Below are 230,686 nucleotides of genomic sequence, written 5' to 3' on the forward strand. Positions count from 1 at the left end.
TCATCGCGCGTGCCCCGCGCGTCGATCTTTTTCAGCGAAAAGTGCGGGCGAGTTTCTCACGTGAATCTCCGCGACAGCATGCAACGACGGAGATACTTGAGCATGCTCAACAGCGAAAAACACAGCCATTCGACATTGCTGATTGCGCCACGTTTTCGAAAGGACAGATAGTTATCCTGTTCGCCTTTCTGGATCTTCCAGATCTGCGCGCTCAGGCCGGACTGCGCACCGAACTGCGCCTTATAGATATGCGAAAGCGGGCACGGAAACAGGTACGCTCGTCCGCCGTCCACCAGAACGACTTCGAGCAACATGAAGTAGTCTTCCGCGTGCCGCTTCGTTTCATCGAAACGAGCGCTAACGTCCGAGCGCACCACGATGCTGGATGGCGTGAAGCGGTTGGAGAACAGGATGCGTCGGCGCGACACGTGCTCAGGCGCCGTGGCAGTGGGCCACGGTTGCGCGTCGGACTGACCGCCGGAGTCGAGCTGTACCACGGGATGGCCGGTGATCGCCGCGTCCGGATGCATCAGCATCCATCCGTACTGGATCGCTACCTTCGCCGGATGCCAACTGTCGTCCGAGTCGAGAAATGCAATGTAGGGTTGTGTCGCAGTCGCCCATGCGGCATTTCGCGCGGCCCCCGGTCCGGCATTGCGATGCTGCAGGAGTATGCGGATCCAGCCAGACGGATAGGCCCGCGCCAGTTCGTTGAGATACTTGCGGGTGCCGTCTGTGCTGCAATCGTCGACCAGAATCAACTCTCGCGGGCGGCACGTCTGCTGAAAAACTGACTGGACCGCGCGCCTGATCGTGTCGCTGCAGTTAAAGCATGGAACGATTACGCTTACCGGAACGTGTCCGGCTAGCGAGGGGTGCGCCTCTCGAGCGGCTCGCGGGTCTTCATCCACAGACACTGGATCGCGTCGTGCGTCGGACAGAAAATGACGTGCGCACAGTACCGACAGCATCGCCCACAGAATTTCACCGGCGACCGAAGCGGCTGCCGCTCCGACAATACCCGCGCGTGATACGCCAATGACTCCGGCTATCACGCCAAATACCAGCGCAACTGCGGCACAGCGGTTCCGCACCTGAATCAGGCCGCGAGTGGTCATCACGGAAGATGCGCTGACCGTCAGAAATCTGAATGGTGCGCTCAGCGTCATGAACACGACGGCGTTTACCGATTGCTCGTATTGCTTGCCGAATACCAGCGGAATCGCAGTCGGCGCGAGCAGCGCTGCGATACCCGCAATCACGACGCCCGACGCAAACATCCATTTGTTGCCGACGCGATATGCCCGCTCGAGACGCTCGTCGCCTGACGCTGCCCAGCGATGAAAACGCGGCATCAAGAGTTTCTGGAATAGAACCGTCGGCAACAGGTAAAGCGCCGTAAGGATCGTCACGGCCACGCCATAGGCGCCCACGTCCTGCGGCGTACCGAGATGCGATACGATCACGAGGCCGCTTTGACCATAGGCAAAAAACAGAAGCCCAGACACACCGAATGGTAGTGTGCTACGCCATAGCTCAGCGATCGACGGCGTCGGCAAATCCTCACGCACGCTCCGGACCGCGGGATTCGGTCCATGTCCCACCAGTTCTGCCGCCCCACTCCTCAGCATAGCAACCGACCGGAATGCACCCAGTGTCACCAACGCGCCGATCCCGCCGAAGCCGAGTGCAATCGCCTCGCTGCCTGCCCCCGATTGCCAGCACACCACAACCAGCATGAAACGCCCGGCATGCTGCAATGCCTGCCACATCGCGACGAGGCCGAATTTTTCTTCAAGTTGTAGTTTCACGGAGGCCGCTTCAACCGCGGCCTGCGTCAGCACCACAGGGAGCATCGACAGGAGGAGGTAACCGGTTCGCGTGTCAGCCGTGCCGATCCATGCCCAGATAACAGCCGTGATGAGACACACGAGAGCGCTGCGAGCGACGAAGCTCACCGACGGCGCCATCCATCGTTTGGCCGCCCATCCTTCAGTGCCGTAGGCCTTCAGCCAGAAAGACGGCACGCCGAAGCCGACTGCAGGGGCAATGATCGTCACGACAGCGAGTGCTGCTGCGAATCGTCCGTACTCCCCCGGCGGCAGGGATCTTGCAAGCACCGCCTGCACGGCGAACGCCAGCCCTGCCGATGCCAGAGCGCTGACCGACAACAGGGATGCAGCCCAGGCGTCCCGGAATCGCGAAGTCATTGCGCCGCTCCGTCCATCGCCGGTCGATCGTCCGAGCTTTGAGAGCGCGTGTAGCGATAGGTGCCGTAGGTGGTTCCATAGCGGAAGCGCCCTGCATGAGGGTCAATACCGTTGAGCACCACGCCCTTCACGTCGACGCCGACCTGTCGCAGACGGCGTGCGCTTTCATTGAGTTCCGCCGGTCTCGTGACAGCGGCGCGAGCAACCAGGAACACATTGCCGCTGGAATAGGGAGCAAGAATCGCCGCGTCGGGCACAGGGAGAAGCGGTGCCGTATCGACAATCACTACGTCATAGCTGGTTGAAAGCCTATTGAAGATGTCGCGCACTTCCGGCCTGCTTAAATGATCGGCGGCATTCGGCACCATCGACCCGCCCGGAAGAAAATCAAGCATGGAACGCTCTATTTGCCGAATTGATGCATCGAGCTCGATCGTGCCGGCAATCACATCTGATAGCCCCGCTGCCGAACCGCAGCTAAGGGAGCGACTGAGTTCGCAGCGCCTCAGATCGGCGTCGATCAGCAGGACACGTTTGCCGGTACGAGCCAAAACCAAAGCGACGTTCGATGCGATAAAGGATTTTCCGACGTTGGGAGACGGCCCGGTGAACATGACGACTTTGTTACCTGATTCAACCAGTGAAAACTGCAATGCCGTCCGCAAGCTGCGCAGACTCTCGATTGCAGGGTCCGCCGGGTCGACGAGGGCCAGCGGACGCCGCGAAAGCGCATTGCGACGCAGGAAACCCGGCCATCGGAACGCGCGCGCGCGCGCCATCGGTACAACTGAGAACACGTCGAGATCGGTCTGCTCTTCGATCTCGCGCGAGTCGGAAATCCCACGGAACAGGCGGTCACGGATGAACGCTGCCGCGGCCGCGGCAAACATTGCCATCGCCACAACGGCTGCGCACAACAGGGGGCGCCACATTCGAATCGGCTGATCGGGCAACATGGCGGTGTCGAGAACACGGACGTTCCCGATCCTTCCCGCCTGCAGAATCTGCAATTGTTCGATGTTGTTCAGCAAGCCGATATAAAGATCGTTGCTGATCTTGACGTCGCGCTGGGACGTCACAACCTGACGCTGCGTTTCCGGTAGACGGTCGATGCGTTGGTCAAGGCCGCCCGATTGCGAACGGAGCACCGATATCTGTTGATCAAGCGCAACCACAGTCGGATTGGTCGGCAAAAAACGGGTCAACGTCTCCGCACGTTTTTGTAGCAACGTACTAAGCTGCGCTTCATTGTCGGACGACTGTTGCAGGAGCTCGCGCGCGTCACCGTCCAGGTCGACGGAGCCCAACTTGCTGCGCACAGTGGCATACGCACTCTCGGCAAGATCGAGTTTCTGGCGCAGATCAGGTAACTGGCCGCGCAAGAAAGTTAGCGATCGTGCGGCCTGTTCCGCTTTGCGCGCCTCATTCTGGTCGACATAATGATGCGCGATATCGTTCAGGATCTGCGTGATCAGTTGTGGATCGGTACCCCGCAACTTGACTTGTAGTACGTTGGAATCCTTGCCTTGCTCACTGATGGAAAGCCTGCGCTGAAGTTCATCGATTGTCTGCAAGCGCGATTGGCGCGTAAGCTTGAAACGCGCACCGACTGTGGCGCGAATTGCGTCGACGTGCAAGGTTACAGGACCATCATCGCTCCAGTAAGTCTCGGTCTTGCCAATCATGCCGACCGCATCCCGTTCGAGCCCCGTTCCGGAAAGCCGATAAGTTCCGCCTTCCAGAACCGTCAGACTGTAATGCTTTCCTTCGAGTGCGGACGGAACGTCAAATAGCTCTATGCTTGCCCGCTCATCGCCCCATGTGTAGCCACCCATACCGAGAAATCCCGGATGGGAAAGGCCCTTGTTCGATCGTGCGATGGCGCGGCCGATAAGCGGAAGACGAGCGGGCTCGACCTCGACATACAGATGCAGATCGTCGACTGCCGATGCCACGACGAGCCGCGACTGGAGCACCTGCATCTCCGTGTCAGCCGACGACTTGACGTCGAACATCGACGACAGATCCTGACCCAACAGCGAAGATGCCGTGGTCGCGGCAGAGCCTTCGTCAACCTGAGTAACAATGTTGACCTGATACTGCGGATCCGATAGTAGAACCACGGCGATGCCGAGAACCGACACGGTACCGAAAATCCAACATATCATGCGCCGGTATAGCACGAAGACATCGAGCATCGCGGCGAGGTCAAAATCCTTGTCCGCTGCGACTATCTGGTGCTGAGCGTGTGGCTGACTCACTGCTTACCTCCGTCAATGGAGACTGCGTCTGAACCTGCGCTGTCCCTGGATTGCCCTGTCAGTTTTGCCAGTTGCAGCACCCAGTAGTCGACACCGCCTAACAGTGCTGCGCGACAAGTACGAAAGGCGGCAATGGATAAACCCATGGGGTCATCGATATCTGCATCGTCGAAGCTGCGTATCGAGAAGACGCGCCCACGCATGAGTGGATAAAGCGACTCGACGCTTCGTTTTTGCGCTTCAGTCATTGTGAGAATGAGTTGCGCCTCGTTCGCGAACTCGCGGGTCAATTGCGTGGCGCGGTGCGCACGAATGTCGATGTCGATCTCGGAAAGCGCGGCGATGGCCTTGGCCTCGGCCGGCCGCCCCACTTCGGCCGCCAAACCCGCTGAACGGACATGCACGCCGTCGAGTCGATGTCGCAGAAGCGCAGCAGCCATCGGACTACGGCACAGGTTTCCGTGACAAACCGTTAGAACATTGGAAATCATTTGATTGTGCAGTTATGTTGTGACTTTGCCTGGAACGGGTGTTTTCGCTCGCGACGTCATGACACGCGCCATACCGCCAGTTCGCTAATCTCCAGCGTCCCTGTCCAACCGATGAAGGTTGCCGTGAGAGACGCATGACTGGCGCCGGCCGGAATGGCGATGCGTACAGATTGAAGTTCGTTCGCTGCGCTTCGCCATTCACTGGCACGTAGCGGAACGCCCCCGGCGGCATAGAACTGGAACGTGAATCCGATGCGTCCAGTCACGCCCGAGCTTGTGGCGACGCAAGCAGCTACAACGCTTTCGCCCGCGATCACAGGAAAAAGTGTTCGCGTGCCAAGTAACAAACGGGCATCGCGCTGATCGGGCAAAGTGAGCCGCAACGCGTGCTTCGGCCCGACTATTGCGCTACTCCGCGCTGCCGCATTGGCAAAAACGATTTCGCCGTCAATTCGTACTGGTGCAGTGCACGATGCGCTCCAATGCGTAAGCGCATCCCACAACGTACCGGGTCTGTCCGAGGTAAAGAGGCTGTCAGCATTGATCACGCTTCCGCGCCACGGCAACGCAAGACCCCGCTGAAAGCTCATCGCGGTCAACGATTCGACGGGCACCTCGTCACCGATCAGCGGCGTCAGTGCGCCCAGTTCCGGCGACTCCAAACGCCACTCAACTCCGGACGCGCTGAACTTTGCCGTGCCCGCCACCAATTGACGGGGTGCGTTACTGAGCTCTTTGCGCTTCCAATGTCTCGGCAACACGATTGAGTCGCGGAACACGGTTCGAAGAGCCTGCCCGCCCTCCATCGCATTCACCAGGAATCCGTCGATACCTTCGAAGTGACAATGGTTGAATGCCACCGTACCGAAACGCGCCTGACGACCAAAATGCACCACGTCGCCATTGAAATCGAACGAACAGACATCGAACACAAAATCCATGCTGTCGGATTGGATGTCGATGGCGCGCGCAGACCCTGATATCGTGCAATCGACGAACGTCATCCGTTCGCCACTATTCAAGCTTCGTCCTTCTGTGTGAGCCACGTAAATGCCATGTTCGCGATTCTGTTCGAATCGCGAGGAAAACCACGTGCTTAGGTATGTATTGATTGGATCGATCCGGAGTGCACCGCGCCAGCCGCTGACCACGACATTGCGGCCGCCCGCATCCCGGACACAGCCAGAGAATCCCGCCTGACGGTTGCCCTTCACAATGCCCCACCCTTCGGACCGCGCAGTACCCGGCCCAAGGATCGAGATCGTGCCCCCTCCGCCGTCGAGGAACGGCGAGCGATCGCCCGGAAAACGCAATTCAGTCGCGGGTAGCGCGGTTTCGTTTCTGCAGGTCAGGCCGTCCGAGCCGACTGGCAACTGGGAGAAGTCCAGCAAAACACCGCCCACCGAGCAAAGCTTGATCCAGGGCGCAGTGTCGATCGTTTCCGTTAGAACGTATCGACCCGACGGAATCAGCAACGCCGGTAAACAAGACGTGTCGCTGGTACGTAATGCAATATTGCGCACGAAATCGATAGCCCGCTGAAAAGTGCCGGTGTCATCGCTAGCGCCCGTGCCCTTGGTGGCGAACTCATCCAGCCAGCGAAACCCGCGCGGCATTCGATTCTCGGCGGACTCCGCCCACCCTCGCGAAACAATGGACGCGCCCAGTACCGCCGCACCGGCGGACAGCCCCATTGCGGACCGGCGATTCATAGTTGCCTCGGGGTATCGCTCTGGATCTGTGAAGAGCCTGGTCGGGTGATCATTTCGCCACCAACCCTGCCGTGAGACCGGCGTTTATACCGGGAAGCAGAAGGCTCAAGACGCGACTGAAGCGAACAAGTCCATTGCCGTCCACATAGACGATGTCTTTCGGTTGCAGTTCGAACCGGTTGGCAAGGATCATCGACACAGGCGATACTGCGTCGAGATGGAAAACGCGCGCGTCTTTTCCGCGCCCTCTGATCACATAAAGCTGTGCGGCGTCCGCTGTCGTCGCGCTAATGCTGCCCGCTTGTGAAAGGGCGTCGCTCAACGTCAGTTGACCGTTGCGAAGCGGTAGCGCGGTGACGGGCTTCGTCACTTCACCCAGCACGAACACGCCGTTGTCTTCTCTCGCCGACACGCGAACTAAATCACCGGGACGCAGCGCAATGTTCGAAGGATTCAAGCCGTGCTGCAGCAAGTCTGTGAAATTGATACTGTACGATTGGCCGTCGCGGGTCAGTGAAATTCGGCTTTGATCTGCGCTCGAACTAAAGCCGCCTGCATGACTGATGGCGTCATACAGTGAAGTCGGGATATCGTTGATTGGCTGCGCGCCTGGAGTATGTACTTCGCCGTCGACATACACCTGCTTCGAACGAAACGACGCAATGCGCACCGTCACTTGAGGATCACGGAACGACTTGCCCAGTTCCATCGCAAGTTTGCTTTGGATTTCGTCTATCTTCATGCCCTCGACACGGATAGTCCCGGCAAACGGAAATCGCAGACGGCCGTTGTCATCGACGATGAATCCGGGCGGCGGGTCATAGGCGCGCGCATTCGCGGGTGACTGTGCGCCCAGTGCGGCAGCCAATTCCGGATGGTCCCAAACTGTGATCTGGAGTACATCGCCAACCCCGACCGTATAGGCAGAGGCATGACCCAGCAGAACACGAGTGTCTGCATCGGTACTCAGACCGGCGTCATTCTTCAGCTTGTCGAGTAACGACACGGTCACTTCGGTAACCGGCACGGGCAACTGTTCCACGGGCGCGCCATCGCCGACACTAGCTATCGGCAACACAGCCGCGTTTTGCATCCGCATCCCGGGCGCCATTGCGCACCCGCTGGCAAGCAACGTTACCGCCGCCACTAACGCTCCGAGCCGACATGCCGGCCTAGTCAAAAATACCGCTAACATCGTATTCAACCTATTCAAGCGAGCGCGCCGCAGCGCCGCCCTTGCTGCCCCGTCCGGGCAGACATGATTCATGTTCGATGGGGACGCGTGGCCTGCGACACGCAGCACTCCTTCATGGGATGGACGCCCTCAAGGACACCCCAAAGGCACGCATCAATACGCATTCCGATGCAACAACCCCTTCACCACCGTCGCCAGCACAATCCGCATATCCAACCCGAACGACCAGTTCCGCAAGTAGTACAAATCGTGTTCCACTCGCGCCTGCATCTTCTCAACCCGATCCGTCTCGCCGCGAAAACCATTCACCTGAGCCCATCCAGTAATACCCGGCTTAATCCGGTAGCGATGGATATACCCATCGACAATGCCGCGATACTGATCATCGTGTTCGATCGCATGCGGCCGCGGCCCAACCACCGACATTTCCCCGCGCAACACATTCAGAAATTGCGGCAACTCATCGAGGCTGGTGCGACGTAAAAAAGCACCGACACGAGTCACGCGTGGATCGCCACGCGTTGCCTGCCGAATCTCACCAGACCGCTCCACATGCACGCGCATCGAACGAAACTTGTAGATGCGAAAGACCCGCCCATCCGCGCCCTTGCGTCGCTGCTTAAACAACACCGGCCCCTTTGACGTCGCCTTAATGGCAACCGCGACCGACAACATCACCGGCAACAAAGCCAGCAGCGCCACACTCGCGAACAACCGGTCGAAAACCGCTTTCTGTACCAGGGCGTACGGTGTCATCGGCGAGGCCATCAGATTGATGGCCGGCGCGCCAATCAGATCGACCACGTTTCGATCGAACATCGCAAGACTGCGCACATCAGGAATGAAGCGCAAATTGACGAGGTCGCCGCTGAATTCGTCTAGGATCCGCAGCACAGTGTCCTCTTCGGACATTGGCAGCGCGAGCCACACCTCTTCGATCTGTTCACGGCGCACCCAGTCCGCGAATTCGCGCAGACGGTCGAACGACGGCAAGCCAGAAAACCCAGATCTGCTGTCCTGTCGCGTGTTGAACGTGGCAACCGCCCGGAAGCCTGCATCTGGTGAACCCATGATGTTGGCGATCACCGCGTCGCGATGCGCGCCGGCACCAACCACAGCAACCATTCGCAAATTCCGGCCGCCGCGTCTCATCCGACCGAGCACCGCATGCACCACCAACCGCGAAGCGACGAGCGCCGCAGCGGCGATCAAGGTCCAACTCACGCACCATAGCCGGGACACCGACGCAGCGCGATGAAGCAGAAACAACATTGCAAGCCCCAAGGCCTGCACCGCGATCCAGCCGAGCACCGGCTTGACGCTCAGCCGCCATTTCGAGCGACCGCGCCATGAGTCATACACGCCGAACCAGGGCAGCAGCAGAACCGCGAACGCTATATCGAGCGCGACGAAGGCGCCTTCGAGAATCGAGTGGCCTGGGTCGGGCGTGAACAGCAGCGCGGCCAGAGCCGCCGACAACGCGATCAACAGCGCGTCGAGCATGCGCGCCAGCACGCTTTCCACCTCCGCCAAATCCCGGCCGGTGGTTTTACGAATCACTGTGTGCATAAGATCCGGCCTAGCGGGACCGCAGATCCGAAGCCGTGTAACTCACACGCGGGTGTCACTCTCAGGAACACGACGGGATAGCTCACATCAACCTTTGATTTCATGGCACCACTCTCAATAGTCCGTCTGCGATGTCGCCTGCAATGCGTAACTTCTCGAAGAGGCCGCATTCTGCGCCCACGAAGATTGTGTAGGCTTGAGACCTTTCCCAATCGACTGCGGCATTTTTCAGGCTTCCCGCCTTGCTTTCCGATTCAGCACAGTCCTATTCTCATGTTCCCGGGTGGCATGCCATCCATAACCAATCCCTAATGCACCTCCCCACAAACTTTAACTATCTGCAATCGTCACGCCCCCGTATGCTCGAACAATGACCCGCAAACCGTGCACGACGAGACACGGCATCGGGCAAGCGACTATTTATCGTCAGAGGAGCGGCATCATGAAGATCTGTGTCTTCGGAGCGGGAGCGATCGGCGGCTTGATGGGTGTGCAACTCGCACGTGCCGGTGCGGATGTAAGTTTCGTCGCGCGCGGTCCGCATCTCGCGGCCATGCGCGAGCACGGCGCGCGTCTGATCATGGACGGCGAGACGTTCAGCGCGCCTGTGCGCTGCACGTCCGACCCGCGCGAGCTCGGCGTGCAGGACTTCGTGATCATTACGCTCAAGGCGCATTCGCTGCCCGGCGTAGTCGATGCCATGCAGCCGCTGCTCGGCAAGCACACGGCCATCGTCACGGGCGTCAATGGCATTCCGTATTGGTACTTCCATCAGCATGGCGGCCGATTCGCCGGCACGCGTCTCGCCAGCGTGGACCCGGACGGCAGTCAATGGACGAAGCTAGGCCCCGAACGGGCAATCGGCTGCGTGCTGTACCCGGCTGCCGAAATCGTCGAACCTGGCGTCATCAAGCATGTGTACGGCAAGAAATTCCCGATCGGCGAGCCGAGCGGAGAACGCACGCCGCGCATTCAGCAATTGCACGAAATCATGCAGGCGGCGGGTTTCGAGGCGCCGATCCGCGACAATATCCGCGACGAAATCTGGCTGAAACTATGGGGCAATCTGTGCTTCAACCCGATCAGCGCATTGACGCATGCCACGCTCGATGTGCTCACCAGCGACCCCGGCACGCGCGCGGTTTCGCGCACGATGATGCTTGAGGCCAAGCGCATTGCGGAGCAATTCGGCGTGCACTTTCGCGTCGACGTGGAAAAACGTATCGATGGCGCGGGCGCGGTCGGCGCGCACAAGACCTCGACGCTGGTCGATCTGGAGAATCGTCGTCCGATGGAGATCGATCCGCTGTTGACGGTCGTGCAGGAAATGGGCCGCCTCGTCGCCGAACCCACGCCGACTATCGATGTCGTGCTGGCGCTCATCAAACTGCGTGAGCGGATGGCGTTGCAGGGCGATTGAGGCTCAAGAGAGAGAGCGAGAGAGCGATCAGAAGATCGCTCTCTTTTGCATGCATGTCGGCACGCGCAGTCAGGAAAGGATCGAACGCCGCAAGCGTTCGATCCTTTTTACGCTACTGATCGATGGCGAGCCACACGGCCTTAGGCTCAGTGAAGTTCTCAATCGCGACGTCACCGTGTTCGCGGCCGAACCCCGAGTCGCCGGATCCGCCCCAAGGCAGGCGCACATCGGTATAGCCGTAGGTATTGATCCAAACGGTCCCCGCCTTCAGGTCCCGCGCAACCCGATGCACCCGGCCGATGTCCGCGCTCCACACGCCCGCCGCGAGGCTATACAACGTGCCGTTGGCGATCCGTATCGCGTCGGCTTCGTCGTTGAAGCGAATCACGCTCGCCACCGGTCCGAAGATCTCCTCCTGTGAAATGCGCATTTCATGCTCGACGTTGGCAAACACAGTCGGCTCGACAAAGAAGCCGCGCTCGCCCACCCGCGCGCCGCCGGTCACGAGCGACGCCCCTTCGGCGCGACCCGTTTCGACGTAGCCCAGCACCGTCTTCATCTGCGCCGCGGAGATGAGCGGCCCCATCGACGTTTCGCGCGACGACGGGTCGCCGACCTTGATCGCCTTCGCACGCGCGGCCAGCCGCTCGACCACTTCGTCGTACACATCGCGATGGGCGAGAATGCGCGAACCCGCCGAACACACCTGCCCGGTATTGAAGAAGATCCCCGACGCCGCGGCGCGCACGGCGTTGTCGAGATTGGCATCCGGGAAAATCAGGTTGGCCGACTTGCCGCCGAGCTCCAGCGTGACGCGCTTGAAATTGCTGGCCGCGCCCTGCAGAATGCCGCGCCCCACGGAGGGCGAGCCCGTAAACGTCACCTTGTCGATGCCCGGATGCGCGACCAGCGCATCGCCGACCACCCGTCCCTTGCCGGTGACGATATTCAGCACGCCCGGGGGCACGCCCGCTTCGAGTGCGAGTTCGCCGATGCGCAGGGCGGTCAGCGGCGTGATCTCCGCGGGCTTGACGATCAGCGTACAACCGCACGCGAGCGCCGGCGCGATCTTCCACATGCCGATCATCAGCGGGAAATTCCACGGCACGATCGCGGCGACCACGCCGACCGGTTCACGCAACGTGTAAGTCAATGCATCGGGGCGCACCGGCACGACCTGACCGTTGATCTTGTCGCACCAGCCTGCGTAGTATTCGAGCGTATCGATCGCGGCCGGAATGTCCTGGCGCATCACCGCCGCGATCGGCTTGCCGGCGTCGAGACTTTCGAGCGCGGCGAGTTCCTCGAGATTCGCGCGCATCAGGCCGGCCAGACGCATTAGTATGCGCGCCCGCTCAGCGGTCCGAATGCCGTTCCATACTTTCAACGCGGCGCGCGCCGCGCGCACGGCGGTATCCACGTCGGCGGCGCTGCCTTGCGCAACCAGCGCGATCGGCTCTTCGGTGGCGGGGTTGATGTCGACGGAATATTCGCCGGTGCCGGGCGGCAAGCGTTTGCCGTCGATCAGCAGATCATGGCGCCTGAGGTCGGTTTCAGTTTCCATCATGAAGCTCCTTGCTTGGATGTTGCGTGGGCTGAGTGCTTGCGAGCCGTTTCGGGTAAAAGACGCTAGGGCTCGTGGAGGACGGCGCCGTCGCGCGCAACGGTCGGCTTCGTGTGTATCGGCGAAGCGGACGGCGACACGTCGGTGGTCTGTGAAGTCGTGGAGAACTGTGCCCAGGCCGCCGCGGCGTTGGGTCGGAGGGAACGGTTGCGGCGATGCACGAGCAGTGTCGCCAGATTCATCGCGGGTGCGAGCGGCCGGCTGACCAATGATGCGCCTACTGCGGGCCAATGCGGGTCGATGGGCAATATACCTACGCCGAGCCCGAGTTCGACCATGCGCAGCACCGCCGCGACATGTCCGAGTTCCTGCACCGGCCGTCGTTTCACGCCGTTCGTATTGAAGGCGAGTTCGAGCGCCGCGCGCACGCCGGCGTCGGCGTTCAGCGTGACGAGCGCCCATTCGTGCAACGCGCTCCATGCAACGCTGGCATGGCGGGCCAGCGGATGCGCGGGCGGCATCACCACATGAAGCGGTGTCGTGAAAATCAGTTGCGCCTGCAATAGATCACCGGCCAGCGGTTCGGCCATCGAGACCACGCCGAAGTCCACCTCGCCTTGTTCGACGCTGGTTAGCACGCCGCTTTGCGGCTGATCCCTGACGGAGACGGCTAGCTCAGGAAAAGCCGCCGCGCAGCGCGCGAGTCCCTGTGCCACCCAACTCGACGACAACACCGGATTGCTGCCGAGCACCACCACGCCGGTGTGGCCGTCGTAAGCGGCCCGCTCTTCGCGCAGCGTGAGTTCGATTTCATCGAGCAGCCGGCCGATTCTTCGCTCGAGACTCGCGCCCGCATGAGTCAGTTCGACCTGGCGCGTCGTACGGTCGAACAGCTTCAATTCGACGGCTTCTTCGAGTTCGCGCACGCAACGGCTCACCGCCGATTGCGTCAAGTCGAACTCACGCGCCGCGCGCGTAAAACTCCGCTCACGCGCGACGGCGACAAACACCTTGAGTTGCTGCAACGAAACATTCATGACGTCACTGCCGGGTGTGGGCCATTCACCTATTCTCCTGTCTGCTCAGGCCAATGGCTCAAGCGCGAGGCCTTGCCGTTGCCGGCAACGGCCAGCACACCTTGCGGCTCATTGTGCGATTCGATCCAGCGCGAGCGCAGCGGCGCGAGTATGAACTTCGCGGAGATGCCCGCGGCGATCGTCACGACAGCGGAGACGATGAACACGAGACTCCATCCACCCGTCGCCGACAGTACCGAGGCAATCGGCACCAGCAGCGAAGCCGTGCCCTTGGCGGTGTACAAGGTGCCTGCGTTGGCCGCGGCATATTTGCTGCCGAAGGTATCGGCGCAGATCGCCGGAAAGATCGAGAAAATTTCGCCCCAGAACAGGAAGATCAATGCGGCGAACGTCATGAACGCGTACGGGTTAGTGCCGTATTGCATCAGACCGAGCAACGCCAGGCCCTCGCCGATGAAGATCACGAACATCGTGTTTTCACGGCCGAGCTTGTCGGAGATGAAGCCGCACAGCGGACGCGTAAAACCGTTGCAGACGTTGTCGATGGAAAGCGTGGCAGTCAGCAGCGGCAAGGTCATGCCGAAGATCGTCATCGGGATGCGTGCGAGGCCCCAGTCTTTCGCGATCGGACCGATCTGCGCGGTCGCCATCAAACCGCCCGCGGCCACTGCGACGAACGATACGTAGATCACCCAGAACACGGGCGTCCTGATCATCTGACCGGGCGTAAAGTCGACCTTTGAGACAGCGAACTTCCTCTTCGGTGCGGCTTGCTGGCGCAAGTTCGGCTTCTTCAACAGCAGCGCGAGCGCCAGAATGCACCCGCCTTGCAGGATGCCGAAGAAGAAGAATGTGTGCTCATAGCCCGAACGCGTGATCATGTTGGCGATCGGAATCACCGTCACCGCGGCGCCCGCGCCGAAGCCCGCAGCGGTGAGACCCGCGGCAAGTCCGCGCTTGTCGGGAAACCATTTCAACGCATTGCCCACGCACGTGCCGTACACGCCGCCCGCACCGATGCCGGCGATGACCGCGGAGACGTACAGCATCGGCAGGGTTGTGATGTACGAGTTCATCACCCACGCAATGCCCGCGCAAATCGCGCCGACCGCGACCACAGGCCGGGGTCCGAACCTGTCGACAAGCCAGCCTTCGAGCGGCACGAGCCACGTTTCAGTGAGGATGAAAATCGCGAACGCAAGTTGAATGGACGCTTCGCCCCAGTGATGCCGCGCGTTCATCGGCGTGACGAACAACGTCCACGCGTATTGAAGATTGGCCACGAGAGCCATGCACACCATGCCGATGACGAGTTGCCACCAACGGTTGCCCCAAAACGCGAGGGTCGTAGTCTGCTGACTGATATCGTCCATTAGCCTTGTCTCCACTATTTATCTGGTGCAGCCGGCCAGCGTCCCGAAGGAAGTCACCTCGGCGACGCGCCGCGCTGTGTGCATCCCACCTTATGGTTATGACCCGAAAAGCCGTGCTCTTCGGGAATATTTGATATTTGCGTCTTTAATTCGCTGCTTTAAAAATAGAGCGGCTTAATCATCGCTTTCTGGGAAGTGCTTTATTCCGATCAATTAATGCCTTTTACACCACGAGGCACCGGTTGCTTCGTCCATCAGGCCTCGAATCCAAGCGTTAACCCGAGTTTTTCGCCAAGTGCTCCGGCGGCAATTCCGCTTTCTTATACAGAGCCATGCTAGGGTCATTGCTGAATTACTAATAATTAAAGTTTGTTATTATGTTGATTCACATTTGCTTATACATCGGTCATGACGATGCGGAATGCGACTCTGCGGCAGCTGAAGGTTTTCGAAACGGTGGCGCGCCACCTGAGCTTCTCGCGCGCCGCCGAGGAATTGCACCTCACCCAGCCGGCCGTCTCGACCCAGGTCCGGCAACTCGAAGAACATGCCGGGCTGCCGCTGTTCGAACAGCTCGGTAAAAAAATCTATCTGACGCCGGCCGGCACCGAAATGCTCCACTACAGCCGCGCGATCATCCAGCAGTTCCACGAAGTCGACGAAGCGATGAGTCAGCTCAAAGGCGTCTCCGGCGGCAAGCTGAATGTCGCGGTGATCAGCGCCGGCGACTACTTCTTTCCGCGGCTGCTGGCTGAATTCACGCGTCGCTACTCGGGCGTCGTGCTCAATCTCGCCGTGCACAATCGCGAGGAACTGCTGCATCAGCTCGCCACCAACCAGACCGATCTCGCGGTGATGGTGCGTCCGCCCCACGAGACCGACGCGACCAACGAGCCGTTTGCACCGCACCCGTATGTGATCGTGGCGGCGCCCACGCATCCACTCGCCAACAAGCGCAACATCAAGTTCAGCCAGTTGGCGACCGAAGCGTTTATCGTGCGGGAGCGCGGTTCGGACACGTGGAATTCGATGGAAGAAGGCTTCGCCGGACGGCTTGCCAACCTCAAGATCGCCATGGAGATCAAGAGCACCGAGACGATCAAGCAGGCCGTGATCGCGGGCATGGGCATTGCCTTTCTGTCCGCGCATACCATCAGCCTCGAATTGCAACTCGGCCACCTGGTCGTGCTCGATGTCGAGAGCTTCCCGGTCATGCTCAACTGGTACGTGGTGCATCGGAAGAACAAGCGCCTGCCGCCGGTGGCGGTCGCCTTCAAACGCTTCCTGATGGAGGAAGGCGCGAATCTGATCGAGAAGATCACGCGCGTCAAGGAATTGAGCGTGTATAAGCAGTAGGCTATGGAGATCCAATGAAACTTTAACTATTGCAGATTCGTCAGGACTTCTATGCTGCAAGCGAGTTCCATCACTCGTCAGCCCAGGAGGCCGGTCATGAATTACGCTTCGGTTGAGTCTCATCCCTGCGCGCACACCGCCCGTGTTGCCGCGATCCATCCCGACGACGCCCACCTGAGCGCGTACAACGCCGCCTTCAGCGACCTCGGCCTGCGCTTCCGCTGGGACCGCGCCACCCTCGACGTGCTCAAGGAATTCAATAGCGAAGCGGCGCGGATCACCGCCTACATCGAGCGGTTTCACGCCCATCTGCATCGCGCCTATGATGCGGACTTTCTCGCTCAAATGATTCTGCACAAGAAGGCTAAGTACTTCAGCGAGTTCGCGTCGACCGGCGACTGAGGGCAGCGGCGGGATCACGGTCCCGCGACGCGTCATACTACGTGCACGCCTGAAGTTGCGTGCACTCATAGCGTGCGCCGTGTTGTAGCGCGAGCGGGCCGGTGCCGGTCGCACGCACGTTGCCGCACTTGAGCACTCCCGCCATTGCCGCCGTTTCGACGATACGGGTAGGCCGCCGTGCGCACGCAGTCTGTTGTTACGTCGCGCAGCATCCAGGCCTGCTCTTCCCCACCGCGCCATTCGATTCGCGCCAACAGCCCGTGCTTGCCTATCGTCAGGCTATGGCAACGTGCGGCAAAGGCGAGCGCGCTTGAATCGTGACCATGCTCGTGGCTGTCGGAATACTCGCGACTGAGCATGAGATGCACGCCCATCGCACAAGCCAGCGCGCTCATCGCGAGGAGCGCGGCGAGTCCGAATGGCTGCGCCGGTTCCGTCACGAATCCATAGCCGAGCCAACCACATAGCACTAACGCAAACAGGTTGACGATGCCGTGCCCCGGACGCGCCACCACGCCGAGTTGCAACGCACCGCGCAGTTTGCAGAACGCAATGGCCGAGGTGGCAAAGATCAACGCGCCGATGAACACGGCGGCATAGAGTTCGACGCGCTCGACAGTCGCCTGCGCCGCCGACGACAGATAACGCGCGAAGCCGCCCGACATGACAGCGAGCCCCATGCTGCTGCCCAACAGCGCAACGAGGCGCGGGCGCCGCGTCAAGTTGCGCCGGCGCACCAGCGACGCGCCGAGCACCGCGCCCGCCACCGCGGCGCCGACCACGCCGTCGCTCGCGCCCATGCCGGCTGCGAAAAGGCCCGCGAGCGCGGCGGCCAAGGCCCCGGCGTGCCAGTCAGGACGGCGCTTCGCTCGCCGTTCGAGCGACAGTTGCCCGACTGCGGCAAGCGCAACGGCCAACACCGAAGCAAACACCACTGCCAGCGAACACCAGACGGTACTGTCATACGCTAGCGGCATGCGTGCTCCTCCGTACCGGAATGCTTGGGCGCGATCCTAACGGATCGCGCAATCGGTCAACCGTTCAGACAGCGCCCGCCACGACCGGCTCCGCGCCCGCTGCGGCGCCCGCGCGCGCGGCGCTCAAGGTATTGCTCAGCGTGCCGATTCCGTCGACCGTGACCGTTACTGTCGCGCCATCCTTGATCGAACCGACGCCGACCGACGTGCCGCACGCGATCACATCGCCCGGCTCGAGCGTGAGATCCTGCGAGATCAGACTCACCTGCTCGGCGGGCGAGAAAACCATGTCGGCGAGCGGATAGTTCTGCCGCTCCACGCCATCGAGCATCGTGACAAGACGCGCTTGCTGCCAGTCGAAACCGGAGACGATCGCCGGTCCGATACAGCAGAACGTGTCGAAGCCCTTCGCGCGGCACCATTGCGGAAAGTGCGGATTCTCGTTCAACAGATCGGCAGCGGTGACGTCGTTGACGAGCGTGTAGCCGAAAATCGCTTCGGCCGCCTCTTCGACACTCGCATCGCGGCAGCGCCGTCCGATCACAATGCCGAGTTCGCCTTCGTAGACGATCTTGCCCGCATAGCTGAGCGGCCGCCTGATCGGCTCACCCGAGCCGATCACCGAACCCGCGGGCTTCAACAGAAAAAGCGGGTGTGCAGGCACCGGTTTGTCGAGCTTCGCCGCCAGCGCGTGATAATTGTTCCACAGCGCGACGACCTTGCCGGGCGCGCACGGCGCGAGCGGCGTCAGCGCGCGCGTCGACAGCACGGCGCCGGTCGGCACCGGGTGTTCCAGACCTTCATACTCGTGCAGATAGCCACCTTCCACACGGCCGAACACGACGCCGCCGTCGCTCGACATGAACCGCATCCATGTATCCATACGTCGCTCCCTGTTTACCTGGATTGGGCCTAGATCGCGCCGGCAGTGCGCAATGCACTGACCTGCTCAGGCGAATAGCCCAGTTCGGCCATGACTTCGTCGGTGTGCTCACCCAGCAACGGCGAGCGCGTGACCTCGGTCGGACTGTCGGACAGTTTGATAGGATTGCCAACCGTCAGATACTTGCCGCGAGTCGGATGATCCACTTCGACAATCGTGCCGGTTTTGCGCAGTGACGGTTCTTCGGCGATTTCCTTCATCGACAGAATCGGGCCGCACGGAATGTCGTACTTGTTCAGAATCTGCATGGCCTCGAACTTGGACTTCGTCATGGTCCAGCGCTCGATCTCGGCGAAGATGTCCTTCAGGTGCGGCAAACGCGCGGCGGGCGTCGCGTAATCGGGATCCGTGGCCCACTCTTCCTTGCCGATCACGTTGCAGATCTTCGCCCACACCGGCGCCTGCGTGATGAAGTAGATATAGGCGTTGGGGTCCGTTTCCCAGCCCTTGCACTTCAGGATCCAGCCCGGCTGACCGCCGCCCGACGCATTGCCCGCGCGCGGCACCGCTTCGCCGAACTCTCCGTTCGGATATTGCGGATACTCTTTCATCACGCCGGTGCGTTCGAGCCGCTGCTGGTCGCGCAACTTTACGCGGCACAGGTTGAGCACGCCGTCCTGCATCGCGGCGAGTACGCGCTGGCCGCGTCCGCTGTGTGTGCGCTGATAGAGCGCCGTGACGATGCCGAGCGCCAGATGCAAGCCGGTGCCGCTGTCGCCGATCTGCGCGCCTGTCACGACCGGCGGGCCGTCGTCGAAGCCGGTGGTCGAAGCCGCGCCGCCCGCACATTGCGCGACGTTCTCGTAGACCTTGCAGTCCTCGTACGGCCCAGGACCGAAGCCCTTCACCGACGCGACGATCATGCGCGGATTCAACTCCTGAATCCGCTCCCACGTGAAGCCCATACGGTCCAGCGCGCCCGGTGCGAAGTTCTCTACCAGCACGTCGCATTTCTGGATCAGCGCCTCAAGCACCTGCTTGCCTTCGGGGTTCTTCGTATCGATCGTGACGGAACGCTTGTTGTGGTTGAGCATCGTGAAGTAGAGGCTGTCCACATCGGGAATATCACGCAACTGCTCACGCGTGATGTCTCCCGCGCCCGCCCGCTCCACCTTGATGACATCCGCGCCGAACCATGCAAGCAGTTGCGTGCAGGTGGGCCCGGATTGCACATGCGTGAAGTCGAGAATGCGCACACCGTCGAGTGCTTTGCTCATGTCCTGTCTCCTGTGTCGACCAGGGCTTGCGCTTTAGCGCTTTACTCTGGTCACAAGCAACGTAGTTGTTGAAAGGGCGTCTACTTGTAATTTCCTGGCAAATTCCGGTGCGTTCTCCGCCGCACTGGCTGTGCGACCTGTCTTCGCGGCAAAAAACGTTGGCGCTGTCGCTCGGTGCGAGGGAAACACCGCCACCGGATTTCGGTTCGCGTCTTTTGATATATCACATACCATATTTCTTAGACCGTCAAGCGAGGTTTATCCCGCACTGCTCGTGAAGCCACGCGCCGTCTGCGTTCGACGCAAACAAAAAAGGCCCGCGGCGTCTCCACCGCGGGCCCTTCTTGTCCAACTCGCCCATCAAACGCCGCCTAAGCAGGCAGCCGTGTCAGTCCAGAAAATCGCAATTCGCCTCGACGAACGCGGCCAGATCCAGCGAATGCTGACGCGTGAGACGCTCGGCCAGTTCGGTATCGCGCTGCTCCAGCGCCTCGATAATGCGCAGATGGTCGACGATCGAGCGCGACGCGCGGTCACTCTGCGAAATGGTCATGCGGCGAATCGCGCGCACGTGGATGAAGATGTTCTTGATCGTGTCGAGAATGATCTGCGACTTGGACAACTCGACGATCGCCTGGTGAAACGCGATGTTGGCGTCCGAATACTCGGCGATGTGCTCAGCCGGCGTCGCGTCGCGGAAGTTGTCGAACATGTGGCGCAGACGGGCGATTTCCTCGTCCGTGGCGTGCAGCGTGGCAAGACGCGCCGCCATGCTTTCGAGCGCGGCCCACATCTGGATCATCTCGACGATTTCACGCTTGCTCTTGCGCACGATATAGATGCCGCGCCGCGGCACCATGCGCAGAAAACCTTCCTGTTCGAGCAACGTCATGGCCTCGCGCACCGGCGTGCGGCTGACGCCGAGCGACTCGCTCAGCACCCGCTCGTCGAGACGGATTTCTTCACGGTTCTGGTAGATGTCCGCGTCGGCAATGGCCTGGCGGAGCATCGCATACGCCTGATCGCGCAAGCTCGCGCTCGCGCCGATCGGCTGCAATGACAACGTCAACGGTGTGGCCACTGCTTCAGTTCGAAGTTCTGACGACATTCATCGCCTCTTGTTGAACATGCGCACGATACGGTCTTGCCACAGCCGCGCGTTGCTCGCCCAGACCGACGAAGCGGCCATGTTGCGCTGCAAGCTGCGCGACCGGCTGCGGAACCCAGCGAGTCAACAGCACAGTCGCGGCAGAGCCTAAACCGACAACACCAACCGCGAGCAGCGAGAGAGGAACAACTTCCATTTGTAACTCCGAATGATTGAGTGAACGAATGACTCAATCATATGCTGCAATGCCGCAAACATCAATATTCTGTATGTAGTATATCAGACGATGTTGTTTTTAGGACTACTCCCTCACGGTAGCACGGGCTGCTCCCGGGTGGTTTATCGCAATGCGCGAGCGCGCGACACCCGGTGTAAACGCCCAAAACGCGCGCTATGCGCGCAGTCGCGTATGATGATCGCGCAATTGAAGCGCATGCGGATTGTGGGATCGACTCCTTCGGTGAAGCAGCTACAGGTCGCCTTGCTGACGTTCATCCGTTGCCGGCCGTGCCACATTTGCCTTAAACGCCGCTGAGTGGCCCTGTCGGTTCCTTATCGCCGGCCAATGTAGCCGACTCACGCCCCAGCCCTTCCACGCAACGAACTGCCCGGATTCTCGAAGCTACCTCTGTACCATGACGAACAGAGACGTCACCGTTGGTCGTAGTGATAAACGCCCCGACCGGTTTTGCGCCCCAGATGACCAGCTGCTACCAGCTCCCGCAACAGCTGACAGGCGCGATACTTCGAGTCGCCGAAGTCCTTCAAGAAAACATCGAGGACCGACAGACAGACGTCCAACCCGATCAGGTCGGCGAGCGCCAGAGGGCCGATAGGGTGATTTGCGCCGAGGCGCATCCCGGCGTCGATCTCCTCAGCCGTAGCAACGCCTTCGGGCAGCACAAAGAACGCCTCGTTGATCATCGGCACGAGGATGCGGTTCACCACGAAGCCCGGGGAGTTCTTCACGCCGATCGGAGACTTGTCCAGCCGCACCGTCAACTTGCGCACTGCTTCAACAATGGCAGCGCTCGTCTGGACGCCGCGAATGATTTCGACCAGCGGCAATAGCGGCACCGGATTGAAAAAGTGCATGCCGATAAAGCGCGACGAATCGGCGAGTGCACTCCCGAGCGCCGTGATCGAGATCGACGAGGTGTTCGATGCGATGATTGCATCGGGCCGCACCACGGATTAGATCTGACGCAGGATGCGGATTTTAAGCTCCGAGTTTTCCGTCGCCGCTTCGATCACGAAATCGACGGCCGCGAGCCGTTGATAGTCGGTAGAAGTTTCAATACGCGACAGAGCGGCCTCGCGCACCGCTGCGTCCAGCTTGCCCTTCGCGACCAGCCGCTCGAGGCTGCCGGCCAATGTGGCGACACCCTTCGCGAGCGCTTCTTCTGTGACATCGATCAAAACCGTCTCCAGCCCGGCGACTGCCGCAACTTGAGCGATGCCGTTGCCCATCGTGCCAGCGCCGATGATCCCAATGGAGTTGATTGTCATGGCTATTCCTGTTTAGCGACGCAACGTAAGGCTTCCGCCAAACGTTCCAATTGCGGTGCGCACACCGCTGACAACGACGACTTCTCTTTGCACCTGACACTCCTTCATTCACGGAAGCGCACGCCCACTGCAGCTCGCTTGCCTCACGCGACACGTTACATATTCGGATAGTTCGGACCGCCGCCGCCTTCGGGCGTGACCCACACGATGTTCTGCGTCGGATCCTTGATGTCGCAGGTCTTGCAGTGCACGCAGTTCTGCGCGTTGATTTGCAGGCGATCTTCGTTTGCCTCGTGTTTCACGAATTCATAGACGCCTGCTGGACAAAAACGCGCTTCTGCGCCCGCATAGGTTTGCAGATTGATTGCGATCGGAACGCCTGCGTCCTTCAGCGTCAGATGCGCGGGCTGGTTCTCTTCGTGATTCGTGTTCGAGATGAACACTGAAGACAACCGGTCGAACGTCAGCTTGCCATCCGGCTTCGGATACGTGATCGGCTTGCATTGCGATGCGGGCTTGAGCATCTCGTGATCTGAATGCTGGTGATGCAGCGTCCATGGCACATTGCCGCCCAGCAGCTTCTGCTCGATGCCGACCATCAGGGTGCCGAGGTACAGGCCCTTGCTCATCCACTGCTTGAAGTTGCGTGCACGGTGCAGTTCCGTGTGCAGCCACGAGGTCTTGAAGCTCTCCGGATAAGCGGTCAGTTCATCGCTGGTGCGTCCTGCCTGTACGGCTTCAAAAGCCGCTTCTGCAGCCAGCATGCCGGTCTTGATCGCCGCATGCGAACCCTTGATCCGCGACGCGTTCAGGAAGCCTGCATCGTCGCCGACCAGCGCGCCGCCCGGAAACACCAGCTTCGGCAGCGACATCAGGCCACCGGCCGTGATCGCCCGCGCGCCATACGACACGCGTTTACCGCCTTCGAGAATCGCGCGGATCGCGGGATGCGTCTTGTAGCGCTGGAATTCCTCGAACGGCGACAGATACGGGTTCGTGTAACCGAGGCCTACCACGAAGCCGACCACCACCTGGTTGTTATCCATGTGATAGAGGAACGAACCGCCGTAGGTGTCTTTCTCCAGCGGCCAGCCGGCCGTGTGCATGACCAGACCCGGCTTGTGCTTCGACGGATCGATTTCCCACAGTTCCTTGATGCCGATGCCGTAGACCTGCGGATCGGCGCCTTCGCGCAGCTTGAATTTATCGTTCAGTTGACGGCCGAGATGCCCACGCGCGCCTTCGCAGAAAAGCGTGTATTTCGCGTGCAACTCCATGCCGAGCTGGAAGTTCTCGGTCGGCTCGCCGTCCTTGCCGATACCGAGGTTGCCGGTTGCGACGCCCTTCACCGAGCCGTCGTCGTTGTACAGCACTTCAGCGGCCGGAAAGCCCGGGAAAATCTCTACGCCCAGCGCCTCGGCCTGCTGACCCAGCCAGCGCGTGACATTCGCGAGGCTGATCACGTAGTTGCCGTGATTCTTGAAATTGTCCGGTAACGCCCAGGTCGGCACGCTCTTCGAACCGGTTTCGGTCAGGAACAGGAATTTGTCCTCGGTCACGTCCACCGCCAGCGGCGCGCCTTTTTCCTTCCAGTCCGGAATCAGTTCATTCAAGGCACGCGGGTCCATCACCGCGCCCGACAGGATATGCGCTCCCACTTCCGAGCCTTTTTCGAGCACGCACACGCCGATCTCGACGCCTTTCTCCGCCGCTCGTTGCTTCAGGCGGATCGCTGCGGCAAGTCCCGCCGGGCCGCCGCCGACGATCACGACGTCGTATTCCATCGACTCGCGTGGGCCGTACTGCTCGATGAGAAGTGACATGTTCATTATTTCTTGCCCTGCCATCAGAACTGCTCTTCCGACAACGCCAGCACGCCCGCGTCGCCCTTCGCGCTTACGATCGACGCTTCCAGCGCCACCGCCTGCGGCAACAGATGCTCGGCAAAGAACTGCGCCGTGGCGATCTTCGCGCCGTAGAACGACGGATCGTCGGCCTGCTTTTGGGACGCGGCCAGCAACGCACGCGCCATCTGGCAGCCGCCGAGCACAATGCCGGCCAGCTTCAGATACAGCACGCTGCCCGCGAATACCGCGTTCGGATCGCTCTTCGTGTTCGCGACGACAAATTCGACCACCGCCTTCAGCGCATCGTGTCCGCGCGACAAATGCTGCTGCATCGGCTGGAAGGCCGCGCGTTTTTCGCCCTGGTACTGGCCGAGCGCTTCGACCGTCCGCGCAATGCCCGCGAGCAGCGTCTTCGCGACCGCCCCGCCGTCGCGCACGGTCTTGCGGCCAATCAGGTCGTTAGCCTGAATCGCAGTCGTGCCTTCGTAGATGGGCAGAATGCGCGCGTCGCGGTAATACTGCGCGGCGCCCGTTTCCTCGACGAAGCCCATGCCGCCGTGCACCTGCACGCCGAGACTCGTGACGTCGAGCGACAGTTCCGTGCTCCAGCCTTTGACAATCGGTACGAGGAATTCGTAGATCGCCTGATGCTCGGCGCGTTTCGCCGCGTCAGGATGACGATGCGCGATATCGCAATGCGACGCCGCGACATACGCCAGCGCACGCGAGCCTTCCGTCAATGCGCGCATCGTGCCGAGCATGCGGCGCACGTCGGGGTGTTGAATGATCGACACCGGCTGCTTCGCCGAACCGTCGACGGGCCGGCTCTGCACGCGTTCCTTCGCATAGGCGACCGCCTTCTGATACGCGCGGTCCGACACAGCGACGCCCTGCATGCCGACCGCAAAGCGCGCCGCGTTCATCATGATGAACATGTATTCGAGACCGCGATTTTCTTCGCCGACCAGATGACCTATGGCGCCGCCGTGGTCGCCGAATTGCAGCACCGCCGTCGGACTCGCCTTGATGCCGACCTTGTGCTCGATCGACACGCAATGCACGTCGTTGCGTGCGCCGAGCGACCCGTCGTCATTGACGAGGAACTTCGGCACGACGAACAGCGAAATGCCTTTCACGCCTTCCGGCGCGTTCGGCGTACGAGCCAGCACGAGGTGCACGATATTCTCGGCCATGTCGTGCTCGCCCCACGTGATGAAGATCTTCGTGCCGAACAGCTTGAACGAACCGTCGCCCTGCGGCTCGGCGCGCGTGCGCACGAGCGCGAGATCAGAGCCGGCGTGCGGCTCGGTCAGGTTCATCGTGCCGGTCCAGTCGCCCGCGATCAACTTTGGGACATAGGCCTGCTTTTGCGCTTCGGTGCCGGCTGTGAGCAGCGCCTCGATTGCGCCGTCGGTTAGCATCGGGCACAGTGCGAACGACAGGTTCGAAGCATGCAGCATTTCAATGCACGGCGTCGCGATCAGCTTGGGCAATCCTTGCCCTTCATAGTGGAGCGGATGCTGTAGGCCTTGCCAACCGCCCGCTGCAAACTGGCGGAACGCTTCCCTGAAGCCCGGCGTCGCCGTGACATGGCCGTCCCGATACGCACTCGGATAGCGATCGCCTTCGACGTTCAGCGGCGCGAGCACTTCGCCGCACAGTTTTGCGGACTCTTCGAGAACAGCTTGAGCCGTGTCGAGGCTGGCGTCCTCGAAACCAGGCAACGCCGCGATGTCGTCAAAGCCCGCTAGTTCCTTCATCACGAACAGCATGTCCTTGATGGGTGCGTTATACATGTCAATATCCTCCTGCCTGCGGTGTAAAAAGGGCGCTGGACCTTTGATCCATGCGCCCTTTCATTTGCTGCCAGACGCCTGACGTGCGGCGTTGATGCGTCATCCCAGTTCGCTGACCAACTCCGGCACCATACCGAACAGATCGCCAATAAGTCCGTAATCGGCGACGCTGAAGATCGGCGCTTCTTCGTCTTTATTGATCGCGACGATCACTTTGCTGTCTTTCATCCCGGCCAGATGCTGGATCGCACCCGAGATGCCGACTGCGATGTACAGCTGCGGCGCGACGATCTTGCCGGTTTGTCCCACTTGATAGTCGTTCGGCACGAAGCCTGCGTCGACCGCCGCGCGCGATGCACCGAGCGCGGCTTGGAGTTTGTCCGCTAGCGGCTCCAGTACTTTCGTGTAGTTCTCGCCGTTGCCCAGACCGCGGCCACCCGAGACGATGACCTTCGCCGACGTCAGTTCCGGACGATCCAGCTTCGTCACTTCACGGCTCACGAATGACGAGATGCCGCTGTCGGCGGCCGCTTCGATTTTTTCCACCGATGCGCGGCCGCCTTCGGCTGCGACTGCATCAAAACCGGTCGTGCGGACTGTGATGACCTTGATTGGATCTTTGGACTGAACGGTAGCGATTGCGTTACCCGCATAGATCGGACGCTCGAACGTATCAGCCGAATTCACTGCCGTGATGTCGCTGATTTGCGCGACGTCGAGCTTCGCGGCGATACGCGGCGTGATGTTCTTGCCGTACGCGGTCGCCGGCGCGAGGATGTGCGTGTAGTCCTTCGCAATGTTCAGCACCGTGGCTTCGATGTTTTCCGCGAGGCCTGCTTCGAGTTGCGGCGCGTCGGCCAGCAACACTTTGCTCACGCCTGCAATCTTCGCCGCTGCATCTGCCGCGGCTTGCGCGTTGTGCCCTGCCACCAGCACGTGAATGTCGCCGCCAATCTTCTGCGCCGCTGCAATCGTGTTCAGCGTGGCGGCCTTGATCGACGCACTGTCGTGTTCTGCTATTACAAGATTAACCAGATTCGTCATTTGCTCTGTCTCCGCGTTCTACTTAAAGCACTTTGGCTTCGGTCTTCAGCTTCTCGACCAGCGTCTTCACATCCGGCACCTTCACACCAGCGGAGCGCTTGGGCGGCTCGACAACCTTCAGCGTCTTCAGGCGCGGCGTGACGTCCACACCGAGGTCTTCCGGCTTGACGACTTCCAGCGGCTTTTTCTTCGCCTTCATGATGTTCGGCAGCGTCACATAGCGCGGCTCGTTCAGGCGCAGGTCAGTCGTGATAACTGCGGGAAGCTTTAAAGACAGCGTTTCCGCGCCTCCGTCGATTTCACGCGAAACGGTAGCCTTGCCGTCTGCCACGACAACATTCGAAGCAAAGGTCGCTTGCGGCAAACCAGCCAAAGCAGCCAGCATCTGACCAGTCTGGTTCGAATCGTCGTCGATGGCCTGTTTGCCGAGAATGACCAAAGAAGGTTGCTCTTTATCCACCAGCGCCTTCAACACCTTCGCAACCGCCAACGGTTGCAGGTCCTCAGAAGACTCGATCAGAACCGCCCGATCCGCACCAATAGCCAGCGCCGTGCGCAGCGTTTCCTGACACTGCGCGGTGCCCGCCGACACGGCGATCACTTCCGTCGCCACGCCCGCTTCTCTCAGGCGCACCGCTTCTTCAACCGCGATTTCGTCGAACGGATTCATCGACATCTTCACGTTCGCAATGTCGACACCCGTGCCGTCCGATTTCGCCCGAATCTTCACGTTGTAATCGACCACTCGTTTTACCGCCACCAGCACTTTCATAACGCTCCCTTCAATCAGATAGAAAACTGGACCGCCAGACACTCGACGGGCGCGCGCTGCAACGGCGCTCAGATCCGCCTAGCGGATCGCCGCAGGCACGTATCGAAAATTGCCCTCACCGTATCCGATCAGGCTACCGCGCTCGTCGAACACTTCGGCGCTCGCAAACGCAATGGTTCTGCCGCCGGCCCGCTTGCGACCGATGGCCTTTACCGTCCCGGCGCTCGCCTGTCCTGTAAAACTCGTCGCCAGCGACAAGGTGACGACCGGGCGCGTCTCGCCCGTCCTCGCGTCGAAGCTGACTGCCCGCCCGCAGGCAATGTCGATCAACGTCAGCAAAACGCCGCCATGCAGCGTTCCGATGATGTTGAGATGCTCGGGTCGAATCGTCATTTCGAGCACGGCACAACCATCGATTGGATCGGCGTGACGTATGTTGAGCAGATCACGCAGACCGCCGGAGCCAGCCGGAACAGGAGATTCGATAGATCCCGGCGCGTTCATTTCGTGCTCCCGTTCAAGATGACAAGTCCGTTGCGCTGCCCCGCCGTATGACGCCCGGATGCCGCTAGCTGTTCATCGCGGGCGGCCAGGTATTCCTTGCGCATGCGAGCGACGAGAAGTGCAACGGGCGGCACGTCGTGAATGGCCCCCACGCCCTGGCCTGCGCCCCAAATGTCCTTCCATGCCTTCGGCTTGTCAGGTCCGGCCACGTAGCGCCCTTCATGGTCGCTTGCGGGCAGATTGTCGGGATCCAGTCCGGCGATCGATATGCTCGACTTCAAATAGTTCGCCTTGATGCCAGAGAAATACGACGTATAAACGATGTCGTCGGCGCGGCTGTCGACGATCATTTGCTTATAGGCCGGCACCGCGTCGGCCTCTTCGGTGGCGATGAATCGCGTACCGATGTACGCGAGATCGACACCCATCGCCTGTGCCGCGAAGACGCCGCGTCCATTCGAAATGCCGCCGGAGAGAATCAGCAGGCCGTGGTGAAAGCTTCGCACTTCCTGGATGAACGCGAACGGGTTGAGCGTGCCGCCGTGACCGCCGGCGCCGCCACATACGAGGATGAGACCATCGGCACCTGCATGCAGCGCCTTTTCCGCATGCCCGCTGTTGATCACATCGTGCAGAACGATGCCGCCGTAACCGTGGACCGTCTGGGCGATTTCGCGAGGGCTGGACATGTTGGTGATGACGATCGGCACCTGCTGTCGCGCGCATACGTCGAGATCGTGTTCGAGCCTTCTGTTCGACGACCGGTTGGCGCACAGATTGACAGCAAACGGTGCGGGCGCAACGGCCCGCGCCTCGCCAGCGGATACCGCCAACGCGGCTTTGATTCTGACGATCCACGGCTCGAACTCAGCTTCCTGACGCGCATTGAGCGCGGGAAACGAACCGATGATGCCGGCGCGGCATTGCGCGATAACGAGTTCAGGGCCCGATACGATAAACATCGGTGCGCCGATAACCGGCAGCGACAAACCTGCAGACAATGTGTGACGCATAGATAGCTCTGGCGATGAGGCCGATGAAAAATAGTGGCGAGCCCAGTGGCCGCTTATAGCGCGCGGGCGATGATTTCCTTCATGACTTCGTCGGTGCCGCCGTAAATCCGCATCACACGTGCATCGACCCACGCGCCGCCGATGACGTACTCAGACATATAGCCGTAACCGCCGTGAAGCTGTAGAAACTCATCGAGCAGCTGGTTTTGCAATTCCGTCGAGTTCAGTTTCACCATCGCCGCTGTCAGTGGCGTGAGATCACGCGTCATGTGACGAGCGATACAGTCATCGACGAATACGCGTAGCATCGTCGCCTTTGCCTTCGCGTGAGCAAGCTTGAAGCGGCTGTTCTGGAAGTCGAACACGGCCTGACCGAAGATCTTGCGATCGCGTGTGTAGGCGATCGTGCGCTCGAGCATGGCCTCGATGGAAGCGCAGGCGCGCACTGCAATGATCAGGCGTTCCTGTGCCAATTCATGCATCAGGTAGCCGAAGCCCGCGTTCTCGTCGCCCAGGCGGTTCTCGACCGGCACGCGCACGTCCGAGAAAAAGAGTTCGGCGGTGTCCTGTCCGCGCAAACCGATCTTGTCGAGCTTGCGGCCCTTGGTAAATCCCTCCATGCCTTCTTCGACCACGATCAGCGAAATGCCTTTCGCCCCACGAGACGGGTCCGTCTTGCACACCATAATGACGAGCTCGGCATTCTGGCCATTGGTAATGAATGTTTTCTGACCATTGACGACGTAGCTATCGTTCTCGCGCCGCGCCGTCGTGCGCACCGCTTTCAGATCGCTGCCCGTGCCCGGCTCGGTCATGCCGATCGCGATGATCTTCTCGCCACGCGCCATGCTGGGCAGCCAGCGCTGCTTCTGTTCTTCGGTGCCGTAAGTGAGGATGTACGGCGCGATAATGTCCGAATGGGTCGTGAAGCCGACCGCGCTCGCGTTCACGCGCGCGAGTTCCTCCACGATCACCGCCGAGTGGCCGAAATCCCCGCCACCGCCGCCATAGGCCTCGGGAATCATGCAGCACAGCAGCCCTTCCTTGCCCGCCTTGCGCCAGAGTTCCTTTGGCACGATGCCGTCTTTTTCCCACTGGCCGTGAAACGGGACGATCTCCCGCTCGACGAATCGCCTGACTTGCTCACGAAAGATCTCATGATCTTCACGAAAGATTGAGCGCATATAAAATTCTCCTGAGTTGGGTTATCGCGGACAGTTCGCGGCGCTTGTGTCAGCCAGATGGGTCACGCCTTGTGCTTCAAGCTGCGCGATGTCGTCATCGCTGTAGCCCAGTTGCGCGAGGATGGCGCGACTCTCGTGGCCGAGCGGTTCGCCGCCATGCCGGTAGACAGGCGAAGTCGCGGAGTAGCGCACCGGATGAGCGGCTTGCCGAACGGACCTCGCGCCAGTGGACGGCACGTCGACCACCATGCTCCGATCCACCATGTGCGGATGTCTGGTCGCCTCGTCCAGCGTCAGAACCGGTTCGACACAGCAGTCGACTGCAATGAACACCGCCTGCCACGCGGCGAACGTCTTGCTGCGAAAAACGGCCGCTATCCGCTGCTTGAGATCGGTCTGGTCTTTCATCGCGGCGAGCGGCACCCATTCCGGATGGCCCATCGCGTCGCAAAACGCCTGCATGAACTGCGGTTCCAGACTGCCGACCGAAAAGTGCCGCCCGTCCGACGTTTCGTAGTAGTCGTAGTACGAACCGCCGTTGAGGCGCTCGGTGCCATATCCGGGCTCGGCGCCACCGGCGAGGAACGCTGCGCCCGCACCCGCATGCCAGCTAAACGCTGCATCTGTCATGCTGACGTCGACATGCTGCCCTTCGCCCGTTCTGTTCCGGTGCGCAAGTGCCGCCAATATCGCGATCCCCGCGTACAGACTGCCGCCGCCGATGTCGGCGACCTGCACGCCGAGCGGCAGCGGCGCGTCGCGCCCCGTATGGCTGGCGAGGCCCGCGATCGACAGATAGTTCAGATCGTGTCCGGCGCGGTCGCGATAGGGTCCGGTTTGGCCATAACCCGTGACGGAACAATAGATCAGCGCCGGATTGACCTCGCGCAACGCTTCGTAACCGAGGCCAAGGCGCGTCATCACACCAGGCCTGAACTGTTCGACGACGATGTCGTATTCCTTGACCAGTTGTCGAACAATCTCGACCCCGGCTGCCTGCTTCAGATCCAGCGCGAGCGACCGCTTGTTGCGATTGAGATAGCCGTGCGCGGCCGAAATGCCGTCCGTCACGGGCGCCAGCTTTCGCACGGGATCGACGCGCGTGTGCGACTCGACGCGCACCACTTCCGCGCCGAGATCGGCGAGTGTCATCGTTGCGAAGGGCCCCGGCAGCAGTGTCGTGAAATCCAGCACCTTCAGGCCGGCCAGCGGCCCGTTCTTCGAAGTCGTATTTTTCACGATCACCACGGCACGGCCGGATAGTTCATGTTCGCGGTTGCGTACTCTTTGGGCCAAACGATCGCGATCTTGCCGTTCTGGTGCTGGCCCATGCGGTATGCGAACTGGTCGAAATCGCCGGTCGCGTCGAAGCGGACGTGGCCGACCAGCGTCTCCCGGTCAGTCTTGCGCAATTCATCGGCGATGCCGTTCTTCTGCTTGAGCGTGCCGGCCTTATACGAGCGCATGATCGCCTCGAACAGCAGTTCCGTCTGCACGAAGCCAAACTGCACCAGGTAGTCCGGCTCCTTCTTGTAGCGGTCCCGGTACAGGCTCGCGAACTCCTGACCTTCCGCCGTCCTGTACATCGGCGGATCGGGCGTAAAGGTCGTCCCGTAGACGTTGGCCACCAGATCGGGAAATTCCTTGCGCATGTCGGTCGTGGCAATACCCCAAGGCGCCATGATCGCCTTCAGCTCCGGCTTGAGCAGGCGTGCCGCGCGCAGTATCGCGATGTAGTCGTTCTCGTAGCCGAGCATCAGCATCGCGTCGGGACGATCCTGCAGCTTGACCTTGTTGACGAGCGGCTTGAAATCCTGCGTGGAAGGGTCGTACGGATGCAGTGTGACCTTGATCCCCGTGGCCGGGAGTGCCGTATTCAGATCGTTGGCGAGCGTGGACGGCGATTCCTTCGTCGAGTAGAGAATCGAAACAGACTTCACACCTGCCTGTGTCAGTGTGCCGACAAAAGCGCGCGCATAGCCCGGCGCATTCGTGATGCGGAAGAACGTCTTGAGGCCACGATGCGTCAACCCTTCGCCCACGCCACCCGACGTGATATAGACAAGGCCCGTTCTGCCCGCGGTTTCGGACGCGGGCGCAATGATGTTCGTGCCATAGCCTGCGCTGAACGCAAGGACGCCTTCAGAAGTGAGCTTCTCGATCGCGGCGACAGCCTTGGCGGGCTGCGCTTCGTCATCGATCGTGACCACCTTGAACTTGTGCTCCGGATATTTGCGGTTGAAATATTCCGCGGCGAGTTGAATGCCCTCGTTCATGCCGGAGCCGACCCGCGCGGTCGATCCCGTCAGCGAGTCGTGCGAGCCGATGACGAACTCAGCGGCTTGCGCGGACGGTGAAGCGATCAAGGTCGCCAGCACCGACGAAACGATTGATCTGTGAAATCTGTTCATGCCTGTCTCCATTCATATTGTGCGTACGGCGCGATGGCGAAGCGGTGGGCTGCGTGCTCAAAGACCGTGGTATTGCGGTTGACGCTTCTCGAGAAACGCGTTGACGGCTTCGTCGTGATCCTGCGTGTGATGCGCGAGCGCCTGAAATGCCGCCGACATTTCCAGCAGCGTGTCGAGCCGGACATGCTGGCCTTCGCGCAGCAACCGCTTGGTCATGCGCAGCGAATGCGACGGATTGGCGGCGATGCGCCTCGCGACTTCGAGCGCCGCATCGAGCAACGCCGCATCGTCGACGACTCGAGATACGAGCCCCGCTGCAAGCGCTTCGGAGGCGTCGATCGTGTCGCCGGTGAAAGACAGCTCAGCAGCTTTCGACATGCCGACCACGCGCGGCAGCAGCCATGCCCCGCCGTCGCCCGGAACGATACCGAGCTTTGCAAAGCTCTCGGCGAATACGGCCCGCCGCGCGGCGATCCGGATGTCGCACATGCAGGCCAGATCGAGACCCGCACCGATCGCGGGACCGTTGATGGCGGCGATGGTCGGCACTTCCAGGTTGTAGAGTGCGAGCGGCACCCGTTGAATACCGTTGCGGTAGTTGTTTCTGATCTGAAATGGCGACCCGGCGGCAATGCCCTCCTTGTCACGCATGTGCTTGACGTTGCCGCCCGCGCAGAACGCCGGCCCCGCCCCCGTCAGAATCACCGCCTTGACCCTAGCGTCGCGATTGATCCGCTCACAGGTGTCGACGAGCGCCTGCATCTGCTCGGGACCGGACAGCGCGTTGCGTGTTTCAGGCTGATTCATGGTCAGCGTGACGACGCCGCCATCCTCCTGATAGACAAGAAAGTCGTTCATGCGAGAGTCTCCAGATGATGACGTCCAACTGCGCCCACGCCGTTGCCGGTGATCAGCGGCCAGAACGCATTGGCGCCGCCCGTGCATGCCAGGCGTCCGAGGCGTTCGCTCCAGTGGCTCTGCGAGCCATATTCGCTGCGCCATGACCACAGTCGGCGGGTCAGGAAGTGCAGCGTGAATTCGTGGGAGAAGCCAATCGCGCCATGGACTGCGTGGGCGATCGAGTTGGCCAGACCCGCCACCTCGGAAGCGCGGATTTTTGCTGCCGCGATGGCGAAACCGGCGTCGCCCGCATCCGCCATCGCAAAGGCGAATTCGGTGGCGGCGGAAACCGACGCGGCCTGCGATGCAAACACAGCAAGCTGATGCTGGATCGCCTGGAATTTGCCGATGTGCCGGCCGAACTGAACCCGCTCGTTGGCATAGGCAACGCACATATCGAGCACACGTTCGAGTGCGCCCGCGGTTTGCGCCGAGCGCAGCATCGCGCCATACAGCGCGACGACATTGGACGGCAGCCCGCACGGCAAGGGCGCCGCGGCGAGTGGGGTAATGTGTTCGAAGACCAGTTCGTCGCGCGGCTCGCCCGCCGTGTTGCGTACCGCTGTCAACTTCGCCTGCGCGACTGGCAACAACACGACGTGATGCGTCTGCCCATCGGTCGCGACGCAGACGACCGCGTCAGCGTGGCGCCCCCACGGCACGCCGCGCAGGTGTCCGGTTGCGAGCCAGCGATGCGCATCGGCTGTCAGCACGATTTCCGACGCCGCACCCGCGATCGTCAGCACGCCCGTCGGCACGCCAAGCCCGGCGGCCGCCAGTAAGTGCGACGCAAGCATCGCTTCGCCCAGCGGCACCGGCGCGGCATGCCGCCCGAGCGCGCGAGCGATCGCGCAGGCGTCGCTCCAGCTTGCGCCCACGCCGCCACGGTCTTCCGCAACAAGCGCGGATGCAAAGCCGCCTTCTTCCAGTGCCTGCCACAGCGCAGTTGGCCATTCGCCGCGTTGCGCCGCATCCAGCAGATGTGGGTTCACAGCATCGTTTAACAATCTGTCGATGCTCGATTCAAGTATTTCGCGCATGTCGTTACCTCAAGCCAAGGCCGCGGGCGATGATGCCGCGGAGAATCTCACGGGTGCCGCCGCGCAGTGAGAACGACGGGGCCATTTGTGTCAGGTAGGCCAGCGTCTGTGCGTAGCCGGTGCCGTTATCGATGCACGGCTCGATATCGAAGAGTGCCTGGGCCGCTTCCGGCAAGTCCTGCTCGAAACCGACGCCGAGGTCCTTGACGCATGCCGCTTCGACGGCCGGGTTGTCGTGCTGGTCGAGCAGGCCCGCGACTGACAGCGACATGCGCCGCAGCGCCACCAGTTGCGCGGTCAGCCGGCCGATCTGGATGGCTTGACGCTCGCTCGGCGTATCCCCCGCACGGCGGATGAGTTCGGTGAACAACGCGAAGCTGCTGAGAAAACGCTCCGGCCCGCTCCGTTCATACGCGAGTTCCGCGGTGACCTGCTGCCAGCCCTGGCCTTCGTCGCCTACCAGACGATCTTCGGCGATGAAGACGTCTTCGAAGAAGACTTCGTTGAAATGCTCTTCTCCGGTGAGGTCGACAATGGGACGGACCGTCACGCCCGGCGCCTTCAGATCGACGATGAATTGCGACAGACCGCCATGCCGGTCTTCACTGCGGCCACTCGTGCGAACCAGCGTGATCATGTAATGCGAATGGTGCGCATTGGTGGTCCACAGCTTGCTGCCGTTCAGACGCCATCCACCGTCGACGCGCTGTGCGGTCGTGCGGATGGACGCGAGGTCGGAACCCGCATTCGGCTCGCTCATGCCGATGCAGAAGAAAAGCTCGCCACGGCAGATCGCCGGCAGAAAGAACTCTTTCTGCGCATCGGAACCAAAGCGCAGCAGAAGCGGGCCGCTCTGGCGATCGGCGATCCAGTGGGCCGACACGGGCGCACCGGCAGCAAGCAATTCCTCGATCACGACATAGCGGGCGAACGCACTCTTTTCGCCTCCTCCGTAGCGCTTCGGCCATGTCATGCCGATCCAGCCCCGCTCACCCAGCTTGCGGCTGAATTCCGCGTCGAAACCCATCCACGATTGGGCCCGCAGCACGGGAGCACGGTCACGCAGCGCTTCGGCAAGGAATGCTCTTACGTCGCCGCGTATCGCTTCGGCATCCTTATTAATGTCACAGGACTTAAACCTTTGGATCAACATCGTATGGCTCTCTCTGGAAAGTGTGTCTTGCGCAGGCCGACCGGCTGCCGTTAGCGATACCGCTCTTTCAGGACACGTCGCAGCAGCTTGCCGTTTTCCTGGCGCGGCAGCGCGTCTTCGAACACCACCGACCTGGGCACCTTGACGCCCGAAAGGCGTTCGCGGCAGAAAGCAATGAGTTCGTCGGCCAGTGCCGCGTCCGCTTCGCGTGGATCGCGCGGTTGAACGACAGCACGCACTTCCTCGCCGAATTCCGCATTCGGAATACCGATCACGGCGACGTCGCCGACGGCCGGATGCTCGCTCAGAACATTTTCGACTTCTTGCGGATACAGATTGACTCCGCCGGAGATGATCAGGTCGGAACGACGCTCGCTCAGATACAGGTATCCGTCGGCATCGACGTGACCGAGGTCGCCGTACGTGGCCCAGCCCTTGCCGTTATAGGCGCCGCGCGTTTTCTCTGGATCGTTGTGATATTCGAAACGCGGTCCGCCTTCGAAGAAAACACAGCCGATCTCGCCGACGGGCAACTCGTTGCCGTCTTCATCGACGATATGGATCGTGCCGAACTTCGCGCGCCCAACCGATCCTTTATGTGCGAGCCACTCGTGCGCATCGAGGCTCGTGAGGCCGACGCTTTCGGAGCCGCTGTAGTACTCGTGAATCACCGGTCCCCACCAGGCAATCATGCGCTCCTTGACATGAGGCGCGCACGGAGCCGCCGCGTGGATCGCCGCGCGCAAGCTGCCAAGATCGTAGCGCTCGCGCACTTCCTGGGGCAGATCGAGCAGCCGCACGAACATCGTCGGCACCCATTGGCTATGCGTGACGCGGTAGCGTTCGATCAACGCCAACGCGCGCTCGGCATCGAACTTTTCCATGACGATCGCGGTGCCGCCCGTATCGAGCGTGCGCATGAGATAGCGCAGCGGTCCAGCGTGATAGAGCGGCGCCGTCGACAAATAGACGGCCTCTTCACCGAAGCCGAAGGTTTCTTGCCAGCTGATCACTTCATAGTGGAGCTTGCCGGCGTCGGCGTGCGCAATGAGTTCCTTGCGAATGCCCTTAGGCAGCCCGGTCGTGCCCGACGAATACAGGAAGTCGCGGCCGACGGGTCGCTCCGGCAGCGGACCCGAAGCGTCCGTTGCGGCGACAGCCGCCTCAAAGGAAGCGTAGCCCGACGCCACGCCGTCGATCATGAAACAGTCGAGACCCTCGGTGACGCCATGCGCCTCGATCGTCTGCGCAAGATCGGCCATTGCAGCCGACGTGACGAGAATGCGTGCGCCGCAATCCTTGAGCACATGCGCGATTTCGCGGGTCTTCAGATGCGTGCTCAGGGGCGTGAAGTACAGGCCGGCGCGACGCGCGCCGAGCGCGATTTCCATAAATCGCTCGTGATTCTCCAGCAACATCGCGATGCCTTCGCCAGGCGCGAGACCGAGCGCGATCAGCCAGTGGGCGACGCGGTGCGCGCGTTCATCGAGTTCAGCATAGGTCAGCGTCCGGTCGCGTCCCGGCAGGCATATCGCCACCTTGCCGGGTCGCCGGACAGCCAGATCATGAATGCGGGTCATGCGTGTCTTCCTCCATATAGTGCGCGGCCCCAGTCATATTGCCGAGCGCAGCCTCCACGCGCCGGACGAGCGACATCAGACGAGGGCCGATGTCCTCGGTCAACTGGTTGCCGGTCAGATTAAAAACTGCGTTGGAACAGCCAAATACCCATATTTCGTCGTCGATTGGCGTGCGCATCGGCACCGCCACCGAGTTGATCTCGCGGTGCATGTCGCCGTGGCTAAGGCAGAAACCGCGTTCCGACAGATCGCGGCAAGTCTCCGTTAGCCGTTGCTTCAGCCACTCGCCTTTAGCGGCGTCGCGGACTTCGACGCCGCGCACAAAGTTGTCACGCTCTTCCTTCGACGTAGTCGCGAGATAGGCACGGCCGGTTGCCGTGCGCGACAGCGAGAGCCGCATCCCCACTTCGGGCCGGAACAGTGAACTGCCGGCGCCTTGTACGACCTCGACATACGGCATGTTGCAGCGATAGCCCGCGGCAAGCGACACCTGGCTCTGGCAGTAGTCGGCTAACTCCTGCATCAGCGGACGCGCGAGTTGCCGGATCGTCATCCGCCCCAACACCGGCGCCGCCATGCTGAGCATTTCTATACCGGGCACGTACTTCGAAACACGCTCCGAATAACGAAGCAAACCGAACTCACAAAGCGTGTTGATAAGGCGCAGCGCAGTCGGCTTCGGCAGCCCCGTCCGCTCGATGAGTTCCCTGCCGCTCAGCTCGGTACCGCCCATCGAAAAGCATTGAAGGATGCGAATGCCGCGAGCCAACGCGCTCACGAGTTGCGAGTCGTTGCCCTCTTCTACCGCGCGTTGATTCATCCGGTCGTTCATATCGAGTCCTTTTGGTCGCTACTGGATCGTCCGCCTGTCGGCGCATGCCCGATTTTAGCTCCCGCCCTTTGCCTTGGCAGCATATTTCAAGACGCAAGGTCCATTTTTCCTCCACCCGAATACCGATACGCAATGCTCGTGATCTACTCAAAAAACCAGCGATTCCGTCTGGTTTTTGATCTCCCAGGTCCATTTTGATTGAAGTATCGTCACTAACAAAGCTCGTGTCAACGATAAAATGATCCTGTCGAATCGAATTAGTAGTTACGACGGCTTGACTTGACGCGTCAATCGTAGTTTTATGGAACCTGTGGTTCGTTTTACATATCTCGCGAACCGAAATTCCACTTATCCCGGTTGGCTGGCGATTTCGATGTGACGCCGTCAGCCCAAACCAATCGACATGGAGCCATCAATGGGTCATCAAGCTGTAATCGTGGACATCGTCCGCACGCCGCTCGGCAGGTCGAAAGCGGGCGGCGCATTTGTCGACGTGCACCCCACCGAACTGCTTGCACAGGTACTCGCCGGCCTCATCCAGCGAAACGACCTCGACCCAGGCTCTGTCGACGACGTGATCGTCGGCTGCGTCAGTCAGGCGGGCGAACAATCCGCGACGCCCGGGCGCGTGGCGTGGCTGGCGGCTGGCTTCCCGGAACATGTGCCGTCCACGACCGTCGATCGCAAATGCGGTTCGAGCCAGCAAGCGATTCATTTCGCGGCCCAAGGCGTGATGGCCGGGGCGTACGACATCGTGGTGGCTGCCGGCGTCGAATCGATGAGCCGCGTTCCGATGGGTTCGGCGCGCATGGGCCAGGACCCTTACGGCCCATCGTTCTATGCGCGCTATGCGCCGGGCCCGGTTGGACAGGGTGTTGCCGCCGATCTCGCTGCGGCGAAATGGGGTCTCACGCGCGATCACCTCGATGGTTACGCAGCCGAATCGCACCGGCGAGCCGAAGCAACAAGGCTTTCCGGCCAGTTCGCCCGCGAAATCCTGCCGATCAGCGTCGCGAGCGCCGACGGCCGGCGGCTGATCGACGCGGACGAAACGATTCGCGCCGGCACCACGCGCGAGGGACTCGCTTCGCTAAAGCCGTCGTTCAGGGACGCCGCCCTCGAGGAGCGTTTTCCGCAGATCGGCTGGCACATCACGGCTGGCAACTCGTCGCAGATCTCTGACGGTGCAGCGGCGGTGTTGATCATGAGCGAGAAGAAAGCGGCTGAACTGAACCTCAAGCCGCGCGCGCGCATCGTCGCATTCGACGTCTGCGGCGACGACCCGATGCTGATGCTGACCGCTCCCATCCCCGCCACGAAGCGGGTGCTCAAAAAAAGCGGCCTCAGCGCGGACAGCATTTCCCATTTCGAAGTGAATGAGGCGTTCGCTTCCGTGCCGCTCGCATGGCAGCTAGAAATTGGCGCGGACCCTGCACGCCTGAATCCGTGCGGCGGTGCCATTGCGCTAGGGCATCCGCTGGGCGCATCGGGCGCTCGCCTGATGACCACGATGATCAACGCACTCGAATGCACGGGCGGCCGCTATGGCTTGCAGACCATGTGCGAAGCCGGCGGCATGGCGAACGCCACCATCATCGAACGTCTTTTTTAAGTCAATTTACGAGGAGTCTTTCATGCAGAAATTCGAAGGGATGTCCGCGGTGGTCACAGGGGGTGCGTCGGGCCTCGGCCTCGCCACTGTCAAGCGCCTGCTCGCGCGTGGCGCACAGGTCGTGATCGCCGACCTGCCCGGTTCCAGAGGGGCCGAAGCAGCCCGCGAACTAGGCGACGCGACGACCTTCGTGCCGGCCGATGTGACAAGCGAAGCCGACATGATCGCCGCCTACGACGCGGCCGAGTCGCGCGGCAACCTGCGTGCGCTGATTCATTGCGCGGGCCGCGGCGGGGCCGTGCGCGTCGTCGAAAAAGATGGCACGCCGGGTTCGCTGGAGGCCTATGAGCGCGTGGTTCGAACCAACTTGACGGGCTCGTTCAACGCGCTGCGTCTCGCGGCGGCACGGATGGCGCGCAACACACCCGACGAACAGGGCGAACGCGGCGTTTGCGTGATGACCGCCTCGGTCGCCGCGTACGAAGGGCAGATCGGTCAGGTGCCTTATGCGTCGTCGAAAGCCGGCGTGGTCGGCATGACGCTCGTCGCCGCGCGCGATCTTGCCAGTAAAGCAATCCGTGTGTGCACGATCGCGCCTGGGCTATTCGATACGCCCATTCTGTCGGGCCTGTCCGGAGAAGTGAGAGAGGCGCTGCGCAAGACGCTGCTTCATCCGCCGCGCATGGGCATGCCGGACGAGTTTGCGGCGCTCGCGATGCACATCGTCGAGAACCCGATGCTCAACGGCGAGACGATCCGGCTGGATGGCGCGCTCCGAATGGCACCGCGCTGAACATGAAAAACCATTTTCAGGAAGACACCAACGTGACTGAAGAGCTGATTGTTGATATCTCCGACGGCGTCCAGTGCATCACGATCAACCGGCCGCACGCGCGCAATGCCTGCAATTTTGCCGTGGCGCAGGCGATCGCTGCCGCACTCGACGAACTGGATCGCCGCGACGACCTGCGCGTCGCGATCATTACGGGCGCAGGCGGCACGTTCTGCGCAGGGATGGACCTGAAGGCCTTCTTGCGCGGAGAGCCCCTGCCGCGCATCGAAGGACGCGGCTTTGCCGGCGTGACGATGGCGCCACCCAAAAAGCCTCTGATCGCCGCGGTGGAAGGTTATGCCCTCGCGGGCGGCTTCGAACTCATGCTGGCGTGCGATCTGGCGGTCGCAGCGAACAACGCCCAGTTTGGCCTGCCCGAAGTCAAACGCGGCCTTGCGGCTCAGGCCGGCGGCCTGCTTCGCCTGCCGCGTCAGGTGCCGCGGCGCATCGCGATGGAACTCGTGCTGACGGGCGACATGATGAGCGCCACGCGAGCATACGAGTGCGGACTGATCAATCAGCTGGCGGAGCCCGGCGAGACACTTGCAGCTGCATTCAAGCTGGCGCGAACCATCGCCGACAACGGGCCGCTCGCCGTCATGGCAAGCAAGCGCGTGATGGTCGAATCGTGGGACTGGCCGAGCGACGAGATGTTCGCACGCCAGTTGCCGATCACCGAACCGGTGTTTCACTCAGCAGACGGTCGCGAAGGTGCGACCGCGTTTGCCGAAAAGCGCAAACCCGTGTGGCAGGGAAGATGATTTCAGCGGCGGCAAATTTCTCGAAGCGGTCATGTCCTCGCGGGCGCGAAAAACCGCCGCCGCTTCACGGTTGATTTGAACTGGAGGGTCCACATGATCGACCTGCTATTGCAATCCTTATGTTCCGGCTTGCTCGCCGCCGGCACTTACGCGCTGGTGGCACTCGGGCTTGCGCTCGTGTTTGGCGCGATGAGAATCATCAATCTGACGCACGGCGAACTCGTGCTGCTCGCGGCCTATATCGCCTACACATTCGAAGCGAAGCTCGGTATCAATCCCGTCTTCGCGATCCCTGCCGCGATTCCAGTCGTTTGCGCAGCCGCCGCGGTGTCATACGGCCTGATAAGCCGGATTCGCCAAGACCGCGAATTGAATTCGCTGATCCTCACTTACGGCCTGGGTCTCATGATCACCAACGCCGTCCTGCTGATCTGGCACGGCGATGTGCGCTCGAGCGGCAACGCGTGGCTTCAGGACAGCATCACCTTCGGGCCGCTCTTTAGCATGCGTAGCGAAGTGTTGTCGTTCGTCATCAGCATCACGCTGATGATCGCACTGTGGTGGTGGCTGTCGCGTTCCTGGTACGGGCGCGCAGTGCGTGCTGTCTCCAGCAATCGCGATGCGGCGAAGCTGATGGGCATCAATCCGCGCAAGATCGAACTGGCCTCGTTTCTCGTCGCAGGCCTGCTTGCTTCGGTCGCCGGTGTCGCGATCTATTCGAGCGGCTCGATCCAGCCGGCGGTGGGCGAGGCCCTCACGATCAAGGCGTTCGTCATTACCGTGCTGGCCGGCGTCGGGTCGATCCCGGGCGTGCTGGTGGGCGCGATGCTGCTCGGACTCACGGAGTCGCTGACCATGACGTTCGGCAGTTCGTCATTGCAACAGCTGGCCGGCATGGTGCTGTTTCTACTCGTGCTTTACGTGTTGCCCAATGGCCTGTTCGGGGCTGTACGGAGGAGAGGATGAATCGTCGAGTCGTCGCGCTAGTCGCGTTGCTATTGCTGTATGTCGTCGTGCCGCTGACGTTGGGCGGCAATCTGTATCTGATGAGTCTCGTGGTCGCCGCCATGACCATCGCGGGCATTGCGCTCGCCTGGGCGCTTTTGGGGAACATGGGCGGCATGATCAGCTTTGGTCACGCAGCGTTTGCGGGTGTCGGCGGATACGTGTCCGCCCTGCTGACACTCAAGACCGGCTGGTCAGTGTTTCCCGCCATGCTGGCGGGCGGCGTCGGGGCCGCGCTGGTTTCTCTGGCGATGTTGCCGGCACTGCGCCTGAAGGGGCCCTACTTCGCGCTCGCGATCCTCGCTTACGCACAGATCTTTCGCACCCTCGCCACGGAGTTTCAGAGCATCACGGGCGGATCGGCGGGGCTGTCGGGCATCCCGCCGATACCGTCGATAATGGGCTTCGGTTCCGGCAGCAAGGCGGGGGAATATCTCGTGATCCTCTCCGTGCTGATCGCATTCGCGCTGATCTACCGATGGGTGCGCGAGAGTCACTATGGTCTTGCGTTGCGGGCGATGCATGAGTCCGAGGACGCGACCCGCGTGGTCGGCGTCAACAGCGTCTTGCTCAAGACGCTCATGTTGATGCTATCGGCTTTCATGACGGGCGTGGTGGGTGCCTTCAACGCCCACAACATCCACTATCTCGAACCCGACTACGCATTCAACGCCGCCTGGTCAATCGTGCCCGTCATTGCCGCGATTTTCGGCGGGTATCGCACGATAGTCGGGCCGCTCATTGGTGCGCTGGTCGTGTACCTGGTGGACCAGTTGCTCCTGAAGAGTCTGCTCCCCACCGGACACGAAATCGTACTGGGCGCGCTGCTCGCGGCGATGATCATCTTCAGCCCCGGCGGGCTCACCCCGCTCGCGGCCAAACGCCGCAAACGGAGGACCTATGCTGCAACTTGAGAATGTGACGGTGCGTTTCGGCGGCTTAACGGCGGTCAACGATGTGTCGATGACAATCGGCAAAGACGATCTGGTGGGACTGGTCGGACCTAACGGAGCAGGCAAGACCACGCTCTTCAATGCCATTTCCGGCCTGGCCCAGCCGACGGCCGGACGGATCGGATTCGACGGCATCGACATGTTGCGCATGCCACTGCACCGGCGTGCGCGCCTCGGGATCGGCCGCACTTTTCAGATTCCTCAGCCGATGCACCAACTGACGGTGCGTGAGAATCTGGTGGTCGCGCAGCGTTTCGGCACCGGCAAGGTCGACCGCGCTCACATCGACGACATCCTCACGTTTCTTAACCTGTGGGACAAAGCCGATCGCGACGCGGCGACTGAATTGGCGCTCACCGAACTCAAGGCACTCGAACTCGGCAAAGCACTGGCGACCAGTCCGAAAGTTTTGCTGCTCGATGAAGTACTCGGCGGCCTCGAAACGGCTGGCAAGCGGCACTTCATGGACACCCTGCGGCGGATTCACGAGCGCTACAGAACCGGCATTCTGATTATCGAGCACGATATCGAAACCATCATGAATCTGTGCCGGCGTGTCTGTGTGCTGAATTTCGGCAGCCTGATGGCCGATGGCGCGCCAGCGGAGGTATTCCGCGACCCGGAGGTGGTGAAGAGCTATACGGGAGGCGCTCATGCTTGAGCTGGGCGGAGTGCGCGCGGGATACGGCGCAATCAACGTGTTGTGGGACGTGTCGATCGAGATCGGCGCGGGCAAGCTAACGACAATCGTCGGGCCCAACGGCGCGGGCAAGACCACGCTGCTGCGTACGATCCTGGGTCTGATTCCGGTGTCGCGTGGCCATATCACGCTGGGCGGCAGGGACACGTCACGCGAGCCAACCTGGAACATGGCCGCACAGGGCGTGGCACTGATTCCTGAAGGCCGCATGATTTTCCGCGACATGACCATCGAAGAGAATCTCATGATGGGAGCCTTCGCGAAGCCGTGCCGCAAAGCGGTCCGAACCAACCTCGAACGCGTTTATGAACTGTTTCCGCTGCTGCGCGAACGCAGCCGTCATCAGGCAGGCACCCTCTCGGGCGGTCAGGCGCAGATGCTGGCGATGGGGCGCGGTCTCATGTCGGACCCCAAGGTGCTGCTGATCGACGAGCCCTCGCTCGGACTTTCCCCCGTCATGGTGCGAGAAGTGTTCGATATTCTGAAACGGCTGAAGTCAGAAGGCCGCACGATCTTGCTGGTCGAGCAGAACACGCACATGGCGCTCGATGTCGCCGACCACGTGTATCTGATGCAAGGCGGAAAAGTGACGCTGTCGAAGCCCGCATCTGAAGTGAACTTGACGCAGTTGCACGATTTGTACTTTTCTCGCTGACGTCAAATAGAGGGTCGACCAACGACGCACATATCAATCGCTTTCGGCGATGAAGCATGAATCATAAATTACGTATTACTTAATAACACTGGAGACAAATTAATGAAGAGGTCGCTTCTGGCATTGGCTTTAATCAGCGTGACGAGCGGGGCCGCGTACGCTCAAAGTAGCGTCAAGTTGTACGGAATCATCGACGAGGGTATCAACTACCTCAGCAACGCAGACGGCAAGCGCTTGTATAACCTGTCGAGCGGCGTGCTGAGCGGCAGCCGTTGGGGACTGCGAGGCAACGAGGACCTGGGCGGCGGCCTTGGTGCGATATTCGTGCTGGAAAACGGCTTCGACCTGAATACCGGAAAGCTCGGCCAGGGTGGTCTCGAGTTTGGCCGGCAGGCGTATGTCGGACTGTCGGGCAACTTCGGGACAGTTACGCTGGGACGGCAATACGATTCAGTTGTCGACTATCTCGGACAGTTTGAAGTGGGCGACCAATGGGGCGGCTACATCTCGGCGCATCCGTCGGACAACGACAACTTCAATAACACCAACCGAACCAACAACGCGGTTAAGTATGCGAGCCCGAAGCTGGCGGGCTTTACGTTTGGTGGTGTTTATTCGCTTGGCGGCGTGGCGGGAAACTTCAGCCGCAACCAGATCTGGTCGCTCGGCGCCGGGTACGCAAATGGACCGTTCGCCGCCGGCGTTGGGTATCTGAATGTACGGAATCCGAACACGTCGTTCTACGGCGCGGGTGGCACCGTTGCGCCGACCGTTGCGGGTGTTCCCGGCTCGAATTTGGGGGCGTCGCCCGTGATCTCGGGCTTTGCATCCGCGCATACGTATCAGGTTGTCGGAACGGGTGCGTCGTACACTTTCGGCGCCGCGACGTTCGGCGCAACCTATTCGAACACGCAGTACAAAGGACTCGGCGACACAACCTCCGGGCCGGTCCCCCTGGGCGGCATACATGGGACGGCGACATTCAACAATGTCGAAGTCAACTTCAAATACCAGATTACGCCAGCGCTTCTTGCCGGTGCAGCTTACGTATATACGAAGGACAGCGGCGCCGATGGCCATGACGGGGCCCGGTACAACCAGGGCGCTTTGGGTGTCGACTACTTTCTGTCGAAGCGGACCGAGCTTTACGTCGTAGGTGTGTATCAGGCCGCTAGCGGCACTGACTCCACCGGGAAAAAAGCGGTCGCGTCCATCAACCTGCTTACGCCGTCTGACTCAGACCGGCAGGCGGTGGTGCGGATTGGCATCCGGCACAAGTTCTGACGCACCCAATTCGATCCGAATCTCGCGCGACCGGTTGACCTCGTACTTCCGTTGAGGGCGTGTCAGTCAGGTCGCACGTCGTGGGAAAGTCTGCTCAAGGAAAGTTGTTGACTATTATTTGCGGCTCGGACCTGTGAGCCTTCGGATCCAAACACGGAACAACGCGGGCCGACGTGGCGAAAGATGCCACTGCCGGCCCGCTTTGCTTTGAGCGCTCGGTAGTTTATTCCGGACAGCGGCACCACCAAGCCGCGATTCGACAGATTACGGTCGTGTTTCACCAGGCAAACACCTTATGTATTTGCATCTCATATTGCCAAGGGCTGGATCGCACCCTATCGTTCGACGAAGTTAATTTCGTCGCGAATTCGAGCACGCCATATGCAATTGAAATACATATATTAACGGCGCCGAAAACCGCAATTTTCACGCCGCGAGACCTAAAGCATTGCTGTGAAGCGCCGATAACAACTAATTCGTCACCCCGGAGACCGACCATGAGCAGCATCACCGAGCCGAGCGGGAATTCAGGCTCCGCCCCCTTCTTTTCCAAACAGGCCACCGTTGCGAAGCCAGGTTTTTCGCGCTGGATGGTTCCGCCCGCGGCCCTTGCCGTCCACCTCTGTATCGGCCAGGCGTACGCCTTTTCCGTGTTCAGCGGCCCGCTGACCAAGGTCATCGGCATTACCCAATCCAGCGCGGATGACTGGTCGCTGACGTCGCTCGGCTGGATCTTTTCGCTGGCGATCGTGTTCCTCGGCTTGTCGGCGGCCTTCGCCGGCAAGTGGCTCGAACGCGTCGGCCCGCGCCGCACGATGTTTACCGCCGCATGCTGCTTCGGCGGCGGCTTCCTGGTTTCCGCGCTCGGCGTGTATCTGCATCAGATCGTGCTGCTCTATCTCGGCTACGGCGTGATCGGCGGAATCGGGCTGGGCCTCGGTTATGTGTCGCCCGTGTCCACGCTGATCCGCTGGTTCCCGGACCGCCGCGGCATGGCGACCGGCATGGCGATCATGGGCTTCGGCGGTGGCGCGATGATCGCCGCGCCGTTGTCCGTGGCGTTGATGAACCACTTCCGCAGCGCGACCAGCATCGGCGTGGCCGAGACGTTCGTCGTGCTCGGCATCGCCTACTTCATCTCGATGACGATCGGCGCGCTCGCGATCCGCGTGCCGCCGGCGGACTGGAAGCCGGCCGGCTGGACGCCGGGCGCCACCGGCCAGAACAAGATGATCTCGCGCAATCACGTGCATATCGATCAGGCGTTGAAGACGCCGCAGTTCTATCTGATCTGGCTCGTGCTGTTCCTGAACGTGACGGCCGGCATCGGCATTCTCGGCCAGGCCTCGGTGATGATTCAGGAGAGCTTCAAGGACACGGTGACGGCAGCCGCGGCGGCCGGCTTCGTCGGCCTGCTGTCGCTCTTCAATATGGGCGGCCGTTTCGTGTGGGCGTCGGCGTCGGACTGGATCGGCCGTAAGAACACCTACTTCATCTTCTTCGCGCTCGGCGCGGTGCTGTATTACCTCGTGCCGGGTTTCGCGGCGTCGGGCCACATCGCCCTCTTCGTACTCGCCTACTGCGTAATCCTGACGATGTACGGCGGCGGTTTCTCCACCGTGCCGGCCTATCTCGCCGACATGTTCGGCACGGCATTCGTCGGCGGCATTCACGGGCGGCTGCTGACGGCGTGGGCCGCGGCGGGCGTCGCCGGTCCGGTGCTGGTGAACTACATTCGCGCCTATGAAGTCGCGCAAGGCGTCGCCAAGGCGGACGCCTACACGATGACCGTTCACATCATGGCCGTGCTGCTGGTAGTCGGCTTCGTCTGCAACCTGCTGATCAAGCGTGTGGACGACAAGCACCACATGACCGACGCACAACTCGCCAAAGGCGCTTAAGGAGACTCGCATGTCGACCATTCAAGCAGTGAATCAGACCAGCAAGGTCAAACTCGCCGTCTTCTGGCTGTATGTAACGCTGCCGCTGGCATGGGGCGTGGTCAATACGCTCTCGCAGGCGATGAAGCTCTTCAAGTAAATGTCGTTCGGCACCCCGCGCGTTCAAACGGCGGGGTGCTTGTAGCGAGCATGACGCGCTGACGGTCTACCGGCGCATCTCAAGCGCGCCGATCTCCCACTTCCCCACTACCATTGGTACGCCGCACCGGCCGTAACCGCAGTCGTGGCAGAACTGATGCCCGCACCGAGTTTCACCTTCAGACTCTGCGTGACTCGCGCCGACAGACCCACCGCCACCGCCTGATACCCCTTGTAACCGGCTGTCCCGACGCCGATTGCGAGGTTCTTGCCGGTGTCGACTTCGGGAATCGAAGTCAGCGCCAGCGCCGACGCCGTTCCGGAGTACGCACTGCGCGCGATGTCGTTCAAGCTGCCCTGGAACTGCTGCATGTTGACGGCATCGGTGGGCGCCTGGCCTGCCGCGACGTTGGTGATGCGGCGCTCGCTGCCGGACGAGCCGACAGAAACCGTGTTAGTCACATCGGCCACCGAGCCCTCGCCGATCGCCACCGAGTTCGGCGCGGACGCCTTGGCGCCGCCGCCGATCGCCACGGAACCGTTGCCGATTGCCTGTGCCGCGTTGCCGGAACTGTTGACGGCAACATAGGGCGTGCCGCTGGTCTGGTTGTTCCGCACCACGTTGATCTGCTGGCTAAGCGTGCTGACAGTCTGGTTGGTGTTCCAGAGTTGCGCTCCCGTCACCGCGTCGGTACTGGTGGCCGATAACGTGCCGTCCTGCAGATTGGTCAGTTGCACTTTCGGCGTGTTGGCCGCCGTGCCGCCGAGCGTGATCCTGTCATGCGCCGAGCTGTCGTACTGCACCGCATTTGCGACCGCGCCGCCAAGGTTGCCGACGGTGGTCTGCAGACCGGCAATATCGCTGCTGTTCTGCGTCACGCGGCCATCCAGGTTAGTGATCGCGCTGCCGACATTGTTCACGACCGTGCCGCCCACGCCATACGACGGCGCCGAAACCGAACCGTCCGCGCTGACGGTCGCCCCGCCGCCGAGCGCCACCGCCGTGCTCGCCGCCTGCGCATACAGTTGCGAGCCATTGACCGCGTCGCTGCTGGCCCGAGTGACCGCGCCCGCTGCCACGCCTGTGACGACGCGATTGCCCGCCGTGCCGGCCATGTTGATCAGATTGCCGTCCGTGATCGCACCGACGTTGATGACACGCGACACCGGATCCTGCGTGACCATGCCGATGCCGCCGTTCGACATGCTCTGCTGCAAGGTGCTGAGGCCATTGTCGAGCGAGCCGAGCGCGTCGCCGACGGTGGTTTGCGTGCCGCCCTGCATGTGATAGCTGGGGCCGGTCAGCGAACCATCGGCGTTGATCTGCGCGCCGCCGCCCAGCGCGGCCACCATCGGTCTGACCTGGCCGAGATTGACCGCGGATGCATCCGTGGTGCCCGCCGCAATGCCCGTCAACTCGCGTGCGCCGCCGGTGCCGGTGAAATCGACGCGGGTGCCGTCCGTGTCTTTCGCCACGGTGAGATTACGCGAGGTCTGATCCTGCTGAACGAGCCCGATCTCGCCATGGGTGATCTGGTTCGTGATGTTGCTCACGTCGCCTTCGATCGTCGTGGTGCGCTGATCCAGATTGCTGATGTTCGTCGTGTTATCCGTGACGCGGTGGTCGAGGTTGCTGATATTCGACGTGTTATCCGTGACGCGCTGGTCGAGGTTGCTGATGTTCGTCGTGTTGTCCGTGACGCGGTGGTCGAGGCTGCTGATGTTCGTCGTGTTATCCGTGACGCGCTGGTCGAGGTTGCTGATATTCGTCGTGTTATCCGTGACGCGCTGGTCGAGGTTCGTGATGCTGCCGGTGTTCTGCGCGACGGCCTGATTGGTGGCGAACAGTTGCGCGCCGTTGACGGCGTCAGAACTGTTAGCAGCAAGATTCGCGGCGCGCACGTTGGTGAGCCGAACCGGCGCGGCGGCGCCGCCCAATGTGACCGCGCTGTGTGAGCTCGAATCGTACTGGACAGAATCGGCGCTGGCCTGGGTGCTGGTCGTGACGGCGGCCGCAAGCGCGGAGCCGACGTCGTTGTACATTTTCCCGCTGACCTTGTAGACGGGCTTCGTGATCGTTCCGTCAGCGGCAACATCCGTGCCGCCTCCCAGCACGCCCGCCATACCCTTCAACTGTGTGACGTTAGCGGCATCATTGCCCTGGATACCGGCCGCAACGTTGATGATCTGCCGTTGCAGCGTCGCATTGCCGACTGAGATGGTGTTCGCCCGATCCGCGACGGAATCCGCACCGAGCGCAACGGAACCCGCTGCGGTGGCCTTCGCTCCAGAACCGAACGCGATGGCTTTCGTGGCCGCCGCCGTGATGTAAGCACCGCTGCCGGCTGCGATCGAATCCACCGCATCCGTCTGGACGTTCGCCCCGATAGCCAGTGCATTGACATTTTGCGCGACTGCCATATAGCCGATTGCAACGCCGTTCTCGGCGAAATTGTTGGTTGTCGCGCCGGCGCCCACCACTGTCGCATTGGGCGCCAACGCTGCTGCTGCCGCTCCGATTGCGGTCGTGTTGCTACGTCCAGCGCCGGAACTCGTACCGATCGCAAGCGCGTTATCCGCGATGGCCATCGCACCGACGCCAACCGCCATTGCGTTTTCGCCCCCCGACGCTGACGTCGTCAGAGCCGGCGTGGTGAGTGAACTCACGGCAATGTATTGGGTAACCGGTACTACATCCATCAACGCAACGGCCCCCACAGTCAGTGATTTCGGACGGCTCACGTTAGATTCGGGCAGTTGGGGGACTATCGTCAGAGCGTCGATATCCCATTGCGCAGGTACATTCATGATCGGGTTGAGCGACTGCTCAGCCGCACTCGCGGGCAAAGCCACGACCAGCGTCCCCAACAGACTCGTGCCGGCGGCAACCAGCGATCCACGTACCGAAGCCCCTTTCGCACCACGGCTTTTCGCCATCTCGGCCGTAGCTGTGTATGTGCGGGTCGTCTTGTTCCATACAGTCTTATAAAACTTGTTCAACATTCCTCCCAATTCTTTTTATAAAGCATTCATGCACTAGGATTTTTACTATGTCATCCTAATTATTAGACTCAATCCAATAGAAACTTAAGATGGCATTGCGACTTCGTCACGCAGCAGAATCGCCAATTACGAATATACCTTGAAAAGCTATTTTTTTAGCCTATATTGGAAAAACGACATAATCCGTTTAGGACGAAAAATGCCAAATTTCCTAAATAACGCGTACGGTTTTTAGGCCTCACTAAGCAGCAGTTTTAATTTATCCGAGTCATCGCATTGGACAATACGAATTCCGGCCGAAGGTGCTCTCAAGCGAGACGAACACCGATCGCAACGAGTCTACCCTCGACACTCAAACGGAAGTCATACAGGAGAACTACAACTGAAGAGGCGTGAACTGATACAGCGGACGACGCTATTCCCAAGCAGATCCATCAGCCACCCTCGGCCTCCAGACGCATCGGAAAACTGATCTCGAAGATCGTCCCTTCGCCTTCCTGCGAGTCGAAACGAATCTCGCCCTCCAGCACCCGGCACAATTCCTTGACAATCGCGAGGCCCAGACCCGCGCCCGGAATGTCCTCATCCGTGGCGCGCTCGAACTCCTTGAACACGCGTTCCCGGTCCGACGTGCCGATGCCCACGCCCGTGTCCGACACGCGCAGGCGCCAGCGATCGTTTTCCGTCGCCGTCATGCTCAATTCGATCTGGCCGGCTTTGGTGTATTTGGCCGCGTTGGTCAACAGGTTGAGCGCGACCTGTTTGAGTTTGAGACGGTTGGAGACGACCGCATCCAGCGCGCCGTCGAAGGCGGTCAGAAGGCGCAGCCCTTTCGCTTCGATCGCGCTTTCGCACGACATCACCAGTTCGTCGAACAACTCGCGCAGCGCGAAGCTTTCCCGAGCGAGCGGACTGTCGTCGCCGAGCACGACCGAGTATTCGACCAGTTCGTCGACCAGCGTTTTCATATCGGCCGCCTGACGGTTCGCCAGCGCGAGCGCAGTCTCGATTTTGGCCGGCGCGCGGCTGATCAGTTGCAGCGCCATCGAAAACACGTTGAGAAAGTTGCGCAAATCGTGCACGACGCTGCGCGTGATCTGCATGCGCGACTCGTACAGATCGCCGACCAGCCGTTGCTTGAGCGTCAGTTCGTGATTGGCGCGCTCGAGGCGCCCGGTGTAGTCGTCGATCTTCCGGTCGCGTTCGTTGACGACCTCGCGGATCGACGTCAGCGTGACAAAGCTCACGGCCTCGTCGATGAAATGCCGCGCCCGCTCCTCGTGACGTCGCGTGAAATACGGCCGCGCGTCGCTGAATTCGACGATCGCGCCAGTCAGCATCTGCCGGAACAGATCGAGCTCGCGCACCAGTTCATCGATCCGGTAGCCTTGCTTCCAGCGCAATTTGCCGTGCAGGCGCGCGTCGCGTTCGATCGCGCTCTCGATCTGGTCGAGATCCTGGTTCTCCAGCACGCTGCAGATTTCGTCGAGGATGTTCGGGATGTGATCGGCCAGTTGCTCGTAAGTTAGCCGGTCTGATTCGGTCAATTCTGCGTCGTGAAAGACGGCCTTCATCCAGCGTTCGGTCAGTTCGACCTGTTGCAGGCGCAACTGTTTGGCGAAAGTGGTGAGCGGCAGTACGTGCGAGTCTGTCATGTGGGAGACCTGGCGCCGCATGGCGGCGAAAATAGGTGTTCCGCGCCGTCCCAAGGAGCTTTCTTCGGGACGTACTCAACGCGACCGCATGGACTGCAAACCGCGCTCAGGAGGCAAATGGTGAGCGCTGCGCAAGCCGCCCGGGCGCCTCCAGTATGCGCGATTTACGGAACAAAAATTAACCAGGGTTAGGACGCGTCCGCACTGGCGCGTCCCGAAGAAGCAAGTCCGTGTGAGGGCCGCCCGAGGGCAATCCCCTTGCGTGATACCGCGCCGCCGCTTCAGATCTTCTCGAACAGAACGTCTTGCGCGCCTTCCCATAACACCTTGGTGCCGAGCTCGCGCAGCTTCTCCTTGCCTTCGACGATGGTCAGGAAGTGGTTGCCCGCGAGTTGTCCCATCTTGCTCGCGAAGCAGCACGAACCGTACGCGAGAATGATCTCAGTTTCGCTGTAGCCGCCGGGGTAGAACAGAATGTCGCCGACCGACGGATGGCTCGTGTGATTCTCGAAGCCGACTGCCGCGCCGTCGTTCTCGAGCTTGAAGTCGCCGAGCGGCACCCAGCAGCCTTCGCCGCTCCAGCGCACGTGAATGATCTTCTGCCGGTACGGCAGGAGCTTCAGGAAGGCGGCCACGGTTTGCGGCGCGTCCGGATGGGTTTCGGCGGTAAAGACATGGCCGCAGGAGGTGATTCGGAGTCGGGTCATCGCCAGGTTTCCAGTGTGAGGGTGAAAGGAACGGTCGGTCGGAGGTTTTGACGCAAGGCGGAAGCCAGGCCGCAGGCACATCATTCTGTCGTCCGATGCAAGGGTTCAACAGATACAGTTGCCGCTCGACTGGTCAGGCCAGTTGGACCAGTGCTGATGTTTTGAGCAAATAGCGCCCGGTAAGCCACGACGGCACGCCCATGCCAGGTCCAACCGCCTGGTCGCCACGAAAGTTCGTAGTTTGCAAGCCGCGCAATGCGCAGCACACTGCGCGAAGTGCGTGATTCCCCAAGGCGGCTCATCGGACTGTACCTTCCGGCGACCCAACCCTGTCTACGGTCAGAGGCAGGGCGGCAATACTGCCCGGCGGCGAAAGCGACGAGGTTCCGGGTGCCCTCATCCGGCTGCCTCGAATCGTCCACCGCCGTCCCGCCACTGCATGCTGACCAGCCGGCCACTTCCAGCCGCGCAATCCGTACTTCAGCCGCGCAGCCGGTAAGCGAGCGGCGTCACGCCGTAGCCACGCTTGAACTGCACGGAGAAATGACTGGCATTCTCGAAACCAACCGCGATCGCAATCTGCAGCACGGTCTGATCGGTGGCCCGCAACAGCCGCGCCGCTTCGTCGAGCCGCAAACGCGATACGTACTGATGCGGCGTCTCGCCGGTCTCGCGGCGAAACACCCGCGCAAAATGGAAATTGCTTAGCCCCGCCTGTGCGGCCAGTTCGCTGATCGCCAGATCCTCGGCGAGATTGGCGCGGATGTAATCGGTTACACGGCGGATCCGGCGCGGCACGAGGCGTTCCGGGCGCGCCAGTGTTCCGGCCGACGCAGGGCGGCCGCGCGCATAGTGCTGCAACAGATGCGCGGCGAGCGCGTGAACCAGCGCATCGACATACAGACGCGAGTCGGACGGATCGGCGGCGGCGCGATGCAATGCAGCAAGCATTGCGGCGATCAGCGGATCACGAAACTGCATCGCGTCGCCGAGCGACAACTCGCGGGAGCCGCCAAGCTCCATCTGATCGGCGACGCTGTCGATCAGGCTGCGCTCGATGTGCAAGTGGACGGTCGACAGCGGCTCATCGCTGATCGAACGCCAGCGCCACGAGATCGGCGCGGGCGGCACGAACCAGACGTCGCCCATCCGCAGATCGGCGCTTTCCCAGCGCCCGTTCAGGTTGCGTTCGAGATGCTCGGCGCCGCTCGCGAGCGTCATCAGCGTGAGGTCCTGCAAGCCGGGCGCTTCCAGCAGTTCCTGCTCGGCCGGTTCGAGATACGAGCGCAGCACCAGGTGCCGCCACGGGCGATCCACGCTCGACACCAGTTTCTGGCCCGCCATGTAGCGGTCGTAGGCGAGCGTCGTTGTGAGTTTTGGAATTCGTACCATCACGTCCATTCCCAGGGAGGTGCCATATGAAGAGTGAACCCTGCCATGCCCGCATTGCCGATCCGCTGTCGGAGCAAGAACTCAAAAATGATAGCAAGGAACCGGCTACCGCAATTTCTGGAAATAGCTAATCATTCAGGTTGTCGTCTTTCACGCGTTTCGAACGCCGGAGCTACCGTTTCATGGAACACGAATGCGATACGCTGCCGCACTGGTTGACCGGTTCGCCGCAAGGTGAAGCCGGGCACGCGTCGGCAGCATACAACTCGGCGCTTGCCGCCCAACCGGCTTACCCGGCCGGCACGCGGCAACTCGAGAAATCAGCCCACGCGGCTGAAGCATCCAGGGCACCCAGCCGCACCGCAACAGGCGTGGCGCCCACAGGCTTTCTCACGCTCTTCACCGAGGAGGAGATCGGCACGCCCTCGCCCGCCGCGCGGCGCGCCGCACCGGTCATCAGTCCACTGGTGCGTTTTGGCAGCGCGCAGGACCGCATCGAATTCGTGCGGCAGCGCATCAAGCAACTGGGCTTCGACTCGTTCAGCTATTCGGCCACGCGCACGTCGGCGCATCACAAGACGATGTTCGTGCTGACCAGCTACGAGTCGCAGAGCTGGCTCACGCGTTATTTCCGCGAGCGTTATTTCGAGCTCGACCCGCGCGTCGCACTCGCCTCGCCGACCGGCATGCCGTTCCTCTGGAATACGGCCGACATGCGCGCCGACTTGCCGCGTGCGCAAATGCGCAGCGAACGGCTCGGCGGGCTGATCGACATGCTGGAGGTGACCGGGCGCAAAAGCGGCATTCTCACGCAGATGCCGCTGCCCGAGCCGGAACTGAGCGCGAGCCTGTGCTTCAACTCGGAGATCGGCAATCCGCGCTGGATGACCGAGTCGATCGTGGCCGAGACGTTGATGTTCGCGCACATGATCCACGAATTCATCTGGACCCATGCGAAGAGCGTGATCGGGATCGCGCCCGCGCTGCAGCAGCGCGTGACGCTGAGCGAATTGCAGCATGCGGTGCTGAAGGCGGTGGTGCAGGGTCAGCGGGACAAGGAGATCGCCTACTTCCTCGGGCTGTCGCCGCATAACGTCGACTATCACTTGCGCCGTCTGCGGCAGTTGTTCAACGTGCGTAACCGCGTGCAGTTGATCAATGTCGCGCAGGCTTATGTGACGTAGAGGCTGGCGAAGGTCATAGCCGGCACGCAGGCGCGTGCCGGCTATGGGCCTTTCGCGATTGGACCACCGCGGCGCGCCTGCTGCGCCGGACGTGCAGCAGGGGTGCTCCGCTACGGCAATTTCCTGCGCCCTGCGGTGCACCTCATCCTGGCTCACGCGCTGCGCATCGTGCGCAGGCAATCTGCCGCAAGCTGCTGATACATCCGCGTACCCGACGACTTCGCGCGAATCTCCTCGTCGCCCAGCAGACGCACCACCCGCCCCGGCACGCCCGCCACCAGCACGCGCGGCGGCACATGCCAATCCTTCTTGACAAACGCGCAGGCGGCCACGATGGCGGCCTCGCCGAGCACCGCGCCGTCCATCACCACGGCGTGCATGCCGATCATGGTGTTCGGCTCGAGCGTCGCGCCGTGAACGATCGCGCCATGGCCGACATGGCTGTCGACCCCAAGGCGACAGGAATTATCGACACCCGTATGCAGCACGCAGGCGTCCTGCACGTTGCTGCCGCGCTCGACCACCACCGCGCCGAAATCGCCGCGCAGGCTCGCGAACGGCCCGATGTAACAGCACGCGCCCACCGTCACGTCACCGATCAGCACCGCGCTCGGATGCACGTACGCCGACGGGTCGACGCGCGGCCGCTTTCCGTTGAACTCATAGAGCGCCATCGCTTCGCGCCGGCCGCGTCAGGCCGCCTGCGACGACAGGTGATAGTCGTCGGCGCCCCAGTACGCGCGCATGCGCACGATCTTGCCGGCGGCGTCGAAGTCCATCACGTCGGTCACGTCGATATGCGCGGGGTGTCCGTCTTGCGACGTGACATGCACGCGAAAGCTGATCGACGCGCTATTGCCGTGCGACCCGCGCGGCGGCGCCATCAGTTCGAGCCGCGCGCCCACCGAGGTCGCGTACGCATAGAACGCGTCGATCTCACTGCGGCCTTCTTTCACTGGCGTGCCGACCGGGTCCTCGACGCTCGCGTTGTCGGCGAACAGCGCCGCCACGCGCGCGGCGTCGGCCGCGTTAAACGCCTCGATATACTCGACGAGGCGCGCCTTCATGTTTTCACTGGTGTTCATTCGCGCTCCTAGCGTGCGGTGTAGCCGCCGTCGATCACCAACTCCGTGCCCGTCACGTAGCGCCCGGCCGGCGAGACCAGATAGAGAATGCCCGCGGCGATATCCTGCGGATCGCCGATCTTCGCGAGCGGCACGAGCGTTTTCATGTGCGCGAAAATCTGCTCCGGGTCGCCGAGCCTGGCGAATGCTTCTTCCAGCAGCGGCGTGCGAATGAAGCCGGGGTGCACCGAGTTCGCGCGGATGTTCTGCGTGGCGTACAGCATCGCTTCGGTCTTCGCCATCAGGCGCACCGCGCCTTTCGACGCGTGATACGCCGGCACGTCCGGTCCGCCGACGAGGCCGTACATCGACGACAGATTCACGATCGAGCCGCCGCCTGCGGCCAGCAGGTGCGGGATCGCGTACTTGGTGCAGAGGAACACGCCCGTGACATTCACGTCGATGACTTGCTGCCACTGCTGCAGCGTCATTTCGTGCGTCGGCAGATTCGCGCCTTCGATGCCCGCGTTGTTCACTAGCGCGTCGAGTCGTCCGAAGCGCGCGGCGATTTCACCGAACACGCTTTGCACGCTGTCTTCCTGCGTGACGTCCATCTTCCAGAACGCCGCCTTGCCGCCCGACTCATTGATCTCGGCGACGAGTTGTTCGCCGGCTTGCGTGAGCACGTCGAGCACGGCGATCGCCGAGCCGGCCGCCGCCAGCGTGCGCGCCGTCTGCGCGCCGATGCCGCGCGCGCCACCTGTGATCGCGGTCACTTTGCCGCTCATGTCGAATAGCTGATGGGGAAATGTCATACCGTCTCCGTCATGTTGTCGTTGGATGGTCCGCGCCGCGCGGTGTCACGTGATGTCGCGTTTCCTTGCGCCGCAGACTGAAGCATGCCTCAAGCGCCGCGCCGCTCCGCGAGAAATTCCAGGCATTCGCGGTTGAAATACCGCCGGTGCTCGACCATCACCCAATGGCCGCAGCGATTCATCAGCACGAAGCGGGCGTCGGCACAATGTTCGAGAAAGCGCATCGCGCCGCTCGCCGGATTGAAGCGGTCGTCGCTGCCCCAGAAGCCGAGCACCGGGCACTTCAGCTCGGCGAGACGCGTGGTGAGGTTCGGCACGCGCATGGTCGAGAGCACTTCGGGCGGCTGTTGTTCGCACACGCGCAGGCGTTCGTCGACCAGCGCGTCGGTGACGAGGCTGCGATCGAACACCAGCATTTCGAGCAGTTGCCGCATGGTCAGCCGGTTCATTTGCCGATTCGTGAACAGCGACACCATCTTCTGGATGCCGTCCATTCTGAAGTAGGTCTCGCGCTCTTCGACGCCGCCGGGCGCCATCATGATCAGACTGTCGACGTCGTCGGGATAGTCGAGCGCGTATTGCAGCGCGATCGCGCCGCCTAGCGAATTGCCGAGCAACGTGGCCCGCCCGATGCCGTTGGCCGTGAGTTGCGCACGCAATGCGCTGACGAAGAAATCGAGCGTGTAGTGCACGTCGGCAGGCTTGGACGATGCGCCGTAACCCGGCAAATCGACCACGATCGCCCGGTAGCCGGCGGCGGCGAATTGCGGGTAGTTGTGCTTGAAATTGCTGAAGCCGCTTGCACCGGGCCCGCTGCCGTGAATGAACACGACGGGCGCGCCGCTGCCGGCTTCGAAGTGATGCAGCGTGAGGCCGCCGGGCACCTCGGTGAAAATGCCGGTGGGCGGCTGCAAAGGTGCGCGCGTTTGCGACGCGGCTTCCTGAAACTCGGTGGGCGTTGCGGTCATGCGCGCTTGTCTCCTGTGTCGATCGGAGTTGGCGCTTTAGCGCCTACTCCGATCCCATGCAAAGCTGTCGATCGGCGACGTGTGAGTCGCCAGCGCAATCATCATCGGCGCGAATGCACGGATCGGCATCGTCTTTTCAGACTACGAGGCGCCGCCGCATTTCTCCTACCATCGGGCCCACACGAACTGATGGAGACAGCGGCAATGACGGGATTCGATTTCAGCGGCAAGGTGGTGCTGGTGACGGGCGGCACCAAGGGAATTGGCGCGGGCATCGCGCAGGCGTTCGTCGCGGCGGGCGCGACCGTGTATGTATGTGGACGCACGCCGCCAGAGAACGCCGCATCGGGCTCGCCGGAGCGTCGCGATCCGCGTGACGAGCGGTCAGGAAGCTCTCGTGATGACGCGCCTCGTAATCCGTCCGCGCACGCGCCAAACCCAACCCCGCGCTTCATCGCCGCAGACGTACGCGACATAGACGCAATCGACACCATGCTCGCGCGGATCGAGCGTGAAACCGGCCGCCTCGACATTGTGGTCAACAACGCGGGCGGTGCCCCGTTCGCGCTCGCCGCCGATGCCTCTCCGCGTTTCACCGAAGCGGTCATCCGCCTGAACCTGCTCGCACCGCTGCAACTCGCGCAACGCGCCAATGCGCTGATGCAGCGCCAGCGCGACGGCGGCGTGCTGTTGTTCATCGGCAGTGTGAGCGGCTTGCGGGCCTCACCGGGCACGGCCGCATACGGCGCGGCCAAAGCGGGCCTGCTCAATGCCGTGCGTTCGCTCGCGGTCGAATGGGCGCCGAAGGTACGCGTCTGCGCAGTGAGCCCGAGTCTCGTGGAAACCGAAACCGCCACGAGCGGACACACCGGTTCATCAAAGAGCGACGCGCAAGACACCGCCCTCGCCAGCATCGAAGCAACGATTCCCGCGGGCCGTCTCGCCCAGCCTGCCGACATTGCGTCCGCGTGCCTCTTTCTCGCATCGCCTCACGCGGCGTATGCATCGGGCAGCAACCTGATTCTCGAAGGCGGCGGCGAAGTGCCAGCCTTTCTCGCCGCCACCGGCCAGCATCAAGCCTTTGCCGCGAAGTCCGAGGAACCTGCACGTCATTAGCACGCACGTCCCCAGGACAACCGACTAGTCCGTTTTGACGATTCTCGCGCCGCACGCGCCGCCTAACCTCTGAGCACAACAAATTTCAGATGTGACCACAGAGGAGACAGAATGCAGATCAACGGAACACGAGAGCGCGCACCAGCGATGCGCGCGCTGTGCACGGCATGCAAACTCGCGATGCTGGCCGCGGCGACGCTCAATATGGCCCCCGCCCACGCGGGCGACACGCTCAATCTCGGCGCGGACACCACGCTCGATTACACCTTCACGCTCGGCTATGGTCTCGGCATGCGCACACGCGCGCCGAGCGGCAACCTGCTGACGCCGGAGAATATCAACGGCGACGACGGCGACCGCAACTTCGCCAAAAACAAGCTGATCCAGAACCAGGTGAGCCTGCTCGGCGAAGTGAACCTGAAGCACGACGACTGGGGCGTATTCGTGCGCGCCGACACGTTCTACGATCAGGCCTATCAACATCCGAACTACAACGACGCACCCGGCACCGTGAATCACGGCGGCGTCTTCAACAACTTCACCGAGCAGGCGAATTACTGGGCCGGCGGCCGCACCCAACTGCTCGCCGCCTACGTGTACAACACATTCAAGCTGGGCGGCACCAGCCTGAACGTGAAGGTCGGAGATCAGGTCGTGGCGTGGGGCGAGAGCGTGTTCTTCCCGAACATCGCGGGCGCGCAAGGCCCTGCTGACGCCACTAAATCATTCGTCGCCGGCGCTGAAGTGAAGGACATTCTGCTGCCGGTTCCGCAGATCTCCACGCAATGGCAGATCGCGCCGAATTTCAGCCTGCTCGGCTATTACCAGTTCTCTTTCCAGCCGAATCAGTTGAGCGCGCCCGGCAGCTACATGAGCTATTCCGACGTGGTCGGGCCCGGCGCGGAATACATCATCGGACCGGGCGGCATCCATATTCCGCGCGGTGACGATATTCGTCCGGGCAACAGCGGTCAATGGGGTCTCGGCGCGCGCTGGCGCGTGTTCGGCGATACCGAAATCGGCGCCTACTACCTGCACTACAACGACATGAATCCCAGTGTCGTGACAACCTATTTCCCGACGCTCGGCTATCAGCAGAAGTACTTCGACAACATCAAGCTCAGCGGCCTGAGTTTTTCCACTGATCTGAACGGTGTGAACGTCGCGGGCGAAACCTCGTACCGGCAAGGCGCCGCCGTGCTCGTGAATACCGCCGCCGGTGCGCAAACCACGCGCGGCGACATCTGGCAATCGAATCTCTCCGCGATCTATTCGATCGGCCCGACCTTCCTCGCCGCCTCGCAAACGCTGGTGGGCGAAGTGTCGTACGTGCACGCCGGCAACGTCACGCCGCTGCTCGGTTCGTCGACGCTCGCCAACACGCGCAATTCCGCCGCGTTCGAAGTGGCCTGGACGCTGAGCTACAAGAACGTCTTCAGCGGCTGGGACGTGGACGTGCCCATCACTTACGCCGACGACTTCACCGGCAAATCGGCGCTGGCCGGCGCGCTCGGTTCGATGACCGGCGTAGGCGATCACCGCGTGACGGTGGGTGTGAACTTCACGCGTCTGAGCAACCTGAAACTCGCGCTGGTCTACGCGAAGTTTCTCGGCCGCCCGGACCCGACCAACCGCCCGCTCGCCGATCGCGACTATGTGCTCGCGACCGCGACCTATTCGTTCTGAGTTGACGCGCCGCGTTGAACCCGAAGGTGATTCCGCGGCGCCTTGCAACACGCATCACCCTTTGAATCAGCCGTCTTTTTACTGCAAGAGGATTTGGTCATGAGTCGAATTTTCAATCCCGCACTGCGTGTCTGCGTGTTCGCTGCAGGCGCCGCGCTCGCAGCCGCATCGTTCGCCAAAACCAGCCCGGAAGATATCGCCAAACTCGAAGGACCGCTCACGCCGATGGGCGCCGAGCGCGCGGCCAACGCCGACGGCACGATCCCCGCATGGAGCGGCAAGTGGTTTGGCACGCCACCCGGCGTCGACTACAAGCAGGGGCAGCGCTTTCCCGATCCGTATGCAAGCGAGAAGCCGCTCTTCGTGATTACCGCGCAAAACATGCAGCAATACGAAGCGCGCCTGACGGACGGCGAGAAAGCGCTGCTCAAGAAGTATCCCGACACCTTCAAGATTCCGGTCTATCCGAGCCACCGCGATTTCAGCTACGGCGATGCCGTGTACAAGGACATTCGCCTGTACGCGCCCACCACCACGATGACGAAGGACCAGAATGGCCTGAAGGAGTTTCCGCCGGTCACGCCGTTCCCGGTGCCGAAGAACGGCGTGGAGGCGATGTGGAATCTGCGCTTCGCGTCGGCCATCGAAGGCGAAACCGCGACCTACGATCAGGCCGTCGTCTATCCGGACGGCAATATCGCGTGGGGCAAGGTGCAATACGCGATCTACGGACCGCGCAGCGCGGACCGCTTCGATCCGAAGAGCGCACTGAACAGCAAGAGCTTCTTCCGCCAGACCACCATGCTGCCGCTCTCCGATCGCGGCACGATCATCACCGGCTTCGAGATGTGGGACCAGGAAGGCTCCGATACGCGCCGTACCTGGTCATATAACCCCGGCACGCGACGCGTGCGGCAGGCGCCGGAATTCGGCTTCGACCAGCCCGAAGGACCGGGCGGCTTCCGTACCGTCGATGACGACCGCCTCTTCAACGGCTCGGGCGAACGTTACGACTGGAAGATCATCGGCAAGCGCGAGGTGTACGTCCCCTACGACAACTACAAGCTGATGGACCCGTCGATCAAGTACACCGATCTGCTCACCAAGGGTCACGAGAACATGCAGTACATGCGCTTCGAACTGCATCGTGTCTGGGTGTTGCAGGCCACGCTCAAGTCCGGCTATCGCCATCAATACGCGAAACGTGTGCTGTATCTCGACGAAGACACGTGGAATGCCGTGGCCGCCGACAACTACGACGCACGCGGCACGCTATGGCGCACGAACTTCGCGCCGACGCTCTATGCCTTCGATGCCAAGACGTTCTATTCGACCGCCGTGTTCTATCACGACCTGATCTCCGGTGCCTATTACGCCGACCGTCTGGTGAATCAGGAACCGATGCCGGTGCTCACGCGTGGCTCACAACTGACCGAAGCCTACTTCTCACCTGACGCGATTCGCGGCGCGGGCAACTGAACCCGCTTGCGTTTCTATCGCGTGCAAGAGCGGCGCTGCGTTCGTGCGGCGCCGCTCGAAACTCTCCACTCGTATCGGTCATGACCTCGACACATCACGCCGAACTCGGCGACACGCTCTATTGCGCCTGGCTCGACCGCACGCCGGTCGCGCCGTTCTCCGCGCGCGCTGACGGCTTGCCGCTCGCCGACGCCTACCGTGTGCAACAGCATTTCATCGCGCGCCGGCTCGCGGCCGGCGAAACCGTCGTCGGCAAGAAGATCGGCGTGACGAGCCAGGTCGTGCAGGACATGCTCGACGTGCGTCAGCCTGACTTCGGCGTGCTGCTTTCGGGCATGCACTACGCCGCCGGCCAGGCGATCCCCATCGACACGCTGATCCAGCCGCGCGCGGAAGGCGAGATCGCGTTCTATCTGCAACGCGATCTGCGCGGCCCCGGCGTCACGCGCGAAGACGTGCTAGCCGCCACCGGATCGGTGGGCGCGTGTTTCGAGATCGTCGATTCGCGCATTCGCGACTGGGCAATCCGCATCGGCGATACCGTCGCCGACAACGCCTCGTGCGGCGTCTACGTGCTCGGCCACGAGCGCGTGCCGCCGGACGCGCTCGATCTGGCCGCCTGCCGGATGACGCTCGACAAGAACGGCGAACGCGTCGCCGAAGGTATCGGCGCCGCGGCGCTCGGCCATCCCGCCGACGCCGTCGCGTGGCTCGCCAATACGCTTGGCGAACTCGGCATGCCCCTGCTCGCGAGCGAGGTCGTGTTGTCCGGTTCGCTCGCGGCGCTGATTCCCGTAATCCGTGGCGACGTGCTGGAAATGCATATAGAAGGCATCGGCGGTTGCTCGGTGCGTTTCGTTTGAAGTCTCGACCGTCTCTCACTTAAGGATGCATTGAATGAGCAAGATCAAATGCGCATTGATCGGGCCCGGCAACATCGGCACCGATCTGCTGTACAAACTGCGTCGCAGCGCGGTGCTCGAACCGGTCTGGATGGTCGGTGTCGACGCCGCCTCCGAAGGCCTCGCGCGGGCTCGCGAGCTGGGCCTGAAAACGACTGCTGAGGGCATCGACGGCCTGCTGCCGCATCTGGCCGCCGACGACATCCGCATCGCCTTCGACGCCACGTCCGCGTACGTGCACCGCGAGCACTCCGACAAGCTGACTGCGCGCGGCGTACGCGTGATCGACCTGACGCCTGCCGCGATCGGCCCGTTCTGCGTGCCACCGGTCAATCTTGCCGCGCAGAACGACCAGCAGGTGATGAACGTCAACATGGTCACGTGCGGCGGCCAGGCGACCATTCCGATGGTGTATGCCGTGTCGCGCGTGCAGCGCGTGGCGTACGGCGAGATCGTCGCGACCGTGTCGTCGCGTTCGGTCGGACCCGGCACGCGCAAGAACATCGACGAGTTCACGCGCACCACGTCGCTTGCGATCGAACAGATCGGCGGTGCGGCCGTGGGCAAGGCGATCATCGTGATCAATCCGGCGGAGCCGCCGCTCATCATGCGCGACACCATTCATTGCTTGACCGAAGGCGATCCGGACATCGACGCGATCACCGCATCCGTGCATGCAATGGTCGATGAAGTGCGCCAATACGTGCCCGGTTATACGCTGAAAAACGGCCCGGTATTCGACGGCCGGCGCGTCTCCGTGTTCATGGAAGTCGAAGGTCTCGGCGACTACTTGCCGAAGTACGCCGGCAATCTCGACATCATGACCGCGGCCGCCGCGCGCACCGCTGAAGTTTTCGCTCAACAGATGCTGGCAGCATCGCCCGTCACTGCGTAAGGAGCCGACCATGTCTCTCGAAGGAACCCGCATCACCGTGCACGACATGACGTTGCGCGACGGCATGCACCCCAAGCGCCATCAGATTTCACTGGAACAGATGCGCACCATCGCGCGCGGCCTCGACGCCGCCGGCGTGCCGCTGATCGAAGTCACGCATGGCGATGGTCTTGGAGGCGCGTCGGTGAACTATGGTTTTCCGGCGCATACCGACGAGGCGTATCTGAGCGCCGTGCTCGCCGAACTGAAGCAGGCGAAGGTGTCGGCGCTGTTGATTCCCGGCATCGGCACGGTGGATCATTTGCGCATGGCGCACGGGCTCGGCGTGCAGACGATTCGGGTGGCGACGCATTGCACTGAAGCGGACGTGTCTGAGCAGCATATTGGTCTTGCGCGCAAGCTGGAGATGGATACGGTTGGTTTTCTGATGATGGCGCATATGGCGCCGCCTGAGCAGCTTGTCGAGCAAGCGAGGCTGATGGAATCGTATGGCGCGAATTGTATTTATGTCACCGACTCCGCCGGTTATATGTTGCCTGACGATGTGACCGCGCGGATCGCTTGCGTGCGTGACGCGTTGAAGCCTGAGACCGAGCTGGGTTTTCATGGGCATCACAATCTGGCGATGGGCGTGGCGAATTCGATTGCGGCTGTTGCAGCTGGCGCGAATCGGATTGATGCTGCTGCGGGTGGGCTTGGGGCTGGGGCTGGTAATACGCCGATGGAAGTTTTCGTTGCTGTTTGTGAGCGGATGGGGATTCAGACTGGCGTCGATGTGTTTTCGATTTCGGATGTGGCTGAGGATCTTGTGGTGCCTATTATGGATGCGCCTATTCGCATCGATAGGGATGCGCTGACGCTTGGGTATGCTGGGGTTTATTCGTCGTTTTTGTTGTTTGCTAAACGGGCTGAGGTTAAGTATGGGGTGGCCGCCAGGGATATTCTGGTTGAGCTTGGGAGGCAGCGGCTTGTTGGGGGGCAGGAGGATATGATCGAGGATACGGCTTTGAGTATTGTTAAGGGGCGGGTTGCTGCTTAGTAGTTGGTGTTGCCTTCGCGGCGCTTTCTTCGTTGTTCTTTGTTCTTTGTTCTTTGCGGGTTGGCCTTTCCTTGCTTTGGTAGCGGTCTATTAGCGTTGCCCCTGTGCGGGGCGGCACCTACTTCTCTTTGCCGCCGCAAAGAGAAGTAGGCAAGAGAAAGCGGCTCACACCGCTAATTCTTAAGCGGGTCCCCCGCGCAGTCGCGGTAGTGGTGCATCTGGAATCGGTGTTCTCGCACATTCCCCGTTCGTGACAAAGCGCTCATTCTTCCGGCGGCGCTGCGCGCGCCGTGGCGGTCGTTCTGGGTGTGGCTGCGATTTCTGTACTCCGCTCGGTATCAATTTACCTGGCGCATTGCGTCGAGACTCGTTGGCGGGCCGTTCGTCATCTCACGGCCGAACGAAACCACCTGTTACGCGCAGACCGGTCCGGCCAGCGCGTAGCGCGAAGTATGACGACTGTGCGGCCGCATCACAGTCTCGCCCATGATCCGGCGAAGATCGGGGACCGCAGAGACGCCGATGGGCCAAAACATACCACCCGCTCAAGGCCACCAAACGCACTGATATCAGGGGCCGAGACGCACTGAAACCGCCAACGGTTTCCTGAACGACCGCGACGGCGCGCACAGCGCCGCCGGAAGAATGACTGCTGTGTCACGAACGCGGAGTGTGCGAGAACACCGATTCCAGATGCACCACTACCGCGGCTGTGCGGGGGACCCGCTTAAGAATTAGCGGTGTGAGCCGCTTTCTCTTGCCTACTTCTCTTTGCGGCGGCAAAGAGAAGTAGGTGCCGCCCCGCACAGGGGCGACGCTAATAGACCACTACGAATTCAAGGAAAGGCAAAAAGGCCAAAAGACCAAAAGACCAACACCAATCAACCGACAAACAGACAAAAAAATGCTCAAATCGATAACCGTAACCACGCTGCTAATAGCATCAACACTCCCCGCCACAGCGCAGACCCCTTGGACAACAGACCACTACATCCCCTTAGAAAAAGTCCAAAACACCCGAGACCTATCAGGAATAGAAACCCGCGACAGCCGCCGCATCAACCCTTACCGCCTATACCGCAGCGGCAACCCATCTTCAGCCAGTCCAGCAGACATTGAAAAACTAAAATCACTACACCTGGACGTAATAGTAGACTTCCGCGCCGCAAGCGAAAAGAAACCGACAGAACAAAGCTTCGCAGAACAATTCCCCTACCAGGCCGACCCAGTACTAGCCGGCAACCTGGCACCCGAATCCATCATCCCAATGCTAAAGCGCTCGACTCCCGCGCAAATGCATGACTTCATGGTCTCGCTATACAAACAATTCCCAGAAAAATACCAACCCCAATTCACACGCTTCCTGAAACTAGCCGAAGACAACCGCACCATCCTCTACCACTGCACCGCAGGCAAAGACCGCACCGGCTTCGCCACCGTCCTGCTGCTATCGGCGCTCGGCGTCGACCGCGCCACAACAATCGCCAACTATCTGGAATCGAACCACTACAACGCCGCCGCCAACGCGCAAGCCACCACGCAATTAGAAAAGATCGGCGTCGCCCCCGACGTATTGGCACCGTTGCTCGCCGTCGATCCCAACTACATCGGCGCGGCCATGGAAGTCATCGATCAGCAATACGGCGGCATGCAGCACTACCTCGTCGACGTCCTGCACGTCAACGTCGACAAGATCCGCGCGAACTATCTCAGTGCGACTGAGCAGCCTTCGTAATCAATCAGGCCGCACCATAAAAAAAGGCGGTGCATGCACCGCCCTCAAAACATCGATCAGCCTTCGAATACATGCCGCAATGGCGGCGGCGTCCCGCCCTCGCGCACCTTGATCTCCACCACCTTCTTCGCCGTGCTCGAAGGACGCACATCCGCCGAGTCGAGATAAAACTGCGAATACCAGTCGCGCATCTGATACAGCGGGCCATCGCCTTCACACAGCAAAGGATTGTCGATCCGCGTCTTGGTGTCCCAGATCGCAACGTCCTCATAGAACGCGGCCTGCGCCTGCTTCGAATACGTGCGCGCAATCTCCATGTTCTGTTCCCCCGACAAACCGGGCACCTTCTTCACCATCACGCCGTAACGCAACTCGAAGCTGTGCATGTCGATCGGCACGTGACAGTTCAGCAGGATCGAATGAATCGGATGCCCACCACTCTTACCGGTCATCTCGGTGATGTGATACGCGGGGCCGAAATACGTGGACAGCGCGATCAGTTCATCGTCACCGAGGCGCTCGCTTCGACCGACCAGCAATTGCGTCGCCTTATGCCCTTCGAACAGATTCGCGAAGTAATCGACCGGCGCGCCGTGCACGGTCGCGAAGTGCGCCATGTCGGAGATATTGTCGACCAGCTCGCGGCAGTTGGTGCCGATCACCATGCGGTCGATCACCCAATCCGACCACTCGTCGGAGAAGCAGGCGTCGATCTGCGGAATCGCCACTTCATCGCCCGGCGGGTTGCCTTCAGGGTCGTGCCAGATGAACAGCAACTGGTTCTCCTCGCAGGTCTGCCAGGTGCCGATCTTCGCCTTCGGTGGAATCCGCTTGCAGTACGGAATCGACTGGCAGTTGCCGTCGCCGCCCCACTGCCAGCCGTGAAACGGACAGACCAGCGTATCGCCATCGACACGGCCGGTGCTCAGATCGGCGCCCATATGCGGACAAAAGCCGTCGACCACATTGACGCGGCCATGCGAGTCCATGAACGCGGCGAGACGCTGGCCGAAAATATTCAGCGTATGCGGCTGGCCGTCCTTGTATTCGCTTGCGAGACCGAGGCAATGCCAGCCGCGCGCATAGCGCTGCACGAGCGGTTGCGCCTCGATTTTGTAGGGACGTGCGGACATCTTTTATCTACTCCGATGGAAAACGCGGCGCTGCCAGCCCGCCGCCGTCATAGGTATGGTTGAAAAGCGCGCGGATTCACGCGCTCACGCCTGACGATAGACGCGGCTCACGGTTCGTTCATCGTCTCGACGGACTAGGTAGCTCAGCTAGCGCTAACGCGCGGAATTGCCATGTTCCAGCGTGGCCGCCTGCGCGGTTTTCGTGGACATGGCAACACCATGAGCGGGTGCGGACGGCGCAACCATCGCGCCGCCCGCACGCCGTTCCACGCGTTCGACACCGAGCCACGCCGCGAGCGCCGGCAGCAGAAACACCGCACCGAACAGGTTCACGAGGAACATGAAGGCGAGCAGCACGCCCATATCCACCTGGAACTTCAGCGCGGAGAACGCCCACGTCCCCACGCCGATGAACATCGTCACCGCCGTGAACAAAGCCGCCGTGCCGCGCTGACGCATGGCGGCCGCGAACGCGTCGGGCAGGCTCGCGCCGCCGCGCAGCTCATGCTGCAAGCGTTCGTACAGATAGATGCCGTAATCGACCCCGACACCGACGCCGAGCGTAATCACCGGCAAGGTCGCGACCTTCAGGCCGATGCCGAGCCACGCCATCACCGCATTGCACAGAATAGAAACCACCGTCAGCGGCACGACGATGCACAACACCGCGCGCCACGAACGGAACGTCACGACGCACAGCAACGCAATCGCGCCGAAGATCGACAGCAGCATGGCAACTTCGGCATCGCCGACCGCCTCGTTGGTCGCCGCCATCACGCCGACATTGCCGCCCGCGAGCCGGAACGCCACGTTCGGCGTGTGATCCTGCGCGGCAAGGCGTTTGATTTCATCGACGATATGCGCGATGGTCTTGCCCTCGTGATTCGCCGTGTAGATCAACACCTGGATCACCTGGCAGTTTGCGGTGTTCATACCGTTGTCGGGATCGAAGGCGTTGGCGCCCTGCGTGAGACCATCGCTGGAACGCGGCAGCGCGCCCCAGCGCGGATTGCCTTCGTTGAACGCGGCAATCGAAATCTTCGCGAGCGACGGCACGCTCACCACCGATTGCACGCCCGCCACGCCGCGCATCTCCATTTCGAAGCGTTCGATCGCGCTCATCACTGGATAGTGCAGACAGGCGTCGTCGAAACCGGTGGTCTCGACGATCACCGAGAGTGCATCGACGCCGATGTTGTACTCGCTCGTGATGCGCGCGTTGTCGAGGTTATAGAGCGAGGCGGCGCGCAACTCCGGCGCGCCGGAACCGATATCGCCAATCTGCAGATCGCGCGACGCCTTCGCGCCGAACGCAAGCAACAACAACGCGACCGCAAACACGCCGAGCGCCGGCGCGGGCCGCGCGAACACGGCAAAGCGCGTCCACAACCGGCTGCCGCCCGCCGCCGCGCGGCGCTGCGCGCGCGCCAGCGTGGCCGTTTCGAGCCGCGTATACGACAGCAGAATCGGCAGAAACACCTTGTTCGTGACGATCATCAGCAGCACGCCGAGACACGCCGTGACGCCCAGCTCACGCACGATCTCGATCTGGATGCGCATGATCACCATGAAGCCCAGCGCATTCGTCAGCAGGGCCACGGTGCCCGGCACGAACAGCTTGCGGAACGCGTCGCGAGCGGCGTCGACGGAAGACATGCCGGCCACTAGCGCCTGTTTCCACGCATTCGTCATCTGCACCGCGTGCGAGACGCCGATCGAGAAGATCAGGAACGGTACGAGTATCGACATCGGATCGATGCCGAGCCCGAGAATCGGCAGCGCGCCGAGCAGCCACACCACCGGCAGCAACGCAACGAAGAGCGCGAGCGCGGTGGTTTTCGCCGACCGCGTGTAGAGCAGCAGCAACGCCGCAGTGATCAGAAACGCCAGCGCGAAGAAGCCGATCACGCCGCTAATGCCTGCCTCCACATCGCCGACGAGTTTCGCGAAGCCGATGATGTCGACCTCGACATCCTGATTTGAATATCGCGCGCGAATCTCTTCAAGCTGCCGCGCTACCGCGCTGTAGTCCAGATGCTTGCCGGTCGCCGGATCGGTCTCGCGCAACTCCGCGCGGATCAGCGCGGAGTGCAGATCGTTGCCGACCAGCCGGCCGATTTGCCCGGAGCGCGCGACGTTTCGGCGCACCGTGGCGAGATCGGTGGGATTCGCGCTGCTGAACTGGCCGGGCACGACCACGTCGCCGCGAAAACCGGCTTCGGTCACTTCGGTATAGCGCACGTTCGGCGTGAACAGCGAGAACACACGCGAGCGATTCACGCCGGGGATGAAGAACACGTCGTCGGTGGCGTGGCGCAGATCATCCATGAACGCCTGGTTGTAGATGTCGCCGTGACCTTTCCAGCGCAGGCTCACGAGTATCGTGTTCGCACCCGGAAAGGCGCTCGCGTAGCGATTGAACACCTGCATGTACGGATGCTGCATCGGGATCATCTTGTTGAACCCGGGGTCGAGCCGCAAGCGCGTCGCGGAGCAACCCAGCGCGACCGTCAGCGCGAGACAGAGCGTGAGCAGGATGCGCCGGTGACGCATGATGGCGTCGGCACAACGCTCGACAAAGCGTGACAAACGCGACGACGAGTGGGACGAAGAAGGATGCGACGGAGCGTTCATGATGCGTCTCACGGCAGGACTACGGAAAGCCCGCGCACGCGGCTGACGAACGGCCAGCGAGCGCGCGGCAAAAGATCGGCGAACGATGAGGAGAGGTTCGAGCCGTGGATCAGGACGACGGCGCGCCGTTTGCGGCCTGAACGGCTCGCGGCGGCGCAGTCACGGGCAACAGCGCGACGCCCGCTTCACCGCCGAGCGCCAGCTCGCCATGTCCGGCATCGACCACCGCGGCGAGGCTCTGCACGCCGCCGACCTTGCGCACCGTATAAGTCAAACCGCCATCACGCGAGGTGACGATCGCGCCGCCCTGGCCCACCAGCACCAGTTCGCCGTCGGCGAGTTGCACCGCGCCGAAGTACGAAGTGCCGACGCGGCTGTCCACATGCGTCCACGTCTCGCCCTGATCGATGCTGCGCAGCACGTTGCCGCGCATGCCGTACGCGAGCCAGTCGCCGTCGGCCAGTTTCAGCACGCCGAACAGCGAACCCTGATACGGCACGGGACGCTTCTCCCATGTCGCGCCGTAATCGGTGGAGCGCAGCAGCGTGCCGGTTTCGCCGGCGATCATCACAAGGCCGCCGGCGTCGCCGGCAATCACGTTCAGGTGACGGTCGTCGGCGGGCGTCTTCTGCTGGGTCCAGGTCGCGCCGGCATCGTGCGAGACGAACAACTGGCCGAAGCTGCCGGTCACGAATACGAGGCCGTCCGCATTGCCCCACACCGACAGCAGCGGGTCCGAATGTTTGTGGTCGAAGCGCACCTCGCTCCAGTGCGCGCCGCCGTCGACGGTGCGCACGATCCAGCCGTCGTGGCCGACCGCGATGCCGATGCGCGGCGAGATGAAGAACACCTGCGTGAGCGCCGAGGCTTCATTGGGTGTTACCGCGGCTTGCCGCCAAGATGCGCCCGCATCGCCGCTCAGCAGGATCACGCCGCGCTCGCCCACCGCGACGAGTCCCGTGCCCGCTTTGGCGAGTCCATTGATCTGCAGATGATTGGCTTCGATGGCCGTGGCCGCGAACGCCGGCACGGGCCGTGGCGAAAACGCGAACAACGCCGCGCCCAGCACGGCCACCGAGAGCAGTAAACCAGGTAGTGTCGATTTCATACTTTGTCTCCTGTCGACCAGAGTTGGCGCTTTAGCGCCTTACTCTGGTCCCATGCAAAGCTGTCGACCAGAGTTGGCGCTTTAGCGCTTACTCTGGTCCCATGCAAAGCTCCGACCGCGATCTATGCCGCTGTTTCGAAGAGTGCCGCCGCGCCCATGCCGCCGCCGATGCACATGGTCACGACCACATAGCGCACGCCACGCCGCCGCGCTTCGAGCAGTCCGTGCAGAGTCATGCGCGTGCCCGACATGCCAAACGGATGGCCTACTGCAATCGCGCCGCCGTTCACGTTCAGTCGCTCGGAAGGAATGCGCAGTTGATCGCGGCAGTAGATCACCTGGCACGCGAACGCCTCGTTCATCTCCCACAGGCCGATGTCGTTCACCGTCAGCCGATGCCGCGCCAACAGCTTCGGCACCGCGAGCGCCGGGCCGATGCCCATTTCGTCGGCGTCGCAGCCGGCCACCGCCATGCCGCGATAGATACCGAGTGGCGCGAGGCCGCGTTGTTTCGCTTCCGCCGCGCTCATCATCACCACGGCTGCCGCGCCATCGGACAATTGCGACGCGTTGCCCGCCGTGATGAACTCGCCCTGCGCGACCGCTTCGCCGCCGCTCCACACCGGCTTCAGCGCAGCCAGGCTCTCCGCCGTGGTGTCGGCGCGATTGCATTCGTCGCGTGTGGCGCGCACGGTTTCGCTACCCGTCTGCTTGCCTTCCTTGTCGAACAGCGCGCGCTGCACTTCCAGCGGCACGATTTCTTCGTCGAAGCGACCCTCGGCCTGCGCCGCTGCCGTGCGCTGCTGGCTTGTCAACGCGTACTCATCCTGAGCCTCGCGTGAAATTTGATAGCGGCGCGCCACGATCTCCGCCGTTTCGATCATCGCCATATACGCGGCGGGCTGATTCGCCAGCACGGCGTTCGAGCGCGCCCGATAAGCGTTCTTGTGTTTGTTCTGCGTCAGCGTGATCGATTCGACGCCGCCCGCGATCACGATCCGTGCATCGCCGCACAAGATGTTCTGCGCGGCGGTCGCGATCGTCATCAGGCCCGACGAGCACATGCGGTCCATCGCCATGCCCGGCACCGAAGCGGGCAACCCCGCCGCGGCGGCCGAGAGCCGGCCGATGTTGTAGCCCTGGGTGCCCTGCTGTGCGGCGCAGCCCATCAGCACGTCGTCGATCTCGGCGCCTTCCAGTTGCGCGCGTTCCAGCGCCGCCCGCACTACGTGGCCGCCTAACGCGGGTGCTTCGGTATCGTTGAACACGCCGCGATACGCTTTGCCGATCGGTGTGCGTGCAACCGACACGATGACCGCTTCGTTCATGAGCTCTTTCCTCTACGGGTTTTAATGCTTTCTACAGGTAGTAACGGCTGATGGTGTCGGCCACGCAACCCGGCTTGGCCTCGCCCTCGATCTCGACGCTCACGCGTACCCACGCTTGCACGCCACCTTCGAACGCCTCGGCGCGCAATAACTCGCCGACGCCGCGAACGCGCGCGCCCACTCGCACCGGCGCGGGAAAGCGAATCCTGTCGCAGCCGTAATTGACGCCGAGCCGCGCGCCTTCGATGCAAAGGATCTGCGGCAAAAAGAAATTGACCAGCGAGAGCGTGAGAAAGCCGTGCGCGATGCACGCACCGAACGGACCTTCCTTTGCGCGTTCGGCATCGACATGGACCCATTGATGATCCAGCGTCGCGTCGGCGAAACGGTCGATGCGCGTTTGATCGACCTCAAGCCACGCGCTCGCGCCGAGCTGTTCACCGGCGGCCGCGATCAACTCGCGCGGATGCGCGAATACGCGCGCGCTACGTCCCAACGCATTTGTTTCAGCCACGGCGCGCTCCATCACGCATGCTGACTGCTGACCGACAACACTTCGCCGGTCATATACGACGCGTAGTCGCTCGCCAGGAAGACCATCACGTTCGCCACCTCCCACACTTCGGCGGCGCGTCCGAATGCTTCACGCGACGCCAGTTGATCGAGCAGATCGGCCGAAGCCGACTTCTTCAGAAAATCGTGCAGCGCAATACTCGGCGCCACGGCGTTGATGCGTACGCCGTAAGGCGCGGCTTCCAGCGCGGCACAGCGCGTGAGCGCCATCACGCCGGCTTTCGCCGCGGCGTAGTGCGCCTGTTCCGCCTGCGCGCGCCAGCCGAGCACCGACGCGTTGTTGACGATCACGCCATGCCCGCGCTGCTGCATATGCGGCAACATCGCCCGCGTCATGCGGAAGGTGCCGGTGAGGCTAATGTCGATCACACGCGACCACTCCGCATCGTCCATTTCGACGATGCGACGCGCGCCGCCCAGTCCGGCGTTATTGATCAGCACGTCCACGCCATGCAGTTTTTCCTCGGCGTCGGCCACCAGCGCGCGCACGTCGTCTTCAATGGACACGTTGCAAAGACGCCCGTAGATCGCCTGCAGACCGGTTTCAGCGCGCAACGTTTCGACCGCCTGCGAAAGCCGTCTCTCGTGGATGTCGGAGATAAAGAGCGCGCGGCAGCCTTCTTCCGCGCATCGCTTCGCAGCGGCAAAACCGATCCCGACGCCCGCCGCGGCGGTGATCAGCACGGACTTGCCCGCCAGCAACCGATGACCAGGCACATACGCGGGCGCGCTGCGCACCGTTTGAGACTCGTTCATAGCGTTCCTCTGGGTTCCTTCGGCATGCCGAGCCCGCGCTCGGCCATGATGTTGAGCTGGATTTCGTTGGTGCCCGCGTAGATCGTGTCGGCGCGCGAGAACAGGAAGACGCCTTGCAGACGGGTGCGCTTTTCGTCGTCGGCGGCGATCAGGTTGGCATCGAGTCCAAGTACGTCCATCGCCAATTGGCCCAGTTCGCGGTGCCAGTTCGACCAGTAGTACTTGTAGATCAGCGCTTCGCGGCCCAGCGACCCGCCGGACGATTCATCGGCGCCGGCCAGCATGCGCAGCGCGTTGTAGCGCATCACGCGCAAACCAGCCCACGCACGGGCAATGCGTTGACGGATCACGGCGTCGTGCGCGACGCCCGCTTCGTGAGCGGCATCGATCACCCATTCCAGTTCGCGGATGAACTGCATCTGCTGGCCGAGCGTGGACATGCCCCGTTCGAAGCCGAGCAAGGTCATCGCGATGCGCCAGCCATCGCCCGGCGCGCCGACCAGATCATCAGCGGCGGCAAGCGCGCCGTCGAAGAACACCTCGTTGAATTCGGCGCCGCCGTTCATCTGCTTGATCGGACGAATCTCGATGCCGGGTTGATCGAGTGGAAGCAGCAGGAACGAGAGTCCGCGATTGCCGCGCGACTCCGGATCGGTTCGCGCGACGACGAAGATCCAGTCGGAGTCGTGCGCGAGCGATGTCCACACTTTCTGTCCATGCACGCGCCAGTTGCCCTGGTCGTCGCGGACAGCGCGCGTGCGGATATTCGCGAGGTCAGAGCCCGCACCCGGTTCCGAATAGCCCTGACACCAGAACTGCGTGCCGCTGAGGATGCCGGGCAGGAAGCGCTTGCGCTGATCTTCGGTGCCGCAGGCGATCAGGGTCGGTCCCAGCAAGCCTTCGCCGATATGACCCATTCGGCCCGGACCACCGGCGCGTGCATATTCCTCGTGGAAGATCACCTGCTCGGCCACCGTGAAGCCGCGGCCACCTTCGCTGGTGGCCCAGCCGAGGCCGGTCCAGCCTCCTGCAGCGAGTTCACGTTCCCATTGCTTGCGAAGCGCGGGATAAGCTTCTTCGTCGCCGGGACCGCCACGGTATTTGAGGCAGGCGAACTCGCCGCTCAAATGCGTGCGCATCCAGCCGGCGACTTCAACGCGCAAGTGCTGATATTGCGTTTCGCCATTCATCACAGGACTCCTGCGAGCACGTTTTGCGCGTGATCGGCGTGCGCCAGCGCCACCGTATTCGAAGGCCGCTCGTCGCGATCCATCACTTGCCGCGCGATAAACGACAGCATCTGCGAGGTCGTGCCGAACATCGCGCCCGCTGCCTGCGCCCGCTTGAAATACAGTTGCGGGTCGTATTCCCACGTAAAGCCCACACCGCCATGCAGTTGAATCGCTTCCTGTGCGCAGAAACGGAAAGCGTCGTTGGCGGTGACTTTTGCGGCGGCGATGTCGGCGAGCGTGTCGTCGTCATCGACATCGACCGCAACGGCAGCGGCGCGATCCCACGCCTGCGCCGCGCCGAGCATCATCGAGCGGCTCGCCTCGATCTCGACCATCATCTGCGCGCAACGGTGTTTGACCGCCTGGAACGAGGCGATCGCGCGGCCGAATTGCACGCGATCAGCCGTGTAGGCGAGCGTGAGGTCGAGACATTGCTGCGCGCCGCCCACCTGTTCGGCAGCGAGCGCCAGTGCGGCAAACCAGGCGGTACGCGAAAGCGCGCGCTCAACCTGACGGCCACGCGCAAGCAAAGCCGAGCGCGGCACCTCGACGGCACGCAGATCGAGCCGGGCCAACGGACGCGTTGCATCGAGCGTAACGAGCGGCGTACGCGTCAGGCTCGCAATATCCGATCCCTGCAACTCGAATAGCGCGACCGTCTGCGCTTCATTCGCGATGCGTGCCGGCACCAGCAGAAGCTCAGCGCTCGCGCCGTCCAATACCTGGTCCAACGTGCCCGACAACCGATAGCCGCAAGCGGTTTCTTCGGCGTATAGCGACACGCTCCGTGCGTCGCCGAAATCGAAACTCGCGGAAAGCGGCAGCGCAAGCGTTGCACTCGATTCACCACTCGCGATTCGAGCGAGCCGCTCACGCGCCGCATCGGAATCGCACAGCGTGAGTGCCATCGCCGCCAGACAGACCGTGCCGAAATAAGGCACGCAGGCGAGCCGCCGGCCCATCTGCTCCATCATCAGCACCAACTCAGTCGCGCCGAGACCCGCGCCACCCGATGCTTCCGACACCGTGAGCGCGCACCAGCCGAGTTCGCCCGCGAGCGCGCGCCACAACGCTTCGTCACGGCCCGCGCATTGTTCTATCGCGTGCCGAACAGCGTTCGACGCGCTGCGCTCGGCCAGCACCTCGGCCGCCGCGTCGCGGATCATGATCTGTTCTTCGGAGAGAGCGAGGTTCATCGCATCAGCTTCCGTAGACGCGCTGCGCCGGCTCGCGCCGTGCGACCAGCGCGGCGACCGCGCCGCCGATCTCAGCGACGTTCCAGCGCGCGCCATGATCGATTCGCGGTCCCGTGCGCCAGCCTTCGGCGACCGCGATCATGCCGCCGGCGGCCTCGAACACTTGGCCGGTAACATCGCGTGACTGCTCGCTGCCGAGCCACACCACGAGTGGCGCGACGTTGGCGGGATCGAAGTAGTCGAAACCGTCGGCGGGCTTTTTCATCATGTCGGCGAACACGCCCTCGGTCATCGAGGTGCGCGCGGCGGGCGCCAGCGCATTCACGCGAATGCCGTAACGTTGCAACTCAGCGGCCTGCATCAACGTGAGCGCCGCGATGGCCGCTTTCGCCGCGCCATAGTTCGCCTGGCCGATCGAGCCTTGCAGACCGGCGCCGGAACTGGTGTTGATAATGCGAGCATCCACGGCGGCGCCCGCTTTCGACGCCTCGCGCCATTCACGCGCGAGCCACTGCGCGAGACAGAAGTGACCACGCAGATGCACTCGCATCACGTCGTCCCAATCGTCCTCGGACATGCTGGCGAACATCCGGTCGCGGCAAATGCCCGCGTTGTTCACCAGCACGTGAATCTCGCCGAACGCCTCATGCGCGGCATCGACGATGCGTTGTGCGGTGTCGATGCGCGTGATGTCGTCCGCGTTGGCGAGCGCACGCCCGCCGGCTTGCGCGACCTCGTCGCACACGGCTTGCGCGGCGTCGTGGCGAATATCGTTGACCACCACCGCCGCGCCTTCGGCGGCATACGCAAGCGCATATTCGCGGCCCAGCCCGCCTCCCGCGCCGGTGATGATCACCGTGCGGCCATTGCAGATTCCCATGCTTGATCCTCGTAGACAGTGATGCGCTTACAGGCGCTCGATGATCGTGACGTTGGCGAGCCCGCCGCCCTCGCACATCGTTTGCAAGCCGTAGCGGCCTTGCGTGCGTTCGAGTTCGTGCAGCAGGCTGGTCATCAGCCGCGCGCCGGTGGCGCCGAGCGGATGACCGAGCGCGATCGCGCCGCCGTTCGGGTTGGTGCGTGCGTGCGGATAGCGCGTTTCGGCGAGCCACGCCAACGCGACCGATGCGAACGCCTCGTTGAGTTCGACGACGTCGATGTCGTCGAGCGTCAGGCCGGCTTTGCGCAACGCGTGACGCGTCGCGGGAATCGGCGCGGTGAGCATCCACAGCGGATCGTCACCGAGCACGCTCAGATGATGGATACGCGCGCGCGGCGTGAGGCCGTAGCGTTTGAGCGCATCTTCGGAGACGATCAGCAAGGCCGCTGCGGCATCGCAGGTCTGGCTGGACACGGCGGCTGTCAGCGCGCCGCCCGGCATCAACGGTTCGAGCGACGCCATCTTCGCGAGCGTGGTGCCCTTGCGCGGCGTTTCATCGTCGACGACGCCCGCGAACGGCACGATCTCGCGCGCAAAGTAGCCGCTCTCGATTGCGGCCAATGCGCGCCGGTGACTTTCGAGCGCGTACTGTTCCATCGTTTCGCGCGACAGATTCCAGTGATCCGCAATCCGCTGCGCCGCGTGAAACTGCGAGACCGGCGCATCGCCGAAACGCGTCCGCCAGCCGATGCTGCCGGAGAACGGATCGGTAAAACCGAGCGGCACGGCCGCCGTCATCGCCGATGAAATCGGAATCTGCGTCATGGTTTGCACGCCGCCCGCGACCACTACGTCCTGAGTGCCGCTCATCACCGCCTGAGCGGCGAAATGCACAGCCTGTTGCGATGACCCGCATTGACGGTCCACGGTCACGCCGGACACCGTCAACGGTAAACCCGCGGCGAGCCAGCAGGTGCGAGCGATATTGCCCGCCAACGGGCCGATCGTATCGACGCAGCCGAACACCACGTCGTCGTATTCCTCGGCGGGAATTGCGTTACGCGCGACCAGTTCCTTCAACGCGAAGCCGCCCAGGTCCGCAGCATGCACCTGCGCGAGTCCGCCTTTGCGGCGGCCGGTCGGCGTACGCAGCGCGTCGACGATATAAGCCTGTTTCATCGGCACTCCAGTTCAAAAGTATGGGCCGGGCCGATCGGCACGCGCGCATCGATCAGCGCTGCCGCGACGCGGGCTTTGTGAAACGTCGTGTCGCCCCAACTGCTCGCGAGCGCCCAGATGCGTTTCATGAAGATCTGCAAATCCAGTTCCCACGTGTAGCCGATCGCGCCGTGCACCTGCATCGCGTGGCGCGCGGCGAGTTGCGCCGCGGCGGTGGCGGCCAACTTCGCGTGCGAGACATACAGCGCACGCTGCGGATCGTTGTCGGCGATGGCGCACGCGGCGCGATACACCACCGGCCGTGCGAATTCATAGCGGATCGCGACGTCGGCGAGCAGATGCTTGAGCGCCTGATACGAGCCGATCGGCTTACCGAACTGCTTGCGCTGCGCGCTGTAGTCGATCGCCATGTCCAGCACGCGTTGCGTCAGGCCGAGCAATTGCGCGGCGACGGCGAATGCGCCGCGATCCAGCGCGCCGGCAAGAATCGGTGCCGCTTCGTCGCGTGATGCGACGCGCGTTTGCACCGAGCGTTCCCATTCGACTTCGAACAGACGCCGCGACGGATCGACACTCTCCACCGCATTCAGTCGGCACGCGTGCGGCGTGAGCCAGTGCAACTCGCCATCGCGCTCGGCCAGCAACACTTGCGCGACATGCGCGTCGCTGACATACGGGTTCACCGGATGCGCAATCGCCACACGCGCCGAGCCCGCCGCGATGTCGCGCAACAACGCGTCGCGCCGCTCGCTCGCGGGCAGCGCTTCGAGCATGCTCACGGCCACCAGCGCGGTATCGAGCAACGGCTCGGGAGCGGCGAAGTAACCGTAGGTCTGCGCAAGCAATGCCCACTCCACTTCACCAAGGCCCATGCCGTCGTGACTCTCCGGCACCGAGAGCGCCGTCAGCCCTTGCGCGGCGAACAGGTTCCAGATGCTGTCCGAGCGCCCAGTCGGCGTGTTCCACAACTCGCGGATCAACTCGGGCGTCATCTCCGTCATGAGAAAACGCCTGACGCTGCTGACCAGCGCTTCCTGATCCTCGTTGAATACGAAATCCATAGTTCCTCGCTCAATCCTTTAAGCGTCTGAATGCGTGCCCGATGCGGTGTGCCGCGTCTGCAACAAGCACGGCAACCAGCACGTCATCACGAGCGCGGCATCCCCAGCATCCGTTCCGCGACGATGTTGCGCTGGATCTCGTTAGTGCCCGCATAGATCGGCCCGGCCTGTGCGAACAGAAAACCGTCGAGCCAATTACCGAGCGCGGCGTGCTGTTTGTGAGTACGCGGCACCACCTCGCCGCGCGCGCCGAGAATGTCGAGCGCGGTCTGATGCATGCGCAAATCGAGTTCGGACCAGAACACCTTGTTGGTGCTCGACTCCGCGCCGATATGGCCGCCCTTCTGCAAGCGGCTAGCGGTCGCATATGTGGAGAGCGCGTAGGCTTGCGCATCCATCCATGCGTCGATCACGCGCTCGCGCAAAGCTGGATCGCGATCGGCCTCGGCACGATGCGTCAGATAGAGATCGCGCAACGCCTCGGCGGTGCGCTGAAACCGCGCCGGCGAGCGCAGCATCAGGCCGCGCTCGAAGCCGGCCGTCGCCATGGCGACCTGCCAGCCCATGCCTTCGCCGGCGAGGCGGTGATCGAGCGGCACGCGCACGTCGTCGAAGAAAATCTCCGCGAAGCCGGTGTGGCCGTTCAACTGGCGGATCGGTCGCACGGTGATGCCGGGCGTGTCGAGCGGCACCATCAAAAAGGTCAGGCCGTGGTGACGCGTGGATTGCGGATCGCTGCGAAACAGGCCGAACAGCCAGTCGGCCCAGACCGCGCGCGTCGACCAGATTTTCTGGCCGTTGAGGATGTACTCGCCGCCCGTGCCGCCGTCGCTGCGAGTCGCGCTCGCGCGGATCGCGGCCATGTCCGAGCCCGCGTTCGGCTCGGACCAGCCTTGCGCCCACACGTGTTCGCCGGCCGCCATCGCGGGCAGGAAACGGGCCTTCTGCTCGTCGGTGCCGAAGTCCATCAAGGTCGGGCCGAGCAGGAAGATGCCGTTCTGATTCACTCGCATCGGCGCGTCGGCGCGCCAGTATTCTTCTTCGAAGATCAGCCACTCGATCAGATCGCAGCCGCGTCCGCCTAACTCGCGCGGCCACGTCACCATGCTCCAGCGACCCGAATGCAGCGTGCGCTCCCATGCGCGATGCGCGGCGAAGCCCGCTTCGGTATCGAAGCTCGGCAGCGGTTCGCGCGGCACGTGCTCGGCGAGCCAGCCGCGAATTTCGGCGCGAAACGCGCGCTGCGCCGGCGTGTAGTCGAGCTTCATGGGCGCGCTCCGGCCTGGCGTTGGGCGGCGTCGAACTGCGCGTCGCGTTTTTCGACGAACGCCGAGCGTGCTTCGACCGAATCGTTCGTCATGTACGCCTGCAACGTGAAGCCCTGCTCCCAGCGGTATTTGTCTTCGAGGTCGCCGTCCTCGATGCCGTTCAGCGCTTCCTTGGCGAGTTGCAGCATCGCGGGGCTTTTTGCCGCGATCTTGCGGGCCAACTCCATTGCCGCGTCACGCAACTGTTCGCGCGGCACGACGCGTTCGATCGCGCCGAGACGATAGGCCTCGGCGGCGTCGACCATCTCGCCGGTGAAATACATCGCGCGCACTTTCTGCACACCGAACATGCGCTGCAAATGCGCGCCGCCACCCATCGCGCCACGGTCGATCTCGGGCACGCCGAAGCGCGCGCATTCCGACGCGACGATCACGTCCGCCGCGCCGCAGATGCCGATCCCGCCGCCGAGCACGAAGCCGTGCACCGCGACGATCACCGGCTTCGGACTGCGGTGCACGGCGCGAAACGTCGCGTAGTTGCCGGCGTTGACGGCAACGATCCGCTCTGGATGCGCGGCCAGTTCCTTGATGTCGACGCCCGCGCAGAAGCCGCGCCCCGCGCCGCGCAGCACGATCACGTGCACGCTGTCGTCGCGGCCGAGCGCGTCGATCGCATCGGCGAGCGCTTGCCAGCCTTGCGTATCGAGCGCATTGACCGGCGGCTGATCGATCACCAGCTCGCCGATGCCGCCTTCTCGTTCGATCCTGAACGGCAGCGAGCGGACGCTGTCGAGGGCTTGTGTCATGGTCTGTCGTCCCTGATGAATGTTATGGATGTGCTTCAGCGGTTCACGCATGAACCGGGATGCCGCGCATCGCGGCCAGCGCGTCGAGCCGCGCCACCGCTTCGTCGACGATGCGGCCGATCAGGCTTTCGCACGGTTCGAGCGCGCCGATCACCGCGGCCACCTGGCCGCTCGGCAACACGCCCTCATCGGGCGCGCCGTCGACGATCGCGCGCTGGATCAGAAACGGCGCGTTGGCCGCCATCAGCGTCTGGCTCGCGGTGTAGTTGTGATCACGCAAGGCCTTGAGTCCGAGCGACGCCATCTGCGTGAGACTCATGCCACTCTGGCGGCGCCATGCTTCGGCCGTCTTCAAGGCGAAAAGCGTGCGGCGCAATGGGCCGAAGGCTTCGAGCCGCAGTAGGTATGGGTTGTCGATCATGCGTTGCGGCAAGCCGTCGAGCGCCGCAGACACGCGAATGTGCGACGGGTCGTTGACCGCGACGTAACGTTCGAGCGTGGCGCGCGGCACGGGCGACTCTTCGGTCATCAGAAACCGCGTGCCCATTGCGATACCGGCCGCGCCATAGCCGAGCGCGGCGGCGAGACCGCGTCCGTCGAAGAAACCGCCGGCTGCGATCACCGGTACGTTCACCGCTTCGAGCACACGCGGCAGCAGCAGCGTGGTCGGCATCGAGCCCGTGTGGCCGCCGCCTTCCGCGCCCTGCACCGTGACCGCATCGGCGCCGAGTTCGACCGCTTTCTGCGCGTGCTTCGGCGCGCCCACGGTCGGAATGCACATCACGCCCGCGTCCTTGAAACGGCGGATCGTTTTCGCGTCGGGGCCGCGTCCGTAACTCACGGCGCGCAGCTTGTGGCGAATCGCCAGATCGACGACCTGCGCCGCGTTCGGCTGGAACATATGGAAGTTGATGCCGAAGGGTCGGTCCGTCAGTTCCTTCACGCGCAGAATCTCCGCTTCCACGCGGTCGGCTTCGAGCGTCGCGCCGGCGAGAAAACCGAAGCCGCCCGCATTGCAGGTGGCGGCCACGAGCCGCGCATCGGCGACCCAACCCATCGCCGTCTGCACGATCGGATAGCGGCAGCCGAGCAGATCGCACAGCGGCGTATGCAGGGCCGCGCTCATGCAGCCTCTCCTTTTGCCGCGGCGTCGCCAGCGTCGGCGGGCGTTGCGCGTTGCGAGTCGGCCATCTTGCGGGCGTCGTAACCACCGAGCCGGTCGCCGCTGATCAGTTCGTTGTGCGCGTGGGCGAAGTGATGCCATGCGAACGCGGCATCCATTGCCGCGCGCTTGCCTTGCAGTTCTTCGACGTGATTCACCGCCTGCTTGGTGAGCGTCAAGCCAAGCCTGGGCATGTGTGCAATCTTCGCGGCAATCTCCGCAACGGTGTCCTGCAAGCGCTCGCGCGGCACGACGCGGTTCACCATGCCCATCTGATAGGCGCGCGCCGCATCCATCCGTTCGCCGAGAAACAGAAACTCCTTGGCGATGCGCGGATTCAGTTCGTACGCGTGCGCGAAATATTCGACGCCGGGAATGCCCATGCGCACGACCGGATCGGAGAAGAACGCGTCGTCGGACGCGACGATCAGATCGCACACCCACGCTAGCATCAACCCACCGGCGACGCACGCGCCCTGCACCATCGCGATGGTCGGCTTGGGCAGATCGCGCCAGCGGCGGCACATGCCGAGATACACCTCCTGCTCGCGGGCGTAGAGAAACTCGCCGCCTTCCTTGCCGACGTGGTCGTACCAGAGCGAGGCCCGCTCGAACGATTGATCGATATCGCGACCCGGCGTGCCGATGTCGTGGCCCGCGGAAAAGTGCTTGCCCGCGCCAGCGAGCACGATGACTTTCACGGCATCGTCGTTCGATGCGCGTTTGAACGCCGCATCGAGCGCGTAAGTCATCTTCGAGTTCTGCGCGTTGTGGTACTCGGGGCGATTCATCGTGATGGTCGCAATGCCGTCGCTCACGCGATACTCGACGACCCGCTCTTCGGCTTTCGTTTCCGCCGTGGATGGCTGGTTCGACATGACGTCCCTCACGCGCGGCGCGGCGCCGGATTGTTGCGCACGACGCTCGCGCGCAGGTTGTGCGGATCGAGCGCGCGCATGATGCGCAGATCGTCTTCGCTCGGCGGCGGCGTTACGTGCATGTCGGGATGCGCGAGCAGCGGAAAACTGGTGACGTCCTGCACTTCGTCGAAGCTCACGCCAGGATGCAGCGAGCGCACCCGCACCGCATGATCCGGGCCGCCGAAGTCCATCACGCACAGATCGGTGATGATGCTGCGCAGATCCGTGAATGCGCGCATGCCTGGAATCTCGCGGGCCGGGTTGTAGCCCACGCTGCACACCATGTCCACTTCGCCGGCCACGAACGTCCGCTTGCCATGCCCGCTCACGAAAAACGAATTCGCGTGGTTGATGCTGTTGCCCGGGAAGCCGCGCGCGCCGAGCAGTTGTGTCTTCGGCTTCGAATAGTCGTCACCGAGCCAGGAGATGTTGGCCTGGCCGAAGCGGTCGATCTGCGTGGGCATCACGAGTGCATGCCGTTTGCCATGCCACACGCAATCGAACACACGCTCATAGGTCATCAGGCCCGACGCTTCGACGCGGCAACCCGCTTCGCGCGGCCCGAGCGGCACCGGGCTTTCGACCAGATAGGCTTCGCCATCGGTGAGCATCAAACCGGCGTTGTAGGCAAGGCGCGCAAGACCTGCAGCGAGGCGCGGACCTGTGCCGATGCCGGTCGCCAGCACTTCGCCGTCGTCGCGCCAGACACGCGCCGCGGCAGTGATCATGAGTTCGGCGAGAGAATAATCGAGAGAGTCGCTCATCTGCGCTCCTTTACAGAATCGGCAACGGCAACGCCGCCACATGGGACCGGCCGCCCGCGCGTTGCAGATAGCCGGATTCGTCGGTGCCTACCGTGTCGTGCAGATAAGCCGCGGTCTGCGCCTCGCCCTCGGCGCTCGCGCAATACGTCTTCAGATGCGGCAGATCCCAGCCATAAGCCGGCGCGCACGAGGTCGGATGCGCGCCGCACGGCGTATGCACCACGCCCGTGACGAGCGAACGCTCGAAGGTGTTGCGACGCGCGAGGTCGAGGTCGCTGCTCGCGAGCGAGTCCACGACCGTCTCGCTGCTAACGAAACACTTCGCCGCCGCACGAGCGAACCAGGCATCGAAGAACGGATCGGGGCCGTCGATGCGCGTATTGCCCATCCGGTCCGCCGCGTTCACGTGCAACAGTGCCGCGTCGAGTTCGATGGCGGGCATCGCGAGCAGCGTCTCGCCACCGTACGGCGACTCGACCGTGCGCAAATGCGGCGCGTGCTTGAGCAGATCGGTGCCGAGGCCGACTCGCGTGGGCAGAAACGGCAAGCGCGCGGCGGCGGCACGCAGGCCGAGCTGCAACATGCCTTCGTCGAGTTCCCATACATCGATTGCGCCGGTTTCGCGCGCCCGGCGGAAATGCGGCTCGAGCGGAATCACATCGAGCGACACAAAGCCGAACACCACCTTGCGCACTTTGCCCGCCGCGCACAGCAGGCCGACATCCGGGCCGCCGTAGCCGACCACCGTGAGGTCCTTCAGATCCGAGCGCACGATTTCGCGCACCAGCGCCATCGGTTTGCGGCGCGGACCCCAGCCGCCGATGCCGATCGTCATACCGTCGGCGAGTTGCGCGACCACGTCGCGCGCGCTGAGTTGTTTATCGAGTGTTTTCATATCGGCCTAGCGAAATCCCACGCTGAAGTCATGTCCCCACAAGCTCACGCGCGTCGCTTCATAGACGCTGTGCTGCGCCCAGTCGACCGTCAGGCCGCCATAGCCATATTCCATATCGAAGCCGCCCGGCGTCTTCATGTAGAACGAGATCATGTGGTCGTTGCAGTGGCGGCCGAGCGTGGCAGAGAGCTTCACGTCTTGCGCCACGACACGGTCGAGCGCGCGGCCTACTTCATCCATCGAGTCGACTTCGGCCATCACGTGAATGCAGCCGGACGGCACCGCCAGATCCATGATCGCGAGGCTGTGGTGGCGCGCGTTCTTACAGTGCAGGAAGTGGATGCGTTTTTCCGGCTCGGCGGGGTCGTCGGTGAAGCGCACGCGGAAGATGTCGGACAGCTCGAAGCCCAGCACGTTGCGCAGGAACGCATCGGTGGCGTCGAAGTGCGGCGCGGGCAGCACCGCGTGGCCGAGGCCCATTGCGCCGGTCACGAAACCGGGCACGCCGAGCGGCGAAGCGAAGCGGCGGAAATCGGCGCACACGCCCCAGAAAAACTCGTGCCGGTTGCCGGAAGGATCGACGCACCACGCCATCGCCTGCACGCGTCGCAATGCCGCTTCGTCGGCGCTCGCACGGACCGCTTCCACACCATTCGATTCGAGCGCGCGAATCGCGTGGTCGAACGCGGCAGCATCGGCCAGTTCCCAGCCCGATGCGAAGTAGCGATCGGTGTCGCCGGGCACGATCAGGTAGCGGAAATCGCGCTCGTCCATCTTCAGATACAGCGCGCCGCTGGCTGCTTCCTGCGCCTGCATGCCCAGCACGTTTTCTGCGTAATCGCGCCATGTGTCGACCCTGGCCGACTGCACGACGACGTAGCCTAAAGCCCGCACATCGATCATCTCCGACTCCTCCAGAAGCTGTTGTTGTCAGGCTTATTCTGGCGGTGCGGAGCGTGCGCAACATCGTCTGTTGGGACTAGTTTGCAGCGGTGTTTTCAGTGGTTTTTTCGCTGTTTACATCGATGCTTCCGGCGCCATCGCGCAGACGGTATTTGAGCACCTTGCCGGCCGCGCTCACGGGCAACTGATCGACCAGCGTGACGAAGCGCGGCACCTTGTAATTCGCCATGTTCTTGCGAGCCCAATCAGTCAGTTCCTCGGCGCTTGCATGCTCGCCCGAGCGCAACACGACATAGGCATGGCCCACCTCGCCGAGCCGCGCGTCCGGCACGCCGATCAGCGCCACCTGCGCGACCGCCGGATGCCCGCTGAAAAGCCGCTCGATCTCCGCCGGATAGCAATTGAATCCGCCGACGATGAACATGTCCTTGATGCGATCCGTAATGCGCAGATAGCCGCGTTCGTCGAGCGTACCGAGGTCGCCGGTGTGCAGCCAGCCGTCGGCGTCGATGGTGTCGAGCGCCGTTTCCTGCTGGCCGAAGTAGCCTTGCATGACGTTGTAGCCACGAATCAGCACTTCGCCGGTTTCGCCCGGCGCGAGCGCGCTGCCGTCGCTGTCGGCGATTCGTATCTCGACGCCTGGCATCGCGCGGCCCGAGGTGTGCGCGATGGTTTCGGCGTCATCGCCACGCCGGCAGAGCGCGGCAAAGCCACACGATTCCGTCAGGCCGTAGCCGGTCAGCACCGTCTCGAAGCCGAGTTGCGCGCGCATTCGTTCGATGAGACTCGGCGCGATCGCAGCCGCGCCCGTCACCGCCACGCGCAGCGAGGACAGATCGCGCTCAGCGAGTCCCGGCATGTCGAGCAACGCGTGATACAGCGTCGGCGGCCCTGGCAACACGGAGACGCGATCGCGCACGATGCGTTCGAGCACGCGCTCCGGGTTGAACACCAGATGCGGCAGCACCGTCGCGCCGCTTGCCAGTGCCGCGAGCCAGCCAGCCTTGTAGCCGAACGCATGGAAGAACGGATTGACGATCAGGTAACGGTCGGCATCGCGCAGCGTCGCGATCTGCGCCCAGTCGTGGACCGCGCGCAGATTCTGGCCGTGCGTGGTCATGACGCCTTTCGGGCGGCCCGTCGTGCCGGACGTGAACATGATGTCCATCAGCGTGTCGGGACGCACTTGCGCTTCACGGCTGCGAAACGTCTCCATCGACGTGCCCGCTGCGCGCAGCAGGAAGGCGTTCCACGTTTCGTCGCAACCGTGGGTCGTGCTGGCGGACGGCAATGCCTCACCGTCGAACACGACAATGCGCTCCAGCGACGCCGGACGATGCGCGGCCAACATCGCCGGATACGATTCGCCAAGGAACGTGCCGCAGCAGAACAGCAGCCGCGCGCCGCTGTCCTCGAGAATCGCGCCGGCTTCGAGCCCTTTCATACGCGTATTGATCGGCACCAGCGCTGCGCCCGCGCTGTGAATCGCCAGCGCCGCGACGATCCACAGCGCGACGTTCGGCGCCCAGACCGCGACGCGCTCGCCCGGTTGAATGCCGCAATTGATCAACGCGCGAGCCGCCGTGATTCGCGCGGCGTCGAGTTGCGCGTAGCTGAGATTGCCCTGTACCGTTTCGATCGCGATGCGCGTGCCGTAGCGCGCGGCGGCTCGCGCGATCAACGCGGGCGTCGTCAGAATGTGGTTCAGCGTCATGATGAATTCGATGAAGAGGGTTCGCGGCACGCGCAACACGCGAACGCCGCGCGTGCGCGCCGCGAACCTAGTCGGGGAAAGCCACGCGCAGCGTCGCGCTGGCGGGTGTGGCACTGCAGGCGAGCGTCCAGCCCTCGGCGAGATCCGCTGCGTCGAGCACGTGATTGGCGTTCAGCTTCACGCTGCCGTCGACGACCCGGCACATGCAGGCGCCGCATAAGCCGTTACGGCAGGAGTTGGGAGCGGGGATATCGGCGCGCAGCATGGCGTCGAGCAGGGTTTCGCCCGGCTCGCTCACTACGTGGAAAGTGGTGCCGTCGAGTACGGTTTCGATTTTCGCGAAGGGTTCGGCTGCCGCCTCGGTCTCCGCTCCGCTTCTGGTTTTGCCTTCCGTCTTTGTTTTGGCATCGGCTCCATCAGTTTCCGTTGCCGTAGCTGTTTCCCGCGCGGCAGACTTCACCACGGCCGCCGGCAAATCAGGCAACGAAGCAAAGCGCTCCACATGCACTTTCGCGCGCGGCAAGCCCAGCGCCAATATCGCCGCCAGCGCGTTCTCCATGAACAGCGCCGGTCCGCAGATGAAGCACTCCTGCATGCTCCACGGCCGCGCCAGTTCTTCCAGATGACGCTGCTGCGGAATACCTTGCACGCTGTCGAGCCAATGGATCACCCGCAAACGGCCTGCATGTCGCTGCCCGAGTTGCCGCAGTTCATCGGCGAAAATCACCGACTGCGCGTCGCGGTTCGCATAGATCAGCGTCAGCGTGCCGCGCCCGTTCACCAGCGCCGACTTCAGTATGGACAGCACCGGCGTGATGCCACTGCCGCCCGCGAACAGCAGCAGATCACCGTCGAGCGAGCGCGGTGTGAAGATGCCGGCCGGCGCCATCACGTCGAGTTCGTCGCCGGGCTGGACGCTGTCGCACATCCAGTTTGAAGCGCGTCCGTCGCGCACCCGCTTGATGGTGATCTTCGGCGCATGGTCGATACCCGGCGCGCTCGAAAGCGAATAGCAACGCTGCACGGTCGCGTCGGCGCACGGCACCCTGAGCGTGAGAAACTGCCCCGGGCGATAGCTGAACGCATCGCGCAACGTCTGCGGCAGATCGAACACGAAAGAGCGCGCGTCGGCGCTCTCCGCGATTACGTCCGCCACTTTGAGCCGGTGAAAACGCGAATCGGCCATGGCGCGCGAACTCAGGCCACGCCCATGATCAACTGCGCGTTATCGATCCGATACTCGCTGCCGTTGATAAAGCGCGATTCATCGGATGCAAGGAACAACACCAGATTCGCGATGTCTTCCGGCAAGCACATACGCGCATGCGGATCGACAGATTGCGTGAGCACCTCGCGCGTCTCTTCGGCGGCGCCGAAGAACGGTGCGGTCATCGGCGTGAGAATGCCGTCCGGGTGAATGGTGTTGCAACGGACCTTGTAGCCCTGCTGCTTGCAATGCGCGGCGATTGCGCGCGTGAGCGCCGTCACCGCGCCCTTGCTGGCCGAATAGGCGCAGAACGCGCCGAGCCCGCCCAACGCCGCGACCGACGACATATTCACGATCGAGCCGCCCTTCTCCTTCATCGCCTTCACGGCCGCGCGGCAGCCGAGAAAATAACCTTCGGCATTGATGCGCAGCACTTGCTGCCATTGTTCGAGCGTGGTGTCCTCGATACTGCCGAGCAACAGCACGGCTGCGTTGTTGACCAGCACGTCCGGCGTGCCGAAGCTACTCTGCGCGGCGCCGAACACATCGTTCCAGCCCGCTTCGGACGTGATATCGTGGCGCACGAAGCGAGCCGCGTCGCCGATTTGCGCCGCCACTTCGCGGCCGGCTTCCTCGTTGACGTCGGTCAGCACGACACGCGCGCCTTCACGAGCGAACAACAGCGCGTCCTGTTTGCCGACGCCGCTCGCGGCGCCCGTCACGACGGCGATCTTGCCTTTGAGTCTCTCTCCCATCTTGGTTCTCTCTTGTCGGTGTCAATCAGTTTCAGTGAGGGAATGGGCGGCGTTCGCGAGAACCACGCCCGCTGCGGCCCGGCCCGCCTGGCGGCCGGACCAGATACAGTCCGCGAGCGAAAGGCCGCTCACGTAATGATTCGATGCGAGTCCGCACGCGGCGCGGCCCGCAGCGAACAAACCTTCGATCGGCTCGCCTTGCGCGGACAACACCGCGTTGGTCGCCTCGTCGACCCGCAGTCCACCGAGCGTGATCGACGGACACGGGAAAACGCGGCTGTTGGCCGAAATATTGATTGCGTAATAAGGTCCGTGCGCGAGCGGTTGCAGCATCGCGGCGGATTTGCCGAATTCGCTGTCATTGCCGTTCATTGCGGCAGTGTTGTAGCGGACCACGGTTCGCGTGAGCGCCGCCGGATCGCAGCCGATGCGCGTGGCCAACTCCGCCAGCGAGTTACCGCGCTTGCGGCCCGCGAGCATCAGCAGCAGCGCGGGCACGCTTTGAAATGCCCAAAGCTTGCCGCGCACGCACTCGTTGAGCGCCTGCTTGACGAGGCGCGCGTCGAGAATCAGCCACGCACGCCCTTCGCGGGTTTCGCACATCGCGTGGCCGAGCGCAGCGCCGTACACTTCCTCGTTGCAGAAGCGCTCGCCGTGACGATCCACGACACAGCCTTGCGCCCAGGCATAGGGCGGATTGATGAAGCGCCACGCGGACACGCGTTCGAGCCGCGCGGCCACCCCGCCCGCCGACACGCCGAGCCGGATGCCGGCGCCATCGCAGCCGGTGGTGCCGAGCCGCCAGTTCGGCAGATAGCGCGGCGCATGCTGCGCCAGCATCGACCGATTGAAGATGAAGCCGCCAGTGCTCAGCACGACCGCCTCGGCTTGGATCGTGATGAGGCGGCTCTCGCGCATTTCGATGCGATGCAGCGCGGCGCGCAAGCGGTCCGCCCAAGCAGGCATGCCGTTATGCAGACGTTCGGCCCAACGCGCTAGCCGCCGATGCGCACGCTGGGCGCGGCCCGGCGCCACTTGCCAGACCTGCGCGCCGATCACGCGCCCGCGGCGATCGGTGACGAGCCGCCGTACGCTCGCGTGGCACAAGGTGTCGATAAAGGGCTGCGCTTCGACGGCACGGCGCAGCGTGTCGTACAGTACGCGCCCCGACATCCCGTCGCCAACCACTCGATGCCCGCGCGGCGCAGGCGCATGTTTGCGCACGGCATCGCCCACGGCCTCGTTGCCGGAGTAGTACAGGTAATAACGATTCTGCGGATACGAAGTCTTGCGCGGCGGCACCGACGCGGCGAAACGCACGCCGAGCCGTTCGAGCCAGCGCAGCATATCGACGCTGCCTGAGCAAAAGCGCGCGAGTGTCGCGGCGGACACCGCGTCGCCGACCTCCTGCTGCAAGTACGCGAACATCGCTTCGGGTGTGTCGCTGTAGCCGGCTTCATTTTGATAGCGCGTGCCGCCGCCCGCGTACACCACGCCGCCGCTTTTCGCGCTCGCGCCGCCGCCTTCGAAGCGCTCGACGATACGCACCTTCGCGCCCGCCGACGCCGCTTCCAGCGCGGCGCACGCGCCCGCCGCGCCGAAGCCCGCGACCAGCACGTCGCAGACATCATCCCAGCGCATGCGCGCGGGATCGTCGACGACGAGCGGCGCGTCGACCGGTGTCGCGAAGTCCTGCCGTGCGAACGATGAGTCGTGCATGTCGCGGCGCGCCTCGCTCAAGCCGTCACGCAGCGCGCGGGCGCCGTGGCGGTCGTATAGACGCCGTCCACGTACACGAGTGGATCGACCTCGCCACTGATCAGCACCTGTTCGACGCGGCCGATAAAGACCGCGTGCGTGCCATAGTCGAAGCGGCCGTCCTGTGTGCAGATCAGACTGGTCTGCGCATCGAGCAGAAACGGCACGCCTTGCGCCGAGCTTTGCCAGTCGCCGGTCGTGAAGCGCTCTTCGCCCTTCAGCCGCCCGCTGCAATCGATCGCGATGTGCTGATGCTGCGCCGACAGCACGTTCACGCAGAACGGCACGCCCTGATCGAGCGGCGGAAAAATCGACGAATTGCGGTTGATGCAGATCAGCAGCGAAGGCGGCTCGGTCGACAGCGAATCGACCGCGGTGGCCGACATCGAATAGCGCCGCTCGTCGTCGCTGCAGCTGATGACGGCGACCGAGCGCGCGAGACGCCGCATCGCCAGCAACATGTCCGCGCGCAGCGGGTGAGAGTTGAGATCGGTCATGGTGTGACTCCGCGAAGTTCGCTGGTTGAAGCACGGGCGCTGTCCGATGCAACGGACTCGACGTCGGCGAGATGATTGGCGGCGATGTAGCCGAAGGTCATCGCCGGTCCAAGTGTCGAGCCCGCACCCGGATAGCTCGCGCCCATCATCGAGGCGCCGGTGTTGCCGATCGCGTAAAGGCCGGCAATCGGCGAGCCGTCCTCGCGCAGCACGCGGGCCGAGGCATCCGTCAACAGTCCGCCCTTTGTGCCGATGTCGCCCGCATCGATCCGCACCGCGTAGAACGGGCCGGTGTCGAGCGGCGCGAGACACGGGTTCGGTTTGACGCTCGGGTCGCCGTAGTAGGTGTCGAACGCGTTGCCGCCTTTGCCGAATTCTTCATCCACGCCGCTCGCGGCATAGCGATTCATCTTCGCTACCGTGTCGCGCAGGCCTTGTTTATCCACGCCGATTTGCGCGGCCAATGCATCCAGTGACTCGGCCTTGTAAAGCAACGGACGGAACGGTGCGGGAATGCGCGAGTCGGGCATCATCGCGCCTGGCATGATCGGCCCGCAGGGATATTTGTGGCGGAACTTCGCGTCGAACACCATCCACGCCGGCACGCTGGCGCCTGTTTGTGCGTGGTCGCGGTACATCGCCGGGACGAACTCCGAATACGGCGCCGCTTCGTTGACGAAACGCTTGCCGAGTCCGTTGACGACCACGCATCCAGGCAGATTGCGCTCGACGAACAACGCCCGCTGCTTTTCCTCATGATCGACGTGCACGGTCGGCGCGCCCCACACGTGCTCCATCAACGCGACGCGTGCGCCGAGTTGCATGCCGGCGGCGATCGCGTCGCCCGTGTTGTGCGGTGGCGTGGCGCTCCATTGCGCTTGCGTCGGACGCGGCAGAAAGCGCTCACGCATCGCCTGATTCCGTTCGAAGCCACCCGCCGCAAGAATCACGCCGCGTTTAGCCAGCACGCGCACGCGTTGGCCGCCGTACTCGACCACCACGCCCGTCACGCGGCCGTCGGTTTCGAGCAGTTCACGCATGGGCGAGTTCAGCCACAGCGGCACGTTGCGATCGAGCAAGGCGCGGCGCAAACCGCCCGCGAGCGCATTGCCGAGCGTAAGCCGCCGATCACGCCGCGAGTGAAAACGCGCACGCCAATCGAACCAGTAGCGGCCGAACTGCTTCAACGCGAGGCCGATATAACCGGGCGCTTTCGACAGCAACACATGCGCCTCTTTCGATGTCACCGCCACGCGGCCGCCAATCAGCGTACCCGGCGACGGCAAACGCAACCGCGCGAATTCGGCGCCGAGCGACGCGCCATCCACCGGCAACGGATCGAGCGCGCGATAGCCCGGCATCGAGCCCGGCAGATGCTGAAAGTAGTCCGCGTATTTCGGCAGCGATTCGTAACGCACCGGCGTATTCGCTTCGACATAGCGCAGCATTTCCGGCGCGACGTCGAGGTAAGCATCCAGTCTGTCCGAAGCGGTCACGCCTTTCGTGCAGGCGTCGAGATAGGTGCGCGCCGCTTCGCGCGTATCGGTCGCTCCGAGTTCGGCGATATGGTGATTGCACGGAATCCAGATACCGCCGCCCGACACCGCCGACGTGCCGCCGTACACCTCGCTCTTTTCGATCACCACGGCCGACAGACCACGGTCAGCAGCACGGCACGCGGCCAGCATGCCACCCGCGCCGGAGCCGACCACCACCACGTCGAACACATGCGTCTGCTGCGTTTGCTGTTCGCTCATGAGCGCATCCGTCAGATGAAGAAGTCGGTGTTCGGGCGTCCCAGCATCACGGCGCCGAGATTCTGACCGAAGCGATCGACGTTATTCGCGTAGTGCGCGCGCGCCGCATGCAGATCGAGAAAACGACGCACCAGCGGATTGCGGTTGTAGATGCCGTTGCCGCCCGCGTAGCGCAGCAGCGCGTTGGCGGCCTGGGCGCAACGCTCCGCCACCTGCGCGGATTGATAGCGGAACAGCACGCGCCGTTCTATCGAGACTTCCGGGCCACCATTTGCGGCGGCCATCAGTTCGGCGAAATTGCGCTTGAGCAGCAGCTTCATTTCGTCGAGCGCTACCGACGCGTTCGCGCAAGCGGTTTGCGCGCCCGTATCGTCGGTCGTCTTCGCGCCGCTGTTGGCGCTCACGCGCGTGGCGGCGTACGAAGTGAAATCGTCGAGCGCGCCTTGCAGCGCGCCGATGCAGGCCGTGCACACCGCGCGCACGAAAATCTGCGCGAACGGCAGTTGGAACAGCGGCGCATCGTTGAGCGCGAGGCCGGGACTCGTGCCCATCATCCCGTCGATGGCTTTATGCGTGCGGTAGTCCGGCACGAATACGTCGTTCACCACGATGTCGTGGCTGCCGGTCGCGCGCAAGCCGAGCACGTCCCAGTCCTGCTGGATCGTGTAATCGCTTTTCGGCAGCAGAAAGGTGCGGTATTCCGGCGGCTCGCCGTCTTTGGCCGGCGGCACCAGCGCGCCGAGAAAAACCCAGTCGCACAGTTCGCTGCCGCTCGAAAACTTCCAGTGGCCCGACAGCCGGAAGCCGCCTTCGACCGGCGTCACGCGTCCCACCGGCATATAGGTCGATGCGATCAGCGTGCTTTCATCCTTGCCCCATACGTCTTCTTGCGCGCGTTGATCGAACAGCGCGAGCTGCCAGTTGTGCACGCCGACCACGCCGTACACCCACGCGCTCGACATGCAGCCACGCGCCACCGCCATCTGAATCTCGAAGAAGGTTTGCGGGTCGAGTTCGTAGCCGCCATAGCGTTTCGGCTGCAATACCTTGAACAGCCCTGCCGCCTGAAAATCGGCCACTGTTTCGGCGGGAATGCGCCCGTTAGCCTCGGCTTGCGCGGCGCGTCCGGCTAGTACTGGCGCGAGCGCTTCGGCGCGGGCGATCAGTTCGGCTGCAAGGGCGTTCGAATCATTGTCGCGATGCACGGCAGTCTCCTTGTCGACCAGAGTTAGTGCTTCACATGTCGACCAGACTTCGCGCTTCAGCGCGCTAGTCTGGTCCCCTGCAAAGCATTACTCTGGTCCCACGCGCGAGAGGTTTCGCGCTTGTTCTGTTGGGTTCATCTTCGAGGCGCGGCGGCCGCGTCGCATCGTCTGAAGGGACTAGCGACGCGCGACGCGCCCGTTCAAGCTCAGGCGCCGTTACGCCACGGCCTGCGCCTGCTGCTTGCCCGCCTTCACGCGGTTGAAATAAGGAATCACGTGCTCGCCGATATTGCGGATCGTTTCGAGCTGCGCTTCCTGCGGCACGGTGCCCATCTGGCAAAGGAACAGCACCTCGTCCACGCCCGCTTCCATCAAACGCCCCACGTAGCCGATGCAGTCGTCCACCGTGCCGTACGCGTGGTTGGGGTTCATCATCGAAAGGGCCGGGTCGCTGAAATCGACCACCACTTCTTCCGAGGCGAGGCGCGAACGGATCACCATTTCGCCGGTATTGCCCTTCACGAGATCGTCGCCCCAGTTCGACGGATCGGGACGCTCGCCGCCCGTGTACCAGTACGCGAGCGATTCCATGAAATAGCGCTGCCCGCGAATGCCGATCTTGCGCGCCTGCTGGCCGTCGCTCATCACCACGGTCGGGCACAGCGCGGCCAGATGCTGGGTCGGACGAAAGCCCACCTGGTCCTCCGGCTTGCGCGTCGCCCAGGCTTCGCGATAGATCGCGTTCTTCTTCGCCACTTCATCCGGGCCGCCGAAACCGAGCACAAGTGCGCCGAGGCCGCGTTGTCCGGCGCGCAGCAGGCCGTCGTTGTTGGTGCACGCCATGTACATCGGCGGATGCGGGTCCTGGAACGGCTTCGGGTGAATCGGCCGTTTAGGAATCTTGATGTATTTGCCGTCGTGCTCGATCTCGTCCTGCACGAACATCTTCGGCACGAGGTACATGGATTCGTCGATCATCGGCTGCAGCTCGGCGAGGTCGTAGCCGAACGCGCCGGCTTCCTGCTGGCTGCCGCCCTTGCCGACGCCGAAATGCACGCGGCCGCCGGACAGGATGTCGAGCATCGCGACGCGCTCCGCCACCTTGATCGGATGGTTCATCGCGGGCGGCAGGCAGATCACGCCGTGGCCGAGACCGATGCGGGTCGTGCGCCCCGCCAGATACGCGAGAAAGGTTTCCGGTGCGCTCATGTGCGCGTAGTTGGTCAGCGACGTGTGTTCGACGCACCATACGGTATCGAAACCCATCTGCTCGGCGAGGAGCGCCTGCTCGACGGTCTCCTTGAATACCCGGTGATCGCCTTCCCGCGAAGCGTCCGTGGTCTGGGCTTCGTAGATCAGAGAAAACTTCATTGCGTGCGTCTCCATGAATTTTGGACTGTGCTGAAACGGGCGGTCCGCCCGCGACCCGGCGATGAACCTCGCGAAGATCGTGACGGTCCACGGAATGGAGTTTCAGATCGCGCGTGCTTGCCGGCATCGTCTATTTGGATTAACGGCGTGTGCTTTGGCGTAGAAGCTTTGATCGAAGGCGTTTCGCACCGATTTTTCACGCGTGGGCTAGTCCGATTGGACCTCGTGCTGCGCGCGTGCGCGGCGCTACGATCAAGCCGCTGTACGACGACGATGCAACGATGCTCAACCGATGGGAGTGCAATGCAATGAAGGCTTCGATGATGCTGTACCCGGTCGATACGATCGACGCGGCGCTGCCGCTCTTTGTCGACGGGTTAGGGCTGGTGGTGAAATTCCGTGATGGCGAGCGCTACTGCGCGCTCGATGGCGGCGCACTGACGGTGGCGCTGGTGGCGGGCGAGGAAAGGATCGTCGAGCGCGCGGCGCTGGTGTTTCGCGTGGAAGAAAACGACGACCTGTATGCGGCAATGGCGCGTGTCGTGGCAGCCGGTGCTTCAGTGCGAGTCCCGGTGCAGCAAGGTCCGCACGAATGGCGCGCAGTGCTGGAGGATAAACACGGCGCGTTGCTGGTGTTGTCGCAGAAGCGCGTGGCTTGAGACGCGCTTGATACGTTGCAGCGCCCACCGCGCGTACGAGAAGCGCGGCGGGCATCCAACCGCCAAATGGCTAACCGAGCGGCACCACGCTGCCCAGCAGAATCCGCACGAGCGTCGCCTGACGCGTCACACCGGTCTTCGAGAAAATCGCCCGCAGATGCGCGCGCGCGGTGTTCTTGCTGATGCCCAGTTCGTCGGCGGCTTCTTCAAGCGTCAAGCCGTTGGTCAACAGCAAGGCAAGCGATGTTTCCGCCGGCGTGAGGTCGAACAGCTTGCGCACGATTTCCTGCGAACCTTGCGACTTGCGATCCGGATCGCGCAGGAACAGCACCGTCGCCGGGCGGCGCTTGTTGTCCTCCGACCAGTCCGAGAGTGGGATCGTGCGCACCAGCACGCCGAGTCTCGGCTTGTCGCAACCGCGTGTGATCGGCATGGCTTCGACGATCGGCGCGGCGGTGCCGAAGTGGCCCATCAGCGCATGACGCACGAGGCGCTGCAGATTGCGGTTCTCCTGAGCGTCGGTGGCCTCGACATGGCCATGGGCGATACGCAGCCCGTTAGCCTGCGCGAGAATTTCGTCGGCCACGCTATTGGTGCGCATGATGGCTCCGCTCTCGTCGAGCGTGACCGTGCCCACCAGCATCCGGTCGATCGCGCTCGCATACAGCGTGCGTTCCGATTCGACGATATCGAGCCGCGAGTGCAGTTCGACCGCGCGTCGCAGATGCGGCAGCAGGAGCGCGCAAAACGCCTTGTCGCGTGCGGAGAAATGCGTCGCGCTATGACTGCGGCACACGCGGAAACGGCATTCCACGCCGGACTCCGTGCGCAGATCCGCGCCCATGATGTAGCGGATATCCGCCGGCTTCAGGAACTGCTTATACAGCTCGCTGGTGAGCCAGCCGGTGTCGCCGAATACTTCGTCGACCGTCACCACGCGATCGGCGGGCAAGCCGACGAACGGGTCGAGCGAATAGTAGTAGTTGTTGTACGACGTTTCGCCCGGCACGCCCGGCCCGGTTTCCGACGCATGCACCATCAGGCCGCGCCGGTCGCTCGAAGGCGAACGCAGAATCAGCGTCGCGTAGCTCGCGCCGAGCGAGGTGCGGATCAGCTCCAGAGCACTAGCCCACGGCGTAGCCTCGAGCGGACCCTGATAAATACGCGCGGCAAGTTCACTGAACTGCGCCACGCTCATGTCCGCGAGTTCGCCCGCGGATTGGCCCTCTTCAGGGGCCCATTTTGTCTCCATCAACACGCTCCGTCCTCCATGCGACTTTGCATCGCGACGCCAAGCTTACGGGGCACTCTGGCTGCTGGCATCGGTGGAACTACTTAGCCGGCGGAAGTTTCGCTGTGCGTGCAAATGAACTCTCGTCCAATCGGACGATGCTCGCGTCATGGCGCCGCGCTTCAATGCAATCAGTGCTGACAGGCGCGGCCGTTCGCTCGTCGCGTGGCTCGCGATCGCTTTGCAATACCCGGTATAGCCGCTTTCATAACAGCCTTCTCAGGAGACCCGATGGCGCTCGATCCCCAGGCGCAGGCCGTGCTCGCCGCTTTCGCCGGCATGCCCGCGCTCGACTTCACGCAACTCAGCGCGCCCGCTTACCGCGCGATGATCGCTGCGGGCGGCGCTTTTGCACCCGGCGACAAGGTCGCGGCGGAAGAAGCTCTGCTGATTCCCACGGCGAACGGCTCGATTGCCGCGCGTCTTTATCGGCCTGTGAAGCCTGGCGCAAGTGGCGGCGTCGATGGCGACGCATTGCTGCCGCTCACAGTGTTTTTTCATGGCGGCGGCTTCGTGGCTTGCGGGCTCGATACGCACGCGAACCTGTGCCGCTGCCTCGCGCAACGGGCGCAAACCGTGGTGCTCTCGGTCGATTACCGGCTCGCGCCCGAAGCACGCTTTCCGGCTGCCGCACACGATGCGCTCGACGCCGTGCGCTGGGCCGCCGCCAATGCCGCCGATCTGCGCGTGCGCGCCGGTGCGCTGGCTGTCGCCGGCGATAGCGCGGGCGGCAATCTCGCCGCCGTGGTCGCGCAACAGTTACGTCATAGCGGCGTGAATATCGCGCACCAGTTGTTGCTTTACCCGGTGGTGGATTGCGCAACGGAACATCCGTCATATGAATCGATGGGCAATGGCTACTTCCTGAGCGCGGACCAGATGCGCTGGTTCAAGGACCAGTATTTCGACAGCGGCGCCGATCGCGCCGATCCGCGGGCTAGCCCACTCGCCGCCGTCGATCTCAGCGGCGTGGCGAACGCCACCATCATCAGCGCCGAATACGACCCGCTACGCGACGAAGCCGAGCACTACGCCGCAAGACTCTCGCAAGCCGGCGTGCTGACCACCCATGTGCGCTGGCGTGGCCAGATGCATGGCTTCGCCAGCCTGCTCGGCGTGCTCGACGCCGCCGATCAAGCACTGACGACAGCCGCGCGCGCGTTGTATTGCGCGCTGCATGTCGAGCCTTTCGTACTTCGTTAATCCGACCAGACATGACAGCATTGATTCGCCTCGCGGCCGAAGACGGCATCGCGACGCTCACGTTCGACCGCCCCGACGCCTTGAACGCCCTGAACGAAGCCATGGCGGCCGAACTGAACGCCAAGCTCACGCGCCTCGCGGATCACGACGAAATCCGCGCCATCGTGCTCACCGGCGCCGGCGACGCCTTCATGGCGGGCGGCGATCTGCAGACCATGCGCGCCGCCCTCGATGCCCAACCGGCCGCCCGCGACCGCGCCATCGGCAAACTCGTGCGGCTCGCGCAGACCGTGGTCGAGACCATCACAAGTTCGCGCAAGCCCGTGATTGCCAGCATCAACGGCGCGGTCGCGGGCTTCGGCCTGAGCCTCGTGGCGGCCTGCGATCTGGCTATCGCGGCGCAACGCGCTACGTTCAAGTCGGCTTATGGCCGCATCGGCACCTCGCCCGACGGCGGCGCCACATACATGCTGCCGCGCGCGCTCGGCGCAAGGCAAGCCGCGCAGTGGCTATATCTGGACGAACCCCACACGGCTGATGAAGCGCTGCGTGCCGGCCTCGTCAACTGGGTCGTACCGGACGACGAACTCGCCACGGCCACGCGCTCGCTGCTCAAACGCATGGGCGCGCTCGCGCCGGATGCCTTCGCGCACACCAAGGATCTGCTGCTGCACGCGCCGCAACGCAGCTTCGGCGAACATCTGTACGCGGAGCAACGCAGCTTCCTGCACTGCGCGGCCGGCGATGATTTCCGCGAAGGCATCGACGCGTTTTTCGGCAAACGTCCCCCCGTTTTCGGCTCCGGCGCGCGCTGACGCCGTTTGTGTTCTTTACCCCGCACGGACCATCACGATGAAACTGGCCACCACCGACGAAATTGTCGCCGAACTGAAAGCCGGCCGCATGATCATTCTGGTCGACGAGGAAGATCGCGAGAACGAAGGCGATCTGCTGATCGCCGCCGATCACGTCACGCCCGAAGCGATCAACTTCATGGCGCGCTTCGGACGCGGCCTCGTGTGCCTGACGCTGAGCGCCGAACATTGCGAGCGGCTGAAGCTCGCACCGATGGCGCAACAGAACGGCACGCAGTACGGCACCGCGTTCACGATCAGCATCGAAGCCGCGCAAGGCGTGACCACCGGCATCTCCGCCGCCGACCGCGCGCATACGATCCGCACGGCGATTCACGCCGACGTGCGCGCCGAGCAACTGGTGCAGCCGGGACATGTGTTCCCGATCGCGGCGCGTCCAGGCGGCGTGCTCGTGCGAGCCGGACACACGGAAGCCGGTTGCGATCTCACCGCGCTCGCTGGCCTGACGCCCGCCGCCGTGATCTGCGAAATCATGAACGACGATGGCACCATGGCACGCCTGCCGCAACTGATCGAATTCGCCGCGCGCCACGGGCTAAAGATCGGCACCATCGCCGATCTGATCCACTATCGCAGCATTAACGAATCGCTCGTGGAACGTGTCGGCGAGCGGCCGTTGCACACGCCGTGGGGACCGTTCCGCGCGATCCAGTATCGCGACACGGTGCGCGCTTCCACGCATCTCGCGCTGGTGCGCGGCAACCCCATGCCCGAAGTGCCTGTGCTGATGCGCGTGCACGAATGTTTCTCGCTGCTCGACCTGCTCGACGCCGAGCCGTCCGCGCATTCGTGGCCGCTGCACGCGGCATTGCAAAAGATCGACGCAGCCGGATGCGGTGTGGCGGTGCTGCTCGATTGCGACATGCATGCGGATGCGAGCCGCGGTGCCCAAGGCGCAACCACTCGCAAGGATGGACGCCTGTCGGGCATCGGCTCGCAGATTCTGCGCGATCTCGGCGTGCGCAGACTGAACGTGTTGTCGAGCCCGTTCAGGCTGCCGGCGCTTTCGGGTCACGACCTGGAAATCATGGCGTTCATTCCGCTGGGCGAAGCGGATCTCGACAATCCGCATGCGTTCGAATTCGCGCCGCAAAAGGCCGGCGTTCGTCATTCTTTCGCGCCGACACAGGCAAGCGCTCGGAGCGCTTCGTCCGAACTTCAAACTACTTCCTGCTGACTCCTTTATGACTGCACGGACACAACCCTATGTCGCCCTCGTCACCGGCGCCTCGCGCGGCGCCGGCAAAGGCATCGCGCTCGCACTTGCGGCAAGCGGCGCAACCGTCTACGTGACCGGCCGCACGCAACGCGAAGGCGACGCGCCTTTGCCCGGCACGGTGCACGCGACGGCAATCGAAATCGACAAACTGGGCGGCAAGGGCATCGCCCTGACCTGCGATCACGCCGACGACCAGCAAGTCGCGGAAGTCTTCGAACACATTCGCCATGGCAGTGGGCAGCTGGATATTCTCGTCAACAACGCCACCACGTTGCACGATCAACTGATCCGCCTCGCGCCGTTCTGGGAGAAGCCGCTCGCTCTCGTCGACATTCTCGACGTCGGCTTGCGATCCGCGTATGTGGCGAGCTGGCACGCCGCGCAAATGATGGCCGCGCAAGGCAGCGGCCTGATCGCGTTCACCTCCTCGTTCGGCGCGAGTTGCTATATGCACGGCGCGGCCTACGGTGCGCAGAAAGCCGGCGTCGATAAATTCGCCAAGGATATGGCCGTCGATCTGAAACCGTATGGCGTGGCCGCGGTGTCGATCTGGATGGGCATGCTGCAAACGGAGCGCACCGCGCGCGTGATCGCCGCGCATCCCGAGCAATATGCGGGGTTCAGTGAACGGGCGGAGACGCCTCAATTCACCGGGCGTCTGATCGATGCGCTGTATCGCGATCCGCAACGGATGCAAAAGTCGGGCATGGTGCTGGTCGGCGCCGAGCTTGCGCACGAGTACGGCATCGCCGAACTCGACGGACGACGGCCGCCGTCGCATCGCGAAGCATTGGGCGGCCCCGTGCAGGCGCATCCGGCTATCGTTGCGTGATACGTTGCCTTGGGCACAGGTAGAGAGGCTCGATACGTTATAGGCAAGCGCCGTATCGAGCCATGTCCCGTTGCGCTCGACGTGAACACACGCGCTTTGCGCTAGAAACCGCTCACCACCAACGCGAACACGACCGCCGCGCCGCCTACCGCGCCGAGGAACGTGAAGCATTGCTCATCCTCGCCTGAACGGCGCGCCCACACCCGCCCTGCCAGCGCGGCAAGTCCGGTGATGCCGAGAAACAACGACAACGACGAGCCCGCCGTGCACACCATGCCGGGAAACTCGTCGCTCCATGCGCACGCGTATAACTGCCGCACCGATACGCCGATCACTCCGATCGCCACCAGCAAACCGGCTATCAGTCCATCGCGCTGAATTCTCGCTTTCATTTGCCACCCTCCTGCCTCATGCCTGTCTTCGTGCTGTCCATGCTCGCGACCTGAGTCCTTGCCGCACGGCGTTTTTTGCCGCAATACGACGCACCACGATCGAGGCTGCGCGCTTGCCGGTTCACACAGTCATTGACGGTGATTCGGTGCGCGCGGGCATCGTCCGGACGGACTAAGGGGGATTGCGGAGGAAGTAAAACGAGGTCGCGGACGTGACGGCGGGCGCCGTCACGTTGGATCAAGGCAGTGAGGTCAACGAGGTGACGACGTTCAGAAGACTTGCGGCTTATCCGTGGCCCAGGTGCCGATGATCTCTTCGATCGCGCGCGCCGCCGAGAGCAACGCCGCCTCGCCACGCGGCTTGCCGACGATCTGGATGCCGACGGGCAGCCCGCTCGCACTCATGCCGCATGGAATCGCGATGACCGGCATGCCGGTGAGCGTCAGCGCATACGTGATGGCGAGCCAGTCGATGTAAGTCTCGAAGTGCTGGCCGACCGCGTCGCGGATATCGCGAGCTTCGACCGGGAACGGCAGCACGATCGAGGCCGGACAGATCAGCACGTCATGACGCTGCAACAGCGCATTCAGCTTGTAGAAGAGATCTGTGCGCGTGCGCTGCGCCGAACGCATCGCCCGGTTGTCCAGTTGCAGACCGAACTCGATGTTCCAGATCACGTTGGGATTCAGCACGTCGCGGTGCTGCGCCAGCACGTCTTCGTAATTCGTTGCGTAGGCAATGCCGCGCAGCGTGTGAAACGCCTGCGTCGCCGCGCTCAGATCGAGATCGCTCTCCTCGACGCAAATGCCATCCGCCGAAAGCCGTTCCATTGTCTTGCGGCAGATCGCCAGGATTTCCGGCTCCACGGTGGCGATGCCGAGCCCTTCGCTGAACGCGACGCGCGCTGGGCGCTGCGGCCGGCGCGCATGATCGAGGAACGAGGTCGCCGGCTCGCGCAGCGACAACGGCGCGCCCTCGACTTCGCCGCACATCGCATCGAGCAGCAGCGCAGCGTCGGTCACGTTGCGCGCCATCGGTCCGTGGATGCCGAGCGTGTCGTAGGGATTGGCGACCGGACCGTACGCGACGCGGCCCGGCGTCGGCCGCAAGCCGACCACGCCGCAGAACGCCGAAGGCGTGCGCAGCGATCCCGCCAGATCGGAGCCCTGCGCGACCCACGCCGTACCCGACGCCAGCGCGGCCGCCGCGCCGCCGGACGAACCGCCCGCCGAAAGCGCCGGATTCCACGGATTGCGCGTCACGCCGAACACACTGTTATAGGTATGGCCGCCAGAGCCGAACTCCGGCGTGTTGGATTTTGCGTAGACCACGCCGCCGCGCGCTTCGAGCAAGGTCACGCCGGCATCCGATGTTTCCGGCACGCGGTCGCGGTAGACCAGCGAACCGCGCGTGGTGCGCACGCCGGCCACGTCGGTCAGATCCTTGATCGGCACCGGCAGGCCGCACAGCACGCCGCGCTCGGCCACGGGCTTTTTCAGCAACGCATCGGCATGAGCATGCGCGCGCTCGAAACAAAGCGTGGGCAGCGCGTTGACCTGCGGTTCGAGGCGCGCCACCTGCGCTGCCAGCGTGTCGAGCAGGTCGTGCGGACTCACCGCTTCCTCGCGCAACAGATCGACGACTTCGCACGCGCTTCGCTCAATCAGACTGAGATCGACGGACATTATGGCTAGGCTCCGTGTTGGGGAACGTTGTCAGTTTCGCATGGCGCGCAAACCGGTGAAATGTGCGGTGACTCGATGCTCGGCTAACTTCAGGTCTTGAGCCGGTAACCAGTCTTGAAGATCCACGCAACGATCAACAAAAACACGGCCAAAAACAGCGCAGTCATGCCGAGGCTCACCTCGACATTCACATCGGCGAGACCATAGAAGCTCCAGCGAAATCCGCTGACCAGATAGACGATCGGATTGAACAGCGTCACGACCTTCCAGAACGGCGGCAGCATATTGACCGCATAGAAACTGCCACCGAGAAAAGTCAGCGGCGTGATGATCAGGAGCGGCACGAGTTGCAGCTTCTCGAAGCTATCCGCCCAAATACCGATAATGAAACCGAGCAAACTGAACGTCACCGCCGTGAGCACGAGAAACAGGATCATCCAGAACGGATGCTGCACTTGCAGCGGCACGAACAATCCCGCCGTCGCGAGAATGATCAGCCCGAGCAGAATCGATTTGGTGGCCGCCGCGCCCACATAACTCACGACGATCTCCAGATACGACACCGGCGCCGACAGCAACTCGTAGATCGTGCCGGTAAAGCGCGGAAAGTAAATCCCGAACGACGCATTCGAAATGCTTTGCGACAGCAGCGACAGCATGATCAAACCCGGCACGATAAACGCGCCGTAACTGATGCCGTCCACTTCCTTGATGCGCGAACCGATCGCCGCGCCGAACACGACGAAGTAAAGCGATGTCGAAATCACCGGTGCGATGATGCTCTGCATCAGCGTGCGCCAGGTGCGCGCCATCTCGAACTTGTAGATCGCGCGAATCGCGTAGATGTTCATTGGTTACCTCGGAGCAGACTGACGAAGATGTCTTCGAGCGAACTCTGCGTGGTGTGCAGGTCCTTGAAGCGGATGCCGGCGTCGTCGAGCGCCTTGAGCAGCGCGATGATGTCGGTGCGGCCGCCCTCGCCTTCGTAGGTGTAGATCAGTTCGTTGCCGCCCTTCGCGACGTCGAGCCCGTAGCCGGCGAGCGAGCCTGGCACTTGCGCGAGCGGGCTCTCCAGTTGCAGCGTCAACTGCTTCTTGCCGAGCTTGCGCATCAACTCCGTTTTCTCTTCGACCAGCATGATTTCACCTGCGCTAATCACGCCGATGCGGTCGGCCATTTCCTCGGCCTCATCGATATAGTGCGTGGTGAGGATGATCGTCACGCCGCTCTCGGCGAGCGAGCGCACCAGCTTCCACATGTCGCGGCGCAGTTCCACGTCCACGCCGGCGGTCGGTTCGTCGAGAAACAGCACACGCGGCTCGTGCGAGAGCGCCTTGGCGATCAGCACGCGCCGTTTCATGCCGCCCGAGAGCGTGATGATCTTGCTATCGCGCTTTTCCCACAGAGACAGGTCGCGCAACACCTTTTCGACGTATGCCGGGTTTTTCGGCTTGCCGAACAGCCCGCGGCTGAACGAGACGGTCGCCCAGACGGTTTCGAAGGAGTCGGTGGTCAACTCCTGCGGCACGAGGCCGATCAGCGAGCGCGCGCCGCGATAGTCGGTCGCGATGTCGCGGCCGTCCACCGTCACGCTGCCGGCGCTGGCGTTGACAATGCCGCAGATGATGCTGATGAGGGTCGTTTTGCCCGCGCCGTTCGGACCGAGCAAAGCGAAGATTTCCCCGCGGTTGATCGCCAGATTGATGTTTTTAAGTGCATGAAAACCGGTGGCATAGGTTTTCGACAGGTTCGTGACTGAGACGATTGGCTGCATGGAATCGACGATGGCAGACACCGTTGTTTAGTTAGAGGGAGCGATGCTGAAGCGCCGCCGCACCCGCAATGTAATGGAAAGTGGGAAAGCGTGCAGCGCATCGCGACAGTGCGCCGGAAACACGTAGGGTCGAGGCAGGGAAAGAGGCTCGCCGTAACGGCGCGGCAAACCGTGCAAGCCGACCTGTTTCGCTGCAGTGCAAAATAGTTCGGCTTCCGTATCGGTTTGGTCACGCGACACCGGGAACGCATCATGCTCGATTCCCAGCATGCTGCCGCGGTGGTATCGGTCAAGCGAAATGCTTACGCGAGGCACACCGCTTGCGCAGTCCAATGCATGTGAGCCACAAGCGCTTGCGTGACATCAAACCAACTCTATGGAGGTGAACCATGAAACGCATTACCAAGACGATTTTCGCTTCGGCGCTCGTGATGGCATTGTCGGGTGGCGCTTATGCGCAGGCTGGCGGTGGCGCGGGCGGCGCAGGCGGCGGTGCGGGCGGTGGAGGCACTGGCGTGGGTGCGGGCGGCGGCACGACCGGGGGCGCTGGCGGGACTGCAGCACCAGGCGCGGGCGCCGGGTCAATGAAAAATCCGGGCGATTCGGGCTACGGCTCGCCGGGCGTGACCGGAACCGGCGGCGGCATGGGCACCGGCACTGGGGCGACACCAAATAGCCAGTCGATGAACCGCTCGAACAGCGGCATGAACAAAGGCATGAGCAAAGGGACGAGTAACGGGACCGGCAATGGCATGAACAACGGCACCGGCGGCACGATGCAAAACGGCCAGTAAAACTGGGCTGTTATTGGATTGACTGGTTCAGTTTCAACCGGGGCGGCGGCGCCGATGCATGGCATCGCCGCCCTTCTTTTTCTGATACGAAAATCACGCGTTCATCCGCCAGGGTCCCGAATCACGCATGCGAGTCTTTCCACTTGCGAGGCATTCTTTCAAGAACTACCGGTCACGGCTCCGCGCAAACAAAACTGCTGGCGAGATTCACATTGCCCTTGCCGATGTAGCGCGGAAACAGCGGATAGCGGCACAGCGGACGTGAGCGCCCGTTAGTCGCCGCCGCGATATCGGTCGCCGTCAGCGTCTCGGGCGATGCCCCCCGCGTCACCCAGTTGTCGAGCGCGCCCAGCAGATCGACCGATGGGATGAACACACCGCTGCCGTGCTGGAATCCCGGCACCATGTACAAGCGCATGAAACCATTGACCTGGTCGATGCCGAACCGGTCGACCAGCGTGTCGTAATAGGCGATGGTCTGGTTCGGGCTGATGACTTCGTCGGCGAGGCCCTGCAGCGTGATGAGCTTGCCGCCGCGCGCGATGTAGCGCATGAGGTCGGGGTTCATCGCGCCGATCGTCTGTGACAGCGCGACCAGTTGCGCGCGATATTTACCGGGGTGTTGCGGGTCGAACCTGAGCGAGTCGAAGCCGGTGTCCCGCGTGACGAAGTAGCGGATGTAGCCGTCGCCTTGCGCGAACAGGTAGCCGTTGGCGAAAAACGTCGGCACCGGCAAGCGCTCCGGCTGATGCGCGAGGCCAAGCAGACCGGCCAGACGCGTACCCTGAAAAACGTTGTAGCCGCTATAGCCGTTGACATCCCACGCCAGACGGTAAGGCAACGAGAGCCCGTCGCGCATCACGAGCAAGGTGGAAAGCTGCGTGTTCGTGAGGCATTCATCGTGCGAAGGCGTGCGTCCGCTGCAGCGCAGCGAGTCGACAATCTCCGTTTCGTGTTCGCGGCATGCGGCGACATCGCTGACGATGCCGTCCGCCGCGCCGTCGAGCCGGTCGCACGCGGCGAGCGTCCGTTGATAGACGTGTTCGAGCAGCAACGGTGGAATGAAGCCGCCGGGCGTGTTGTATTCCGCCTGGCCGAGTTTCACGCCAAGCAGGCGCACGCCGGAAAAATTGAGCGCGGGCGAATTGGCGATCACGCCGTCGTAGTCGTCGGGATAGCGCTGCATCACGGTGTAGCCTTCGCGGCCGCCGGTCGAGCCGCCGGCGAAATACATGCGTTGCGGCGGCCGGCCGTATGCGCGGGCAATCAGCGCAAGCGCGGCATCGTGCGTTTTCTTTAGATGCGCAAAGCCGAAGTTCGTGACCGCCTCGTCGACGAGGCCGAATACCGCCACCGATGAATCGCCGACGTGCCCCGAATCGTCGCCGAACGTCGCGTAGCCTTGCGCGAGCGGCGCGCGGTTCGGCGAAAACGGCATTACGCCGGTGCCGCTCACCACCACGCCGTTATAACCGCCGCCGCCGATCTGCAGCGCACGGCCGTTCCAGCGGCGCGGCAAGTTCAGATCGAAACGGATATCGGGCGTGGTGGCCTTGAACCCTTTGATACGGCCGGTGATGCGGCAATACTCGCCGCCCTGCTGATTGCCGGGCGCGGTGGCGCTCACCATCGCCGCGCTTTCGATCTGCACGCCGGCAGTGGGCAAGGCAATGAGTTCGGGTTGCAGGACGGCGCCCGCCAATTCCGCGCAGCGCATCGCGAGCGGCGCCTCCTGGGAAGCGGCGAGCGCCGGCTGAGCGGCAAGCCACAACATCGCGCCGATAACGTGAATGACCGCGCGCGAATCTCGCGGGACACGCGCACGGCGCCGACGCGACCTCATCCGTAACCCGCGCCATTGGCGACCGCAGTTGACTTCTGCCCTTTCCAGCCGTTCCAGCCGCGCGCGATCATCAGCACGGCGCCGATAGCGACGAGATCGCCGCCCAGTCCGATCAGCACGCCGCCAAAGCCATGAAACGCATGCGGCGTTGCCGTATCGACGATCAGGGAAACCAGTGTGCCCGCAACGAAACACACGAGCCCCGTGCGGCCGACGGTGACCACGGCAGGCAGCCGCCGCGCGAGCCACGCAATACTACCCATGCGCACGAATCGCGCGGCGAGCCAGGCAATGACGATGAAGTTGATCACGCGGTCAGGAGAAAGATTCTGTTTATACGTGCCCGGCAAGGGTTGCGTCAGCACGACAAGTTTGACGATAGCGAACGCCAGCACCGCGACCACCGCGACCCGCGTGAACCAGCGCGCGGTACGGCTTGCGTGAAAGCGCTCGCTGATGGGCTGCACCCGGCAGAGAATCCCGAGCACGAACATCAGTTGCCATGCAAACGGATTAAAAGCCCAGTCGGCCACGTCGTCAATGCTGAATAATGCGGCCAACGGCCTGGCCAGCGCCCAGATCAGCAAGCTCAGGCTCAGCGCCATGAGCGACGAACGCCGCGCCAGCGGCACCGCGAACGGCACGCACAGCGCGAAAATCACGTACATGGGCAACACACTCGACAGATAAGGCTGGCGCCGCAGCAGCATGATATCGAAAGCTTCGCGCAGCGGCTGAACCGCAAAAGGCAGCCAGCCGGTCAGGTCGACCATGGGACGGTTCAGATTCAGCGTCGCGAGAATGGCGCCGGACAGCAGCGTCAATACCGCCGTCAACAGATAGGCGCGGTAGATTTCCCAGCAGCGCCTGACAAAGCGCATCTTCGCCGCGCTCTCGCCGCGGCCCGCGAGCACGGTGGTGTAAGCCGCCGCCGATGCATAGCCGCCGAGAAACACGAACACTTCCGCTGAATCGCACAACGCATAGGCATGCAGCATCAGATGCGACAGCGTGCTGCCGGGAATATGATCCAGCACGATGACGATCAGCACGACGCCGCGAAAGAAGTCCACTTCGATCGAGCGTCCTCCAAGGGGACTGCCTCCGGGGCGGCCGCGACGGGTTTCCATTCAGGTTCTCGCAGGATAGGCGCACGCATGCCGCGCGTCGTTTTTCGTAGAAACACCATGACAATAAAACGTTCCCAGCGAGGCTGCGCGGTCCAGCGGCGTGCGCTGACAACCTGCCTCTAATTTCAAATCACGTGGCGGCGATTTGAAATTCGGTTGTCGGCATGCGGTAATAATGAGTCATCACATATTCAGTTCGCGGCAAGATTTGCGGCTTTAATTCGCCGGGCGCGCGTGCGATCGGTAATGAGCGCGGAAAATAAATCACTGAATGCGATGGGCGATTTTTTTTGCTTTTTTTCATCGTAGGATGGTTTCATGCACGCCCGTCGGACCTCGCGCGTTTCGCGCGATGCCACCTTTCGACGGCGGCCACTCATGTGGACCGGACACGCGGCCGGCCGATCCGCGATCGGCCGGCACGCCGAGCGTCATTGCGACGCCTTCTATTCGCCACGGCCGACCTGAGCGTCACCGATGCGCGCCGGTCCTTCCATTACCGCCCAGAACGGCTGCGCTACGCGCGCCGCCTTCGCACTGGAAGACGACCACATGAACAACAGAATTGCCGGCTTCGACGGATTGCGCGCGATCGCAGTCCTGATGGTATTTTTTCAGCACCGCCTGTTCGGCGACATCGGCGAGATCGGCCATCTCGGCGTATGGATCTTTTTCGCGCTGAGCGGTTTTCTGATCATCGGTATTCTTTCCGCGCAACGCACGCGCATTGAGAGCGGCGCCAGTCGATTCGGCGCTGAATTGAGGCGCTTTCTGTTTCGCCGGACCCTGCGCATTTTTCCGATTTACTACCTGATGCTGGTGGTGATGGGTGCGCTGATGGCGTTCGGCATGGCGAGTCCCGAACTGGCGAGCGGCATGCCGTTTCATTTCGCCTATCTGTCGAACATCTGGATCGGCTCCGTGCTGCATTATTGGCCGGGGCGTTACTCGCATTTGTGGAGCCTCGCGATCGAAGAGCAGTTTTATCTCGTGTTCGCGCCGCTCCTGCTGCTGCTTGCCGCGCGCCGGCATCGCGCGGTGTGTCTCGCGATCGTCGCGGCTGGGCTCGCTTCGATGCTCGCCATGCGCGCGGCGCATTGGCAGGAAATCACCATTTACACCCACCCGCTGACGAACTTCTGGTTGCTGGCGTTGGGTGGCATCGGCGGCTTGATGATCGCGGGGCAAGAGAGCCGTTTGCGGGCACGGCTCGGGCACGGCGTGACGCTCTTCGCGCTGAGTCTCGCGCTCGTGGGCTTCTGCGCGACTGAGCCGATGTGGAGCGAGGTGGACAGTCCACTGCTGTTCACCGCGGTCAGTGCCTCGTACGGCGTGTGCATCGCGGCGCTGGTGTGTTCGATTGCCTGCTGCCGCAACGCCGTCGTGATCGGCCTGCTCGAAACGGGGTGGCTGGTGAGCTTCGGGCGAATCAGCTATGGCTTTTACCTCTATCACAACCTGATCCCGGATCTGACTCGCAACCATCACGCCGCGGCGCTTTTCGGCGGCACGGTGCCCGTGTGGGCGCACGTCGCGGGCATCGCCGGGTCGTTTGTCATTTCGCTCGGGATGGCGATGCTGTCCTGGCGGCTGATCGAACAGCCGATCCTTCGTTTGAAGACGCGGCGTGCGCCGGCGACGGCCACGACGCCCGCTTCGGCGTACACGGCGGCGACGTTGCCCTCGCGTCGTGAGCGAGCCAAGCATTCGTCGAGGAATGAGAGCGCCGCATCGGACGCGGTCTGACGCCACGCACGCATTACGTTTTGCCTGCATGCGGCGCAAGTGAGGGCACGGTATCATGCGGCCTCACTGAGCCGGCTGCTTCCGATCTTGCGTGACACGCGGACACCGAACTGGCCGAACGATAACAACAAGCCACCGCCCGCGCGCTGTCCGGTCGATCCGACCCGCGCGGCCGGCTCGCGGTTTCCAACACGCTTTCCAACCATGTCTCATTTCACTTTCGCCGGCGGTGTTCTTGGCGCGGGCCTGCAGGCGCTCAACCTCTACGCGTTGCTCGGCATCGTTGCCGCGCTCCTGCTGGGCGGAATGGTCAAGGGCGTGGTCAGCATCGGCGTGCCGCTCGTGGCGATGCCGATCCTCAGCCAATTCCTGCCGATCAAGGAAGCGGTTCTTCTGCTGTCGATGCCGATCATTCTCGGCAATATCCCGCAGGCGCTCGAAGGCGGCGAACTCCTGCCGACGGTCAGGCGCATCGCTGCGCCGCTGATCGGCACGGTGATCGGCAACATCGTCGGCGTGACCGTATTGATTTCGCTGGCGCCGCATCGCACGCAAGCGGCCGCCGGCGCCTTGCTGATGATCGCGGCAGTGCTCTTGCTGGCCTCCCCGCGGCTGACGCTCTCGCCGACGTGGGCCAAGCCGGCGGGGTTCGTGCTGGGATTCGGCGCGGCGCTCATGGAGAGTATTGCGTCAGTGCCGGGCCCCTTGCTCGCGATGTATCTGATCGCCACCGGCGCGACGGGCAAAGCGTTCACGAAGCAGATCGCCATCATTCTGGTGGTGTCGATCATCACGCTCGTCGCGACATTCAGCGGCGGAGCGCATGCCAGTTGGACCGACTTGGCCATCTCCGCCTGCGCGAGCGTGCCGGTGATCGCGGGCATGCTGCTGGTGCGGCCCTTGCGCGACCGCTTGCCGCCCGGCGCATTCCGGATCCTGGTGCTGGTGTTCGTAGTGGCCGCCGCCGCGCAGATGATCTGGAAATCCGGGGTCTTATAAGGTTTGCATCGTTAACGCGCGTTCGACATGGGCCGTGGTACGCGCATTGCTGCGCAATGGTGTACCCCAATCAACCGGAGAGCCCGTCGTGGCAACCATGGCCAATTCCCCGAACGAGCAAGAGCACGAGCCCGCGCGCCAGCCCGAAGAAGACCCCGGCAGGCCGCCCACCGAGGTTTCCAAGCCGATCGGCGATGCAATCCCTACGCCGGTCGAACCGGGCCTCGATCAACCGCTGCCGAAAAAAGGCGAAACGCCGCCGCCCGCTGACGACGCCGATGGTGAGACATTGGGCGACACCGAAACGCCTCCGGGCGTCCCGGAGCCCGGCCCATCGGATTTCGCGTAGCTAGCGCCGGGCAATAAAAAAAAGCGGCGCCATTACTGGCGCCGCCCCTTGATTGCGATCGAGGTAATCAGTCGATCATCGGTTCAAGCCGCTTCCGGCTCGTGAACGATCTTCAGTGCGCTCCTGTGTTCCCTGATCAACCGATACACGGTCTCTCCGGGCACGGTTTCCTGCTCGAGCAGTTCGTCCGCAATCGCGCGCAGCACCGGCTCGTACGCATGCAGCAAGCTGTAGCACAGTTCGTTCAGTTCCTTGAGCAGCACATTCGCGTGCTCGATCGCGCTCTTCATTTGCAGACCCGCGTACTGCGACGGCAGCGCCGCGAGGCTGAACAGATCGCCGTCCCTGTTGAAGCCGAATTTCGACACCATGTCGAGGCTGATGCGCGACGCTTCCTGCAAATCCGAAGCGGCGCCGCTCGATGCTTCGGAGAACGTCAGAATTTCCGCGTTGCGGCCGCCAAGCAACACCTGGATTTCGTTGCGGATCTCGGTCTCGCGATACAAATGCTTGTCCTGCGCTTTCGTGATCAGCGCGACGCCGAGTGCACCGCCGCGCGGCAGAATCGTGACCTCTTCCAGCACGCCCGTGCCCAGCACCGCGGCGACGAGACCATGCCCCGCTTCGTGCACGGCGATACGCGTGCGTTCGTCTTCGCTCAGCGCGCGCTCGGCGCCGCTCACGTCGCCGATGCGCGCAATCTTGATCGCTTCCATGAAATGCTTCGAGGTGATTTCGGTATCGCCCGCTTTTCGCGCGACGAGCCCCGCCTGATTCACCACCATCGCGACCGTTGCCGGCGACAGACCCGTGGTCAGGCGCGCCAACTGATCGTAGTCGATGTCCGCGGATTTCGACTTCAACTTCTCCGCGTAGAAACGGAAAATCTTTGCGCGGTCTTCGCGGTCGGGCAACCGGACCTGCACGGTGCGATCGAACCGGCCCGGCCGGCGCAATGCCTCGTCCAGATTGTCGGGGTGATTGGTCGCCGCGACAATGATGACGCCTTCGTTCGAAGCGAAGCCGTCCATTTCCGCCAGCAGTTGATTGATGATGCGATTGCTCTCGGCTTCGACCGGACCGCTGCCCGTATCCGTGCGCTTGGCGAGCCCGTCGGCTTCGTCGATGAAGATCACCGTGGGCGCATTCTTGCGCGCCAGTTCGAACAGATGCTTGACCTTCTGGATGCCGACGCCATAGTACTTCGCGCTGAAATAGCTGCCCGTGATCGAGATGAAGTTCGCGCCGCACTCGCCGGCCAGCGCCTGGGCAAGCCGCGTCTTGCCGACGCCGGGGCCGCCCACCATCAGAATGCCGCACGGCGCGCGCACGCCCATCGACGTGAATTGCTTCGGGTCGGACAGATAGCCGCGAATGTCCGCGAGCGCCGCCTTCGCTTCGCCCGCGCCGATCACGTCGTCGAAACGCAGGGCGGGCGCCCTGGCGAGCAGCGTGGCGCCGCCGCGCATTTCGCGGCGCATGAACCACACCATGCCGCCGATCAGCAACAACGGCAACAACACGCTGATGGCGTCGCGTACCTGGTCGAACACCTGGATCCAGCGCGAGCCGCCGGTTTGAATATCCGCATCGGGAAGCCAGACGAGTTGATACGCGGCGGCCTCGTCGGCCTTCGGTTCGCCGAGTAGCAGCGCATGCGAGAAGGTCGCGTTGTGGTCGGTGACGAAGTATTTCGTGCCGTCGCGCTTCGAGATCAGAATCGCGTTGGGACTCACGCCGATCGCGGCAACCTTGGCGTCGTGAATATCGCGCAACATTTGCGAGGCGTCTTTCTCTTCGTGCGTCCATGCCGAGGAATCCTGACGCATCTGGCTCGCGACGCCGGTCAGCGCCGGCGCGACCTGTGCCGCGCGCTGCTGGTAATGCCACACGCCGAATGCGAGCAGCACTGCGATAAGCGCCGCCACCACCGAGATGGTGATCTTGCGTGTGCGTCTTTTACCAAGCGAATTGTTTCCCGGCTTCATGAGTCACTTCCAAAAACGGGCCCAAAGCGAGCCCTGATACTTGTCAAAGTTCAGATAGGCAGAGGTTGGCGGAGGGGGATCGACTGATGCGACACCATGCATGACCGGAAGAAAGGACAGCCAACCATACGTCCCTTTTAACGACGTTCACACGGCCAGTATGCCGTGCTGCCGCTTCGTCCAAATCGCAGAAAAGGCCTAGTTCTACCGTGTACCCGGCGTTTTCGAGCCGCCGGATTTTGGGGAGCGAGCGCTGTGTGCATTGCGGGTAACAGACTGCTCCGGCGCACAGTCTAGCAGCGCTAAATTCATTGCGTATTCTACCTACCGACTATTAACCGCTCCCTATTTAAAATCGGTCAGAATTACTGAATATCCTCGCGTCGCGTTCGCTTATCCTCCGACGAAAAATACCCACTGCCGCCGCGCTTGTCTGCATCTACTCTAAAAAGACCGCCGTGGATGCAGGTTCGATGCGGCGAGTCGCACAATCCTGTGCATCACCGCCACGCGACACGATGGGAGGACTGCCATGCACGACGACACGCCGGTGTTCGATACAGCGCTGACCCGTTTGCTCGGTTGTCGGCACCCCGTCATTTCAGCTGGAATGGGCGGCCCGGCGCGCGCCGAGTTGGTGGTCGCCGTTTCTGAAGCCGGCGGCTTCGGCCTGCTCGGCATGGTTGGAGAAGCGCCGGAAGTGATCGAGTGCGAGATCGCCGCCGTGCGCGCGACGACGAACCGGCCGTTCGGCGTCAATCTCATTCCTTTCCGGACGGAGCCCACGCTGCTCGATGCGCAACTCGACGTGTGCCGCGCGGCGCAGGTGCCGGTCATGTGCTTCTTCTGGGACGTCATGCCCGACGTGGTGAAACGCGCTAAAGATGCCGGCGCGCTCGTCCTCTGGCAGGTCGGCTCGCTCGACGAGGCGCTCGCCGCGCAGCAGGCCGGCGTGGACGCGGTCATCGCGCAAGGCGTGGAAGCCGGCGGCCACGTGCGTGGGCGCATCGGCATCATGGCGCTGCTGCCGGAACTCACGCAGCGTTTGCACGTGCCGGTGGTGGCCTCCGGCGGCTTCGCGACCGGCGCCGGGCTGATTGCCGCGCTTGCGCTCGGCGCGGCGGGCATTCATTGCGGCACGCTATTCGTCGCGACGCATGAGTCTTTCGCCCACGACTATCACAAGCAAAGGATCGTCGATGCCCAGGCGGGCGACACCGTGCACACCGACATCTACGCGATCAACTGGCCACCCGGTTCGCCGGTACGCGTGCTGGCGAACAGCGTGACGCGCGAGGCCGGCGATCATCTGTTCGGCAATCATCCGCACGTGTTGCCGCGCGAAGAAATTGCGCACGACGACCAAGGGCCGATCTACAAATTCAGCACGATCTCCCCGCTACGCGATACGGTGGGCGATCTGGAAAAAATGGCGTTGTTCGCGGGGGAATCGTCGGCGCTGGTCGAGCGGTGCGCGCCGGTGGCGGAAGTCATCGACCGGCTCATGAACGAGGCGGCGGTCGCTGCGGCGCGGGTCCGCGCCGCAGGTGTGCATTGACACTCAAGCGTTGGGGATGTGCGACGGGCCTCTTCGGGCCCGTTCGCATCATCGCCGATTTGCTCTCTCAGGTTCTGCTGCTTTTATTAGCGATACCGGCCTACATCGATCTGGTCCCCTCGACTAAAATCCGGTTCTCGTATTCCTGTGCGCCGACAGACTCAAGCGGCCGTGCGCGGCTTCAGCGCAATCCGCGCCGTCTGCGCCATTTGCGCTTCGCTCGCGAGTCTTTCGGAAAGTCTCGTCAGGCGGTGCCGCTGGCTGGCAATCAGCTCGTAAGTCTCTTCCAGCGCCCGGATGCGTTTTTCCCAGTACTCGTGGTCGAGGGGATATAGCCCGCCTGACGCGTCCCCACGCGTCAGGTACTCCACCACGTTCTCGAGATGTTGCAACTGGCTGTCCACCAGACTGGCCGGACGCCGAGCGCCGCGTTGCGCGGTCGGTTGCATGTTCGTGCCGCTCATCGTTGATACCCCGTGAATTGCCTGCCGGCAAAGCGTGAACCTCGCACCCTTGCAGCGCGCGTAACGGATCGGCGCTGTTTCTGCGCGCAGTTGCGATTCCCATTGGGGGCGGCGGTCGAATGCCTGCCGCGCCGTCAGCGAAAACGATCTGCATCTAATCACGCAACATTAATGCCGCTTTTTTGTTAGGCTTGACCGTCCGTCTCAAATTTGGACGGCGGCGCGCGAAATACCCGTATGCACGCCGCGCCCCGCCGACACATTTCTCGCTCGCAGCAACCGATTTAATGAACCAGCGTACCCTGCCGCACCATCTGGCCGCGGCCGCCGCGGCCGATTCGCACTCCGCCATGTCGACGAGCCGTTTCAGCACGCACGGACTGGCACCCGACAAACAATTCCTTGCCTGGCGCCGGCGCGTGGGCCATGTAGTCGACGCGCCGCCCTCGAAAGCGCAGCTTGCCGGGGGATTTCGCGGCGAAATCGATTTATACGCGGTCGGCGGCATGGTTTTTACCGACTGCCGTACCGATTCGATGCTGCTGGAGCGCTCGGTAGCCCGCGTATCCACCGACTCGCGGCGCGATTACGTGTTTCAGCTCTTCGTGGAAGGAGAAGTCGGCCACGTCACCGGCATGCACAAAAAGCGCAGCGCGCCGGGTTCGGTGCAAGGCATCGTCGCGTTCGATCTGAACCAGCCGTTTCGCGCCGAGCGCCCCGACAGCCGCCTTCTGAGCCTGTTCGTACCGGCCGCGGTGGTGGACGAGGCGTTGCGCGACGGCGCGGCGATTCACGGCCGCATCGTCCAGCAAGGCTCGCCGTTGACCGGCGTCGTGCTGGATCACATGACGGCGCTCGCCCGCGACATTGCGCGGCTCGATCCGGCCAGCGCGATCGATGCCCTGCAGGCGGGCACGCAGTTGCTGGTGGCCGCGTTTCGCAAGGAGGCGCGCCTGAACGGCGCGGGCCGCGCCGCGCTGCAGGCCGCGGTCATGGGCCGGGTACGCCGCTATATCGAGGCCAATCTGCACCAGGGCGACCTCACGCCGACCGGCGTGGTTCACGCGCTGCAACTGAAGCGCGCGACGATCTATCGCTGGTTCGAGCACGAAGGCGGTCTCGGCGCGTATATCCGCAACCGTCGTTTGCGCGAGGCGGCGGACGAACTAGTCCGTTATCCGCATCTGCAGGTCGCGGAAATCGCTTTTGGCCTCGGCTTTCAAAGCGCGTCCGACTTCACCCGCGCGTTTCGCCGCGCCTTCGACATGAGCCCGCAGGACATGCGTGCCTGCGCCTTCGACCTGCAGCAGTTGCGCAACGCGGCCTAGCGCTTCAGGCAGGCGACTGCGACGCGCTCGCAGCGCGCGCCCGGCTCGGGTTCCGCTTCCGGGAACACCTTCAGCGCGATCAGCGTCAGCGCGGTGGCGCCCATCAGATACCACGCCGGGATCATCGGATCGCCTGTCCGGTTGATGAGCCACGTCACGAGAAACGGTGAAAATCCGCCGAACAGGACCACGCCGAAGCTGTAGATCACCGACAGTCCGGCCGCGCGCCGGTGAACTGGAAACGCTTCCATCATCAGCACCGAGGCGGCGCCGGCACCGTTCACCGCGAGCGCCACATAAGCCGTGATGATGACGAGCGCCGCGAGATCGCCCGCACCGTGGGTCAGCGCCCAGAAAGCGGGCCACGCTGTCGCCAGCGATGCGAGAAGCGACGCGTACTGCAGCGTCTTGCGGCTCGCGAGCCGGTCGGCCGCGCGCGCGATCAGCGGCGTGACGACGAGAATCACGACGCCCGAGAGGCACGCCGTCAAAAGACTGATCGTCGGCGGCCGGTGCAAGGTACGCACCAGATAGGCCGGCATGTAGAACACGGTGACGTAGATGCTCACCGAAGGCGCGGCCATCATCAGAATGCCGCAGACGAGCGGGCGCGCATGCTCCGCGAACACCCGCCGCGGGCTGAGCCGCGTGCGCTCTTGCGGCGCGGCCGCCGGCATGCGGCGGCGCAGATACCAGCCGACCGGGCCAATCAAGCCGCCCAGCACAAACGGAATCCGCCAGCCCCAGTCGTGCATGGCGGCGGGCGATAGCAGCGCCGTGGTGCCCGCCCCGACCAGCGCGGCGGCGAAAGCGGCCGCGCCCTGACTGGCGCCGCGCCAGCTCACCATGAAACAGCGGTGCCGGTAGCCGGCCGACTCCATCAGCGAGGCCGACGCCGGGCCGATCTCGCCGCCCGCAGCGAGCCCTTGCATCAGGCGCGCGAGCACCATCAGCACGGTCGCCGCCGGACCGATCGACGCATAGCCCGGCAGGCAGGCGATCAGCCACGTGCCGAGCGTCATCAAGCCGAGCGACACGGTGAGGCCGGCTTTACGGCCACGGCTGTCGGCAATGTGGCCGATCATGATCGCGCCGAGCGGGCGCATCACGAAGCCCGCGCCGAAGGTGGCGAGCGACAGCAACAGCGACGACGTCGGATTGTGCGACGGAAAGAACAGATTGCCGATCACGACGGCCGAGAAGCTGTAGACAGTGAAGTCGTAGGCGACAAAACCATTGCCGATCACGATGGCGACGACGATGCGCGTGAGTTCGGCGCGGGACAGCGGGGCCGCTTTGCCGGCAGCAGTGTGCATGAGTGGCTGTCGACGAACTCGTCGAGGTATTCAGGAAGGTTATGGAAGAAACGCGAGCCGCTTGTTTAGCTTAACGGCCAGGCGCGGTGCAACTCCGCGTGTCCGGACCCTCGGTCTTGCACAGACTTACGCGTGCCAGCAAGCAGCAAGCAACTCAAGCGGCCCGCGGCCGTCCCTTGCGCTTTGGCTCGACCGGCTGCACCGCGGCCGCCACCGGCGCCACGCGCAAACTGCGTTTGAAATACGGCGAACTCATGGTGGCCGCGCCCATATCCGACGCGGCTTCGAGCAAGGGCGGCGCCAGCTCCTTCAGGCGCGCTTCCGGCAAACGGCTGGTCGGGCCCGCGAGACTCACGATCCCCACCACCAACCCGGTCAACGGATGGCGGATCGCCGCCGCCATCGAGGTCATGCCCGCTTCGTAGGTTTCACTCGCGACGCCATAGCCGCGCTTGCGCGCGCCCGCCAGGTCCTGCAGGAACTGCTGGATCGTTTTCGGCGCCTTCGGACCGCGCGGGCCGGCCTTGCCGATGCCGCCCTGACGCGACACGAGTTCGAGCGCTTCTTCGTCGCTCATGGTGGCGAGCCACGCCTGGCCGCTCGCGGTGCAGTGCAGCGGCGGCTGGCTGCCCATGTCCGGGTCGTAGCGCAAGCCGGATTTGGCGCCCTGCGCCTTGCCGACGAAGGTAATGTGATCGTCCTCCACCACCCCCAGCCGCGCCAGTTCGCCCGACGCCGCCGCCAGCCGGTCGAGCACCGGCTGCGAAATATCCAGCACGCCGCCGGTGGACAGCCACATCAGCGCGAGCGACACCAACTTCAGCGCCAGCACGTATTCGCCATGCTCGTCCTGACGCACGTAGCCCTCATCGCTCAACTCGGCCAGCAGCCGATGCGTGCCGCTGCGCGGAATATTCAGCGTATCGGCGATGGCGGCCAGCTGCATGCTGCCGCCCTGCTTCGCCAGCAATTCGATGATGGCCAGCGCCCGCTCCAGATTCCCCGCCATGTTGCACTCTCAATTCGATTTCGATACCGAATGAGAACACGATTCCATATCGGAACTCAAGGGCGCCTTCGTTTGGCGCCGCTGAAATTCCGCTGATCTCAGTGTCCGATGCCCGCGCTGACCTGCAGCACCGGCCCGCGATGGCGCGCGCCCTTGAGCAGCACCGCCGCCGCGCCCACCGCCGCCGGCAACGCGAGCGACGTGAACACCTGGCCGAAGCCCCAGTTCGCGTGCAACATGCCGGCGCCCAGCATCGCCCCGGCAATCCCGCCGAAGCGGCCGATGCCGAGCATCCAGCTCGTGCCGGTGGCGCGCATGCGGGTCGGATAGGAGCCTGCGGCCAACGCGCAGAATCCCGTGTTGGAGCCGTTCATGCAGTAGCCCATGCCGAACGCCAGCACGCTGATCGCGGTGATGCCGTGGCCGGGCAAACCCATGTACCAGGCCAGCACGCCGCCCATGAACACCGTCGCGCCGAGCGCGCGATGCGGATTGAAGCGGTCCATCTGCCAACCGATCGCGAGCGAGCCGATGGTGCCGCCCGCCTGAAAAAGCGCGCCGACCACCGCCGCTTCGGCAAGCGTGAAGCCGGCGCCGCGAATCAGCGTCGGCAGCCAGCTGCCGAGCAGATACACCGTCAGCAAGCCGGCGAAGTAGCAGACCCACAGCATCACCGTGCCGAACGCGTAGTCGCGCGACAGGATCAAACGGATCGGGTTGCGTTCGCGCTGCGGCGTTTCATGCGCGACGAAGCGCGTGGTCTGATCGGCGCTATCGGGTTCGAGGCGGTTCATCACCGTCACGAGCCGTGCGCGGCGCGTTTCCTTGAGCGCGAGGAAGCGCGCGGATTCGGGCAGCCATTTGATCATTAGCGGCACGTAGAGAATCGGCAAGACGCCACCGAGAATCAGCACCGAATGCCAGCCGTGCGACGCGATCAGCCATGCGCTCACGAAGCCGCCGCCGGCCGCGCCGAGCGTGAAGCCGCAGAACACCGTCGTCACCATCAGCGCGCGGCAGCGTTGCGGCGCGTATTCGGCCATCAGCGTGGCGGCGTTGGGCATGGATGCGCCGAGACCGAGACCGGTGAGAAAGCGCAGCACCGTGAGTTCGCTGATGTTGCTCGCGAAGGCGGAGCCGAGACTCCAGATGCCGAAGAACAGCACCGCGCCCGTCATCACCGTCTTGCGGCCGAAGCGGTCCGCGAGCGGCCCGGCGCACAGCGCGCCGAACGCGAGGCCGAGCAGGCCGCCGCTCATCACCGGGCCGAGCGCATCGCGCGGAATCGCCCACGCGCTCGATAATGCCGGCGCGATGAAACCGACCATCACGGTGTCGAGTCCGTCGAGCGTGACGATGAACATGCACATCACCAACACGAGAATCTGAAAGCGCCCGACGGGTTGTTCGTCGAGCAACTGCTGCACGTCGATGACGCGCGAAGCGGACGCGGGTTTCCGCGGCGCCTTGATTGAAGGTTCCATCAGGTGTCTCCGGACAGTTGTTATTGTTATCGTTATCGATTGAGCCGCCGGTGCCAGGACCGGCGCGAAAGAAGATGAAGCGGACTACGTCATTGCATAGGTCCGTTCGAGTACGGCGAGCGTCGCCTCGCGCAGCTTGCGGGCGCGCTCCACTGCGGGTGTGGTTTGAGCCCACCGTTGAGTCGGCACTTCGACGCTGATCGGCAAATGATCCGGCAGCGCGCGCAGAATGCCGCCGAGGTCGATGCCGCCTTCGCCCGGAATCAGACGCTCGCAACGCGCCTGGTAGAGCAGCGTGTCGAGGTCGGTGGGACGCGCGGCCGGTGCATCGCAAAACTGTACGTAGCCGAAATACTCGCGTGGCAACGCACGCAAGGCATCGGTCGATGAACCCGCGCGGTCGAAGTGAATCGGATCGACGATCAGGCCGGTATTGCGCCGCGCCGCCGCCTTGACGATGCGCGCGCCTTGCGTGATGTCCTTCACGTCGGTCCACGGCATCGGTTCAATGGAAGGCGACAGGCCGAGCGGCGCGGCGAGATCGCAGAGTTGCGCAAGACGCTCCGCGGTGCGCGCTTCGTCGGGATCATTGCCCGCAACCAGCACGTAGCGCGCGCCGAGTTCTGCAGCGGTATCGAGCATCGGCTTGTACGCGGCCACATCGGTATCGGGCCTGAGCCGCAGAATCTCGACATCGAGCACCTTGACGCCGGTGTCGCGCAAACACGCAAGCGTCTCGCGCTTCAACGGCGTCGGACCGATGATCTCGTGGCGTACTTCGTGATCGGTGGCGGGTAGCAAGCGCAGTCCGACGAAGCCGTAGCCCGCCTGCGCGGCACATTCCACCATCCGCGGCGGGCTCAGTTCTAGCACCGTCAACGCCGACAGCGAGAGCGCCCGGGAATTGTGCTGGGTCATGTCGTTTCCTGAGTTCGAATTCATCTCTGCCGTTGCGCGTTCAGCGCAGCGGCGAGAACGGCGCCGGCACGCAGATCGTCGACTCCATGGTGGTCAGATGCGCGGGGCCGCCTTTGGGCGGCCAGATGCCGTCCTTTACCGCTTCGGCGCGAATCCGCGAGCGTTCGTCGACGCTCGCATACGGCCAGATGTTGAGAAAACGCGGCACGTTGCCATCGAGCGAATACATCGCGCCGACGAGCGGCGAACGCTGCGTGCGCTCGGGCACCGCTTTCTCCCACGCGTCGATGGTGTGCTGCAGGCTCGCGAGCTTGGTGCCATAAACACGCATCTCGTAGATGCCGCCGTATACGGCCGGTTCGATCGGCGGCAGAAACGGGAACAGCGAATAGCTGTCGATCTTCACGTCCGTGACGAATTCGCCGCAGCCGAACGGGTTGCCTTCGAGCAGCATGCGCTTGCGCTCCGTGATCAACGCGGCTTCCGAATCGAAGCCGCGCAGCACCAGCACCTGGCCGAGCGCGCCGATATCCGAATACCAGCAGCCGAGCAGCTTCGAACCCGGCTGATCGCCGCTCGCCTGAATGCTTTCGAAAACCTGCGCGTTCGCGCCGATCTTCACCGTCAGTGTCACTACGTCGTAGAGTGTCATTACATGTGTCCTTGTGGCTGGATGGTGGTGTTCGTGTTCGTGGTGTTCGTGGTGTTCGTGGCCGGCGCTGCTGGTGCGTCATTCGCGCTGCGAGTGGCGTCAGCGGCTCGAGCTTCGCCGGCGATGGAAAGGCCCGCGAGATAACCAAAAGTCATCGCCGGGCCGAGCGTGATGCCGCCGCTCGGATAACAGCCGCCCATCATGCTGGCGCTGTCGTTGCCGACTGCGTAGAGGCCCGCCACGGCCTGGCCCGCGTGATCGAGTACACGAGCGGTGGCGTCGGTGGCGAGCCCCGCGAACGTGCCGAGGCTGCCAGGCAGCAGCTTGATCGCATAGAACGGCCCGTTCTCGATCGGCGCGAGGCACGGGCTCGGCGCGTGCCGCGCGTCGCCCTGCACGCGGTTGTACGGTGTCGAGCCCTTGTGGAACTGCGGGTCGAAGCCATCCTTTGCGTAGCTGTTGTAGGCCGCCACCGTGCTCTCCAATCCTTGTCGATCGATGCCGCATTGCGCGGCCAGTTCAGCAAGACTGTTCGCGCGCTTCAGATAGCCCGAGCGGCGATACGGTGCAGTGGGAAACGGAAACGGCTTCGAGAAACCCAGCCCGTAGCGGCGCTGGAAACGATGGTCGCAAACCAGCCACGCGCAGACTTCCTCGCCGGCAGGCGTGGTGCCGATCAGCGCGCTGACGAAATCGTGATACGAAGACGCTTCGTTGACGAAGCGGCGCCCTGCGCGCGTCACCGCGATCACACCCGGCTTCGCACGCTCGATCAGATGCGGAAACGCGACGTCCGCACGCCCGTTGCCTTGCGGCACGAGCGAGACCGGCGCCCAGGCGGCAGGCGTTTCGAGCGATGCATCGAAGTGGCCGCCGATCGATTCGCCGAGACGAATGCCGTCGCCGGTATTGGTGAGCGGCGCGGCAGACCAGTGCTCGCGTCCCGACGGCGTATAAGCGAACGTTTGCGCGCGGCGCGCGAGGTCGTGCGGATAACCGCCGCAAGCCAGCACCACGCCGCGCGCGGCGCGCACCTCATGCGCCACGCCGTCGATCTCGACACGCGCCCCGACCACGCGGCCCGCTTCGCGCAGCAACGCAACGGCCTTCGCGTTCGTGCGCAGATCGACGTCGAGATCGGCCGCCGATTTGAGCAGTCGCGCGACCAGCGCATTGCCGTTCACCAGATTCATGGAGCGGCCATAGCGCAGCTTGTGGCCCGCGAACGCAGCGAGTCTGCGCAGCACATGCCATGCGGAGCGCAGCGAACGCGTGGCGTTGAAGAAATGCGCGAGGTCCTGCCCTGAACCGATCGCCATGCCTTTGAGCGTGACCACGCCGAGCGGCTCACGCAACCGCTTGATCAGCGGCCCGAGTTCGCGGCCGTCGAACGGCATCGCGCACACCGAGCGGCCACCGGTCACGGCACCGGGCGTGGTATGGAAATCGGGAATGCGGTTGCCGTCGGCGAAACGCATCGACGTATTGCGTTCGAAGAACTCGATCATCTCCGGGCCGTAGTCGAGCAACGCGTCGACCTTGTCCGCATCGAAGTGCGCGCCGAGTTCGTTGCGCAGATACGTACGCGATGCTTCGGGCTCCTCGACAATACCTGCGCGCGTTGCGAGCGGGTTGCCGGGAATCCACATCCAGCCGCCCGACCATGCGGTCGTGCCGCCGAACACCGCGGCTTTTTCCGCCACCATCACACGCAGTCCGCGCGTCGCGGCGGTGACCGCGGTCGAGAGACCGCCCGCGCCGGAACCCAGCACCAGTACATCACATTCGAGGATCGGATCACGCTTCATTGCCAATTCGCTTCGTCGGTTGGGAGGAGACCGTTTTCGATCTCATTTGTTGAATACTATTCCATTTTGCAACTTCATTCAAACCAGGCTGAGCCCTGGTTCGTCAGAGGATTTTTCTTTGGCCAGTTGAGGGCTTGTGCAAGCCGACCCGAACGATGCAGACGAAACCCTTGAAGTCGAAGCGGTTTTGGCGCGCGAAGCCGCGTCACGTCCGGCGAGATAGGCAAACGCGAGGCCTGGCCCCAACGTGATGCCGGGACCGGGATACACGCCGCCCATCACCGATTGCATGTCGTTGCCGCACGCGTACAGGCCGCCGATCGGCTGATCGTCGCGGCGCAGCACGCGGGCGTGTTGATCGCTGACCAGCCCGGTCGCCGCGCCGATGTCGCCGGGATAAAGCCGCACCGCGTAAAACGGCGCGCGGCCGATTGGCCCGAGGCAAGGATTCGGCCCCGGCCAGTTCGCGTCGCCGTTGGCGCGCTGATAGTCGGTCGTGCCGCGCTGAAAATCCGCATCGACGCCGGTCTGCGCGTATTCGTTGATGCGCGCGACGCTATCGGCCAATCCGCGCGGGTCGATGCCCAGCTTGCCCGCGAGTTCATCGAGCGTATCGGCGCGCGTCAGATAGCCGTCGGCGAGAAATGGGTCGAGGCCTTTGCCGCCAGGACGCACCATGCCGAGACCATATTTGCGCAAGCCTTCGGCATCCGTGACGAGATACGCGGGCACGCACGGCGACTGGCGGTGCGCCGCCTGCATCGCGATACCGAACAGGTGATACGAAGTGTTTTCGTTGAGGAAGCGCTTGCCTGCCTGATTGACGACCACCATGCCGGGCTTGCCGCGATCCATCAGAAAGTGAGGGAACACCGCGGTCGTGCCGTCCTTGCGCTTGCGCACGGAGACCGGCGCCCAGAACGCGTTGCTTAACGCGCCTTCGCCATAACGTGCGCCGACGGCGAGCGCCAGATCGTGCGCGCTGCCGGTGTGCCCCGGTGCGCCGGGACACCAGCTCGGATCGACGCCCGGCAGCATCGCGCCGCGCCGTTGCGGATGCCGGTTGAAACCGCCGCTTGCGAGAATCACGCCACCTGTCACCGCGATTTGACGCCGCTGGCCGTTCTGGCTCAGCGTGATACCGTCGACACTACCGTTCGCGCCGGTGCGCAGCACTTCGAGTTTCGCGCTCACCAGCACGGAGACGTTGCGAGCCAGCAGCGAATAAAGCAAACGGCCGATCAGCGCATTGCCCATCACGAGACGCGTGCCGCGCGGCCAGCTCATGCGGTCGCGGGCGTGGCGTGCGAGCAGCTTCACGGCATGGCGCAAGGACTTGAGCGACTTCGCCATGCCGAGCAAATGACCGACGTCGTCGCGATCCACCATCATGCCGCCGAGCACCGTGAACTCCGGGATTGGCGGACGGATCAGCGCGAAGTGCTTGCCGAGCTTGCGGCCGTCGAAGGCGAGCGGCTCCAGCGCGCGGCCGCGCAAAGTCGAGCCTTCGATCTCCGACAGATAATCCGGATGAAACGGGCGCGCCCGGTACTTCACGTCCGAATTCGCCTCGATATGCGCGACGGCCTGCGGGCCGGCTGCCAGAAACGCGCGACGCAGCGCCTCGCTGCTGCGCTCTCCCACCGTGCGGCGCAGAAAAGCTTCGGCATTGGCGCGGCTGTCGTCCGGATTGACGGACGGGCCGTGCATCGAATCGGGAATCCATGTGGTGCCGGCCGAATAAGCCGTCGTCCCGCCCACGTATTCGGTGCTTTCCACCAGCAACACGCGCGCGCCTTCGATGGCGGCGAACAGTGCCGCCGACATCCCTGCTCCGCCGGCGCCGATCACCACGACGTCGAATGTTTCGTTCTGCTGCAAACCGCTGAGTGTCTCCACCATGACCTGCTCCTTTGCTCCTTGTCTGGGCCCGCGACGGATAGTTCGTCGCAGTTCGTCGACATCTGTAGAATTTGCTTTGATTTCGGAATACTATTCCACAAATGCGAAAATGCAAAATATTTCTGCATTCACGGAGGAATGACGATGCGCGTATTGGTGACGGGAGGAAGCGGTTTTCTGGGGGCGTGGATCATGCGGCGCCTGCTTGGCAAAGGCATCGACGTGCGGGCATTCGACCTGCGCGCCGATACGCGCCTGCTGGAAGCGCTCGCGCCTGAGCAGGCCGCGGCGGCGCAATGGGCGAACGGCGACATTGCGAATGCAGCCGATGTGTCGCGCGCACTGGACGGCTGCGACGCGGTGATTCACCTCGCGGGCGTGCTCACGCCGGCCTGCGCAATCGATCCGGTGCGCGGCGCGCAAATCAATCTGATCGGCACGCTCAACGTTTTCGAAGCCGCGCGTGCGGCCGGTTTGAAGCATGTGCTGTACGCCAGCAGCGCGGGCGTCTTCGGGCCCGATAACGGCGCCGTGCCTTTTCCGCAGACCTTTTACGGTGCGTTCAAACTCGCCTGCGAAGGCGCGGCGCGCGCGTACTGGCACGACCACGGCATCGCCAGCGTCGGTTTCCGGCCGCTCGTCGTGTATGGCGCCGGGCGTGAGACCGGCTCGAGCGCAGGGCCGAGCCTCGCATGCCGCGCAGCGGCGCGCGGCGAGCCGTACACGATTCCATTCACTGGTTCAACAGGCCTCGTTTTCGCGGACGATGTCGCCGCCGCTTATGAAGCCGCCCTCGTGCGAGCGCCGCACGGCGCGCATGTGTTCACCTTGGCAGGTGACATCGTTTCGGTGGATCAGGTCGTCGAGCGAATCGGTGTGATCGTGCCGGGCGCATGTATCGACACGGCCGGCTCGCCGTTACCGATCGCCACGTCGTTCCCAGTCGATACAGCGCTTGAGGAACTGCTGCCCGGTCTGCCGCATACGCCGCTCGATGAAGGATTGCGGCAGACCGTGGCGTTTTATCGCCAACCCACGTTGTCGACGTGAAATAATTTTATTGTTGAACACTATTCCACAAAAGGTTAGAGTTCACAAAATTCTTGAACCGGTCCACGACCCGTTTGCGCCGAACACATTCAAGCAAGATCGTCCGGCATCGCGCAAGATGAAAGCCGGGCAACACTCTGGAGACACGCAACATGACGCAACCCAACGCCCCTTCTTTTTCCGCCTCGCTGGATGAAGGCCTCAGCGGCGCCACGCGAGTGGTTTTCATCGTCGGTGACCCGATTGCGCAGGTCCGCTCGCCGTCCGGCGTGACCGCCGCTTTGCGCGCGGCCGGACGCGACGCGCTGGTGGTCCCCGCGCACGTCGCGCCCGCCGATCTGCCCGCGTTTTTTGCGGGCGTGACGCCCATGGGCAATGTCGACGGCGTGATCATTACCGTGCCCCACAAGTTCAGCGCCACCGAGTATTGCGGCTCGCTCACCGAGCAGGCGAGCTTTCTCGGCGCGGTCAACACGTTGCGCCGCACGGCGGACGGCAGTTGGCATGGCGGCATGTTCGACGGCACAGGCTTCGTCGCGGCGCTCGTCGATGCCGGCTGCGATCTGCGCGGCAAACGCACGCTGCTGGTCGGCGCGGGCGGCGCGGGTTCCGCGATCGGACATGCGCTGGTTCAAGGCGGCGTGGCGTCGCTCGACGTGCGCGATAACGATGCCGAACGCACGGCGTCGCTGATCGGCCGATTGAATGCGCTCGGACAAGGTGAAGTGCACAGCGTGGCCGCGTCCGTGGATGCCAATGCGTATGACGTCGTCGTCAATGCATCACCGCTCGGCATGCGCGCGGACGACCCGCTGCCCATCGACGTGTCACGTTTGCCGGCCACGACGTTCGTCGGCGATGTGGTGACGAAACCGCCGCTCACGCCGTTGATCGAAGCCGCCCGCGCGCGCGGATGCCCGACGGTGACGGGCACGCAAATGTTCGGCCGCGTGTGCGACCGGATGGTGGCGTTTTTGCTGGATGCGGATCGGTAAGTGAAGCTTCGGACGCCACAGCGTCCACGGCTCGCGCTGCTACACTTGCGCAACGCCAACCTGTAGAAGACACCCGTCGCGCGACTCGACTCGGCGGGTCTTCTCCTGAATCACGCTCCAACCATGCTTCGATTCGAAAACCTCAGCAAGCGCTACGGCGATCGCCTCATCTTTCAGGCACTGCATTACGACACGGCATCAGGATGCGTCGCATTAAACGACGAGTCCGGCAGCGGCAAGTCGACGTTGCTCGGCATCCTCTCGGGCACGATCGAGCCCGATACCGGCGAGGTGTGGCTCGGCGGCCATTCGCTGCGCAGTGCGCCGCTGGCCGCGCAATCCGTGCTCACCTATGTGCCCGAAGACTGCGTGCCTTATTCGGATCAGACCGGTCGCGAGTATTTGAACACGGTGGCATCGGCGAGAAAGACTGCTGTCACCCCCTACACGCTGGCGCTCGCGGACCGCTTCGGCCTCACGCCGCATCTCGACAAACGCTTCGAGCAGATGTCGTTCGGGACGCGCAAGAAGTTTTTCCTGACGGCAGCCGTGCTCGGCGACACCCAGGTGCTAATCGCGGATGAACCCGTCGGCGGACTCGACGCCGCCGCACGCACCGTGCTGGTCGATCTGTTCAAGACACTGGCGCAAACACGCACGGTGTTTTTCTCGAGCTACGACGAGGTCTTTACGAATGCATGCGAAGCGCGCAGCGTCAACTTCGCCGACTTGGGAAAGCGCGACTGACACGCCCTCGCATGCCACCTGGCAGCGGCATATACAGCGCGAGTGAAACCGGCAAGCCGGCGTTCACTCGCGCATACGAACCGCTTAAACCGCCACGCAAATCTTCCCGAAGTGAGCGCCGGATTCCTCGTGCGCAAACGCCTCGCCGAGTTTCTCCAGTTCGAACGTGCTGTCGATCACCGGCTTGATGCCGGTCACTTCAAGTGCCCGGATCATATCGCGCTGATCCTGACGGCTGCCGACGATCAAGCCTTGCAAGCGCTGCTGCCTCGCCATCAGCGCCACGGTCGGCACCGGCCCCGCCCGCCCGGTCAACACACCGATCAGCGCGATATGACCGCCGATCCGGCATGCGGTGATCGACTGCGGCAAAGTCCCCGGCCCGCCCACTTCGATCACATGATCGACACCGCGCCCGCCGGTCAGCGAGCGGACCTGCTTGCCCCATTCCGGATTCTCGCGATAGTTGATCGTGTGGTCGGCTCCGAGTTCGCGAAGCCTGGCGATCTTCGCGTCCGATGAAGACGTCGCAATCACCGAAGCGCCCATCGCTTTGGCGATGTGCAAGGCGAAAATCGACACGCCGCCGGTGCCGAGCACGAGCACCGTGTTGCCGGCCTTCAACTGGCCGTCCACGACGAGCGCGCGCCATGCGGTCAGCCCGGCTGTAGTCAACGTTGCGGACTCGGCGTGGCTATAGCCGCGCGGCGCATGCGTGAAGTAGTGGCTCGGCAGCACGACGGCTTCGCGTGCGTAGCCGTCGACGCCGTCGCCGGGTGTGGTCGTGAAATCGGCGATGGCAGGCGGCCCGTTTTCCCAGAACGGGAAGAAGCACGACACCACGTGATCGCCCGCCTTGAATTCCGACACGCCCGCGCCGACCGCCTCGACGACACCCGCGCCGTCCGCCATCGGAATCCGCCCTGCTTCAGCAGGCAGATTGCCGCTCACCACGCCATAGTCGTGAAAGTTCAAGGAGTTCGCGTGAATGCGCACGCGAATCTGGCCCGCGGCAGGCTGACCAGGATCGGCGATGTCGACGACCTGGAGATTGGCGACGGTGGCGGGCGAACCGATTTTGACGGCTTTCATGCTTTCGTTCCTTTGTGAGTTGCGCCGGCGCGTGGCGCGCCGCGGCGAAATGCTCACAAAAGAATACCGCAAGCTTGCTCAGCGCGTTGTCGGGGCGCGCACGGGCCGGCGTGGGCGAAACGCTCGCTGAAAGCTCACTATCAATGGAGGAAGTCCCTTCACGACGCCCGGGAATGACACGGGGCGGTCGCGAGGGTCATTCATTTGACGGTCTGAATGACTTCGAAGCCTTCGAATTCCGGATGCCCGAGATAGAGCACGCGGTTGTCGCCGCCTGCGTTGCGATGCGCGGCGCGAAAGGCATCGGATTTCGTCCACGCTTCGAAGGACGCGTAGTCCTTCCAGATCGTATGGCTGGAATAGAGAACGTGATCGTCCTTCTGCGGACCCTTCAGAAGATGAAATTCCACGAAACCCGGCACCTCTTTCAGATGCGTATCGCGCGTGGTCCACAGATGTTCGAAGGCGGCTTCGGATCCGGGCGTCACTTTAAAACGGTTCATGGCAATGTACATGCTGAAGGCCTCTTTGCAGTCACGATGTATCTGGCGTGTTGCCGGACCCGAACGACTCGTTCCGACACACCCGCCAGGCGGCCTTTCATTATATGCGCGCCACTCTCCCTACCCGTGTCACGACTGCGATACACCCAGGCAACCCGATCGCGTCCGCGTTCAGGCCGCTTTATCCTGCGCCACCTGTTCGAGCCAAAGCCGGCTGTCGGGAAACCAGAATGCGTCCGGCCGCGGCGGCGACACGAGTTTCACCGGCAGCGACGGATTGAATATTCTGGACCATGCCGACAGATACGACGGCGTCTTCACCACATACCCGCACCGGGACAACAGCAGACTGGAGACCAGCGCTTCACGGCCGATTTCGAGTCCCGGATAACCGCTGAAATGAATCGGCGTATTGCCGCTCGCGAGCAGTTTCGCGGGCGCCACTTTGACCGGCCTGGAAAACGGCCACGCGACGAAGAAGTCGAGAAACGCCTGTTCGTCACTTGAAACGAACACGTTGCTCAAGTGCGGGTTTTCCGCAAGTGTTGATTCTACGTGGCGGCAGAAATCGCCCCATGAAACCGGGATGGCTTCCAGCGATTTGTCCGTGCCTCTGAAATGCGCGCCGAGTGTGGCCATGCCGATCTCGCGCTTGCCGCAGATCGCATCGACTTCATCGACGATATGGCCGGCTGGCCGGTAATGTGCGAAGAATAGTTCGCTGGCGCTCTTGAGTTGAAGCTGAGCCTCGTAGCGTTGACGAAACCCTAGCTGGACCAGATCGCGAACCGTCGACTTTCTCACCTTGTGCGTGCGCGACGCCGCGGCGTTGCCATTCACGGACTCGAAGAAGGACGAGAACCAGTCGATCGTTCCCGCAGCATCTCCGTAGAGCCCGCCGCGTGCACTGATGCACGGCGTCAGAGACTTCTCGTCGCAATACATCAGAATAAACAGGACCATCTGCATCACGGAGAAGAAACCAGAGTTCTCCTGAATTTCGATGGCAAAGATTCCCCTGTTTAATCGCTGTGTGGCATGAAGTGAGATGCGACGTGGTGTGGCAACGGAATGCTTGAACCCCTCGCTGCGTCGGATTTGTTTCGCCCGATCGACTACTTTTCTTAGCATGCCCGGCTCCTAATGGAATCTAGGTATTTTTAAATTCGCACGCGTCTATGCATGAAGAAGTTCACGACGCCCGAGCATAACATCTAAAAAGCGCGGGGCGAGTAAGTTCCGCATGTCTTCGTGAGCTAACGCACAAAGGATCGGTAAGACTTCCTATAGGTTGCAGCGGTCGAGCCGTGCAAAGCCTTGGCGACTCGTTCGAGCACGCCGTCCCAGTCGCCGCGTTGCGACTGCGTGAAGAGCCGCACGTTGGAGTACCAAGGACTGTCGTCGCGATCGCGCAACCAGCGCCAGCAACCGGCGAAGCGGTTGAGCAGCCACACCGGCTTGCCCATTGCCGCAGCCAGATGCGCGACCGACGTGTCGACGGAGATCACGAGATCGAGGTTGTCGATCAGCGCAGCGGTATCGGCGAAGTCTGTCACGTCGTCCATCCAGTCCGTCAAACGCGCGTTCCACTCGGCATCGGCGCGCTTTGCGGGGTCATCGGTCTTTTGCAGGCTGATCCAGCGCACATCGGGCAACGCGAGCAATGGCGCGATTTGCGCGGGGATCAAGCTGCGCGCTTTGTCTTCCGTCAGACCTGAATGGCCACCGGCCCACACTAGGCCGACGCGCGGCAAGCCGGCATCGGGCAACATGGCAAACCGCGCTCGCCATGAGGCTGAGCGAGCGGGATCCGCATGCAGATAGGTGCCGGCGGGAATGTTGTCGAGTCGCGTGCCGAACGCCATCGGCAGTGACATCAAAGGGCAATGCCAGTCCCAGTCGCTCAGGTCGGATAAGCCGTCATCGAGCATCACGAGGCCCGGCAAATGCGCGAACGATTCTTCGTACAAGCGCCGCAGCGATGGCGGGCATATGTAGCCGACGCGCGCAAAACGTTCGAGCGCCATCGGCAGATAGCGCACGAACTGCAGGCTGTCGCCATGGCCCTGCTCTGGAATGACAAGCAGACGCGCGCCGGATTCGGGCATTCCCTGGCTAGCGCTCGCGATGTCGAGGCGCGCGCCTTTCCATTGAGGCAACGGCAGTGTCGGGCGCGCTGATGCGGGGCGCCCGTCGGCATCGACGAAATTAGCCCAACGGTCTTCGAAATACGGCCACGCTTCTTCATAACGGCCGGCGGCCAACAGGACCTGACTGAGGCTGGCACGCGCTCCGAGGTAAGACGGCGAGAGTGCGATGGCTTGCCTGAGATGCCGCTCGGCCTCACTCAGCGAGCCGAGATCCTTGACGACCACGCCCAGATTAACAAGCGCTTGTGGATGGTCCGGCTTGAGTTCGAGCAAGCGACGGTAGACGACGGCGGCATCCCCGGAACGTCCCAGCACTTGCAGGATTACCGCCATGAAGAAGTGAAGCGGCAGTGAAGCCGGGTCGAGCGCAAGCCCGTACTCGGCCGTTTGCAAAGCGCTTGCGTACGCACGCAGTTTGATCTGGATAATGCATAGGGTGCCGTAGTACGCCGGATCCGAGCGCAGTTCGAGCGCCCGCTCGACCCAGCGATGAGCCGACTCGATCTGATTCGATGCGAGCGCAACGAGCCCATGCGCGTGCAACGCGCCCGCGTGTCCGGGGTCTTGTCCGATGATCCGGTCGAGGAGCGTTCGGGCCATTTCGAATTCGCCTGCAAGGCGAGCCTGCTCGGCTCGATTGAACCAGGCATTAAGGGTTTCTTCGGATGGCAAAGCAGGATGGCTCGGCATGATCGGCGCAATGAGGAAGGGAGGCGGTGACATGTCGCGGGCGATGCTGCCTGCCCGCGAACGGTGTGCGCGGATTATCCTTGCCGTTCATCGGCCAGTCTGTAGGACCGCTCCGAAACGCCCTCACGCCAAGCGCGCAATCGCTTCGCCAGTTTCACCACCGTCAGCGCTCCGGCCACCTCGTCGGCGATAAGGTCGATCGTGTCGCACGGCTTGACCTGCGAGAGCATCGCTGGGTCCTTGACTTTGAATACCATCGTCATGGCATCTTTGCCGAGGTTTTCCATGGGACCATGTTTGATGGTCAGCTTGCCGGCAGCCGCATCCACTTTTCTGACGTCGCCATGGGACATGGCGGCTTGCGCATGAACGCTCGCGCTCGCTTGTGCTTCACTCGCCTCACCCGCCGCGTACGCCGATGTGGCGAAGCAGCAGTTCATCTGAGTGGGTTTTGCGGATCGGCACGACTTCGTTGCGATAGTGCTTCGCGAGGTCGTAGCCGGACACGTAGGTTGAATACGCTTCGCGCCCTTCAGAACGCGCGTTGATGGCGGTCTCGACAACGCGATTCGCCGACTGCCTATAGATCGCCTCAGCGCGCGTCACTCGATGCCACGCATGACGGCTTTGAGTGCGCCGATACGATTTCAGCCACCGACGAAAACCTGCTTGACCTTACCGCCGTGGGAAGGTCCACGCTTGAGTCATGACTTCTCATCGGAGGTAGGAAATGGAAATTGCCATCCCGGATATGTCGTGCAGCGGTTGCGCCAACGCCATCACACGTGCAGTCACGAGTCTCGACCCTGCAGCGAAGCTCGAAGTCGATGTCCCCGTTAAAATCGTCAAGGTCACGTCGACGCTGGCGGCCGGACAACTCATCGAGGCCATCGAGGCGGCAGGCTTTCATCCGTCGCTGAGAGCCTGACGGACACCCTTTACCCAACGGACATTCACTATGAAAAAACTTCGCGCCTTTCGTGCCCTTTGCCTGTTCAGCGGCTTTGCGTTTGCTGTCGCGGCGGTGCCGGTCCACGCCCAGCAACCGGCCGCCATGCCTGGCATGGACATGTCAAAGTCAGCGGATGCCGACGCCGGCGATGCGACGCAAGCCTTCAAGGCCGCCGACGACAAAATGATGCACGACATGAGCGCCGACTATACGGGCAACGCCGACAAGGACTTTGTCGCTCACATGATTCCGCATCATCAAGGGGCGATCGAAATGGCGCAGGTCGAGTTGAAGTACGGCAAGGACCCGGACTTGAAGCGGCTGGCCAGAAACATCATCAAGGCGCAGCATGATGAAATCGCGTTCATGAAGAGTTGGCAGGCGAAGCACGGGGTGAAGTGAAGCCGGCGCACTTGATCGCGCGGCAAGTGGTCTAGGCGCCTCGATCGTCGAACGATCCGTCTATGGCTCTGCCGCCGCGCCGGCAGAAACCGCAGACATACCGGCCATCTCGCCCCGGCTCCGCCGCCACCCCGCCGGCGGCATCCCGAACTCGCGCTTGAAAGCCCGATTGAACGCCGCCTCCGACTCATATCCCACCTGATCCGCCACCGCCGCCAGCGACTTCGTCCCGCCACGCAACTCCTGCGCGGCGATCTGCAAACGCCAATGCGCGAGATACTGCATAGGCGGCTGACCGAGCAACTGCGTGAATCGCTGCGCCAGCGCGGAGCGGGACAAGCCCGCTTTGCGCGCCAACTCGTCGACCGTCCACCCGTGCGCCGGCTGCGCATGCATCAACGCCAGCGCACGACCGACAAACCGGTCCCCCACGCCCGCGAGCCAGCCCTTCCGATCGGACGGCAGCGCATCGATGCAACGCCGCACTGCCTCCACGAAAAGCAGCTCCGATAGCCGCGCAAGAACGATCGCGCTGCCTACGCGCCATTCCGCCGCCTCGGCCGCCGCGAACCGTAACGACGATTCGAGCCACGCGGACTGCGGGTCGTTGCGCATGTCGACCTTGAAGATGCGAGGCAGCGCGGATAGCACCGGGTTGCTCAACGTGTCGTCGCACGCGAGAAAACCGCACACCAGACGCGTACGGTCTCCACCACCGCCGTAGCGAAGCGCCATCAACTGACCCGGTGAATTCCGCAGCTGACTCTCGAGCAGTTCGCCAGTGGGTCCGGGCGTGACGTCGAGCGAACTGCCAAGCAGATGCGCTTCGCCTTGCGGCACGACAAGCAGTTCGCCGGCAGCGACGTAAATAGCGGACTCAGGGTCGTCCGGGAGCGCAGCCCAGCAGCCTCCCTCGGTGATCAGATGGTAGGAGACGATACGTTCGGCCGGAGGAAGGAAGCTGCCGCACAACGCTGCGTCCGCCTGGCCGTACAAACACCAGGGCGCGGTGAAGTCGCCATTTAAATACACCGCACCACCAAGGCGAACCAGGCGGAGCACGTCGGAGAGAGCGTCCATCGTTGTCCAGGAACTTCGGCGTCCTGCGCAAAAGATCTGGACGCCTGGTCATTCATCGATTTAACAGCCGCACTGATACTAGCATTCATGCGAATCCCTTACAACAATGTTAAGGAATCTTGAATGAACCGAATACTTAACCGCAATTAAGGAGGCACCACATGAATTCATGAACCCTGGCGCACCCGTCGCAATACCACTAGCGTGCATCGCACAACTTTTTCTCTGGAGCATCCCCATGTCTGAAGTCCATTCTTCTTCATCACAAACCTCCGAATTCGCTGACGTCAAAGCGCGCCAGCACGCCGCGTGGGAAACGGGCAATTACGCCGTCGTCGGCACGACGCTGCAAATCGTCGGAGAAAACCTGTGCGAAGCACTCGACCTGCGCGCCGGCAGCCGCGTGCTCGATGTCGCGGCAGGAAACGGCAACGGCACGCTCGCCGCCGCGCGCCGTTGGTGCGACGTCACGTCGACCGACTATGTGGCCTCGCTGCTCGACGCCGGGAAGGCTCGCGCGCAAGCGGAAGGTCTGACAACAGTGCAGTTCCGCGAAGCCGATGCCGAAGCGCTGCCCTACCCGGACGCCTCCTTCGATGTCGTCATGTCGACCTTCGGCGTCATGTTCACGCCCAATCAGGAGAAAGCGGCAAGCGAACTGGCGCGCGTGTGCAAACCCGGCGGCAAGATCGGCCTCGCGAACTGGACGCCCGATAGCTTCATCGGCCAGGTGTTCAAGACGATCGGCAAATACCTGCCTCCGCCGCCTGGCCTCAAGTCGCCGGCGCTGTGGGGCACCCGGGCGCGGCTCGACGAGCTCTTTCACGGCAGTGTGCGTAGTGTCGCCGTAACGAGCCGCGAATTCATGTTCCGTTACCACTCGCCGGCGCATTGGCTCGAGGTGTTCCGGACTTACTACGGCCCGATCAACAAGGCATTCGCCGCGATGGACGGCGAACGGCAAGCGGCCTTCCAGCTCGATCTCATGACGCTGATGGAAAGCCGCAACCGTTCCGGCGACGGGACACTCGTGCTGCCCAGCGAGTATCTCGAGATCGTGATGGTGCGGCAATGAACGGGGTCGGCCGCGTACTGGCCGGCGCGGCTGTCTACTTTTTCGATCGATGGCCACAGGCCAGCGTCGTCGGCTTGCGGTGTATGTCGCTAGCTTTCGGCCTGCCGCTGTTTTCGTCCGTTTGTTTCTTCGGTCTTCGGTTCGTTCTCGCCAGCTTCGGGCTGATGTCTTAGGCTTCGCCGTTGCATCCAACCCGCTTTTTCCCGGCTTCGTCCTTTGCGGACGAAGCCGGATGTCCGCCAGATCGCGTGCGCGTTTGCCTTCGCGTTCGCGTAAGCGCCGTTCGTCGAACTGTTACGACGACCCTGCTGGATCGTTCGGTCACCGCTCCTGCGGCACCCGCACCCAGCCTTCCATCAGCACCCGCGCGCTGCGGCTCATGATGGCCTTGGTGACCGTCCACTCGCCGCCGCTCTCGCTCGCCTCGGCACCGACCCGCAACGTCCCCGACGGATGCCCGAAGCGCACCGACTCCTTCGTGCCACCGCCCGCTGCGAGATTCACTAGCGTCCCCGAAATCGCCGCCGCCGTGCCGATCGCCACCGCGGCCGTGCCCATCATCGCGTGATGCAGCTTGCCCATCGACATCGCCCGCACCAGCAGATCGACGTCGCCCGCGCCAATCTGCTTGCCGCTCGACGCCACATACGCAGCCGGCTTCGCGACAAAGGCGACCTTCGGCGTATGCTGCCGTGTCGCGATCTCGTCGAGGTTCTTGATGAGCCCCATGCGCAACGCCCCATGCGCGCGGATCGTCTCGAACATCGCGAGCGCCTTGTCGTCGCTATTGATCGCGTCCTGCAACTCCGTGCCCTTGTAGCCGATCGATTCCGCATCGACGAAGATGGTCGGAATGCCCGCGTTGATCATGGTCGCTTTCAGCGTGCCGACGCCCGGCACTTCCAGATCGTCCACCAGATTGCCGGTTGGGAACATGGAGCCGCCCGCGCCCTCTTCTTCCGCGGCCGGATCCATGAATTCGAGTTGCACTTCCGCGGCCGGAAACGTGACGCCGTCGAGTTCGAAGTCGCCGGTTTCCTGCACGGCGCCATCGGTCATCGGCACGTGTCCGATGATCGTCTTGCCGATATTCGCCTGCCAGATGCGCACGACAGCCACGCCGTCGCGCGGAATCCGGCTCGGGTCGACGAAACCCGCGCTGATCGCGAACGGCCCCACGGCGGCCGAGAGATTGCCGCAATTACCGGTCCAATCGATGAACGCCTTATCGATCGATACCTGCCCGAACAGGTAATCCACATCGTGACCGGGACGGCTGCTTTTGGCGATGATCACCGTCTTGCTGGTGCTCGACGTCGCGCCGCCCATGCCGTCGATCTGCTTGCCGTACGGATCGGGGCTGCCGATCACGCGCATCAGCAGCGCGTCGCGCGCGGCGCCGGGCACCTGGGCCGCTTCGGGCAAATCCTGCAGGCGGAAGAACACGCCCTTGCTGGTGCCGCCACGCATGTAGGTGGCCGGAATCTTGATCTGGGGTTGGTGAGCCATAAAAGTCGTGTCCTGATGTTGGCGGGACGGGGCGCAATGGCATGACACGCCATTGCGCCCCGTCCCGCGTTAAAACGTACACCGCCTTAATTCACCTCAAGCCGCCTTCTTCGACGACTCGAGAAAGTCCTGCGCAAAGCGTTGCAGCACGCCGCCGGCCTCATAGATGGAAACCTCTTCGGCGGTATCGAGCCGGCACGTCACCGACACCTCGACGCGCTCGCCGTTCTTACGATGAATCACCAGCGTGAGGTCAGCGCGCGGTTTGCGTTCACCGACCACGTCGAAGGTTTCCGTGCCGTCGATTGCCAGCGTGAGCCGGTTCACACCAGGCTTGAACTCCAGCGGCAGCACACCCATGCCGACCAGATTCGTGCGGTGAATGCGCTCGAACCCTTCGGCGACGATCGCTTCCGCGCCGGCCAGACGCACGCCCTTCGCCGCCCAGTCACGCGACGAACCCTGGCCATAGTCGGCACCGGCAATCACGATCAGCGGCTGCTTGCGTTTCATGTAGGTTTCGATCGCTTCCCACATGCGCGTGACCTTGCCCTCAGGCTCGATACGCGCGAGCGAACCGGCCTTCACCTGGCCGTCTTCGAGCACCATCTCGTTCTTCAGCGTCGGGTTCGCGAAGGTGGCGCGCTGCGCTGTCAGGTGATCGCCACGGTGCGTCGCATAGGAGTTGAAGTCCTCTTCCGGCAAGCCCATCTTCGCCAGATATTCGCCCGAGGCGCTGTCCGCCAGAATCGCATTGGACGGCGACAGGTGGTCGGTCGTGATGTTGTCACCGAGCACGGCCAGCGGGCGCATGCCCTTCAAAGTACGCTCACCCGCAAGCGCGCCTTCCCAATACGGCGGACGGCGAATGTAGGTGCTCATCGGGCGCCAGTCGTAGAGCGGATCAGCTTTCTCGCCCGTGTCGACGGTCACGGCAAACATCGGCTCGTACACCTTGCGGAATTGCTCCGGCTTCACGCTCGACGCGACGATCGCATCGATCTCCGCATCCGTCGGCCAGATGTCCTTCAGCGTGACGGCATGGCCGTCGGCATCGATACCGAGCACGTCTTTTTCGATGTCGAAACGGATCGTGCCCGCAATCGCATACGCCACCACCAGCGGCGGCGACGCGAGGAAAGCCTGCTTCGCGTACGGATGAATACGGCCGTCGAAGTTGCGATTGCCGGACAGCACGGCGGTCGCATACAGATCGCGCTCGACGATCTCCTTCTGGATCACCGGATCCAGCGCACCGGACATGCCGTTACACGAGGTGCACGCATACGCGACCACGCCGAAGCCCAGTTGCTCCAGTTCGGGCATCAGCCCGGCCTCTTCCAGATACAGCGTGACCGCCTTCGATCCCGGCGCAAGCGAGGTCTTCGCCCACGGCTTGCGAGTCAGGCCGCGCCGGTTCGCGTTACGCGCCAGCAAACCAGCGGCGATCATGTTGCGCGGATTGTTAGTGTTCGTGCAGCTCGTGATCGCGGCGATGATCACCGCGCCGTCCGGCATCAAACCGGGCTCGTTCTCCACCTTGCCGCTGATGCCGCGCGCCGCCAGTTCCGACACCGGCAAACGGCGATGCGGATTCGACGGCCCGGCGAGCGTGCGCACCACCGTCGACAGATCGAACTTCAGCACGCGTTCGTATTCGGCGTTCACGAGGCTGTCCGCCCACAGGCCAGTTTCCTTCGCGTAGGTCTCCACCAGTTTGACGAGTTCGTCGTCGCGGCCGGTGAGCTTCAGATACTTGATGGTCTGTTCGTCGATAGAGAACATTGCGGCCGTGGCACCGAATTCGGGCGCCATGTTGGCGATGGTCGCGCGGTCGCCGAGCGTCAGCTTGGCCGTGCCCGCGCCGTAGAACTCCAGATACGCGCCGACCACTTTTTCCTTGCGCAGGAATTCGGTCAACGAGAGCACCACGTCGGTCGCCGTGATGCCTTCGGCCGGCTTGCCCGTCAGTTCCACGCCGACGATATCCGGCAAGCGCATATACGACGCGCGGCCCAGCATCACGCTTTCCGCTTCGAGCCCGCCCACGCCGATCGCGATCACGCCGAGCGCGTCGACCATCGGCGTATGCGAGTCGGTGCCGACCAGCGTATCGGGAAACGCCACGCCATCTTTCACCTGCACGACTGGGCTCATGCGCTCCAGGTTGATCTGATGCAGGATGCCGTTGCCCGGCGGAATCACGTCGACGTTCCTGAACGCGCGCTTGGTCCAGTTGATGAAGTCGAAGCGGTCTTCGTTACGGCGGTCTTCGATCGCGCGGTTCTTCGCGAACGCGTCCGGGTCGAAGCCGCCGCACTCGACGGCGAGCGAATGGTCCACTACGAGCTGCGTCGGCACCACCGGATTGACCATCGCCGGATCGCCGCCTTGCGCGGCAATCGCGTCGCGCAGGCCGGCGAGGTCGACCAGCGCGGTCTGGCCGAGAATGTCGTGACACACCACGCGCGCCGGGAACCACGGGAAATCCAGCTCGCGCTTGCGTTCAATGATCTGCCTGAGCGACGCGGTCAACGTGACCGGATCGCAACGGCGCACGAGGTTTTCGGCCAGCACGCGCGACGTGTACGGCAGCTTGTCGTAAGCGCCGGGCTGGATTGCGTCGACCGCGGCGCGCGTGTCGAAGAAATCGAGCTGGGTGCCGGGAAGGCGTTTGCGGTTTGCAGTATTCATGGCGTAGGGGACAAAACAGTAATGATCCGGGGACGATGGCGGCGGCCGATTATCAATCAGCGGCCCCTTTTTTAATGGCGTTTCCCTGGCGGGCCCGTCAGGCAGTACGTGTAGTTTAGCGCGCGTCAGCGTGCCGGTCGGGTTTGCGAGCGGCCGTGTGAATACGCCGCAAAAAACGGCCTTGGCCCGGGATTTCAGCGAGCCAAGGCTTAACTTCATTGCGCCGCGCTCTTTAGACGCAATGGAGGAGAAACGCTTGCATTCGCGCGGCTATACGCATACGCGCCCGACGGTGATGAAGACGCCACCGAAGGCGTCTTCAAAGCACCCTTAAACTCGCTTGGCGAGCGGCACGAACGGCAGGTCGTCGGGTCCGGTGTAATTCGCGCTCGGACGGATGATCTTGTTGTCGATGCGCTGCTCGATGATGTGCGCGCTCCAGCCCGCCGTGCGAGAGATCACGAAGAGCGGCGTGAACATCGCCGTGGGCACGCCCATCATGTGATACGAGACCGCGCTGAACCAGTCGAGATTCGGGAACATCTTTTTCGCGTCCGCCATTACCGACTCCAGCCGCTCGGCGATGTTGAACAGTTTGCTGTTGCCCGCGTCCTTCGAGAGCTTCTTCGCGATTTCCTTGATGACCTTGTTGCGCGGGTCCGAGATCGTGTACACCGGGTGGCCGAAACCGATCACCACTTCCTTGTTCTCGACGCGGCGGCGGATGTCCGCTTCCGCTTCGTCCGGCGTCTGGTAGCGCGACTGGATCTCGAACGCGACTTCATTGGCGCCGCCGTGCTTCGGCCCGCGCAGCGCGCCGATCGCGCCGGTGATCGCCGAATAGATATCCGATCCCGTGCCCGCGATCACGCGGCCGGTGAAGGTCGAGGCGTTGAATTCATGCTCGGCGTACAGGTTCAGCGAGACGTGCATCGCGTCGACCCATTCCTTCGACGGCTCCACGCCGTGCAGCAGATGCAGGAAGTGGCCGCCGATCGAGTCATCGTCGGTTTCCACTTCGATGCGTTTGCCGTTGTGCGAGTAGTGATACCAGTAGAGCAGCATCGAGCCGAGCGAGGCCATCAGCTTGTCGGCGATGTCGCGCGCGCCCGGCAGGTTGTGATCGTCCTTCTCCGGCAGCACGGTGCCGAGCACCGACACGCCGGTGCGCATCACGTCCATCGGATGGGCGGCGGCCGGGATCCATTCGAGCGCGGCCTTGACGTTCGCGGGCAGGCCGCGCAGCGCCTTGAGCTTGGTTTTGTACGCGGTCAGTTCGGCCTGGGTCGGCAGCTTTTCGTGCACCAGCAGGTACGCGATCTCTTCGAATTCGCAGGCGTTCGCGATATCGAGAATGTCGTAGCCACGGTAGTGCAGGTCGTTGCCGGTCTTGCCGACCGTGCAGAGTGCCGTGTTGCCCGCCGTCACGCCGGACAGGGCGACGGATTTCTTCGGTTTGAATGCGCCTGCGTTCGGCGTGCTGTTGTCTGCTTCGCTCATGAGTTCGTCTCCTGATTGCATGGGGGGATGCTTTGACCGCAGCCTGTAATGCAAAGAACGGGCCAGCCGCCCTATCGCACGCTAAGTGCCTGATTTCACAAAAGACCGCCGCTCACGCCGACGCGGATTTCATTTCACAACTGAAACGCGAATTTCAAATCAGAAATGGATACGCGCATAATAGATGGACGTCACCAGCCCTGCCGCGAGCCGCCCTGCCTTGAGCACACCTCTTTTCGAACCCACCCAGCGCCCCCGCATCTGGGCCGTGAGTATCAGCCGCCTGCGCGATCTGTTCTTCGATATTGCCGGCGAGTACGTGGAACGCGCGGATCTGCGCATCGTCTCGCATGGCTTCGAGGACGCCGTGCGCGAGATCGACGCCGCGGGCGCGGGTCGTCCGGATGTCGTGATTGCCGGCGGCTCGAACGGCGCGTATCTGAAGACGCGCGTATCGGTGCCGGTCGTGTTGATCAGCCCGACCGGTTTCGACGTGATGCACGCGCTCGCGCGGGCGCGGCGCGACGGCGCGAAGGTCGCGCTCGTCACGCACGGCGACACGCCTGACGAAGTGCGGCGCTTCACGGCTGCGTATGCGCTCGACGTCACGTTCGCCTCGTATCAATCGGCGCAGGACGCGGAGAGCGTCGTGCTCGATCTGCGCGATCGCGGTATCGACGTGGTGGTCGGCCCGGGACTCGTCACCGATCTCGCCGCGAATGCCGGCATGGGCGCGGTGTTTCTCTATTCGCGCGCGTCGGTGCGCGCGGCCTTCGACACCGCGCTCGAAGTTGCCCAGGCCACGCGCCGCGAAACGATCCGGCGTCAACGGCTCGACAATCTGCTGCAGCATCTGCGCGACGGCGTTGTCGCGCTCGACGCGCAAGGCCGCGTCGAAGCGATGAACCAGCGCCTCGCCGGCGTGCTCGGCCTCGACGCGGCGAAGGCCGTGGGCCGCGTGCTGCTCGAACTCGCGCCCGATCTCGCGGGCAGCCTGCCGGACGCGGACGGCGACACCTTGTGCACGGTGCGTGGAGTGAGCTATGTCGTGCATCGCGGACCGCTGGCCAGCAGCGGCGCGGCGGCGGGCACGGTGCTGACGTTTCAGGAATCGCGCGCGGTCGAGCGGCTCGACCGGACCTTGCGTTCACGCCAACGCGTGCAGCAGTTCAGCGCGCGTTACCGGCTCGACGATATCGTCGGCGCGTCCGAATCCATTGAACGGGTGCGCGCGCTCGTGCGGCGCTATGCCCGCTCGGACGCCACCGTACTGATTCTCGGCGAAAGCGGCACGGGCAAGGAGATGGTCGCGCAGAGCATGCATCAGTTGAGCGCGCGGCGCGACTTCGCGTTCGTCGCGATCAACTGCGGCGCGTTTCCCGAGGCGCTGCTGGAGAGCGAACTGTTCGGCTACGAGGAAGGCGCGTTCACCGGCGCGCGCAAGGGCGGCAAGGCGGGATTGATCGAAGTGGCGCACCGCGGCACGCTTTTTCTCGATGAAATAGGCGAAATGCCGCTGTCGTTGCAAAGCCGGCTCCTGCGCGTGCTGCAGGAACGTGAAGTCGTGCGGCTCGGTTCGACGGAGCCCACGCGAGTCGATATTCGTGTGGTCGCGGCGACGCATCGCGCGTTGACCGAGGGCATCGAAGTGGGCAGCTTCCGCGCGGATCTCTATTACCGGCTCAACATTCTAAGCATCGCACTGCCGCCGCTGCGCGAGCGGCCGACCGATCTGCTGCCGCTCGCCGTCGAACTGCTATTGCAAGCTGCCGCGCGCGAACCGAGGCTCGCGGCGCGCCTGCCGGACGCGGCCGCCGCCGAGCGCCTGCTCACCGCGCTTGCCGAGCCGCTCAAGCGTTACGCGTGGCCCGGCAATGTGCGTGAATTGCAGAACGTGATCGAACGGATCGCGGTCGAACTCGCCGATGTGGACGTGGACGTGGACGCAATGCCCGAAGATGCCGCCGAACCCGTTCTCACCCGCGACATGTTGCGCACGGTCGCGCCTGAAATCGTCGAGCCGCACGCGCGCACGAAAAAAGCCGCGCTAACCCTGCGCGAACGCAGCCGCCACGTGGAAGCCGACGAAATCCGCGCCGCGCTCGCCTCGCACGACGGCGATCGTGACGCGGTCTGCGAGGCGCTCGGCATCAGCAAGACGACGTTATGGCGGAAGCTGAACGCGACGCAGTAGGCGCGCCGCCCAAGCCATTTAAGCCACTCGCGCCACCATGCCGCGCCGCGTTGCCGCCGGCTCGCGCGATGAACATGCTGGGCGTCATGCCGCAGCATCGCTTGAAATGTCGGCCGAAATGGCTCTGATCGAAGAAGCCGACCTCCGTCGCAACCACCGATCCCGGCACGCCTTCGAGCAACAGCGTCTGCGCGCGCTGAATCCGCAGGCCGCACAGATAGCGATACGGCGACGAGCCGTATTGCTGCCGGAACACCGTGGCGAAACGTGACACGCTGAGCGCCGACAGCGCGGCCAGTTGCGCGAGCGTCACGGGTTCGTCGAAATGAGCTTCGATGAAAGCGCGGGCCGCATTGAGGCTGATGGACTGTTTCATGACGTCACGATGGTCGAGCGAGCCGCCGGTTGTTGCGCGAAACGCCGGATGGAAAACGCGTCGAGAGGAATCGCCGTGCTGCCCGTATCGACGAGTTCCGCCAGCGTTTCGCCGACGCCCGGGCCGATCTGAAAACCCGACCCGCTGAAGCCGAACGCGTAGAACACACCGTCGACCTGACTGCTCGGACCGATCACCGGCTCGCTGTCGGGCAGATAGCTTTCCACGCCGCTCCACACGCGAATCACATGCAGCGGCGCCAACGCGGGTACGAGTCGGCGCATCTGCGCGAGTTGCCGCACGGTGTTGACCGGCAACACCGAGGCGCGGCTCGTCACGGCGTCGGCGGGACCGGCAGGCCCACCGCCGACGATGATGTTGCCGCGCGGAATCTGCCGAAAATAAATGCTCTCTTCCTTGATCGACGTGAACACGCCCATCGACGACTTGAACACGTACGGCACCGGCTCCGTCACGCACATCTGCGGCCCGCGCGCGGTGAGCGGCACGGATTCGCCGAACTGTTCGGTCAGACGGGTCGCCCACGCGCCGGCGCAGATCACGAGTTGCGCCGCCCAGTACACGTCGCCGCACGCACTTTCCACGCGAAACCGGCTACCGTCTTTTTCGACGCGCACGATCTCCGTGTTCTCGATCACCTGCGCGCCGAGCCGCGCCGCCGCGCGACCGAACGCGGGCGCGGCGAGACGCGGATTGGCGTGGCCGTCGAGCGGAGAGATCGAAGCCGCCAGCACCTCGCGGCCGAGAAACGGAAAACGCCTGAACAGGGCTTCGCCGTGCAGCACTTCGAGTTCGAGACCGTAGGCGCGCGCGTCGATCGCGTACTGGTCGAAATTCTCGACGTCCTTCTGGTGGTAACAGACGCGCGTGTGGCCCGACGGCAAAAATTCTATGTCCTCGCCGAGCAATTCCGTGGACCGTTGCCACGTACGCAGCGCGCGGTTCGCCATCGCCAGTTGCGACAACGCGCGGCCCTGACGGCGAACGCCGCCGAAGTTCACGCCGCTCGCCTGCTGGCCGGTGAGTCCGCGCTCCAAAAGAATCACCGAGCGGTTGCGCTGACGCAGGAAGAACGCCGTCGTCGTCCCCATGATGCCGCCGCCGATCACGATCACATCGGCTTCGTTGCCGGTCGTCGCGCTCATTTGCTCACCTCGTCGCTTACGTCTTCGGTCAGCGCCACGGGCAGCGGTTTGACCGGCGCCTGGCCGCGCAGCCGTCCCACTGAAGACAGCGGCACACACGCCGCCGCCGCGATGATTTCCGCGCCTGCATGGCCGCAATAGCGCCCCTGGCAGCGGCCCATGCCGACACGCGAAAAAGCCTTCGCGCGATTGGCCTCTTTAGCGCCGGTCGCCTGCACCACGCGACGCAACTCGCCCGCCGTGATCGCTTCGCAACGGCAGACAATTGTCTCGTCGGGCAGCGACGCGGCGAATTTCGCCGGCCACGGGAAAGCTTCACGCAAGCCTGTTGCAAAACGCGTGAAGCGCGCGAGTTCGGTACGCAAGCCCTCCATGCCGTTGACCGGCATGCCGTGATCCTGCAAGGCGGCCAGCGCCGCGAGACGACCGGAGCGTTCCGCCGCGTCGGCGCCGCGCACGCGCGCGCCGTCGCCCGCCAGATAGACGCCTTTGATGCTGCTGCGGCCGTCGGTGTCGATTTGCGGCAGCCATTGCTGCGTGCTCTCGTCGAACAAAAAACGACAGCCGGCAAGGTCCGCGAGTTGCGTCTCGGGCCGTAGGTGATAACCGAGCGCGACGGCATCACACTTGAATTCGAGGCGCTTGCCGCCGGACAGCGCGACTTCGACCGCGCTGACGCCGTCTTGCGGCGAGCCTTTGATTTCGAGCGGCTGCACGCCGCGATGAACCGGCACGCGTGCGTCGGCCAGCACGCGCGTCAACGCGATGCCTTTTCTGAGCGCGGCAGGAATCGCCAGCAGGTGCGGCAACGCGGCCACGCGCTGCATGAACGTCGAGGTGTCGAGCACCGCCGCGACCTGCGCACCCGCCTTCACATACTGCGCGGCCACGAGATACAGCAGCGGACCGCTGCCCATCATCACGATGCGCGAGCCGATCGCGCAGCCTTGCGACTTCAGCGCGACCTGAGCGCCGCCGAGGCTATAAGTGCCGGCCTGGTGCCAGCCCTTGACCGGCATCAGCCGATCCGTCGCGCCGCTGCAAACGATCAGCGCGTCGAACGCGAGCGTGTGATACCGCGTGCCGCTCACCAGATGCACGGTGTTCGGCGAGATGTTCCAGACCAGCGTTTCCGGCAGATAGTCGATCCTGCTTTTCAACGCATCAAAGCTCTGATGCAGCGACGTGGCACGCTCGGCCTCGGTGCCATAGAGCGTCTCGTAGCTGCGCGAAAACCCTTCCGGTTGACGTCGATAAATCTGCCCGCCGTCGCGCCGGCCTTCATCGACTAGGACAGGCCGCAGCCCCGCTTCGACGAGCGCCTGCGCGGCGCGCACACCCGCCGGCCCGGCGCCGATGATGACTACGCGCGGGGCCATACACCCTCCCCGGCTTCCGCCAGCTTCGTGACGATCGACATGCCCGGCATCGCCGGCGTGCTGCACGCACGCACGCGCTCGCCTTGCGCGGTCCACACCCAGCAGTCCTGGCAGGCGCCCATCAGACAGAAACCGGCGCGCCGGCCGTCGCCGAATTCGGAGTCGCGCAATGTGCGTGTGCCGGTGAGCAGCGCGACCATCAGCGTGTCGCCTTCGGCGGCCTCGCGCACGACGCCATCCACGGTGATCGGAAAGGTTTTGCGGCCCGTTTCCGCGACGCGTACGAATCGTCCACTCATGCCGGGGTCGCCTCCACGGTCTGCAAACGGTTCAATTCGGCGGCCGGATGGTGGCACAGAATCTCCGCGCCCGAAGGCAGCTTCTTCAACGAAGGCGGCGTCACGTTGCACTTGCCGTCGATACGCACCGGACAGCGCGCGCGGAACGAGCACAACTCGGCCACGTCGGCGCTCTCGCCCATCGTCGGCAACGCAGCCGCGACCATGCCGCGTCGCGCGTCGAGCCAGCCGGGTTTCAACGCCGGCACCGAATCCACCAGCAAGCCCGTGTACGGGTGATACGGCGGCGCCGCGAGCACGTCGCGCTGCCCCGCTTCCACGCGATGTCCGGCATACAGCACGATCACTTCGTCGCAGATCGCGCGCACCGTCGAAATATCGTGGCTGATGAACATGTACGACACGCCCAGTTCGCGCCGCAATTCGGCGAGCAGATCGAGGATCGCCGCGCCGACCACCGTGTCGAGCGCGGAAGTCACTTCGTCGCACAGAATCAAGGCGGGATCGGCGGCGAGCGCGCGCGCCAGATTCACACGCTGCTTCTGGCCGCCGGAGAGTCCGGCCGGCGTACGGGTGGCGATCGAAGCCGGCAGTTTCACCAGATCGAGCAACTCCAGCATGCGTTTCTTCGCAGCCGAGCCACGCAGATGGTGATAGAACGCAAGCGGCCGCCCCAGAATATCGGCGATCGAATGGCTCGGATTGAGCGCCGTATCGGCGTTCTGAAACACGATCTGGATCTGCCGATACTGCTCCGGCGTACGGCGCGAAATTTGCGCGTGCAACGGCTCGCCGTTGAACAGCACCTCGCCGCGCGCCCGGTCGACCAGCCCCGCCACCACGCGCGCGAGCGTCGTCTTGCCGGAGCCGGATTCGCCGATCACGCCGAGCGTGCTGCCGCGCGGGATCGACAGGCTGACGTCGTCCAGCACGCGCACGGCGGGCACGCCGTGGCGGTCGATACGGCCGTAGCCCGCGGACAGCCCGCGAATCTCCAATAGCGGCGGCACGTGTTTGCCGAGGTTTGGCGGCAACGTCAGCACGGCTTCCGGACGTCGCGTCGCGGCCAGCAATTGGCGCGTGTAGGCATCCACCGGCGCGTCGAGCACTTGCGCGACCGCGCCGTTCTCCTTCACCGCGCCGCCATTCAACACGACGATGCGGTCCGCCATTTGCGCGACCACCGCCAGATCGTGCGACACATACACGGCCGTGGTGCCGAGTTCGCGAATCACCTTCTTGAAGGCCGCGAGTACTTCGATCTGGGTGGTGACGTCGAGCGCGGTGGTCGGCTCGTCGAACACGACGACGGCCGGATCGGTGATCAAGGCCATCGCCGCCATCAAGCGCTGCAACTGACCGCCGGATACTTGATGCGGATAGCGCTCGCCGAGCGTTTCCGGCGCGGGCAGCGCGAGCGAGCGGAACAGTTCGACCGCCTTGGCGCGTGCCGCTTCTTTCGTCATCAGGTGATGCAGCAGCGCCGGCTCAATGACCTGATCCATGATCGTGCGCGCCGGATTGAAGCCGGCCGCCGCGCTCTGCGCGACATACGCGACGGTCCGCGCACGCAACGCGCGGCGGCCCTTCGCGTCGAGCGACAACACCTCGATGTCGCCGATGCGCACCGAGCCGCCGCTGATCGCGCAGCCGGCCCGCGCATAGCCGAGCAGCGACAGCGCGATGGTGGTCTTGCCCGAACCGGACTCGCCGATCAGCGCGAGCACTTCGCCCTTCTTCACCGAAAAATCGACGCCCTTGACGATCTCCGTCACCGGCCCCGGCGCGGCACCCGCGACGACTCTCAGGCCCTTCACTTCGATCATGTACTGATCAGCCATCACGCACCTCCGTGGCTACGGCTGCGGCGCCGCAGGTTGTCGATCAGCAGATTCATGCCGATGGTCAGCGTCGCGATCGCAACGGCCGGCATCAACACAGCAGGCGCGCCTTCCGACAAGCCGCCGATGTTCTCGCGCACGAGCGAGCCCCAATCGGCGTTCGGCGGTTGCACGCCGAGACCGAGGAAGCTCAGCCCGCTCAGCAGCAACACGATAAACACGAAGCGCAGGCCGAAATCGGCAAGCATCGGATGAATCATGTTGGGCAGCACCTCGACCCGCGCGATATAGAAGAGGCCTTCGCCGCGCGCTCGCGCCACCTGCACATATTCGAGGCTCATCACGTTCACCGCGAGCGAGCGCGAAATGCGGAACGCGCCCGGAATGTAGGCCACCGCGGCAACGGTCGTCAGCATCGGAATCGACGAACCGAACGCGGCGATCACGACGAGCGCGAGCACCTTGCTCGGAATCGAAATGAGCGCATCGAACAGACGGCTCAGAACTTCATCGACCACGCGGCCCGACACCGCCGCGAGCAGGCCGAAGAACGTGCCGATCACACTGGCAAGCACGGCCGCTGCGAGCGCGAGGCCGACCGTATAACGCGCGCCGTAGAGAATCCGGCTCAGCATGTCGCGGCCCAGATAGTCGGTGCCAAGCGGATACGCCGCGCTGTAGCGGCCGAAAATTTCCGTCGAGGTCAGCGCGCCGCCTTTGTACGGCGCGACCAGCGGTCCGATGAACGCGACCAGCAGCCAGAACGCCACCATCAACAGGCCGATCAAACCGAGGACGGAAAAGCGGTGCACGAGGCGTTTGAACACGCCGTGTTTCAGCGGCGGCGCTTCGACAGGTGCCGGCTCGACGACCACTTCGTCACGGCGCACGTCGTACAGCTCCGTGCCGGCGTGAGGAACATGATGGGGATTGGTAGGTTGGCTCATCATCGACGCAGCCTCGGGTTGGATACGATTTGACACAGGTCGGCGATCAGCACGAGCGCGAGATACGCCGCGCAGAACACCATCACGCAGCCCTGCACGAGCGGCATATCGCGGTTGGTCACCGCGTCCACCATCAGACTCGCCAAGCCGGGATAGTTGAAGATCGACTCGACGATCACCACGCCGCCGAACAGGTACGACAGGCTCAGCGCCACGGCGTTGGCAATCGGGCCGACGGTGTTCGGCAACACATGCCGCCACACCACGCGCACCGGCGAGGCGCCCTTGAGCAAGGCCATTTCCACGTACGACGAATTGAGCTGGTCGAGCACCGCGGCGCGCGTCATGCGCGCCATCTGCGCAACGAGCACGCAGCACAGCGTCATCACCGGCATCGCGTAGATGCGCAGCAGCGCGCCGAACGAATGCACTTCCGACAGATACGACAGCGCCGGCAGCCAGCGCAGCTTGACGGCAAAGATCAGTACGGCGATCGTCGCAATCAGGAATTCCGGCACGGCCACCGTGGAGAGCGTCAGCACGTTGAGCGTGCGGTCGAGCAGCGAGCCGCGGAACATCGCCGATGAAATACCGATCAGCAGCGCTACCGGCACCGAGACCACCGCCGTGAGACCGGCCAGCACCAGCGAATTCGGCAGACGCGTCGCGATCAGTTGGCTGACAGGCAGATTGTTCGACAGCGAGATGCCGAAGTTGCCGCTCACCACATGAAGGAGCCACACGAAGTAGCGTTGCAGCGCGGGCTGGTCGAGGCCGAACTGATGCCGCAAGGCGGCCACGGCTTCGGGGGTTGCCGCCTGGCCGAGCGCCTGCTGGGCCGCGTCGCCGGGAAGCAGCCCGGTGACGGCGAACACGACCGCCGACACCAGCAGCAGCGTGAGCAGCGCGAGGCCGAGGCGCGCGGCGATGAGACGTTGCGCATGTGCTTTCATCGAGATTCGCCTCCTCAGTTGAAGCCGCGCGCCGCCCGATCAGTGGCGCGCGTGTTGCAGGGTGTTCCCTCGGTCCAGCTCAGGTTTCGAGCCAGACGTTTTCCGCGAACATGAAGCCCATCAATCCCGCGAGCGGAATCGAGCCAAGACCCTTGAGCTTGTTCGTATAGGCGTCGAGCGAACTCTGGAACAGCGGAATGCCGGTGCCGCCCGTTTCATGCACCAGCACCTGCATATCGCCGTAGATCTTCTTGCGCTTGGCGTCGTCCGGCTCGCCGCGCGCGGCCACCAGCATCTGATCGAACTTCGGGCTCTTCCAGTTCGCCTCGTTCCACGGTGCGTCCGACTTGTAGAACTGCGTGAAGATCACGTCGGCGCTAGGCCGCGCGTTGACGTTGCCGAAACCCAGCGGATGCTTCATCCAGTGGTTCGACCAGTAGCCGTCGGCCGGCACGCGCGACACCTGCAGATTCAGACCGGCTTGCGGCGCGACCTGCTGAAGGAACATGGCCATCTCAACCGACCCTTCCGCCGCCGGCGACGCAAAAATCTGGATCGGCGCGCTGCCGACCTTGGCCTTCTGGAAGTGGAACTTCGCCTTGTCCGGATCGAAGGCACGCTGCGGCAAGCCGGCCAGGTAGTACTTGTTGGTCGGATCGATAGGCTGATCGTTGCCGATCGTGCCGTAACCCTGGAAAATGGCGCGGCGCATCTGCTCGCGGTCCTGCAGGTACATCATGCCTCGACGAAAATCGTCGTTGCCGGTAATGCCGCCTTCGTCGCGAACCACGAGATCGGTGTACAGACCCGTCTTGGTCTCCAGCACGGAGAAACCACCGGCGCCTTTGATCTGCGTGGTTGAACGCGGGCTCAGCGAGTTGATCAGTTGCACGTCGCCCGAGAGCAGCGCGTTCACGCGCGCCGATTCGTCGCCGATGCCGATGAGCTCGATTTCGTCGAGATGCGGCATGCCCGGCTTCCAGTACTTCTCGTTTCTCACGCCGACGGTGCGCACGCCCGGCGAGAATTCCTTGACCTTGAACGGGCCGGTGCCGATTGCTGTTTTGAAATCCTTAGTGCCGTCCTTGATGATCTGGAAATGCGAGGTCGCGAGGATCACCGGCAGATCGGCATTCGGACCTTCCAGCGTGATCGTCACTTCGTTCGGACCCGTGGCCTTCACTTCCTTGATCTGGTCGGCCAGCGTCTTCGCTTTCGAAGCGGTGGCCGGATCCTTGTGACGCATGATCGAATACACCACGTCGGCCGGCGCAAGCGCCTTGCCGTCGTGGAACTGCACGCCATTGCGCAGCTTGACGACCCACACGGTGGCGTCTTTCGTATCGAGCGAGGTCGCCAGCGACATCTTCGCGCCGAGATGCGAGTCGAGTTCGGTCAGGCAGTTGTAGAACATGAAGCCACGAACGTAATCGGTGCCGAGCGCGCCCTTCGCGGGATCGAGCGTATCGGCCGCGGAGGCGGACTGCGTGGCCACGCGGATCTTGCCGCCCTGCTTTGGCTTCGCCTGCGCCAAGGCCTCGCCGCTCGCGGTCAGAAGGCCGGCGCCCGTCACTGACATCATCCCGGCTGCGGCCATCGCGCGCAGCACACCGCGCCGCGAGGTACCTTTGGCGGTCAACCGCTCCAACTCGGTGCCGAGACCAAGAGCGCCATGTTGCGAGTTTTCCTTATTCATCGAACTTCTCCGCGAGGGTGAGCAATGGGGGGAGCAGGCGTGGCTGCGTGGTTTTAACTGCCGGGCTTATTTGCCAGGTTTAACTGCCAATCCAACAACGAACAATCAATAAAAAATGTCTTTGATACGGTAGTACGTGCCCACCAGCGGCAGGAACCAGGGCTTGCCGGTATGGCCGGGAATCGCGGGCCACTCCGACTCGCGCCACGGGTTCTGGTCTTCGTGGCCGTCCATCACGTCGGCCATCACCTGGCCCATGTGCGTCGACATCTGCGTGCCGTGGCCGCTGTAACCCATCGAGAAATAGATGCCGTCGTGCTGCCCCGCGTGCGGCAGACGGTCGGCGCTCATATCCACCAGACCGCCCCAGCAATAGTCGATGCGCGCGCTCGCGAGCGTCGGAAACATCGCGGCAAGGCCTTCCTGCAGGATGCGTCCGCTCTTCGCATCGGACGGGCGTTCGGAAGCCGTGAAGCGCGCGCGGCCGCCGAACAGCAAACGCGAATCCGGCGTCACGCGGAAGTAGTTGTGCATCAAGCGCGTGGTCGTGTACGCGCGCCGGTTCGGGAACACTTGCGCCAGCAACTCGGGCGACACCGGCTCCGTCACGACGATGAACGAACCGACCGGTGCGAGGCGCCGCCGATACCAGCCGAACGGACCATGCCGCGACGGACCGGTCGCGATCAGCACCTGCTTCGCGCGCACTTCGCCGCGCGCCGTGGTAATCCGAAAGCCGCTGCCGTCTTTCACGATGGCGGTGACCGCCGCGTTTTCGTACAGCTTCGCGCCGCGACGCACCGCGGCCTCGGCGAGACCGATCGCGAACTTGCCCATATGCATCTGGCCGCCGTGCCGTTGCAGCAGTCCGCCGTAAAAACTGTCGGACTGGATTTCGCTTCGGATACGGCTGCGGTCGATTAGTTCGATATCCGTATCGACTTCACGGCGAATCGCCTCCGCCGTCTTCTCCAGATGCGCGAAGTGATGCGGCTTGGAGGCCAGCTTCAGCTTGCCGGTCGCGATGTAATTGCAGTCGATGTTTTCCTCGCGGATCAGACGCTCGACCGTGTCGACCGCATCCGAAAACGCGCGGTAGCACGCGCTCGCGCGCTCCACACCGAGTTGCGCGACCAGCGCGACGAAGTCCTGCGCGACGCCGGTATTGACCTGCCCGCCGTTGCGCCCGGACGCGCCGCCGCCGATGCGGCCCGCGTCGAGCACGGTCACCGCGGCGCCGCGCTTGCCCAACGCTTGCGCCGCCGACAGTCCGGTGAAGCCGCCGCCGATCACCGCCACATCGGTTTGGCCGTCGACCGGACCCTCGCACGCCGAAAGCAGCGGCGGCGCGGTATCGAGCCAGTAGGAATCGAGCTTCATCCGGTCTGTCCTTGAGATGGGCAATGAGCGAGGCGGCGGGTGGTTGTCAGCGCGTGATAAAAGCAGCGCTTACAGACCGAGTTCCGAAGCGAGATGCGGAATGTCGTTGACCTCGTAGTACTGGTAGTACGGCGTGGACGGTTCGTGGCCGCGCTTGACGAAGGCCTTGTGCTTGATGCCCATGTCATGCGCAGTCATCAGGTCGTAGCGCAGGCTCGACGATACGTGCAGCACGTCTTCCGGATTGCAGTTCAACTGGTCGAACATGTATTCGAAGCCTTGCATGCGCGGCTTGTACGACTGCGCCTGCTGGGCGGTGAATACCTTATGGAACGGCGCGCCGAGCTTGTCGACGTTGCTCTGGATCTGATCGTTCGAAGCGTTCGAGAGAATCACCAGCTTGTACTTCTTCGCCAGACGCGCGACGCCTTCCGGCACGTCCGGATGCGGACCCCATGTCGGCACGGCGTCATAGATGCTCTGGGCGCCCGCTTCGTTGAATTCGACGTTCATGCGCTTGCAGGCGCGGCGCAGCGCATTGACCACCACATCGCGGTACGGCTTCCATGCACCGAGCACTTCGTCGCGCCGATAGCCCGAATAGAACGCGATGAGCTTTTCCAGGTCTTCGCCGTTCAGCAAGTGGCCGTACTGCTCGCGCGTCATGTCGGCCATGTGGAATTTGGTCAGCGTGCCGTAGCAGTCGAAGGTGATGTATTTCGGTTCGAATTCGATCATGGTGCAGTCCTATCGTGATGGTGAACTCGCTGTCGGAGTTCATTGGCGAAACCCGCTTTGCGTGGGACCGGAGTAACGCGCTAAAGCGCAAACTCCGGTCGACAAAACCTTAATTCCTGTTAAAGATTTAATCAGCGCAAAAACATAGATGTTCCTGATTAGGGCGTTGCTGGTGACACAAATCATGCGTTTTGAGGCCGCTGACAGCACAGAATGCGGCGATCTGGCTGAAAGCCTTATCCCTATTGGGTTTGCGGCCGGCATGCCAGGCAGATGGCAGGCCGTCACGCCCGCAGGTCGATCAACACGCTTTTGAAACGCAGGTTGGCCTCGTAGGCCTGGCGGCCCAGGTCCTTGCCGATGCCGGAACGCTTGAAGCCGCCCGTGGGAATCATGAAGTCCGAAGTGCGGCCATAGCGGTTAACCCACACCGTGCCCGCATCCAGTCCGCGCACGAAACGCAGCGCCCGGCCGAGGTCGGCGGTATGCACACCGGCCGCAAGTCCGTACTCGGGATGCTGAGCGAGCGCGAGCGCTTCTTCTTCGGTATCGAAGGTTTGCAGCGTCAGCACCGGACCGAAGACTTCTTCCCGCACCGCTTCGGAGTAGGCCGTGACGTCCGTCAACAAGGTCGGGCTGTAGAACGCGCCGTCTGCGCCGCCGTCGGCGCGGACGCCGCCGTAGCGCAGCGTCGCGCCGGCTTCCAGCGTGCGCCCCACGATGCCTTCGATGCGCGCCGCCTGGGGCGCCGAGATGATCGGCGAGAGCGTGGTGCCGGCGGCCCACGTCGCGCCGGGTTTCAACTCGGCAAAGATCTTGCCGATGCGTTCGGCCAGCGGCTCGGCGAGACTTCGCTCGACCAGGAGACGCGAGCCCGCCACGCACACTTGCCCCGCGTTGCCCGTGATCGCGCCGGCGATGCGACGCGCCACGTCGTCCAGACGCGGCGCGTCGGCGAAGACGATTTGCGGGCTCTTGCCGCCCAATTCGAGCGTGACCGGCTTGGTGCCGCTGTTGGCGCACGCGGCCATGATCGACGCGCCGGTGCGCGTGGAGCCCGTGAAGGTGACCTTGCTGATCTTCGGATGACGCACGAGTTCGTCGCCAGTCACGCGCCCATCGCCCTGGATCACGTTGAAGATGCCCGCGGGCACGCCCGCCTGCACGGCCAGTTCGGCGAGCCGCAAGACCGAGAACGGCGTCATCTCCGAAGGTTTGAGCACCACCGCATTGCCCGCCGCCAGCGCCGGAGCGATCTTCCATGAAGCCATGACCAGCGGGAAATTCCACGGCGCGATTGCGCCGATCACGCCGTAAGGCTCGGCGATCGTCATGCCGAGATGATCGTGATCGGTGGCTGCCACGTCGCCGCCCAGCTTGTCGGCGAACTCGGCGTAGAAGCGGATGCCTTCCGCGGTGAACGGCACGTCCCAGCCAATCGCCTGAGCAATCGGACGCGTCGAGCCGACTGCTTCGAGCCGACCAAGCGTGGGCGCATCGGCTTCGACCAGTTCCGCGAAACGGCGCAGGATCTTCGCGCGCTCACGCGGCGCCATACGCGCCCAGCCACTGTGTTTGAAAGCCTGCCAGGCGTTCTCGACCGCGCGGTCCACCATGGCGGCATCGGCGAGCGGCACCGACGCGTACACCACGCCGTCCGACGGCCGCGCCACCTCGATGCGGCGCTCGCCCGCCTCGACATATTCCCCGCCGATGTAATGCCCGCTGCGAATCGCGACGTCGTCCGGATTAAAGCTGTCCATGAGAGAGGTTTCCTGTGTGACTGGCTGGTGGTCCGCGCAGCGCGTTTCGAGAACGCCGCCGCCATGACAAAATCGTAGAGCCGCGGGCGTGGCATATGTCGCCGACAAAAATCGCCACGCAGCAGAACTCACCTGTAATGCGCGCCCAGACCTGGCGTTTTGCATCGAATTTGGATGCGGCCCTTTCCGGGGCTCGCGATAAAAAGATCGTCCTAGTCACACCGCGCACCGGATGACACAGTGACGGCGTAAGCCTTCAGTCAATCAGGGAGTACGGCGTGTCCGATTCGATTACCTATAGACGCTTCACCCTCGACGACATTGCCGCCGCACACGCGTTGACGGTCGAACTCAAATGGCCGCATCGCGCGGACGACTGGAGATTCGTCGTCCAGCTGGGCGTGGGTTTCGTCGCGGAAGATGCGAACGGCGTGATCGGCACCGCCCTGTGCTGGAAATACGGCGCCGAGTGCGCGTCGCTCGGCATGGTGATCGTGTCGCCGGGAAGCCAGGGACGAGGCATCGGCAGAAAGTTGATGGATCTGGTGCTGGACGAACTGGGCGGCCGGGTCACGTTCCTGCACGCCACCACCGCGGGCCAGCCGCTCTATGAAAAGCTCGGCTTTCGCGCCACGGGCACGCTCGACCAGCACCAAGGCGCGGCGTTTCAGCCGCCGCTCGTGTCGCTGCCGCCGGGCGAGCGCTTGCGCCCGCTTGGTTCGAGCGATACCGCGCGGCTGGTCGAACTGGCGTCGCGGGCCAGCGGTCTGGATCGCGGCGAAGTCTTGCCCGCGCTACTAGGCACCGCCGACGGCATCGCGCTCGACCGCGACGGCGAACTGATCGGCTTCGCGCTGTTTCGCCGCTTCGGACGCGGCTTTGCGATCGGTCCGGTGGTCGCGCCTGCCTCGGAAGATTCGAGCCGCGCCAAGGCGCTCATCAGCCACTGGCTGGCGCTGAACGAAGGCGTGTTCGTGCGTATCGACACACCGGGTGAAAGCGGTCTGACCGAGTGGCTGGAGCAATTGGGCCTGCCGCGCGTGGACACGGTCGTCAAAATGATCCGCCCCGCCACACCGGGCGAGTCCGCGAGCGGCGGCCAGGACGCGCATTACCTGCAATACGGCATCATCAACCAGGCAATCTGCTGACCTTATGGCCTTTCTCTATAAAGCCGACCCGGCGCGTGGCGCCCAGTGGGCGAAACTCTTCGCGCAGAAGGCACCGGAGCTGCCGTTTCATATCTGGCCCGATCTGGGCGATCCGGCCGCGATCCGCTATCTCGCCGCCTGGCAGCCGCCGGAAGATCCGACACGCACCTTCCCTAATCTGGAGGTCGTGTTCTCGGTCGGCGCGGGAATCGATCAGTTCGATCTGTCGGGCGTGCCGGAGCATGTGCCCGTCGTGCGCATGATCGAGCCCGGGATCGTCGAAGGCATGGTCGAGTACGTCACGCAGGCCGTGCTGACGATTCATCGCGATCTGTTCGACTACGGTCTTCAGCAACAACAGCAGGTCTGGCGCGAACTGCCCCTCAAGCCGGCCAGTCAACGCCGCGTCGGCGTCCTTGGGCTCGGCGTATTGGGCACGGCCGTGTTGGAAAGGCTGCGGTTGTTCGGCTTCGACTGCGCGGGATGGAGCCGTTCGGGTCGTGAGATAGAAGGCGTGACGTGTTACGCGGGTGAAGCCGCACGGGATGCGTTTCTCGCGCGCACCGATATTCTGATCTGCCTGCTGCCGCTCACACCCGCCACGCGCGGGTTGCTCGATGCGGAGTTATTCGCGAAGCTGCCGCGCGGCGCGTCGCTGATTCAAACGGGACGCGGTCCGCATCTGAATCAGCAGGATCTGCTGGCAGCGCTCGAAAACGGTCAGTTGCACAACGCCATTCTCGATGTCACCGATCCCGAGCCGTTGCCCGCCGGCCATGCGTTGTGGACGCATCCACGCGTGCGCATCACGCCGCATATCGCCAGCGCGACGCGGCCCGAAACCGCAGTCGACGTGGTGCTGGAGAACCTGCGCCGTCATCGCGAAGGCTTGCCGATGGTCGGTCAGGTCGACCGCGCGCAAGGCTATTGAGGGCAGCACCGCCTGAAACGCCCGTGCGGCGCGGCTTTTCAGCGTCCGCAGCAGAAAATGCCAAGACCACGCATCAAAACGCGTCGTGCGCGCTTTTCAGGCAATTGTTTAGGTGAGCAGGCGATCGTCGCTGATCAGTAGTATGGAACGGTCAACAGCCCCTTCCCGCGACGAGAAACCATCATGCCGATTCAATCGCTCATCGAAGCCGACCGCAAGCATCTGATTCACCCGGTCATCAACTACCGCGCGCACGAAGCACGCGGCGTCACCATCCTCGAATCCGCCAGCGGCGCATTTCTGCGCGACGCGGCCGGCAACGAACTGCTCGACGCGTTTTCCGGACTGTGGTGCGTGAACGTCGGCTACGGCCAGCAGAGCATTGTCGACGCCGCCACCGCGCAGATGCAGAAATTGCCCTACGCGACCGGCTATTTCCATTTCGGCTCGGAGCCGGCCATCGAACTCGCGCAGAAGCTGGTCGAGGTGTCGCCCGCGTCGCTGCAACACGTGTACTTCACGCTCGGCGGGTCGGACGCGGTGGACTCGGCACTGCGCTTCATCACGCACTACTTCAACGCTACGGGGCGTCCGTCGAAGAAGCACATCATCGCGCTGCAACGCGGCTACCACGGCTCGTCGACGACCGGCGCCGGCCTCACCGCCCTGCCCGCGTTCCACCGCAACTTCGATCTGCCGCTGCCGAACCAGCATCATTTGCCGTCGCCGTACGCGTACCGCAGCGATTTCGCCGACGACGCCGCGCTGATCGCCGCCTCGGTGGCCGCGCTCGAAGCGAAGGTGGCCGAGCTCGGCGCCGACAACGTCGCCGCGTTCTTCTGCGAACCGATCCAGGGTTCGGGCGGCGTGATCGTACCGCCGGTCGGCTGGCTGAAGGCCATGCGTGAAAGTTGCCGTAAGCTGGGCATTCTGTTCGTCGCCGACGAAGTCATCACCGGATTCGGCCGCACGGGTCCGCTGTTCGCCTGCCAGGGCGAAAACGTCGAGCCGGATCTGATGACGGTCGCCAAAGGTTTGACAGCGGGCTATGCGCCGATGGGCGCCGTGCTGATGTCGGACGAAATCTATCAGGGCATCGCGGACGGCGACGCCGAAGCGGTGGTCGGTCATGGCCATACGTATTCCGCGCATCCGGTGAGCGCGGCCATCGGCCTCGAAGTGCTGCGCCTGTATCACGAAGGCGGACTGCTCGCGAACGGCGTGGCACTCGCGCCGCGTTTCGCGCGCGGCCTCGACGCGCTGCTCGCGCATCCGCTGGTGGGCGACTCACGCCACCGTGGCCTGCTGGGCGCGCTCGAACTCGTGTCCGACAAGGACAGCAAGGCGGGCTTCGATCCGGCGTTGAAACTGTCCGAACGGATCGCCGCCGCCGCGTATGAAAACCGCCTGATTTTCCGTGCTTTCGGCGACAACATCCTCGGCTTTGCACCGGCGCTCTCGTACACCGAGGCCGAGTTCGATCTGATGTTCGAACGGCTTGAAAAGACCCTCGACGACGTTCTCGCACAAGCCGATGTGCGCGCCGCGCTGAAGGTCAAAACTCATGCCACCGCATGCTAGAGTAGAGGGCCACCTCAGCCCCACACACCGATCGCCGGAGCGATAACGTTACGATGAGCAGCGACTGCAAGCTAGACCGGATTGACCTGCGCATACTTTCCCAATTGCAGAAGAAAGGCCGCATAACCAACGTCGAGCTTGCCGACGCGGTCGGGCTGTCGCCCAGTCCCTGCCTGATCCGGGTGAAGCGTCTGGAGAAAGCCGGCTACATCATCGGCTACGGTGCGCAGATCCAGCTCGAAAAGCTCGGCGACGTGCAGATCGTCTTCACCGAAGTCACGCTCGCCGATCATCGGCGGGAAGACTTCATCAAGTTCGTGAATGCGATTCGCGACGTCGACGAGATTGTCGAGTGCCATCTGGCGAGCGGCGGTTACGACTACCTGCTGAAGTTCGTCACGCGCAGCGTGAGCCACTACCAGAGCATCGTGGAAGGTCTGCTGGAACGCGATATCGGGATCGAGAAGTACTTCAGCTATGTGATCATCAAGTCGCCGTTCGTGAAGAGCCACTACCCGCTCGAAACACTGTTTTCGCAGAATCATCACTAGGCGTTGCTTTGTTTTTGATCCGCCGGATCTTGCCGTCGTTCAGCGTTCAATATTCAACGTTCGGCAACTCTGGCCATGTCCACGCCGGCCGCACCGTCGGCCGGCGGACTCCCTTGCGCGAACTCTTCACTCAGAAAGTCCACGCACACCCGCACCTTCGCCGACTGCGCGAGCCGCGCCGGATACACCGCCCACAGATTCGCCGGCTGCGTGACCTCGGGCAGCACCTGCTGCAACTGGCCGCTTTCGAGCAGTGGCCGCACGTCCCACATGGAACGCAACACGATGCCGCGTCCGGCCAGCGCCCACTCCACCGCTACTTCGCCGTGATTGGTCGACAACGGTCCCGTGACCTTGATCGAGACCGTCTCGCCGCGCACCGTCAAACGCCAGAGACCAAACGGATGGTCGCGCTCCTTGATCGCCAGACACGCATGCGAGGACAGCTCGGCAAGCTGGCGCGGCGCGCCATGCCGCGCGAGGTAGCCGGGCGACGCGCACAGCACGCGATGATTCGACGCGAGCCGCCGCGCGATCAGATGCGGCGCGATCTCGTCGCCGATGCGCACGTCCAGATCGAAGCCTTCGCCGCCCACATCGACGAGACGGTCGAACAGATCGAGCCGCACGCTCAGTTGCGGATAGCGCTCGGAAAAGCGTGCGAGCGCGGGCGCGACGAAGCGCCGGCCGAAGCCGAAGCTGCTGGAAATGCGCAGCTTGCCGCCGGGAATGCGGCGCGTGGTGGAGACGTCTTCCACGAGTTGATCGACATCGTCGAGAATCTTTTCGGCCCACGTGTAGACGCGCTCGCCCGCTTCCGTGATGGCGACCCGGCGCGTGGAACGGTGCAATAAACGCGTACCGAGCGTAGTCTCGAGCACGTTGATGCGTTTGCTGACGTACGCCGCGGACACCGACAAGGCCTCCGCCGCCGCGCTGAAACTGGACTTGCGCGCCACTTCGCAAAACACGCGCAAATCGCCGAGATCGGGTGATGGGACGGCATTCATAGGTGATGGATGGCAGCGGAGTTTGTACACGAAACGTGCACAGTGGCTTAACTAAAGCGACCATTTTAGTCTCAAACAGCAGGAATAAAATAGCCATTATCGAATCGTCCAGAAGCCCCAACGGAGGAGCACAACATGTCGAAGAAATATCGGATCGCAGTCATTCCCGGCGACGGCATCGGCGTCGAAGTCATGCCGGAAGCCATTCGCGTGCTGGAAGCGGTGAAAACGCGCTTCGGCATCGAGCTGGAGTATCAGCACATTGAATGGGCGAGCTGCGAGTACTACGCGAAGCACGGCAAGATGATGCCGGACGACTGGAAAGCGCAACTGCAATCGGCCGACGCGATCCTGTTCGGCGCGGTCGGCTGGCCCGACACGGTGCCTGACCATATTTCCCTGTGGGGCTCGCTGCTGAAGTTCCGCCGCGAATTCGACCAGTACATCAACCTGCGCCCGGCACGCCTCTTTGCCGGCGTGCCTTCGCCGCTCGCGGGCCGCAAGGCGGGCGACATCGACTTCTGGATCGTGCGTGAAAACACCGAGGGCGAGTACTCGTCGGTGGGCGGCGTGATGTTCGAAGGCACGGAGCGCGAATTCGTGCTGCAGGAGTCCGTCTTCACGCGGCACGGCAGCGAGCGCGTGCTGAAGTTCGCGTTCGATCTCGCGCAACGGCGTAAGCGCAAGAAGATCACGGTGGCCACGAAGAGCAACGGCATCGCGATCAGCATGCCGTGGTGGGACAAAGTCGCGGCCGGCATCGCCGCGCAGTATCCGGACGTGACGTGGGACAAGCAGCACATCGACATTCTCTGCGCGCGCTTCGTGCTGAGCCCGGATCGCTTCGACGTGGTGGTGGCCACTAATCTGTTCGGCGACATCCTGTCCGATCTCGGCCCTGCCTGCACCGGCACGATCGGTCTCGCGCCGTCGAGCAATCTGAATCCGGACCGCAAGTTTCCCTCGCTGTTTGAACCGGTGCACGGCTCGGCGCCGGACATCGCCGGCAAGAACATCGCCAATCCGATCGCGATGATCTGGTCGGCCGCGATGATGCTCGACTTCCTCGGTAATCACGCCGGCAAGGAGCGCGAGGCGCACGACGCGATTCTCGCCGCGATCGAAGCGACGCTGGTGGAAGGCCCGCATACCGGCGACCTCGGCGGCAAGGCGAACACTACCGAAGTCGGCCAGGCGATCGCGGCAAAACTCGCCTGAGTCTTTCGCTCACTCTCTGCCAGGACAACTCGTATGAGCATGGAAGCCTACCCCATCGAAGTCGAATTCCCGGATATTTCGGGCCACGAACAATCGGCGTCCGGCATCGCCTACGTCCATACGTTCGATTCGGGCGCGCCGGGTCCGCATGTGATGATCAATGCGCTCACGCACGGCAATGAAGTGTGCGGCGCGATCGTCGTCGACGAATTGCTGCGGCGTGGGTTGCGTCCGCGGCGTGGGCGTCTCACGCTGGCGTTCGCGAACGTCGCGGCGTATCAGCGCTTCGATCCCGCGCAGCCCGATGCGGCCCGCTTCGTCGATCAGGATTTCAACCGCGTGTGGACCGCCGCGGTGCTCGACGACACCTCGGGCACGTCCAGCGAATTGGAACGCGCGCGCGCGATGCGGCCGGTGATCGACACTGTCGACGCCCTGCTCGATCTGCATTCCATGCACGAGAAAAGCAAGCCGCTGATCGTGGCGGGACCGCTGCAAAAAGGCATCGATCTCGCCGTGCGGCTCGGCACACCGGCCACCGTGATCTGCGATGAGGGCCATCCGGAAGGCCGCCGCATGCGCGACTACGAAGGTTTCGGCGATGCGGCCAGCCAGAAAAACGCGCTGCTGATCGAATGCGGACAGCATTGGGAACAGAGCGCGGTTGCGGTCGCGCGCGACACCACCGCGCGTTTCCTGTTGCTGGCCGGCGTGGTCGACGAAGCGGATCTGCCGGCCGGCTGGCTCGCGCCGTTGCCGCCGGTGCAGCACATCGTCCGCGTGACGGAGCCGGTGGTGGCCAGCAGCATGGATTTTCGTTTCGCGGCGCCGTACACGGGTCTTGAGATCTTCGCCGAGGCCGGCGCCGTGATCGGCTGGTCCAACGGCGAGGCGGTCACCACGCCCTACGACAACTGCATGCTCGTCATGCCTTCGCTGCGGCAACTGCGGCCCGGCGTGACCGTCGTGCGGCTGGGCAAGATCGAGCAGACCGTGACGAACAACCCAACCAGCGGCCAGTGAAACGGCCCGTGCACACTCAAAAGGTAACGTGAAGATGAAGGTACAGCAGCTCAAGCAAAGCGTGAATCTGCAGAATCTCGAAGACTGGGGCACGGCCGGACTGCCCGGCACGACCCCGATTCAGGTGTCGGGCGTGCAACGCGTCATCAAGGGCAGCGAATCCATCGACACCGGCATTTTTGAATGCACCGCCGGTACTTACCGCCGCTCGGTCAAGCAGGCCGAGGTGATGCACTTCATTGCGGGACGCGGACGCTTCACGCCCGATAACGAGGAGACCATCCACTTTCAAAGCGGCGATACGCTGTTCTTTGAAGCCAACACCGAAGGGCTTTGGGAAGTCGAGGAAACGATGCGTAAGGTCTATGTGATTTTCTGAACGCCACGTCATACGTTGCACCGAGCGCCGGGCCGCACCGCACTGAACCTCCGAGGCCGGCGCCTCCTCTCTTTCCCCCGCCAAATCCAGACGCGCGCCACCGCCACTCCGGCCATTCGCGCTGCCTTTCAGCACCCTCCGTTAATCTTTGCGCAGCGGCCACAGCATCGGGTAATCCCGCGTTGTTCCGCTGTTGTCGTCCTGCTTACAATCCAAGTCCGTTCGCATAAAGAATCAGCGTTCTTATTATGAACATTTTCATGTCGCGTCCATTGCACGCCGTCCTTGGCGCGCAGCCACTTCGCCGTCGGCGTGGGCATCATGCACGGCTTCTAAAACAGCGCGCGATCGTATAAAAACAAAAGGCTCGTTCCCGCGAGCCTTTGCTTATTCAGCAGTAAGGAGACCGCCATGAACCGCAGCACCGCTGTGAACGTTCAGACATTTATCAATGAACATCCCTTTTCGCCGTTCCAGTGGCTCATCTTCTTCATGTGTTTCGTCATCGTCCTGCTGGACGGTTTTGACACGGCCGCGATCGGCTTCATTGCGCCTTCGCTGATCGCCGAATGGGGCATCACCAGACCGGCGCTCGCGCCCGTGCTGAGCGCGGCGCTGTTCGGCCTCGCCTGCGGCGCGCTCGGCTCGGGACCGCTGTCCGACCGGCTCGGGCGACGTTCGCTGCTGCTCGGCTCGGTGCTGCTGTTCGGCGTGGCGTGCCTCGGCTCCTCCTTCTCGACCAGCATCGAACAACTGACGACACTGCGTTTCATCACCGGCGTCGGTCTTGGCGCAGCCATGCCGAACGCCGTGACGATGATGGGCGAATACTGCCCGGATCGCCGCCGCGCGACGGTGATCAACCTGATGTTTTGCGGCTTCCCGCTCGGCGCCGCGTTCGGCGGGTTCCTTGCGGCGTGGATGATTCCGCATTTCGGCTGGCGCAGCGTGCTGCTGCTCGGCGGCATCACGCCGCTTCTGCTCCTGGTCGTGCTGGCGATCAAGATGCCAGAATCGGTGCGCTACATGGTGGCCAACAGCCAGCCGGTCGAACGGATTCGCGCGGCGCTCGCGCGCATTTCGAGCGAAGCGGCGCAAGCGGGCAGTTTCATCATGACCGAAACCGCGCCGCAAACCGGCGGCAAAGGCGCGGCGGTGGTGCTGTCGCGCTCGTACATCATCGGTTCCGTGATGCTGTGGGTCGCCTATTTCATGGGTCTCGTGATTTTTTACGCGTCGATCAACTGGATGCCGATCCTGCTGAAGGACGCCGGACTCACGCCGCAACGCGCGACGTTGATTTCCGCGCTGTTCCCGCTCGGCGGCGTGGGCGCCGTGCTGTGCGGCGTGCTGATGGACCGCTTCAACGCGAACCGCATCATCGCGGCCTGTTATGCGTTGACCGCCGTCAGCGTGTACTTCATCGGCCAGGCGGTGGGCAACGTGGGCGCGCTGGTGTTCATCGTGTTCGTCGCCGGCGTGTTGATGAATACCGCGCAATCGTCGATGCCGGCGCTCGCCGCCGCGTTCTACCCGACCGAAGGCCGCGGCACGGGCGTGGCGTGGATGCTCGGCATCGGGCGCTTCGGCGGGATTGCCGGCTCGTTCCTCGTGGCCGAACTGACGCGCCGCCACTTTTCGTTCGCGGGCATCTTCGCGATGGTCGCGGTGGCGGGTCTGATTTCGTGCGTGGCTTTGCTGATCAAGCAGGCGGCACGGCCGCATGTGTCGAACGTGGGCGCGCCGAAGGCGGAGTCGTTCGGGCACTGAGCATGCGAGGCGCCCCGCAGCGGGTGCGCCGGATGATCTGATGGTTGTTTGAAGCCGCCCTTCGAGGCGGCTTTTTCTTTGCAGCGTCGAGTGAAAAAACGCCGCCCGTCACTTCCCGATAAACTACGCGCTTGTTGACCCGTTTCGGTTGCCGCGGTGGTAGATGCCAGCGCTTTCGCACCGTTGCTCATCTAACCACAGGATTCAGGGAATGAAACGCGTAGTCGTCTCCGCGCTGCTTGCGGTGTGCCTCGCGCAACCGGCCGCTCAGGCCGTTGCACAAACCGTCAGCAATCAATGCTTCGCGATCGGCGATATCGCCGGGCAGGTCGCCTCGTGGCGCGCGCACAAAAAGACCAAGGCGCAAGCGCTCGATCAGGCGGCCAAGTACTACAAGGATGCGGCTGACCGGCAAGCGGTCAGCGCCATCATCGAGAAGATCTACAGCCCGGACGCGCCGCGCATGACGCCGGATCAGGCCAGCATGGCATTCACGTCGGACTGCGCGAACCATAAGGCGCAGACGCAATAGCGCCTGCACCTTCCATCCAACCTGCGGGGTGGGCGTGCATTCAGGCGCGCTTCCACGCGCAGACATCGCCCGTTTTCAGCAGCGCATTGCCGAGCACGAACGTCGCCTGGGCCGGCGCCGGGGCATGCACGGACTCCGCGCCGAAATTGAACGCAAAGGTCAGATCGCCGCGCCGCCGAATGCGCAAGCCGTCCGCCAATAGCTGCGTCTCGATGCCGGCCTCGCGCGCCGCCTGTTGCAATACCGTGCGATGCAACGCATGCGACAACCAGCCCGCCACATAGCGAACCCTGCCCTGCGAGAGAATCGCCGGCCACGTGTCGTCGAACTGCGCGTCGATATGCGTGTCGCCATTGGCCCGCACGTGCTCGCGCCAATGCATCGCCACACCATCCGTGCCGTCGATCGACACCGCGGGCGTCAGCGTGGGCCGCAGCGTTTCGACTTCGAGCACCTGCATCGGCAGAACGCGTTGCAAGGCGCCGGGCGGCAGCGTGGAAGGAATCGCGAAGCTGTCGGTTTTCGAGCCGCTGCGCGGGCCGAAAACCCATTGCGCTTCGCTCTGCTCGATCTGATGGACGAGCGCGTCGTCGATCACGGCGATGCTCGGCACGACCACCATGGCATAGCCCGTTAGATCCGCGCGGCTCGACACGATATCCACGTCGAGGCCGAGTTCGCGCAACGACTCGTAGTAGTCGAACGCCAGCGTCTGATAGTCGAAGGTCTTGCCATGGCGCTGAATCTCGAACATCCACTGCGTCTCGTAGTCGAATACGAGCGCAACGGAAGCGCGCGACGGCACGCCAAGTTCCATCAACTCGCGCGAAGCGGCAATCTCGCGCGCCGCCTGCTGCACTTCGAGGCCCCCCGGCGACAGTTCGTTGTTCGGCAGATTGAGCCCGGAATGCATCTGCTCCTGCGCATACGGACACTGACGCCAGCGGAAATACGACACCAGTTCCGCGCCGTGCGCGAACGCCTCATAGGCCCACAGCCGGACCATGCCTTTCGCCGGCACCGGATTCCACGGCGCCCAGTTGACCGGCCCGGCTTGCTGCTCCATCACCCAGAAACGGCCGCTGCCGATCGCCCGATAGCGGTCATGGTCGAACGCGGAAACATCGGGATGCGCAGTGCGCGCATAACGCGCCTTCTGCTCGTCAGGCAACGCGATCGATTCGGTGCGCGCGATCGGATAGCTGTCCCACGCGGCGACATCGATTGCATTGTCTTTGGCGAAGCGGTAGTGATCGAAGGTCGTGAAAAAGCCCATGAAGTTGTGCAGCAAGTCCGCCGATGGCGCATGCTCGCGCAACACATCGATCTGCTCGCGATGAAAACTCGCCACCTCGTCCGACATGAAGCGGCGGAAGTCGAGCAGATGAATCGGATTGGCGTCGGTGGGCGTGAGGTTCGGCAAGCCGATTGCTTCGAACGACGGATACTCCATGCTCCAGAACACGTTGCCCCACGCGTCGTTGAGCGTCTCGACGGTCTCGTAGCGGCGCCGCAGCCATTTATGAAAGTGTTCGAGCGCGGCAGGCGAATAGCTGGGCACGGTATCGTGACAGCCGAGTTCGTTATCGGTCTGCCACGCGACGATGGAAGCATGCCGTCCGTAGCGCTGCGCCATCGCCGTGACGAATCGCACGCACTCGCGCCGGTAGGTTTCGCTGGATATATCGTAGTGACGGCGTGAACCGAAATTCCAGCGCGTGCCATCGGCGCGCACCGGCAGTACTTCCGGGTATGCGTCGATCAGCCACTTCGGCGGCGACGCGGTCGGCGTGCCGAGCACGAGCTTCAATCCCGCGGCGGCCAGCGTGGCGACAGCTTCATCGAGCCACTCCCACTCGAATTCGCCGGCGCGCGGCTCCATCCGGCTCCACGCGAATTCAGCGATCCGCACGTGCGTGATGCCGAGCTCGACCATACGTTTCGCGTCGTCGGCCCACATCGTGCGCGGCCATTGTTCCGGGTAGTAACACACACCAAGTTGCATGAGAAAGTCTCGTTGTTAGATGACGTCGAACAGGCGCTCAGCCCTTGCTTGCACCGAAGGTCAGACCGGCGACGAAATGCTTCTGCATCGCGAAGAACATCAGCACGGAAGGCAACGCGGCCAGCACCGAACCCGCCGCGACCAGATTCCACGCGGTCGTCCATTGGCCCTTGAGCGCCGCGACGCCCACCGTGATCGGTGCGGCGTCGTCGCCTTGCGTGAGACACAGCGCCCAGAAGTAGTCGTTCCACACGAACGTGAACACCAGAATGCCGAGCGCGGCGAGCGCGGGCCGGATCAACGGCAGCACGATGCGCAGGTAGATGGTCCATTCGCTCGCGCCTTCCACGCGCGCGGCCTCGATCATTTCGAAGGGCAGTTGCTTGATGAAATTGCGCAGAAAGAGCGTGCAAAAACCGGTCTGAAACGACACGTGGAAAATCACCAACGCCCACACGCTGTTGAAGAGTCCGACCTTCAATGCCATGTCGCGCACCGGGATCATCAGGATCTGGATCGGCACGAAATTGCCCGCGACGAACGCGAACAACACCGCCGTATTGCCCGGAAACCGATACGTCGCTAGAGCGAAGCCCGCCATCGACGCCAGCACGATCGCGCCGATCACCGAAGGCACCGTGATCAGCACGCTATTGGCGAAGTAATGCAGCATCGGCGTTTGCGTCAGCGCGGCGCCGTAGTTTTCGATCAGCGCGAAGTGTTTCGGCCAACCCCAGTAATCGCCTTGCGAAAGCTCGTCGGAAGAACGGATCGACGTGACGAGCACGGCCAGCATCGGCAGCAGCCATATGAGCAGCGCGATGGGCAGCGACGCTTTGTAGAGCCTGCGATTAAGCGGTTTCCAGCGTTCGACGGGAAGCGGATACATGACGCGTAACTCCTGGAGATCAGCGTTCTTCGCGCAGCATGCGGCGCAAATGAAACACGATATAGACGAGCATGATGGCGAACAGCACGACGGCAATCGCTGCGGAATAGCCTTCGCGGTAGTACTTGATAGCCTGGTCGTACATGTAATAGGCGAGCACGGTGGAGCTATCGAATGGACCGCCGCCGCTCATCACCGCGATCAGGTCGAAGCTGCGCAGCGCGCCGATCACCGTCAGCACCACGGCCATGAAGGTGGCGGGCCGCAATTGCGGCAGGATCACGTACCACAGCAGCTTCACGCCCTTGGCGCCTTCCATGCGCGCCGCCTCGACCACTTCCGGATTGATGCCGGTCAGGCCAGTGAGATACAGCACCATGCAGAACGGCGTTTGCGGCCACAGCGCCGCGAAGACGATGCCGAACGTCACCGTATGCGGATCGCCGAGCACGGGAATGCCGTGACCGACGATCAGACGCAGCAAGCCGAAGCCCGGGTCGTAGAACCAGCTGAACACGAGACCGACCACCACGCCCGAGAGCACGAACGGCGCGAAGAACAGCGACTTCACGACGCGCATGCCACGGATATGCTGGTTCAGATACAACGCGAACAGCAGGCCGAGCGGCGGCGCGAGCAGGAACAGCGCGAGCCAGATGAGATTGTTCTTCAGCGCCGTATAGAACGTGTCGGCATGAAACAGCTCGATGTAGTTATCGAAACCGGCAAACGTCTTCGGCGTCATGCCGTCCCAGTGATAAAAACTGAGCGAAATGCTGCTGACGATCGGATACACCACGCACAGGCAAAACAACGCACAGCCCGGCAGCAGAAAGAAAAACGCGGCGCGGTGCTGATGACGGCGCGTCGTCGAGACGTGACGGTGCGAAGCCGCGGGCAAGCGGCGCGCTGCGGAATGAGACATGGATCGGGCCTCGTCGAAAAGCGAAGGCGAATCGAAGACGAGCGCCGGCCGTTGCTACACCGCCGGCGCTCCGGGACTTACTTCTGGTAGATGCGCTTGCGGGTCGCTTCGAGGCGCACGAGCACGGCGTCGAGTTGCGAGGGATCGCTGTAGAACTGCTGCATCGCTTTCATGCCTTCGTCGGCCATTTCCTTCTGCATGTCGCGATCGTAGAACTGCGCGATACCGCCCTTCGTGTTGGCGAGCGTCTGGAAGCCGACCTTGGAAATCGCGTCTTCAGGTTCCGCCGACTGGCTGTTCGACGGCAGTTGACCCCAGCCCTTCGCGAGATCGGCGTTGATTTGCGGCTGTTCCATGAAAGCGAGCAGCTTGCGCGCATCGGCCTTGTTCTTCGCTTTCGCGGGAATCAGCAGCACGTTGACCGGACCGTCTTCGGCCATCGGCACATTGGCGTCGATTACCGGGAAGCGGAAGAAACCCGTTTGCGGTTTGAGATTCGCCGGAATGCTTGCCGAGAAGAAGGTGCCCATCAGCATCATCGACGCCTTGCCGTTCACGAGAAACGGCGCGATCGAATCGAGGTCGTAGGAGAGCGCGTTGTCGATGAAGTAGTGATCGTCGATCAGCGTTTTCCACGCGGCGTAGACCTTTTTCACGCGCGCATCGGTGTACGGAATTTCGCCGGCCATCAACTGCTGATGGAAGGCGTTGCCGTTGATGCGCAGATCGAGGTAGTCGAACCAGGCGGCGAGCGTCCAGCTATCGCGCGCGGCCACGGCGATCGGCGCCACGCCGCTCGCCTTCAGCTTCTTGCAGGCGTCGAGGAATTCGTCCCACGTCTTCGGCTCGCTCTTGATGCCGGCTTTCTCGAACAGGTCCTTGCGATAGAAGAAACCGTAAGCGTCGTAGCCGAGCGGCGCCGCATACTGCTTGCCCTTATACGTCGACGCTTCCTTCACCGACGCGTACTGCTGCGACCAGCCGTTCTTGCTCCAATCCGGCGACAGGTCTTCCAGCAGGCCGCGTTGCGCGTAGTACGCCATGCGCTCGCCGTCGTGCCATGAGACGACGTCCGGCGGATCGGTGGCGAGCCAGCCGCTCATCTGTACCTTGTACGCTTCCTCGGTGATATAGGTCACCTTGAGGTCGACATCGGGATTGGCTTTCTTGAACTTGTCGAACGCGTCCTGCCACGTCGAGCGCTGATTACCGCGCGCCGATACGTTGACGTTGAGCGTGGCGGCGTCGACGGCGGCACAGCAGAGCGAGCCGGCAACCAGCGCGGCTGCGATCGACACGTGTGCAAGACGGCGAAGGCGAAGAGCAATCATCTTGTGTCTCCTTGATACCTTGTTGGCCGGCAGCGAACGGCTGCCAGCGGTGTAACCCGCTCTGTGGCGGAATTCGGCTTTGATGAATCAGTGGGTGTTTCCCGTGCGCATGAACGCAAACTCAGGCGGCGGCCCGTTCGGGCTCGAACGCGCTGCGCTGCAATGCCATCCCATCCGCGTCGAACAGATGACACGCGGAAGGCGGAACATGAATGGCGACGCGCTCGCCGGAACCGATCGGCGTGTCGCCCGCCGCCTTGGCGATGAGCGTGCCCGACGCGTGATCCGCGTGAATGTAGCTGTGCTCGCCGAGTCGCTCCGACAGCACCGTCGTGCACTGCACGAATTGACCGTCGCCGTCGAGACGCAGATGTTCGGGCCGTACGCCGAGCGTGACCCGCTCGCCGCGCTGCAAACGTTGTCCGTCGACGTTTGCGATCAAACGCTCGTCGCTTTTTAACAGCGTGACCGTTACGCTGCCCGGCTCGATCGAATCGACCACTGCGTCGATGAAATTCATGCGCGGCGAACCGATGAAGCCCGCCACGAAGCGCGACTTCGGATGGTGATACAACTCGAGTGGCGCGCCGCTCTGCGCGATGCTGCCAAAGCGCTCCGCGTCCGCGCCGGCATGCAGTAGCACGATGCGGTCGGCGAGCGTCATCGCTTCGACCTGGTCGTGGGTCACGTAGACCACGCTCGCATTGGCAAAGCGCTGATGCAGGCGGGCAATTTCGACCCGCGTCTGGCCACGCAGCGCGGCGTCGAGATTCGAGAGCGGCTCGTCGAACAGGAACACACCGGGCTCGCGCACAATCGCCCGGCCGATCGCGACGCGCTGCCGCTGCCCGCCCGAGAGCGCCTTCGGATAGCGCTGCAAATAATCATCCAGTTGCAGAATGCGCGCGGCTTCGCGCACCTTGCTGTCGATCACGTCCTTGGGCTGTTTCGCGAGCTTCAAGCCGAATGCCATGTTGTCGAACACGGTCATGTGCGGGAACAGCGCGTAGCTCTGGAATACCATCGCCACGCCGCGCGCCGCCGCGGGCACGTCGTTCATGAGGCGTCCGCCGATGTGCAGTTCGCCTTCGCTCAAGTCTTCGAGACCGGCGATCATTCTCAGCAGGGTCGACTTGCCGCAACCCGACGGCCCCAGGAAGACACAGAACTCGTGCTGCGCAATCTCCAGATTCACGCGCTGGATCACCGGCGGATGGTCACCGTACGACTTTTGCACGTTCGTCAAACGAATGGTTGCCATGCTGCCTCCTTTGGATTTAACCGCTTAAATTTCTTGGAAAAATAAGTGGCCAACCCTTGCGCGGCAGGCATTTAATCGCTTAAATTCGAGTTCGATTGGAAAAGTCATAATGAGTGTCTCCGCTGTGTTTTCCAGCAAGTTATCAACGTCGCCGGTTGCTTGCAACATTTGAATCACATTCCCTGAATATGGGATAACGAGAATATGGTCACTCTGTCCGAAGTCGCGAAACGCGCTCACGTCACCGCCGCCACCGTCTCCAACGTGCTGCGCAATCGCGAGAAGGTGCGCCCGGAAACGGCTGAGCGCGTGCTCAAGGCGATCGCCGATCTCGGCTACCGGCCCAACCTGAACGCTCGCGCGCTGGCTGAGGGCCGCTCGTCGACGCTCGCCTTGATGCTGTCGAACATTTCGAACCCGTTCTATCCCGAGTTCGTGCTGGCCGCCGAGCGCGCCGCGCGCAAAGCCGGCTACTTCCTGATGGTTTGCAATACTGACGATGACGCCGAGATCGGCCGTGCGTACCTGAACCAGATTGCGGGCACGCTGGCCGACGGTGTGCTCGTCATGAACACGGACATCGCGATCAACGACCTGTGCGCGTCGGCCACGCACAGTGCACCGATTCTGCTGGCCATGTGGGAGCACCCGGAAGCGCCGCCCGCGCTGCCTTGCATCGCCGTGGATTTTGCTCACGCGGGCGAGCTGGCCGCGCGGCATCTGCTCGAACTCGGCCACCGCGAAATCGGCCTTTTGATCGGCGACGGTTGCGGTGGCTTGCAGGATGCGCGCTCCAACGGCTTTCGCGCCGCCATGCGTGCCGCCGGGATCGAGACCGATGCGGCAGCGGTGCTGCAGATCCGCGACTCGATCGACGCCGGCTACGCCGCCTGCATGCAACTGATGGCGAACCGGCCGCACCTCACCGCGATCTTCGCGACCAACGACCTGCTGGCGATCGGCGCGGCGCAGGCCCTGATCACGCTGGGCCGCGCGGTGCCGAACGACGTTTCGGTGATCGGCATTACCGATATTCAACTCGCCCATCAGGTGCACCCTGCCCTGACGACGGTCGCCATTCAGACCGCGGCGATTGCGGAGTTGTCGATCGAGAGTCTGATCCGGCTCATCCAGACGCCGCACCGGCAGCCGTCGATGGTGCTCGCGCCGCCGCCCACTTTGGTGGTGCGCGCGTCGACTGGGCCGCGCCGACTGAAATGAATTTGCAGGGTATTCAGCAGAAAATGCTGTCATCGCCGCAAAAAAACGGCGTGCAAACCGCTAACGCCTCGATTGGCAATTTCATCGATTGCGGCGCAGGCGTAGCATCGAACCATCAATCGACGCGCGTGCGCGGCCGCGAGCCTCGCCACGTCAAGGGCAACCTGAAGGAGCAACCGAATGTCTCTCGCATTGACACGCAATGAACTGATTCGCCCGCAGAACCTGATCAACGGAGCATGGACCGGCGCTGCCGACGGCGCCCGCTTTGCCGTGACCAACCCGGCCACCGGCGAGACGATCGTCGAAGTCGCCGACAGCGGCGCTGCGGACGCGCGCGCCGCCACCGACGCCGCGGCCCGCGCGTTCCCCGCCTGGCGCGACAAGCTGCCGCGCGAGCGCGCCGAGATTCTGCGCCGCTGGCATGCGCTGATCGTCGCCAATACCGACGACCTCGCGAAGCTGATGTCGATGGAACAGGGCAAGCCGCTCGCGGAGAGCCGCGGCGAAGTCGCTTACGGCGCGTCGTACGTGGCCTGGTTCGCCGACGAAGCAACCCGCATCTACGGCGATCTGATTCCGCAGCAGCAGCGCGGCAAGCGCATGAGCGCGGTGAAGGAACCGGTCGGCGTGGTCGCCGCGATCACACCGTGGAATTTCCCGCTCGCGATGATCGCCCGCAAGATCGCGCCCGCGCTCGCGGCCGGTTGCACCGTGGTCGCCAAACCCGCCGAAGACACGCCGCTCACCGCGCTCGCCCTCGCCGCGCTCGCGCAGGAAGCCGGTTTGCCGGACGGCGTGCTGAACATGCTGTCGGCGTCGCGTGAACAGGGCATTGCCGCGGTTGCCGATTGGCTCGCTGACGCGCGTGTACGCAAGATCACCTTCACCGGCTCGACGCCGGTGGGCAAGCATCTCGCGCGTGAATCCGCGGGAACGCTGAAGAAGCTCTCGCTGGAATTGGGCGGCAACGCGCCCTTCATCGTGTTCGACGACGCCGATCTGGATGCGGCCGTCACCGGCCTGATGGCAGCGAAATTCCGCAATGGCGGCCAGACCTGCGTGTGTCCGAACCGCGTCTATGTGCAGGCCGGTGTCTATGAGCGCTTCGCCGATCTGCTCGCGAAACGCGTCGGCGCGCTGAAAGTTGCGCCTGCAACCGACCCGGAAGCGCAAATCGGCCCGATGATCAACGAGCGCGCGATCGACAAGATTGCCCGTCACGTGGAAGACGCCGTCAAACACGGTGCGAAAATCCTGGTGGGCGGCAAGCGCCTGACGGAACTCGGACCGAACTATTACGCGCCGACCGTGCTGACGGACACGAAGGACGGCATGCTCGTCTGCTGCGAAGAGACCTTCGGCCCAGTCGCGCCGCTGTTCCGTTTCGACGACGAAGCCGAAGCGATCCGTCTCTCCAACGACACACCGTTCGGCCTCGCCGCCTACTTCTATACGCAGGACGTGCGGCGTATCAATCGCGTGGCCGCGCAACTCGAAGCGGGCGTGATCGGCATCAACGAAGGCGCGGTGTCGAGTGAAGCGGCGCCGTTTGGCGGCGTGAAGGAATCGGGCTATGGTCGCGAAGGGTCGAAATATGGACTCGACGATTACATGTCGATCAAGTACATGTGCCAGGGCGGGCTTGATTGACGAGCCGCTCGCTGCCAGTGCTTTGATGCCTTAATGCCGGAATGCTCTGCCGTCTCGGCGCAGCGCTTTTTCAAGTGAGAAGCGCTGCGCCGAGGCGGCAGTTTGCGTTCCAATGCTGCTCGTTCAGCACAGACTGCCAATGCGCTTTCGCCAGATCGGCCATGCTGTCGAAGCGAAAATCGATCTTCGGCTGTGAAGATCGCGTCAACTCGATCTGCAATTTCGCATTGCTATAGGCAAAGCTTTCGTTATCGATGTTCGGCAGAAGCTCCTGATAACGCCGCCCCGGCGTGTATTTCTGCTGTGACGATTCATGCCGCGCGTGCGCTTCGAGCACCTGGTCGCGCGTAAGCCCGAAAAAAAATCCCTTCCCGCTCAAGCGAGCGCAAACGCCTTGCTGCGTCGCAAGAGCATCGCGCGAAATAACGTAACCGTCATGCACACGATTCATGACGGCCATTTTTGGCCTGAATTTGACCGCGTTTTTTCCCGGTCCTATTGTTCGACCATGCCTGCCGGGCTCGTCTCGCCGCTCCTGCCGAACAACATGGCGAGAACGCGCGACCCTCCACATCGTGACCTTCCACCTGCCATGACCCGCCATGAATTCTGACGCGACAGCCGCTCTAACACCTCTGCCCGTAATCCGGCCCACCAGCAAGGTTCGTCGCGCAGTGACGACCGCCGTGCTCGGGCAGGTTCTCGAATGGTATGACTTTTTTCTTTATGGCACCGCCGCCGCGCTCGTGTTCGGCAAGCTGTTCTTTCCGGTCGGCAGCGATCCGCTGACGGGTACGATCGCCGCATTCGGCGGCTTTACGGTGGGCTTTATCGCGCGGCCCATCGGCGGCGTGTTGTGCGGCCATATCGGCGACCGTTACGGCCGCAAGACGGTCATGATGCTGACGCTGCTCGTCATGGGCACGGCCACTGTCTGCATGGGTCTGCTGCCGACCTATCAGCAAGTCGGCCTCGCGGCGCCCGTCTTGCTGGTGCTGTTGCGCATTCTGCAAGGCCTCGCCGCCGGCGGCGAATGGAGCGGCAGCATCCTGCTGATTCACGAAAGCGCGCCCGCTTCCCGGCGCGGCGCGCTCGCGGCCTGGAGTCCGTGCGGCGCGGCGTTCGGCTTCGTGCTATCCACCGCCGCGTTTCTGCTCGTGCAAACGCTCTCGCCCGCCGATTTCCACAGTTGGGGCTGGCGCGTGCCGTTCCTCTGCAGCGCCGTGCTGGTCGCGCTCGGTCTGTGGATGCGCCGCTCCGTCGACGAAAGCACGGAGTTCGCCGCAGTCAAGGCGACTCGCCGCGACGCCCGCATGCCGATCGTCGAAGTGCTGCGCCAATGTCCGCGTCAGGTGCTGACGGTGTTCGGCCTGCGCTTCGGTGAAGGCGCGGCGTCGTACATCTTCTTCGCGTTCTCGATTGCGTACGGCCAGTTCATCGGCCTCAAATCGAGCTGGGTGTTAGGCGGCCTGACTGTGTCGATGTTGCTGATGATTCCCGTGTCTCTGTTGATGGGCCGTCTCACGGACCGTGTCGGCCGCAAGCCGGTTTATCTCGCCGGCGCTGTGGCGATGGTGTTGGTCGCGTACCCGTATTTCACGTTGCTCGGCTCCGGCGTGCTGTGGAAAGTCGTCACGGCACTCGTACTCGCCAACAGCATCACGCTCGGCATTCTGGAAGGCGCGCAGCCCGCTTTCATCAGCGAATTGCTGCCCGTTCATCTGCGCTTCTCGGGACTCGGCATTGGCCGCGAGATTTCGTCGGTGCTCGGCGGCGGACTCTCGCCGATGGTAGCGACCGCGCTGCTCGCGCATTACCGCAGCGCCGCACCGGTGGCCATTTATCTCGTCGTGCTCGGTCTGATCACGGTGCTTGCGACCTGTTTCGCACCGGAGACCTTTCCCAAAGCACTCCGGCTTCAGGCGAAGGCCAAAGAGCGCGCCGAGCACGAAAGCGTCTAAGCCCGCTTCTTCCGCACCCATTCACTTTCTTTCGAAGCCGTCATCATGCAAAGCCTTCAAATGAGCACTCTTTCGACTTACGCCTACGAACCGCGCGCAATCGATCACGCCGATTCGTATCCCGACTACGCAGGCCCGCTCACGCTCGACGCGCTGATCAGCGAGATCGAGCGCCGCCGCGACGAGTTCGATCAGCTCTCGCATGTCCCGCGCGACATGATCGCGAAGATGAAGCGCGCCGGCATCTTTCGCGCAAGCACGCCGCAGCGCTTCGGCGGCGACGCGCTGCCGCCGGCGCAATTCCTGCGGATGCTCGAACGCATCGCGATCGCCGACGGCTCTGCCGCCTGGGTCGCCGCGTTCGGCTCGGCGAATACCTACCTCGCCGCTTTGCCGATTGAAACGCAGCAGCAGATTTACGCCACCGGCCCCGACCAGGTTTTCTCTGGCGGCCTCTATCCGCTGCAACCCGCCACACAAGCGCCCGGCGGCTTCGTGGTCAGCGGGCAGTGGCGCTTCGCAAGCGGCTGCAAGGGCGCGGACTGGATCGGCGTCGGCATCGGCGGCACGCCCGCCAATTCCGGCGATGCGGGCGCGGGCAAGCCGTTCACCGCCGTGTTCCCCGCGCATGAGGTCGAGATCGTCGAGAACTGGAACGTGGTCGGCATGCAGGGAACCGGCAGCCACGATTTGCGACTGCGCGAGAAATTCGTCGATACGCAATGGACCTTCGTGCGCGGCGGCGCGGCGCTGATCGACGAGCCGCTCTACCGCTACCCCGCCGTCGCCTATCAGGCGCAGGTGCACGCCGCCGTCAACATCGGCCTCGCGCGCGCGGCGCTCGATCTGCTGACGGACATGTCCGGCTCGGCTAAAACCACCACCGGCGCGCCGCGCCTCGCCGATCGCGGCTATTACCGCTCGGGCCTTGCGAAAGCGGAGGCCAACTGGCGCAGCGCCCGCGCGTTCTTCTACGAATCCGCCGAGGCGGCGTGGCGGACGATCATCGACGGCGATGCCGTCTCGCAGGAGCAGGCCAATCTATTGCGCCTCAGCGCGACGCACGCCGCGCAGATCGGCGCGGAAGTGGTGATGCAGGCTTATCAGATGGCGGGCATCGCCGCGATCTATCGCGAGAACCGATTACAGCGGCTCGTGCGCGATTCGATCGTCGTGACACAGCATGCGTTTCTCGGCGAAGGCACGTATGACGCGTCCGGTGCGTTGTTCGCCGGCGTGCCGCCGGTCACGCCTTTTCCGTAACGCGGCGTGCCCTGACTCATGTCATGCAAAAGGAAAGGATCATGACCATCGAAGACACCAGAAAGCGTTTCCGCGATGCAATGGCGTGCCTGCCGGCCGCCGTCAACATCATCACCACGGACGGCCCCGGCGGCCGCTGCGGCATCACTGCAAGCGCGGTGTGCTCGGTGACGGACGCACCGCCGACCATGCTCGTCTGTATCAATCAGGCCAGCTATGTGCATGACGTCCTGCATCGCAATCGCAGCGTGTGCATCAACGTGCTTGCCGCCGAGTGCCAGGAACTCGCGCGTGATTTCGCCGGCATGACAACGTGCTCGATGGACGAGCGCTTCGGACGCCACGCGTGGACCGGCGGCGCGCCGGCGGCGCCGGTGCTCGCGGATGCGATCGTCAGTCTTGAAGGCGAGATCGTCGACATCAAGACGGTCGGCTCGCACTCGGTCATGTTCGCGCAGATTCGCCACATCGCGTTGCGCTCGGATGGCGACGGGCTCATCTATTTCGGCCGCCAGTTTCATCGGCTGACACGGCCGCAAGCGGCGGCGCCGTCGGTTGCCGCGCAGGGCGCGAGGTGAGCGTGGAAGTCTGCTTATTTCTGATTGGCCACGCTGATGCGCATACGCGTGAAACGCGTGCTCCCGATCTCTCGCCCTTCGGGCTAACACCGCGAGACGTAGAGGGACTACGCCGTTTCGTGATCCACGTGCCCGCGGAATCGGACGACTGCGACCCTCTGTCGAAGACCGACGTTTCCGCGCGACCCCGTTGCGTGCTCCAATGGTATTTCGACGACCTCGAACTACTTGAACAAGCGCTGCAATCGAAGGGCGCGATGCACGACATAGTGGGCGAATCGTCGAGCATGGGTCTCATCTTCACGCAGCAAGCCATGGCGGTCAGGCGATTCGCCACCCCGGATCCGGGCAATTTCGGCACTCGCGCCGAACGCTGCACTTACCTCGTCAGCTACGAAGGCGAAGCGCAGGACTTCAACGCGTGGCTCTCGCATTACCTCGCGCATCATCCACCGCTGATGGCGCAATTACCCGGCCTTCGCGAGCTCGAAATCTACACGCGGCTCGATTACCGCTCGGGCCTTGGTATCGCGCGCGCCGCGGCCATGCAACGCAACAAAGTGGTCTTCGACGATTCCGCGTCGCTAGCGGCTGCCCTGGCGTCGCCGATACGCGCCAGCATGAAGCAAGACTTCAACGACTTTCCGCCCTACAGTGGCGCGACGCTGCATTTCCCTATGCGTAGCATTTACGGTAATCTGAAACCCAAATAAACGCTCTCCCTCGCCGCGATCCGAACGTCATGACCAAGTCGCACCCCGGCATTACGGATTTGAACCTGCTGCGCGTGTTCCTGGCCATCTCCGATCTGCGCAGCCTGACCGCCGCGGGGGAGCGTCTCGGACTTACGCAACCGGCGGTCAGCCACGCCTTGCGCCGGCTGCGCGTCCTGTTCGACGACCCGCTGTTCGTTCGCACGCCCACCGGCATGGTGCCCACCGACGCCGCCCTGCGTTTGCACGCGCCGCTCACGCAAGCGTTCGGCATCATCAACAACGCGGTCCAGCAAATCGCCAAGTTCGATCCGGCCACGGCGCAACGCGTGTTTCGCGTGTCCATGTCGGATATGTCGGAGTTCTATTTCCTGCCGCCGCTTCTTTCGATGCTCGACCGCAGCGCGCGCGGCATTCGCCTGGAGATTGCGAATGTCTCCGTCGATTCGGTGAGTTCGGCCATGCGCAGCGGCAAGATCGATCTGGCGCTCGGCTATGTGCCCGGTCTCGATCCGGGTTGCGTGAGCAAGACGCTCTTCGTCGACGAACATGTTTGCGTGGTGCGGGCCGGCCACCCGCTGCGCAAACAGAAGCCGACCAAGGAGGACCTCGCGAGCCTGCGTTACGTCTACGCCAGCACCAATGCGACCGGTCACCGGATGGTCGAACAATGGCTCGAAGAGTTGAATTTGCGCCGGGATATCGTGCTGCGCCTGCCGCATTTCGTGGTGGCGCCGGAGATCGTTCAACATACCGACCTTGCCGTGATTTTTCCGCGGAGTATCGCGCAGCGCTTCAATCGCAACAAAGCCTTTCGCATTTTGCCTCTGCCGTTCGCGCTGCCGCCCATCGAAATCCAGGTCCACTCGCACTCGCAATTTTCGGCGGATCCGGGCATTGCGTGGTTGCTGGATGAGATTTACGGCATGTTCCATCAATCGTCGATTGGTGCGAAGACGCGAGCGTCGGCTGAACCGTGAAGCCAGGCGGCTAAGCTTCGGATGCTGAAGTTCGGTACTATCCTTGTCGACAACGATGACGGCGGCATCGACCGCTCGTGGGCCGTTCCGCACCGGGAACGGATGATGAACAACTGACTGTGGACTTCATGGCGCGCTCTCTGAACGCTGCAACACTCCTCGACCTCGCGCGCGCTGCGCAAACGCGCGCCACCGTGCCCTGCACGTGCACGAAAACGCCGCTGGACGGCTGGCAATCGCAACCTCTGTCGCTCGATGAAACGCAGTTCGAGGAAATCGGCACGCTGTTGCCGGAGGACGATCCGGAGCCGACGTTCAGCGAGTATCTGCCGGGAAAAACGAACTACTGGGCAGCGGATGCGCCTATCGCGCCGCGCTACTTTCCGTATAACCGCTGCGCCGTGTGGCAATGCTCGTTGTGCGGGCGGCTTTATCTGCGTTACGTGGAAGGTGGCGGGTATTTTGTGGACCGCAGGATTCGTGCGGTGCGGGCGGAGTTGATCGAGGATGTGGGTTTGCCGGAGTGATCGCGGCACTCAAACGCGCGCCGCCTAATGCCCCGGCTTCAACGCCGCATACGCCCCGGGCGTGATCCCATAAGCCCGCTTGAACAACCGGTTGAGATGGCTTTGGTCGTAGAAGCCCACAGCCGCCGCAGCCGTCGCCGCAGTCTGCCCTGAGGCAAGCATCCGCTTCGCCGCCAGCAACCTCACCTGGGTCGCGTACGCGTGCGGCGGCAGCCCGAATTCCTTGCAGAAAGCGCGCGTGAGATAGTAGCGGCTCAGCCCCACCAGTTCCGCCAGTTCATCGACCGAGATATCGCGCTCGTAATTGGCGGCGACGTACTCGCGCACCTGCTCCATCTTGCGCGCTTCGCGCCGGGGTTCTCCCGCTTCCTCACCCGAACGCCCATAGCGCCCGACCAGCATCCCCATCGCAGCCCACCAGTTTGCCTGACGCTCCATCAGCGACACGGCGCGCTGTTCGTCCAGGCTCGCATGCGCCTTGACCAGCAGGCCCGCGAGGTGCGGATCCTGATACAGCCCCGGCGGAATCAGCAGCGGTTTGTCGGCGCGCGCGTCGGGAGAGAAGACGGCGCTGAGTGCGCCGAGCCCTTCCATGTCCAGGTAGATCGCGCGATAAATCCATTCGCGGCCTTCCCAGACCTCGCCGCTATGGTATTCGCCCGGCCCGAAGACCAGCACGCTGCCGGGGCCGGCAACCTCGCTGCCCGCGCGCGTATGGCATTGGCCCGCGCCGGTTTCGGTCATGACAATGACCAGTTCGTCGTGCAGATGCCGGTCGAACTTGTGATTGCCGTAACGGGCGCTCGCGAGACATGCGCCGTCGAGCGCGCCGTCGCGCCAGCAGACCACTTCCGGCTCGCTTTTATCCGATGTCTCCATAGCTCGCGCCCCCTGTTCTTCAAACCAGTTCGATTCTGACCCGGCGATTACGACGGCCCTTGTTCTCTATTTTCGCGATGCGAATGGGCCGCGACTGCGCGGTATTGGTCAGGTGAGTGCCGCCGCACGCCTGCCGGTCCAGATCGCCGATCTCGACGATGCGCACCGTGCCGTCCGCCGTCGGCGGCGGTGCCACCGAGAGGCTGCGGATCAGACCTTGCGTCGCCTTCGCTTCGTCGGCGCCGACGTAGTAGGTGCGCACCTCCATCGCGCCTCGGATCACCTCGTTGACGGGTTCCTCCAGCAGGCGCAGCGCGTCGTTGTCCGCTTCGGGCAGATCGAAGTCCATGCGCGCGGTGCCGTCGGCGTTGATCTGCGCGCCGGTCACGAGCGCGCCGGCAAAGCGCTGATATACCAGCGCGTTGAGAATATGCGTCACGGTATGGAGTTGGGCGACCGTGGCGCGGCGCGCCGCGTCGATGGCCACGTGCACGTTGCCGGCCAGTTCGAGCGGTTCGTCGAGCAGATGCCAGAGTACGTCGCCTTCCGCCGCGACGCCGGTAATGCGCACCGCGCCGTGCGCGTGCGTCAGCGTGGCGGCATCCGACACCTGGCCGCCGCCGCCCGGATGCAAGGCGGAACGGCCCAGCACGACCGCGCCGGGCCGCGCGGCGATCACGGCCGTTTCAAAGTCCAGCAGATCCGGCTGCTCATGGCAAAGATAATGCGGCACCTTGATGTCCTCGCGGGAATTGACTGAATACGCCTAGCATACCCAGTCCCGTGGGAGGCCGTCTTGGTTAAAAATGCCCTGCGCCGTCGTCTGAGACCATCAAGATTACGATCAACCGATATCTCCCAGGCGACCCGCGAAAACACCGATGACCTCTCTAAGGTCCTCCGGAGGTAAATTTCGTACCAGAACCAGGATCGTTCCAGAGAACACCTTTCCCTTCCAGAACTTGAACACGAGCGATGCAAGGGCGGTCAGCGAAACGCCCGTCGCAGCGAACAGCGCCGTGATCGCCGATACGTTGTCGCGATTGATAAAGACGAGCAGGCAACCGCCAAGAAACAGAATGGCGGTCATGGCAATGCACAAATGGAAGTACTTGTCGCTGCGTGACTGAACGAGTGCCAGGTCTGCGACAAGACGCTCCTGGGCAACGCGGCGCTCCTGTCTCAACTCGTCTTCGGCCGCAGGATTGACTGGCGCGCCCGGCACGGCAACGGGGTTCTCACCGAAATGCGCGCCGCCGAGAAAGCGATCCAGCAATCTGCCGATTTCTTTCATGATTCACCTCTGATTGGATGAGCGTACGGACCTTGAAGACAGCCTCCTCGAAAGATCCAGGTCGCTTCGAAAGCAACTTCATGACGTGCTGATAGATCAACATTCGCGGGAGCGGATAAGTCAGAAGTTCGTTGCATGCTACATAGCACCCCGGCGCCTTCTGCTTGACGCGCATAGCCATCAGCACGCACGTGCAAACAGTGAGGTCCAGTAGCTTGTCGAAACCAGTCGGAATAAGAGCAACAATCGACTCGACCGTTTTCAGACCATCGGCAAACTCAATCGATGCGCCGCCTCTGAACAGTCGAGGCGCGCATGATTCGAGATGCAAGCGCCGCTCGTGCCACAGAGTCTGCAACTCGCTCAGACGTCCGGGCCGCACAAGACTCGAATCCCTTACGGGCGCATCGATTCCTCCCTTGAAAAGCGCGCGGTTCAATTCCGCTAACGGTTCGATTCCGCGCGCAGGCGAGCCCGACCATTCTTCCACGGCACAATGAAGTGCGTGCCGTGGGTCACCCAACGACTGACTAAGCGCCTGCGCATCGCACAGGTCGGTCGAGCGAAAAATTGCACTGCGCCAATGAGAAAAAATAGTGACGACTTCATAGCTGTCCATCAGTGCCACGATGTCCGTCAACCGCGCCTCGCGCCGCACCCTCACACCCATGCGCTCGACGCATCGAAGCCCAGTTTCGATGCGCGCCGCCGTGTCGCTCCAGCGCCGCCATGCCGCATCCGGATCGCGGGTGCGCGTCGAGCCCACAATCATGTTTTCGTAGATAAAACTTCCCTCTTCCGCGGCAAGAAAGCGCTGAACGAAATGATCGCGCGTCAGCGCCACGCCGACTGCGATCGCGCAATCGCTAGGCGACACGCTCGTTTTCATCGGATAGGCCCAAAGGTGAACGATCGACCATGTAGAAATCCTTACTGTCCTTGTCGATGACATGAATCGAACCATCGTCGAGCGGACCATAGGCTGCATGCAGGTCGTGCCTCAACTTTATCGACGCCGCATAGACGTCAAGACTCTGGATGCCCTGGAGCATAGTGCGGATCGCTTCGATCTGCACCTTTGCAGCGTCGGCCAGACTGGAGAAATAGAGCCGTATCCTGACCAGCAGTGACGCGCTGCTACCGACCACGGGCATCGTCACCTCGATGTCCACCGCGACCTGATCGCCTACCGCGATGGGCTCGGAGACTTGCACCGATTCAGCAGCCTTGGCCCAGTCGCCACGAGTGTGCAGCACCGCCTCGATCCCCTGGGGTTCCATCGTGCCGTCACGCGTCGCGATCAAACGGAAATCCGTCGCCTCAGGATCCTGTAACTTGGTCGAATGCAGAAGTGAACGTGCTGAGCGCTCGTCCATGCCGCGAAAATGCAGATGCAGGATGCCATCCTGATGTTCCGCGGCAAGCGTGCGCAATGCATCGACAGCAGCGGGGGAATTGCTCGCTTTGATAAACAGTCCATCCGAACCGTGTACGGCAAAATTCAGATCCCCGTCGCGCGAAATGATGAGCGGAATGGCCGCTCCACTGTCCTTTTGCGTCGTCGCGAATGCCGAGATAAACGCTCCGTCCGAGTTGCCGGCGGGTTCGGGCCCGAACCGCCAACCCGCACCCGACCCACCGGGGGGAAGATGGCCGCCTCCCATTCCCCGGCCGCCGCCCTGCGCCGCGTCGCCGGTCAGATGCAGCGTCTCGTTCAGACTGCGGGTGTCCTGCGCAGCCTGTTTGAACGCGCTTTCCACATCCCGCTCGATCAGGCTGGGATCCCTGCTCCCCGCGTCTCGCCCAACAATACGTTCGACCGCCGGCAGACCATCGCGGTCTGCTTCGTTGTACAGGGCGATGACGCGGCCGTTCTCCTCGGTGAACTTCACCGTGCCGCGTGCAACAGTGGAATCGGCTTGATACTCGAGAATAGCCGCGGACAGGTTGTGCCCGCCTGTGATATCCCCGCCCAACCTCTGGGCCGACGACAACACAATGGAAGGCGTACGGATCCATTGATTCGACGGGCGTTCATCCCAAGCGTGAATATAGATCCGGGCGGCATCCGCTCTCGCGCTGCTGTCGAGCGTGATAGCAATGGCCTCAGAGGCCTTTACCGACAACTCGATCATTTGATGCGTCTGCTCGTCGTCTTTTCCCACCGCTGCACGAAAGGTGGTCGGATCAGCCATGATGTCCACCAGCGCTTCCTTTTGCGCATCGGTTGCTGTCTGAAGGTAGGTGCGCAACGCGCTCTGTGCCGCGTCTATTCTGGCGAATTCGTTTTTGTCGTTCTGACTCATCGAGTCGTTGGTGTAGGCGGCAAAATCGATGGCAAGAAACCAGCGGATCAGGCCCTCGGTCTGCTCGTGCAATTGATTGGCGCCCGGCTTTTGCGGCTCGGATCCCGCTTTCGCGTGAATATCGTAATGGACGAATAGCTGATAAAGCGCTGCATATTGGACGACCCTCGCAAGGTTCGCGTCTCCCAGCGTGCTGAACCAGTCGTACGCGACATCTTCAGCGTTGCGCATGTTGGAATCGTCGCGGGCAAGATAGTCGATCGGCAGTGCGCCTGTTCGATGCAAGGCGTACACGTCGAAATCGCCGCGTTGGGTGGCGTAGCCTGCCCCTTTCGTATTCCAGTTGAATGTCACGCTGCTCTTATGAACAGCCTCTTGCAGCAAGGGCGTGGCGGACGAAAACGAAGTCGGGTCGGCGTATCTGAAGTTGACGTATTGGACCGCGCCGCCCATTGACCACGACTTGAGCATCTGATCCGTGACATTCAATAGGCTTCCATACTCGGTGTCGATCAACTGGTCACTGAGATAGATAGGCGCCCAATCAAGCTTGCGTTTCTGATCGACGCGGCCGGCCCAGGCGAACTTTCTTTCGTAACTCTGCGCGAGTTCATTCCTGTCGGCCGACGCGACCAGCATGATCGTCTCGACACGCAAAGGTGGCAGCGCGTCGACCCGGTTGACCCGTTCCCTGCCGATGATCGCCACGTAATTACCGAACCCAGTGCCGCCAACCACCATATCGCTGTCGAGCGCGAACTCTCGTGCCTGTGCCTTCGACTTCGCCAGGTCCTGATCCTTCGCAATGCACCAAACAATGAAGCCGCGCTCGGCCGAAACGTACACGCCGACCGCACCGCGATCCAACACCTGTTGCAACGTAACGGGCGCACCGCCTTCCAGCGACTGAAGACGAACGACACCGGCGGACGGCGCAGTCCCTGCGTCCGGGATCAGGCCCACAACAATCAACCCGCAAACGACCATCCATACAGCGGTGAGAACAAAGCGGCGCCGGCGCACGAGTCGGTAGCCGAGTGCGGCGCCGACCAGAACGGTCAGCAAGATACCCGCGACGCCCTTCAGCGTCCACGACTCCGCTTCGCGTTCGCGGTTGTCGCCGATCAGCCAGTTCCAGATCTGATTCGAACTCAGGCTGACGTCGATGCCGCTCAGACGCGAGTTGGGCGGCGTTTCTGCAATAGGCAGCGCGTAGGCTTTGTACGACGTCCCGTATAACCGGGACGACAGCGCGGCAACGAGTGAATCGACGTCAGACTGGGGCACAGGAGGAAGGTCGACCACGACGTCGGTCAATTGCCCGTTGTACCCAATCCGGGACGTTTTGACCATGAGCCCGCTCATGAGCGGCGATACGTCCTCGATGTCGTCGACCGTCACGTCGGGCGGCGGCTCCGAGATAACCATCGTTCGATGTCCCTGAGCGTCGGCAGCGGACAATGCAATCGTCTGCATATTGAGCGGATAAACCGCCCGGAAGCGGGCCCAGTCCGATTCCGCCTTTTGTGCGTCCGCCCATGCGACGGACGCGGACGCCATGGACAGCAGGAGGGAAGTGAGAAGGAGCGCGAAGAAGGTCCCGGAAGGACGCACTCTTTTAAGAACATTCCGGCGAGAAACCGACAGGTGAGACACGCCGGCCGACAGGAACGATTGCATCTTGGAGCACATCATGCCCTCCAGATTCACGAGTACTGATGCAGTGACTCCCCATGTCGCGAACAGGACGCTTACCTGGCGTCATGATTGGAATTTTATTTTTTTGACGATCAGCTCGTGCATGCAACGACTGGAACCTATCGGTTTCGCCGTCGATATGAATGAAGGGAGGGTAGCCTTCGAATCGTGTGCCGTCGTACAGTGGGCTTTCGCTGCGCCTGGCGACGCGTCTCGCGCGGCGTTCCTGCGTCCAACGGAGCCAAAAGCATCACCGTGCACGAAGAACGAGCGAGAAAAGACTTTTTTCAAAGCAACAAATCCGCGCCGAAAGCGCGCTGCAAGGCCGCCGGAGCATTGCGGAGCGCAGGAAATCCAGTATCCTGAACATCTCGCTGAACGCACCCGACAGCCCGGCTCTCCTCCATGAATCTATCTTTTGAAGTCCTGCAGGTACTCGATGCAATCGATCGAACCGGCACGTTTGCGAGCGCCGCCGAAACGCTTCACAAAGTGCCGTCCTCGCTGAGTTATCTGGTTCAGAAACTCGAACTCGATCTCGGCGTCAAGCTGTTCGACCGCACGGGCCGGCGCGCCACGCTGACGCACGCGGGGCGTGTGGTCGTCGAGGAAGGCCGTCGTCTGCTGGAAGCGGCCGAATCGCTCGAATTCAAGGCGAAGCGAATCCAGCACGGCTGGGAATCCGATCTGCACATCGCCGTCGACGAGATCATTCCGTTCGACCTGCTCTGGCATCACGTCAGCGAGTTCTACAAGCTGAAGCTGGAAACGAAGCTGCATCTGTCGAAAGAAGTGCTGGGCGGCTCGTGGGACGCACTGCTCACTCGTCGCGCGGACCTGATCGTCGGCGCGGCCGGCGATCCGCCGCCCATTCCCAATCTGATCGCGAAACCGATCGGCTCGCTGAAGCATGTGTTCGTGGTGGCGCCGGATCATCCGCTGGCGTCGATACCCGGACCGCTTACGATGGATATCGTCGCGCGCCACCGCGCGGTCGCGATCGGCGATACATCACGCAAACTCGCGCCGCGCACGATCGCGCTCGCCGTCAATCAGGAAGTGCTCACGGTACCGACGCTCGAAGCCAAACTCGCCGCGCAGATCAGGGGCCTGGCAGCGGGCACGATTCCGGAATGCCTCGCCGTCGACGCGTTGAGCCAGGGCGAACTGGTGCAAAAGGAAGTGATCGGCATGCGCGACGTCACGCATTTCTATCTGGCGTGGCGCGACAATGAATGCGGCAAGGCGCTGCAATGGTGGGTCGAGCAGTTGGACCGGCCTGACCTGATCGATGAAGTGGTGCAACAGCGGACGCTGCACGGTTGAGGTTCAGCTAGCAGGCTTCGCTGATCTGGTCCGGCGGCGGGTCGTCAAACGACGCCGCAGTGGCATCCGCATTCGTGTCCATCCGTGTATCGATGCCGGCGGAAATACCGGCCGGCGCGCACGCTTCAGTCGCGACACGCAGCAATGCTTTAGCCGCCTTGAAGTCGTCCCAATCGCGGCCCTCCGTGAGTCTCGCGCAGGCGGACTTCAGCAGTTGAACCGCCTCCGCGCTCCGGCCTTGCGCATGCCACAGCCGCCCAAGGCTGGTCGCGGCCCGCAATTGCAATGTGCGGCAACCCTGCGCTGACGATTCCTCCACTGCCGCGGTCAGACTCGCCTGCGCGTGCGTCGCCGCATCGCCGATCGGTGACTGGCCGGCGTGCTCCATCAGCAGCAGTTCGGCGTGCGCGCGTCGGAGTTCGACGGCATACCACTGGTCGCCGGTTTCGTTGCCCCGCGCGAGCGCATCGATCACGGCCGTCATGCCCTCCTCACGCTGCCCGGCGCGGCCGAGCGCAAGACCGTATTGCGCGGCGAGCATGGCGCGCGGCGCGGCGTATTCGAGCGCGTCGAGATCGTCCAACGCAGCGCGGAAGCTATGCACACGCTGCGCACTGGTGTCGTCCAGTGAGTGCAGGTATTCGTCGAAACAGCGGCAGCATGCATGCGCCACACGCAGCCCGACGCGCGCCGACACATCCCGCAACAGCGCGATGGCCTGAGCCGCCCGCTTACGATGGCCCGCCAGCAGCGCCAGCGGAATTTCCGCCTCGACCAGCACGTAGCACGTGACGATAGCCTGCTCCTGCCGGCACGCTTCGGCAACGCATGCCTCGGCGACCCTGAGCGCCTGATCGCGCGCGCCCTGCAAGCCGAGCACGCGGGCAAACGTCGCGCGGCCGACCACGCCCTGATCGATGGATTGCCCGAGCGGCAGCCGATGTTGCAGGCGGCCGGTGTGCTGCAAAAGCTGATCGAGCGAGGCGCGCGCCTGGTGTTGATCGCCCGCGTAATGCGAAGCAATGCCGAGCAGGCGATGAGCGAGAATCCCGTTGGCGGTATCGCCCGTCTCCGCGGCGAGCAACGCGAAGCGCTGCGCGAATGCCAGCGCATTGCGCGCCTCGCCGGACAACTGGCTCGCGTTCCACATGCCCCACAACGCACGCGCTTCGAACGTCTGATCACCGAGCGCGATCGCGAGCGCGAGCACCTCGGCCCAGATGCCGAGCGCTTCCCGGTTCGGTCCATTGACGTAGACGAGCGCCGCACCGAGCGCGGCCAGCAGCTGCATGCGCACGAGCAAATGGCGCGGCGAGCGCGAGCCCTGATACATCGTGTCAACGGCGTCGAGCGCGCGCCGTGCCCAGACGCAGCATTCGTCGACCAGCGAGAGCTCATACAGCAGCGACACGAACTTCACCGCCAGCGTTTCACCCAACGCAGCGTCGCCTTTGGGCGATAACGCCCAGGCCAGCGCGGCTCGCAAGTCGTCGAGTTGCTCGCACATGCGGTGATGCCAGCGGTGCCGCTCGGCGCCCACGGCGTCTGCTTCATGTACCTCATAGGCGTCGCTCGACGGATCGCGTTCGAGCAGGTTGGCAAAATAGCGCGCGTGAGTGAGCGTGACGAGGCGCCGCTCGCCGTTGTCGTCGAGCTTTTGCATCGCGTAAGCACGCGTGGTTTCCAGCAGCCGATAACTCGCCTTGCCGCGCTCCGCCTGCATCACCACCAGCGATTTTTCGACGAGCCCCGATAGCGCCGCGATCACGTCCGATTCATGCAATCCGTCGTCGCTCACCAGGGCGATCGCCGAGTCGATCGTGAAACTGTTGACGAAAACACCGAGCCGGCGCAACGTCGTGCGCTCCGCGTCGTCGAGCAGCGCGTGGCTCCAGTCGAGCGTCGCCTTCAAGGTCTGGTGGCGCGGCAACGCAGTGCGATTGCCGCCCGTCAGCATGTTAAAGCGGTCGTCGAGGTGATCGGCGAGCGTCTCGATGCCGAGTATCGCGGCGCGCGCCGCCGCCAGTTCGATAGCCAACGGAATGCCGTCGAGGCGGCGGCACACCGTGCCGGTCAGATGGATGCTTCTGTCGTCGGACGAAAAACGCGCGTCGATCGCGCGGGCGCGTGACAGGAACAACTGGACGGCACTGCGTTGCAGAACATGCTGACTCTCATCGTCGCGAGCGGGCACGTCGAGTGACGCTACCCAGTACAGGTGTTCGTCCACGACACGCAGAGGCTCGCGGCTCGTCGCGAGAATCCGGATGGCCGGACTCACGTTCAAGAGCGCTTCGGCTAGCTCAGCGGCGGGGCCGAGCACATGCTCGCAGTTGTCGAGCACGAACAGCACGCGCCGTTCGCCGAGTTCCTTGCTGATGCGCGCCAACGTAAGCGGGCCGCTCGCGGCGCTCACGCCGACGCTATGGGCGAACATGGCGAGCACGCTGTTCGCGTCCACGGTGCATGCAAGCGGCACGAGATAGACACCTTCCGGGAAGTGCGCCAGTAAGCTGCGTGCGATCTCGATGGCCAAACGGGTCTTGCCAATTCCGCCCGAACCGACGAGCGTCACATGACGCGTCGAAGCGAGCGCCTGCGCAATGTCGCTGATTGCCTGATCGCGCCCGATCAGCGACGAGCTATTGGCGGGCAGATTGTTGGGAACGCTGCGAACGGGTGCGATGTCTTCGGCGGCGTCGGGCGCGTTATCGTGAACGGCATTGCCCGTCTGTTCCGCGCAGGCCTCTCTGGATACCAGCCGGTAGCCTCTTCCCGACACTGTCTGTATGAGGTTGCGACTCTCGCCCAGCACCTTGCGCAAGGCGGACATATGCACCTGAAGATTGTTCTCTTCCACGATGGTGTCCGGCCAGACCCGCTCGAGCATGGCGCTCTTCGACACCAGCGCGCCGTTCGCGCCGATCAGCACGGCCAGGATGTCGAATGCACGGCTGCCGATGCGCACAGGCTGTCCGTCGAGAAACAGTTCTCGGCTGGCGAGGTCCACCTGAAGCGGGCCAATCCGAATCATTGCCTGAGTATCCAAGACGCTGCGGGATGAGGAACCACTGAGTACCGACTGCTCAGCGTTGAGTCCCCGCAGTCTAGATCAATCGCGAATACGCATGCGCGGAAAAAACTGAACCTATCGTTCAAATTTTTTGTACTGAGCAAGCGGCTGCTGACGAAGCGTCTTGTGCGCGGCCAGGTCGACCTATTGGCAACGGGTTGCGTCGCGACGGCATGTCCGCGCGACGACGCGTTTCGCCCGTGGTTTCAGATAGGTTTCGCCTTCCGTTTCATTGCAATGGCCCGTTAACTGACTTGCTGTCCGAAACAACTTGACCTGCCAAAGGGCTCGACTAACGATGAGCGATTTTTTCGGCGCGCGTCGACACTTTCCGTTCAGCCGGCGCGCCTCGGTGTCACAGCAGGACCTTGTTGACTTCTTCCAGTGTCCTTCCAACAAAACCGGCGATGAACTCGGGCGAGTAGCCGTTTCTTGCAATATTTCGAATTTCGGCTTTGTCTGCTTCAGTTAAAGGTCTGGCTGCTGGTGCAGGCGTTCCTGCGGGAGGCGCGGCGACCGGGTCGTCCGCAGGTGCCACCAAAGGGACGTCTTCTTCATACAGCCTCTCGATCGCTGGCGGATCCACGTGGAGCTCCTCCGCGACCTGTCTTAAATCCTGCCCGTCATCTAGCGCGCGTATCGCCTGCACCTCCTGATCCACCGTGAGCGGTCGAACCCATTCGTACGAGCCACCAAAGCGCCCTGGAGCATGGGAAGGCCCCGGTTGGGGAGAACCAGGGCGCTGGATAATGGAGCCCATCCCGTATTCGTGCTCAATGACCAGCACCGTAGTTTCCGGCAAGCCGGAGGCCCTGGCCAGATCGCCAGTCGTGAAGCAATAGTCCCGATCATTGAGCGCCGCCACCATATCCGCCAGTTGTTTCGGCATGACCGAGTCCATGGTTTTCGTGCGGTATTCATTTGCGAGACGATCGGCGTTCCACAGAGGGATGCCTAACTTCTCGGCAACGTCTTCTCTGGTATAGCCTTGCTTGAACATATCCTCTGCCACAGCCCCGTCCTCGGAGTTCAGACGGATGTCGTGGATATCGTGTGTACCTTCGGGCACACCCTGGCGCAGGCGCCTGACGTACTCGGGAGAGATGCCCAGCTTCTCAGCGACCTCCTCGGCGGACTGTCCCTGGCTCAACAGTTCGCGGGCCAGCGAATCTCTCGCCATCCGCTGCTGGTTTGCGATTCCCCGGACGGTTTCCAGCGGCAGACCCCGTTCCACGGCAATGTCTTTCGCAGCCCTGCCCTGATCCAGTTGCCGAAGCACTGCGGTTCGCTTTTCTGGCGTCGTGTCCCACCACGACCTTTTGTAGGTATTGGCGTTGACATTGGCGTAGATGTCTCTGACCGTGCGCTCTGACAAACCAACCGTCGTGGCGACTTCCCGAACGGATTTTCTCTGATCCCTCAGGGCGAAGACCTGATCGATCTGCTCTGGCGTGACGCGCTGCCTTGTCCCTCCCGCGGGTACCTCTGCGTCCCGCGCGATTGTCCTCACGGTTGACCGTGAAGTACCGATGGTCTGGGCGACTTCTCTTCGGGTTGCGCCCTCCTTGAGTTGTTTGACAATCTCCTCCCGGAGGGTCGGCGTGATCCGTCGAGCACGCAAGAAGGCGTCGGGGGGCGATCGCATTTCTCCCCTGATGTTGGCTACCGAAAACCGCGATATTCCAACTTTTCGTGCTATTTTGCTGTTCGACAGGTCGGTCTCTGCTATGAGCTTTTTTACTTGCCGCCGAGTTTCCGGAGCAATCCTTTGGTTTCCAACTGCCTTCGGAGCAATATTGTTGGCTTTTGCAAGCCTGTCGACTACCTGCCGCGATATTTTCAGCTTTCTTGCTATGGCACTGTGCGTCAACTCGCCTTCTTTCAACAGCTCGATCGCCCTTTCAATGGTCGCCGGAGGGATGTGGCGAGCACTCTGGCCTATATTGAGCTTTTTGGCAATGAGATTGACCGTAGCTTCGGCCACCCGCGTTTCGCTGGCGATTCGTGCTTGTGACATCTCCCGCTCATTGAGCAGCCTGACGATTTCCTGTTTGACCGAATCGCTTATTCTTTTCCCGCCTCCCAGCAATCCCACGTCCCCATGCACTTCCCACGCGTGGGTTGTTTCGTTCAGCCTGACCGCATACTGCGGTTTCCACGAGGCCCCTTTATAAAAAACGCGCCAGGTGACGTTGTCCGGGTCGAAGCGGACGTGATAGGCCTTGCCTCCGAGTTCGATATACCTGTTGCCGGCGGAATCCTCGAGAATTCCCGGTTGGCTCCCCCGGCGTAAATTACCAGGAACAACATCGGGGTCGGCGTAGTTACTGAGCGATTGATATGGGCTGATCCCGACCGCCTCATGTGCGAGTTCGCTGGTGGGATCAACTGGTGGGCCGGCCTCCGCGAGAGCCTTCTTCTCGAGCGCCTCGGCGGCTGCCTTCGCTTGCGGACTCAAAGTCTGGTCTGCCAGCGTCCCCTTGACAATGCGGTCAGCCGCATCGTCAGCGAGACCTTTGGCTCCAGCGCGGACGCCTGTTCCAGCCAGATCCTCGGCCTGTCTCGCCGCCGCGGCAATGGCTTTGGCCCCCCGGCCGACCTGTTTGCCGAGGCCCACGCCGGTGAGCGCGTCAAGTAGCATCCCGCCAAACTCGAGCCCCATCCGCACATTGTCCGGCAGGGTCGAAGGTATAAGATCACCCAGAATCCCTAATGGCGTTATCTCAAGCAGGACGCGCATCACGCCTTCCAGTATTTGCCCAGCCAACTTTTCTGCACGTGCCTTGGGCGTGATGGAGTAGTTCCTGTGACTGGCGTCGCTCAGGATATCTGTGTACTGGTCGCTAAGATCGCGTACGTAATCGGCGTTCACGGGAGGCGGGCTCTTGAGTATGTCGGTATACCTTTTGGGGCCTCCCACCGAGTGCGCATTCAGTGGGGCGGTTACTTCGGTATGCCACTTATTAAGAGTGGTCCGTAATTCCTGTGAATCGCGCATGCGTTGCGTGAAGGCCAGCACGACTTTATCTTTCAATCTGTCCTGCCCCGGATTGATCTGAAAGAGCTGGCGCCCGATCAGCTCGTAGCGCTTTGCCGGATCAGTCTGTGCTTCTGCTTCCCGCAGAATGCGGTCGACTTCCGCATTGGCTTCGCCCCACTCAGTGCGTTGCAAGACCAGATGCGCGCGCGTTGCCAGATCGATTCTCCGCTGCAATTTTTCCTTCAGTTCCGCAGCCTCACCGAAAATGGCTTTTCGTTCGGCTGGATCGGCTGCGTCAAAGAAATCCTCGCGCAGCCGTTCGAGGCGATCGACGTCTTCCCGCTGCTCCTTGTCCAGATAGGCTTCGCCCATGGGGGGATTGAAAATGCCAAGCGCCCGGTCCACAGGATCGTTTATGACCTTGGGGTATGCGTTACGGACGGCACCGTCCAGGTCAAGAGCTTTCTCAAGTATCGCCACGCGCCTGGTCGGGTCAGCTTCAAGCGCGTAGGCCGTGCTCAACGTGGCCAGCGCACTGCCGTAGAATTCGCGTTGGCTACGAGGCATATCTACCAGCAGGCGTCGCAGAACAAGGTGACGTTGTTCGAACTGGACCACATCAGGCGGATAGCCCGTCATTTCCTGTTCAAGCAATACTTCCATGCGTTTTTCAATAGCAACGTTCCTCTCGGAGTTCGCATGACTGTAACCGTCAGCCGTATCGAACTCGTTATTGAGCTCGGTGAATTCTTCAAGGGTGGCGCCAGGCAGAGTGCCAGAAGTCTCGATATTCGCGCCGTCCGCCGACGGTTTCGTCGAAGGCGCGTCTCCCGTCGCGCGGCCCGACAACGCTACCGCCGTTGGGATGGCTTTGCCCGAACTGCGGGACGTCGTAGCACGAGCCGAAACCGTCCCGCCTGACGGACCACGCGGGGAAGCTGCGGCCGCGCTTCTTTGGCCTCCTGGTGTGGGTTCGATCGCAGCGTTACCTGCCTTACCCGTTTGCGGCGCGTCCCGCGAGGGCGCGGGCGAGACGCCGGCCTCACTGGGCGAACCTTCGTCGACCCGTTGGGCCTGGCTGGCGTCTTCGTCCAACGAATAAGAGTCCTGGCGAACCGGAGTCGTCGAGTCGCTGTTTGAAGTCTTCATATTCCTGCACTCCCTATTGATAGATAGCGCAGCGAACGATGGCAATCACGATTGCTGCCCGACAATTGCAGCATGGTGAGTCGGCTTCCGTGCAATACCTGGTTATAGGCCTCCTTTTCTCTTTGAAACGTTTCTATCTTCCAGCGCATCGCGTACCAATCGATCTTGTCGATTGCCTCCGCCCAGGTGATCTAGCGCGCGTCGCCTGACATGACAGTGGAAGCCATGCACGCAATGACGGAAGCCAGAATCATGGCGTCCGCATTGGCCGGGATCGCGCTGCGTATTCTCGGCTTGTAGATCGCATCGTCACGGCGAATCGTCGCGCCGCTCAATGCACAGCGTCCCTTGATGCGGGCGCGGCAGCAGATCCACACCTGGTCGACATATTGGCAACGGGTCGCGTCCTGCCAGAGCACGGCAATCGACGTGTCCGACAGACGCTCGAGTACTTCGATCTGGATATGGCGCGACGGCGCATCCGCGGCGGCGACGCGTTTCGCCGGCGCCTTCAGGTAGGCTTCTCCTTCGGTTTCATTGCAATAGCCCGCCAACAGCCGGTTGATCACGTGACTCCACACTGGCGCGCGGCCGTCGTCCGGCATCGCCGATGTGTTGTCGCTGACCTCGCAATACGCTTCACGACGAACGCGCGTCCCGTGCTGAGCCGTCTCCGTGCGTTGCTTCAAGGGGGTTTCGATCTGCATGATGCTGCTCCCGAAGTGTTTGCGGGTAGTCTTTAACGAGCACAGATGTCATCTGCCGGGTGCGGCCTCGTAATTGACCGGCACCCAGTCATACGTGTGGCCGTTTTTTCTGATGTGCCCCAGGCCCGGAAAGGCAACGTGCGCGGCGCCGATCAGATAACGTTTGTTGGCTGCGAGTTCGAACGCCAGGCGGCGCGAGCGCTGCGCATCGGCGGCGCTGGTGTCGTATTCGACCGAAGCCGCCGGGTTCCGCAACTGGATCGCCGCGACGTGGAAGATGTCGCCCCACACCAGCAGATCCTGCGATTCGCTCTCCACCAGATAGCCGGTGTGGCCCGGCGTATGGCCGGGCAATGCGACCGCGCGAATGCCCGCGTCGAGTTCGACGTCGCCGCTGAACGGCTTGAAGCGTCCGGCCGCGACATACGGCGCGACAGAGGCGCTTGCGGCGTCGAAGAAGGTGCTGAGAAAAGCCGGTGCTTTCGACTTGTTGGCCGGGTTCAGCCAGTAGTCGGCTTCAAGCTGGCTCACGCGTACGACCGCGTTCGGAAACGCCATCTGACCGTTCAACACGATGCCGCCGACATGGTCCTCATGCAGATGTGTCAGCAGCACTTCGTCGATCTGCTCGGGCTGATAGCCGGCCGCGCGCAAGTTGTCGAGCAGCTTGCCGCAGCAGTCGCCGTACAGCACGCCCGCGCCGGAATCGATCAGGATCAGCTTCGAACCGGTGTTGATCAGAAACGCGTTGATGGAACCTTGCACCGGCGCCTGCAGAAAATCGCGTTGGAGATCGCGCGCGATTTCGGCTTTCGACACGTCCTTCACGACCGTGTCGATTGGAAACGGATGCGTGCCGTCGAGCAACGCGGTCACTTCAAAGCCGCCGAGCATGATCCGGTAAAAACCCGGCCCCTGCGTCTTCACCTGAGGCGCGGCGGCGAACGCGGAAGCGCTCGCCATACTCGCCACCAGGCTCAATACGAACATGCACCCCATGCCTGCATGCATCGCCCATTTGCGCCGTATCCACTTCATGATCGGATCCCTGGTGTTCTTCGTGAGGATGCTGAAAAGCATAGCGGCCACCTGCCCGGCAGACTCGCTAATTTTTATTAATCCTCCTGAGTAGTCACCGTCGCGGGCTGGCTCAGATACGCATGAATCTGCGCGACGACCGCTGCGCCGTCGCCCACGGCGGCGGCCACGCGTTTAGCGGATTCCGAGCGCACGTCGCCCACCGCGAACATGCCCGGCACGCTGGTTTCCAGTGGATATCGCGCACTGGCTTCCGAGAACCCATGCTCGCTGCGCGCGAAACCGGTGACGACAAAGCCGCGGTTATCCAATTCCACGCCGCTCACGTCCAGCCAATCCGTCTTCGGGTCCGCGCCGATAAAGAGGAACAGATGGCGCGACGCCACCACTTCGTCCTCGCCGTCGTCTTCGTGCCGCACATGCAGATGCGTGAGTCCGGCTTCGTCGCCGTCCAGCGCGCGCAGTGTGCAACCGGTGCAAAGCGTGACGTTGGGCAAGGAGCCGATCCGGTCGATCAGATACTTCGACATGCTCGCGTTGAGGTCCTTGCCGCGAATCAGCACGCGAATGCTGCGCGCGAAGTTGGCGAGGAACACGACCGCCTGGCCGGCTGAATTGCCGCCGCCCATCAGCACTATGTCCTGGCCTTTCACCAGCTTCGCTTCGATCGTCGACGCCCAGTAGTACGTGCCGCGTCCTTCAAAGCGCTCGAAGCCGGGCACCGCCGGCTTGCGGTACGCGGCGCCGCTCGCCACCACGACCGTGCGTGCGTTGATGCGCTGGCCATCGAGCAGCGTGAGCAGGAACATGCCTTCGTTGCGGCACACCTCGGTGACCTTGCCGGGAATCGCCAGATGCGCGCCGAACTTCAGCGCCTGCTGGAACGCGCGCGCGGCAAGTGCCTGCCCCGAAATGCCGGTGGGAAAGCCGAGATAGTTTTCGATGCGCGAACTCGCCCCCGCCTGGCCGCCGGGCGCTCTTTGATCGAGCACGGCCACCGACAGTCCTTCCGTCGCGGCATACACGGATGCCGCGAGTCCCGCCGGTCCCGCGCCGACGATTGCGACGTCGTACACATGCGATTGCTCGAAGGTCGGCACGAGTCCGAGGCACGACGCGAGTTGTACCTCGTCCGGTGCGCGCAGCACGTTTCCGTTCGGACAGAACACCAGCGGAAAATCGCCGGGGCCGGTGGTCATGCCGCTCAGCAGCGTGATGGCTTCGGGATCGGTACGCGCGTCGATCACCATCGCGGGATAGGCGTTGCGGCGCAGAAAGCCCTGCAGCCTGATGAGCCGCGCGTCGTCGCCATTGCCGACGATGATCGGCCCCAGCCCCTGCTCAATGAGCCCGAGCCGCCGCAGAATCAGCGCGCGCATGATGTGTTCGCCGAGTTGCGCATCGGCGACGATCAGCGCCCGCAAACGGTCCGGCTCGATTACGAGCGTCTCGGCGTCGGTCAGCGCCACGCCATCGATCAACGCGGGCTTGCCGGAGAGTTGCGCCATTTCCGCCATGAAGTGACCGTCTTCATGTTCCGTGACGAGCGTCGAGCGCCCGAAGCTGTCGCGCGAATAAATGCGCACGCGGCCGCGCAACAGCACGAACAGACCGAGCGCAACCTTGCCGGTTTCGAAGATCAGTTCGCCGGCCTTGAACGACATGGGCGTGGCAAAGCGTCGAAGGCTTTGAATCTCCGCGGGCGAAAGCCGCGGGAACATCTGATGCTGCCGGTATTCCAGCGACGAATACGGAAACTCGAGTTCGGACGGCGTCGCCGCTTCGACCTGTAGATCAGGCGTGCTCATAAAAATAACCTCTTCTGACACGCCTCGCTGATGACGTGGTGCCGATACGGCGTTACCAGCCGAACTTGAGTTCGGCGCCTACGTAGTCGGAATTGCGCGCACCCAGGTCGCGCAGCGACGGTCCGACCTGAAAATGCACGGCTTCGAGCGCGGCGGCGAGATTCGCGGTGACCGCATAGTCGGCGCGCAGCTGCGTGTAGAAACCGGTCCAGCGACTGCCGTGTCCGGCCGTCCCCGGCACGACCGCTGAGCCTTGCTGATACACGGCGTCGGCGGTGGTCTCGCGCCATTGCAGCCCCACGCCCGCGAGCAGCGACAGCTTGCCGTTTGGTTTGACGATGAGCGACGGCTTGACGTGAATCACGTTCGAGTAGCCCGTATAGCCGGCGAGCGCGAAGTAGTAGCCGTTCGGAAAGAGCGGATTGAAGGTGCCGATGCGGCCGTCTCCGGGATGCGTGTCGCCCGAGGCCGCATCGATCTGCAGACCGAGACGCGGCGTCCACGGCAGCGAAGCCAGCGTGTAGCCGGCGAGCGTGCCCACCGCCCACGCACCGATCGTCTTGCTGCCGACATGGCCCGACTGATACATCGCCTCCGCGTCCCAGTCGATGTGGTTGACCGACCCCGCGTAACGCGCGTCGAATACGTCGCGATGCTCGTCGCCAGTAGCGTCGAGAAAGCGCGCGTTGCTGCGGTTGTAGTGGGAGTAATAGGCGGACAGATCGCCCGGACCGACTGCCTTGCGCTCGACCCGCACGCCGCTGAACGTCAGGTCGCGATTGGAGACGTCGTCGAAATCCGAGTTGTCGCGGTACTGCACCGGCTGCGTCGCATAAGCGATCCAGCGCCACGGGCCAGTTTCATAGTCGGCCCAGATGGCGTCGAAGGCCTGGCGCACGTTCGGGCCGTCACGCACGGAAATGAACCGCTGCAAGTCGAACGCCATCTCCTGCCGGCCGACACGGAACTTGAAGGTGCCGGGTCCGAGCGGCTCGGTGATGGCAACGAACGCCTGGCGCAAGTCGAGCGGATTCTTGTCGACCGGCGTGACGCTGTCCTTGCCGAAAGGCCGCGCGTCCTCGAACTGCGTGAAGATCTGCACGTGCGGGCCGAGGCGCACATCCGCGTGAACTTCGAGCCGTTGCAGCACGTACGTGTCGTCGCGGCCCGAACCGAGGCCGAAGAGCGGCGCGTCGTTCATTTCGAGCCGCTCGCGCAGCACCATGCCGAGCGAAATATACGCATCGGGATTGCCGAACAGCGGAATGTATTTCAGCGAGTCGAAGGGCTTCTTCGGCACGCACGGATTGGCGAGCGCCGACCAGTTTTCCTGCCAGCGATTGAACATGACAGCCGGCCGCGCGCATGAAGTGCTTGCCGCCGTTGCCGCCGTGCTGGGCGTACCGGTCGTGCTGGTATCGTCTGCACCGCCGAGCGCGGTATCCGCCGCCGACGCCGGCAGCGCGGCCGCCAGCCCCGTGCTGATCAACAGCGCACGCGCCGCGCGCAGCGCCGAGCGCCGCCGCAACCGCCTGCGCGGCCGCGGCGTCCGCAACGCCTGCAAGGTCTGCATGAGGCCTGCTTTACTGGCCATCGTGCACTTCGGCGATATACCCGCCCGGGAATTCAAGCACCGCGCTCTTGCCCGCTTCGCTGCTGTACGGCTGCGACACCACCTTCGCGCCGGCCGCTTGCGCGCGCTCGAGCGTCTGCGCCAGATCGTCGACGGCATAGCCGGTCGTTTCGCGTCCGAACGGGAACGGCAGTTTGCCGTCCGTGACGAACACCACCATGCGGCCGAAGCCCGAGTTGATGCGGATTTCGCGAATCGTCTCGCCAGGACGGCCGATCACGCCGGCATCCGCACGCGGGTTATCCGACACCACCTTGCCATGCGAAAAATGCAGCCAGCGGCGCACGAAGTTGTTGGCTTCATAACGCGACACATACACGCGGTTATCCGGCACGCTGTGCAACGGCGCGTAGTTCGGCGCCTTGGTATGCCAATAGAGCTGCATCGTCAGGCCGCCCGGCCATTGAATGATCGCGTCCTTGCCGATTGGATCGTCGAAGCTATCGACCAGCACGTCGGCGCCCGCCGCGCGCGCCGCCTTCACCGCCCGGTCGATGTTGGTGACCAGATAGCCGGTCCGCTCGTTGCCGAACGGATAGGGAATCGGCGTTTCGAAGCCGAACACCGACAGCATGCCGACCGGCGTCTGCACATACTGCGACGCGGTCTTGCTCGGCGTCGGCGTCACCGTGAACACCGCGCGCGGCGATGCCTTGCCGCCGAACGTAGCGAGAAAGCTGGTGACGAACGCGTCGAGATCCGCCGAGGCGACGTACACGTGGGTCGTGTCGTACTGCGCGCCGACCGAGACGTCGGGCATGCGCGCCGCGAGCGCGGTCTTGCCGCTCGGGACTTCCGGCGGGCCGTTATCGGCGAACGCGGACGAGACCGGCGCGAGGCCGATCAGCAAGGCTGCGCAGAAAGCCGCAATGGGACGAAAGCGTTGAAGCGATGTGAACATGTGATTACCCAATCGTGTTAGCAATATCTGAATGGACGGCCTGCAGGATCAGCCGCCCTCTTTTGTCGCGCCGGGCGTGGCCGGCTTTTGCGCCGAGCTGCCCTGCTGCGGTTCGGCGACCTGAACCGTGGTCGCCTGCGCGAAAAACTGCGCCTTGACGACCGGTATCGCGTGCTCGCCCAGCACAATCCCGAGCAGGCCGGCGAGCGCGATCAGCGGCGGCGCCGGCGACTGCACCTTGAGCAGCCAGTAGAGAAGTCCGATGCCGATGCCGACTCCCAATGAAATGATGTAGCCCATTCTGATGTCCTTTTCGATGCTCACTCGCGGCGAACCGCGTCAATTCGCCCAGTCCGAACCCAGCACCAGCCCGCAGAAATTCAGCCGGCGATAGTTCGGGTCCCACCGGTCCAGCACGTCGGCATTCACAGTGCCGAACGTTGTCTCGGGACGATGCTCCATGCCGCGCGCGTAGGCTTCGATGATCTTCTTCTTGAAGCCGGCTTCACGCGGACAGGCCTGCACGATCTCGTCGCGCTGCTGCGCGGTGAATTCGTCGTAACGGGCGCCACGAATATCCATCTGCACGCCCGCGCTCAGCAGCGCGACGAGCGGCGAAAAATGCTCAGGAATGCCCGGCGTGGTGTGCAAGGCGATCGCCGCCCAGACCTCGTCGATCGCGCCGGCGGCGGCGCCGTACTGCAGCATGAAGTCGCGCGCCCCGTTCGCGCTGTCCACCTCGTAGCGATACGGGGAACGCTGATGTTGCACATTCAAACCGACGTTGTGAAACAGCGCGCTCACGTACAGCAACTCCGCGTCGAACATCAGCTTGTCGCTCATACCGGTCAGCGCGCCGAACAGAAACGCCCTAAGCGCGTGATGAAACATCAAGCTGGACTCCGTGGCCCGGATCTGATCGGTTGCCGCCCGCGCCAACGGACTGTCGGGAATGTCGACTCCCGCAATGGTCTTCTTCATGTCATCTCCTCCCTATCCGACATCCGCTTGCGGGCACGCATCGCCGACCGACCGTTCAGTGCAGCGTAGCGAATTAACCTCATAAAGACTTTGGCGAATCCTTAAAAAGACTTAATCGATGAGGCACGGCTCGCACTCCGCTCAAAACGTGAGTTCATGGATGCGCCGAACGCCGTCGCGAATCCATTGCAGCAGACCGCCGGAGCTTGGGTCGGCGTCGTCCGGCGACGCCAGCAGCAACTTCGCCGTTTCATGGTGTTCGGACAGCAGCCGGCACATTTCGCGTCCCACTTCGGGACGCCGCGCGAGAATCGGCGTCAACGCGGCCTTGTCGAGCTGGAACACGGTGACGTGCGTCATCGCATGGACGATCACGCCGGTTTTGATGCCGGCCAGGATGCCCGACTGGCCGATGGAGTCACCCGGCGCGAGCCGGCGCAGTTCGACCTCGCCGCTATCCTTCGGCACGGTGACCTTCGCCACGCCGCTCGCCAGAATGTGCAACGCGTGGCCGCTTTCGTCGGCCGCGCTGTAGATGGTTTCGCCGATGTCGAACTCATGGCGCGTCAGTTTCGCGGCCAACTCCGCGATCCCGCTGTCGTCGAGCGTCTGGAAGATGAGCACGCTGCGCAGCAGGCGCTGCTTTTCATCCGTGGCCTCGTCGTTCACGGGTTCGGGCACGGACAATGGGTGCAGCACCACGCCGCGCGATAGCAGATGCCGGTGCGCGAGATCGAATAGCTCGTTGCGCACTTCGTTCTTCTTGCTCAACGAATCGACAAAGCAAACGATCTCGTACTCGATCGCGTCATTGGTCGCCCGCCGCACACTGACGACCGGCTTCGGGTCCGCGAGCACGTTCTCCGAACTGGCGGCCGCATTGACGAGGGCCTGCAACACCGTGGCGGGCCGCACCGACGGCTTGACTGGCAGCAGCACGCTGATACCGTGCGTATGCGAAGGCTGGTTGGCGTTGACGATATTGGTGCGCGCCGCCACGCTGTTGGGAATCACGACGAGGTTGCCCTGCCCGTTGAGCAAGCTGGTCGCGCGCCAGTTGGTTTCCACCACCTTGCCTTCGACCTCGCCGATCGTCACCCAGTCGCCGATCGAAAAAGGCTCCGTCGCGTTGAGCACCACGCCCGAAAACACGTCGTTGAGCGTGCTCTGAATCGCGAGACCGAGCACGATCGCGAGCGCGCCCGAGGTCGCAAGCAGGCCGCGCACCGGCAGTTCCAGCACGAAGGCAATCGCGCCGACCGCGGCCGCGAGAAACACCAGCGCGCCGAGTACGTCCTGAAACAGGCGCTCCTTGTGCCATGTCTCCGGCACCACGGTGCGATCCAGCACGATCGTGACGAGCCGCGCGCCTTGCAGCCACCACACCACCTCCAGCAATTGCGCGAGCAGATGGCGCACCGGCTCGTCCGGCCACGGCGCCGCGCGCAGCGGATTCATGCCGTAACTGAACAGCACATAACTCGACAAGCCGAACATCAGCGCGCGCAGTGCAAGACGTCCCTTGTCCGTTTTACGGGTCATGAAGCGCCAGGCGAGGAAATCGAGAACCAGGATGCCTAGCCCATACAGCACACCATCATTCAGGGTCGGCATAAAGGTTCTCGCTGGCCTCGTGGCACAAAGCGGTGAAGGTCAGAACGCGAAACAGCTACATCCCAGCGCGCCCCAGAAGCCGTTCGAATCGCTGACCGGCACGTTCTTGCGCCACGCCCAGCCGTGCGCGTGGGCATGCACGCCGCACAGATTGACGCAGCCGTCCACGCACGCCACCGCGGTCGGTTTGTAACGGCTGTAGCCGCCGAACTCCGCCACCGGCGACCACGACGGGCTGACCGGCAAATCGGGCGGCGCGAGCGGCGCGAACTCGTCGTCCGCATAGACGACCTTGCCGCCCACCACCGTCATGGCCGAGGTCAGGAACTTGATGCGGTTTTCGTCGACCGTGAAGTAGTCTTCGCTGAGCACCGCGAAGTCCGCGAACTGACCGGGCACCAGCGCACCCTTGCGGTCTTCTTCGTTCGAGAACCATGCGCTGCCCACCGTATAGCGGCGCAACGCCTCCATCCGGTCGAGCTTGTTCTCGCTCGAATACATCGACGTGCCGCCCACCGTCTTGCCCGACACCATCCAGTACAGCGAGACGAACGGGTTGAAACTCGCGACGCGCGTCGCGTCCGTGCCCGCGCCGACCGGTAGGCCGGCGTCGAGCATGTGGCGGATCGGCGGCGTGCGCTTCACCGCCTCTTCGCCGTATTGATGGATGAAGTACTCGCCCTGATACGCCATGCGGTGCTGGATCGCAATGCCGCCGCCGAGCGCGCGCACGCGCTCGATATTTTTCTGCGTGATGGTCTCGCAGTGATCGAAGAACCAACGCAGTCCGTTGAACGGAATTTCGGCGTTCACGCGTTCGAACACGTTCAGGAAGCGTTCGATCGATTCGTTATACGTCGCATGCAGACGGAACGGCCAGCGGTTCGCCACCAGCAGTTTGACGACGGCTTCGAGTTCGTCTTCGAGCGAGTCGGGCAGATCCGGACGCGGTTCGAGGAAGTCTTCGAAGTCCGCGGCGGAAAACACCAACATTTCGCCGGCGCCGTTCACGCGCAGGAAATCGTCACCCTCGCCAGGCTTGGTCATCTTCACCCACTTGGCGAAGTCCTCGATTTCCTTCTTGGCGTTCTGCGTGAACAGGTTGTAGGCGATACGCACGGTCAGTTCGCTGTGCTTCGCCATGTCCATGATGACCGCGTAGTCGTCCGGGTAGGCCTGATAGCCGCCGCCCGCGTCGATCGCGCTCGTTACGCCGAGACGGTTCAGTTCGCGCATGAAGTGGCGCGTGGAATTGCGCTGGTCTTCCAGCGCGAGCTTCGGACCTTTCGCGAGCGTCGCGTACAGCAGCCCGGCGTTCGGCCGCGCGATCAGCATGCCGGTCGGATTGCCGCGCTTGTCGCGCTGGATCTCGCCGCCGGGAGGATTGGGCGTGTCTTTCGTATAGCCGACCGCGCGCAAGGCCGCTGCATTCAGCAGCGCGCTGTCGTACAGATGCAGGATGAACACCGGCGTATCCGGCGCAATCGCATTGATTTCTTCGAGCGTCGGTCCACGGCGCTCGGCAAACTGGAATTCGTTCCAGCCGCCCACCACGCGCACCCATTGGGGCGCCGGCGTGCGGGCCACCTGCTTGCGCAACATGTCGAGCGCATCCGCCAGCGACGGCACGCCGTCCCAGCGCAACTCCATATTGAAGTTCAGGCCGCCGCGAATGATGTGCAGGTGCGAGTCGTTCAGCCCTGGAATGACCGTGCGGCCTTTCAGATCGACGTGGCGCGTGGCGTCGTTGGCGTGCCGCATCACGGCATCGCGCGAGCCCGCGGCGACGATGCGGCCGTTCGCCACGGCGAGCGCATCGGCGAAGGAGCGCTTGTCGTCCTGCGTGGCGATCTTGCCGTTGAAGAAGACGACCTCGGCCGGCGTCGGCGCGGAAGGTGTGGAAGTCATGGCGATCCTCATGGGAGAGCGCTCCGGTTTGCACGCACGGAGCTATTTCCGGGCGAGCCCGGAAATCGGGAAACAGGGAAGCCTGGAGGCGCACTGTCGGTGCGCGCCTTCTATCGAGCGTTCGAACAGGTGCCGCGGCCGGCGTAAGCCTGGCGGAAATGCCGGCCCACGGTCGCCGAACGGCGCGGCATCCATCCATACGGTTTGGCCGGCGTCATGCCATGCCGATCGCGCTGAATCAGCCCGCTTCGCTCGCGTGCTCGCCGAGAATCGACTTGGCGTAACGCACGCCGATGCCATAGGCGCTGTGCGTCTTCAGGATGTCCATGCAGCCTTCGTACGTTTCGCCGCGTGCCCAGTCGCGTTGCAGTTCGAACATGTACTGGAACGAGGTCATCGGCACCGCGCCGGCCTGGATGATGCGTTGCACCGCGCGTTCATGCGCTTCCGTGGTGATGTCGCCGCACGCGTCGGTCGGCACGTAGATTTCGTAGCCTTCGGCGATCATCTGGATGGTCGGGAACGACACGCACACTTCCGTCCACAGGCCGGCGAGCACGATTTTCTTGCGGCCGGTCGCCTCGATAGCCTTGCGGAAATTCACGTCTTCCCAAGAGTTCATCGACGTGCGGTCGATCGGCGTGTACTCCGGAAACACCGATTGCACTTCCGGCACCATGTCGCCGCTGAACGACTTGGCGGCCACCGTGGTCAGGATCGTCGGGACTTTGAAGAGCTTCGAGGCCTTCGCGATCGCCTGGACGTTGTGCAGGATAGTGGTGCGCTCATGCGACGTCGTTCCAAAGAACATCTGCGGCTGGTAGTCGATCAGGGCAACCGCACATGAATCGGGGGTCAAGAGTTCTTTAGGCATTACGGGCTCCGTATTGAATGGACAAAGCAGTCTGAGAGACGTGCCGTGCTCGCTCGAACAGCGAGGAAAACTGAAACGAGTCTATCGACGGCGCTTCGCGGAGTCCTTGTGGAAGTCCTTAATCCTTCTTAAAAATGATGACGGCGCAGAGTTGGCGGCGCCCCGGCAAGCGCTTGTGCGATGTGTCGCCGGGCAGCGGCAGCCTGCGCCGGCGGATCGGCGCACGGAAGCAATCGCATTCAGAACAATTAAGTAATCTGAAGTTCTCTACAGTGCCTCGCACCGTACGATTAAAACTGCGATGTCACGTCATGCATCGTCATGACGGGACGTCCTTCAACATCACAAGACTGGAGAGAAACTTTGGCTAGCCCATCTGGAATTCCGTCGGCGAATCGCCGCCAGCTACTCGCCGCGGGCGCCGGTGCAGCCGGCGCGGCAATCGCCGCGATGGCCGCGCCGGGCGTCGCGGTGGCCGCCGCGGCGGCCGGCGGCGGCAGCGCACACGCAGGCAATGCACCCCACTCACAGCATGGAGAGCGTCACAGGATGAACACGGTAACCACGAAAGACGGCACGCGAATCTTCTTTAAAGACTGGGGCACCGGCAAGCCCGTCGTCTTCTCGCACGGCTGGCCGCTCGACGCCGACGCGTGGGACGCGCAAATGCTGTTTCTGGTGCAGAAGGGCTATCGCGTCATCGCCCACGACCGCCGTGGCCACGGCCGCTCGGATCAGCCGTCGCACGGCAACGACATGGACACCTATGCCGACGACCTGGCCGCGGTCATCAATGCACTCGACCTGAAGGGCGCGACGCTCGTCGGCCATTCGACGGGCGGCGGCGAAGTGGCTCATTACATCGGCCGCCACGGCACCGCGCGGGTGGCGAAGGCGGTGTTGATCGGCGCCGTGCCGCCGCTCATGCTCAAGACCGAAGGCAATCCGAACGGCCTGCCGATGTCGGTGTTCGACGGCATTCGCGCGAGCGTGGCGTCGAACCGTTCGCAGTTCTACAAGGACCTTGCCGTGCCGTTCTACGGCTTCAACCGGCCGAATGCGAAGGTCTCGCAAGGCACGATCGACGAGTTCTGGCACGAAGGCATGCTCGGCTCGATCCAGGGCCAGTATGAATGCGTCAAGCAATTCTCCGAAGTGGACTACACCGAGGACCTGAAGAAGATCGACGTGCCCACGCTGATCCTGCACGGCGACGACGACCAGATCGTGCCGATCGACGACTCGGCACGCCTGTCGGCGAAGCTGGTGAAGAACGCCACGCTGAAGGTCTATCCGGGCGCACCGCACGGCATGTGCACGACGGAAGCGGACAAGGTCAACGCGGATCTGCTCGCGTTCCTGCAAAGCTGATGACGGCCAGCGCGCCGGCATGTGGATGAATCCACGCGGCGCCCGTTGGATTCGTTGTAGACGCGCGGCGCGGTAGCCTGGCGGATTCACTTCGCGGGGCGCCACGCCGCGTTGTCTTTGCCGGCTCGAATCAGTCCATCCAATATGGGCCGCCAGCGTTTTAGCTCTGCGCTTCCACTCCCTGCCGAATGCCAGCTTCAGAATTTCCACACCACATTGATATGTGTTACGCCAATATGTCGGCGCAAAAATAAACCATTTCGACAAGATCGACAAAAATAGAATCGATTGTCGCCAATGGCCGGCGGCGCGCCGCCAAGCCTGACCGCCCAAGGCCCACAAGTCCGCTGCGTGCAGGCGCACGGGCGGTCGCCAGCCTGCCGATTCAAATGTTTCTTTCTGCCCATGATTAAAGCAGCAGGCATTTAACTCAGCACTTTCACATTCTCGGTCGATTAAGCCATAATGACGCTTGCTTACATTTTTTAATTTTCAGGTAAATTGCTGAAAGCAGTGCGACCGCTGCGCGACGATCGAGGTGACCCATTATGTTGAACGCCACACTGACCGCCACCACCGCCCCGGCCGCACGATCCAAGGACTCGCTGGGCTGCCTGTCGAACCATCTTGGCCGGGATCTCGAACTCGACACCGGCGAATTCAAGTTCTATCGCAAGGGCACAGTCGACGACAAGCCAAGCGCGGTCGCCATGCACGGTTCGGATCGCGGCTTCCTGATCGGCGTGTCGCTGAAGCCAGGACACCGGCGGCGCATTTACTCAGCGCACCGCTGGACGACCCACGACTTCGACCAGGGCAGCGTCTATATTCGCGACTTCGCGGACGACTACAAAGCCGATCTGCAACGCGGCTTTGATTTCGTACTGATCGAACTCTCACGCGCGTTCATCGCCAATGCCTGTTACGAACGCAACGGTTCGAATGTCCCGTGCCTCGCCACGCTAGCCGGTCGCAACGATCCAACGCTCGGCCATTTTGCGCAAATCCTCTCGCTCACGCTGGATCGGCAGAGCGAGGCAAGCCCGCTCTTTGTCGAGCAGTTGGGCGTCACCATCGGCACGCACTTGCTCGATCAATACGGCGACACGGCGTGTTCATCCTTCAGCAAGACCCGGCGCCTTTCGAGTTTGCAGGAAGCGCGCGCCAAAGACATGTTGCTCGCCAAGTCGCAAGGCAACGTGTCGATCGAAGAGATCGCCAACGCATGCAACCTCTCGCGCAGCTACTTTATTCGCGCCTTTCGTGAAACCACGCATCGCACGCCGCATCAATGGCTGCTTGAGCGGCGCATCCACCGGGCCCGCGATCTCCTGAAAAATTCGGACTATTCCCTTTCCGAAATCGCCATTGCATGCGGCTTCTCCGACCAGAGTCATTTCACGCGGACCTTCTCGCAACTGGTCGGCACGCCGCCCGGCACATGGCGCAGACAGGCCGCCGGCTAAGCGGCCGTACCGTTGAACAAACGGCGCTGAACGCGCCGCCTGCCTCTTGGCCGATGCCGGTGATGCAACCGGCGAGCGGTCTTTGCGCGCGCCGTTAGACTTTCCTACAAAGCATCGCACTAACCGACAAGACGCGCGCGATTTGCCAAGGTACTTTCGAGCCCATCGACGAGGGCCGTTCGAGCGCGTCGACGCAGCAAGGACATGCAAGGCGTTACGCAGCGATCGAGCGGCACCCTCCCTATCACGCTCACTGTCCCGGAACTTGAAAACGACATGATTGAATTAGGCCGCTTTCAAATCGATCTGGAAATGCGCACCTTGCGGCGGGACGGCGAAGCGCTGCATCTCGGCTCCCGTGCCTTCGACATTCTTGCCGTGATCGTGTCCGCCGCCGGCCGTCTCGTCACGAAAGACGAATTGATGAATGCGGTCTGGCCGAACACCGTGGTGGAAGAGAACAACATCCAGGTGCATCTCTCGGCGTTGCGCAAAATTCTCGGCGCGGACCGGCATCTGATTCTCACCGTGCCTGGCCGCGGCTATCAGCTTGTCCATCGGCAAAAGTCAGCCCCTGCGCAACCCGCCAACCGGGTTTGCGCCGGGCGTCCTTTGCCCTCACCCAAAACCCGCCTCGTGGGCCGCGACGCGGCAGTCGAACAGATCCGCGCGATGCTGCAGGACGCGCACGTGCTAACGCTGGTGGGCGCGGGCGGCATCGGCAAAACCAGTCTCGCGATCGAAGCCGCGCGTCACGCCGAAGAGGATTTTGCCGAGCCGGTCTGCTTCGTCGAGTTGGCCACGCTGAGCACACACGACGGCGTGCTCGGCGCCATCGCGGAAGGCTGCGGACTGCTGACGGAAGGCGCGACGCCCGCCGTCACGCAGGTCGCCGCGGCGCTCGCGCACAGGCACAGACTGCTGGTGCTCGACAATGCCGAGCATGTGATCGGTTTCGTGGCCGAGATCGTGGAAGCATTGATCGCGGAAAGCGATTTGCTGCGTGTGCTCGTGACGAGCCGTGAGCCGCTGCGCATCATGCCCGAAGCCGTATTTCGCGTGGACCCCCTGAACGTGCCGCACTTGCATTGCACCGATGCGGAGATCCTGCAGCAGTCGGCCGTCAATCTGTTTCTGCTGCGTGCCAACTCGTTGCAGCGCAAAGTGGGAGTCGAGAGCCCCGAGTTGCGGCTCGTCGGCGAGATATGCCGCCGGCTGGACGGCATTCCGCTCGCGATCGAACTGGCCGCGGCGCGCGTCGCGGCGCTCGGCGTGGAAGGCGTGCATCGGCGGCTGGACGATCGCATGGCGATTCTTGCGGGCGGCTATCGCACCGCGCTGCCGCGCCATCAGACCTTGCGCGCCACCTTCGACTGGAGCTTCGCGCTGCTCGACGAAGGCGCGCAGTCGCTCTTCAGACGGATCGCGGTGTTCGGCGGCGTGTTCACGTTCGAGGCCATGTGCGCGGTCGTGTGCGATTCCACTTTGACGATCGCGAACGCGATCAGCGGGATCAGCGAACTGCTGGCCAAGTCACTCGCCAACGTCGAGTTCGACGGGCCGGTCGCCAAGTACCGGCTGCCCGAATCGACGCGGGCCTATGCGCTGGAAAAACTGCAGGCCGAGGGCGAGCGCTCGGCGTTCGCTTCGCGCCATGCGCGCTATCTATCCACCTGCTTCCAGACGCGCCCGGCGCCGACCGTGCGCCGCGACGCCGATCGCGCCACGGTTCTCCACCACACGTTCGACGACGCGCGCAGCGCATTCGACTGGGCCTTCTCCGCCGAAGGCGATCTGCGCCTCGGCGTCGATCTCGCCTCCAACCTCACCGGTGCGCTACTCGATGGCGGCATGATCGCGGAGGCTTGCGCGCGCGCCGAACTGGCGGTCGGCGTGCTCGACCAGCTTCCGGCCACCGCGGTGGACGCCGCGTGCGAGATGCGGGTGCGCGCAGCGTTGGCGACGGCCTTGCCTTCCGTTCGCGGGTGCGTTGCGCGGTCGGCCGAACTCTGGCGCGATGTCTTCGCGCTGGCGATCGCGAGCGGCGACGAAGGGTTTCAGGCGCGCGCGCTGTGGGGCCTGTGGAACATGATGCTCTCCAGCAGCAACATCCACGAATCGATGAAGTTCGCGCGGCAATTCCAGCGCCTCGCCGAAGACGAGAGCAATGCCTGGCAAGCCGTTCTTGGGGACCAGGCGGTGGCCATTTCGCAGCATTGTCTCGGGCAGCACGGGGAGGCCAAACGGAGATTACTGAGCGCGCGCGAACGCTTTGCACAACTCGAGGGAGAGTCGCAGCGGGACAGCACGTTCGCCGTCGATCCGCTCGTCTATTGCAACGGGACGCTCGCGCGTATCGCCTGGCTTCAGGGCAAGCCCTGCGAGGCCATGACCCTTGTCGATACGCTCGTGAGCCTGGTGCGCCCCGAAACGATGGAGCCGTCGCTCACGCACATGCTCGGCACCGTGGCCGCGCCGCTCGCGCTGCTGTCGGGCGATCTGAGCCGCGCCGCGGCGTATCTGGAGATCATGCGCTCGCAGGCCGCGCTGCATCGCTTCGATGTGTGGGTGGAGTACTGCGGCTGCCTGAGCGCTTACCGCGACATTCTCGACGGACACGCGGCGCGCGCGCTGCCGACCTTGGCCGCATCGCTCGATGCGTTGATTGCGCGCGGCTTCCGGCGCCTCGTCACGTTGTTTGTCGTCGTCCATGCCGAGGCGCTCGTGAGCGTGGGACTAACTCGCGAAGCCGCCAGCCGTCTGAACGACGCGCTGGAGTTTTGCCAACATAACGGTGAGCTGATGTTTGTTCCGGAAATCTGGCGTGTGCTGGGAATCGCCGCGCACGCTGAAGCCGGCGTGCAAGCCGGTGCCGGCGAAGCCTTCGGCGGTACGCTCGCTCATGCGGCCACCTGTTTCGCAACGGCGCTCGAATTGTCCCGCGCGCAGGGTGCGAGAATGTGGGAACTGCGCGCGTCGCTGGCCATGGCGGCGCTGCTGCGCGACGAAGGCCGGTCTAACGAAGCGATCGAAGTGCTGGAACAGATCGCACGGTATTTCGACACGTCATCCAGCGCCGCCGATGTGCGGTCGCTGTTCACGAAGATCAGAACGCTGCGCTCACGTCATGGCAAAGCAGTGCGACGAGCGGTGTTTGAAATGCCGCAGCGGGAAGCGCATCGGTTTAGCGATTCCATCGAACGCGTTGGCTGAGCGGCTACGTCTTGTCGAATCACGTGGCGGTGACGTGCAGTTGATCACGCCTTAGCGCATAACGCGTCGCGCCTTCACGTCGGCTCTGCTTGAACAGGCGCAGACAGGCCTCGCCGCTCGAAGCCAGCCTGCGCGCACCTCACCGCTCCAATTCAGCAAACAGCCAATCCTGAAAGCTGTGCAGTTTCGGCAAGTCCGCACGCGACTTCAACAGATTCAGCGTGTAGCCCTGCACATTGAGTCCGTCCACGCCGAACGGCGCGACGAGCCGCCCGGTTTCCAGTTCGCGTTGCGCGAGCAGCAGGCTCTCCAGACACACACCCAACCCATCGACCGCGGCGCTCAACGCCATGAACGAGCGGTCGAAACGCGGCCCGCGTCCAATATCGATCCGCGTCTTGCGATGCAAACGCATCCAGTCCCGCCAGCCGACCAGACAGCCCTCGCTATGAATCAACGGATGGTGCTCCAGGTCCGCGACGCTGCGCAGCGGATAGTCGCCGCTCATCAGCGCCGGCGCGCATAGCGGCACGATCGTCTCCGGCGGCAACGCCAGCACCAGCGTGCCGGCCGGTTGCAGCTTGCGCGGACCATAGCGGATGTCGATATCGACCGCTTCCGAAATCAGGTCCGCCGCTTCCGATGATGCATTCAACCGCACGTCGATATCGGTATGCGCCGCGCTGAAGCGCGCGATGCGCGGCATCAGCCATTGGGTCGCGAAACTCGGCGTGCAGTGAATCGTGAGGATGTCGCTTTTAGCCACGCGGCCGATCTCGCGCGTGGCCGCGTCGATGCGCGCAAATGCCGAGCTGATTTCCTCTGCGTATTGCCTTCCTGAGTCCGTCAGCAGCACCGTTCGATGCAGCCGATGGAACAGACGAATGCTCAATTGCTCTTCGAGCAGCTTGATTTGATGGCTGACCGCCGAGGGCGTCACGAACAGTTCTTCTGCTGCGAGCGCAAACGACGAAAGCCGGGCCGCCGCCTCGAAGGCTTGTACCGACTTGAGAGTGACGCGATTGTGCATGGCAGCATCCACGTGAATTCAATTCATCTATCGGCCATCTTAATTCGTTTGAGCGCTTGCTCGCGTCCGATTACGCTTGTCATCACTGGCTGCGGCGTCGATGCGGCCCACGAAAAGATCAATGTGGAGACAAACGTGAACACCAGCGAAACCGCCCCGTATCCCAAACTCGCGGAGCACGCCTACCAGATCCGCCGCAACGCGCTACGCATGGGCGAGGTGCAAGGGCAAGGCTATATCGGCCAGGCGCTCGACATTGCCGACGTGCTGGCGGTCGCTTACTTCCGCGCCATGCGTTATCGCGCCGACGATCCCGAATGGGAAGGCCGCGATCGCTTCCTGCTCTCCAACGGCCACTACGCGATCGCCCTGTACGCGGCGCTGATGGAAGCCGGCATCATCGCCGACGAAGAACTGGAGACCTATGGCAGCGACGACAGCCGCCTGCCGATGTCCGGCATGGCGAGCTACACGCCCGGCATGGAGATGTCCGGCGGCTCGCTGGGACAGGGGCTGACGATCGCGGTCGGCCGCTGCCTGGGTCTCAAGCGCAAGGGTTCGGACGCCACCGTCTACACGCTGTTCTCGGACGGCGAACTCGACGAAGGCGCGGTATGGGAAGGCCTGATGTCCGCCGCGCACTGGAAGCTCGACAACCTGATCGCGATGGTCGATGTGAACAACCAGCAAGCCGACGGGCCGTCTTCGGCGGTCATGGCGTTCGAGCCGCTGGTCGACAAGCTGCTGGCGTTCGGCTGGTTCGTGCAGCGCGTGGACGGCAACGATCTCGCGGCGGTGGTCGCCGCGTTCGATGCGGCGCGCGCGCATCCTGAAGCGCAGCCGCGGATCATTGTTTGCGATACGCGCATGGGCTGCGGCGTGCCGTTTCTCGAAGCACGCGAGAAGAACCACTTTATCCGCGTCGACGCAGACGAGTGGCAACTCGCGCTGCAAGCGCTGGAAGCCGGGAGAACCGTATGAGCGCCGCCGCACCGAAACCGCGTCTGAAGACTTCGGCGATGATCGCCTCGATCGCCGGCGAAGGCCAGATCACCCGCTCCGCGCCGTTCGGCCACGCGCTGGTGGAACTGGCGCGCAACCGGCCCGAAGTGGTCGGCATGACCGCCGACCTCGGCAAATACACCGACCTGCATCTGTTCGCGAAGGAATACCCCGAGCGTTTCTATCAGATGGGCATGGCCGAGCAACTGCTGATGGGCGCCGCCGCCGGCATGGCGCACGAAGGCGCGCAGCCGTTCGTCACCACCTACGCGGTGTTCGCCGCGCGCCGCGCCTACGACTTCATTCATCAGGCGATCGCCGAGGACAACCTCGACGTCAAGCTGGTCTGCGCGTTGCCCGGCCTCACAACCGGTTACGGCCCGAGCCACCAGGCGGCCGAAGACCTCGCCCTGTTCCGCGCGATGCCGAACCTCACGGTGATCGACCCGTGCGACGCGCTCGAGATCGAACAGATGGTGCCGGCCATTGCCGACCATCGCGGCCCGGTGTACGCGCGGCTTCTGCGCGGCAATGTGCCGGTCGTGCTCGACGAATACGACTATCAGTTCGAACTCGGCAAAGCGAAGCTGCTGCGCGACGGCACCGAAGTACTGATCATCTCGTCCGGGATCATGACGATGCGCGCGCTCGAAACGGCCAAGGCGCTCGCCGCCGACCGCATCGACGTGGGCGTGCTGCATGTGCCGACCATCAAGCCGCTTGACGCCGTCACGCTGCTGCGCGAAGCGCGCCGTCCGGGACGCCTCGTGATCGTGGCGGAGAACCATACGGTGATCGGCGGACTCGGCGAGGCCGTGGCCACCGTGCTGCTGACCAATGGCGTCACGCCGCCCTTCCGTCAGATCGGCCTGCCCGATGCCTTTCTCGATGCCGGCGCGCTGCCGACGCTGCACGACCGCTACGGCATTTCGACCGAGGCGATGTGCGACACCATTAAAGGCTGGCTGCGCTAGGCGCTGATTCAGTCAGCACAAGCAAGCGTAGTCACCCATAGCCAACGACGTAGCAAACCATAAACATCACATTCAGGAGATCCGCAACATGTCAGAGTCACGTCTTCTCGAGGGCAAGGTCGCCGTCATTTCCGGCGGTGCGTCGCCGCGCGGCATCGGCATGGCGACCGCACGCAAATTCGCCGCTCATGGCGCGCGCATCGCCATTTTCGATCTCGACGAAAAGGCTGCGGTAGAAGCCGCTGCTTCGATCGGGCCGGAGCATCGCGGCTATGTGTGCAACGTCACCGACCGTGGCGCCTGTTCGGCGGCCGTCGAGCGCGCCGTCGCCGATTTCGGTTCGATCGATATCCTGATCAATAACGCCGGGATAACCCAGGCGGCCAAGCTGCTCGACATCGACCCGGAAAGCTGGGACCGCATTCTCGATGTCAACTTGCGCGGCGTGCTGTATCTGTCGCAAGCCGTCGTGCCGCAAATGAAGAAGCAGAAGAGCGGCTCGATCGGCTGCATGTCGTCGGTGTCCGCGCAGCGCGGCGGCGGCATTCTCGGCGGTCCGCATTATTCGGCGGCCAAAGCCGGCGTGCTCGGCCTCGCGAAAGCGATGGCGCGCGAACTCGGCAACGACGGCATTCGCGTGAACTGCGTGACGCCCGGCCTGATCCAGACCGACATCAACGCCGGCAAGATCAGCGACGACAAGCGCGTCGAGATTCTCTCGGGCATTCCGCTGAATCGCCTCGGCGTGCCTGACGATGTAGCCGGCGCGTTCCTGTTCCTCGCGTCGGACCTGTCCTCGTATATCACCGGCGCGGTGATCGACGTGAACGGCGGCATGCTGATTCACGGCTGATTTTGCTCCAGCAGGACGGGCCGCACGGCGGGAGGCCGGCGGCGGCAGTGGAGACCCTGTAGTGAAGAAGTAGAGAACAAACGGGCGCGGCGCGCGACACGTGCAGCCGCTGCGCTCGAGATTCGAAAAACATAACGACGCGCGATCCAGGTTTGGAGGAAGACACCATGACTAACCGTTCGAACGCCCCGCAGGGCATCAGTCGCCGCACCTTTCTGAAGGCCGGCGCGACCCTGTCCGCAGCCGTGCCGTTATGGAGCGTCTCGCGGCGCGCCATGGCGGCACCCGAGTTTTCGTACAAGCTCGCCACCGGCCAGGACCCGACGCATCCAGTGAACATCCGCGCCCAGGAGGCGATCAATCACATTCGCGAAGCGACCAATGGCCGCCTCGACATCAAGCTGTTTCCGCAGAACCAGCTCGGCTCCGATACCGATCTGCTCTCGCAGGTGCGCAACGGCGGCGTGGAGTTCTTCAACCAGGCCTCGTCGATTCTCGCGACGCTCACGCCGGCCGCGGGCATCGTCAACACCGGCTTCGCGTTCAAGGACTACGACGCGGTGTGGAAAGCCATGGACGGCGACCTCGGCAATTACATCCGTGGGCAGATCGCCAAGTCGGGCATCGTGTCGGTCAGCAAGGTGTGGGACAACGGCTTCCGCCAGATCAGTTCGTCCACGCGCGCGCTGCGTGCGCCGGCCGATCTGAAAGGCTTCAAGATTCGCGTGCCGCAGGCGCCGATGCTGACCTCGCTGTTCAAGGCGCTCGACGCGGGCCCGTCGCCGATCAATTTCAACGAACTGTATTCGGCCTTGCAAACCGGCGTGGTAGAAGGCCAGGAGAATCCGCTGCCGATCATCGCCACGGCCAAGCTGTACGAAGTGCAGAAGTACATCAGCCTCACTTCGCACGTGTGGGACGGTTACTGGATTCTCGGCAACCGCGCCGCGTGGGAACGGCTGCCGGCGGATATCCGCACCATCGTCACGCGCGAATTCGAAAAGGCCGCGATGCTGCAGCGCGCGGACATCGCGAAGCTGAGCAACTCCCTGCGCGACGATCTGAAAACCAAGGGCATTACCTTCATCGACGTGAATCGTGAGTCGTTCCGCGCCGCACTGGCCAAGACGAGCTTCTACCACGACTGGAAGAGCAAATACGGCGACGAAGCCTGGGGTCTGCTGGAGAAGTCCGTCGGAAAACTGGGGTAATGCGATGATCTCGATCTCTTATTCGCACGAGCGGCAGCACCGCTTCGCCTGCGCGCTCGATTCCGCACTCGGGCACCTGGTGGAGATTCCCGCTGCTTTGCTGGTGCTGGCGGAAATCGTCGTGCTGCTGGCCGGCGTGACGAGCCGCTATATCCTGCACTCGCCGCTCGTCTGGTCCGACGAACTCGCCTCGATGCTGTTCCTCTGGCTCGCCATGCTCGGCGCCGTGATCGCCTTGCGGCGTGGCGAGCATATGCGGATGACGGCGCTGGTCGGCATGGCGCCGCCGGGTATACGCGCGTTTCTCGACGTGGTGGCAATCGCCGCGCCGATCGCGTTTCTCGCGATGGTGATCGGCCCGGCCATCAGCTTCGCGCAGGACGAGTCGTTCATCACCACGCCCGCGCTCGAACTGTCAAACTCGTGGCGTGCCGCCGCGTTGCCGATCGGCTCGGCGCTGATGCTGCTGGTTGCCGTGGTGCGCCTCGCGCGCATGGGCAACTGGCGTCTCGTGCTGGGCGCGGTCGCGACGGTCGGCGCGCTGGTCGGCATCTTCATCGCGCTCGGGCCGCTGTTGCGCGACCTTGGCAATCTGAACCTGCTGATCTTCTTCGTCGGGCTCGTGGCGCTCGGCGTGCTGAGCGGCGTGCCCATCGCGTTCTCGTTCGGCCTCGCCACCTTCGGCTACCTCGCACTGACCACGAACACGCCGATGCCGGTGGTGGTCGGCCGGATGGACGAAGGCATGTCGCATCTGATCCTGCTGTCCGTGCCGCTCTTCGTGTTTCTCGGTCAGTTGATCGAGATGACCGGCATGGCCGCGGCGATGATCGCGTTTCTCGCGAGCCTGCTGGGTCACGTGCGCGGCGGTCTCTCGTACGTGCTGGTCGGCGCCATGTATCTCGTCTCCGGCATCTCAGGATCGAAAGCCGCCGACATGGCGGCGGTCGCGCCGGTGCTGTTTCCAGAGATGAAGGCGCGCGGCGCGAAACCCGGCGATCTGGTCGCGCTGCTCGCCGCGACCGGCGCTCAGACCGAGACGATTCCGCCGAGCCTCGTGCTGATCACGCTCGGCTCGGTGACCGGCGTGTCGATCTCCGCGCTCTTCACGGGCGGCATGCTGCCGGGCATCGTGCTGGCGATCACGCTGTGCATCGTCGTGCAATGGCGCTATCGGCGCGAGGACATGTCGAGCGTCAAGCGCGCGACGCGTGGCGAGATTCTGCGCAAGCTGGTGATCGCGATTCCGGCGCTCGCGCTACCGTTTGTGATCCGCGCGGCGGTGGTCGAGGGCATCGCGACGGCGACCGAAGTCTCGACTATCGGCATTGCGTATGCGGTGCTGGCCGGCTTGCTGATCTATCGCCGTTTCGAGTGGAAGCGGCTCAAGCCGATGCTGATCGATACGGCGACGCTGTCCGGCGCGATCCTGCTGATCATCGGCGCGGCCACCGCGATGGCGTGGGCGCTGACGCAATCCGGCTTCTCAGGCCAACTCGCGCAGACCTTGGGCGCATTGCCGGGCGGCGCGGCGATGTTCATGGCGGCGTCGATCTGCATGTTCGTGATTCTCGGCAGCGTACTCGAAGGCATTCCGGCCATCGTACTGTTCGGCCCGCTGATGTTTCCGATTGCGCGGGCCATGCATATCCACGACGTGCATTACGCAATGGTCGTGATCCTCTCGATGGGCGTGGGCCTGTTCGCGCCGCCGTTCGGCGTGGGCTACTACTCCGCTTGCGCGGTGAGCCGCATCCACCCGGACGAAGGCATGAAGCCGATTCTCGGCTACATCGCCGCGTTGATGGCGGGGCTGATCATCGTGGCAGCGGTACCGTGGATTTCGACGGGCTTTCTGCATTGAGCCTTTGATCTCTTCAAGCGCGAGGCCAACGCCGCAATGCCTCGCGCAATGTTCTTCCGCCCGCTTCTTCGGGCCATTCCATTCGATTTGTTCGATTTGTCTGATTGACGCCCGCTCCGCATGACGGAGCGGCGTAGAGGAGCCTTTTGCCATGTCCACCACCGAAGCCCCGTCTGCCGTACCGAACGCTTCGTCTGCTTCGATCACGCCGTTGCCGCGGGCTGCTCAAATCGCGCGCTTGCCCTTGGCAGACGCGATCCGCTTCCTTTCCATCGATACGATTCTGCGCGCCGGCGAAGGCCATCAGGGCGTGCCGCTCGGCATGGCGGAAATCGCCACCGCGCTGTACACGCGTCACCTGAAATTCAATCCTGCCGATCCGACCTGGCCCGACCGCGACCGCTTCGTGCTGTCCAACGGCCACGGTTCGCTGCTGCTGTATTCGCTGCTGTATCTCACCGGCTATGACGCCATCGGGCTCGAACAGATCAAGACCTTTCGCGAGCTAGGCTCGCATTGCGCGGGTCATCCCGAGTACGAACCGGCGCACGGTATCGAAGCCACCACCGGCCCGCTCGGCCAGGGCATCGCCAACGCGTTTGGCATGGCCATCGCCGAAGCGTATCTCGCGGCGAAATTCGGCAGCGACCTCGTCGACCACTACACGTATGCGTTCGTCGGCGACGGCTGTCTGCAGGAAGGCGTCGGTCAGGAGATGATTTCGTTGGCCGGGCATCTGCAACTGGGCAAGCTGATCCTCTGCTGGGACGACAACCAGATCACCGACGACGGCAGCACGTCCCTCTCGATCAGCGAAGACGTTTGCGCGCGCTTTCGCGTCGGCGGGTGGCATGTCGTCGAAGTCGACGGGCACGATCTCGAAGCGGTATCCGCGGCACTGACGATCGCCCGCGCGGACCCGCGGCCTTCGATGATCGCGTGCAAGACCGTGATCGGCCGCGGCATTGCGCGCTTGCAAGGACAGCGCGGCGGCCATAGCGGCAAGCTGTTCCAGACGGACGCCGACGCGGCCCGTGACGCACTCGGCTGGCCGCACGCGCCGTTCGAGATACCCGCGCAGATTCTCGGCGCATGGCGCGCGGCCGGACGACGTAGCGACCCGCTGTACTACGCATGGCACGAACGTCTCGCCGCGTTGCCCGCCGCGCAGCGCGACGAGTTCGAACGAGTCCAGTCCGGCCATCTGCCACAAGGCTGGCGCGATGTGCTCGACGACTACCGCAAGCGCGCCGTGGAGCGCAACGAGCCGCAGCCCGGCATCACCGTATCGGGCGAGATCAGCGATCTGCTTGCGCCGCTGTTGCCGGAACGCATGGTGGGCTGCGCCGATCTCGAAGCGCCCACGGGCCACAAGCGTCAGTTGCATGCCTTTACTGCCGAGGACCGCAGCGGCGCCTACGTCCACTGCGGCGTGCGCGAACATGTAATGGGCGCGATGGCCAACGGCATGGCCGCGCATGGCGGCGTGATCGCGACGAGTGTCACTTATCTCGCGTTCTCCGACTATCAGCGGCCGGCCATGCGCATGGCGGCGCTGATGGGCCTGCCAGTGCACTTCGTGTTCAGTCACGATTCGATCGGCGTCGGCAAAAATGGGCCGACGCATCAACCCGTCGAGATTCTCGCCTCGCTGCGCGCGATGCCGAACATGCGCGTGCTGCGTCCCGCCGATGCCGTCGAAGCCGCCGAGTGCTGGGCGCTCGCGCTCGAACATCGGCGCGGTCCGAGCACGCTGGTGTTCGCGCGCCAGGCGCTGCCGTTGGTGCGCCGTGAATATAGCGCTGAGCCATTGTCGCAACGCGGCGCTTACGTACTCGAAGAGGCCGAAGGCGGCGCGCGCGTTGTGACGCTATTGGCAACCGGTTCCGAAGTCGTGTTGGCCGTGCAGGCGCGCCGCCAGTTGCAGGACGAAGGCATCGCGACGGCCGTGGTGTCCATGCCGTGTTGGGAGATTTTCGACGAACAGGACGATGCCTATCGCGCCGCTGTGCTCGGTTCGGACACCGTACGCGTCGGCGTGGAAGCGGCGTTGCGGTTCGGCTGGGACCGCTATCTCGGCGAGCGCGGCGGCTTTGTCGGCATGACCGGTTTCGGCGCGTCGGCTTCGGCGGAGACGCTGTACGAGCACTTCGGCATCACCGCGCAGCATATCGTCGCTGAAGCCAAGCGGCATCTGTAAATAATCGGATACCTAACCATGCATAAGATCGTTTTTCTGGACCGCACGACCCTCGCACCGCAGATCGTGTTGCGCGAGCCGCGCTTCGAGCATCAGTTGATCGAGCACGACCGCACCACGCCGGATCAATTGATCGAGCGGCTGAGCGGTGCGTCGATTGCGATTACCAACAAGGTGGCGCTGACGGCAGAAGTGCTGGAGCAGTTGCCGGAACTGAAACTCGTCGCGGTGGCCGCGACCGGCACGGATTGCGTCGACAAGGCGGCGGCTCAGCGGCTTGGCATTGCAGTGAACAATATTCGCGGCTATGCGATCAACACCGTGCCCGAGCATACGTTCGCGCTGATCCTCGCGCTGCGGCGCAATCTGGTCGCCTATCGCGACGACGTGCTCGCCGGCGAGTGGCAAAAGTCCGGACAGTTCTGTTTCTTCACGCACGCGATTCACGATCTGGCCGGCGCGCGGCTCGGCATCATCGGCGAAGGGGTGCTGGGACAGCGCGTGGCGGAACTCGGCAAGGCCTTCGGCATGCAGCCGATGTTCGCCGCGCACAAGGGACGCGAAGGTCTCGGCCCGCTGTACACGCCGTGGGACGAGGTGCTCGCGACCAGCGACATCATCACCGTGCACAGTCCGCTTACGCCGCACACGCGCAATATGCTCGCCATGCCCGAGTTCCGCGCGATGCAGCGCCGGCCGTTGATCATCAACACGGCGCGCGGCGGCCTCGTGGATGAAGCCGCGCTCGTGCAGGCGCTCGACGAAGGGCTGATCAGCGGCGCGGGTTTCGACGTGACCGCGAGCGAGCCGCCCGCCGACGATAACCCGCTGTTGCGCGCGGCCGGCCGGCCGAACGTGATTCTGACGCCGCATGTGGCGTGGGCGTCAGATGAAGCGCAGCAGAGTCTGGCGAATCAGTTGATGGATAACATCGAGAATTTCGTCAACGGTACGCCGACGAATCTGGTGAGTGGGGCGTATTGAGCCCAGTAGCCGCGCCGCCGATTTCATCGTCCGGCGCGGCTACCTATCGCTACCGCAGCATCAACCCTGACGGAAAATCGGCGCGCCCCACGGTGCCCCAATCGTGCCGCCATCCACGACGATTTCCGCGCCCGTCATTCCCGACGCGTCACCCGAAGCGAGGAACAGCACCGCCGCCGCGACTTCTTCCGGCGCGGCGAGGCGCTCCATGGGAATGCGCGGTGCAAAAGCCTGTTCCGTTCCGTCGAGCGTCGCGCCTTCGCGCGCGCCACGCGTCCAGATCGGCGTGCGCGTGCCACCGGGGATTACGGTATTCACGCGGATACCACGCTGCACCAACTCCGACGCGAACACCTTCGCCATACCCGTTATGCCGGCCTTGGTGGCCGAATACGCCGACGAGCCAGGCGAGCCGAGTTCGCGCATCACCGAGCCGTTCAATACGACCGCGCCGCCCGCGCTCATCAACGGCAATGCGGCTTGCACCGTCAGAAAGACGGCAGTCAGATTGGTGCGAAGAATGGCCTCGAACGCCGCGGCCGTCGTGCCGCCGAGCGGCGTCGGACCCGAGATGCCGGCGTTGGCGAACACGATGTCCAGCGACCCGAATTTGCTCTTGATCTGTTCGAACAACGCGTCGATTTCTGCTTCGTTATCCAGATTGGCCCGCACGCCCAGCGCGTTTTCGCCGAGTTCGGACACGGCCTGATCCAGCTTCGCACTGTCGCGGCCGGTGATCACCACTTGCGCGCCTTCGGCAATCAGCAGCTTCGCCGTGACGAAACCAATGCCGCTATTCCCACCGGTAATCAACGCTGTTTTTCCTGAGAAACGCATCATCTCTCTCCTTGATTGCGCCGCGAACGCGCCGGAAGTCACGGCCGTGCGACGCCTGTAACGGTTAAGCGGCCAAAAAACGCCGCCGCATACGGGCATCCGCGAAAGACGCCCTCATCGAACAATCTGCATGTTGATCATCATGTACATTTTCAGTATTATGCTCATCATGCAGATTGTCAAGAGGGGTGACGGAAATGGGCTACTCGCAGGCGCAAAAAGCAGAAAGCCGGCAGCGCGTGCTGGAAACAGCGGCACGGCAGATTCGGGAAGATGGGATCGAGGCGCTCGGCGTGGCGGACTGCATGCGGCGCGCCGGTCTTACGCATGGCGCGTTCTACGGCCACTTCGAGTCGCGTGATGCGTTGATCATCGAGGCGCTCGAATATGCCGTCGCTCAAAGTGAAAAACGTATCGCCGCGACAGTCGCGGCGGCGAATGCGAACGGGTCGGCGAAGAAAGAACCGTTGCGCACGATCGCCGAAATGTTTCTCAGCGAGAAACACATCAAGAATCCGGGCAACGGCTGCGCGTTGTGCTCGCTTGCCGGCGAAGCGCGGCACGCGGCGCCGGAGGTTCGCGAGAGTCTGACGCAATACGTGCACAAGCTGGCATCGCGCATCGCACAGACGTTGGCCGGTGATAGCGAAAACCTGGCGCTCGGCATTGTCGCGACCATCGTCGGCGCGGTAACGCTGGCGCGTGCGGTCGACGATCCCGAACTCGCCAGATCGATTCTCGCCGGCTCGCTGGATCTGATCGTGGCGCAAGGCGCTGACGCGTAGCTTGATGGAGCAGCGCCGGTCTCGACCGGCGGCAAACGTTGTCCGTCTCGTTGCCCGGGCAAGGCCGCACCCGCGCCGCCCTATCCGATCGCCAACCCCGCCTCGCCCAGCGAGCGCTTCAGCCCCAACGTCGGATAAGCCCGATCGACCGCGCGCACATCCGCGCGCGTTTCCTCGATGATCCAGTCGCGCACGTCGGCCGCGGCCGGCCGCAGCGCGCGGCTCTCCGGCCACACCAGACAGCAGCGCCGGTTCGTGACGATCAGTTCCTGTTCCGCCGGCTGAAGCGCGCCCTCCAGCAGCCAGTGCGACACCACGTTGAGCCAGCCGAGCGCGACGCCCTGGCCGAGCAACGCGGCCTGCACGACGATCGCGTAGTCGTTGAAGCTCAGCATGCTCGCGGCGTGCCGCCCGTGTGCCGCGAACGCTTCAAAGCGCTCATGCCAGCCGCGCTCGCCGTCGTCCATGACGATCACCGTGTCGCCGTGCGCGCGCCCCGCCTCGGTGGCCGCGATCTCGTCATAGCGCCGGTTGCATACCGGCAACAGCGTCTCCGGCATGACCAGCACGCTGTTCTCGCCGATTTCGTCCTCGCGCCGGAAGCGCATGCCGAGATCGACGTCGACGAGCGGCCCGCCGATGCGCCCCGAGATCAACTGAAACCGTAAGTCGACGTTTGGAAACGCCTGATTCAGCCGGTTCATGCGCGGCATCAGCCAGTGCGTGGTAAACGCCGTGGACACCGACAGCGTGACCGACTCCATCCCCGTGGCACGCGCTTCGATCTCTCGAATCGCGCCTTCAATGCCATTGAAGCCCTCGGAAATCTTCCGGTACAGAATCTTGCCGTTCTCGGTCAACTCGATGCCGCCACGCACGCGCTCGAACAGACGCACGCCAAGATGGTCTTCCATGCGCGCC

The 230,686-nt window shown here is 63.1% G+C and carries 194 protein-coding genes and 4 pseudogenes (2 of these 198 cut by a window edge); 68 read left to right on the forward strand and 130 right to left on the reverse strand.

Going from position 1 to position 230,686, the window contains the following annotated elements:
• The 7 genes from HF916_RS24225 to HF916_RS24255 all read right to left on the reverse strand — a co-directional run.
• Window positions 1-4, reverse strand: partial view of an EpsG family protein gene (locus HF916_RS24225; protein WP_168791309.1) — the 5' end (the start) only. The gene continues 1,037 nt to the left of window position 1, outside the view; the window shows 4 of its 1,041 coding nt (coding positions 1-4); the start codon lies at window positions 2-4; its stop codon lies off the left edge, out of view.
• Between the two features lie 52 nt (window positions 5-56).
• Window positions 57-2,210 carry a glycosyltransferase gene (locus tag HF916_RS24230; protein WP_168791310.1) on the reverse strand — a complete coding sequence of 718 codons (2,154 nt, stop codon included), beginning with the start codon at window positions 2,208-2,210 and terminating at the stop codon, window positions 57-59.
• On the reverse strand, window positions 2,207-4,471 hold the full coding sequence (locus HF916_RS24235) for a polysaccharide biosynthesis tyrosine autokinase (RefSeq protein ID WP_168791311.1): 2,265 nt from the start codon (window positions 4,469-4,471) through the stop codon (window positions 2,207-2,209). Before HF916_RS24235 ends, HF916_RS24230 begins: the two co-directional genes overlap by 4 nt.
• Complete coding sequence (locus tag HF916_RS24240; RefSeq protein ID WP_168791312.1) at window positions 4,468-4,911, reverse strand: low molecular weight phosphotyrosine protein phosphatase; 444 nt, start codon at window positions 4,909-4,911, stop codon at window positions 4,468-4,470. The genes HF916_RS24235 and HF916_RS24240 overlap by 4 nt, the downstream gene beginning before the upstream one ends.
• A gap of 107 nt (window positions 4,912-5,018) precedes the next feature.
• A complete protein-coding gene (locus HF916_RS24245; protein WP_168791313.1) occupies window positions 5,019-6,674 on the reverse strand; it encodes a hypothetical protein in 1,656 nt (551 codons plus the stop codon).
• 49 nt (window positions 6,675-6,723) lie between these two features.
• Entirely contained in the window at window positions 6,724-7,869 is a 1,146-nt protein-coding gene (locus tag HF916_RS24250; RefSeq protein WP_168792134.1) for a polysaccharide biosynthesis/export family protein, read from the reverse strand.
• 153 nt (window positions 7,870-8,022) lie between these two features.
• Window positions 8,023-9,438, reverse strand: a complete 1,416-nt coding sequence (locus tag HF916_RS24255) for an undecaprenyl-phosphate glucose phosphotransferase (RefSeq protein WP_206001847.1) — start codon at window positions 9,436-9,438, stop codon at window positions 8,023-8,025.
• 442 nt (window positions 9,439-9,880) lie between these two features.
• Between HF916_RS24255 and HF916_RS24260 the strand changes: the two genes are divergently transcribed.
• Window positions 9,881-10,858 (forward strand): 2-dehydropantoate 2-reductase, encoded by a 978-nt coding sequence (locus tag HF916_RS24260; protein WP_168791314.1) that lies wholly within the window; start codon window positions 9,881-9,883, stop codon window positions 10,856-10,858.
• A gap of 112 nt (window positions 10,859-10,970) precedes the next feature.
• Here HF916_RS24260 and HF916_RS24265 read toward each other — a convergent pair whose 3' ends face one another.
• The 3 genes from HF916_RS24265 to oxlT all read right to left on the reverse strand — a co-directional run bounded on the left by HF916_RS24265 (window position 10,971) and on the right by oxlT (window position 14,832).
• Window positions 10,971-12,422 carry an aldehyde dehydrogenase family protein gene (locus HF916_RS24265; RefSeq protein ID WP_168791315.1) on the reverse strand — a complete coding sequence of 484 codons (1,452 nt, stop codon included), beginning with the start codon at window positions 12,420-12,422 and terminating at the stop codon, window positions 10,971-10,973.
• Between the two features lie 65 nt (window positions 12,423-12,487).
• The gene (locus HF916_RS24270) at window positions 12,488-13,459 is read right to left on the reverse strand and encodes a LysR family transcriptional regulator (RefSeq protein WP_168791316.1); all 972 of its coding nucleotides are present in this window, start codon (window positions 13,457-13,459) and stop codon (window positions 12,488-12,490) included.
• Window positions 13,460-13,488: 29 nt separating this feature from the next.
• Window positions 13,489-14,832: an oxalate/formate MFS antiporter gene (oxlT, locus tag HF916_RS24275; RefSeq protein WP_168791317.1), complete on the reverse strand. Its 1,344-nt coding sequence runs from the start codon at window positions 14,830-14,832 to the stop codon at window positions 13,489-13,491.
• 408 nt (window positions 14,833-15,240) lie between these two features.
• Between oxlT and HF916_RS24280 the strand changes: the two genes are divergently transcribed.
• Both HF916_RS24280 and HF916_RS24285 read left to right on the forward strand, forming a co-directional pair.
• Complete coding sequence (locus HF916_RS24280) at window positions 15,241-16,188, forward strand: LysR family transcriptional regulator (RefSeq protein ID WP_168791318.1); 948 nt, start codon at window positions 15,241-15,243, stop codon at window positions 16,186-16,188.
• 96 nt (window positions 16,189-16,284) lie between these two features.
• On the forward strand, window positions 16,285-16,590 hold the full coding sequence (locus HF916_RS24285) for a hypothetical protein (protein WP_168791319.1): 306 nt from the start codon (window positions 16,285-16,287) through the stop codon (window positions 16,588-16,590).
• Between the two features lie 65 nt (window positions 16,591-16,655).
• On the opposite strand, the gene HF916_RS24290 is transcribed toward HF916_RS24285, so the two are convergent.
• From HF916_RS24290 to HF916_RS24385, 20 genes and pseudogenes are all read right to left on the reverse strand, one after another.
• Window positions 16,656-17,567 (reverse strand): NAD(P)(+) transhydrogenase (Re/Si-specific) subunit beta, encoded by a 912-nt coding sequence (locus HF916_RS24290; protein ID WP_168791320.1) that lies wholly within the window; start codon window positions 17,565-17,567, stop codon window positions 16,656-16,658.
• Between the two features lie 64 nt (window positions 17,568-17,631).
• Window positions 17,632-18,450 carry a fumarylacetoacetate hydrolase family protein gene (locus HF916_RS24295; RefSeq protein ID WP_168791321.1) on the reverse strand — a complete coding sequence of 273 codons (819 nt, stop codon included), beginning with the start codon at window positions 18,448-18,450 and terminating at the stop codon, window positions 17,632-17,634.
• Between the two features lie 29 nt (window positions 18,451-18,479).
• Window positions 18,480-19,727, reverse strand: a complete 1,248-nt coding sequence (gene frc, locus HF916_RS24300) for a formyl-CoA transferase (RefSeq protein ID WP_168791322.1) — start codon at window positions 19,725-19,727, stop codon at window positions 18,480-18,482.
• Window positions 19,728-20,115: 388 nt separating this feature from the next.
• Window positions 20,116-20,835 (reverse strand): GntR family transcriptional regulator, encoded by a 720-nt coding sequence (locus tag HF916_RS24305; protein WP_168791323.1) that lies wholly within the window; start codon window positions 20,833-20,835, stop codon window positions 20,116-20,118.
• Window positions 20,813-21,031 carry a hypothetical protein gene (locus tag HF916_RS24310; RefSeq protein WP_168791324.1) on the reverse strand — a complete coding sequence of 73 codons (219 nt, stop codon included), beginning with the start codon at window positions 21,029-21,031 and terminating at the stop codon, window positions 20,813-20,815. The genes HF916_RS24305 and HF916_RS24310 overlap by 23 nt, the downstream gene beginning before the upstream one ends.
• Before the next feature lie 455 nt (window positions 21,032-21,486).
• Window positions 21,487-22,344, reverse strand: a pseudogene (locus HF916_RS24315) (3-hydroxybutyryl-CoA dehydrogenase).
• Between the two features lie 155 nt (window positions 22,345-22,499).
• The gene (locus tag HF916_RS24320; RefSeq protein WP_168791325.1) at window positions 22,500-24,173 is read right to left on the reverse strand and encodes an electron transfer flavoprotein-ubiquinone oxidoreductase; all 1,674 of its coding nucleotides are present in this window, start codon (window positions 24,171-24,173) and stop codon (window positions 22,500-22,502) included.
• A gap of 17 nt (window positions 24,174-24,190) precedes the next feature.
• The gene (locus tag HF916_RS24325) at window positions 24,191-25,987 is read right to left on the reverse strand and encodes an acyl-CoA dehydrogenase (protein WP_168791326.1); all 1,797 of its coding nucleotides are present in this window, start codon (window positions 25,985-25,987) and stop codon (window positions 24,191-24,193) included.
• 99 nt (window positions 25,988-26,086) lie between these two features.
• Complete coding sequence (locus tag HF916_RS24330) at window positions 26,087-27,022, reverse strand: electron transfer flavoprotein subunit alpha/FixB family protein (protein ID WP_168792136.1); 936 nt, start codon at window positions 27,020-27,022, stop codon at window positions 26,087-26,089.
• A 31-nt stretch (window positions 27,023-27,053) separates the two neighbouring features.
• Window positions 27,054-27,803, reverse strand: coding sequence for an electron transfer flavoprotein subunit beta/FixA family protein (locus tag HF916_RS24335; RefSeq protein WP_168791327.1), 750 nt, complete (start codon window positions 27,801-27,803; stop codon window positions 27,054-27,056).
• A gap of 78 nt (window positions 27,804-27,881) precedes the next feature.
• Window positions 27,882-28,307 (reverse strand): PaaI family thioesterase, encoded by a 426-nt coding sequence (locus HF916_RS24340; RefSeq protein WP_168791328.1) that lies wholly within the window; start codon window positions 28,305-28,307, stop codon window positions 27,882-27,884.
• Complete coding sequence (locus HF916_RS24345; RefSeq protein ID WP_168791329.1) at window positions 28,304-29,320, reverse strand: NAD(P)H-dependent flavin oxidoreductase; 1,017 nt, start codon at window positions 29,318-29,320, stop codon at window positions 28,304-28,306. Before HF916_RS24345 ends, HF916_RS24340 begins: the two co-directional genes overlap by 4 nt.
• Window positions 29,321-29,373: 53 nt before the next feature.
• On the reverse strand, window positions 29,374-30,504 hold the full coding sequence (locus HF916_RS24350; RefSeq protein ID WP_168791330.1) for an acyl-CoA dehydrogenase family protein: 1,131 nt from the start codon (window positions 30,502-30,504) through the stop codon (window positions 29,374-29,376).
• 21 nt (window positions 30,505-30,525) lie between these two features.
• A complete protein-coding gene (locus tag HF916_RS24355) occupies window positions 30,526-31,743 on the reverse strand; it encodes a CaiB/BaiF CoA transferase family protein (protein ID WP_168791331.1) in 1,218 nt (405 codons plus the stop codon).
• A gap of 2 nt (window positions 31,744-31,745) precedes the next feature.
• On the reverse strand, window positions 31,746-32,915 hold the full coding sequence (locus tag HF916_RS24360; protein WP_168791332.1) for an ABC transporter substrate-binding protein: 1,170 nt from the start codon (window positions 32,913-32,915) through the stop codon (window positions 31,746-31,748).
• A gap of 57 nt (window positions 32,916-32,972) precedes the next feature.
• Window positions 32,973-33,773: a crotonase/enoyl-CoA hydratase family protein gene (locus tag HF916_RS24365; RefSeq protein ID WP_168791333.1), complete on the reverse strand. Its 801-nt coding sequence runs from the start codon at window positions 33,771-33,773 to the stop codon at window positions 32,973-32,975.
• Complete coding sequence (locus tag HF916_RS24370) at window positions 33,770-34,855, reverse strand: acyl-CoA dehydrogenase family protein (protein ID WP_168791334.1); 1,086 nt, start codon at window positions 34,853-34,855, stop codon at window positions 33,770-33,772. The genes HF916_RS24365 and HF916_RS24370 overlap by 4 nt, the downstream gene beginning before the upstream one ends.
• A gap of 4 nt (window positions 34,856-34,859) precedes the next feature.
• Window positions 34,860-36,008 carry an acyl-CoA dehydrogenase family protein gene (locus tag HF916_RS24375; RefSeq protein WP_168791335.1) on the reverse strand — a complete coding sequence of 383 codons (1,149 nt, stop codon included), beginning with the start codon at window positions 36,006-36,008 and terminating at the stop codon, window positions 34,860-34,862.
• Between the two features lie 50 nt (window positions 36,009-36,058).
• The gene (locus HF916_RS24380; RefSeq protein WP_168791336.1) at window positions 36,059-37,588 is read right to left on the reverse strand and encodes an AMP-binding protein; all 1,530 of its coding nucleotides are present in this window, start codon (window positions 37,586-37,588) and stop codon (window positions 36,059-36,061) included.
• The gene (locus tag HF916_RS24385) at window positions 37,572-38,420 is read right to left on the reverse strand and encodes an IclR family transcriptional regulator (protein WP_206001848.1); all 849 of its coding nucleotides are present in this window, start codon (window positions 38,418-38,420) and stop codon (window positions 37,572-37,574) included. The genes HF916_RS24380 and HF916_RS24385 overlap by 17 nt, the downstream gene beginning before the upstream one ends.
• Window positions 38,421-38,835: 415 nt before the next feature.
• Between HF916_RS24385 and HF916_RS24390 the strand changes: the two genes are divergently transcribed.
• The 10 genes from HF916_RS24390 to HF916_RS24435 all read left to right on the forward strand — a co-directional run bounded on the left by HF916_RS24390 (window position 38,836) and on the right by HF916_RS24435 (window position 48,262).
• Window positions 38,836-40,032 (forward strand): thiolase family protein, encoded by a 1,197-nt coding sequence (locus tag HF916_RS24390; protein ID WP_168791337.1) that lies wholly within the window; start codon window positions 38,836-38,838, stop codon window positions 40,030-40,032.
• A gap of 22 nt (window positions 40,033-40,054) precedes the next feature.
• On the forward strand, window positions 40,055-40,825 hold the full coding sequence (locus HF916_RS24395; protein WP_168791338.1) for an SDR family NAD(P)-dependent oxidoreductase: 771 nt from the start codon (window positions 40,055-40,057) through the stop codon (window positions 40,823-40,825).
• Window positions 40,826-40,827: 2 nt separating this feature from the next.
• Window positions 40,828-41,625 (forward strand): crotonase/enoyl-CoA hydratase family protein, encoded by a 798-nt coding sequence (locus tag HF916_RS24400; protein ID WP_206001849.1) that lies wholly within the window; start codon window positions 40,828-40,830, stop codon window positions 41,623-41,625.
• A 93-nt stretch (window positions 41,626-41,718) separates the two neighbouring features.
• On the forward strand, window positions 41,719-42,591 hold the full coding sequence (locus tag HF916_RS24405) for a branched-chain amino acid ABC transporter permease (protein WP_168791339.1): 873 nt from the start codon (window positions 41,719-41,721) through the stop codon (window positions 42,589-42,591).
• On the forward strand, window positions 42,588-43,544 hold the full coding sequence (locus tag HF916_RS24410; RefSeq protein WP_168791340.1) for a branched-chain amino acid ABC transporter permease: 957 nt from the start codon (window positions 42,588-42,590) through the stop codon (window positions 43,542-43,544). The genes HF916_RS24405 and HF916_RS24410 overlap by 4 nt, the downstream gene beginning before the upstream one ends.
• Complete coding sequence (locus tag HF916_RS24415) at window positions 43,531-44,244, forward strand: ABC transporter ATP-binding protein (protein WP_168791341.1); 714 nt, start codon at window positions 43,531-43,533, stop codon at window positions 44,242-44,244. Before HF916_RS24410 ends, HF916_RS24415 begins: the two co-directional genes overlap by 14 nt.
• Window positions 44,237-44,938 (forward strand): ABC transporter ATP-binding protein, encoded by a 702-nt coding sequence (locus HF916_RS24420; RefSeq protein WP_168791342.1) that lies wholly within the window; start codon window positions 44,237-44,239, stop codon window positions 44,936-44,938. The genes HF916_RS24415 and HF916_RS24420 overlap by 8 nt, the downstream gene beginning before the upstream one ends.
• Window positions 44,939-45,040: 102 nt before the next feature.
• Window positions 45,041-46,222, forward strand: coding sequence for a porin (locus HF916_RS24425; protein WP_168791343.1), 1,182 nt, complete (start codon window positions 45,041-45,043; stop codon window positions 46,220-46,222).
• 497 nt (window positions 46,223-46,719) lie between these two features.
• Window positions 46,720-48,123, forward strand: coding sequence for an L-lactate MFS transporter (locus HF916_RS24430; RefSeq protein ID WP_168791344.1), 1,404 nt, complete (start codon window positions 46,720-46,722; stop codon window positions 48,121-48,123).
• 10 nt (window positions 48,124-48,133) lie between these two features.
• A complete protein-coding gene (locus tag HF916_RS24435; protein ID WP_106282486.1) occupies window positions 48,134-48,262 on the forward strand; it encodes an MFS transporter small subunit in 129 nt (42 codons plus the stop codon).
• 107 nt (window positions 48,263-48,369) lie between these two features.
• Here the strand turns inward: HF916_RS24435 and HF916_RS24440 are convergent, their stop codons facing one another.
• The 4 genes from HF916_RS24440 to HF916_RS24455 all read right to left on the reverse strand — a co-directional run bounded on the left by HF916_RS24440 (window position 48,370) and on the right by HF916_RS24455 (window position 55,018).
• Window positions 48,370-51,261 carry a YadA-like family protein gene (locus HF916_RS24440; protein WP_431311411.1) on the reverse strand — a complete coding sequence of 964 codons (2,892 nt, stop codon included), beginning with the start codon at window positions 51,259-51,261 and terminating at the stop codon, window positions 48,370-48,372.
• A 437-nt stretch (window positions 51,262-51,698) separates the two neighbouring features.
• Complete coding sequence (locus tag HF916_RS24445; RefSeq protein WP_168791346.1) at window positions 51,699-52,919, reverse strand: sensor histidine kinase; 1,221 nt, start codon at window positions 52,917-52,919, stop codon at window positions 51,699-51,701.
• 281 nt (window positions 52,920-53,200) lie between these two features.
• Complete coding sequence (locus HF916_RS24450; protein ID WP_120295817.1) at window positions 53,201-53,626, reverse strand: DUF3830 family protein; 426 nt, start codon at window positions 53,624-53,626, stop codon at window positions 53,201-53,203.
• Between the two features lie 480 nt (window positions 53,627-54,106).
• The gene (locus tag HF916_RS24455; protein WP_168791347.1) at window positions 54,107-55,018 is read right to left on the reverse strand and encodes a helix-turn-helix domain-containing protein; all 912 of its coding nucleotides are present in this window, start codon (window positions 55,016-55,018) and stop codon (window positions 54,107-54,109) included.
• A 182-nt stretch (window positions 55,019-55,200) separates the two neighbouring features.
• On the opposite strand from HF916_RS24455, the gene HF916_RS24460 reads away from it, so the two are divergent.
• Entirely contained in the window at window positions 55,201-56,202 is a 1,002-nt protein-coding gene (locus HF916_RS24460; protein ID WP_168791348.1) for a helix-turn-helix transcriptional regulator, read from the forward strand.
• Window positions 56,203-56,354: 152 nt separating this feature from the next.
• Here the strand turns inward: HF916_RS24460 and HF916_RS24465 are convergent, their stop codons facing one another.
• The 4 genes from HF916_RS24465 to HF916_RS24480 form a co-directional block, all read right to left on the reverse strand.
• Window positions 56,355-56,876 (reverse strand): transferase hexapeptide repeat family protein, encoded by a 522-nt coding sequence (locus tag HF916_RS24465; protein ID WP_168791349.1) that lies wholly within the window; start codon window positions 56,874-56,876, stop codon window positions 56,355-56,357.
• A gap of 18 nt (window positions 56,877-56,894) precedes the next feature.
• Window positions 56,895-57,287, reverse strand: a complete 393-nt coding sequence (locus HF916_RS24470; protein WP_168791350.1) for a nuclear transport factor 2 family protein — start codon at window positions 57,285-57,287, stop codon at window positions 56,895-56,897.
• Between the two features lie 8 nt (window positions 57,288-57,295).
• On the reverse strand, window positions 57,296-58,081 hold the full coding sequence (locus HF916_RS24475; RefSeq protein ID WP_168791351.1) for an SDR family NAD(P)-dependent oxidoreductase: 786 nt from the start codon (window positions 58,079-58,081) through the stop codon (window positions 57,296-57,298).
• Between the two features lie 89 nt (window positions 58,082-58,170).
• On the reverse strand, window positions 58,171-59,049 hold the full coding sequence (locus HF916_RS24480) for an alpha/beta fold hydrolase (protein ID WP_168791352.1): 879 nt from the start codon (window positions 59,047-59,049) through the stop codon (window positions 58,171-58,173).
• 204 nt (window positions 59,050-59,253) lie between these two features.
• Here HF916_RS24480 and HF916_RS24485 point away from each other — a divergent pair, with 204 nt between their 5' ends.
• From HF916_RS24485 to HF916_RS24515, 7 genes are all read left to right on the forward strand, one after another.
• Window positions 59,254-60,165 carry an SDR family oxidoreductase gene (locus HF916_RS24485; RefSeq protein ID WP_168791353.1) on the forward strand — a complete coding sequence of 304 codons (912 nt, stop codon included), beginning with the start codon at window positions 59,254-59,256 and terminating at the stop codon, window positions 60,163-60,165.
• A 111-nt stretch (window positions 60,166-60,276) separates the two neighbouring features.
• Window positions 60,277-61,851, forward strand: coding sequence for a DUF1302 family protein (locus HF916_RS24490; RefSeq protein WP_168791354.1), 1,575 nt, complete (start codon window positions 60,277-60,279; stop codon window positions 61,849-61,851).
• A gap of 99 nt (window positions 61,852-61,950) precedes the next feature.
• On the forward strand, window positions 61,951-63,330 hold the full coding sequence (locus HF916_RS24495) for a DUF1329 domain-containing protein (RefSeq protein ID WP_168791355.1): 1,380 nt from the start codon (window positions 61,951-61,953) through the stop codon (window positions 63,328-63,330).
• An 80-nt stretch (window positions 63,331-63,410) separates the two neighbouring features.
• Window positions 63,411-64,193 carry a 2-oxopent-4-enoate hydratase gene (gene dmpE / locus HF916_RS24500; protein WP_168791356.1) on the forward strand — a complete coding sequence of 261 codons (783 nt, stop codon included), beginning with the start codon at window positions 63,411-63,413 and terminating at the stop codon, window positions 64,191-64,193.
• 34 nt (window positions 64,194-64,227) lie between these two features.
• Complete coding sequence (locus HF916_RS24505) at window positions 64,228-65,127, forward strand: acetaldehyde dehydrogenase (acetylating) (RefSeq protein ID WP_168791357.1); 900 nt, start codon at window positions 64,228-64,230, stop codon at window positions 65,125-65,127.
• A 10-nt stretch (window positions 65,128-65,137) separates the two neighbouring features.
• Entirely contained in the window at window positions 65,138-66,166 is a 1,029-nt protein-coding gene (dmpG, locus tag HF916_RS24510) for a 4-hydroxy-2-oxovalerate aldolase (protein ID WP_168791358.1), read from the forward strand.
• Between the two features lie 793 nt (window positions 66,167-66,959).
• Complete coding sequence (locus HF916_RS24515) at window positions 66,960-67,901, forward strand: tyrosine-protein phosphatase (RefSeq protein WP_168791359.1); 942 nt, start codon at window positions 66,960-66,962, stop codon at window positions 67,899-67,901.
• Between the two features lie 56 nt (window positions 67,902-67,957).
• On the opposite strand, the gene HF916_RS24520 is transcribed toward HF916_RS24515, so the two are convergent.
• From HF916_RS24520 to HF916_RS24645, 26 genes are all read right to left on the reverse strand, one after another.
• A complete protein-coding gene (locus HF916_RS24520) occupies window positions 67,958-69,034 on the reverse strand; it encodes a Rieske 2Fe-2S domain-containing protein (RefSeq protein WP_168791360.1) in 1,077 nt (358 codons plus the stop codon).
• Window positions 69,035-69,187: 153 nt separating this feature from the next.
• Window positions 69,188-71,668 carry an efflux RND transporter permease subunit gene (locus HF916_RS24525; RefSeq protein ID WP_168791361.1) on the reverse strand — a complete coding sequence of 827 codons (2,481 nt, stop codon included), beginning with the start codon at window positions 71,666-71,668 and terminating at the stop codon, window positions 69,188-69,190.
• A gap of 109 nt (window positions 71,669-71,777) precedes the next feature.
• Window positions 71,778-72,776 carry a WD40/YVTN/BNR-like repeat-containing protein gene (locus HF916_RS24530; protein ID WP_168791362.1) on the reverse strand — a complete coding sequence of 333 codons (999 nt, stop codon included), beginning with the start codon at window positions 72,774-72,776 and terminating at the stop codon, window positions 71,778-71,780.
• 122 nt (window positions 72,777-72,898) lie between these two features.
• The gene (locus tag HF916_RS24535) at window positions 72,899-74,104 is read right to left on the reverse strand and encodes an acetyl-CoA C-acyltransferase (RefSeq protein ID WP_168791363.1); all 1,206 of its coding nucleotides are present in this window, start codon (window positions 74,102-74,104) and stop codon (window positions 72,899-72,901) included.
• A 31-nt stretch (window positions 74,105-74,135) separates the two neighbouring features.
• The gene (locus HF916_RS24540; RefSeq protein ID WP_431311436.1) at window positions 74,136-74,600 is read right to left on the reverse strand and encodes a MaoC family dehydratase; all 465 of its coding nucleotides are present in this window, start codon (window positions 74,598-74,600) and stop codon (window positions 74,136-74,138) included.
• Between the two features lie 29 nt (window positions 74,601-74,629).
• On the reverse strand, window positions 74,630-75,433 hold the full coding sequence (locus tag HF916_RS24545) for an SDR family oxidoreductase (RefSeq protein WP_168791364.1): 804 nt from the start codon (window positions 75,431-75,433) through the stop codon (window positions 74,630-74,632).
• Window positions 75,430-76,623, reverse strand: a complete 1,194-nt coding sequence (locus tag HF916_RS24550) for an acyl-CoA dehydrogenase family protein (protein ID WP_168791365.1) — start codon at window positions 76,621-76,623, stop codon at window positions 75,430-75,432. Before HF916_RS24550 ends, HF916_RS24545 begins: the two co-directional genes overlap by 4 nt.
• Window positions 76,623-77,861, reverse strand: a complete 1,239-nt coding sequence (locus tag HF916_RS24555) for an acyl-CoA dehydrogenase family protein (protein WP_168791366.1) — start codon at window positions 77,859-77,861, stop codon at window positions 76,623-76,625. The genes HF916_RS24550 and HF916_RS24555 overlap by 1 nt, the downstream gene beginning before the upstream one ends.
• Before the next feature lie 4 nt (window positions 77,862-77,865).
• Window positions 77,866-78,741, reverse strand: coding sequence for an SDR family oxidoreductase (locus HF916_RS24560; RefSeq protein ID WP_168791367.1), 876 nt, complete (start codon window positions 78,739-78,741; stop codon window positions 77,866-77,868).
• Between the two features lie 27 nt (window positions 78,742-78,768).
• Window positions 78,769-79,920, reverse strand: a complete 1,152-nt coding sequence (locus HF916_RS24565; protein WP_168791368.1) for an acetyl-CoA C-acetyltransferase — start codon at window positions 79,918-79,920, stop codon at window positions 78,769-78,771.
• The gene (locus HF916_RS24570) at window positions 79,917-80,981 is read right to left on the reverse strand and encodes an acyl-CoA dehydrogenase family protein (RefSeq protein WP_168791369.1); all 1,065 of its coding nucleotides are present in this window, start codon (window positions 80,979-80,981) and stop codon (window positions 79,917-79,919) included. The genes HF916_RS24565 and HF916_RS24570 overlap by 4 nt, the downstream gene beginning before the upstream one ends.
• 86 nt (window positions 80,982-81,067) lie before the next feature.
• Window positions 81,068-82,249, reverse strand: a complete 1,182-nt coding sequence (locus HF916_RS24575) for an acyl-CoA dehydrogenase family protein (RefSeq protein ID WP_168791370.1) — start codon at window positions 82,247-82,249, stop codon at window positions 81,068-81,070.
• On the reverse strand, window positions 82,246-83,055 hold the full coding sequence (locus HF916_RS24580; RefSeq protein ID WP_168791371.1) for an enoyl-CoA hydratase family protein: 810 nt from the start codon (window positions 83,053-83,055) through the stop codon (window positions 82,246-82,248). The genes HF916_RS24575 and HF916_RS24580 overlap by 4 nt, the downstream gene beginning before the upstream one ends.
• 43 nt (window positions 83,056-83,098) lie before the next feature.
• Window positions 83,099-84,181 (reverse strand): NAD(P)H-dependent flavin oxidoreductase, encoded by a 1,083-nt coding sequence (locus tag HF916_RS24585; RefSeq protein WP_168791372.1) that lies wholly within the window; start codon window positions 84,179-84,181, stop codon window positions 83,099-83,101.
• Window positions 84,178-85,095, reverse strand: coding sequence for an enoyl-CoA hydratase (locus HF916_RS24590; protein WP_168791373.1), 918 nt, complete (start codon window positions 85,093-85,095; stop codon window positions 84,178-84,180). Before HF916_RS24590 ends, HF916_RS24585 begins: the two co-directional genes overlap by 4 nt.
• 8 nt (window positions 85,096-85,103) lie before the next feature.
• Window positions 85,104-85,901, reverse strand: a complete 798-nt coding sequence (locus HF916_RS24595) for a CoA-transferase subunit beta (RefSeq protein ID WP_168791374.1) — start codon at window positions 85,899-85,901, stop codon at window positions 85,104-85,106.
• Between the two features lie 10 nt (window positions 85,902-85,911).
• Window positions 85,912-86,796: a CoA transferase subunit A gene (locus HF916_RS24600; protein ID WP_168791375.1), complete on the reverse strand. Its 885-nt coding sequence runs from the start codon at window positions 86,794-86,796 to the stop codon at window positions 85,912-85,914.
• A gap of 6 nt (window positions 86,797-86,802) precedes the next feature.
• On the reverse strand, window positions 86,803-87,699 hold the full coding sequence (locus HF916_RS24605; RefSeq protein WP_168791376.1) for a VOC family protein: 897 nt from the start codon (window positions 87,697-87,699) through the stop codon (window positions 86,803-86,805).
• A 76-nt stretch (window positions 87,700-87,775) separates the two neighbouring features.
• Window positions 87,776-89,413, reverse strand: coding sequence for a FadD3 family acyl-CoA ligase (locus HF916_RS24610; protein WP_168791377.1), 1,638 nt, complete (start codon window positions 89,411-89,413; stop codon window positions 87,776-87,778).
• A gap of 67 nt (window positions 89,414-89,480) precedes the next feature.
• Window positions 89,481-90,599, reverse strand: a complete 1,119-nt coding sequence (locus HF916_RS24615) for a ferredoxin--NADP reductase (RefSeq protein WP_168791378.1) — start codon at window positions 90,597-90,599, stop codon at window positions 89,481-89,483.
• A gap of 11 nt (window positions 90,600-90,610) precedes the next feature.
• On the reverse strand, window positions 90,611-91,375 hold the full coding sequence (locus tag HF916_RS24620; RefSeq protein WP_168791379.1) for an SDR family oxidoreductase: 765 nt from the start codon (window positions 91,373-91,375) through the stop codon (window positions 90,611-90,613).
• A 21-nt stretch (window positions 91,376-91,396) separates the two neighbouring features.
• A complete protein-coding gene (locus HF916_RS24625; protein ID WP_168791380.1) occupies window positions 91,397-93,094 on the reverse strand; it encodes an FAD-binding protein in 1,698 nt (565 codons plus the stop codon).
• 17 nt (window positions 93,095-93,111) lie between these two features.
• Window positions 93,112-93,630: a flavin reductase family protein gene (locus HF916_RS24630; protein WP_168791381.1), complete on the reverse strand. Its 519-nt coding sequence runs from the start codon at window positions 93,628-93,630 to the stop codon at window positions 93,112-93,114.
• Complete coding sequence (locus tag HF916_RS24635; RefSeq protein ID WP_168791382.1) at window positions 93,627-95,387, reverse strand: FAD-dependent oxidoreductase; 1,761 nt, start codon at window positions 95,385-95,387, stop codon at window positions 93,627-93,629. Before HF916_RS24635 ends, HF916_RS24630 begins: the two co-directional genes overlap by 4 nt.
• A gap of 11 nt (window positions 95,388-95,398) precedes the next feature.
• Window positions 95,399-96,592, reverse strand: coding sequence for a flavin-dependent monooxygenase (locus HF916_RS24640; protein ID WP_168791383.1), 1,194 nt, complete (start codon window positions 96,590-96,592; stop codon window positions 95,399-95,401).
• A 216-nt stretch (window positions 96,593-96,808) separates the two neighbouring features.
• On the reverse strand, window positions 96,809-97,963 hold the full coding sequence (locus HF916_RS24645) for an LLM class flavin-dependent oxidoreductase (protein ID WP_168791384.1): 1,155 nt from the start codon (window positions 97,961-97,963) through the stop codon (window positions 96,809-96,811).
• Window positions 97,964-98,271: 308 nt separating this feature from the next.
• On the opposite strand from HF916_RS24645, the gene HF916_RS24650 reads away from it, so the two are divergent.
• Window positions 98,272-98,622, forward strand: a complete 351-nt coding sequence (locus tag HF916_RS24650; protein WP_168791385.1) for a VOC family protein — start codon at window positions 98,272-98,274, stop codon at window positions 98,620-98,622.
• 70 nt (window positions 98,623-98,692) lie between these two features.
• On the opposite strand, the gene HF916_RS24655 is transcribed toward HF916_RS24650, so the two are convergent.
• A complete protein-coding gene (locus HF916_RS24655; RefSeq protein WP_168791386.1) occupies window positions 98,693-99,874 on the reverse strand; it encodes a helix-turn-helix transcriptional regulator in 1,182 nt (393 codons plus the stop codon).
• A 270-nt stretch (window positions 99,875-100,144) separates the two neighbouring features.
• Between HF916_RS24655 and HF916_RS24660 the strand changes: the two genes are divergently transcribed.
• The 4 genes from HF916_RS24660 to HF916_RS24675 are packed head-to-tail and all read left to right on the forward strand — an operon-like array spanning window position 100,145 to window position 104,042.
• Window positions 100,145-101,116, forward strand: a complete 972-nt coding sequence (locus HF916_RS24660) for an alpha/beta hydrolase (RefSeq protein ID WP_168791387.1) — start codon at window positions 100,145-100,147, stop codon at window positions 101,114-101,116.
• A gap of 11 nt (window positions 101,117-101,127) precedes the next feature.
• A complete protein-coding gene (locus HF916_RS24665) occupies window positions 101,128-101,931 on the forward strand; it encodes an enoyl-CoA hydratase/isomerase family protein (protein WP_168791388.1) in 804 nt (267 codons plus the stop codon).
• A 37-nt stretch (window positions 101,932-101,968) separates the two neighbouring features.
• Entirely contained in the window at window positions 101,969-103,168 is a 1,200-nt protein-coding gene (ribBA, locus tag HF916_RS24670; RefSeq protein WP_168791389.1) for a bifunctional 3,4-dihydroxy-2-butanone-4-phosphate synthase/GTP cyclohydrolase II, read from the forward strand.
• Window positions 103,169-103,175: 7 nt separating this feature from the next.
• Window positions 103,176-104,042: an SDR family NAD(P)-dependent oxidoreductase gene (locus HF916_RS24675; protein WP_168791390.1), complete on the forward strand. Its 867-nt coding sequence runs from the start codon at window positions 103,176-103,178 to the stop codon at window positions 104,040-104,042.
• A gap of 101 nt (window positions 104,043-104,143) precedes the next feature.
• On the opposite strand, the gene HF916_RS24680 is transcribed toward HF916_RS24675, so the two are convergent.
• From HF916_RS24680 to HF916_RS24700, 5 genes are all read right to left on the reverse strand, one after another.
• Window positions 104,144-104,434, reverse strand: coding sequence for a hypothetical protein (locus HF916_RS24680; RefSeq protein WP_168791391.1), 291 nt, complete (start codon window positions 104,432-104,434; stop codon window positions 104,144-104,146).
• A 270-nt stretch (window positions 104,435-104,704) separates the two neighbouring features.
• Entirely contained in the window at window positions 104,705-106,120 is a 1,416-nt protein-coding gene (locus tag HF916_RS24685) for an amidase (RefSeq protein WP_168791392.1), read from the reverse strand.
• A gap of 89 nt (window positions 106,121-106,209) precedes the next feature.
• Window positions 106,210-106,971, reverse strand: a complete 762-nt coding sequence (locus HF916_RS24690; protein WP_106282490.1) for an ABC transporter permease — start codon at window positions 106,969-106,971, stop codon at window positions 106,210-106,212.
• Entirely contained in the window at window positions 106,968-107,894 is a 927-nt protein-coding gene (locus HF916_RS24695; protein ID WP_168792140.1) for an ABC transporter ATP-binding protein, read from the reverse strand. The genes HF916_RS24690 and HF916_RS24695 overlap by 4 nt, the downstream gene beginning before the upstream one ends.
• Before the next feature lie 27 nt (window positions 107,895-107,921).
• Entirely contained in the window at window positions 107,922-108,164 is a 243-nt protein-coding gene (locus HF916_RS24700; RefSeq protein WP_168791393.1) for a hypothetical protein, read from the reverse strand.
• A gap of 119 nt (window positions 108,165-108,283) precedes the next feature.
• Between HF916_RS24700 and HF916_RS24705 the strand changes: the two genes are divergently transcribed.
• Entirely contained in the window at window positions 108,284-108,688 is a 405-nt protein-coding gene (locus HF916_RS24705) for a hypothetical protein (RefSeq protein WP_168791394.1), read from the forward strand.
• Between the two features lie 172 nt (window positions 108,689-108,860).
• On the opposite strand, the gene HF916_RS24710 is transcribed toward HF916_RS24705, so the two are convergent.
• The 3 genes from HF916_RS24710 to HF916_RS51540 all read right to left on the reverse strand — a co-directional run bounded on the left by HF916_RS24710 (window position 108,861) and on the right by HF916_RS51540 (window position 111,981).
• Window positions 108,861-110,462: a tannase/feruloyl esterase family alpha/beta hydrolase gene (locus HF916_RS24710; RefSeq protein WP_431311412.1), complete on the reverse strand. Its 1,602-nt coding sequence runs from the start codon at window positions 110,460-110,462 to the stop codon at window positions 108,861-108,863.
• A gap of 65 nt (window positions 110,463-110,527) precedes the next feature.
• A complete protein-coding gene (locus HF916_RS24715) occupies window positions 110,528-111,661 on the reverse strand; it encodes an OpgC domain-containing protein (protein ID WP_168791396.1) in 1,134 nt (377 codons plus the stop codon).
• 191 nt (window positions 111,662-111,852) lie between these two features.
• Window positions 111,853-111,981: a hypothetical protein gene (locus tag HF916_RS51540; protein ID WP_277352282.1), complete on the reverse strand. Its 129-nt coding sequence runs from the start codon at window positions 111,979-111,981 to the stop codon at window positions 111,853-111,855.
• 232 nt (window positions 111,982-112,213) lie between these two features.
• Here HF916_RS51540 and HF916_RS24720 point away from each other — a divergent pair, with 232 nt between their 5' ends.
• The 3 genes from HF916_RS24720 (at window position 112,214) to HF916_RS24730 (ending at window position 114,755) form a co-directional block, all read left to right on the forward strand.
• Entirely contained in the window at window positions 112,214-113,407 is a 1,194-nt protein-coding gene (locus HF916_RS24720; RefSeq protein ID WP_168791397.1) for an acyltransferase family protein, read from the forward strand.
• A gap of 204 nt (window positions 113,408-113,611) precedes the next feature.
• Window positions 113,612-114,406, forward strand: a complete 795-nt coding sequence (locus tag HF916_RS24725) for a sulfite exporter TauE/SafE family protein (RefSeq protein ID WP_168791398.1) — start codon at window positions 113,612-113,614, stop codon at window positions 114,404-114,406.
• Between the two features lie 88 nt (window positions 114,407-114,494).
• Window positions 114,495-114,755 carry a hypothetical protein gene (locus tag HF916_RS24730; protein ID WP_168791399.1) on the forward strand — a complete coding sequence of 87 codons (261 nt, stop codon included), beginning with the start codon at window positions 114,495-114,497 and terminating at the stop codon, window positions 114,753-114,755.
• Between the two features lie 83 nt (window positions 114,756-114,838).
• On the opposite strand, the gene HF916_RS24735 is transcribed toward HF916_RS24730, so the two are convergent.
• Entirely contained in the window at window positions 114,839-116,743 is a 1,905-nt protein-coding gene (locus HF916_RS24735) for an ATP-dependent metallopeptidase FtsH/Yme1/Tma family protein (protein WP_168791400.1), read from the reverse strand.
• A gap of 532 nt (window positions 116,744-117,275) precedes the next feature.
• On the opposite strand from HF916_RS24735, the gene HF916_RS24740 reads away from it, so the two are divergent.
• Window positions 117,276-118,301 carry an NAD(P)H-dependent flavin oxidoreductase gene (locus tag HF916_RS24740; protein WP_168791401.1) on the forward strand — a complete coding sequence of 342 codons (1,026 nt, stop codon included), beginning with the start codon at window positions 117,276-117,278 and terminating at the stop codon, window positions 118,299-118,301.
• Window positions 118,302-118,462: 161 nt separating this feature from the next.
• Here the strand turns inward: HF916_RS24740 and HF916_RS24745 are convergent, their stop codons facing one another.
• Entirely contained in the window at window positions 118,463-118,765 is a 303-nt protein-coding gene (locus HF916_RS24745) for a hypothetical protein (RefSeq protein ID WP_206001851.1), read from the reverse strand.
• A gap of 287 nt (window positions 118,766-119,052) precedes the next feature.
• Here HF916_RS24745 and HF916_RS24750 point away from each other — a divergent pair, with 287 nt between their 5' ends.
• Window positions 119,053-120,093: an AraC family transcriptional regulator gene (locus HF916_RS24750; RefSeq protein ID WP_168791402.1), complete on the forward strand. Its 1,041-nt coding sequence runs from the start codon at window positions 119,053-119,055 to the stop codon at window positions 120,091-120,093.
• Here the strand turns inward: HF916_RS24750 and HF916_RS24755 are convergent.
• The 7 genes from HF916_RS24755 to HF916_RS24785 form a co-directional block, all read right to left on the reverse strand.
• Window positions 120,090-121,409: an MFS transporter gene (locus tag HF916_RS24755; protein ID WP_168791403.1), complete on the reverse strand. Its 1,320-nt coding sequence runs from the start codon at window positions 121,407-121,409 to the stop codon at window positions 120,090-120,092. The two genes, HF916_RS24750 and HF916_RS24755, sit on opposite strands and share 4 nt — an antisense overlap.
• Window positions 121,410-121,563: 154 nt before the next feature.
• On the reverse strand, window positions 121,564-122,418 hold the full coding sequence (locus tag HF916_RS24760; RefSeq protein ID WP_168791404.1) for an IclR family transcriptional regulator: 855 nt from the start codon (window positions 122,416-122,418) through the stop codon (window positions 121,564-121,566).
• A gap of 98 nt (window positions 122,419-122,516) precedes the next feature.
• Complete coding sequence (locus tag HF916_RS24765) at window positions 122,517-123,902, reverse strand: MFS transporter (protein WP_168791405.1); 1,386 nt, start codon at window positions 123,900-123,902, stop codon at window positions 122,517-122,519.
• A gap of 84 nt (window positions 123,903-123,986) precedes the next feature.
• Entirely contained in the window at window positions 123,987-124,820 is an 834-nt protein-coding gene (locus HF916_RS24770; RefSeq protein WP_168791406.1) for a sugar phosphate isomerase/epimerase family protein, read from the reverse strand.
• A 40-nt stretch (window positions 124,821-124,860) separates the two neighbouring features.
• On the reverse strand, window positions 124,861-125,472 hold the full coding sequence (locus tag HF916_RS24775) for an NIPSNAP family protein (RefSeq protein WP_168791407.1): 612 nt from the start codon (window positions 125,470-125,472) through the stop codon (window positions 124,861-124,863).
• Window positions 125,472-127,280: an FAD-dependent oxidoreductase gene (locus tag HF916_RS24780; protein ID WP_168791408.1), complete on the reverse strand. Its 1,809-nt coding sequence runs from the start codon at window positions 127,278-127,280 to the stop codon at window positions 125,472-125,474. The genes HF916_RS24775 and HF916_RS24780 overlap by 1 nt, the downstream gene beginning before the upstream one ends.
• A gap of 78 nt (window positions 127,281-127,358) precedes the next feature.
• Window positions 127,359-129,182 (reverse strand): FAD-dependent oxidoreductase, encoded by a 1,824-nt coding sequence (locus HF916_RS24785; RefSeq protein WP_168791409.1) that lies wholly within the window; start codon window positions 129,180-129,182, stop codon window positions 127,359-127,361.
• A gap of 144 nt (window positions 129,183-129,326) precedes the next feature.
• Here HF916_RS24785 and HF916_RS24790 point away from each other — a divergent pair, with 144 nt between their 5' ends.
• The 3 genes from HF916_RS24790 (at window position 129,327) to HF916_RS24800 (ending at window position 131,974) form a co-directional block, all read left to right on the forward strand.
• Window positions 129,327-130,232 (forward strand): NAD-dependent epimerase/dehydratase family protein, encoded by a 906-nt coding sequence (locus tag HF916_RS24790; protein ID WP_168791410.1) that lies wholly within the window; start codon window positions 129,327-129,329, stop codon window positions 130,230-130,232.
• Between the two features lie 152 nt (window positions 130,233-130,384).
• A complete protein-coding gene (locus tag HF916_RS24795) occupies window positions 130,385-131,227 on the forward strand; it encodes a shikimate dehydrogenase family protein (protein ID WP_168791411.1) in 843 nt (280 codons plus the stop codon).
• Window positions 131,228-131,350: 123 nt separating this feature from the next.
• Window positions 131,351-131,974, forward strand: a complete 624-nt coding sequence (locus HF916_RS24800) for an ABC transporter ATP-binding protein (RefSeq protein WP_168791412.1) — start codon at window positions 131,351-131,353, stop codon at window positions 131,972-131,974.
• Between the two features lie 84 nt (window positions 131,975-132,058).
• On the opposite strand, the gene HF916_RS24805 is transcribed toward HF916_RS24800, so the two are convergent.
• From HF916_RS24805 to HF916_RS24830, 6 genes and pseudogenes are all read right to left on the reverse strand, one after another.
• Entirely contained in the window at window positions 132,059-133,066 is a 1,008-nt protein-coding gene (locus HF916_RS24805; protein ID WP_168791413.1) for a zinc-dependent alcohol dehydrogenase family protein, read from the reverse strand.
• Between the two features lie 200 nt (window positions 133,067-133,266).
• A complete protein-coding gene (locus HF916_RS24810; RefSeq protein ID WP_012427906.1) occupies window positions 133,267-133,581 on the reverse strand; it encodes an antibiotic biosynthesis monooxygenase family protein in 315 nt (104 codons plus the stop codon).
• A 159-nt stretch (window positions 133,582-133,740) separates the two neighbouring features.
• On the reverse strand, window positions 133,741-134,700 hold the full coding sequence (locus HF916_RS24815; RefSeq protein WP_168791414.1) for a hypothetical protein: 960 nt from the start codon (window positions 134,698-134,700) through the stop codon (window positions 133,741-133,743).
• A gap of 125 nt (window positions 134,701-134,825) precedes the next feature.
• Window positions 134,826-136,409: a tetratricopeptide repeat protein gene (locus HF916_RS24820; protein ID WP_168792141.1), complete on the reverse strand. Its 1,584-nt coding sequence runs from the start codon at window positions 136,407-136,409 to the stop codon at window positions 134,826-134,828.
• A 143-nt stretch (window positions 136,410-136,552) separates the two neighbouring features.
• Window positions 136,553-136,849, reverse strand: a pseudogene (locus HF916_RS24825) (copper-binding protein); the annotation flags it as partial.
• Window positions 136,821-137,018 (reverse strand): annotated as a pseudogene (locus HF916_RS24830) (TolC family protein); the annotation flags it as partial. The pseudogenes HF916_RS24830 and HF916_RS24825, both read right to left, overlap by 29 nt.
• A gap of 121 nt (window positions 137,019-137,139) precedes the next feature.
• Between HF916_RS24830 and HF916_RS24835 the strand changes: the two are divergent.
• Window positions 137,140-137,337, forward strand: coding sequence for a heavy-metal-associated domain-containing protein (locus HF916_RS24835; protein WP_168791416.1), 198 nt, complete (start codon window positions 137,140-137,142; stop codon window positions 137,335-137,337).
• Window positions 137,338-137,367: 30 nt separating this feature from the next.
• A complete protein-coding gene (copM, locus tag HF916_RS24840) occupies window positions 137,368-137,763 on the forward strand; it encodes a CopM family metallochaperone (RefSeq protein WP_168791417.1) in 396 nt (131 codons plus the stop codon).
• Between the two features lie 60 nt (window positions 137,764-137,823).
• On the opposite strand, the gene HF916_RS24845 is transcribed toward copM, so the two are convergent.
• A complete protein-coding gene (locus HF916_RS24845) occupies window positions 137,824-138,843 on the reverse strand; it encodes an AraC family transcriptional regulator (protein ID WP_168791418.1) in 1,020 nt (339 codons plus the stop codon).
• A gap of 238 nt (window positions 138,844-139,081) precedes the next feature.
• Here HF916_RS24845 and HF916_RS24850 point away from each other — a divergent pair, with 238 nt between their 5' ends.
• Entirely contained in the window at window positions 139,082-139,918 is an 837-nt protein-coding gene (locus tag HF916_RS24850) for a class I SAM-dependent methyltransferase (protein ID WP_168791419.1), read from the forward strand.
• Window positions 139,919-140,239: 321 nt separating this feature from the next.
• On the opposite strand, the gene prpF is transcribed toward HF916_RS24850, so the two are convergent.
• The 3 genes from prpF to prpC form a co-directional block, all read right to left on the reverse strand.
• Window positions 140,240-141,427: a 2-methylaconitate cis-trans isomerase PrpF gene (gene prpF, locus HF916_RS24855; protein ID WP_168791420.1), complete on the reverse strand. Its 1,188-nt coding sequence runs from the start codon at window positions 141,425-141,427 to the stop codon at window positions 140,240-140,242.
• A gap of 96 nt (window positions 141,428-141,523) precedes the next feature.
• Complete coding sequence (acnD, locus tag HF916_RS24860; RefSeq protein ID WP_168791421.1) at window positions 141,524-144,121, reverse strand: Fe/S-dependent 2-methylisocitrate dehydratase AcnD; 2,598 nt, start codon at window positions 144,119-144,121, stop codon at window positions 141,524-141,526.
• Between the two features lie 330 nt (window positions 144,122-144,451).
• Complete coding sequence (prpC, locus tag HF916_RS24865; RefSeq protein WP_168791422.1) at window positions 144,452-145,621, reverse strand: bifunctional 2-methylcitrate synthase/citrate synthase; 1,170 nt, start codon at window positions 145,619-145,621, stop codon at window positions 144,452-144,454.
• 184 nt (window positions 145,622-145,805) lie between these two features.
• On the opposite strand from prpC, the gene prpR reads away from it, so the two are divergent.
• Entirely contained in the window at window positions 145,806-147,815 is a 2,010-nt protein-coding gene (gene prpR / locus HF916_RS24870) for a propionate catabolism operon regulatory protein PrpR (protein ID WP_431311413.1), read from the forward strand.
• Here prpR and HF916_RS24875 read toward each other — a convergent pair.
• From HF916_RS24875 to HF916_RS24925, 11 genes are all read right to left on the reverse strand, one after another.
• Entirely contained in the window at window positions 147,772-148,191 is a 420-nt protein-coding gene (locus HF916_RS24875; RefSeq protein ID WP_168791424.1) for a helix-turn-helix domain-containing protein, read from the reverse strand. The genes prpR and HF916_RS24875 overlap by 44 nt on opposite strands.
• Complete coding sequence (locus HF916_RS24880) at window positions 148,188-149,357, reverse strand: NAD(P)/FAD-dependent oxidoreductase (RefSeq protein ID WP_168791425.1); 1,170 nt, start codon at window positions 149,355-149,357, stop codon at window positions 148,188-148,190. The genes HF916_RS24875 and HF916_RS24880 overlap by 4 nt, the downstream gene beginning before the upstream one ends.
• Complete coding sequence (locus tag HF916_RS24885; RefSeq protein ID WP_168791426.1) at window positions 149,354-150,736, reverse strand: NAD(P)/FAD-dependent oxidoreductase; 1,383 nt, start codon at window positions 150,734-150,736, stop codon at window positions 149,354-149,356. Before HF916_RS24885 ends, HF916_RS24880 begins: the two co-directional genes overlap by 4 nt.
• Window positions 150,721-151,035, reverse strand: coding sequence for a (2Fe-2S)-binding protein (locus tag HF916_RS24890; protein ID WP_168791427.1), 315 nt, complete (start codon window positions 151,033-151,035; stop codon window positions 150,721-150,723). Before HF916_RS24890 ends, HF916_RS24885 begins: the two co-directional genes overlap by 16 nt.
• Window positions 151,032-152,876, reverse strand: coding sequence for an ABC transporter ATP-binding protein (locus tag HF916_RS24895; protein ID WP_168791428.1), 1,845 nt, complete (start codon window positions 152,874-152,876; stop codon window positions 151,032-151,034). The genes HF916_RS24890 and HF916_RS24895 overlap by 4 nt, the downstream gene beginning before the upstream one ends.
• Window positions 152,876-153,826: an ABC transporter permease gene (locus tag HF916_RS24900; RefSeq protein WP_168791429.1), complete on the reverse strand. Its 951-nt coding sequence runs from the start codon at window positions 153,824-153,826 to the stop codon at window positions 152,876-152,878. Before HF916_RS24900 ends, HF916_RS24895 begins: the two co-directional genes overlap by 1 nt.
• Entirely contained in the window at window positions 153,823-154,776 is a 954-nt protein-coding gene (locus HF916_RS24905; RefSeq protein ID WP_168791430.1) for an ABC transporter permease, read from the reverse strand. Before HF916_RS24905 ends, HF916_RS24900 begins: the two co-directional genes overlap by 4 nt.
• 79 nt (window positions 154,777-154,855) lie before the next feature.
• A complete protein-coding gene (locus HF916_RS24910) occupies window positions 154,856-156,472 on the reverse strand; it encodes an ABC transporter substrate-binding protein (RefSeq protein ID WP_168791431.1) in 1,617 nt (538 codons plus the stop codon).
• Between the two features lie 105 nt (window positions 156,473-156,577).
• Window positions 156,578-157,852: an NAD(P)/FAD-dependent oxidoreductase gene (locus HF916_RS24915; protein ID WP_168791432.1), complete on the reverse strand. Its 1,275-nt coding sequence runs from the start codon at window positions 157,850-157,852 to the stop codon at window positions 156,578-156,580.
• Between the two features lie 69 nt (window positions 157,853-157,921).
• On the reverse strand, window positions 157,922-158,590 hold the full coding sequence (locus tag HF916_RS24920) for a haloacid dehalogenase type II (protein WP_168791433.1): 669 nt from the start codon (window positions 158,588-158,590) through the stop codon (window positions 157,922-157,924).
• A 284-nt stretch (window positions 158,591-158,874) separates the two neighbouring features.
• Window positions 158,875-160,353, reverse strand: coding sequence for an aldehyde dehydrogenase family protein (locus HF916_RS24925; RefSeq protein ID WP_168791434.1), 1,479 nt, complete (start codon window positions 160,351-160,353; stop codon window positions 158,875-158,877).
• 278 nt (window positions 160,354-160,631) lie between these two features.
• Here HF916_RS24925 and HF916_RS24930 point away from each other — a divergent pair, with 278 nt between their 5' ends.
• The 4 genes from HF916_RS24930 to HF916_RS24945 all read left to right on the forward strand — a co-directional run bounded on the left by HF916_RS24930 (window position 160,632) and on the right by HF916_RS24945 (window position 164,567).
• Window positions 160,632-161,504 (forward strand): GNAT family N-acetyltransferase, encoded by an 873-nt coding sequence (locus tag HF916_RS24930; protein ID WP_168791435.1) that lies wholly within the window; start codon window positions 160,632-160,634, stop codon window positions 161,502-161,504.
• Between the two features lie 4 nt (window positions 161,505-161,508).
• Window positions 161,509-162,435, forward strand: coding sequence for a 2-hydroxyacid dehydrogenase (locus HF916_RS24935; protein WP_168791436.1), 927 nt, complete (start codon window positions 161,509-161,511; stop codon window positions 162,433-162,435).
• 183 nt (window positions 162,436-162,618) lie between these two features.
• On the forward strand, window positions 162,619-164,016 hold the full coding sequence (locus HF916_RS24940; protein ID WP_168791437.1) for an aspartate aminotransferase family protein: 1,398 nt from the start codon (window positions 162,619-162,621) through the stop codon (window positions 164,014-164,016).
• Between the two features lie 53 nt (window positions 164,017-164,069).
• Complete coding sequence (locus HF916_RS24945; RefSeq protein WP_011491802.1) at window positions 164,070-164,567, forward strand: Lrp/AsnC family transcriptional regulator; 498 nt, start codon at window positions 164,070-164,072, stop codon at window positions 164,565-164,567.
• Between the two features lie 53 nt (window positions 164,568-164,620).
• Here HF916_RS24945 and HF916_RS24950 read toward each other — a convergent pair whose 3' ends face one another.
• Window positions 164,621-165,577, reverse strand: coding sequence for a LysR substrate-binding domain-containing protein (locus tag HF916_RS24950; RefSeq protein ID WP_168791438.1), 957 nt, complete (start codon window positions 165,575-165,577; stop codon window positions 164,621-164,623).
• A 135-nt stretch (window positions 165,578-165,712) separates the two neighbouring features.
• On the opposite strand from HF916_RS24950, the gene HF916_RS24955 reads away from it, so the two are divergent.
• From HF916_RS24955 to HF916_RS24975, 5 genes are all read left to right on the forward strand, one after another.
• Complete coding sequence (locus HF916_RS24955) at window positions 165,713-166,795, forward strand: tartrate dehydrogenase (RefSeq protein ID WP_168791439.1); 1,083 nt, start codon at window positions 165,713-165,715, stop codon at window positions 166,793-166,795.
• A gap of 33 nt (window positions 166,796-166,828) precedes the next feature.
• Window positions 166,829-167,818: a succinylglutamate desuccinylase/aspartoacylase domain-containing protein gene (locus HF916_RS24960; RefSeq protein ID WP_168791440.1), complete on the forward strand. Its 990-nt coding sequence runs from the start codon at window positions 166,829-166,831 to the stop codon at window positions 167,816-167,818.
• 34 nt (window positions 167,819-167,852) lie between these two features.
• Window positions 167,853-168,197: a cupin domain-containing protein gene (locus HF916_RS24965; RefSeq protein WP_168791441.1), complete on the forward strand. Its 345-nt coding sequence runs from the start codon at window positions 167,853-167,855 to the stop codon at window positions 168,195-168,197.
• A 411-nt stretch (window positions 168,198-168,608) separates the two neighbouring features.
• A complete protein-coding gene (locus HF916_RS24970) occupies window positions 168,609-169,967 on the forward strand; it encodes an MFS transporter (RefSeq protein ID WP_168791442.1) in 1,359 nt (452 codons plus the stop codon).
• A gap of 211 nt (window positions 169,968-170,178) precedes the next feature.
• Entirely contained in the window at window positions 170,179-170,499 is a 321-nt protein-coding gene (locus HF916_RS24975) for a hypothetical protein (protein ID WP_168791443.1), read from the forward strand.
• 40 nt (window positions 170,500-170,539) lie between these two features.
• On the opposite strand, the gene HF916_RS24980 is transcribed toward HF916_RS24975, so the two are convergent.
• The 5 genes from HF916_RS24980 to HF916_RS25000 form a co-directional block, all read right to left on the reverse strand.
• Window positions 170,540-172,504: a beta-galactosidase gene (locus HF916_RS24980; protein WP_168791444.1), complete on the reverse strand. Its 1,965-nt coding sequence runs from the start codon at window positions 172,502-172,504 to the stop codon at window positions 170,540-170,542.
• A 37-nt stretch (window positions 172,505-172,541) separates the two neighbouring features.
• Window positions 172,542-173,393, reverse strand: a complete 852-nt coding sequence (locus HF916_RS24985) for a carbohydrate ABC transporter permease (protein ID WP_134463219.1) — start codon at window positions 173,391-173,393, stop codon at window positions 172,542-172,544.
• Window positions 173,394-173,412: 19 nt separating this feature from the next.
• Window positions 173,413-174,318 (reverse strand): carbohydrate ABC transporter permease, encoded by a 906-nt coding sequence (locus HF916_RS24990; RefSeq protein WP_168791445.1) that lies wholly within the window; start codon window positions 174,316-174,318, stop codon window positions 173,413-173,415.
• Between the two features lie 77 nt (window positions 174,319-174,395).
• A complete protein-coding gene (locus HF916_RS24995) occupies window positions 174,396-175,649 on the reverse strand; it encodes an ABC transporter substrate-binding protein (protein ID WP_168791446.1) in 1,254 nt (417 codons plus the stop codon).
• Between the two features lie 121 nt (window positions 175,650-175,770).
• Window positions 175,771-176,910, reverse strand: a complete 1,140-nt coding sequence (locus tag HF916_RS25000) for an ABC transporter ATP-binding protein (protein ID WP_168791447.1) — start codon at window positions 176,908-176,910, stop codon at window positions 175,771-175,773.
• Window positions 176,911-177,114: 204 nt separating this feature from the next.
• On the opposite strand from HF916_RS25000, the gene HF916_RS25005 reads away from it, so the two are divergent.
• Window positions 177,115-178,131, forward strand: coding sequence for a LacI family DNA-binding transcriptional regulator (locus tag HF916_RS25005; RefSeq protein ID WP_168791448.1), 1,017 nt, complete (start codon window positions 177,115-177,117; stop codon window positions 178,129-178,131).
• Between the two features lie 180 nt (window positions 178,132-178,311).
• Window positions 178,312-179,784: an NAD-dependent succinate-semialdehyde dehydrogenase gene (locus HF916_RS25010; RefSeq protein ID WP_168791449.1), complete on the forward strand. Its 1,473-nt coding sequence runs from the start codon at window positions 178,312-178,314 to the stop codon at window positions 179,782-179,784.
• Between the two features lie 98 nt (window positions 179,785-179,882).
• On the opposite strand, the pseudogene HF916_RS25015 reads toward HF916_RS25010, so the two are convergent.
• Window positions 179,883-180,136, reverse strand: a pseudogene (locus HF916_RS25015) (haloacid dehalogenase); the annotation flags it as partial.
• 250 nt (window positions 180,137-180,386) lie between these two features.
• Here HF916_RS25015 and HF916_RS25020 point away from each other — a divergent pair.
• From HF916_RS25020 to HF916_RS25045, 6 genes are all read left to right on the forward strand, one after another.
• Window positions 180,387-181,745, forward strand: coding sequence for an MFS transporter (locus HF916_RS25020; RefSeq protein ID WP_168791450.1), 1,359 nt, complete (start codon window positions 180,387-180,389; stop codon window positions 181,743-181,745).
• 45 nt (window positions 181,746-181,790) lie between these two features.
• A complete protein-coding gene (locus HF916_RS25025; RefSeq protein ID WP_168791451.1) occupies window positions 181,791-183,008 on the forward strand; it encodes an acyl-CoA dehydrogenase family protein in 1,218 nt (405 codons plus the stop codon).
• A gap of 41 nt (window positions 183,009-183,049) precedes the next feature.
• Window positions 183,050-183,586, forward strand: coding sequence for a 4-hydroxyphenylacetate 3-monooxygenase, reductase component (gene hpaC, locus HF916_RS25030; protein ID WP_168791452.1), 537 nt, complete (start codon window positions 183,050-183,052; stop codon window positions 183,584-183,586).
• 2 nt (window positions 183,587-183,588) lie between these two features.
• Window positions 183,589-184,299 carry an EthD family reductase gene (locus HF916_RS25035; protein WP_168791453.1) on the forward strand — a complete coding sequence of 237 codons (711 nt, stop codon included), beginning with the start codon at window positions 183,589-183,591 and terminating at the stop codon, window positions 184,297-184,299.
• A gap of 29 nt (window positions 184,300-184,328) precedes the next feature.
• On the forward strand, window positions 184,329-185,279 hold the full coding sequence (locus tag HF916_RS25040) for a LysR family transcriptional regulator (RefSeq protein WP_168791454.1): 951 nt from the start codon (window positions 184,329-184,331) through the stop codon (window positions 185,277-185,279).
• 128 nt (window positions 185,280-185,407) lie between these two features.
• On the forward strand, window positions 185,408-185,806 hold the full coding sequence (locus tag HF916_RS25045) for a hypothetical protein (RefSeq protein ID WP_168791455.1): 399 nt from the start codon (window positions 185,408-185,410) through the stop codon (window positions 185,804-185,806).
• A 24-nt stretch (window positions 185,807-185,830) separates the two neighbouring features.
• Here HF916_RS25045 and HF916_RS25050 read toward each other — a convergent pair whose 3' ends face one another.
• From HF916_RS25050 to HF916_RS25070, 5 genes are all read right to left on the reverse strand, one after another.
• Complete coding sequence (locus HF916_RS25050) at window positions 185,831-186,685, reverse strand: AraC family transcriptional regulator (protein WP_168791456.1); 855 nt, start codon at window positions 186,683-186,685, stop codon at window positions 185,831-185,833.
• A 19-nt stretch (window positions 186,686-186,704) separates the two neighbouring features.
• Window positions 186,705-187,418 (reverse strand): alanyl-tRNA editing protein, encoded by a 714-nt coding sequence (locus tag HF916_RS25055; RefSeq protein WP_168791457.1) that lies wholly within the window; start codon window positions 187,416-187,418, stop codon window positions 186,705-186,707.
• 111 nt (window positions 187,419-187,529) lie between these two features.
• Window positions 187,530-187,979: a hypothetical protein gene (locus tag HF916_RS25060; RefSeq protein WP_168791458.1), complete on the reverse strand. Its 450-nt coding sequence runs from the start codon at window positions 187,977-187,979 to the stop codon at window positions 187,530-187,532.
• Window positions 187,924-188,868, reverse strand: a complete 945-nt coding sequence (locus HF916_RS25065) for a hypothetical protein (RefSeq protein WP_168791459.1) — start codon at window positions 188,866-188,868, stop codon at window positions 187,924-187,926. Before HF916_RS25065 ends, HF916_RS25060 begins: the two co-directional genes overlap by 56 nt.
• Window positions 188,846-191,995: a hypothetical protein gene (locus tag HF916_RS25070; RefSeq protein WP_168791460.1), complete on the reverse strand. Its 3,150-nt coding sequence runs from the start codon at window positions 191,993-191,995 to the stop codon at window positions 188,846-188,848. Before HF916_RS25070 ends, HF916_RS25065 begins: the two co-directional genes overlap by 23 nt.
• Before the next feature lie 393 nt (window positions 191,996-192,388).
• Here HF916_RS25070 and HF916_RS25075 point away from each other — a divergent pair, with 393 nt between their 5' ends.
• Entirely contained in the window at window positions 192,389-193,309 is a 921-nt protein-coding gene (locus HF916_RS25075; RefSeq protein ID WP_168791461.1) for a LysR family transcriptional regulator, read from the forward strand.
• A gap of 7 nt (window positions 193,310-193,316) precedes the next feature.
• Here the strand turns inward: HF916_RS25075 and HF916_RS25080 are convergent, their stop codons facing one another.
• The 12 genes from HF916_RS25080 to HF916_RS25135 form a co-directional block, all read right to left on the reverse strand.
• The gene (locus tag HF916_RS25080) at window positions 193,317-196,343 is read right to left on the reverse strand and encodes an ATP-binding protein (RefSeq protein ID WP_168791462.1); all 3,027 of its coding nucleotides are present in this window, start codon (window positions 196,341-196,343) and stop codon (window positions 193,317-193,319) included.
• 394 nt (window positions 196,344-196,737) lie between these two features.
• Entirely contained in the window at window positions 196,738-200,511 is a 3,774-nt protein-coding gene (locus HF916_RS25085) for an ArsR family transcriptional regulator (protein ID WP_168791463.1), read from the reverse strand.
• Window positions 200,512-200,702: 191 nt separating this feature from the next.
• Window positions 200,703-201,218 (reverse strand): DUF3331 domain-containing protein, encoded by a 516-nt coding sequence (locus tag HF916_RS25090; RefSeq protein WP_168791464.1) that lies wholly within the window; start codon window positions 201,216-201,218, stop codon window positions 200,703-200,705.
• Between the two features lie 48 nt (window positions 201,219-201,266).
• The gene (locus tag HF916_RS25095; protein WP_206001949.1) at window positions 201,267-202,256 is read right to left on the reverse strand and encodes an MBL fold metallo-hydrolase; all 990 of its coding nucleotides are present in this window, start codon (window positions 202,254-202,256) and stop codon (window positions 201,267-201,269) included.
• Window positions 202,257-202,333: 77 nt separating this feature from the next.
• The gene (locus HF916_RS25100; protein WP_168791465.1) at window positions 202,334-204,064 is read right to left on the reverse strand and encodes an FAD-dependent oxidoreductase; all 1,731 of its coding nucleotides are present in this window, start codon (window positions 204,062-204,064) and stop codon (window positions 202,334-202,336) included.
• 52 nt (window positions 204,065-204,116) lie between these two features.
• The gene (locus HF916_RS25105) at window positions 204,117-205,658 is read right to left on the reverse strand and encodes an alginate export family protein (protein WP_168791466.1); all 1,542 of its coding nucleotides are present in this window, start codon (window positions 205,656-205,658) and stop codon (window positions 204,117-204,119) included.
• The gene (locus HF916_RS25110; RefSeq protein WP_168791467.1) at window positions 205,648-206,598 is read right to left on the reverse strand and encodes a VOC family protein; all 951 of its coding nucleotides are present in this window, start codon (window positions 206,596-206,598) and stop codon (window positions 205,648-205,650) included. The genes HF916_RS25105 and HF916_RS25110 overlap by 11 nt, the downstream gene beginning before the upstream one ends.
• 48 nt (window positions 206,599-206,646) lie before the next feature.
• Window positions 206,647-206,898 carry a DUF1427 family protein gene (locus tag HF916_RS25115; protein WP_168791468.1) on the reverse strand — a complete coding sequence of 84 codons (252 nt, stop codon included), beginning with the start codon at window positions 206,896-206,898 and terminating at the stop codon, window positions 206,647-206,649.
• 39 nt (window positions 206,899-206,937) lie between these two features.
• Entirely contained in the window at window positions 206,938-207,579 is a 642-nt protein-coding gene (locus HF916_RS25120) for a phosphohydrolase (RefSeq protein ID WP_168791469.1), read from the reverse strand.
• Window positions 207,580-207,720: 141 nt separating this feature from the next.
• A complete protein-coding gene (locus HF916_RS25125) occupies window positions 207,721-209,193 on the reverse strand; it encodes a mechanosensitive ion channel family protein (RefSeq protein WP_168791470.1) in 1,473 nt (490 codons plus the stop codon).
• Window positions 209,194-209,232: 39 nt separating this feature from the next.
• Window positions 209,233-211,101 carry an amidohydrolase gene (locus HF916_RS25130; protein WP_168791471.1) on the reverse strand — a complete coding sequence of 623 codons (1,869 nt, stop codon included), beginning with the start codon at window positions 211,099-211,101 and terminating at the stop codon, window positions 209,233-209,235.
• A 238-nt stretch (window positions 211,102-211,339) separates the two neighbouring features.
• Window positions 211,340-211,975: a hydrolase gene (locus HF916_RS25135; RefSeq protein WP_168791472.1), complete on the reverse strand. Its 636-nt coding sequence runs from the start codon at window positions 211,973-211,975 to the stop codon at window positions 211,340-211,342.
• A 549-nt stretch (window positions 211,976-212,524) separates the two neighbouring features.
• On the opposite strand from HF916_RS25135, the gene HF916_RS25140 reads away from it, so the two are divergent.
• From HF916_RS25140 to HF916_RS25150, 3 genes are all read left to right on the forward strand, one after another.
• Window positions 212,525-213,346 (forward strand): alpha/beta fold hydrolase, encoded by an 822-nt coding sequence (locus tag HF916_RS25140; protein WP_206001950.1) that lies wholly within the window; start codon window positions 212,525-212,527, stop codon window positions 213,344-213,346.
• Between the two features lie 548 nt (window positions 213,347-213,894).
• Window positions 213,895-214,812, forward strand: a complete 918-nt coding sequence (locus HF916_RS25145; protein ID WP_168791474.1) for a helix-turn-helix transcriptional regulator — start codon at window positions 213,895-213,897, stop codon at window positions 214,810-214,812.
• 276 nt (window positions 214,813-215,088) lie between these two features.
• On the forward strand, window positions 215,089-218,025 hold the full coding sequence (locus HF916_RS25150; protein ID WP_168791475.1) for an ATP-binding protein: 2,937 nt from the start codon (window positions 215,089-215,091) through the stop codon (window positions 218,023-218,025).
• A gap of 139 nt (window positions 218,026-218,164) precedes the next feature.
• Here the strand turns inward: HF916_RS25150 and gcvA are convergent, their stop codons facing one another.
• Window positions 218,165-219,055 (reverse strand): transcriptional regulator GcvA, encoded by an 891-nt coding sequence (gcvA, locus tag HF916_RS25155; protein ID WP_206001853.1) that lies wholly within the window; start codon window positions 219,053-219,055, stop codon window positions 218,165-218,167.
• 135 nt (window positions 219,056-219,190) lie between these two features.
• On the opposite strand from gcvA, the gene HF916_RS25160 reads away from it, so the two are divergent.
• The 7 genes from HF916_RS25160 to HF916_RS25190 all read left to right on the forward strand — a co-directional run bounded on the left by HF916_RS25160 (window position 219,191) and on the right by HF916_RS25190 (window position 228,143).
• Window positions 219,191-220,036 (forward strand): transketolase, encoded by an 846-nt coding sequence (locus HF916_RS25160; RefSeq protein WP_168791477.1) that lies wholly within the window; start codon window positions 219,191-219,193, stop codon window positions 220,034-220,036.
• Complete coding sequence (locus HF916_RS25165; RefSeq protein ID WP_168791478.1) at window positions 220,033-221,031, forward strand: transketolase family protein; 999 nt, start codon at window positions 220,033-220,035, stop codon at window positions 221,029-221,031. Before HF916_RS25160 ends, HF916_RS25165 begins: the two co-directional genes overlap by 4 nt.
• Window positions 221,032-221,119: 88 nt before the next feature.
• Window positions 221,120-221,884 carry an SDR family NAD(P)-dependent oxidoreductase gene (locus tag HF916_RS25170; protein ID WP_168791479.1) on the forward strand — a complete coding sequence of 255 codons (765 nt, stop codon included), beginning with the start codon at window positions 221,120-221,122 and terminating at the stop codon, window positions 221,882-221,884.
• Window positions 221,885-222,051: 167 nt separating this feature from the next.
• Entirely contained in the window at window positions 222,052-223,095 is a 1,044-nt protein-coding gene (locus HF916_RS25175) for a TRAP transporter substrate-binding protein (RefSeq protein ID WP_168791480.1), read from the forward strand.
• A 4-nt stretch (window positions 223,096-223,099) separates the two neighbouring features.
• Window positions 223,100-224,959 (forward strand): TRAP transporter large permease subunit, encoded by a 1,860-nt coding sequence (locus HF916_RS25180; RefSeq protein WP_168791481.1) that lies wholly within the window; start codon window positions 223,100-223,102, stop codon window positions 224,957-224,959.
• 151 nt (window positions 224,960-225,110) lie between these two features.
• Window positions 225,111-227,159 (forward strand): transketolase, encoded by a 2,049-nt coding sequence (gene tkt, locus HF916_RS25185; RefSeq protein WP_240975490.1) that lies wholly within the window; start codon window positions 225,111-225,113, stop codon window positions 227,157-227,159.
• 18 nt (window positions 227,160-227,177) lie between these two features.
• Window positions 227,178-228,143: a D-2-hydroxyacid dehydrogenase gene (locus tag HF916_RS25190; RefSeq protein ID WP_168791482.1), complete on the forward strand. Its 966-nt coding sequence runs from the start codon at window positions 227,178-227,180 to the stop codon at window positions 228,141-228,143.
• A 60-nt stretch (window positions 228,144-228,203) separates the two neighbouring features.
• Here HF916_RS25190 and HF916_RS25195 read toward each other — a convergent pair whose 3' ends face one another.
• On the reverse strand, window positions 228,204-228,980 hold the full coding sequence (locus HF916_RS25195; protein ID WP_168791483.1) for an SDR family NAD(P)-dependent oxidoreductase: 777 nt from the start codon (window positions 228,978-228,980) through the stop codon (window positions 228,204-228,206).
• Between the two features lie 197 nt (window positions 228,981-229,177).
• Here HF916_RS25195 and HF916_RS25200 point away from each other — a divergent pair, with 197 nt between their 5' ends.
• Complete coding sequence (locus HF916_RS25200) at window positions 229,178-229,765, forward strand: TetR/AcrR family transcriptional regulator (RefSeq protein WP_168791484.1); 588 nt, start codon at window positions 229,178-229,180, stop codon at window positions 229,763-229,765.
• A gap of 80 nt (window positions 229,766-229,845) precedes the next feature.
• On the opposite strand, the gene HF916_RS25205 is transcribed toward HF916_RS25200, so the two are convergent.
• Window positions 229,846-230,686 carry the 3' portion of a LysR substrate-binding domain-containing protein gene (locus HF916_RS25205; protein ID WP_168791485.1) on the reverse strand. Its footprint extends 131 nt past the window's final position, so 841 of the gene's 972 nt are visible here — the last part of the coding sequence; the start codon falls outside the window, past its right edge; the stop codon is at window positions 229,846-229,848.

It is taken from the genome of Paraburkholderia aromaticivorans, from assembly GCF_012689525.1.
GTDB lineage: Bacteria > Pseudomonadota > Gammaproteobacteria > Burkholderiales > Burkholderiaceae > Paraburkholderia > Paraburkholderia aromaticivorans_A.

What these genes read in the sequence shown, in the direction of transcription:
- HF916_RS24465 (WP_168791349.1), bottom strand. Translation starts at nt 56,876, where the DNA reads ATGGCGCTCTATGAGTTCAACGGAAAGCGGCCGCGCGTCGACCCGTCG.
- HF916_RS24950 (WP_168791438.1), bottom strand. Translation starts at nt 165,577, where the DNA reads ATGAATGCCGTCCCATCACCCGATCTCGGCGATTTGCGCGTGTTTTGC.
- HF916_RS24245 (WP_168791313.1), bottom strand. Translation starts at nt 6,674, where the DNA reads ATGAATCGCCGGTCCGCAATGGGGCTGTCCGCCGGTGCGGCGGTACTG.
- HF916_RS24815 (WP_168791414.1), bottom strand. Translation starts at nt 134,700, where the DNA reads ATGCTAAGAAAAGTAGTCGATCGGGCGAAACAAATCCGACGCAGCGAG.
- HF916_RS24985 (WP_134463219.1), bottom strand. Translation starts at nt 173,393, where the DNA reads ATGTATCCGCTTCCCGTCGAACGCTGGAAACCGCTTAATCGCAGGCTC.
- HF916_RS24935 (WP_168791436.1), top strand. Translation starts at nt 161,509, where the DNA reads ATGGCCTTTCTCTATAAAGCCGACCCGGCGCGTGGCGCCCAGTGGGCG.
- HF916_RS24920 (WP_168791433.1), bottom strand. Translation starts at nt 158,590, where the DNA reads ATGATCGAATTCGAACCGAAATACATCACCTTCGACTGCTACGGCACG.
- HF916_RS24925 (WP_168791434.1), bottom strand. Translation starts at nt 160,353, where the DNA reads ATGGACAGCTTTAATCCGGACGACGTCGCGATTCGCAGCGGGCATTAC.
- HF916_RS24880 (WP_168791425.1), bottom strand. Translation starts at nt 149,357, where the DNA reads ATGAGCGCGACGACCGGCAACGAAGCCGATGTGATCGTGATCGGCGGC.
- HF916_RS24305 (WP_168791323.1), bottom strand. Translation starts at nt 20,835, where the DNA reads ATGTCGTCAGAACTTCGAACTGAAGCAGTGGCCACACCGTTGACGTTG.
- HF916_RS24325 (WP_168791326.1), bottom strand. Translation starts at nt 25,987, where the DNA reads ATGTATAACGCACCCATCAAGGACATGCTGTTCGTGATGAAGGAACTA.
- HF916_RS24385 (WP_206001848.1), bottom strand. Translation starts at nt 38,420, where the DNA reads ATGAACGACCGGATGAATCAACGCGCGGTAGAAGAGGGCAACGACTCG.
- HF916_RS25065 (WP_168791459.1), bottom strand. Translation starts at nt 188,868, where the DNA reads ATGAAAACGAGCGTGTCGCCTAGCGATTGCGCGATCGCAGTCGGCGTG.
- HF916_RS24790 (WP_168791410.1), top strand. Translation starts at nt 129,327, where the DNA reads ATGCGCGTATTGGTGACGGGAGGAAGCGGTTTTCTGGGGGCGTGGATC.
- HF916_RS24965 (WP_168791441.1), top strand. Translation starts at nt 167,853, where the DNA reads ATGAAGGTACAGCAGCTCAAGCAAAGCGTGAATCTGCAGAATCTCGAA.
- HF916_RS24575 (WP_168791370.1), bottom strand. Translation starts at nt 82,249, where the DNA reads ATGAAGCTCGACTACACGCCGGCGCAGCGCGCGTTTCGCGCCGAAATT.
- HF916_RS24430 (WP_168791344.1), top strand. Translation starts at nt 46,720, where the DNA reads ATGAGCAGCATCACCGAGCCGAGCGGGAATTCAGGCTCCGCCCCCTTC.
- HF916_RS24250 (WP_168792134.1), bottom strand. Translation starts at nt 7,869, where the DNA reads ATGTTAGCGGTATTTTTGACTAGGCCGGCATGTCGGCTCGGAGCGTTA.
- HF916_RS24470 (WP_168791350.1), bottom strand. Translation starts at nt 57,287, where the DNA reads ATGAACACCAGTGAAAACATGAAGGCGCGCCTCGTCGAGTATATCGAG.
- HF916_RS24635 (WP_168791382.1), bottom strand. Translation starts at nt 95,387, where the DNA reads ATGAGCGAACAGCAAACGCAGCAGACGCATGTGTTCGACGTGGTGGTG.
- HF916_RS24820 (WP_168792141.1), bottom strand. Translation starts at nt 136,409, where the DNA reads ATGCCGAGCCATCCTGCTTTGCCATCCGAAGAAACCCTTAATGCCTGG.
- HF916_RS24595 (WP_168791374.1), bottom strand. Translation starts at nt 85,901, where the DNA reads ATGAGCGACTCTCTCGATTATTCTCTCGCCGAACTCATGATCACTGCC.
- HF916_RS25165 (WP_168791478.1), top strand. Translation starts at nt 220,033, where the DNA reads ATGAGCGCCGCCGCACCGAAACCGCGTCTGAAGACTTCGGCGATGATC.
- HF916_RS24810 (WP_012427906.1), bottom strand. Translation starts at nt 133,581, where the DNA reads ATGTACATTGCCATGAACCGTTTTAAAGTGACGCCCGGATCCGAAGCC.
- HF916_RS24980 (WP_168791444.1), bottom strand. Translation starts at nt 172,504, where the DNA reads ATGCAACTTGGTGTGTGTTACTACCCGGAACAATGGCCGCGCACGATG.
- HF916_RS24850 (WP_168791419.1), top strand. Translation starts at nt 139,082, where the DNA reads ATGTCTGAAGTCCATTCTTCTTCATCACAAACCTCCGAATTCGCTGAC.
- HF916_RS24620 (WP_168791379.1), bottom strand. Translation starts at nt 91,375, where the DNA reads ATGGGAGAGAGACTCAAAGGCAAGATCGCCGTCGTGACGGGCGCCGCG.
- HF916_RS24335 (WP_168791327.1), bottom strand. Translation starts at nt 27,803, where the DNA reads ATGAAAGTGCTGGTGGCGGTAAAACGAGTGGTCGATTACAACGTGAAG.
- HF916_RS24695 (WP_168792140.1), bottom strand. Translation starts at nt 107,894, where the DNA reads ATGCAGCCAATCGTCTCAGTCACGAACCTGTCGAAAACCTATGCCACC.
- HF916_RS25140 (WP_206001950.1), top strand. Translation starts at nt 212,525, where the DNA reads ATGAACACGGTAACCACGAAAGACGGCACGCGAATCTTCTTTAAAGAC.
- HF916_RS25020 (WP_168791450.1), top strand. Translation starts at nt 180,387, where the DNA reads ATGAATTCTGACGCGACAGCCGCTCTAACACCTCTGCCCGTAATCCGG.
- HF916_RS24800 (WP_168791412.1), top strand. Translation starts at nt 131,351, where the DNA reads ATGCTTCGATTCGAAAACCTCAGCAAGCGCTACGGCGATCGCCTCATC.
- prpC (WP_168791422.1), bottom strand. Translation starts at nt 145,621, where the DNA reads ATGAGCGAAGCAGACAACAGCACGCCGAACGCAGGCGCATTCAAACCG.
- HF916_RS25095 (WP_206001949.1), bottom strand. Translation starts at nt 202,256, where the DNA reads ATGAAGTGGATACGGCGCAAATGGGCGATGCATGCAGGCATGGGGTGC.
- HF916_RS24365 (WP_168791333.1), bottom strand. Translation starts at nt 33,773, where the DNA reads ATGAACGACTTTCTTGTCTATCAGGAGGATGGCGGCGTCGTCACGCTG.
- HF916_RS25000 (WP_168791447.1), bottom strand. Translation starts at nt 176,910, where the DNA reads ATGGCAACCATTCGTTTGACGAACGTGCAAAAGTCGTACGGTGACCAT.
- HF916_RS24940 (WP_168791437.1), top strand. Translation starts at nt 162,619, where the DNA reads ATGCCGATTCAATCGCTCATCGAAGCCGACCGCAAGCATCTGATTCAC.
- HF916_RS24405 (WP_168791339.1), top strand. Translation starts at nt 41,719, where the DNA reads ATGATCGACCTGCTATTGCAATCCTTATGTTCCGGCTTGCTCGCCGCC.
- HF916_RS24255 (WP_206001847.1), bottom strand. Translation starts at nt 9,438, where the DNA reads ATGCACACAGTGATTCGTAAAACCACCGGCCGGGATTTGGCGGAGGTG.
- HF916_RS24835 (WP_168791416.1), top strand. Translation starts at nt 137,140, where the DNA reads ATGGAAATTGCCATCCCGGATATGTCGTGCAGCGGTTGCGCCAACGCC.
- HF916_RS25105 (WP_168791466.1), bottom strand. Translation starts at nt 205,658, where the DNA reads ATGGCCAGTAAAGCAGGCCTCATGCAGACCTTGCAGGCGTTGCGGACG.
- copM (WP_168791417.1), top strand. Translation starts at nt 137,368, where the DNA reads ATGAAAAAACTTCGCGCCTTTCGTGCCCTTTGCCTGTTCAGCGGCTTT.
- HF916_RS25080 (WP_168791462.1), bottom strand. Translation starts at nt 196,343, where the DNA reads ATGATTCGGATTGGCCCGCTTCAGGTGGACCTCGCCAGCCGAGAACTG.
- HF916_RS25135 (WP_168791472.1), bottom strand. Translation starts at nt 211,975, where the DNA reads ATGCCTAAAGAACTCTTGACCCCCGATTCATGTGCGGTTGCCCTGATC.
- HF916_RS25190 (WP_168791482.1), top strand. Translation starts at nt 227,178, where the DNA reads ATGCATAAGATCGTTTTTCTGGACCGCACGACCCTCGCACCGCAGATC.
- HF916_RS25180 (WP_168791481.1), top strand. Translation starts at nt 223,100, where the DNA reads ATGATCTCGATCTCTTATTCGCACGAGCGGCAGCACCGCTTCGCCTGC.
- HF916_RS24535 (WP_168791363.1), bottom strand. Translation starts at nt 74,104, where the DNA reads ATGAACGAAGCGGTCATCGTGTCGGTTGCACGCACACCGATCGGCAAA.
- HF916_RS24550 (WP_168791365.1), bottom strand. Translation starts at nt 76,623, where the DNA reads ATGAATGGCGAAACGCAATATCAGCACTTGCGCGTTGAAGTCGCCGGC.
- HF916_RS24415 (WP_168791341.1), top strand. Translation starts at nt 43,531, where the DNA reads ATGCTGCAACTTGAGAATGTGACGGTGCGTTTCGGCGGCTTAACGGCG.
- HF916_RS24230 (WP_168791310.1), bottom strand. Translation starts at nt 2,210, where the DNA reads ATGACTTCGCGATTCCGGGACGCCTGGGCTGCATCCCTGTTGTCGGTC.
- HF916_RS24260 (WP_168791314.1), top strand. Translation starts at nt 9,881, where the DNA reads ATGAAGATCTGTGTCTTCGGAGCGGGAGCGATCGGCGGCTTGATGGGT.
- HF916_RS24395 (WP_168791338.1), top strand. Translation starts at nt 40,055, where the DNA reads ATGCAGAAATTCGAAGGGATGTCCGCGGTGGTCACAGGGGGTGCGTCG.
- HF916_RS25195 (WP_168791483.1), bottom strand. Translation starts at nt 228,980, where the DNA reads ATGCGTTTCTCAGGAAAAACAGCGTTGATTACCGGTGGGAATAGCGGC.
- HF916_RS24780 (WP_168791408.1), bottom strand. Translation starts at nt 127,280, where the DNA reads ATGAAGCGTGATCCGATCCTCGAATGTGATGTACTGGTGCTGGGTTCC.
- HF916_RS24475 (WP_168791351.1), bottom strand. Translation starts at nt 58,081, where the DNA reads ATGACATTTCCCCATCAGCTATTCGACATGAGCGGCAAAGTGACCGCG.
- HF916_RS24485 (WP_168791353.1), top strand. Translation starts at nt 59,254, where the DNA reads ATGACGGGATTCGATTTCAGCGGCAAGGTGGTGCTGGTGACGGGCGGC.
- HF916_RS24425 (WP_168791343.1), top strand. Translation starts at nt 45,041, where the DNA reads ATGAAGAGGTCGCTTCTGGCATTGGCTTTAATCAGCGTGACGAGCGGG.
- HF916_RS24285 (WP_168791319.1), top strand. Translation starts at nt 16,285, where the DNA reads ATGAATTACGCTTCGGTTGAGTCTCATCCCTGCGCGCACACCGCCCGT.
- HF916_RS24495 (WP_168791355.1), top strand. Translation starts at nt 61,951, where the DNA reads ATGAGTCGAATTTTCAATCCCGCACTGCGTGTCTGCGTGTTCGCTGCA.
- HF916_RS25110 (WP_168791467.1), bottom strand. Translation starts at nt 206,598, where the DNA reads ATGTTCACATCGCTTCAACGCTTTCGTCCCATTGCGGCTTTCTGCGCA.
- HF916_RS24295 (WP_168791321.1), bottom strand. Translation starts at nt 18,450, where the DNA reads ATGGATACATGGATGCGGTTCATGTCGAGCGACGGCGGCGTCGTGTTC.
- HF916_RS24280 (WP_168791318.1), top strand. Translation starts at nt 15,241, where the DNA reads ATGACGATGCGGAATGCGACTCTGCGGCAGCTGAAGGTTTTCGAAACG.
- HF916_RS24400 (WP_206001849.1), top strand. Translation starts at nt 40,828, where the DNA reads ATGAAAAACCATTTTCAGGAAGACACCAACGTGACTGAAGAGCTGATT.
- HF916_RS25045 (WP_168791455.1), top strand. Translation starts at nt 185,408, where the DNA reads ATGGCGCGCTCTCTGAACGCTGCAACACTCCTCGACCTCGCGCGCGCT.
- HF916_RS24875 (WP_168791424.1), bottom strand. Translation starts at nt 148,191, where the DNA reads ATGAAACAGTCCATCAGCCTCAATGCGGCCCGCGCTTTCATCGAAGCT.
- HF916_RS24945 (WP_011491802.1), top strand. Translation starts at nt 164,070, where the DNA reads ATGAGCAGCGACTGCAAGCTAGACCGGATTGACCTGCGCATACTTTCC.
- HF916_RS24805 (WP_168791413.1), bottom strand. Translation starts at nt 133,066, where the DNA reads ATGAAAGCCGTCAAAATCGGTTCGCCCGCCACCGTCGCCAATCTCCAG.
- prpR (WP_431311413.1), top strand. Translation starts at nt 145,806, where the DNA reads ATGGACGTCACCAGCCCTGCCGCGAGCCGCCCTGCCTTGAGCACACCT.
- HF916_RS25050 (WP_168791456.1), bottom strand. Translation starts at nt 186,685, where the DNA reads ATGGAGACATCGGATAAAAGCGAGCCGGAAGTGGTCTGCTGGCGCGAC.
- HF916_RS25125 (WP_168791470.1), bottom strand. Translation starts at nt 209,193, where the DNA reads ATGCCGACCCTGAATGATGGTGTGCTGTATGGGCTAGGCATCCTGGTT.
- HF916_RS25150 (WP_168791475.1), top strand. Translation starts at nt 215,089, where the DNA reads ATGATTGAATTAGGCCGCTTTCAAATCGATCTGGAAATGCGCACCTTG.
- prpF (WP_168791420.1), bottom strand. Translation starts at nt 141,427, where the DNA reads ATGGCTCACCAACCCCAGATCAAGATTCCGGCCACCTACATGCGTGGC.
- HF916_RS24765 (WP_168791405.1), bottom strand. Translation starts at nt 123,902, where the DNA reads ATGGAACCTTCAATCAAGGCGCCGCGGAAACCCGCGTCCGCTTCGCGC.
- HF916_RS24660 (WP_168791387.1), top strand. Translation starts at nt 100,145, where the DNA reads ATGGCGCTCGATCCCCAGGCGCAGGCCGTGCTCGCCGCTTTCGCCGGC.
- HF916_RS24665 (WP_168791388.1), top strand. Translation starts at nt 101,128, where the DNA reads ATGACAGCATTGATTCGCCTCGCGGCCGAAGACGGCATCGCGACGCTC.
- HF916_RS25120 (WP_168791469.1), bottom strand. Translation starts at nt 207,579, where the DNA reads ATGAAGAAGACCATTGCGGGAGTCGACATTCCCGACAGTCCGTTGGCG.
- oxlT (WP_168791317.1), bottom strand. Translation starts at nt 14,832, where the DNA reads ATGGACGATATCAGTCAGCAGACTACGACCCTCGCGTTTTGGGGCAAC.
- HF916_RS24680 (WP_168791391.1), bottom strand. Translation starts at nt 104,434, where the DNA reads ATGAAAGCGAGAATTCAGCGCGATGGACTGATAGCCGGTTTGCTGGTG.
- HF916_RS24625 (WP_168791380.1), bottom strand. Translation starts at nt 93,094, where the DNA reads ATGCACGACTCATCGTTCGCACGGCAGGACTTCGCGACACCGGTCGAC.
- HF916_RS24375 (WP_168791335.1), bottom strand. Translation starts at nt 36,008, where the DNA reads ATGTTGATCCAAAGGTTTAAGTCCTGTGACATTAATAAGGATGCCGAA.
- HF916_RS24360 (WP_168791332.1), bottom strand. Translation starts at nt 32,915, where the DNA reads ATGAACAGATTTCACAGATCAATCGTTTCGTCGGTGCTGGCGACCTTG.
- HF916_RS25200 (WP_168791484.1), top strand. Translation starts at nt 229,178, where the DNA reads ATGGGCTACTCGCAGGCGCAAAAAGCAGAAAGCCGGCAGCGCGTGCTG.
- HF916_RS25075 (WP_168791461.1), top strand. Translation starts at nt 192,389, where the DNA reads ATGAATCTATCTTTTGAAGTCCTGCAGGTACTCGATGCAATCGATCGA.
- HF916_RS24590 (WP_168791373.1), bottom strand. Translation starts at nt 85,095, where the DNA reads ATGTCGAACCAGCCATCCACGGCGGAAACGAAAGCCGAAGAGCGGGTC.
- HF916_RS24410 (WP_168791340.1), top strand. Translation starts at nt 42,588, where the DNA reads ATGAATCGTCGAGTCGTCGCGCTAGTCGCGTTGCTATTGCTGTATGTC.
- HF916_RS24605 (WP_168791376.1), bottom strand. Translation starts at nt 87,699, where the DNA reads ATGATCGATGTGCGGGCTTTAGGCTACGTCGTCGTGCAGTCGGCCAGG.
- HF916_RS24750 (WP_168791402.1), top strand. Translation starts at nt 119,053, where the DNA reads ATGAACCAGCGTACCCTGCCGCACCATCTGGCCGCGGCCGCCGCGGCC.
- HF916_RS24650 (WP_168791385.1), top strand. Translation starts at nt 98,272, where the DNA reads ATGAAGGCTTCGATGATGCTGTACCCGGTCGATACGATCGACGCGGCG.
- HF916_RS24910 (WP_168791431.1), bottom strand. Translation starts at nt 156,472, where the DNA reads ATGAATAAGGAAAACTCGCAACATGGCGCTCTTGGTCTCGGCACCGAG.
- dmpG (WP_168791358.1), top strand. Translation starts at nt 65,138, where the DNA reads ATGTCTCTCGAAGGAACCCGCATCACCGTGCACGACATGACGTTGCGC.
- HF916_RS24995 (WP_168791446.1), bottom strand. Translation starts at nt 175,649, where the DNA reads ATGATTGCTCTTCGCCTTCGCCGTCTTGCACACGTGTCGATCGCAGCC.
- HF916_RS24755 (WP_168791403.1), bottom strand. Translation starts at nt 121,409, where the DNA reads ATGCACACTGCTGCCGGCAAAGCGGCCCCGCTGTCCCGCGCCGAACTC.
- HF916_RS24610 (WP_168791377.1), bottom strand. Translation starts at nt 89,413, where the DNA reads ATGACGCTGAACCACATTCTGACGACGCCCGCGTTGATCGCGCGAGCC.
- HF916_RS24760 (WP_168791404.1), bottom strand. Translation starts at nt 122,418, where the DNA reads ATGGCGGGGAATCTGGAGCGGGCGCTGGCCATCATCGAATTGCTGGCG.
- HF916_RS24445 (WP_168791346.1), bottom strand. Translation starts at nt 52,919, where the DNA reads ATGACAGACTCGCACGTACTGCCGCTCACCACTTTCGCCAAACAGTTG.
- HF916_RS24710 (WP_431311412.1), bottom strand. Translation starts at nt 110,462, where the DNA reads ATGTTGTGGCTTGCCGCTCAGCCGGCGCTCGCCGCTTCCCAGGAGGCG.
- HF916_RS24785 (WP_168791409.1), bottom strand. Translation starts at nt 129,182, where the DNA reads ATGGTGGAGACACTCAGCGGTTTGCAGCAGAACGAAACATTCGACGTC.
- HF916_RS25100 (WP_168791465.1), bottom strand. Translation starts at nt 204,064, where the DNA reads ATGAGCACGCCTGATCTACAGGTCGAAGCGGCGACGCCGTCCGAACTC.
- HF916_RS25090 (WP_168791464.1), bottom strand. Translation starts at nt 201,218, where the DNA reads ATGCAGATCGAAACCCCCTTGAAGCAACGCACGGAGACGGCTCAGCAC.
- HF916_RS24460 (WP_168791348.1), top strand. Translation starts at nt 55,201, where the DNA reads ATGGAACACGAATGCGATACGCTGCCGCACTGGTTGACCGGTTCGCCG.
- HF916_RS24905 (WP_168791430.1), bottom strand. Translation starts at nt 154,776, where the DNA reads ATGAAAGCACATGCGCAACGTCTCATCGCCGCGCGCCTCGGCCTCGCG.
- HF916_RS24270 (WP_168791316.1), bottom strand. Translation starts at nt 13,459, where the DNA reads ATGAATGTTTCGTTGCAGCAACTCAAGGTGTTTGTCGCCGTCGCGCGT.
- HF916_RS24530 (WP_168791362.1), bottom strand. Translation starts at nt 72,776, where the DNA reads ATGAAATCGACACTACCTGGTTTACTGCTCTCGGTGGCCGTGCTGGGC.
- HF916_RS24345 (WP_168791329.1), bottom strand. Translation starts at nt 29,320, where the DNA reads ATGCGTCACACATTGTCTGCAGGTTTGTCGCTGCCGGTTATCGGCGCA.
- HF916_RS24675 (WP_168791390.1), top strand. Translation starts at nt 103,176, where the DNA reads ATGACTGCACGGACACAACCCTATGTCGCCCTCGTCACCGGCGCCTCG.
- HF916_RS24265 (WP_168791315.1), bottom strand. Translation starts at nt 12,422, where the DNA reads ATGGAAACTGAAACCGACCTCAGGCGCCATGATCTGCTGATCGACGGC.
- HF916_RS24745 (WP_206001851.1), bottom strand. Translation starts at nt 118,765, where the DNA reads ATGAGCGGCACGAACATGCAACCGACCGCGCAACGCGGCGCTCGGCGT.
- HF916_RS24615 (WP_168791378.1), bottom strand. Translation starts at nt 90,599, where the DNA reads ATGGCCGATTCGCGTTTTCACCGGCTCAAAGTGGCGGACGTAATCGCG.
- HF916_RS24890 (WP_168791427.1), bottom strand. Translation starts at nt 151,035, where the DNA reads ATGAGTGGACGATTCGTACGCGTCGCGGAAACGGGCCGCAAAACCTTT.
- HF916_RS24480 (WP_168791352.1), bottom strand. Translation starts at nt 59,049, where the DNA reads ATGACCGCAACGCCCACCGAGTTTCAGGAAGCCGCGTCGCAAACGCGC.
- tkt (WP_240975490.1), top strand. Translation starts at nt 225,111, where the DNA reads ATGTCCACCACCGAAGCCCCGTCTGCCGTACCGAACGCTTCGTCTGCT.
- HF916_RS25085 (WP_168791463.1), bottom strand. Translation starts at nt 200,511, where the DNA reads ATGAAGACTTCAAACAGCGACTCGACGACTCCGGTTCGCCAGGACTCT.
- acnD (WP_168791421.1), bottom strand. Translation starts at nt 144,121, where the DNA reads ATGAATACTGCAAACCGCAAACGCCTTCCCGGCACCCAGCTCGATTTC.
- HF916_RS24450 (WP_120295817.1), bottom strand. Translation starts at nt 53,626, where the DNA reads ATGACCCGACTCCGAATCACCTCCTGCGGCCATGTCTTTACCGCCGAA.
- HF916_RS25005 (WP_168791448.1), top strand. Translation starts at nt 177,115, where the DNA reads ATGGTCACTCTGTCCGAAGTCGCGAAACGCGCTCACGTCACCGCCGCC.
- frc (WP_168791322.1), bottom strand. Translation starts at nt 19,727, where the DNA reads ATGAGCAAAGCACTCGACGGTGTGCGCATTCTCGACTTCACGCATGTG.
- HF916_RS24370 (WP_168791334.1), bottom strand. Translation starts at nt 34,855, where the DNA reads ATGCGCGAAATACTTGAATCGAGCATCGACAGATTGTTAAACGATGCT.
- HF916_RS24685 (WP_168791392.1), bottom strand. Translation starts at nt 106,120, where the DNA reads ATGTCCGTCGATCTCAGTCTGATTGAGCGAAGCGCGTGCGAAGTCGTC.
- HF916_RS24970 (WP_168791442.1), top strand. Translation starts at nt 168,609, where the DNA reads ATGAACCGCAGCACCGCTGTGAACGTTCAGACATTTATCAATGAACAT.
- HF916_RS24655 (WP_168791386.1), bottom strand. Translation starts at nt 99,874, where the DNA reads ATGGAGACAAAATGGGCCCCTGAAGAGGGCCAATCCGCGGGCGAACTC.
- HF916_RS25060 (WP_168791458.1), bottom strand. Translation starts at nt 187,979, where the DNA reads ATGAAAGAAATCGGCAGATTGCTGGATCGCTTTCTCGGCGGCGCGCAT.
- HF916_RS25010 (WP_168791449.1), top strand. Translation starts at nt 178,312, where the DNA reads ATGTCTCTCGCATTGACACGCAATGAACTGATTCGCCCGCAGAACCTG.
- HF916_RS24775 (WP_168791407.1), bottom strand. Translation starts at nt 125,472, where the DNA reads ATGACACTCTACGACGTAGTGACACTGACGGTGAAGATCGGCGCGAAC.
- HF916_RS24955 (WP_168791439.1), top strand. Translation starts at nt 165,713, where the DNA reads ATGTCGAAGAAATATCGGATCGCAGTCATTCCCGGCGACGGCATCGGC.
- HF916_RS25025 (WP_168791451.1), top strand. Translation starts at nt 181,791, where the DNA reads ATGCAAAGCCTTCAAATGAGCACTCTTTCGACTTACGCCTACGAACCG.
- HF916_RS24705 (WP_168791394.1), top strand. Translation starts at nt 108,284, where the DNA reads ATGAAACGCATTACCAAGACGATTTTCGCTTCGGCGCTCGTGATGGCA.
- HF916_RS24545 (WP_168791364.1), bottom strand. Translation starts at nt 75,433, where the DNA reads ATGAACGAGTCTCAAACGGTGCGCAGCGCGCCCGCGTATGTGCCTGGT.
- HF916_RS25145 (WP_168791474.1), top strand. Translation starts at nt 213,895, where the DNA reads ATGTTGAACGCCACACTGACCGCCACCACCGCCCCGGCCGCACGATCC.
- HF916_RS24770 (WP_168791406.1), bottom strand. Translation starts at nt 124,820, where the DNA reads ATGACCCAGCACAATTCCCGGGCGCTCTCGCTGTCGGCGTTGACGGTG.
- HF916_RS24570 (WP_168791369.1), bottom strand. Translation starts at nt 80,981, where the DNA reads ATGGATTTCGTATTCAACGAGGATCAGGAAGCGCTGGTCAGCAGCGTC.
- HF916_RS24720 (WP_168791397.1), top strand. Translation starts at nt 112,214, where the DNA reads ATGAACAACAGAATTGCCGGCTTCGACGGATTGCGCGCGATCGCAGTC.
- HF916_RS24435 (WP_106282486.1), top strand. Translation starts at nt 48,134, where the DNA reads ATGTCGACCATTCAAGCAGTGAATCAGACCAGCAAGGTCAAACTCGCC.
- HF916_RS24900 (WP_168791429.1), bottom strand. Translation starts at nt 153,826, where the DNA reads ATGATGAGCCAACCTACCAATCCCCATCATGTTCCTCACGCCGGCACG.
- HF916_RS24520 (WP_168791360.1), bottom strand. Translation starts at nt 69,034, where the DNA reads ATGTCCGCACGTCCCTACAAAATCGAGGCGCAACCGCTCGTGCAGCGC.
- HF916_RS24525 (WP_168791361.1), bottom strand. Translation starts at nt 71,668, where the DNA reads ATGAACGCTCCGTCGCATCCTTCTTCGTCCCACTCGTCGTCGCGTTTG.
- HF916_RS24975 (WP_168791443.1), top strand. Translation starts at nt 170,179, where the DNA reads ATGAAACGCGTAGTCGTCTCCGCGCTGCTTGCGGTGTGCCTCGCGCAA.
- HF916_RS24990 (WP_168791445.1), bottom strand. Translation starts at nt 174,318, where the DNA reads ATGTCTCATTCCGCAGCGCGCCGCTTGCCCGCGGCTTCGCACCGTCAC.
- hpaC (WP_168791452.1), top strand. Translation starts at nt 183,050, where the DNA reads ATGACCATCGAAGACACCAGAAAGCGTTTCCGCGATGCAATGGCGTGC.
- HF916_RS24555 (WP_168791366.1), bottom strand. Translation starts at nt 77,861, where the DNA reads ATGAACCTCGCTCTCTCCGAAGAACAGATCATGATCCGCGACGCGGCG.
- HF916_RS24290 (WP_168791320.1), bottom strand. Translation starts at nt 17,567, where the DNA reads ATGCCGCTAGCGTATGACAGTACCGTCTGGTGTTCGCTGGCAGTGGTG.
- HF916_RS24630 (WP_168791381.1), bottom strand. Translation starts at nt 93,630, where the DNA reads ATGACCGATCTCAACTCTCACCCGCTGCGCGCGGACATGTTGCTGGCG.
- HF916_RS24390 (WP_168791337.1), top strand. Translation starts at nt 38,836, where the DNA reads ATGGGTCATCAAGCTGTAATCGTGGACATCGTCCGCACGCCGCTCGGC.
- HF916_RS24350 (WP_168791330.1), bottom strand. Translation starts at nt 30,504, where the DNA reads ATGCGCTCAATCTTTCGTGAAGATCATGAGATCTTTCGTGAGCAAGTC.
- HF916_RS24885 (WP_168791426.1), bottom strand. Translation starts at nt 150,736, where the DNA reads ATGGCCCCGCGCGTAGTCATCATCGGCGCCGGGCCGGCGGGTGTGCGC.
- HF916_RS25130 (WP_168791471.1), bottom strand. Translation starts at nt 211,101, where the DNA reads ATGACTTCCACACCTTCCGCGCCGACGCCGGCCGAGGTCGTCTTCTTC.
- HF916_RS24895 (WP_168791428.1), bottom strand. Translation starts at nt 152,876, where the DNA reads ATGGCTGATCAGTACATGATCGAAGTGAAGGGCCTGAGAGTCGTCGCG.
- HF916_RS24690 (WP_106282490.1), bottom strand. Translation starts at nt 106,971, where the DNA reads ATGAACATCTACGCGATTCGCGCGATCTACAAGTTCGAGATGGCGCGC.
- HF916_RS24320 (WP_168791325.1), bottom strand. Translation starts at nt 24,173, where the DNA reads ATGAACATGTCACTTCTCATCGAGCAGTACGGCCCACGCGAGTCGATG.
- HF916_RS25115 (WP_168791468.1), bottom strand. Translation starts at nt 206,898, where the DNA reads ATGGGCTACATCATTTCATTGGGAGTCGGCATCGGCATCGGACTTCTC.
- HF916_RS24725 (WP_168791398.1), top strand. Translation starts at nt 113,612, where the DNA reads ATGTCTCATTTCACTTTCGCCGGCGGTGTTCTTGGCGCGGGCCTGCAG.
- HF916_RS24600 (WP_168791375.1), bottom strand. Translation starts at nt 86,796, where the DNA reads ATGAAAACACTCGATAAACAACTCAGCGCGCGCGACGTGGTCGCGCAA.
- HF916_RS25170 (WP_168791479.1), top strand. Translation starts at nt 221,120, where the DNA reads ATGTCAGAGTCACGTCTTCTCGAGGGCAAGGTCGCCGTCATTTCCGGC.
- HF916_RS24490 (WP_168791354.1), top strand. Translation starts at nt 60,277, where the DNA reads ATGCAGATCAACGGAACACGAGAGCGCGCACCAGCGATGCGCGCGCTG.
- HF916_RS24915 (WP_168791432.1), bottom strand. Translation starts at nt 157,852, where the DNA reads ATGAAGCTCGATTCCTACTGGCTCGATACCGCGCCGCCGCTGCTTTCG.
- HF916_RS24585 (WP_168791372.1), bottom strand. Translation starts at nt 84,181, where the DNA reads ATGAGCGCGGCCCTGCATACGCCGCTGTGCGATCTGCTCGGCTGCCGC.
- HF916_RS24310 (WP_168791324.1), bottom strand. Translation starts at nt 21,031, where the DNA reads ATGGAAGTTGTTCCTCTCTCGCTGCTCGCGGTTGGTGTTGTCGGTTTA.
- HF916_RS25040 (WP_168791454.1), top strand. Translation starts at nt 184,329, where the DNA reads ATGACCAAGTCGCACCCCGGCATTACGGATTTGAACCTGCTGCGCGTG.
- HF916_RS24565 (WP_168791368.1), bottom strand. Translation starts at nt 79,920, where the DNA reads ATGAAACAGGCTTATATCGTCGACGCGCTGCGTACGCCGACCGGCCGC.
- HF916_RS24960 (WP_168791440.1), top strand. Translation starts at nt 166,829, where the DNA reads ATGAGCATGGAAGCCTACCCCATCGAAGTCGAATTCCCGGATATTTCG.
- HF916_RS24455 (WP_168791347.1), bottom strand. Translation starts at nt 55,018, where the DNA reads ATGGTACGAATTCCAAAACTCACAACGACGCTCGCCTACGACCGCTAC.
- HF916_RS24735 (WP_168791400.1), bottom strand. Translation starts at nt 116,743, where the DNA reads ATGAAGCCGGGAAACAATTCGCTTGGTAAAAGACGCACACGCAAGATC.
- HF916_RS24740 (WP_168791401.1), top strand. Translation starts at nt 117,276, where the DNA reads ATGCACGACGACACGCCGGTGTTCGATACAGCGCTGACCCGTTTGCTC.
- HF916_RS51540 (WP_277352282.1), bottom strand. Translation starts at nt 111,981, where the DNA reads ATGAAACCATCCTACGATGAAAAAAAGCAAAAAAAATCGCCCATCGCA.
- HF916_RS24715 (WP_168791396.1), bottom strand. Translation starts at nt 111,661, where the DNA reads ATGGAAACCCGTCGCGGCCGCCCCGGAGGCAGTCCCCTTGGAGGACGC.
- HF916_RS25175 (WP_168791480.1), top strand. Translation starts at nt 222,052, where the DNA reads ATGACTAACCGTTCGAACGCCCCGCAGGGCATCAGTCGCCGCACCTTT.
- HF916_RS24845 (WP_168791418.1), bottom strand. Translation starts at nt 138,843, where the DNA reads ATGGACGCTCTCTCCGACGTGCTCCGCCTGGTTCGCCTTGGTGGTGCG.
- gcvA (WP_206001853.1), bottom strand. Translation starts at nt 219,055, where the DNA reads ATGCACAATCGCGTCACTCTCAAGTCGGTACAAGCCTTCGAGGCGGCG.
- HF916_RS24560 (WP_168791367.1), bottom strand. Translation starts at nt 78,741, where the DNA reads ATGGGAATCTGCAATGGCCGCACGGTGATCATCACCGGCGCGGGAGGC.
- HF916_RS24240 (WP_168791312.1), bottom strand. Translation starts at nt 4,911, where the DNA reads ATGGCTGCTGCGCTTCTGCGACATCGACTCGACGGCGTGCATGTCCGT.
- ribBA (WP_168791389.1), top strand. Translation starts at nt 101,969, where the DNA reads ATGAAACTGGCCACCACCGACGAAATTGTCGCCGAACTGAAAGCCGGC.
- HF916_RS24700 (WP_168791393.1), bottom strand. Translation starts at nt 108,164, where the DNA reads ATGCTGGGAATCGAGCATGATGCGTTCCCGGTGTCGCGTGACCAAACC.
- dmpE (WP_168791356.1), top strand. Translation starts at nt 63,411, where the DNA reads ATGACCTCGACACATCACGCCGAACTCGGCGACACGCTCTATTGCGCC.
- HF916_RS24505 (WP_168791357.1), top strand. Translation starts at nt 64,228, where the DNA reads ATGAGCAAGATCAAATGCGCATTGATCGGGCCCGGCAACATCGGCACC.
- HF916_RS24420 (WP_168791342.1), top strand. Translation starts at nt 44,237, where the DNA reads ATGCTTGAGCTGGGCGGAGTGCGCGCGGGATACGGCGCAATCAACGTG.
- HF916_RS24795 (WP_168791411.1), top strand. Translation starts at nt 130,385, where the DNA reads ATGACGCAACCCAACGCCCCTTCTTTTTCCGCCTCGCTGGATGAAGGC.
- HF916_RS24340 (WP_168791328.1), bottom strand. Translation starts at nt 28,307, where the DNA reads ATGAACGCGCCGGGATCTATCGAATCTCCTGTTCCGGCTGGCTCCGGC.
- HF916_RS24580 (WP_168791371.1), bottom strand. Translation starts at nt 83,055, where the DNA reads ATGACACAAGCCCTCGACAGCGTCCGCTCGCTGCCGTTCAGGATCGAA.
- HF916_RS24380 (WP_168791336.1), bottom strand. Translation starts at nt 37,588, where the DNA reads ATGACCCGCATTCATGATCTGGCTGTCCGGCGACCCGGCAAGGTGGCG.
- HF916_RS24645 (WP_168791384.1), bottom strand. Translation starts at nt 97,963, where the DNA reads ATGAAGTTTTCTCTGATCTACGAAGCCCAGACCACGGACGCTTCGCGG.